This is a genomic window from Vibrio sp. THAF190c, from assembly GCF_009363355.1.
Classification (GTDB): domain Bacteria; phylum Pseudomonadota; class Gammaproteobacteria; order Enterobacterales; family Vibrionaceae; genus Vibrio; species Vibrio fortis_A.
This window is the reverse complement of record NZ_CP045340.1, coordinates 1-230,686: the sequence shown is the minus strand read 5'-3', so window position 1 is coordinate 230,686 and position 230,686 is coordinate 1. Positions and strand designations below refer to the sequence as shown.

The window sequence follows — 230,686 nt, the reverse complement described above, 5'->3', positions numbered from 1 at the left end:
CTACAAGATTAACGCCGCTTGAATAAAGAAATCCAATCTGTTGCAAAGAAAGTTATAAACAACAAAGGGCTAGAAGTTATTTTGCTAGCCCGTCTTATACAGTGGTCCTATCAGGATCCAACACTGTACCTACATTTCTTGTTACCCAAATACTACTTACACCCCAGTGTGTCGTACTGAATTACAACTGATTTGTACTAATTGGTGCTTTGATCTTCAGAGTGGGCTAGCGTTGTGTATCTTTGTTCCACGCGACTTTTTGCCAGGCTCCCCCCTCGCACCAGACAATACCTTCGGATCGACGCCAACAAGATTCATCATTATCTCCATTAGGCCACACGTTTCGTTCTGCAATCATGACCCAGATAGGCTCGATATCAAACTTGGCAACATAGTAACTAAGAGTTTCTTCATCAATAACTACTGCAGTTTGATGCTCAAAAGGCTCTTGGGCTTGCAATACAACGTCACCATGTTTATTTAGCCATTTATTTGGCTCCCCTTCAGACATCGACAGTTCAAGTTCATCGGCAAACCATTTTTGTGGCATATAATTGGAAAAGCCATCGGGGAGTGATTTATCCAAATGGCTTTCCCAGTGGTAGTTGACCGTAGGTATAGCAAATATGCAGTCGTCAGGGCCATTCCAAAGATATTCTGAGAACTTTTCAGATTCCCATGTATTGCGCCAATATGCTTCACGAAGGTACGGACCATCAGTAAACTCCCTCGGTTTAAAAGAATCAACATCAAGACTTTGCTTCTCTCTAAGGAATTCGGCTAGTTTTCTCGCCCTTCCTTTTTTTAAGAATACGCAATAAAGGAATCTAAATTCTTCATACCGCATTCCATGCATGCCTATTCTAGGCCCTTCATATTTTTCGCTAGCACAATTGAACTCATACAATACCTTCCAGCTTTTTTGGTCTTCGTCAACCCTAGAGAGCTTCTCAATTATTGTCTGCGTCGGATCTTCCTCAAATGGCCACTGCTTTAAATTTTCTTCAGCAACTTCGGGGAGCTGGACAATCGGCTCGACGACCCAACTTGCTGAGCGGCTGCCTTGCTTTTCAAACGGCAGTATAGTTGGTTCTAGGTTTCGTCTAAAATCATGGTGGCTATATCGATAAACACTCGGCTCTTCAGGCCATCCTTGGAGCACCCATAAGTTATCTGCCAGTCTAGCTTGCAATTCATCTAGTGCTATACGTTGGTATTTTTTTCCAATCCTTTCAAAGTCATTATCATGTCTAGAATTGTTAGTACCATACCCATCCCGAGGAAATAGTTTAGCGTTCCAACCGAGCTCGTAAGCTCTTTTAGTGACCCATAATCTGCATTGTTCCACATCAATTTCATCAAATTCCTTGTAGCCACCTTCATCGTGCAGGTAGTCCAACGAAAACCTTTCACACTCACTTTCACTTAATAGGCTTTCTAAACGGTAGCGAGCATTAACTATTGATTCCTGTTGCGTTTCAGTTTCCTTGTAGCCAACCTCACTCTCTGGTTGGCCAAAAAATATAGTGTGAAAATTGGAACTGGATGCTTTCTCAAATGCCTCTAGAGCCTCAACTCGCTCAGGGTGAGGATGTATTACTTCCTCTAAGAAAACTCGCTTTAGTTCTTTCTTCGAAACTGGCTTTGGATCACAAAGAGGAGCCGTTAAGAATTTACGCACACGGCCTGGAATACTGTATTTTCCATAATCACCCCATTCACTTGAAGCCGAATTAAAAATTTCTTTTCCACCTCTTTCTTCAGCTATATGTTCCACTTCATCTTTAGTCAGACCAAATATTGGCGGTTCAGAACCTAGCGGGTGATAGCAATCCTCAAGGCTAATACCTCCACTCAATGTGCTCTTATTATTGGCAAGTTCAACAATCCCCAATGCGTAGTCCCTAGTAAGCAGAGCTACCGGCGGCTGTTTGTTTGCAAAAATTTTGGCGAAGACTTCATGTGAGTAAACATGTAGACGTTCAGGGCTTTGATCGATACAACAAGATCCAAAGGCTGCTGCATAGAGTCGCTCTACAACATACGGATCATCGCAATCATGCGACTTCTCAAGTAGGAAGGTAAATATGTTTGAGTTTACTAAAAATAGCGTTGTTAGTGCTTTGGTCGCTCGGTCTCGCAATGTCTGATGAGACGAAGATAAAGACCATAACAAAACTAATGAAGCTAACTCCAAATGTTCTAGATCTGCGGTTCGACTATGCTTTGATAACGCCCAAGAGACAATTCTTTCAACTTGATTGAGTTCTTCTCGCGACGTCCAATTGATCCAACGTGTCCAATGACTATCTCTTTCTGGCATTTGCCATTGCTTTAGATGCTCATGAAGACGTAGAGCATTAAAGGGGTGACCAATAGTCATCGAAACCTCTAAGAGAAGTCGGAGGGGCTCGACGTTGTAGCCATCTAATCGATTAAGTAACTCTCGCGTATGATCTGAAAATGCATCCGTACTTCTCCATTTAAAACTCTCAGAAAAACTTTCTTGGAGTGATTGCTCTCTTTTCCAATGCTGCTCCCAGTCTGGTAGTGTATGAGCAAATTCGACGCCGAACTTCTCCGGATATATTGTTGATAGCGCGCTAATTAACCCCGCATACTGATAGCGAATACCTCCCTCTGGTTGCCCATCATAAAACAGGAAATTTAATGGCGCATCGGCATCGAAAGCGGCACCTATCGGTTCTACTGACACTTTTGAAACCAAATAAGTTGCCATGAGATGGTCTTGGAATCTCTGAAACGAAAAGCGTACTAGTTCCGGTGGGGGGGTAAAGGGATCTATGTCTTCCGAATAAGGCGGCGGATCCCGTCGAAACAAACTTGTTTCTATTAAAACTTGTATCCAAGTCTTTCCCTCTGGCGGTGTTCTGCCCTTAAAGCTCTCTTCTGCAAATGTAATTGCTTCTCCAATTTCGACGAAGTCACAACCATCTGTAGCCATCTTATTTGCCACTAGACCGACACATTTTTTTATTGAGGATGAAAGTGCACCTGAACTTGTTGTTTCTATACCAGTGCGCCAACTCAAAGCATCGAGATACAACGCCATAATTTTCGATATGCCATTTAGCCCGCGAGGAAACTCAGTAAGCCCTTTGGCATGCAAAGCCTCGCTGGTGCTTTTTAGGAATAGTGGGTTACTGAATTCTGGCGATAACCATGGTGTATTAGGCCGAGCAATACCTTTTGCATCAAGATATTGAATTGCTGCTTGTTCTAGCTCTTCAGGCGTAGTAAATCCACCAATATAGAATTTAGGTAATTTTTCTGAAAGAGAATCTGGAAATGCATATTGAAGATACTCTTCACGACAAGAAAATACTGCCGATAAATGAGAATATTCCTCGATCGCATGTACAATTTCCGACAAATTCTGTTTCCAATAATGTGCGCCAACACCTTCGTTGATTGCGTCAAAGAGCAGAATTGTTCGCTGTCCTTTTCGAACTCCGGCTGCATTAAGCGTTCCCAAAACATCATCTACGGTTCTACCTTCCAGGCCCAAAATACCAGCGACTTGTTCCCAAAATGCTGACTTCGAGAAGCTCTGACCTAACATCAGGACTGTCGGTAAACCAACTCGAGTTCGCTGTTTTGCCATTTGGCCTAAGATATGGGACTTTCCTGCTCCTGCTGGCCCATAGACTACGGCACACCGTAGTCTCTCAGCTCGTAGATTAGGTGCTCCTAAAAGTTCACTTAATGAATAGCAAGAGGTGGAAAGTTCTCGAAGACTTTGAGACATGTCTTCAAAGTTGCTTTTATCGTCCTTCTCAAGCGATTTCTTATCAATAGAATGATATTGCCTCTCAAGTGCCCTAACAGCATTTTGAAGACGACCTAGTACGATGCTTGCCGAACTAAAGTCCCATTTTTTGGTAAAGTCGTTTGTGAACGAACCTCTCAGTTCCACTAGTTCCCGCCATGCATCATTGGCTCGCAAAAGTGTATCGGCATCTGGTTCAAGTTCTGGCGAATTAAACCGTATAGTAGGAACTAATGATTTCTCAAGAGCCGTGAATGCACCAACCAACTGTGTAGTAATATCTGGTCCTCGAGCCATGGTGTCAAACAAGGATTCAATGGACACTTCGACATGATCATGAGGATTGAAGCGATCATCCAACGCCAGCATCGCTACATCTATTTGATCTTTGAACCAAGTATCGTTCAATACAACTCCGCCAAACCAAAGTTTAATCAGCGCGGCATTCTCTTCACGAAGGAGCATTTCTTTTAGGGTAGTTTCGGACCAAAGCTCGAACGCAATGTCAATTGACTTTTCTTCCGCCCAACCTTTCCACCTATTTACTCGCTCATCCCACTTTTCTCGCTGAGATTTGCCTTTTGTCCCTCTAGGTGGAGTTAAGTCTTTTGGTATTGCGAAAATATAAGTTTGAAGCTCAGGATGTACCTTTAACGCTTGTTCTACCGACTCATCCATTTGACTCCATTGTGGATCACCAATTGAAGTGAAATACTTCGCTTGATAACCGATTTTTCTTCCATCGTTTAAAATCCAAAGTGCCTCTACACCTCCATCACCTCCACAACCATCATTCGGTTGGAATTCAAGGCCATTTCTAGGATTCTCTCTACGAGCAAGCACACAAATAAGATCTTCAAAGGACTCTCTAGGCCCTTTGTTGAAGGCATTTATAGAAGAAAAATCAATCAAGTTTGTATGTCCTTTTTCCTGTCTGGGAGGATGCAAAATTGCAGTTTAAAGATAACAATTAGGAGAGAACAATATATCAAACAACTAGATAACTTTGTTGACGTAATTCAAACATCTAATCAATGACTTACACCTCATTAATGAGAGTAAACCTCAGGTCCAACCGCCTTGTCATGTTTGTGCCCCCAGATTGGCTTAGAGCAAGTACTCTTACTATTTCAACAGGACCTTTTTTGACTCAACTCCTCTAATGCATTTAATATCAAGCAAAGCGCATATCTATAAGGGCGATTCAGGAGGATGATTTGAAGCAATTCTTAGTTCATAGGCAATGCTACTTGGATGCATATACCGATTTAGAGAAGATTGAATACCTTCAAAGCATGCTTATCTCAAGAGCTACGGGGGGAGATGGCAATTGCCAAAATGATTATAAGGTTTTACGTGACTACGTAATCGTCCACCCAACCCTAAAAGGCCTATGTCCATCGTTTATAAAAACAAATAGAAGCCTGGATCAGTTTTGGGGATTCATACAACCGAAGTTCGAAACCTACAAAGAGCGAAGGCAGTACATATATGAGCAGTTTGTTGCGAGTCTAGACTTTCTAGAGGGTAAACAGGCTCACCCCGCAAATCAGTCAATTGATGAAGTACTGAGCCAGTTCAGTGAAGACAGCATTCACAGAGCGTGGAAAAAAGCACTTGAGCGTAAATCTCACGATCCAGATGGTGCGATAACTATGGCGCGAAGTATTATAGAATCAGTGTGCAAGCATATTCTTCATGATAGAGGAGTGTTATTGGATGAAAACCGTATCGAGCTATCTGATTTATACAAGGCCACAGCTAAAGAATTGAATATGTCCCCTGAACAGCATTCAGAGCAAGTGTTTAAGCAAATTCTCGGTGGTTGTTCTGGTGTTGTGAATGGTTTGGGCTCACTAAGAAACAAACATGGCGATGCACACGGTGCTAAGCCTAAGTCAGCGAAGCCTAAAAAACGGCACGCTGAGTTAGCTGTGAACCTCGCAGGCGCGATGGCTTTGTTCTTGGTTGAGACGCATTTAGAATCACACAGGCCCGAACCAGTCGTAGATTTTTGAGCCCTGTATTACAACTACGGACTGGAGCTTTCCCTACAAAACCTAATATCAAGTTCATGGCTGGCTTGCCGTCTTTACTTTCTTTTCTTGTATATCTATACAGCTTATTAAGTTTGAAGGTTGTTTGCATATAGAAAGTGGCATGTTTTATTGAGTTTTTGGTCTCGTTTTGTAGATGGCTAGTTTTCTAAGTTGGTTTTTTTAATGATTCTATGATTTTCATACCTTGGATAACACGCATTGTTAAAAAGTGGTAACAGGCCAGCACTTTTCTATGTGTGGGTAGAGTGCCCATTTTGATATGTTTTCTTTAATTTTAACAACTTATGTTAAGCTATTCGAAAGTCGGGTAGGTGAAAAACGAGACTAACTGTTATTAAGAATCTTAGCCCTCCCCCAAAAAATAAACAAAAAAGGAAATATAGGAATGCCTATAGAGCAAGATCTTTTGGATTATCACCGTTCTATTGGTGACGAATTGAAAATTTCAGAAAGACGAGTTAGAAACCTTATTGGTTCAAACCATTGGGCTACTGACGGTGAACATAAAGAGAGTATTTTACGTAAAGTCATTAGTGAGTTTAGTCCGGAAATATACAGGATAGGAACTGGATTTGTTTGTTATCCAGCGGCAGAAGAAGAAAGTGATAAAAGCTCAACCCAACTAGACATCTTAATTACCTCTAAATCTAATCTTACTCTTTATAAAAGTGGTGAACTTCACTTCGTAACTCCTGAGTGTGCCAACGCGATAGTAGAAGTAAAATCTAGTTTGAACAGCTCAACTGATTTTCGAAATGCGCTTAGTAAGTTGGCGGATGAAGTAAGCAAAGTAAGGGGTTATAACCGTGACTGCTGGGCTGGTTTGTTTGTTTACAACACGACGATGGGGAATCCAGGACAAACTATCTTGGATATTTTACAAGACGTTTCAAATGGCGAAATTTTGCGAGCTATTAACTGTGTTTGTGTCGGTAAAAGCATGTTTGTACGTTTTTGGGACAATGGCCAAGTAGATTCGGAATTAACTCAGCAGCCAATTTGGCATTCATACCAATTGACCGATTTAGCTCAAGCATATTTTATCAACAATATAGTTTCACACCTGTCTGCTACGTGTAGTGAGCATACATCAAGCGCATTATTTCCAATCGAAGGAACTAAGGAAATTCACAGAGTTAGTTATGTTTATTTATCTGAGGGCAATGTCGAGAACTTTGAGTCAGAGGGCGAACAATATGTTTAAAAATGATTCGCAATGCTTGGCATTCTTGCTATGCGTTGCATTTAGTGTTTAAGATGGTATGTAGGGGCTTCGGTATTGCGTTGCTCACATATATGGTCTCCCCCAGTTTTGCAAGTCAGCAGTATGATCAAAAGCGCAGGTTAACTACCATATATACGGCCTGTTTTAGCGGCTATTGCCTTGGCCAAGATGAGGCAGTCGAACACGAAGTCCTAATCACCTTATCGACTTAAAAAGCCAGTGTGAGGAGAAGGTTTTCAACGTGTAGGGTTTATCCTGTTATTCATCTCACTACGTACTTTGCAAAGGGTTGGTGATGTTTGTTTTATACGGGTTGATACTCTTCATTTTTGGTGGTGACAGCCCATGCTATTCGCATGAGCTTGTTAGCGAGAGCGACTGCAGCGCGATTTGGCCCTCGTCGCTCTTGAAGCTCTAGCATCCATTTACTGAGGTTATCGGATTTAAATTTAGCGCGCCTTAATGCTGCTCTCGCCCCGTGTACGAGTAACGAGCGGATATAAGTGTTGCCTTGTTTCGTTATCCCAAGAAGAATAATTTTGTCACCGCTTGTCTCTTGTTTGGGCACTAGCCCCATTGCAGCGGAAGCATCTCTACCAGTTCGGAACTGTTGTCCAGAGCCAAGCCATACTGCAACGGCTTGACTGGTAAGGGGGCCAAAGCCGGGAATAGACATGAGTCGCTTGGCATTATCGAACTGTTTAATGGTGTGATTGAGCTTGTTGTCGAACCACTTAATTTGTTCATCGATATATAGGTAGCGTTGATACTGATTATTCAGTAGCTCTCTTAAAATCGGAGAGAGTTGGTTGTCATTGTCTTCGAGTATCTCAGGTATAGCCCTTGTGAAAGCGGCTTTCCCTTTGGGCATGATAACGCCGTACTCTGAGATGAGCCCACGAATTTGATTAACGAAACGAGTTCTTTCAGTGACGAGCAGTCGTCTCATGCGGATGAGGGATTGAATGTCTTGCTGTTCCACTGACTTATGAGGGACGGGGTGAGGTCTTTGGAACAAAGCGACTTCGGCGATAGCTTCCGCATCGTTATAGTCGTTCTTTTGTTTCCGCCTTTGGCTTTTCACATGCTGTGGTGCGTAAAGTAGGACTTGGTGTCCGAGTTTAGAGAATTCACGAGCCCAATAATGGGCACCAGAGCATGCTTCCATAGCAATGGTACAAGGCTCTTTATTGGCGATGTAGCTAAGTAGCTTACTTCGTTGAAGTTTTTTACGAGAAAGGTTCTTTCCTTTATGATTGATTTCAAAAAGAAAGAAGATATTTTTTGCTAAATCGATGCCGATGATTTTATGCTGAGTCATGGTCTTCTCCTTTTACTTCGGACCTGAACACTCCAAGCATGGCTTACGGCCATGTGAAGTGGTAGGGGGAGACCATCTCATCACCTTAACAGGGCGTTATGTTTTAGGAATTTAATTTTATTATGGATGTACTTTTCTGGTCTGCAACTCTATTTTTCTTCGCTTTTGAGTACGGGTTGTCTTATGCGTTTGCAGAAAAATCTTGGATGCCTGATAAAGGCCTTGCAACTGATATTTCAGCAGCAGGAACAATGTGGGCTTTCAGTTATTTAGTATATTTTGCAGCTGATACAGTTAAAGCTGATTGTAAACTTTATGGTCAGTTATCAGATTACGACGAGAATGGCTGCCAAGATTATGCCGGTGAAATTGAGACTGTGGGCGATGTACTTAATACCACCTTCACTGTTAATCCAATGATTGCAGCTACCATTGCGTTTGTGGTAGTCAGTTTTGCTACTTGGCTTGTTAAAAACCGTAGAATTAAAAAATAACAAACCATTGAAAAATAACGAAAAAGTTGACCATGTTCCGCTTAAGTGGACATTAACTGTTTCTAGAATTTGGAGCTAAAATGACACGAAGCGAATTGGTACAAGAAGTCCTGTATATGGCTGAAAATATAACTCAGAGCTTCAAACCTGTAGATGGTAGCTGTTTGTATATGAGCGCAATGTTGGCTGCGATGATGAATGATCACTTGCCTGTCGATACTCGCTTTGTGACAGGAAGTTTATCAGTTGCTGAATCCAAGATATTTGATCATCAACCGATTAAACAAATATTAAGTCAAAAGGAAGGGGTAATTAGCGAATGGGACGGTCACGCTTGGGTTGAGGTTGATGACTTAATCATTGATCTATCGCTATTTCGAACGGTATTTTCAAAAGCAGCTTCACCTCGTATTCAGAGCCTTTTTGAGGCGAGGTTTGAGCGTAGTAGTGCCTACCTAGTTGGGCAAAAACACAAATTGATCGAAATGGGCGTTGTGTACACGCCACTTGAACTATTATCGGACGATGACGCGACAATCTTTATACAAAATGCGGGTAGAATGGGGCTTATAAACAGTTAAAAAACTGTTTAATAGTGATTCGCAACGCGTGGCATTTTTACTATGCGTGAGGTTTAGTGGTTAAGGTAGTATGAGGTGGCTTCGGTATTGCGTTGCTCACACGTTAACAGGGCGTTAGCTGTAAAAGACGTACAATTGAATGAAGATTGGAACTAAAGAAGAATACATAGAATTAGAAGAACTAGAGAGAAACCCAGAGGGTAGCCCTTGTGCTGGTGATGTTAACGTTAGTGTTGCTTTAGCCCTGCAGGCATTTTCTGGTTCCCACGATGGGATTTGGTTTGAATTACCAGAAATAGAAAGATTCATCGCAGAGTTAGAAACACTCGATGAAAAGAGAAATGGTAACGCTAAAATATCAAGCATGAGCCCGGAAGAATTTGTTTTAGAAATTCGTTCTTCTGATGCATTAAGACATATGGAAATAGAGGTTCAATTGCACCGGTATCAGTATAGTGGTCCCAAATATTGGCCCATTCATCTAAATGGTGGCTTTGAAACACAGCCCGAAACAATCAGGCAGCTAATATCATGCTTCAAGTCACTCACCAACTAATCACAACTAACAAGGCCTACCAGTGGGACTAAAAACCGCCGCTTCGCTCTGGCTTTTCGCCCCCTGCTGGAGGCGTTATGTGGCTGGAGAAAAATAAAGTTTAAAGCACCAATTTTCTTCTTAATTGCACCTCCAGTCCTTTTCGGACTGATTTGGGCATGTGAAGATTTTGAAACTGGTCAAACGATCAACCAAACTTTCATGTTGCGTACCGATAATAACAGCCTGCTGGTATGGATAGGGAAAATGTCCATAGTAGGTTTTCTTAATAGCTTTACTTTAGAGAATTTTTACCCTAACTATCAAAATAAAAGTGTGTCGGTTCAGAGGCTTATTAACATTATAGGTTTTGCACTTTTCTAGCCGTAGTTAGCGCAATAATTTGGATACTATTTCCAGGCGTGCAGCTATAAAGCCACATAACAAGGCGTGATATGCCCCCCACTGTCAATAAGAGCATAGCAGTTTTTGCTCCTGCATTATTAGAGCCTTTCTTGTTGTTTAGCGGATAATGTTACCACACAGATGCAGCAAGTAATGTCGTCGGTTGTCATGTTGATATACGTGGATTGCTCACCGTTTGATGAGTAGAGAGCCTACCTTACTTATTCCATGCTTTTTACGCGATTGCAGCTCGTAGTGAAGTAAAAGGTATTCGAGCATGGTTTGGCTAAAGGCATACAAAGCGTTCAAGGCTGATTCCCAACGCTCGGCATTTTTGGTTTGCTTCGACTTTAGTGTTTACGGCACAATACTTTAATCGCAGTGGTCTGCGTTGCTCACCACTTAATGCTGCGTTAGGTCATAGGAGGAAGCATGGCATTTATTCCAAAAGATGAAGAATTTTTAGCAGGAGACAATGGGCTGAAAAACCTTATCAGGATTTTAGAGAACTATATTGAGATTGATTTTGAGATGCTTGAAGTGAGCCAGGCTATTGAAGCTTTGAGCTCTAGCTTTGCTATGAAGAAAACACCAAAAATTCAAATTGAAGATAGTCCTTTTGAAGACCTAGAGTTCTTGAAAGAAATACAACCACTCTTAGATAGCTACGAGAAAAATAAAAACCCATTTCAAGCTATGAGAGATGACATTTGGAAGTATAAAGATGAGTTTGGCACCAACACAGTATTAATGCTCTTAAATCCTCGTTTATTATCAAGTTTAGAGCAACTGCTGGCCGGAGCTATTGTAAAATATACCAAAGCATTCAATGAATCGCAGAGAAGAACGAGCCTGAATCCAAAAAAAATCTTTAAAGATCAAAAGGAACTTCTGGATTTTCATAACGAAATAGTTAATCTGCGCAACAAGCATTTTGCTCATACCGAGTTAGCTTTAGGAAAGCATGTTTTAAAGTACTTTATTTCTGAGAGTGAGGGGGAGATCGAATTAATAACGGATAGTCACACAACTCAAGAACTTAGCCCTACATTTAACTATTCCAAATTTTATAAATTAGTGAGTTTTGTGAGAAGTTTTTTATCTACAGATATTAAAAGTAAATCCTTGACTATAAAAAGAAAGCTTACTCAGGAACAAAAAGAGGCCTTGAGAAAAAATATGTCCTCACAAAGCGTTTAAGGCAGGTTTGCAACGCTGGCATTTTCGTTTTGCTTCACATTTAGTGTTTACGGCAAAATAGTTTAAGTTCGGTGGTAGCGTTGTTCACGGCGTAATATTTCTTGGTGGAATTTAAGCATGTTTGATGAAGAAGTAGTAATAGAAATATATGAGTGGTATGAGAATATTGAGTCCAGATTATCCGAGATAATAGGAGTAGTACCTTTCGCGTCAGTAAAAGAGTTGGAGAAAATCCAATCCCCTCGTCTTGTGTCGATCATAATTGAAACTTGTTCGATTATTGACACTTTGTTAAGGGCTCAAATGCCAGAACGGTTTAAGAGACCCGGGCCCAGAGGGAGAGAAATGACCCAAAAGGGGGCAAATATCTATGACTATCATAGAGAGCTCGAGTCTGTTTTAAAATTGACTCAAACACAATCAGTATTACTTAAAGGGAAGCCTATACTATTACGCCCATTTGAAAAGTGGGGTAGTAATTCGAATAGCTCTCCAATGCCATGGTGGAAAGTATACAATCGATTGAAGCACAATCGTATAGAAGCTAGTAAAGAGGCAAATCTACTTCACTGTATTCATGCTCTATGTGCCTTAAAGCAAGTAATGACAAAAATGCCAGACGTACTTAGGCTGTCTTTACGTTTTAATTGGGTACAAAATGCTGGAATGAATCCGCATTATTTATTGCCAATGCTTCAAAAAGTTAACGATAATAATTACATCGCCTACACCGATTTTTTTGCTACTTTTTTACAACCGGTAGCTTTGAACCAAGTCGATGATATTGAGCCTGTGCGATTTGGCAACTACGCAAAATTGTCTGGTCATCTAGGGTGGTGGTAAGAAACATAACAAACGACTATGCCAACTTTACGAGGTAGTCGTGACTAACCAGCGGGTGTATAAGATCGAGCATAAGTTACTACACATCGAGGTAAATGGCTCTGGTATCAAGTTTTAGCTTTGCTCTATGATTTGGATTAATGGTTGCACAACTGGGTTCACCACAGTCGTATATTGACCTATTCAATACATTATAGAAATAACTCCTTGATTCAACTGTAAGAGTGATGATGCGATAATGCCTACTCATTATGATTTTCCTCTGCGAAAAACGTTAAGTCTCTCAATTTGCTCTCAGACTTAAATATACCTGCTAGATATAGCAAGTCTTCCTCAAGATCTTGACAGCTTATCGCATGAGCAGGCGTACACTTCAAATCCACATCGTGAGTTGTTAGCCATTTATATACAGCCCAGTCGTTTAACCCATCAAGAATGCGACATAGTTTTTCGACTGGCTTGTGCACACCCAAACGTACCACATCAAACTGAAACACTGGAATTTGAATGTTCCGAGAATCACCAAAATAAAAGCCTATTATCTTACACTCTTTTTTGAGTTTCGTTACCAATCTTAGCGGGTTGGTTGCATTCACATCTCCGAACAGAGCGACCGCTTCCTTTGCTGGTATGAGTGGGTACTCGCATGTTCTCGCTTCAATCTCGTTTAGGTCTTTTGCTATAAGATATCGGGTCTCATCAGCACTCGAATATGGGTTAACGGCTACCTTGAAGTCATCGAAGTTTTTCTCTGCGTCTTTTAAAAGTAACTGCGTCATACGATCAAGAGAGCCATTTCTGATATGATGCTGCATCAAACGCATAATATCGTTAACCTTCTCAACATCACCGCTATTCAGTCGCACATTTTGATTTATCATTTCTGGTTTTCCACTATGCGTTTGCGCTTTCATCCTACTCATAACCAATCCATCAAAAATTACAGTTTGCCCTTGAGCGAGAAACTGTTGTGCTTCTGTCTTACTTTTAACGAGCACTGGTTTTAGAGAGTCTTCAGTTTCGTGGTTATCTTCATCTAATGCTATTAGTTGACACTGGAAAATGTACAAGTCTGCCTTTTTTGAAACTTGCATAGATACTTACCTCGTGATGAATTATTGTAAAAAATTAAAGCACAAAGTGCAGCTAGACGTATGCTTATACAATGAGCGCCCCGTATTGAACTTGGCTCTTAGTACCTCGATTAAGCTTAGCAGCATGAATGGAGACTAGTTTATAAGGTGCCCCCCTACCCTCTCCATTCGATAGTTTAACCTAGTACGAATATTTCTACTCCAGTTGTATTAATAGCTAAATGGAAATATAAATGAAGAATTCTGACACTCAAGCTAGCCTTTTCTCAATTGAGCTGTGTTCTTCTATTGGGTAACAAGAAGCTATTTGAATAACAGACAAGGTTAATTGAGCATGAGATAACTCTGTTCTCATATGTTTGATCATACCAAACTTGGAGATCTCACATAAATTCAGAGAGCACCATAAAAATATAAATCATTGAAAGTTATATTTTTTTAGTTCAACACTAGTGATTATTCGTTTGTTTGGAGAACAATTCCATCAATGCAAGCTCCGAGTTTTATTGCTTCGTATCTACACATGAAACGCGTAAATGCGTCTCCCTTTCTTATTTTGAGGTGAAAAAGTTGATCGATTTGTGTTTTCCTCTGTTCCATCACTGTTAAATCCGGCGATTAGATACATAAATTTAAACGTTTAGATTCATCAGTAAAACCTTACGCTATTGAAAGTTAAGCTGCTGTTTTAATTAAACTATTACTCAAATCGATACAATTAATACTCGACTAAACATTAAATGGCTTATCAAGCGTGCTTCCATCAATGTTCTTAACGGCGCTTGAAGCTTAAAATTTAAACGTATCATTACCAAATATGTTTTTTATTCGAAATATTATGTAGTTAGTCCATGACTGTATCTAATGACTATTAGACCAAAGATCTTAAACGGTTCACTGACCCCGTGTTTCCCACACCTCTCAATGTGAACACATAATGCTTACAATAACTCGTGATCATTGTGCAGTGCGCCTTCATAAAGAGTAACTTAAGTAAATAAGCAAAAACTACATTACGTAAAGATGAGAGACGACAATCTGTCGTTAAATTTTCGTTAGCTCACGATGGATCTTAAGTCGTTTGAAGAAGTGTTCAACTGCTTTAAAGGTTATGAGTATTTTGGAAAGCTCTTTGAATCTGATAACTCAGGTGCTGGCAGGTTTGCGACTAAAACTAAACATTCCTTTCAAAATGGGAACAAGCTCGAGCACACCATTTCCAATAGTGAGGCTCAGCCAAGGTGTCTGATGCAAAGATGTACGGCTACGGATATGACGACAGTGTAGCAGATGCTTGAAAATGAACGTGAGTTGCTCGAAATCACCATATGTGAACAAGAGGACGAGTTAAAACAACAAAGCAATTAGCATGCTTCTGGCCAAAAGGACACGTACTCAAGAGAAAGTGTCCTTTTCTTTATCATAGGCATCAACGTCCATGATAAATAGTCTTCAACTAAGCACAAACTTACCTTATCCGACTACCGTTTGTCACACACGAGTTTTCTGTGGTTCCTGCAATGTTGGAACCACGACTCACACTACAGTAGGATAGTAGTTGAGTTTCATAATCAGTAGCTTCAATATAGACAATGATGGAAAATTTCATCTAGAAAGCGTTACGCAGCAATCAAAAACTCGAAAAGCAGCATGAGAGTTGATCCAACAAATTTCCTAGCACTCGGACCTTTTGCCATCAGTTGTGTCTAGGACCGATAAATTGAGTGGTACCAACAACACTCACACTTTATCCGTTGTTACAAAGTAGAACAGGGAATATTAAGACAGTGCGTTATATCGAATATTTAAAAGCCTCCGAGAAAAGATCAAACGAACTAGGTATTGGGTCTCGCCTAGCTTTAAATTATCCAGTAGCAGCAAGAGACATAGATCAGTACATAGATATATCAAATAGGGAATTATTAGGTTTGTTGATTCAACGGTTTGGTCAAGGCTATTGGAGTAACAGTTGTATTCAACTAGGCGCACAATCGTTTCTGTTTTTTCAACACATTGGGATACCATGTGAATTAGTTTTTGGGGAAGTTGTTATAAACGGTTGCAACGAGTATGACACTACAATTGAAGGCTTGCTATCTGAATGGAATAGAGGATATTCAAATGATACGATGCAAATTCACGTATGGTTAAACATAGGTAAAGATTTAATTGTCGATCCTGCAATAGCATCACGACTGAATGAACATTACGATTGTTCTTTCCCTGCTCACCAAGTTGTTGTAGGTAAGCCAGAATACCTTATGAATAAAATGCGATTAAATTATATCCCGATGTTAACAGGAGCAAAATTTCTCGAGAAAACCTGTAATATGCCTTTGCCTTATAAAGGTCTTGCAACTTCTGTATAACAGAGCTATCAAAGTTACTTTCATACTCGGTAGTTTCTGTTGAGCTAAGTTCATTGTTTATGGTGTCTCATTGATTTCCTCGATAATTAGCTGGAACTCAGCAAAGCTTTACACACAAGATAAGCGAGGAGTGTGTGATTCATAGTCATCCTTTCAACTATACTGGGTGTCAATGGATAGAGAAATTCAACAAAGACTGAAGTGGATAAAAATATATAATGAATGGGATGATGCAGATCTCGTATGTCGACCTGTGGTAATTTCCAGACCAACATTACGCAAGTGGGCTAAGCGATATAAGCAGTGTGGAATCGCTGATCTGAAAAGCCAAAGCAGACGCCCTCATCCATCTCTAGGTACCGAAGCACTGATGAGCTAAGAGTATTGATCTTTAAGATGCTTGAGAAACGCAATTTAGGGGCGCGGCGTTTACAAACGGAATTGATCTGACTTCACCAAATACATCTAAGCACAGCGGCACTCCATAAAGTTTTATCCGAAGCATCAGTCAACCCCATCGTAACTTACCGACGCAAAAAAGATTTCCAAAGATATGAGCGTCCAATTCCTGCTGATAGAGTCCAGGCGGACACCTCTAACATAACGCCTGGAATTTATCAGTATACAGCTATTGATGACTGTTCTAGCTATCGGGTTCTAAGGTGTTACTCACAGCGCACAGCAACAAATACAGTCGGCTTTATTGAGTGTGTAGCTGAAGAGATGCCATTTCCTATCCAACGTATTCAGACGCACAGAGGGCGTGAGTTCTATCCGACTATAGATCTCTTTGGTGCTGGAAGAACTGGATCGGCTACTAGCTGAAGGCAACACAACTACAACTGGGAACCGCCCCACATCTATTTGATTAGGCTAACCCCGATAGGCAAGATTATTGAGATATCTGATCAACCCCATTTGTCTGAAGAGGTATCTCAGCACTACCAGATCAGGAAAGAGAGGTTTCAAGAGCAGAATTACAAGCTCGATCTTCAACTAAGAAAATTGCAACCATCTCTATAAGTCACACACTTAAAGCCCCGATATAAGACTCTACTCACATGAGAACATATCCATTTAAATACGCTAGCGCGAATTCAAGAATTAACATTGGGTTTAAATTTAAAAACCGAATTCAATTTATACAACAGTCCGTATTGCAAAGCGACGTCATCTCTTCAATGATTTTTAAGGAAATAAACAATTTAAAACGAATGATAGTCAAAGTCACTAAAAGGGAACTCATTTTCAGTTAGAATATATGCTTTATAAGACAACATCAGCATAGAGGCATAGGGTACTGTTCATCATGAAGATTTACATTTCAAAAAATTTATCCATCACAGGCTATGAAGGTTTTCACTTGGTTCAGGATCACATTGGAACCAACTTCCGAAACCCTTGGGATGATTTTGGCTACGAAGTAACGTTCAAGCTCTATCACGTCTCACAAGGTGAATCCAATAAAGTAGGTAATTTAAAACTGCTTATCAATGGTCAAAAATACACTGCTTCGTATCTCTATGATAATGGTGATCCCATAACAGAGAAAATCTTTGACGTAACTGAACTGATTGGAGAGCTAGAAGCGGTTTCTCTAGGAGAGAGTATCGATTATTACCAAAAGCTAAGTTTCGTACTTAGTGAAGACCAAAACAAAGTTGATAACTTACTATCACATCTCCATGATGCTAGCTACCTAATTGAGAGTATTGATAAATTCACTCGATTTGACGGATATACAGAAACTATAGCTCGTGATGGCGAAACAGCCAAATCATTAATTAGAAAAGGATATCATGTTGCTTTAGGAACTTATGAAACTGAAACAATGTTTAATCTACAACTTGACGAACCCTCGGAAACGATGGACCCAATAGAGTTCAGGTTCGACACATCAAAAGAAATTGCCAAAACTAACATAAACCTCCTAATTGGTGAAAATGGAGCAGGCAAAAGTCATGTTCTAAAAAGAATAACTGAAGTCATTTCTGGTGTTCATGAAAATAGTCACAGTTGGCCATTTTTTCACAAACTTATCGTAACTGCTTATTCTCCATTTGAGAGTTTTTATACGAAAACTCAATTGCTTGACTTATTAGATAAAAAACATGACCAACCTAAAAGAAAAAGAAAGTCAAAAGATAGAAGAAATATTCACATCAACAAATATGCCTATATCGGATTTAAAGACAATAAAAACAACTTTAATTTGGATTGGCCCAAAGAATCAAGCGTACAATCTATAAAATCTATCATGAAATATGACCAAGAGGAAAACTGGTGGAATGAAGATACTCGTTTAAAAACCCTAAAGGAAACCCTAGCCTTATGTATGGACTTTGACGATGTTGCAGTAAAACTAACTTCTACAGGTGAATTTTTTAAAATAAACAGTCATCAGGATAAAATATTCAATGAAAATAAAGAGGATTTTGATGAAAAAGAAGGTTTGTTCTTCTTAAAAAATGAAGAACCAGTTAGTTTAAGCTCAGGCCAAGAGATTTTCTCATATATGCTCCCTTCTTTAGTCGCGGAAATAGAAGATGAAAGCCTACTAATTATAGATGAACCTGAACTATATCTTCATCCTACACTTGAAGTCGCTTTAATCAACATGCTAAAAAAACTATTAAGTGAGACTAAGTCATCAGCAATTATTGCAACTCACTCCCCGTTAATAGCACGAGAAGTAGCTAGAGATGGTATTGTAATATTAAAAAACAGAGGAGGGTATACAAATACCATAAAACCTGAAGCGAATCACTTGAGATTATTATTGGAGAGGCATTTGAAGACTTCAATACCAATAAGCCTTTCCAAAGCGAAATAGACCAGTTAAGGGAAAATGCAGGCTCAGATAGTATTGAATCAATGTTAACTAAGTATTCTACAAAAATTGGAGATGAAGCTTTAGCATACTTGTCTGCGTCAAATTCCGATGATGAAATAGATATCGAGGTAAAATAATGAAATATCTAGGACATTTTAGAATTGAACCAGAGTTGCACAAAGAGTGGCTGTCCGCATCTACATCCTCTAAAAAAGATAATGTAGATAGGTTAACGGCGATAGAAGATAAGCTAATTGATGTATACAAAGACTATGATGACATCTTAGAAAATTACGATCAGATGGTACGAGAGTCTCAGTTCAAAGATAGCTCTGGCGTGCTTAAGGATTTCTACAACAATCCCCCTGCCAGCTTGAAAAAAGAACTATTAGAAAGAAGGAATGAACATGGACTGAGTGAGTGTCCATTTTGTGGTAATCCCGTTTCACCAAACACTCTAGATCATTTTATACCCAAAAGTGACTGGCCAGAGTTTTCTATTTTCCCAAACAACTTAGTACCTCAATGTCGAGATTGTGCACCTATCAAAGGAGATGACTACTTTGATAATACGGATAAGCTCGCGATTTTTCATAGCCCTATGTATCATAAGGCACTGTCAGAGGTAAAATTTTCAATAGTGATTGATTTTGACCAAACCACGAAGTCCATCTGCGTAACACCTAAAATTTTGTTAACGCAGGACATAATATCTTGTGCTGTATCTGTAAATAGATTAAAGCTTCACTTTAAAGGTTTACAAGTCAAGAATAGAATAATCACATACAGCAAACGGATGCTCAGACATTGGAAAAGTTTATTGAAGGAAAATAACTTTGATATCTCGAATGCTCTTCAAACTCGTATTAATGAAAGATCACTTCATGAGCAAGACAAAAACTGGGAAACAGCCCTGTATAAAGGAATTCTCGAAAATCAGGAACTTGTCAGGTATTTGGAAAGCTTGACTCCTAAAGAGGAAGTACAAGTACAAAACACTAGGGTTCCGACATATGAACTAGAAGTTTAATTTAGTGATTATTAAAGGGAGAATGTAATTAAGATTCTCCTTTTTTATTCCCTTAGCTTAAACTCACTTAAACCCACAGCCATTTATAGGTAGTACTAACAACAGAGAATATCCCACTGGGTGCTAATAGATTTATCTTTTTGCTCTAGTACTCTTTAACTTAAAACTCTCCGATGAGGAATTCAAAGAATAAATTTAATGAAATTTTGCTTACTTTGAGAGACTCTCACCTAAAACGTCCCACGAAAAGTTCAATTACGCAAATTTCCTTATTGACCTTTTGTGAACGTCAAAACATTATTTTTCTTTAACTCTTCTTGCAATTCATAGATTCTAAACATTAATGAGCTATTTTTTTGTTCCAAAATTTTATTAATTTTTCTTGTTTCATCACGCTCATTTCGATACTTTTCCTTTAAAGAGACCTCTTTTTTTAGTTTTACTTTCAAGCTATCGACCTCACTCATTTTTTTTAAAGAGTTTAACTTTAACTTTTCAGATAGAGGGTCATAGTTCTTATTAAATTCCTCGATAGCTGGTATAGCCTCATTTTTCACAAAGTCCTCAAATTTGTGAATATAGCTATGACCTAAACCAGCCTCGTTATTTATTCTGTTCAGCGATAGTTTTCCAAATCTTTTTACTCGCTCTGGTTTGCCATCTAACAAGCGATGTAAAGCTGATCTGAGTCTGCCCTCAGTTACTTTTCTTGTTCCCACTTATAACCTCCATCATTCAATAATACCTTTAATTCTTTCGTCAAACGGTTCGAAGTTTAGATCAAAATCCTTTATAAGGGTTTCGTTACGTTTTATCTTTTGCTTTTGCCCAATCAATATGCTATTCATCATAGGTTCCCCCGTATTTAACTCTCTAAATACTTTTATAAGACGTTTATTTTGTCTTAAAATCTCCTTAGCTTGATCGTCGGTAATCACTTGGTACTCACAAGGTTTTTTCTCGGCTGCAAACACACCAATACCACACACTCGGGTACAGGATGAGTTAACGCAATACCCTCCCGTTGGCAACTTAACAACTGACATAGTGCCATTTCTAACCAGACGCTCAATGTCATCTCTTGTCATGTAAACATGCTGACCATGACCTAGTTTATCAAACCTATCTTTATAAATACGCTTTCCAGCCGAACCACTAAGGCACTTTGACTTATTATAAATTTCATCGAAGATATCCACACCTGTGCTAATCCCTTCTTCATTCATCAGTCCTAGTAATTCATAATCAAGCAATACATCTTCCATTGCCTGCAAGCGTGCATTGTTGCTGTAGTACTCCGACATATAAATACTTCGATGTTTGTATTGGAACTTTATAGTTGAGGTGGACCCGAAGCCATATCGCTTAAAGAACACTGCAAAACTCCGGCGCAAATCATGTGGCGTTAATTTAGGGAGCGTTTCACCTACTTTAAGTTCTCCAGCACGAGTTGGATTAATACGGTTGAACTCTTCAACATCTTCTTGAGTCGCCAAGATTTCGAACTGAGATAATGTGTTTTTAAAAAATCTACCTATATCATTGTTATACCTGGTACTTCTCATTTTTACCTTGGTAATTAGAAAAACACTGTTTATTTGATTTAAGTTGTTTTCAAACTGTAACTTAGAAATTTTTCCACAGTCTAAATCCTTTTTATTTTTCTCATTATAGATGTCCCTTAAGTACTGTGTCGCGTCATAAGCTAGTTCAAGTGCGTCTTTAACTATAGCATGAGTCTGCCATGTCTCTCGAACAGCAAATCCATTTCGTTTTGTTTCTTCCCCCTGCAATATAGGTATCTTATTCGTTCCTTTAAATAAAAAACTCCTCTTCGACAATCTATACATTTCACTTTTTCGCATTCCACTAAAAGCTAGTATTATTATACCACACGCACTCAAGATGTAATTTAACTGATAACCATTTCTAAGAACTTTAAAGTTTGGGATAGAGTGAGATAATTTATCAATTTTATGCGTCACATTTAATCTAGCTAGACCTAATACTACATCGAGTCGCTTAGCTTCTTCCTCATATATTTCCTCTGCCAAAGATTGAATATCACTTATAGCTTTTCGGTGTGGATGATACGTAGCCACAATATTAATAGCTTCCGAAATCAATTTCTGATACATTTTTATCGGTATAGCAACGTGTTGCTGAGCCAGTTTTATATCTACTTGTCTAAAGTCATCACGGCTTACAGGCCTTGCGCAAAACTCCAACTCGTTAAGCTTATTTATAGTTCTAATAATTACATCAACAGTAGATACTTTAAGATTTTCATCATTTATATACTTTACCATGTTATTTTTAAATGCTCTGTATGTAACATCATCAGAAAGTTCAGCCCAGTTACAGCCATTGAGGCCCTTAGATACAAGCACTAACCCTTGTCTAAAAGACCTAACTACAGATAACTTAGCGTAGGTCTTATTTTTATTTTTTCGCTCCTTCATAAAAAATAATAACGTGGCTTGGATGCTCTTACGATACTTAGCATCAATAGTAGCAAAACCAAACCTAGCTCTTTCCGTTACCCTCTCTTGCCCAGAAAAATCCCAGACATTGTCATAGACATGGCTCAGAGGAGTTCCATCCATGTGAAAAGTTGCTATTTCATCATTATCAAATAAAGGAACTTTTTTCAAAAACGTATTTTTATTTATATTCATGTGAACACTTCTAACAGATCATTCAAGCTATACGCTGTCGAATATAACGGATGAGGAGCATGTTTAATTTTCTCCATCGCTATATTGTAGTTTGTTTTATTTTTAATTTTATAGCCATTTAAGACACTATCAACTTGATTAAACAAATTGATATATTTATCCTCAGGCATAGAGTTAATGGCGGGAGTTTGCTGTAATTGCTGTAAGGTTTCTTTAAAGCTTAGCATCAGCCAAATATCTTCAACATCTGTAACAAATGCATGTTGTTCACACTTAAAACATTCCAAGAAATCCGTGCAGACTTGTTCTCCTTTTCTAGTGTCAATTCCAACCTTATTCAATGATTGCTGTATTAAAGAAGTAGCCCCTTTGCGGTTGTCGGTGCATCGGATGCCAGTAGCTGTCCTCGCTTCATGTGCGCGATCTTTACCCCTTCTAAGTCGTTGGTACTCGTAATCATCTAGAATCTCACCATGGTTGAATTTAGCTTCTTTGACTGCATCGATAACATCAATTCCTTTTGTCATAGAAAATTGCGCGCTCATGGCAGCACTGAGATTATTTTCATGCTCCTTCTCAGTCCCGTTTATATACGTACGCGCAGTTACCGCCATGGTGTTGTTGTTGCTCATAGCTACAAGATAAACCGACTCAGTGACCCGGTATAGCGCGTCTGATTTAGTTTTCCTAAGTACCGAAGGAGTTATTGTCACTAACCCGAGTCTCTGAAGCATCCTATTTATACTCTTATGAGGTTGATGGCTTTTGTAGGAGTATGACGACATCTCTCCCAAATCATCTATGTGCGGAAACAGATATCCATCACCCATCCCCTCGGAAAATTTCTTTGCAACTAAAACCCAACTCTCAATAAACTCCTTGGCATACTTACTGAATCCCAAAGAGTTATCTTGTTTTTGATAGTTTGCTCTCCCTTTGACAGAGTTAAGAATGTACTTCCCTCCTTGAACTTCTCGAAAAGATAAATCCGATATTTTTAAATCATATAATGGCTTACTATTCATTCCAGTGAACATGAAGGTAATCATTATTGCTAGCCTTATAAGACATTGTTCCAAGCCATAATCACCACGCAATGCTTGTTGAAATGCTTTATGCGCTACTATGGTTGAACGTTTACTCAAACCTCTTGCTTTAGCCTCTATATCAACTAATTTCTCGTCATATAACGGGTGTACTTTCGGAGTCGTACCTTGATTGAAATGAAGCAAAAGAACCTTATAACCTTTAAAAAGCGCGCGTGCTACGGGTTTCAATTCATTTTCTAAATCAAGTGCTTTAGCTCCTTTAATATAATCCCTATTTCTTCTTATAGCAGGTAGCCTATTTAGTTCATGTTTACGATTCCGTTTAACTAATAGCCAAGTCAACGTACCTTTCGCTACACGAATTCTGTTGTTAGAAATCTTACCGAGCTCCACTTGGGTAATTCCCCATTCTATGAAGCTTTCAATTAGATCAAACTCTAGATAATCATCTTTTAGTGATTCGAAATTTTGATCTAGATAACGTAGATAGGTTACTAAGCCAAAGTACATTTGATGAATATTTATTGACTCGGAAGAACCTAGATATTCATAGAACTCACGTATAAAATCATCACGCTGCATGTCAATCAATTTGGTTCCCGTTGGAAACTCGGCCGTTGAAAACTTTAGTTTAGGACACCCCTTATATTTCAATCGTTTGAAATATATAAAACGGTTACTATTGTATTTTAGCACCATGTCATCAACATGTAATTTCTTAACCTGAGCAGAGTGATTCAGAATTTTCTTTGAAGGTGTTAACGCCTTTCGTTTATTCTGTGGATTAACGTGCACTTAAAGTTCCTTCATTTGATAATAAGAACTCGTTATCCATATTCTCGAAGACACCAAGGAAATCTAGAATATCTTCATATATTTCATCACCCGTAGGTTCATCTTGAGAAATTCTAAGATAAATAAGCGTGGTCTCCTCTTCATCATGTCCTAAACATTCTGAAACTAGTGCTAATGCAATATCTTGTGTAGTTTTTTTCAATAAAATTCGAAAGAGCCATACTGCAAATGTCGACCTTAGATTATGAATAACCTTATCAATTTTTATATCATCATTTATCTCTACAGTATTCCTAATTTCACTCCAACGGGTATTTGCCTCACTTAACTTTGTAAAAAAAGGCTTTCCAGTAGTACTTATGAATAAGTATTGTTTCGTATCATCAATGGCGTCCTCTCCTTCAAAATTAGAAACGTCACCCTTTTCCCTCTCCTTTTTACACTTTTTTTTGAACGTATTTAGTCGTTTTTTGTATCGATCGCTCAATGTGTATTCATATAGAAGTTGCATTATCCTATTCGGAATTATTGTTCTGCGAGATTTATTACCTCCTCCCTTCGTTTTGGTTAAAGAACCGTACATCCCTCCAACTCCAAAGCGCATTCCAAATTTACTTGTATCCGGTTTAACAACTTGACCTACATGTAAACTAGCTACTTCTTCTTTCCTAAGCCCCGTATATCGAGCAATGAGAAAGAATAAACAGTACTCTATTGGAAGCCGAGTTGACCTTAACTCACCGCCTATATTTTTTATAACCCTTTGGGTATTAATGAGAATGTCTTCAACAGCTTTCCATTCAGTGTTCGTTAAAGGCTTTAGGTCTCTTCTAGCGGTTGGTATCGCTCCACCTTCATTGCGAACCGATCTTCCAAAGTTAAGCCTCAAATCGGTGCTATAAACATCTTTGGAAATCATTGATTTCATGCTTGTGCCACCAGCAGTGTAGCTCAATTGCAGCACTTCGTGCTCAAAGGGAGGATTATTGAACTCGTGATTATTACGAATATGATATGTATAAAACTTAACAACTGCATTCATATATGCGGAAGCAGTTGTTCGTGCGATTCTAAGGCTTGGATTAGCTTCGTTCAATACAGCATGTCTCAACGCAGCCCGATACTGATAAGTTATCCTTTGACTTTTCCTTGGCGGAAACCAATCCCAAACTGGTCTAGGTAGGTCAACTAAATCATCGTAGAGGTGTTCATCAAATTGTTCATCCCAAAGCTTTTGTAATTCAATTAAAAACGAAAAAAAGTGTACTAACCCTTTACTGTATTGATCCGACTCTTGTTTATTTTCGTCAATATGATGTGACATAAGAAATCGGTTAACATGATCCATCGGTTCATAAGAGACAATATTTCCTGAAATATCACGTCCCACCATATTCAATAACGTAAGCTTCTTTATATAGGTTGGGAATTGTTTGGAGTATTCAATTATTAGCTGACCATCATCAACAGCAATCAAAGGTGTTCTGTATCTATATGGTTTTATCTCTGTTGTTTTGATTTCGTAAGTAACAGTCATAAATCACTTTCTTAGATAATGAATATGACACTAGTTTAGTAGCAATTCTCAACTTATCAATTGTGTGTAGTTATTGATTGGTATAAAAAATGGTAGGGTGCACATCAAATCCAGCATCAATCAGAAGCTCAACGATTCGAGTGTTATCTTGGAACATTGCTGCGTGCAGTGCTGTGCCGCCGTAAGAATCTCGCGAATCGGGATCAAGATTGGTTTTCAACAGCTCAATCACTTTAGCTTCATTACCATGGTAAGCAGCAAGATGAATCGTATCAGCGCAGAACACCTGAAATGCCGCCCCCATTGCAACGGCAAATACAGAAAAAAGAACCGCTAACTTTTTCATAATAGCCTCCTTACTCGACGACTGTCGCTTCTAGCTTAGCCAGTTTTAAAGCGTCGCCAACACGAATAACTTCAAGCTCTTGATGAACCATCATGTCGAACTTCTCTTTAGTTTTTGACGTTGCTTGCCAACGAACGTCATAAGAAACCGTCCAACCAGACGCCTGATCACCTTGCACATCCATACTAACGATGTCGTGGCTGTTCCAAATGATGTTATCTGTCACACCTTGATACCAAGCTAAGAATGCTTCTACAGAATTAATAGGCGTTCCCGGGTATTGCATGTTTACTGGTTGTGCAATGCGATTGACGAAGTAACCTGACTCTCGCTGATGGTCAAATGCAGCAAACCACTGATAAACAAAACTTTTAACATCATTCTCGCTCATCTCATAACGTGCTTTTGCATCATACGTTGTACTGAGTGTGTTGAGATCATTACTGGCGTGAGCGGCTGATACTACGATCAGGAAACTAAAAATCAATGTGGTAAGTTGTTTTAACATAGTGATGACGTACCCTATCAATAACTGGTGAATTAAAGAGTCGCACTTTAAGGTAGGTTAAATGGACTCTGTTGCATGATTGAGCCCATTATTGACGAGTTTTATCATAACCTGTAGCCTGACATTAATTACTTTATAAATAACCAAAAGTTAATGAAATCGATTCCTACACAGCTGCCGGTCTTCATACAAGTCGCTAAGCTCGGAAGCTTTGCAAAGGCTGCGAGAGAGCTTGGCATATCTGCGCCTGCAGTGAGTAAAGCCATTGGCAAGTTAGAGCAAGAGTGGCAAACCAAACTGTTTCTGCGCTCTTCTCACTCTTTGAGCCTAACCCCAGCGGGCGAGCAGCTTTATACCAGCCTGTCTCCCTCTGTAAGTTCGATTCAAAATGTCATAAGCCAACTCACAGATGACCCTTCCCACATATCAGGAAAGATCAAAGTTAACCTACCTGCGAGTTCGATCGGTCAAGACATCATCCTGCCTATCATCATAGACTTTATGAACCTGTACCCAGATGTGGTTTGCGATTTAAGCTTTGATGATAAGAACGTAAGCTTAGTTGAAGAAGGTTTTGACCTTGGCGTCGGCGTATCGATCAACGAAGACTCACGCTTAATAGGAAGGCCCATTCTACAAACTGAGATCGGGCTTTATGCTTCCAATGATTACATCCAACAATTTGGAGCCCCTCGTTCTCTAGGCGATTTAAAGAATCATAAATGCATACCGGTTCGTTCCATCACGACGGGAAAAATGCACAAGTGGCGCTTAAAGATCGATGATCATGCCATGCTTCATGAACCTCAAGGCAATCTCGTCGTTAACAACTTCTCGGCTGCAAAAGAAGCCGTGATTATGGGTGCTGGTATCGCTTGTTTAGGGAACTGGATGTTTGAAGAAGCCATCAAACAAGGAAAAGTAGCTCCCTTACTTGAAGAGTGCTGGGGAGAACCAATCCCCGTGTGGCTCTACTACTCATCTCGAGAGTATTTGCCATCACAAGTACGACTGCTCATCGATTTCATTGTAGATAGAACAAATCGTAATTAAGTAGCCCCTATAGCCAAAGCTTCCACAGACTACCTTAATCACTAAGGCTAACGCATAGTAAAAATGCCATACGTTTCGAATCACTCTTAAACAGTGTGTTATGTTCTGAGTTTAACTGCTGTGCCAAACACTAATATTTCTGATGCCCCATCAGTAACTGAGCTAGTTGTGAATCGTATTCCCACGATTGCATCAGCATTTAACTTTTGTGCATCTTCTATCAATCGCTCTACCGCTATATTTCGAGCTTCCATCAACATCTCGGTATAGCCTTTGAGTTCGCCGCCTACAATACCTTTTAAACCAGCCATGATATCTCGACCAACATGTTTAGACTGAACCACGTTCCCATTGACGATACCTAATACAGCTTCGATTTCCTTGCCAGGAACAGTTTCCGTTGTCGTATAAATCATAATTTCTCCTTAGAAAATAACGCCGCGTTTAAATGTAAGCAGCGCAACCACCAAACTTAACCATACCACCATAAGCACAAACCTAATGATGGATTGATAAATGCCAAGCGTTGCGAATAACTCTTAAGCAACTTGTTATACCGCTTGCTTGAGGCTAAAATGACCAAAATAAAGACCACTTAGGAGACCGATTATATGACCACTAGAATTTTAGCCGATGTTGCTGCAAGCATTACTGAGTTGAAAGCTAACCCTATGAAAGTTGCAACTAGTGCTTACGGCGAACCTGTTGCTGTATTAAACCGAAATGAACCAGCATTTTATTGCGTGCCTGCCGAAGCGTACGAAATGATGATGGACAGACTCGAAGATCTTGAACTACTAGCTATCGCTAAAGAGCGTGAATCTGAAGAGAGCATTTCGGTAAATATTGATGACCTATAAACTCGACTTTAAAAAGAGTGCACTCAAAGAGTGGAAAAAGCTTGGCTCTACTATGCAACAACAATTTAAGAAAAAGCTAATCGAGCGCTTAGATAACCCACATGTTCCGGCTTCAAAGCTCTCTGGAGCTGACAACATGTATAAAATTAAGTTACGTCAATCGGGCTACCGTCTCGTCTACAAAGTTGAAGACGATGTCATCATTGTAACCGTCTTAGCAGTTGGAAAACGCGAACGTAGCGATGTTTACCGTAAAGCCATGAAAAGGTTAGACGATTGATTGCGGCATAACGCCCTGTTAAGTAGTGAGCAACGCTAACCACCTTACCTAAACTATTGTGCCATATACACAAAATCCTATTGAACCCAAACTCGAAGAACGTTGCGAATCTGTCTTAAACGCTTTGTTATATGCTAGTTGCTTCCAAGAAGTATGAGTATTTTTCAAAGTCCCACTGTATTTTTTCATCTAAATAGCTATTTAAAAAACTGATATGTATTTCACCTACCGGATAACAAGCATACATAAGATCATTGGAATCAGTTTCTTCAAACTTCTCTTGAAACAGAGGTAAATCAAAACTGTTTAGTAAATATTCTCCAAGATATTCCTCCGTCAGATTCGAAAACTGTGTAATTGAACGACATACTTTCATATCAACTCCTAAGCCCTTTAATGACTCTGCCTCTTGATGGCCTTGTTAGGCATAATTCTCCTGGATCATGATTGCCAGCGATTTGCTACCAGGCTCTTCGCCCCACTCTTTAAGTAGAAAATCGTTACATAAATCCCAGTCGCTTTGAACAGTGGAAACTGAAAACTCTTGATTTTGGTAAGTAGCATTGCCATTAAACTTAGCAATAACTTTACTGATGAGATTTAGAGCTTTCTGTTGTTCTGAACTGGGACGGACTGCGAACGGGTAGACAAGAGAAATAAGGTTAAAGTTTTCCTGAGCGTCTACTTCTTTGTCATTGAATTTGAGCTTAACGTGAAGCAAAGATTCCGACTGCCAATTTTCGGAACTAGCAGCGGCAAAATCATATACATCGTAGTGAAGCTTCGCTCCTAGCTCACGAAACAAACGATTGCCTTTGCCTGCTCCCATTGGTTCAGGCAACGCAATATTTATTTCTTTTTCTTCGTGAAGTTCTCCCCACATAGAGCACTCTCTCCGATGCCTAACGAATGACATGGATTCCCCCGACCGAGTATCTGCCACACTTATGTGGTACTTAAATGCATCGGAGGCACCATGTCTGATTATTCTTATTTTTGCGGTATCGACCTAGCTAAAAACCACTTTAGCCTTCATGCCGTAGACCAAAATGGTAAAGTCATACTTCATAAGTCAGTAACACGCTCTAAACTATTGACTACAATAGCAAATATGCCACTCATGCGTATAGGCGTTGAAGCGTGTGGTAGTGCACATTATTGGGCCAGAACACTCAATAAACTGGGTCATGACGCCCGCATTATGGCTGTTAAATACGTAATTCCTTATCGAACTAAGGGAAAGAACGACCTTAATGATGCTGTTGCTATTTGTGAAGCTGTTCAGCGACCCTCAACTCGCTTTGTGCCCATAAAATCCCCCGAACAACAAGCCATCCTATCTGTACATAGAATCAGAGAGCATTGGGTTCGTGAACGAACCGCGCTTATGAATCACATGCGTGCCCTGCTTTCGGAATTCGGATTAATCATTCCTGTTGGTCGTTCTTCATTGATGAAACAGGTTCCCTTAATGCTCGAAGATGCAGAAAATGAACTGCCACTCCTAGCAAGAACATTGATAGCTGATGCTTATCACCACCTTGACGAACTCAACCAACGTATCGCCGATACTGAACAAGTCTTCGATTCTTTTACCAAGGTCAGCACTAATGTCCAGCGAGTGATGAAGGTTCGAGGTATTGGGCCACAAACCGCAACAGCGATACTCGCTTCGATAGGTGATGGCTCTCAATTTGATAAAAGTCGCGACTTCTCTGCTTGGCTAGGCTTAGTACCAAAGCAATAATCCACAGAAGGAAAGCCTCGGTTAGGTCGAATAACCAAACACGGTGATAAATACTTATGAACACTATTAGTTCACGGCGCAAGGACCGTGATTGCCAACCTTGGCGACAAGCAAGATAAGCTAAGTCAATGGTGCCGAGGCGTTCTAGAGCGCAGAGGAATGAATCGAGCGATAGTGGCACTTGCCGCGAAGAACGCACGAATTATATGGTCGCTTTTACACAATCAAACTGAATATGAAAACTATGCTGCTTAAGTAGAACCTTAAGCAGCATAAAGAGTTAAACCCACCGGGTCATTGCAGACGCTAATGATGGAGATAGGTTAAGACCACTTGCGGAGAGCCTGTTAATGCGGCGGACACACGAGATGTCATCTAACGAATAAGGCACCGCAGTCGCGCAAAGTCATCAGGGCCACGACGTATGCGAATCGTCAATAAGTAGGCCGAATGTAGAGCGGCAGTCCAAAACCCATCAACATAAGTTTAGCGGATGTTTGACAACCAGGGGAATCCATATAGCTACATTAAGGGGTGAACAATGCTTCCACCCAACCTAAACCGACGCACTGTAAACATTAAATTTGAAGTAGAATCTAAAATGCCAAGCGTTGCGAATCGATCTTAAACAATTTGTTAGCAGGACATTACATGAATAGTAGATGTTTCATTGATATAACTATAGCCTTCGATAGTGAGTTCCCATCTGTGCTTAGCCATGTTACTCCTGTACTGCTAACGCTTCACTAAACCGATAAAACCTAGCAAACTCCACGCTAAAAATGCATAGTAAAACGTATCAACTTGATGATCTTGTTAGCCAACGAACTCAAACTCTTCGACATTCTCAAAAGAAAATTGCTTCAAATGTGATAAAGCTACATTTGAAACCACAAGCAAAGAGCCTTCTGTGATACCAAAATCATCTTGACCTGCTTTTCCATTTACTTTCAACCACAGAAACTCGGGAAGTGTTTTATTCGGGTAAAGCTCATTAAATAATTCAGATGTGGTAATTTTGGCTGCGTCCAAATCAAAGCCTGTTAAAGATGTCTTTTTAAGAGATTGCGACAAGTTGTAAGATACCAAAAAACACGGAAAAGATTCCAAGATATCATCACCAAGCCACCCTTGAAACTCGTAGTGCAAGTTAGTTACCAATGGAGGATAAACAGAAAAGTCGCCTTCAGTTTTTTCACCAAGACCGCCTGCGACTTCAGGCTCTATAACAAAATACTTCATATATGCTTTCTATATAAATAGGAATGAGCTTACGGGCGATATTGCTATACCACCCAACTTAACACCTGTGCCCTAAACACTGACTCAGATTCGGATAAAAATGACCAAGCGTTAGTCCCTACTTGTTAAGCGATTTGTTATGGTGATTTACTTCGTACTTGCTTGGATAATGAGTAATTCGATTTCTGAGTCAGACGTATTCATTAAGCCATGTGTACCGTGGGGTTTATTCACAATCATATCTCCAGAAGTTACCTTTCTAGACTCTCCCTCAATAGTCATGGTCCCTTCACCTTTTAAAATAATATACATTTCTTCATCATCACCATGAGTATGCTCTCCCATGGAGCTTCCCGGTGGCATTACAACTCTAATGGCAAAATCCCAAGCTCCTGAAAAATCTTTGCGTCTAAATGCTCGGTAGATATCAATTGAGCCTTCACCGCCATGGCTGTTTTTATCGACTTCTTTATCACAACTGTAAAAATTACGTATCATTTATTCTTAGTTTCCATTCATGAGAACTGTTGAGCACTATAACGCCGTATTATGGTGTGAGCGACGCTTGGCTATACTTGAGCGAAGCGCAACCGCCCAGCGTTACGAATCACTCTTAAATAGTTGTTATGTTCGAATCTATTCTCTGTAAGGCGTAAAGTTGATGCCATAGCCAAAAGGATTTTCCTTTGGTGGTTCTTCAGGCTCTGTCTTATATATCTCAACTTTTCCTTTAACATGAAATCCTACTTGTTCACCAAGAACGTTTAACATGTCACACGCTTGATCGGAATCCAGTGCCCAAACTTTAATTGCCATAAAAGCAGGACCAATAGGACAGTCGAAGCCGTGTGAATTGTCGACGACTGTACCATCCGCTAACACAGTGAAATGAGTGTAGGGAGTCTGATCCTTTCCATATCTAAGTCCCAGTTTCCAATCCGAATTATTTTCCATTCTTACTCCATAGAACATAACGCTGTCTTGCAAAATCCGCGTGAAAGCTGATTAGCTCAATACCATCAATTGCTTTTATTGATGCATTGCTGCCTTCAACAGTACAAAAAGGCGGATAAGCGAATAGCAGCTGACCAACCTTTAGCTCCAAATCGCTTGGAATGCCCAATCTTTCAATTGGTTCCTCGTCAACCCAAGCCAAAAACTGTTCCCAGGTACAACCAAATTCATCAATATCACCCGTTTCAGCATTCAATTTAACTACCAAGTTATCTCGAATAAGAAATTGATCACCAAAGCAATCCTGAGCAATTGGAAAATCACTTGCTTTAACTTCTCGATATAAATTGTGGAAAGCCAACTCACCCTCTAAGAAGGTATTAACATTTAACAAGCGTTCAAGTACATCATAAGAGCGGATCTGTAAACCGACCGAATATAATATTTTCATCGTTTCTCGGTCTGTACGTCTAACGCCTGCGATAAGGTGCCCCACACTGAACCAACAAAGCACACCGTACCCCACACCAAAAATGCCGAGTATAACGGAGAACCTTGGTTGCTTTGTTATGCCTTAACTCCCAATGCTTCTCTGAATTTCACTGCGTTATCACATTCAGGGTTTATAACCCCCTTTCCTCCTTCAATGAACGGTAACCACTGCCAATCTTCTCCGCCCACACAACCCAATCGGCTTGATATAAAAAGAAATTCCTTGAAGTCTTTGGCTAGTTCTATTCCATGCCCTTCACCATCATCATGACTAAGGTAAACAACGGGCTCACGACCTGGTTGCGACAAATCAATAGCTAAGTAATCGCCATTACCAACCTCATGAAAAGCTAGCTTGTTGTGCCACACCAAATCATACGGATCATCTTTGTTTGGAAATACTTCATCTTTCCAGCCATTCTTATCGTCGTTAAACTGAACTATCCAATCCAATGACCAATGTCTATCACCTGAAAATATTTGTGAAAGACTACCATCAAGCTTATATCCAGTAGGCAGGAACCAGCGAAACTCTACTTTTTTAGAAAAAGTAAGTAGTACTTTCTTTAGAGATAGAGGCAATTTTAAACCAAGGTTACTTTCAAGGAGCGTTATTTCTTTCTCGGTTGCTGGCGAATCTATAAATAGTGATTGAACTTCACCACCAAGATTCTCAATTGCAACAGAAAAACGTTTCCAGTTTTCAACCATGTCGTTATATTTCATAACTCTCCATCAAGGCAGAACGCCAGCTTTAACCACAGACAACGTACAAAACAAGTCGTTGCATTCCACCTTAATCACTAAACCTACCGCATAGAAAAAATGCCTAGCGTTACGAATCACTCTTAAGCAAATTGTTATGTGTATGCCCAAAACAATAAAGGTGACAACGCAAAAAATACGCACCCGAACAGAAAAAAGTAAAAGCACAGCAAGAAAATTATTTCTGAAAGCGTTTTTGCAACTTTTGCAGCCGATTCTCCTGCAGCTGATGCAGCAATTCTTACGGCGACAGGGCCGGTTAGGATGATTTTCTTTCTTGAAAAGAACTTAGCCGAAACGATTCCCAGAACAAATACTAGGTAGATACTAAATGCTGGAGCAACCAATAGCGCGTTCAAAGAAGCTATGGCAGATGCAATAAATATAAATAAGATCACTGAAGCGAATGATATCGCCCAGATACCGAATATTGAGAATTTACCAAAGTAGGCAAATTTCTCAGCCAACAACTTGGGAAGATAGTACATAATAATCCTCTTTTACACAAAACACCCTGTTAAGGGGTGAGCAACGCAATACCAAAGCTGCCTGCCGCATACTACCACCCTAAACACTAAATCCAACGCATAGTGAAAATGCCACGCGTTGCGAAACAGTCTGTTATATTCATTTGAACAAACTATCCATATATTGCTTATCGTAATCGAGTAACAACTGGTTTTGATTTTGATAGAGGTCTTCTAGAGCCCATTGACTGCTGGCGGCAACATCTAGACCTCGATCATCATAGAGGTGATACACCAGTTCTTTATCACAATTAATTATAAACAGTTGCACTGCTAGGGTTGGACCGCGATCACCAAAGTCCCCGTCAATACAAGCCTGAATGATCGGTTTTATATTTAACTCTGACACGTCTACACCTGAAATGGTGACTCTTTTCCAGCAGTGTCTTTTGAACTCTAGATCTTCGATATAAATATCTCGATGCTCTGAAAACTCTATAGCTTTACCACACAGAGGCTTGAATAGTTTAAAGAAGTAGTCACTTTTTCTAATTTTCTTCCGTCCATCAGAAACAATTTGATAACAGACTTTGATCTTATCTGAAGGTTTGAATGCTTCTTCATAGATGCTAAGCGCTCTACTCATCGCAATTTCAAAATACTGTTCATTATAATTTGTTCGGTCGTCATCCAACCATATGTCGACGTCATCAGGGCCTAACTCAAACCTCAAAGCAAACTCATTACGATAGAAGACTGGTTTTTCTAGTTGTATGTTCATCATTATTTACCTCCAGTTTTCCCGATGAATATAACGCCCTGTTAAGCAATTTGTTATGTGTCATCACTCAAATCCCAGCTCTTTATATGACTTTTTATCATGTTCAGGATGATTTGTTTCATAAACTCCATACCCGCGAAACCTATAGTATTTTGTCATCGCTTCAAAGTGGCTGTCAGCAACGCATGTCCAAATCAACTTTGAGTTTGGCTCTAACAACGCTCGAGCTTCATCACCGTGCTTACCACTTAAACAAAAAGTATCTAGACCATCCGGATCGATCCAAAGTTCATGCCTCATAGCTGGTTTCTCCAATACACATAACGCCGCGCACGCACTACACAAGTGACCGCATAACACCTTAACTACTAAACCCAACGCAAATTGAAAATGCCACGCGTACCAAGTCCCTCTTGAACGCTTTGTTAGGGCTCTGTCCACAGACACGTGTCAAAAGTAACCGTTTGTAATAGTTTTGACATTAGTCGACAAGCTCAAAACAGATCGCAGATAAACATATATCAAAAGTCGCATCTGCCGGTGTTTGAAACGACACATACCAACTACTATTACTTTCTCTGAAAGAGTGCTTAGTAAACTCTCTTACATGCCCTTGTAGTATGGTCTGACTTTGGCTTCCGACTAAAACACTATAGCCATCAGGGCAATGAGCTACGATTTCTTTGACTGTTCGGCTACTCTGATTTCTCATACATTGTTCAGGTGTAACTGCAATCTTGACTCGTTTATCGATTGCATCGTCAAGATTCAGACCCTGTAAAACACTTAGTTCAATCGCTTCGTCAATCAGTTCTGGGTGTACGTAGTAATCTTTGTTACTTTCATACTCACTTATCGCCTTTGATATTGATTTATTCAATATTTCTTGATTCGAGGCACACCCGAACATAAATAATAATGCCCCTATGACCATCGACACTCTAAATTTCATTTCTGTCATATCTTCCCTGAACATCACAGTGAGTAAAAATCCGCCTTCTTAGAAGGCGGCTTTAGTTTTCAGCCCCCTAAAAGGGGGCGTTCCCACGCTGTTAGTTCATCTTCAATTCTAACTGCGCTTCATACTCTTGGTCTTTCTTGTCTTGATGTCTAACGTAGTGCCGAATTATGGCCTCGTTCACACCTATCGTATCGACAAAGTACCCTCTCGCCCAAAAATGATTACCCCAAAGCTTCTTTCGAATGTGGGCAAACTTATTAAACAATCGAATGGCAGACCGACCCTTTAAAATACCCATCAATGTTGAGATCGAAACTTTTGGTGGAACGATAACAACTAGATGAACGTGATCTGGCTGAATATTTAACTCCAGTACTTCACAATCCTTCATATTGCAAAGTATGTAGATTGACTTATACAGTTCCTTGGCAACATTACCCTTGAGAATTTTAAACCGATACTTTGGGGTCCAAACGATATGGTATTTGCATCGCCAATAGACGTGTGATGAACTTCTATAATCGCCCATGTTATTTGTTTCCTCTTACTTGTGGTGAATAAGAGCATTACTTCTAACATGGGCGTGTTTTCGGGCAACAGCCCCTAGGAACAATCACCACCGCCAAAGGCGGTGGTTTAGGGATGACAATAAAAGCCCTAACGCCTTGTTAAGGTATGAGACACGCAATACCGAAGCCTCCGCATAATACCTTAACCACTAAAATCAACGCATAATAAAAATGCCACGCGTGCCGAATCACTCTTGAACAATTTGTTAGCTGGTTGTTTCCACAACATCGAAAGCTACCAAGTTGAAACTTGTCGCTTGAATAAACCACTCATGCCAAGGCATCGTTTCCTTAAAGCCATTAAAATAGAATGTACTCCCATCAAACTTCGCATTCATAATTTCGTCAATCGGGTACTCTGGAGTTTTGTGACTGACGGGTGCCACATCATTCAACCAAGTGAGGCTTTTTTCATTGGACACGTTGTATAGAGTCATCACCCCATTTTGAACAACTAGATCTTTTCCATTGGAACCTGGGTGCTCTTTGCTGATGAAAATACCACTGAGAACGATGATGATCTTGGAGTCACTTCTGGAAACATCATTGATAGATACATCATGAAAGCTCATCTTCTCAAAGTCGGTATTAATTTCCATATAACCACCTGCCAACTAACACATTTATAACCGGTAGCCTTCTGCGAAGCAGCGTTTAGGCTGTCCAGCCACGCAGTGGCGGTGGTTGATAAACTTGTTAGGCGCGAGCACTATACCCCCCAATTGGCTGCAATTTTATGCAAAGGTTCATATGAAAAATAGATAGCGACACACAGAAATAACAAGGCTACTGCTGACTTTTTGCTTTGTAAATTTCCACGAACGAGCAGAATTAGCGATGAAATTGAAGACACCAGCATTAATACCAGTACAACTATTGTTAGTAGAAACTCAACTATATCCGATAGGCCATAAGGATCTTCAGGTGCAATGTGCATCCCTGGATAAATCGCTGCACGAAATACCAACATAAAGGCATAAACTGAAAAACAGCATAAGCCTAGCCACAACGATATTTTACTTCCCTTGCTCATTCTCTTAATGACCCCTAACGCCTGCAATAAGGTGCCCCACGACTAACTCACCAAGCACAGCGAACTCCATACCAAAAATGCCGAGTGTAATGGGTCACCCTTGATAAGGCTTTTGGAACTAAACATTAGTTAGCCTCAAAAACTGTTGGCCACGGTTCTAAATAGAAGCAAACAAGGGACATTACGACTAAAATTATCCCTAGCACCCTAACCACTAATAATCTATCGATTTTATCAATTATTAAATCATCTGGAATGTCAGTACGCCTCTGTGACGAAAAGTATGAGGTCAACATGAATGTGGCGGCATACATCATGAACATTATTGACGCCATAAAAACACCAACTGAAACTTGAAAGTTCATTTTTTCCAAACCCATTGGAATTATTAAGCCTAAGCAAACTCCAGAAAGAACTATTGAAAAAGAATAACCACATTTACATATGGAAGTCGTTAACATTTTAAACAATGTCTGGAGAAAAGGTTGTGATATGCAAAAAAGAGATATACCACATAGTAACAATCCAGTATATAAGGCAAGTTTTAAACCTGATAGCTGCATAAACCCTTTAATTACACTTATTAGTACCAAGTCTACATTTTCAGGTGTTACCAGTGTCAATCCCCCCAAAACAAGCGTAGTAAGAAATGGAGCTAGTATAAGATCCCTTGCCTCTTTAAGTAATTCTTCAAGTTGAAACATTGATTCTCCATAAAATTCTTATATTCAGAGAGCCTTAACGCCTGCGATAAGGTGTGCCCCACAGAACCAACAAAGCGCACCAAACTCCATACCAAAACCGCCGAGTGTAAAGCGTCACCTTGATGCCTTTGTTATAAGTAAATTCCATTGGTTCTTTTTATTTTGTCACATAAGGAATCTAAATCTTGATAAATGAACTCTTCATCGATACCCAATGATGCCAATGTATTAACCATTTTAAGCCTATTTTCCTTTGATTTGACATGAATCTTAATCATTTGAAAATGATCTGAGTTTTCAAAATATTTATCGATTCCTAAAGGAGAATATCCGTGCACAGTAAAACAACCTTTTTGGCTTGAGACTCTTTTTATATGCTGAGTTGAATTAATAGCCATTGGTCTTTCTGGTAACCTTCTTTCAATACCTGTTGGTTTTAAATTAGGTCCTAAATATAGATCAAGATTAAAATCATCATCTTTAACCTTTATAGTATTATCAGCAATTGCAGCAGGACAAAACAGATTATTTACTCCAACGCATACTCTATTTAATTCAAAAGGGTTCATGACCCAAACGACTCTATCTCCATCGTTATTAGGTTCTGAAGTCAATGCAAAATAAAGCGCAACAAGAGCAGATTCAGACCAATCAAGTAGCCTTGTAGGTAATCCATGATGTTACATAAGAGCAAAAATTTCCCAAGCATTCAATTCTTCATTTCCTATATAAGATTTAAATGAAACGAGAAAACTATGCTCTAGAGCTCCTTCTTTTCCTTGAATATCACGCCACACAATTCCTGGTACAGGCTTATGGTCTTCAGAAGCAACACCCCTAAACCATAGATCATTCTTTTTATCTAGACCTTCTATATAATCTACAAAATCAGAAACTGACTCTATGTTTACGATCTTCATTACCACCCTTACTTACAGCATTATTAATAACAAGCCAGCTCGTTTTTCTGCTTGCCTAACTTGCCTAACTTGCCTTAAAACTATCATAAATCATTGAGATATAATGCATATACTTCACGTTTCTCATTTTGTCTTTACATAAAAACGAGCATGCGCGTTATCCTAGGAAGAAATAGCGCGAATCATATGGATAACAATAGCTTATCGAATCCTCTATCAACTAAACGAGAATAGACTCTCGGCAAAACAAGCTATTTTTCATACTCAAACCGAATCCAACTCCAATATACTGTATAAATAAACAGAGAGAGGAGGTGACGATGGCCCGCAAATTTTTGGAAGAAATTCGCCGACACATGCGAATGCGAGGATAGAGTATCAAAACAGAAAAGGCCTACTTATGAGTGAGGCTGTAGAGCTAAGTGAATAGTCTAGTTAACTTTGGGCAAAGACTTACTCATGCCCCACTTTTATGATGTTGTGTCGGTTCCTATACAAACGAAACGGCGTAGTGCTGAGCGAGCTCAAATATCCATTAAACGAAGTTAGGTTAGAGGTTGCTATATATCAGCTATACGACTTCGGCAGATCAGTAAAGAAGATATACAGCTATTTACTCGAGACTAAAGTAACCAACTTCATTCCAATCAGCATACTCGCAATAAATGAGATGATGGTAATACTGCCCTCACCCAAACTGGCAACTGCTGGTCCCGGGCAAATACCGCCTATTCCCCAACCTAGGCCAAAAATAGATGCGCCCAAAATCAGTTTGCGATCAATCTTTGTATTCGTAGGCAGGCTGATAGCATTGCCATCAATGGTTTTACTGCGAGGTTTAATAATGAAATGGTAGAAAGGCGTGAATACGAGCAAAGCTCCTCCCATCACGAACGCAAGACTCGGATCCCAAGCCCCCGTGATGTCAAGAAACGCAAAGATGTTAGCAGGGTCGACCATACCAGAGATGTTCATTCCAGCACCGAATAGTACACCAGACAAAAGAGCGACAAACAAAGAGACAGGATTCATTTAGAGCACTCCTAAATTACGACGAACAAATACAACGACAATCGCGACAATCATAAACGTACAGGTTGCGACGATTGAGCGTTTAGAGAAACGCCCCATACCAACAATGCCATGTCCGCTAGTACAACCATTGCCTAGGCGCGTGCCGATACCTACCAATCCACCAGCAACCACAACTAAGCCAAGATTCATTGTGCTTAAATCCGGCAATTCAAAACCAATTGGGCGTGTAAATACAATGCTGGTCACCATGCCAAACAGAAACAGCGCTCGCCATAATCGGTCTCCCGCTTTCGGAGTAAGTAATCCACCCAAAATCCCGCTGATACCAGCGACTTTACCGCTAAATAACATGAGTAGGCCTGCGGACAAGCCGAGCAAAGCACCACCAGCCAACGCATGCCAAGGCATTGAAAAGTCCATCTACTTCTCCTCTTGTTGATGTTTACAAAATACGCTGTGAAGTGACCCCATCAACATCATGACTCGGTCATCGGCTAACGAATAAAACACTTGCTGCGCTTCTTTTCTTACTTTCACCAAGCCCTTCTTTTTGAGCACGGTGAGCTGTTGTGAGAATGCAGATTGACTTAAATGGGAAGACTCCAGCAATTCCGTGAAACCTACTTCACCACCACTCAACTGACACAAAACCATCAGCCTGTCGGGGTGAGCCATCGATTTTAAAAACTCGGCAGTTTCATTTGCGTTGTCACGCATCTCTTCAATGTTCATCGATTCAATCTCATCACTTAACTCTGGCTACTATGATGGTTCACCCCTTAAAATTAGTCAATTCTAATTTAGTTAAATTTAAATTAGACTTTTCTAATTATGGGTTTTATAGTGGTCGCCAATCAGAAGATTAAAAGGTGACCTTATGACTAAAATTGTTATTGTTGGTGGCGTTGCAGGTGGCGCATCAGCCGCCGCACGTGCTCGTCGCTTGAGTGAAGATGCAGAAATCATCATGTTCGAAAGAGGAAGTTTCGTCTCGTTTGCGAATTGCGGCTTGCCATACCACATAGGGGGCGACATCGAAGATAGAAGTAAACTCCTGCTGCAAACGCCAGAGAGCTTCTTAGCTCGATTCAACGTTGATGTCCGCGTTATGAGCGAAGTCGTATCCATCGACCGACACAACAAACAGGTCACCATTAAGAATCTTCTTGATGGTAGTGAGTATATTGAAAACTATGACTTCCTCTTACTCAGCCCCGGCGCTGGTCCGGTGGTTCCACCAATTCCTGATATTGATAACCCGTTGACTCACTCGCTGCGCAACATCCCAGATATGGATCGCATCATTAAAACCATTCAAATGAATAAGCCTGAACACGCGACGGTAGTTGGCGGCGGATTCATTGGTTTAGAGATGATGGAAGCCTTCCACCAGTTGGGGATCAAAACCACACTAATTGAAATGGCGGATCAGGTGATGACGCCTGTAGATCGTGAAATGGCGGGCTTTGCTCATGCTGAAATTCGCGAGAAAGGTGTTGACCTTAAATTAGGCGTTGCACTTGAAGCGGTCGAATACATTCCGAACCAACATATGGCCAGTATCGACTCTGGTGAAAACGAAGATCACCAACATATTGAAGGTGAGCTCAACCTTGTTCTTAGCAACGGTGAGTCACTCACAACGGACATTTTGATCATGGCCATTGGCGTACGTCCTGAGACTAAGTTGGCAAAAGAAGCTGGGCTTCAAATCGGTGCATTAGGTGGCATTTACACTACCGATTCAATGCAAACGAGTGATCCAAATATCTACGCTGTCGGTGATGCGATCGAAGAGAAAGATTTTGTTACTGGCGCACAAACGTTAGTTCCGCTTGCAGGGCCTGCAAACCGCCAAGGTCGAATGGCTGCCGACAACATGCTCGGACGCAATGAAACCTATCAAGGGACACAAGGCACTGCCATCTGTAAGATCTTTGACCTTGCCGTTGCCTCAACAGGTAAAAACGAGAAGCAATTGAAGCGTGAAGGTGTCGAGTATGAAAAAGTCTACGTGCACACCGCCAGCCACGCCAGTTACTACCCAGGTGCAGAAATTGTCTCATTAAAAATGCTGTTTGAACCATCCACTGGAAAAATCCTGGGTGCTCAAGCGGTTGGTAAAGATGGTGTCGATAAACGTATTGATGTGATGGCCGTTGCTCAACGAGCAGGCATGACTGTCGAGCAGCTTCAGCACTTAGAGCTCACTTACGCGCCGCCATATGGCAGTGCCAAAGATGTGATTAACCAGGCTGCTTTTGTGGCAAGCAACATCATCAAAGGTGACGCAACACCGATCCACTTTGATGAAGTCACAAATCTAAATGACAATCAGGTTCTGTTGGACGTACGAAACCCAGCGGAGCTGGAAAACGTCGGATTTATTTCAGGTGCTATCAACATACCCGTCGATCAACTTCGTCAGCGTATGAATGAGCTACCAAAAGATAAAGAGATCATTATCTACTGCCAAGTAGGATTACGAGGTAATGTGGCCTATCGCCAACTGGTAAACAACGGGTTTAAAGCGAGGAACTTAATCGGTGGCTATCGAACCTTTAAGTTTGCGAATGCTTAAAGGTTCTAACAACAGAGGTGAGTGAGTAAACCACACATTCACCTCTGACACCCAAATCCAATTTATCGAAAGTGCAAAGCTAGACTTGGATTGAGGCCAACTCTAAAACGGAGTTGGCCCTTAAGCATTACTTCATTGCGACCACAACGTCGCCTGATGTGCTTTCGTTCATTAGGTTGATGTAATGCTGCGCCACATCGGCCGCTGGCATACCCGGTTCAGGGTCCATACCCATAGCAACCATAGTTTCCGCAACCCAACCCGGTGATACCGCGTTGAAACGGATGCGCTCTACTTCAACGGCTGCTGATTTCACTGCCGCTTCAACCGCTGCATTAACTGTTGTAACAATGCTGCTGCCTTTGAATGGGTACTGAGCAAGAACGCCAGTTGATAGAACAATAGCACCGCCATCATTCACATATTTCTCACCAAAGCGCATCGTATTGATTTGGCCCATCATCTTATTATGGATACCAAATTCCCACTCAGAGTCATCAGCCGTTGCCCAGTCAGACATATTAACGACACCTGCTGTACAAAGAATTGCGTCTACTTTGCCCACTTTTTCGAATAAGGCTTTCAATGACTCAGGGTTTGAAATATCGAATGGGTTTTCAGCATGGTTGAATGATGCTTCAACCACTTCAGCAGAACCCTTTAGCTTCTCTACTAATGCGCTACCAACAAGACCTGTAGAACCTAATACTAATACTTTTTTCATCACTGACTCCGTTATTGTGTTTCGATGTGGAGCCATTATGTCGAAAGCTATTTAATCCCAGTAGAGGGTTAATGGTTGTTTGACCTTTAACTTAAAGTTGAAAGTAACCACGCCCTATGAATCAGCAACTACGCAGGTTGATAGTCAAATACGACGATGTCATCTAATATCGGTCTAAAGACGTTCTTCAACGCATCATGTTCTGAGTGAGGTAAGTAGTTCTCACGTCCTGCCTCATCTGCAAACGTCATAAAAACAGAGTGTGTGTAACCCTTGTTCTTTCCTTCTGGGCTGTTGTTTTCTCCCCATTCAACGTCAGTCACACCATCAACCTTGTCGGTCATTGAAACGAACATCGCCATCAGTTCTTCAATCTGCTCTTGAGTGCTTTCTGGTTTGAATTTAATTAGCAAGATATGTCTTATCACGAGTTCATCCTTTTCTGTTCAACGCAGTGCTTACGGGTATTTATATCAACAATGAGGAGAGTGATTGTGTCTCAAACAACAAGACCAATGCTTCTACTCAGATCTCAATTCCCACAAGACGATGTTCGCTTCTCAAGTTGTATTTCATCAAGATAGGCTTATAAACTATATAAACCCAGCAACCCTATTGGTTATTACCAAAAGTTAAAGATGATTCCTTCTCAGTTACCGACATTCATCGATGTTGTAAAGCAAGGCAGCTTTTCTGCAGCATCACGAAAGCTTGGCGTATCTCCAGCCGCGATCAGCAAATCGATCTCACAGCTGGAAAAAGTGCTCAATCAGCGATTGTTTCATCGCTCCACTCATGCATTAACGCTCACTATCGAAGGTAAACAGTTATTTGACCGCACCGTTGATCTTGTAGAAGCGTTAGATGAAAACGTCAGCCTTAGCATGGACGCCAGTACAGAGATGCGAGGTGAAATCAAAATCAACTTACCCGTGCATTTTGGACAGACCATTGTCTACCCTAAGCTGCTCGAGTTCATGCAACTGCATCCGGAAGTGGTACTTGATGTTCACTTCGACGACAAAGCCCATGATCTGATTGAGAACGGCTTTGACTTAGGTGTGGGAAATCGTATTAACGAAGACAGCCGCCTAATTGCCCGCCCTTATTACGATCTGCAATTGCTTTATGTCTGCTCAAAGTCTTATGTTGATAAACATGGTGAACCATTGACACCTAATGACCTTCAGGATCATCAGTGCATTAACTACCGCTCACCAACAACAGGGCGCATTAACCCGTGGACGTTTGTGGAAGGTGAAAAAGTCTCTCAGTTCACCCTCGAATCCAAGCTGGTCGTCAACAACCCTAACTCAGCCTATCTCGCGGCAGCCGCTGGTTTTGGCATTACTTTAGTGGCGCAGAGCTACCTTGAAGAAGATGACTGTAATTTGATCTCTGTTCTCGATGATTTCAAACCACCTTCTGCACCAGTCTGGCTCTATTATCCTTCTCGTAGTTATATGCCCATACGAGTAAAAGCGTTAATCGATTACCTTCTAGAGTGCAGTTAACTTTAACTTTTGGTTAAAACCAATTCAACCAGTAGCGCCCTACAACAAGCACAACGAAAAAGTAAGATGGTCACACAGTCGAAACAAGACATAGGTACTCAAAATGAACCAGACCATCGAACAACTACTTAATCGTCGCTCAATTCGCAACTTCACGGGCGAGTCAGTGAAAGATGAAGACTTAACTCTAATTCTGCGTGCGGCCCAACAGGCACCAACATCCATCAATGGCCAACAAGTGTCACTGGTTGTTACTCGTGATAAAGAGAAGATTAAACAGATTGCAGAAATCGCGGGTGGACAACCACAAGTTGCTACTGCTGACGTGTTTGTCACGGTAGTGATTGATTACAACCGTTCAGATGCTGCGATGAAACATGCAGGGCAAGAGATGGTCATTTCGAAATCTGCAGAAGGTATTGTCGTTGGATCGGTTGATGCTGGGATTGCTGTTAATGCACTACAAACCGCTGCTGAATCCCTTGGCTATGGCACAACCGTTATAGGCGGTATTCGTGCAAACCCTCAAGCTATGATTGACTTACTTGAGCTGCCTAAGAACACCTACCCTGCTCTTGGCTCAACGATTGGCGTTATTGATACCGAAGTAGCATCAGCAGTCAAACCTCGAGTTGCGTTAGAAAGCTTCGCAATGAATGAGAAATACGACACCGAAAAAGTCGCGACGGGCGCAATTCAATACGACATCGACCTGCGTCAGTGGTGGGACAGCATCGGCCTCACCGAGATGCCAAGCTACACAGCGCAAACAGCGCAGTTCTACAGCAACATTTACTTCCCAGAGGTTGCAAAAACTCTGAACAGCCAAGGCTTTGAGTTCACCGATACGCTTTAACACTAGCCTAAAAAGCAACAGCCTCGAACTCAGTGTTTGAGGCTGTTTTCGTATTCTCGCACCCTTTATTTGGTGCCTTTCACACGCTTATACTTCCTTCATTTGGCTATACCATAGAACAAAAACATGGCCCAAACAACATTTCGAAATATTGCGATATCCTATTTTTAGGCGTATGCTCTGCATCATCAACCAACGTAGTATCAAGATAAGAAACCATTCGACATGTTAGATATCAACGAAGTTCTAAAATCGATTAACAACCCGGTAAGACGTAACTTCTTGCATTGGCTTAAGTCGCCACATGAACACTTCAATCTCGAGAAACAGCTCGTTGATGCTGAAGTTGAAGGCGTTTGTGTCAGTATTATTCAAGAGAAAAGTGGCTTATCACAATCGACTGTCTCTTCTTACTTGTCGAACTTGCAGCGAGCGAACCTCGTCAGCTCAAAGCGCATTGGTTCTTGGACTTACTACAAGCGAAACGACGAGATCATTGAGCTGTTCCTTGCTCAGCTGAACGACTCACTTTAATTCCATAAACAGGGAGCATGTTTTACACCTCCCTATTTATTTAAAACCACATATCGAGATTTTTAGATATCTAGTTATCGAAAAATTACAAAAAAAGTTGAAGATAAGCCCGGAGAGGAAGCCTTCAGCGTAATAAATACAAATACTTGGAGACAATGAGTATGACCAGCCTTATTCAATCTTTTGACCCTAGCAATGGAGAGTTGTTGGGCGAAGTTGAAAACTCAACAACACAGCAAGTTAATGCCGCGGTTGCCAGAGCGAAAGCCGCTCAAAAATTTTGGCGCAAAACACCGCTGCCTGAGCGAGCACGAATCATCAATAACGCATACCAAGCGATCGACCACCTAACAGATTCATTCTCTGAACTGCTTGCCCGTGAAATGGGTAAAGACATTCGCAGAGCAACGGGCGAGGCAGGCGGTGCGGTGTACATGGGGCAACATTACGCACAAGATGCAGCGCGCGCACTCAGTACCCGTCAACTTTCTGGTGGCACGGAACTCCAGTACCGACCTCTGGGTGTTGTTGGTGTAATTTCGCCTTGGAATTATCCCGTCATGATGGCCAATAACCTGATTGTTCCTGCACTGGTGGCGGGTAACACCGTGATTTTGAAGCCATCAGAAGAGACACCTTTAGTGGCGGAAGCCTTCTTCGGCGAACTCAATAAACATCTTCCTGACGACGTGTTGACCATTGTTCATGGCGACCGAGAGACAGGAAAAGCCTTAGTCGAAAGCGATATCCAGATGATCGCATTCACAGGCTCTAAAGTCGCAGGTCAAGACATCATGGCGCGCGCGGCTTCTAAGGTGAAACGCCTTGTTATGGAGTTGGGTGGTAAAGACCCAATGATCGTCATGCGCGATGCTAACCTGGAACAAGCGGCACGCTTTGCCGTGGCAGGTAGCTTTGAGAACTCGGGCCAAATGTGTACCTCTATAGAGCGTATCTACGTTGATGAACGTATCGCCGATAAATTTGAACAACGCGTTACCGAAATCGCCAACATGTACCAAATTGGCCCTTGGGATATGCCAAGCGTCAACATTGGTCCCATCATCAACGCAACACAACACGCCAAGATCGTTGAACAAATCAAAGATGCAGAAGAGAAAGGCGCCACGATTTTACTAGGCGGTTCACAGCAACCTGAGCGTTATATCCGCCCAACGGTGATCACTGGGATGACGCCAGAAATGAAGATAGAAACAGAAGAGACCTTTGGCCCTGTTGTTGCGATCAGCCGTTACTCAGACGTTGAAGCAGCAATCGAAAGAGCAAACGACAGTGAATATGGATTGGGTGCAGTCGTCTTCGGTAACCAAGGTGCTCAAGACGTTGCGGAAGAGCTTGAGGCTGGCATGGTAGGAATTAACCAAGGCCAAGGCGGCAGTGGCGACGCACCTTGGGTTGGCGCAAAGCAAAGTGGTTTAGGTTTCCACGGTTCGGTCGATGGCCACCGCCAGTTTGCACAAGTTCGAGTCGTTTCAAAATAAGGAAAGACCAATGACGAATAACGAATCATTTTATGTTGTCAGAAGAGAGTCTGGCACTCAACGGAACGACTTACCTGTATGGGCACCTAAGAATCAAAACCCGTTTTTGCTCGACAGTGAATACCAAGGCGTAACGCGAAAAGAGGTCGACAACGTACCAGGGGCATTTCAATTGCTGAATGTGTTAAAACCTGAAGAAGTAAAGCGCATATTGGCAGCGACCAACGAGCTTGGTTTTACCGAAGATGCTGCGGTGTCATTACCAAGAGAGATTCGCCACAACAGCAACCTCAACTTCATTGCCGACACTGAGACCTTGGAGCAAATTTGGCAACGCTGCCGCGATCACTTCAGTGACCAATACGGACACTTTGGCAACAAGCAACCACTTGGGATCAATGGTCGTTTTCGATTTTATCGTTACGAACAAGGCGACTATTTCAAAATGCACATTGACGGTTCATGGCCGGGAAGCCAAGTTGTCGATAATCAGTTAGTCGATGATGCCTTTGGTGATCGTTGGAGTATGTACACCTTTCTGATTCTATTAACGGATGATTTTGTTGGTGGCGAAACCCAGTTTATGGTCAACCGTGATGACCCGACTAGACCCGCTCGCCAACATGAAGGGGCCAATATTGAATCGATAAGAACGCCAAGCGGAAGCGTGTTGTGTTTCCCACACGGGACTCACCCATTCCATTGTCTACACGGCTCAGCACCAATTCTTTCAGGCGTTAAGCACATCATTCGTACCGATGTGTTATTCGAGCTTTGATTCGAGCTTCAAAAAGTAATCCGAGCTAATTAATAGCAAGGCACATTCATCAATGTGCCTTTTTGCTTTTCTCAAACCTTCAAATGAGGAATCTTTGTAAAAAGCTCTAGCTGCTTTGAAGCTCAAGCCATCCAAGCGCATCCTGCCAAAGGCTTTGCTGATGTTTAGACCTAAAGAAACCAAAGTGACCAATTCGGCTTCCGTGTTCCTTTGAAGAGACTTTCGCGACTTCTACATCCGCTTGTTGATAAAAACTCGCCAGTGCTTGTACTGATTTTGGTGGAGCAAACTCGTAGTCATCATCAATTTGCAGAAACTTCATTTTGCAAGATAGCTGTTCAAAGCCAGAACGTATTGGCGTACCTTGCTTATCCACAATATAGTGGGGATGCCTGCCCCAATATGCCCACTGCTTGGCGATAGACTCTGGTAATGACTCTCCACCCAAAAACACGCCCGGCACTTTACCGAAAACAGTGGATAGTAATGGCACAATAGCAAACCACATAGCAAAGATGCGCGCCTTGTTCATGCCCTCCCAATGTCCCCAGTAACCGCTTTGAGAAGAGACACAATAAACGCTCTTGAAGAAGTTATTACTTTCTGCAAAACCGAGTATCTGTCCACCAACACTATGCCCTACGCAGTGCCAATCGAGCTCACCGTGGTTCTCCTTAGCCCAACTGATCACAGCTTCGAGATCATACTTGCCCCACGCCTTCATTTTCAGCTGTCGATTACGACTATTCGCAACAGACGAACGGCCAATGCCTCGGTAATCGTAGGTGATAACAATGTATCCCTGCCCAGTAAGAAACTTGGCAAACTTCTCATAGTAACTTTGACGAACAGCCGTCGCGGAGTTGATCACCACCCCGCCTTTTACATTCCCATTAGGGACAAAAACCGAACAAGAAATGGTGAACCCATCCTCTGTTGTTAGTACTAACTCTTCCTTAATCACTCATCCGACCTCTTTATCTGTAATTCAAAGAGTGTTAATTAATTGTTACTAAAAGTCCAATTTTCCAGAAGGTTAATTTTATAAATTGAGAGTGCGTGTGTTGCAAATTTGAACCGACCAAATACAACAAAGCACCCGATTCAGGTGCTTTGGTTGGCAATCATTTCTTACTATATCTACTTCACAACAGCGTGAGCAAACTCGCCGGCAAAATCAGAGAAGGTTCTGGCTGGCTTACCTGTCACTCGTTCCACAGTGTCGGTGACTTCTGTATAAGCACCAGTGGCAAACCACGCCATGATCTCGGCCAGTGCGTTAGCAAACCACTCGTCCATTCCCGCCTCTTTAATGGCACTAGCAAAAGCTTCCTCAGAGATGGCAACGTATTCGATGTTTTTTCCCGTAGCCTGCGACAACACTGCTGCTTGCTCAGCAAAAGTCAGAGCCTCTGGGCCGGATAACAGATATGTTTGACCATGATGACCATCACTGGTCAACGACTCAACGACAACCGCTGCCACATCTCGAATATCAACCACACTCTGTTTTGCGTCCGCCAATGGCAAGAAGAATTGGCCCATGCTATTGATGGTTTCTAGACTTCCGTACAAGTTCTGAAAGAACGAATTCGGTTGAATAATAGTCCACTGTAGATTGGATGCTTTAAGCAAGTTGTCAGTAATAACATGAGTTCGGATGATCTCGGAACCTGCATCGATTTTTGCACCCATGCCCGAAAGTTTAACAACATGTTCTACGTTCGCAGCTTGTGCCGCTTCAATCACATTCGCCACCCATAGTTCGTTATCTTGGTGAATGGGCATAGAAACGTAGATACGCTTAACGCCTTTCATTGCATCTTTCATCGATTCAATATCAGAGAAGTCACCTTCACGAACCTGCTCAGCTTTCAAACCCATCGTTTCTGCGGATTTCGCCTTACGAACCATCACACCAAAGTTTGCGCCTTTGAGTTTAAGCTGACGAACTACTTCAGAGCCTGTGTTACCTGTTGCGCCTAATACTAAAATATCCATGATGTTCTCCTATCGAGCTGAGCGTTAATTTGTTCCGACAGTGAATGCTGCGGTATGGATATACTTTAGTTAATCCCGTTTATATTGACTAGATACAACAAGTGGGCTTCACTATCCCATATACGGGACAAGAGAAGCACAATGAAAGAGATATCTGCACTACCTTTGTTTGCAAAAGTCATCGAACTGAATAGCTTTGCCGAAGCAGCGAGGCAATTGAACTTACCAACAACGACCGTCAGCCGAAAAATTCAGCAGTTGGAAGAGCAATTAGGCGGTAAACTGATTAATCGTTCTACTCGATCGCTGTCACTTACTGAACTAGGACAGCAAGTTCTGCCAAAAGCACAATTGATCGCCGACACAGTTAGTGAGCTTTATCACCAAGCAGAAGATGCTGCAAATAAACCAGTAGGAACCCTGAACATCACGGCGCCACGAGCATTAAGTCAAAATTTACTCGCAACACTGTTCGCAGAGTTTCAGGCGCGTTATCCGTCGATACGAATCAACCTCGCGTCATCAAACCGCTATCAAGATATGACAAAGCAGAGCTTAGACTTTGCGTTTAGACTCGGCCCCTTAAATGACTCATCATTGGTCGCAATGACCTTGTCTCCAGTGAAGTATGTACTCGCTATATCGAGTGAACTTGCAGCCCAACTTCCAGAAATTAGCCATCCAAATCAGCTAACATCGTTGCCGTGCATTCGAAACCATGTGGAAGGATATTTCTTACCCTGGCGTTTCAGTGATGACCACGAAACGATTGAAATATCTCAAGCGGGGAGCATGACCTGCGATGACTTTTTTGTCAGCAAACAGCTTTGCATAGAAGGCGTTGGCATTTGTTATCTTCCTATATCCATGCTGTACAAAGAGCTTAAGGAAAACAAACTCAAACTCCTTCTCGAACCTTGGGTTCCGCAAGACAAAACCATGCTATTGGTCTACCAAGATAGAACTCACCTTCCTCAAAAGTCTCAGTTGTTTATCGAGTTTATGAGAGAGAAAAGAGAACAGATTCACTCTTTCCTATCCTCTCAAGGGTATGAGTGATTCAAAATAAGCCATCATTTATCTAATGTACTTTGAAGCCATTCAATGAACACTCTAACGCGTGGTGAGTCATTTCGCGTGCGCGGGTAAAGAATCGAGACTGGAGAAGACGCTGGAGGAAACTCTGAGAGCAGTCCCACTAGACTGCCATTTCTCAGGTCATTTTCGACATGATATTTGGGCACTTGGATGATGCCTAATCCAGTTTTTGCTGCATCAACCAATGATTCCGCCGAGTTTACTAACAATGACGTTGGCAGACTCTTAAACAGTAGCTTTTCTTTAACAGAGAACTCTAGTGGCATCGGCGCCGATTGTCCGGTTACACAGAACCCCACCATTTTATGGTTAGACAGTTCCTCCAAGGAGTTTGGTATCCCGTTCCTTTGCAGATAATCCGGAGAAGCGACGGTCACTTCTTCTAACATGGTGAGCTTCCTCGCAACCAGCTCGTCAGTATGCAGCTCGCCGACGCGAACCACGCAATCTATACCCTCGCGAAGTAGATCAACCAGCCGATCTCCCTCACTCATAAATAGCTCTATCTCTGGGTACTTGCTAAGAAACTCCGATAATCTAGGAAGAATAAAATGCCTAGCGAGGGTCCCGTGAACATCGACACGAAGCCTGCCCTTAGGCTGCTGCGTGGTAAACAAACTTTCTACATCTTCAATATCCTTGATGATGGAGATACAGCGTTTGTAAAAATTCTCCCCGTCTAACGTCGGACTGACATGTCTCGTCGTCCGCTCAAAAAGACGAACGCCTAATCTTAGTTCGAGCTTTTTGACTGCATCGGTCACTGTCGAACGAGGCATCTGTAAGTCTTCAGCCGCAAGAGTAAAACTGCGACGCTCTAACACCCGAGTAAACACTCGCATGGCATCAATTCTATCCATGATTGTTCGTAAATATTGAATTCAGTTACCAATTTATAGCCGATTATCCGAATTTAGTTAAGTGCTAAGGTTTTTCGAGTTAACAAACAACGAAAACGGAAAGCCCATTATGACTAATCTATTTGGAATGAACTCAATAAAAAGCAAAGGTAAAGTTGCACTAGTTACCGGTTCTTCAAAAGGCATTGGTGCAGAGATAGCAAAGAAACTGGCAAAGGATGGATTTACTCTCGTTGTAAACCACTCCCGCCAAAGTGACTTGGCAGATGAGATAATAAAGGAGATCGAGTTTGAGGGTGGTAAGGCAATCTCTTATCGTGCTGATGTTTCCAACCCTTCAGCCGTTCAACAAATGTTTCATGACATACAGCATGAGCTGGGCTCAATAGATGTACTTGTTAACAATGCAGGCGTCATGGAGCTGGCACCAATCGCTGACATATCGAATGAATCAGTCGCTCGACAAATTGATATCAACCTTAAAGGGGTAATCTATACATTGAGAGAAGCTGCAGCGCATTTGGCTCATGGCGGCAGGATAGTCAACCTATCCTCGTCTGTAACCGAACTTAACATGGAAACTTACGGCATTTACGCCGCAACTAAAGCATCTGTAGAGACACTGACTCGGGTATTGTCTAAGGAGTTAAGAGGGAAGGAGATCACCGTTAACGCTATTTCCCCAGGCCCGACAGCGACCGATCTGTTCTTAAAAGACAAGTCAAAAGATGTAGTTGATAGACTGGCCAACATGTCCCCTCTCGGCAGACTTGGTACACCGCAAGACATAGCATCAGTCGTCTCATTCATTGTTGGTAACGATGGAGCATGGATAAATGGCCAAGTTATTCGTGCTAACGGTGGGCTCGTTTAATCGAATATCCTGCTCAATTCTTAGCTTTAGAGGTCTGATGTTGCACGAGCAAGTCAACCTAGTCATTTGCAGTTTAGCGAGACCAACAAGAATAGAGTTTGAAATGAAAAAAAAACGCCCCTCGAGTAAGGGGCGTTTGCATATTTGAACAGATTATTGAAGCGCTTTACTGAGACAACAGCCTTCGCACAGGTTCGAGCTCGGTGTATTCCACTGATTCGTAGTTAGCAAGCTTATCCAATTCAGATTGCTCGCCAGTCACGACCAGCACACTCTGTTCCACCAGCACATCGACTACTTGAATGTCGTGCTGTTGAAGAAGCGCTCTCACCTCGCTTTCCTTCCCTTCTATATACTTAACGAAGTAACGCGTAGGTTGTTGCTCAGCTTGCTCAGGGCGTTTATCTACCAAAGGAAAACCTTGGTTGTTAGCCAAGCTATTTGAGCTCAGCCCGAGTGCTAAAAACGCACTCACACCCATTGCGGACAATGAAACTAAGTTCAACGCCTTCATAGTCACTCCTTATTGAAAGGTTAGTGTCCAACTGTTGATGGTTCCTGTGTCTCTTCTGGCATTGTCTACCGCTTTTAGTTCCCAAACACCCTGAGACTCGAAACCAGAGAAGTCGACTTGGTAAGAGGTATTTATATCGTTGGCACTACCGCCTTGATTGTCATGCAGCACCACTTGTCCGCCCGTTGGAGAGGTCAGCGTGATACGCAAGTCTCCAATGTAAGTATGAGCAACATTTAAATCAATCGTTACCAAACCCGCATCACCAGTACGAACCACATCAAGCTCACTAATAACGCCTGCAGTACTGTTATCAGGGATCGCAACTGCATCAGAATTGGTGTAGCTGTTTAGATCGGTTCCATTACCGGAACCGTCAGGACCATTACAACCCGCATCTAGGTATTGCTTCGCAGCATCTGCGTTTACAAGACCATGACCAGTACGATTATCACGCCCTACTACATCGATATCTGTTGCTGTCTTGATCAGCGCATTACGCACCTGTGCAGCGGTACAGGTTGGGTGATAGCTCCACACTAAGCCCGCAACACCTGTTACGTGTGGTGTTGCCATGGAAGTGCCGTTGTAGTACTCGTAGTCTTCACCTTTGGTTGTTGAAACCGTGATCTCTTGACCGACATAGCCCACCAGTTCTTGACCAAACGCGCGATCAACCGTCACCGATACCATGCGTGCTGCGTTGTTTTGGTCAACAAGGAAAGGGTTCTGCAAACCCGGTAGTTCGGAGTTACTGTAAACAATCGCAGCGCTTGCTCCAGCGTTGTAACACGCTTGAACTGCATCAATCTCAGGGTAGCTACCCGATGATTGATTGCCGACACGCTCCGTCAAACAAATTTTGCCCGACATATCGCCACAATTGAAACGGCTATCAGAGACCTCACAGCTTGCCAGTTCTGCCGTGATTGAACCTGCGACTGGATCAGGACCGTAGCTACCGCCACTCTGAACCAAGCGGTTGTGCGGCACAATACCACGCTCAAACTGGCTGACACCGTTTAGCTTGATGTCGGATAGTTTGCCTTCGCCTAACGTCACCGTAGATAGAATGGCTACACCCGGGCCTGCAATCTCAACTTGATTTGTTGCTTGAGAAAACGCGGCGTGATCGCTCTTATCATCAACCGCAGCAACCGACATAACGGAGTCGTAAGATGCTGGGTAGCTGTGCGCTGTATTGCCATCATTACCAGCAGCGGCTATCAACAGAACCCCTTTATCGTAAAAGGCTTTTAGCGCATTTCTTTCGGTCACACTTGATTGGCTACCACCCAAACTCATGTTAACCACGTTCGCGCCATTATCCGCACACGTTTGTACCGCTTTCACCAAACTAGACGAATAGCCCCAACCCGCTTCATTGAATACCTTGACGATATGCAGATTCACGTTTTGGTTTGGCATCACACCTTTAATGCCTTCAGTATTCGCAATCGCAGCGATGGTGCCTGCTACGTGTGTGCCATGCGCGTTATTGTTTCCAGGTACGCTCCAAGAACCGGTGCCGCTGTCGTTAGTACCAGACACAAGGTTACCACTCAGATCGTTATGAGCGAGATCGTAGCCTGAATCGATAATACACACGGTACGGTTGCCAGCGTTTGAGTCATCCAAAAGCTGAGCATTCACTGCTTCGTATCCCCAAGGGGTGGTTTCGCTTAACAGGTATCGTGGTGGATCAATTTCCACATATTCAACATCACTACGATTACGCAGTTTCCCCAACTCTGAGTCTTCCATCTCCACACTGTAGATAGCGCTGTTTCCTAGCTTTTCTACTTTACGTGCTTTGAGCTGATCTAATACCGACTCCTGCACAATGCGTGGTCCCCAAAATGAGTTTCCACCCATCAGTGAAGGGCTCGACGTATCTTCTTTAAACTTGACGATGTATTTGGTCGGCAAGTTAGATTCATCGAATCCAGAGAATGGTGCCGCTTGCGCTGACATAGAGAATGTCATTGCCACTGCTATGGCAGACAGTGGCATTAAGCCTTTCATTTTTAACGTTGTATAGTGCATCTGCTTTTTCCTTTAGCATATTTTTATTCACACATAGCCCATCAAGAATCATTTATAAAATTCCCGAATGGGCTATTCAGCTATAAATTAATTGCTCTAAAGTCCAAATCATTCACCACACAAATGTTTAATTTTTGAGCGATAGTCACTCGATAAACCAAAAGAGTGAACACTCAACATCCACTTTACCGCTTGTAAAACAGACAATTATCAACCAAAAACATGAATTTTGAGTTACTTTACTTGAGTATTTATTCCAAATTTATAAAACCTTTGACTTTGATTCCCCCCTCAGTCACTCAATGGTCACAATGAAAACTGATAGATTGCATAATTAGTCATCACCAAATGCAAGACATACTCAATAACATGCTGTTTCGTGATCTCTTTTCACTAGCTTTTCGCGCTCAAAATGCCGTAAGGTACCATCTACAAGTACGTTCAACCTCGCTCCAAAAATTCAACATAAATAACGAAAAGAATGACTATGAAATTTGATATAAATGCACTGAAACACCACCAGCTAGTTGAAGATGGCCAACTAGAAGGGTGTTATATTCATCAGCCAGTACCAGGCAGTCAGCAAGATGACAAAGCCGTTGTGGAAGAGCGCAAAGCGCTGGAGAAAATGGGGTTTAAGGTGGTTCAGGTTAAAGCAAAAGGTGGGACAACAACCTTTGCAGAAGCGATGCAACAGTTAGCGAAGAAGACGGGGCATCTATCCAACAAATAAGCAGATGACTTGTTCCTTTTGTCACTACAAGCATGTCCCCAAACGATACCAACCCATCACTTATAGCGTCTCGAATTGAGTTCAAACACAACCAAGGCAATCTCAAATTGAAATCTAGAGGTTAGATAAATGGCTTTTTATTTTTAGCGACTTCACGGATTTCGTTCAGTAGCGTTTGAACTTCACTATGTTCCGCTTTGTCTGGGGCACACATTAATCTGAGCTCACAGCGTAAAGTTGGGGAAACACACTGGCGTGAGACCTGCTTTTTCCAATCATCAGGGAACGCTAGACCGGGAATTAGTGACGTACCGTAGCCAGATCCAACGATAGAAAACAGGGCAGCGGTATCTGAAACCGTTGTCTTTATCTTTAGCTTTTTCTTATACCTATCAAACAACTCTTGTACGAAGATCTCGCACCCAGAAGATGACACGATAATAGGCCTATCATTCAAATTTTCTAAGTCGATAGTCGATGTTTTCTGCTGCCCATAGGGAGCAATGAAATAAAATTCATCGTCAAAGAGTAACTCACTGCAAGATGGGTCCATGTTATATGCGACACCAATATCTGCAATTCCCGTTTTTACCCATTGCTCTACTTCTTGATCGGTGCCAGTAAACAAATTGATCTCTAAATTAGGATGCGTTCTACGGATGCTCACCAGTATTTCAGAGAGGATGACCCTAGACACACAGTTGATCGCCGCCACACTCACCGTTCCTGAGATAGAAGATCCTGCTAGTTTCAAGATGTCATTAATTGCACCAAGGGCGACAGTAGCAGATTCACTTGCTGCCAACCCAGCCTCTGTAAGCGTAACGCCTCTTGATCCTCTAACGGCTATTGGTGTCTCTAAAACTGTTTCAATGGCTTTGACTGCATGGCTAACCGCCGCTTGTGTTACATGCAGCTGCTCCGCTGTTCGGCTGATGCTTCCTGTTTCTCGCAATGAGTCTAGTGCTTTCAACATCATTACACTGATATTAGCGTTCTTCATATCGGTATTAAATTATATCAATTTACTAATATCACTATGGTAATTAGTCTAACCCCAAATTGAAAGCACAACCCCAAACAAAAGTATGCGAATTTAGAGCACTTCTTGCATTTGGGCATTGTGTCATTTAGCGGAGATGAGAGATGTCAAAAACGATTTTAATTACAGGTGCAAATGGCAGGGTTGGCAGTGCATTGGTCAAGTATTTGGATGCTCATTGCCCAGACTTCCATCTGATCCTTGCTGACCTCAAGATTACTGAAAAACGCAGCGTACGATTAGATGTTAGTGATATCGCAGAGGCTCATGATGTGTTCGAGAAACATGATATCGACGTCGTTATACATTTAGCTGGCTTAGCGTCTCCGGATACACCATTCGAGCACTTGCTACCGGCAAACATCATAGGCACATACAATATATTTCAAAGCGCTTCTGACGCAGGTGTGAAACGCATAATCTATGCAAGTAGCGCTCAAACAATTGAGAGTTACCCGCTTGACGTACAAGTGAAAGAAGACATGCCCGTTCGCCCCAAAAACCTATACGGCGTCAGTAAAGCGTTTGGTGAGGCACTTGGAGCATACTATGCCTATCAAACAAACCTGGAAGTCATTGCCATTCGAATTGGCGCGTTTGAGTTCGCTGACGAATGGAGTCAGCTTAGTTCAAGAGATTTAAGCGCGTGGAGTGAGCCCAACGATTTATCTTCTTTAATACTTCAGAGCATCGAGTCTGACTTAACCAATCAGCCCTTTATGATTGCTCATGGCATTTCTGATAATAGATTTAAGAGACTGGACATCTCCGAAACAAAAGCTCGTTTAGGATACGATCCACAAGCGGATGCTTTTAAGATGTGGAATGTCATGCTGCCAAATGACAGCATAGCCGCAACACGGAACCAAGAAGAGCCTGAGAAAAAGTTTTGGAAGAACTTAACAACCTATGCCGACATCAATAAATAAGATCATTGGCTGGTAATGACTGGTTAATCGTATACAGCAGGATTATTAAAGGTTAAACAACTCGACGGCTTAGCCAAATATCTTGAAACCACACAGCCTGCATGAGATTCGTCTCGTTAGCAGGCTTTTGGAAAAACTATAAGAATAAAGATGCCAACGTCTCCGACACCATGACTTCACATCCTTTAATTTCCGACCGCATTAATCATGTAACTTTGCGCCTTTGACTATTTTATCGACAAGTTTCCCGGGAGCGCACATTGCAACACCAACGACAGGCAAATCTTTTGTCTCATATTGGGAAACCGTTTCTCGATTAGCGTCATCATGTCCAGTCGCAAACATGTCTTCAATATATACTGAGCTTTTGACACCTTCTCGTTGTGCTCTTTGAATAATAGTAGACAACTTGCTTCTAGTACTTTTCAGAACAATGATTGGTTGAACACATAGCGGTAAGTATTCATTACTATTAGCATCTTGGTATACATCCCCTGTCGTCACTTCTGAAGTCGCTGTCACTCCCCCCGATAAAAATGCAACAACATTGAGCTTTTTCCAAACCGGCAAGTCATCAACAACCACAATGGCAAATTTTGTATCAAATTGCATGGTAATCCTTAGTAAATGTTATTCAAGATAGTTGTTCAAGCAGAGGGGTAATCCCCATATTTAAACCAACGAAAAATAGAAAGACGGCCATTAGTTTATTTACAACGTTTAAATAGCTAGTTTGACGAATATTGTTACCTAGCAATCGTCCAAAAATGTAATAAACCAGAGGTGCACCAAAAGCGAGCACAGCCAAAGCAAAACACCACACAAAAATATGACCACCAGTGATACCAGCCGCAGGGAATTGCACTGTTGCAACTGGCAGAGCAACGGTTATTCCTTTCGGGTTCAATAGCTGAAGTAACAATCCATCGCGAAAAGTGATCGGTTTACTCTCTACCATCTCCGGAGTCTCTATTGGAGTAGCAAAAATCCTATATGAGAGCCAAAGAATGTATGCTGAACCTAAGACTGACGTCCATTTTAATAAGGCCTCATTCATAATTCCCTCTCCAACTAAAGATACTGAAGAGAATAAAATAAATAGAGCGAAAGAGACGCCAAAACAAAAATAGACAATCCTAGCTTGCTTTTGAATACCACTATTTAGACAAATAGCGTTCACTGGCCCTGGCGTATACATCACACCAAAGGCATAAAGAAATATATCAATCATATATGTTGTATCTTGATTTTACTGTTGTAGGTAATTAGGTAAACAATTGGCGCTGATATTGATTCGGAGTGATTCCAAAAATACTTTTAAATTTACGATTAAGATGACTGACATCAGAAAAGCCTAGCTCCATCGCCATATCAACCGCTTTTTCACCAGATTCTAACGCCATCTTGCATTTGTTAATTCTTGAGATGAGAACGTATTGGTGAGGTGTCATACCCACTTGTTCACTAAACATACGAATAAAGTGAAACTTAGAGACACATGCAGCATTGGCGATTTCATCCACGGTAATCTTGCGCCCTAGATTGTAATGAATGAACTCCTTAGCCCTCTTGATCAATGCATCATTTCTAGTTTGTGGTGATCTCTGTTCTACCCTACCTCCACCAACGCGCAAGATAGATTGGGCCACACCCAGAAGCATTTGCTCTTCCTCAATGGCTGAATACTCGTCAGGGTTTTGCATCAGATGCATTAGAGTAAATACCTGCTGACGTAAACCAGTGTCATGAAATAGCGAGCTACTAAGCCGAGCATGATTTGAATTGAAATCACCGACTGATTGCATCAAGTTAACCATCAAAGGCTTCGGTATATACAGCATCTGATATTCCAAGGGTAACCCAGCTCCAGCACAGCCATCATGAACCTGTTCAGGATTAAAAAAGACAATATTACCTGCATTACTCTTATGGTAAGCCCCGTCACTAAAGAAGTCTTGACGACCAGTGCAAGTGATTCCAATGCTGTACTCTTCGTGAGCGTGCTTAGCATAGCTAAACTCTGTCATCTTTGCGGAGAAAGCACTCAAACCATCAGTGTGCGGGCTAAGTAGGTATTTAAATTGCTCTTCCATTCACTCAACTCATATGCTCATTACGTTATCCAAGTATAGGACCTCACCACAAGCCCGACTAGAACGAAATTGCTCTATTTATTGGTTGTCTCTACCTTCCAGTTTTCTAACCTTATTTAAACACCAATAATCTACTATGACGTTCTTATCACAGAAATCAACATATCCAACAATACACTTTTTGGAAAAAATCAATAGAGCAGTAATAACTGAAATAGTTTTTCTCATGTCCATACATTCACCTATAAATTATAATAATCAACAAACCGATACGGCTATGACTTATATAAAATAAGATATTGGCGCAAGAGAGAATAGAATATAATTGCCAATTAACTTAAATTGAACAATCTCTATTAACGGAGTTATTTTATGACAAAATGATATCAAATTAATTGATTAGAAAGTTATCCATAAACCTGTTCTTCAACATATGACGTCGATAGCTGCTTGGTGTCTGATTAAAGGTTTTCTTAAAAGCATACGTGTATGCGGAGTCAGATGAGTAGCCTAAACTGGTGGCTATAGTCTGTATGCTCATATCTGTATCCAACATCTGCAAAGATAAAACCAACCTTATATTTTGCCGCCATCGTGCAAATGATTGAGAGAACTCCTTTGAACACAGTCGAGATAGCGTTCTCTCAGATGCACCAACTTTTGGGGCCCACTCCTTCAACGTGTACGGCAGGTCAGGTTGTTGCTTAAGCTGCGAAAATATCGATAGAAGGCGTTTATCTCTAGGCATCAGCAAAGGTATTTCATAACTATGTGCCATCTCAATCTGATCTCGTAATACCGCAAGCAGATTTGAAACATTAGATTCAGATTGCGAGAGCGTTGGAGCATCAAACAAAGTTAAGAGCAACTCCTTCATAAAGGAGCTTACCTTACAGGATTTGGGGCGGTCACTATATTGAATGAACTTGTCTGGATTCAAATAAACCGCCAAAAACACCGTATCGGAAACCGCCACGGATTTATGAACAGTATTGGAGGGAATATAGAGCATCCCATTATGCGGGACGATTGCACACGTATCACCAATATTCGACTGCAATAACCCTTTAACTGGAAACACTATTTGATGCCATGGATGAGAGTGGAAGTCATCGATATAGCCAGCAGCCATTCTGGTCGATTTAGTGATTAACTGCTGATTGGGAAACTGTTCTATCAGGTCATTAGCGTTCATGATTGGCGACTTATCTATATAACATGCCTGTTATTATAAATTACGCCATCGAGGTTTAATATAACATCTCAACTCTAACATTTAGTAAGAGGAAGAAAGATGCATATTCACTTCATTGTTCATGAATACTTTGAGGCTCCTGGCGCCTACGAATCTTGGGCGGAAAAACACCGGCATACCATCAGCTACTCTCGAGTTTACCAAGGAGACTCGCTCCTCCAAGACATCGACGATATTGACTTTCTTATTGTGATGGGAGGCCCACAAGATCCCGCGACAACGACTGAGCAATGTACTTACTTTGATAGCAAAGGAGAGCAAGAGCTGATAGAAAAAGCCATCAATGCTGGAAAAGTGGTACTAGGCATCTGTTTGGGATCTCAGTTAATAGGTGAAGCGATAGGGGCCCACTTTAAGCACAGCCCTGAGCGTGAAATCGGCAAGTACCCAATTACATTGACTCAATCAGGCTTACAACATCCACTATTCAGTCACTTTGGTAAAACACTCAATGTAGGTCATTGGCATAACGATATGCCGGGACTAACAGACGACGCGCAAATCATAGCTCATAGCGAAGGATGTCCAAGGCAAATTGTGGCATATGGTGAGCTAGTTTTCGGCTTTCAGTGTCATATGGAACTGACCAAACACGTCGTATCGTTACTCATTGAAAATGATGAGTTACCCGATCCAAGCAAGTTCAGATTTGTCGAAGACTCTACTGCCTTACTACAACATGATTATGGTGAGATGAACCAGATACTACATGTCTTCTTAGACAAGTTAGAAAAGAGATACCAATTAGGTATTGGTTGATTTTGTTGGAGTCAGTAGATGAACTGCTGACTCAACTTTATTCAATTTCTCATCCCACTGACGACCATGGATGAGGCGATTTACAGCGCTAACTTAAACCCTTCATGTGTCGCTTTAAAACCAAGTTTTTCGTAAAACCTTATCGCGTCTGGGCGTTTCTTGTCACTTGTAAGTTGCACCAAGTTACAACCTTTTTCCTTGGCTAACTTGATAGCATGTTGGAACATTTGTTCACCAAAGCCATGCCCGCGAAACTCTTCATGAATTCTGACGCCTTCGATAAGGCAACGCCAACTACCAATATGTGTAAGATAAGGAATAAACGTAATTTGGAGCATGCCGACTAACGCGTCATTAAGCTCTACGACAAGCAACTCATTATTTGGATCGTTAGTGATGGCTTGAAATGCTGAAACATACGCGCTATTCAAAGGGATCGTAGTATCTTCCCGTTTACTACCCAAAGGATCATTGGCGAGGAGCGATACAAGATTTTCTAGGTCTTCGAATTGAGCGGAGCGATATTTTAATTCCACGATTTTTCCCTTTGAGCTCTGAGCAACTAAAAGATGAATAACATCCAATGCATATATAAATCAATAATATGAATTAGATACCAAGGCTATTCTCATAGCATACTATAAATCACTGAAATGGGTACTCAAAGATTCGAAACGCCGGACAAAGCCAACTAGAACTTGATAAATATTACGTTAATGAGTTCAATGGTCGCTCAAGATATCAAGGATTGGATACTGAGTTTTTGGCTGATGTTGTTAAATAATGCTCAATTTTACGCCGTCGGAAATCGTGGTGGTGTTGAGGTTCTAATTGCAGATTTTGCAAGTCATAAGTTTGATGCTCATTGGCATGAAACATGGTCTATTGGGGCTGTGATTACAGGTGCTCATGACAATAGTCCTAAAGGGAATGGTGATGGGGTAGTAACGTCTGGGCAAGTATCCCTGCTCGCTCCCGGAGAGGTCCATGCAGGAAAAGTCCTTGGCTCCGATAACTGTAAATATGTGATGTTCTATGTCCAAGAGACAGAGCTAAGTAAGGCGTTTGAACAATTCGGACAACGTGTCCCGTTGATTTCACACATGACAGTGAACTCACCAGAATTGCACCAAGAATTAGTACAATGTGCCATGCAATTAGCAGAACCGTCATCAACCATGTTTGATATTGACGTCTGTTGGACTCGATGTATGGGACTTCTTGTCGAACGACTATCGCAAATTGTCATCGTCGATGACCTTTCTCCTAAGGTAGAAGACTTCAGGAATTTGTAAAAGCACGCGACTATCTAGAAACTCATTACGACGAATTGATCACTCTCGATCACTTAGCTCATGAGGTCAACCTTTCTAAGTTCCACCTATGCCGTCAGTTTTCTCGAGTATTCAATATTTCTCCGAACAAGTACTTGCGTCAATTGAGGTTACTAAAAGCAAAACAGCTCCTTGGCAACGGTTACCCTATCGCGCGTGCCGCTGTAGCCTGTGGCTTTTCTGACCAGTCTCATTTGGGTCGTCAATTTAAAGCCACATTTGGGATCTCTCCTAAAAAGTATGCCGCCGAATTCAAGTGAGCAATTCTGTTATATAACTGCCTTCTAACCTTTGTCACCCTGCGATTACAGAACTCACTTCAGGTAATCGAAAAATGATCGACAGTAATTTAATAGCTCTTTTCACCGTTGCAACATTCGTATTGATGATCACCCCAGGTACAGACATGGTGTACGTGATGTCAAACGCGCTATCTAGCGGGAAAAAAGCAGGGGTAGTTTCTATCTTAGGAGTCGCCAGCGGGGCATACATTCATGTCATTTTGGCAACGCTAGGCGTCGCCGCCGTCGTTTCAGCATCTCCGGCATTGTATAAGATCCTTGTACTTACAGGAGCTTTGTATATGGGATGGATTGGTTGGGGGATCTTTACTCATCATGCAATGATATCATCGTTAGATAAGCGCCCTGCTCGTACTCTTAAAAAAATCTATATGCAGGGAGTAATGACTAATTTACTTAATCCCAAAGCTATTATTTTTACCCTCTCTTTTTTCCCTCAATTTATTTCTCACGAAATGGGTCGGATCAGTGAACAGATGCTTCTTTTAGGGGTATTACTCGTGATAATCATGGTTCTTGTGGAACTACCACTGGTGTTTTTTGCTAGTGCTATTGGAGAGCGTTTGAGTAAAAGCGAGCGATTATCCAAACGAGTCCACCAGTTTTCAGGAGCAACCCTTATTTCTCTAGCGCTATACATCACAGCAACCAGACTGGTGATGCACTGAACTATCGTAAAAAGCTTCGGCACAATAAAACAGGCCACTGCCATAAAGCAGCGGCCTTAGTTAGGTTAGTATTTAATTGCCTCCAACCCAAGCCTGCACAGTGATTAGACGAGTTAACTATGGTTAAGTTTAAACAACTCACTCATACCGTAGCTTGAGTAGATAGATTGCATAGCTTGTTCTGTCTCTTCATTAATTTTTCCAATGACAGGGTTAAGACCTGACGGGTCAACAACGGTACGAAATGGGCGATCTTCTGCGTTTGTATCGAGTAGCTCAAGTACACTATCTGCGACCATTTGAGGACTTGGTGCATCATCAGCATCATGACCTTGCTCAGTGCCCGCCCACATTTGTTCTGGTGCCAAAGCGTGGTCGCCATAACTTGTTACCGCTTCTTTATCACTAGGTCGCATCAAGTTAGCCCCAAAATCTGTACCGAAGCCTCCCGGTTGCACAATCAAAGATTGAATTCCAAACTGCGATAGTTCAACACGGTAATTTTCCGCCAACCCTTCGACCGCATGCTTGGTTGCGTTATATGGCCCAAGAAATGGCAATACAAATTTACCCAAAATGCTCGATAGCTGAATCAGCGTCCCTTGCCCATTTGCTTTCATGTGAGGTACGAGAGCTCGAGTCAGACGTTGAACACCAAATACATTGATATCAAAAACTCGCTTGAAATCGTCGATATCAAAGCTTTCCTGCCACCCTAGGGTGCCGACACCAGCATTGTTAATTAAGACATCAATTGTACCGACTGAATTGATTGCCTCTTGTACCCCTTTTTCAACACTAACGTCGCTAGTCACATCAATCTCAATCACTGATACTCCTTGAGTTTTGAGTTCGTGAGCGATAGAGGCATTACGCCCATGAACATCACGCATCGAGCCAATAACTTTGTAACCGTTGGAGTTCAGTGTCTTAGCCATTAGATAGCCAAAACCGCTGTTGGCACCTGTAATCATCACTGTTTTTTTCATTATAAATTCCTTAGTTTCTTTGAGATAAGGGTCATTGCAAAAGACAACTTCTCTAAATTGAAAGAAGAACTAGTCCAACGCCTTCAATAGAGCTTGGGCAACGCCCACGGATGATTTGTTGTTTTGACCAGTGATTAGCTCACGGTCTACAACGATATGCGGGTGCCAATCTTGCTCACCTTTTGAGTACTTCGCTCCCGCATGAATGAGAGCGTCTTGAGGCCAGAAATACAGCTCATCACCGCCTAGGTAGTACTGCGTAGCGACTGTTTCTTCCGTATTGCTAAAGGTCGTCATTTGATAACCAGCGTATGGCCAGCCTTCGCTTGGTTGTGGCTGCTCCCCTGCTTTTAGCTTTCTTTCAAATTCTTTACTGTTAGGCATTGAAGAGAGCAACGCGATAGGACCATGGCACACGAGCGCGGTTGGCTTGCCTTCAGCATTAAAGTGACGCAGGAACTCACCCAGTTGATCATTAGCCACTAAGTCACCCAATGGTGCGTGCCCGCCAGGAACGAAGACGGCATCGAAGCTCTCAATACCCATCTGTTCGATACGGGAGAAACTCACAACTGGGCTCGCCGCTTTATCTGTCAACTGCAGCTGTTCAAACAGTGCCTTGTGTGATTGATAGTTAGTGTCACTTTCATCTAAAAAGTGGCTTGGTGTATCTGACACTGGGTCTAAAGTTGGCGCTTGGCCCGTAGGCGTTGCGAAAGTTAATGTGTGGCCCGCATCCAAAAGCAGTTTTACAGGTTCCATCAGCTCGTTGAGGTACACACCAGTTTGATAGTTGTAGCCTCCTTTCAACTGCATCTCTGATACATCGGACATGACGACCAAAACCTCATCTGCTTGGGCTACTGAACTCACAGCTAATGCTGTCATGGCTAAAATTTTGTTAAGTTTCATCATAGATTCCTCTTATTTGTTTCGATTCCTTGTGACTCGATAAACAAGATAAGGAGCAAGACGTTATTATTGAAATTAATTGGTCTAATATAGACATGATGAAAATTAATAGTGGTATCAGCGAATGGCGAATATCTCAGGCATAGAGCTTAAACAGCTTCGACTTTTACAAATCATTTTTGAAACCAAAAATCTTACTCAAGCGGGCGAGAGAGCTGGACTAACCCAGTCAGCTGTCAGCCATATACTGAAAAAGCTACGAGATAGCTTCAATGATTCGTTAGTTATTCGACAAGGCAATAAATTGGAGCTCACACCAAGAGCGGAATTGATGCAGCCAGTGCTTAGTCGATGGCTCAACGATTTCGAGCAGAACATCTTGTTTCAAGAGGTATTTGACCCAGCACTATCTGATCGCACGTTTTATATCGCGACCAGTGACTTAGTGGAACATGCTTTAATGCCTCACTTGATTAAGCACCTCAGCAAGATTGCTCCAAATATTCGGCTTGTGTTCAAAAAATTAGATAAGCGTAGCCTAGCAAGCCAAATTGAGAGTGGTGAGGTTGATTTTTCGATTAGCGTGATTGAATCAAGTCACCCGAGCTTAATGGTGAGAACACTCTACCGAGACGACTTTGTTTCCGTGGTAAGAACAAGCCACCCATTACTAAAAACGAATATGGAGGCTAAACACTTTTGTCAGTATCCTCATGTACTCGCTGGGACTGGAAGTAGTAACCGAGGCATGGTTGATGACGCTTTAGACACGATCGGTCTATCTAGAAATGTGCAATATAAAGTCGCGAACTTTGCCAGTGCTCTATTCATCGTAGAATCAAGCGATGGCATCTTAACGGCACCTCGTAAGTTTGTGGAAATGATGGCGGATAGATTTGCGGTTGAGACCTTTGAGACACCTGTCGACTTGGAAGGATATGCGATGAAACTCTATTGGCATATAAAAAATAAAGATGACCAAGCCAACATTTGGTTACGAGAACAAATGGTCCACGTTATGGAAGGCACAGTTCAATAGTGCCTACCTGCGATGTGCGTTGTTTAGCACTAACCATTGATATCACGCGCCACCTGCTGCTCTGCACGTGGTGTTCTATCCTGACTCAAAAGCACCCCGAAAAAGATAATTCCAATCGCTATCCATTGAGTGAGAACCAAACGCTCGCCTAGCAGCAGCATAGAGAAAAACAAAGTAAATGCAGGGATTAGATTAATATAGCCTGCTGACGTAGAAGCTTTAATCCGAGTCAATGAGTAGTTATATAGCCCATACCCTCCAAGCGATACCACCAACCCTAGGTAGACAATACTACTAACAGCATTAAATGAAATATCGGTTGGCCAATCAGAGCTTAATGCCAGTGGTAAAAAGAATATGGTACCGACGAAGGTTTGAATCGCAGTTAAAACGAAAGCTGAGTAGCGTTGCACTAATTGCTTAATCAGTAACGTATACCCGACAGCAGTCACCATCGCGCCAAATTCCAATAGATTACCTAATACTGGATTGGGGGCTTGCTCGCTTTCGGTTCCGCTCAGCGTCATCCATACCACACCGAGAACAGCAATAATTAGCCCAACCCATTGACGCGGGGTATTACGTTCCTTTAAATGAAAGTAAGCGGCAACAGCCACCATTAAAGGCAACATGGAAGTGACCATACCGGCCTGACCTGCACTGGTAAAACGCATGGCTTGAGCTTCAAAAATAAAATAGAGACAAGGTTCAAGTAATGCCATACATGATAATAACTTCCAGTCTCCTGCTTGATAGTTTATTCCGTTACGAATCCACGGCCAAACCACCAAAAAAGCGAGTGAGCCAATCACCATACGAAAAAAGACCACGACCATAGGTGCAACTTCACCAATCGCGACTTTCAATGCAATAAAAGATGTAGCCCAAATAACGACAGCCGTCATTACCGCCAAATGAGCCTTTAACAACGATCGATCCATAGAGATCCCCAAAATATTTTTAACGTGGTAGAAATATACTTATTATCGACTCTGCATGATGAGCCTGATCACTATAACTTGTTCGCTGGTCTCATCATGATGGAGTATTCCGCTTGAGTAACGGGCTCTACGAAAACACTTATTTCTGAGTAACCTAACTGGCGGTAGAATTTTTTCGTTCTAGGGGTAAATGTCTCTAAGTAAGTGGGAACATCAAGCTGATCTGTTTGTGAAAGTACCGGCGCAATTAGGTTCGCTCCATACCCTCTTCCTTGATACGCAGGGAGAACACCGACAATAGATAAATACCAAGCTTTGGAACAAATCAGCGGCTCTGCTTGTTCCGACATAAAATCAACAATCTTGTTATATGTAGTTAGAGCGTTTTCTCCGAGCTCCGTTAATAAGAACGCCTTTTTTGATTTCGACCTTTGTAATTCAATGTCATCAGCAATAGGTCGACTCCATACAGACACTCCATAAGCATCACCTTCTGGAATCAGTAGCTCCCCATACTTTTGGCTTTCATCAATTGAATAGTCAAAATACTTCAGCATCTTCTGTCTAGCATTCTCGCGATCATCAATCGCACTTTCTATTGCAATATAAAATGGGTCGTCTTTCAGGGCTTCATACAGAGCGTGTGACATTTCCTGATATTTAAGTTGGTAATTCACTTTTAACCTTCCATTGTTCTTTGGTGTGTCGAGCCGAGTACTTCCCTTGGTTCAGCAATAGATGCCTTTAGGGGTCGCTTTGTCGGTCCTTGACAGCTAGTTAAAGGAGTGTAATCTCGATCTCAACATGAAGGTAGTGCATTTTCTTCAACCACCAACTGAAAAATATACATGACTTTTAATCAAAATATCGATTTGAACCTAATCAAGCTATTTGCCAGCCTTTATGAAACAAGTTCTGTTAAGGCAACGGCAGAGAGCTTAAATATTAGCCAGTCAGCATGTAGCCATGCGCTGCAACGACTCAGAGAGCGCTTGGGAGATGAGTTGTTTGTCCGTGTTGGCAACAGAATGCTACCGACACAGTATTCCGACCAGATAGCCAACGACTTGATAGCGGGATTAGAGTTGATCGGTAATGGGCTTGCCTCTTCACAAGTTTTTAATCCAAACGATAGCCATACTTTCCGCATTGCAACCACAGACTACACCGGGTGGTGCATGCGACCACTTGTTGTGAGTTTGGCGAACAAATACCCGAATATTAATATTGAGTTTGTGCGGTGGGATGAAAGGTCGCCTGAAGAAATGTTGAGCAGGAACAAGCTCGACCTAGTCTGCGGCTTTGTCCATCAAAAAGAGACCTCTGAAAGCCTCGATCATCATGTGTGGTTCAAGGACACTTACGTTTCTGTTCGCTGTAAAACCCACCCTTTAAAAGGCACTCTCGATCTTACTCATTTTCTTCAGTATAAACATGTCCTTATCAACCCTTGGGGTGAGACAAGAGGCATCATTGACCTAGCGCTATCGAGGTTGAGGAAGAAGAGACAAGTTGCCGTCAAAACCGCAAGTGTCATCACAGCACCTAGCTTTGTCCAAGGCACACCATATCTGTTAACTCTGCCAAGAAAATATGCTCTTGAAGTAAAGAAACAAATCCCACTGATTATCTCCCCACTACCATTGGAGGTTCCGGATTATTGCGTGCAGTTTTACTGGCACAAAACAAGGGGCAACGATCCTAAAATCAAATGGATTCGCCAACAACTTAATGAACTGAATGAAGACACGTCTATTGAAGTCTCAAACTCTGCTCTTGAAGATTAGAGGAATTAAAAACGGTAAAAGCCATTACCGAGATTAACTAAACTTCTTTGAGTTTCAATGTCTCATCAAGGCAACTTGATCTTGCCTAATAACATTAAAAAGCATCACTAAAACAATTCATTTATGAACCTTTTAGTTCATAATCAAACTAAAAAACACCGATGGCAAGTAAGAAAATGGCGATTGAATTGAATAAACAACTGATGGCGTTTGTCGATGTTGTGAAGTATGAAAGTTTTGTTGAAGCAGCTAAACACCGAGATATGTTGCCATCCTTACTGTCTAGAAACATTAAGGCATTGGAGGATAAACTGGGTGTCGTGTTACTAAAACGCACAACCCGGGCTCTTTCTCTTACTGAAGCCGGAGAAGAGATCTACCAACAAGCCCTTGTTCTTAAGGGGCTTGAAGAGAAAATGAATAGTTACGCGCAAAACTACAGCACAACAACAAAGGGCTTAGTCAGGCTAACTTGCGCTTCTCATTTGAGCCTAGATTATGTACTACCCAGCATTCGAGAAATACAATCTGAATATCCAGACATTAAGTTTGAAGTAGATTATGACGATAGACGTGTTGATATCATTAAAGAAGAGTTCGACATGGCCATTCGAGTTTGGGAACCTCAAGATAGCTCATTAATCGGTCAAAAACTTCGTTCATCGAATCTAGTGTTAGTCGCAAGCCCAGCGTTTATTGAAAAATATGGGATACCAGAAACCATTGAACAGCTTGGTGAATTACCTTCTGCTTGTTATGCACGACATGGTGTTGTGAGAGACAAAATACGCTTCTACGATGAAGATAAGATTCAAGAGGTTGATATGCAGCCAGCCTATAAAAGCAGCTCTCCTGAGTCTTTAATTCAAAGCGCCAAAGCCGGAATGTACTACACCATGGTTACCGATCATAATGCGACGCGAGAGTTACTCAGTGGAGAATTGATCCAATTGTTTCCTGAAACACACTTCCCGGACGAAGCTGCGATTTATGCCGTTTACCCAAATCGAGCACTGAGTTTTGGTGCACGTCTGTTTATCGAGAAAATCAAACGACAATTTGAATCACATTAATGGCTATCTGATACTCCTACTATTGCTTAAATAGTACATAGTGTAATCACTTTATGGCTATTTAAGTCTTCAATATGACGCCTTAACCTAGATCTCGTAATCTCATTTCGATATCGGAGGGCGCTATGCTTTTCTCTACATTTAAACTAGGTAACATCCAACTTTCAAACCGCATGGCTATGGCACCAATGACACGCTCTCGTGCAGGCCTTGACGGTTCTCTTAACGATCACATCGTTAAATACTACGAACAGCGTGCAACCGCTGGGCTTATCATCACCGAAGGTGCCCCGATTTCCGAAGTTGGTCGAGGCTACGCTTTCACACCTGGGATCTATAACCAACAGCAGATTGATGGCTGGAAGAAAGTGACTGACGCTGTTCATGCGAGAGGTGGCAAAATCTTCATTCAACTCTGGCACGTTGGCCGTGTGACTCACCCTAGTATTACCGGTGGCGAACAACCTGTCGCACCATCTGCAATTAAGGGTGTTAACAAAGGGTTTGGCCCCCTGCCTGAAGGCGGTTATGGGTTCGTTGAACAAGAAGTGCCTCGTGCCATGACAAAAGAGGATATTGTTCAAACACAAAACGACTTCGTTCAAGCTGCGAAAAACGCTGTTGAAGCCGGGTTTGATGGTGTAGAAATCCATTCGGCAAACACTTATCTTTTTGAGCAATTTATGCTTCAAAGTGCGAACAAACGCACTGATGAGTATGGTGGAAGCCAAGAAAACCGCGTGCGATTCTTGGTTGAAACAGTATCAGCGGTTGCCAAAGAAATAGGTGCGGACAAAGTAGGTTTCCGTCTTTCTCCTTATTTGGTCATTGATGATCCAGACGTGGATCCAGAAATGCCTTCACTTGCTCTAAAAGCTATCGAAGCGTTAGCACATCTAAACCTCGCTTACGTCCATTTCTCTGAAAATGTTGCCACTTGGCGGCCTGTGCCTTCCTCATTCCGTCGCCAAGTTCGCGAGATTTGGAATAATCCAATTATTGTCGCAGGGCGTCATACCAAAGAATCAGCACAAGACATGCTGGATCTTGGTTATGCCGATATCGTCGCTTTCGGTGAGTACTACATCTCCAACCCAGATCTCGTCTACCGCTTTAAAGAAAACCTACCGCTGAATGAAAATGATCGTTCGACATATTATGGCGGTGCAGGGAAAGGCATAACCGATTACCCAATCATCGATCCAGCAGTGAAAGACCTGTTTGTTGCCACTGAATAATTTCGTTAGCCGTTTAAGGTGGGCTGAGTCTCACCTTCATCCATCATAAGAATATAGTCTCGGAGAAAAACAATGGAGCATCAACAAACTGTACTCATCATTGGGGCAACTGGCGCGATGGGACGCCATGTTATTGCGAACATTCACGGTTGGAATATCAGAGCCTTAACCCGGAACACTAATAGTGCGATTGCGCAAGCTCTACGTGAGTCAGGTTCCCATATTGAGCTTTTTGAAGGTAATACAAGCAATGGAGCGGACATGCGTGCTGCCATGCAAGGTGTTGATGCTGTGTTCATTAATACCGATTTCTGGACTAATACTGATAACCCAGAAAATGAGCGTGCTCAGATGTTGCTTTTACTTAAGGTGGCTAAAGAGCTTAAGGTAGAACAAGTAATATTTAGCTCACTTGAAAATTGTATGTCTGATTCCACAGGGAATATCCCGGTGACACATTTCGACTCGAAAGCGATTGTAGAACAGGAAATTAATTGGCAACGCTCACTTGAGCACTTCAAGAACGAGCCCGATTTCTATTCAAACAATGTGATGGTGTTGCGTACGCTGCCGTATTTTGAAAATTTGATGTCATTCTTCCCGCCACAAAAAGACGACCAAACCGATGAACTTGTCTTCACGCTTCCAATTGGTGACAAACCATTTTCCATGGTAGCCCTGGATGACATCGGTTGGTTTACCAATCACATACTGAACAACTGGTCACAATACGCGGGTAAGACATTATCGATTGGTAGTGAGGCTGTCACTGGTATGCAGATAGCGCAGCAGTTTTCGGACGTAACAGGAATCAAAGCCCGTTATCAGCCGATTGATGACGAGGTGTTTCTGTCCGCAGGTGGCTTTGCTCATGATGCATTAAACCACTTTGTTTTCCATCGCGAAGTCGGTATGCCGCGTCAGTACGACGAATTGCGTGCAATACACCCTGGGTTGAGAACGTTTAGCTACTGGTTGAAAGAAACGGGCTGGTTAGGCGAAACACGTTTGGTGCAAAAGAAACTCGCTGAATAAACTATCAGGACCGCTCTCTGTATATAAAGCAGAGAGCAGTTCACTCTCAATTCAGAACTTGATTATCAAGGAGCGAAAAACATGAATACTGACGATGTAATAGCCAAAGAGCTTGAAGCCTTTGTCAAAGAATACTATCGAAAATTTGATAGTCGCGAACCACTTGAAGCATTTGAGTACGACTTTCATTGGAGCGACTTTCTAATCACGTCTTCGAGCGTTCGAATTACAACCAAAGAAGAGTACGCTTCGTTTTACGAAGAGGTTATCGCGTCATTCGTAGATAGCAGCCACCTAGTTTCAAATTTCAATATCACGCGTGAGAGTGATGAGCTGATAAACGCTACATGTAACGTTATCTTCACCGCTAAGCAAAGTTCTACACTTAGCCCTGTTGAGATATCGGGGCGCCTACAATTTAGCTTTGTGCCATCACCTAATAATGCTTTCTGGACAATAAGCCGTTACCTAATAGGTGCGTAGCGGCTCAATTCACAATAATTCCAACTCCCAATTTCAATTCCTTCTTTCGTCTTTCTGGAGTCAGAAGTTAAGTACTTTATTACCCTTTTTTATGAACAAAAAAGTACATAGTAAAAGAACATTTAGGGTATTTAAGTGCTTAAAGGTAAACCCTAGAATCTCAATTATTGATTTAGACCATTTTATTCTGTCGATGACGTTTGATACCGGCAGTGGTTGCAAGACAACAAGAATAGGATTCACTTATATGAAAAAGCACTTAAGTACATTAGCCAAACCATTCTTATTAAGCGTTTTAACAGCCGGGATCTCAATATCCAACTATACCAATGCGTCTGTGTTTCCGGAGAACGCTGAACTTAAACAATTGTATACCGGTGGTCAGTTCACAGAAGGTGTCACAGTCTCGCCTACGGGTGATGTTTACTTTGTCGATGTAAGGCCAACAAAACAGCCAGGTGACAAACTTGGTCGAACTCTTGTTTATCATCCAAAGACAAATAGCACATCCGTATTACTTGGCGTGAATGGTCAAGTCAATGGCATGAAGTTCAATCAAGATGGCAAACTTTTGATGGCATCTAGAGCCAACTACGGAACACGCAGTCTAGTCGAATTGGATTTAGAAAATAATGAATCGCGTTTACTTGCCGCTCGATATCAAAACAAACCCTTTAATGGTTTGAATGATTTAGCAATCGCGCCAAATGGCACCATCTTTGTAACCGACCCTAGGTATCTTGGATATGAAGACCGTGGGCAAGACTTTTTTGGTGTGTACGCCATTGACAAGTCCCTTGATATCTCTCTCGTCACCAAAGACGTACTAAAACCTAACGGTGTTGCAGTCTCTCCTGATGGTAAAACGCTTTATGTGGCAGAGCATTACATCAATAGCGATAACTTACTTGAACCAACTGAAGGCGTATCATTTGGGCCAATGCGTGTCTTAGCATTTGAACTGATTGGAAACTCTCTTTCAGGGAAACCCAAAGTTGTATTCGATTACGGCCAAGAAGATGGCCCAGATGGGATGGTGACGGACTCAGTAGGTAATCTGTATGTCGCTGCAAGAGCTGATTCAAATTTTGGTATTCATGTGTTCAATCCTGAAGGTGAAAAAGTCGATGAACTAACGACACCATATAAGCCAACCAATGTTGCATTCGGTAAGGGTGAAGATAGCCACAAGTTATATATCACAGCCGGAGGCGCGCTGTATGAGATCGACACTCTCAGCCAAGGCTGGAATTAAATTATTACACGTAAACAGGAGAAGACAAATGAGCTCAACAACACTCGGCCAAGAGTTTTTAACCAAATATGCAGAAGGTTTAAAGAGAGCCGATTCACAAGCGATGGCAGAACTTTTCCATTACGGGCTTGCTTACATTGTAAACGACGAAGCGCGAGAGGGTTCGGAAGGGCTTTGCAAACCGGAAACATGGGACTTTATCTTTAGTAAGATTGAATTTATCGACGCTGCTGCCAGTCATGTAATTGAGGTGCATCAAGGGCATATTTTCTATCATGAGTATTTGAAAGTACGCAGCAAAACCAGTGGTGAAGTGAAAGAAGGTCACTTTGGTGATGAAGCTGTGATTAACCATGAAGGCAAAATGTTGATGGTTAATCGTGTGGCCGACACTGCCTATTTTGAGTGGTTTGGTAAAGCTCTGGCTTAACTTCCTCACTGAAGCAGGGAGCCGTTCGTTCCCTGCATTTTTATAGTGGATAGTCGTCGTTTATTTTATTGATAATAACTAACGAGAACCTTACCAACGAGCTTCAGAAAAGTAATCTGATAAATGATCAATCAGTGCACGAACAGTTGGTGACATATACTTTCTGGAAGAATAGAGAACATAAATGGTTAATTCGTCAGGTTTCCAATCCGGCAAAACCTGCTGAAGCTGTCCATCTTTAATGTACTGATTCACGAGATAAAATGGTTGGATAGCTATGCCTGCACCATGCAATGCGGCTTGCAATAAGGCGGTTGCTTCATTTGCTGTCAAGTTACACTTAACTTCTACCGATTGTTGTGTGTTGTCTTTTGTTAAATGCCAAATATGTTGTTGAAAATTTTTATACCCAAGACAAGTATGACCGGTTAAATCGCTTGGTTTAGAAATAGCACTATTTCTATTCAAATATTCTGGCGAAGCGACCACTACTGACTCACATATCGATATCGGTTTACCTATCAAAGACGGATCCGGTGTCGAGGCGATCCGGACAGCAAGATCTATCTGACTTTCAGTTAGGTCGGTTACTGAATCATGTAAGTCGATATCGATGTTTACGTTGGGGTTCTCTACCATAAACTCTTGAATAGCAGGCACCAATTGAGAGTAACCAAATGACATGCTGGTTGCCAACCGAACTGTACCCGACAACTCACCACTGTTATCTGCAAACTCGCTTAGGCTTTCGGCTTGATCAAGCCACTGTTTAACCTCTTCCAAGCATGTTTGGCCCGCTGTTGTTAAAGATACTTTTCGAGTAGTTCGATGTAAAAGGCGCGTATTCAGCCAAGCTTCCATCGTCTCAATGTATCTCGTCACCATAGGGCGAGACATATCCAGCCTGTCTGCTGTAGCAGTAAAACTACCCGTCGCTGCAACATCAACAAACACCTTTGCAGCTGTTAGCCTATCCATATATTCGCTCGAATTAAGAAACAATAATGCTCAGTTTGGTGTGTTTTTCTGAGCACGTCAATTCCTTACTATCCTCTCCGTACCCAAACACATAGAAGGAGAACGGTATGAAAAATTTAACTCTAATGGCCGCATCTATCTTACTCGCCACTAATGCAACCGCAGCAGAAAACACGCCACTAACTCTTGATGTTTATAACGCTGACAAGAACAGCTTCCACGTAATCTCAACATTAGTAATCGGTGAAAGTGAAGTCATGGTTGTCGATACCGGCTTTACCAAAGCTGACGCTCTGCGTATTGCCGCAAAAGTTCTTGATAGTGGAAAAGAGCTGAAAACCATTTTTATCAGTCAGGCTGACCCAGACTACTATTTTGGTGCTGAGGTGCTACATGCGCTGTTTCCGAAAGCGCAAGTACTGAGTACGCCGAAAGTGATTGAGGTTATAGAGAAGAAATTGGCTGGCAAACTGGCGTTTTGGGGACCAAAAATGGGGAGCAATGCTCCAGTTGAACCGTACCTACCACAAGCTATCGAAGGTAATGTGTTGACCATTGACGGACACGAAATTGAGGTTCGTGGCACACAAGGTGAGTTGGCTCATCGTCCTTACTTGTGGATCCCTTCTAACAAAGCGGTTCTGGGCAACGTCGCCGTGTATGGCAATTTGCACCTTTGGATGGCTGACGCGCAATCGGATAGTAGCCAGAAAGCATGGGTTAAACAGTTGAAAGAACTGCAAGAGCTAAAACCAGATATTGTCATTCCAGGACACATGAAAGCTGGAACCAAGCTTGACGCAAGCACTATAAGCTATTCCCAGCAGTACCTTTCAGACTTCCAGAAAGCAAAAGGTAGCAGCAAGAATAGCACGGAAGTGATCGACCAAATGTCGGCAAGCTACCCCGATGCACAACTACCAATGGCGCTAAGTATTGGTGCTAAGGTCCATATGGGTGAAATGAAGTGGTAAACGCACACTAATTTTCGACCCAATGTGTGGTTGGCGTTACAGTTCTACTTCAGTGTTAACTGCCATTGCAGCTAACACTGAGATAAAACTTCCTTTCACCTCGGTTGTATTGGAGCAAAAAGGTTGTAACGTCCCCGTATAAAAAAGCGCAGTGTTGTAGGGAGTTCGGGAATGATTAACTTTATGGATTCCTAACCTCACTCACTACTCTGTTTTTTCCGCTCGCTTTTGCTTGATATAGACACTTGTCTGCCAACCTTAGGCTTTCTTCGACCGATAACCCTCGTCCATCCGTCAATACACCAAAGCTCGCGGTGATGTTAATTAGGTCATCTCCAACAAAGATAGGTGTTGACGCAATCGCCAGCCTCATTCGCTCGGAAACTGTAAGAGCGACACTCGTATTGGCAGCTTTCATTAACACTAGAAACTCTTCACCACCGAGACGAAAGACCTTATCTTCTTTACGACTATTCTCAATTAAAGCTTCAGCAACTTTCTCTAATGCGAGATCACCAACCGAATGGCCAAATTTGTCATTGAGATTCTTAAAGTCATCGATATCTATCAGGATATATGACAGTGGTTGGTTTCCATCATTTAATGCGATTTGCGCCTCGGCAATGTAGCCATTTAGAGGGCGTCGGTTTAAAAGACCAGTCAATGGATCAATATTCGCTTGTTCGCTCAACTTTTGATTGATGATCTTTAACTCTATCGTTCGCGCTTCAACTTGCGCCTCTAAATCGTGGTTAAGGTTTTGTAGCTCTAACTTAGCGTTAACTTCATTCGTCACATCATTTTGGACGGCGAAATAGTAGTCAACTTTGGAACCTTTGGTGATGGGAGTAATGGATAACTCGTTCCAGTAGGAGCGACCACTCTTATGGTAATTCTTAATTCGAGTTTTAATCGCCATGCCTTTTTGTAGAAACTCGCTGATCTCCTCCACTACTTCGGGATCTGTACCCTCTCCTTGAAGTATATTGCCGAGCTTATTGCCAGCCACTTCAATCAGACTGTAGCCTGTGATTCGTTCAAATGATTTGTTTACCCAAATAACATTCTTGTCATGATCAGCGACAACCATACCAACGGAGGTTTCTTTTAAAGCCGTCACTAAAAAGTTGTGTTCACTACTAACTCTTTGCTGCTCTGTGACATCTTCAAATACACCACAGATAAAACTATCTTTATTATCAGCCAGTTGGTAGAAACAACCACTCGATAATACCCAACGGACACCACCGTCTGGAGTAACAATTCGTAACGTGACAGCATGCCAAGATTTTTTCTTAGCAATGGCATCATTAACCAAACTTTTAATTATCGGTAGGTCGTCTTCATGATAAAAAGATAGAGCGCTGTCTAATGTTGGAGTGAAATTATCGGGTGATAATCCATGTATTTGATATATACCTTCCGACCACAACAGGCTGTTATTATTGATCGCGTATCGCCAGTAACCTAGCTTTAAATGCTTATCTACATCTAAAATAACGCTCTCATTAATCTCAGGTAACTTCTTAGTAACGCTATCAATCGTAAGTATCTCTGAGCTAAAAATGTAGAAGGTATTATTTGATAACTCTTTAGTGGTACTTCGAATCCTGAGTTTTATGTCCAAAAGAGGGAGTTTAACATCATGAGCTTCACCATCATTTAGCGTCGCAGACTCCTTCAATACTAGCCAATCCTGCGAGTCAACAAAATCATTCAAGCTTCGATTACTCGAATCTGCAACATTGATAGCCAAAAGATCAGCCATCTTTTCGCAAGAATAGACAGAGCGCCATTGTTGGTCATAAACCGCCACCAAGTAACCAAGTTGTTCTAAGAGAGAGCAGTCCAATCTATTGACTAATTTCGAGTTAAACATAGCCTGATTTTGTTAACGAAAAGTATCAATATAATTATAACTAATAGGCCGTGTCAAAATAAACTCGCCTTTCACCATCGCCTAATCTAATAAATAGATGGGATTATATAGAATTCATTTTATATAACATATCGTAAATACAGATAGTTAGAGTCAAACTTGACTAAATAACATACAACACAAAATAAATTACAGAATAGTGCTTTTATACTCTCAAATGAAACAGCTTGAATAATAATTAAGGTAGTATACTAGTGTTTGGTAAAGTCATGATGTAGCACGCCAAAAGTAATTAAGTAAGTAATTTGGGTATCAAAATATAACTATCTGCCGAATAAATCTTTTTCAAAGATATTCAGGAGACGGAATCATCCTATTGCTTATTGTGGTTGTTCAAACATTAAAAATAACCGAGTTACGCTAAGGTTGCTCTCTTTATTATCATACAGTTACAAAAAAGGGGCTCAGCGCCCCTTTAAACTAAACATTAGCTACTTGTGACCAATAACCACGGCCATTTCATCACCATCAACGAGTGGCGAGCCTTTTAGGTCACTGTATGCTCTTTTGATCTCTAAGCCGTGAGCATCGAGTTCTTTGTTTAGGTCTTCAAGTGTAAAGTGTTGAAGCCAATTGAGAACTGTCCACTCTTTGTCTTCTTGAGATATCACATATTTATCTAGCGTTACTTTTTCATTTTCGTATTTGAATGAAGACTGAATACACCAGTAATCGCGCTCACTCCAAAAACCGTGCATGGCGTTCTTTTCAAGACTCAAAGATTCGCCTTGTTCAGCAAACCTTGTGGCAGTGTAAACATCAAGTGCAATCGAGCCACTTTGAGCAAGCAGTGATTTAAATTTTGTGTATAGCTGTGAACGTTGTTGTGGGTTCAAAGCACACAAATCGCACATCACTAAAGTTATTAAATCGAACTTTCTTGAATCACTATATTCAAGGTAATTGCCATAATGGTACTCGATAGCTAGGTTGGCTTGCTCTGACTGCTCGATTGCATGGTTTAAGGAGTTCTTTGAGAAATCCAAGCCAACAACCGTACCAATACCTTTTGCTTTCAATCGATGCGTGTAAAGCCCTGGCCCACAACCGAAATCAATGACTTTTGAGGTTTCGTTTAGATCAAACTCTGAAGTCAACCATGTAACTGAATCATCAATAAAAGCGGCTGTTCTAGAAGCGAGGCTTAAGTCTGGGTTTAGATGAAAAGCCAGCATCTGCTTTGCTATGTGTTCATCAGTCCACAGAACGTCTGCGGTATATTCAGACCAAACAGCGGGTTTAGTGGTTGCGCTATCAATTTTTTTAAACATTTTTGTAATTCCGACAATGAATTAATTATCGTCCTCACAACAAACCGCATTATCTAAGAATGCGGAGAGGACGCGTTAAGAAAATAGTTGTTTCATTAAAAATCATTACAAGTGCCTCCTTAAAGAAAGGGAAAATCGGGCGAAGATTATGCCAAGTTCTAAACCCTGTCAATTCACTTAACCACCAGCTCAATAAAGTCGAGAACCACTAACTCGAACACCCTTTCATACCTATTTTGCACTCCAAACTATAAGAAATATTGACGCAATTTGTTACATATCGTCATCAGAGAACATTAATTTCGACTCACTTTTATTGATATTTACTATGTAAATAACTGAGTGAGAACAAATATCATTCACCTAATGACTGGTTACAATTACGTGCTAGTACGGACTACCTCTAAATGGTTAGAATTTAATCAATCAAGGAGGTGTGTATGAGACGATTCGAGAACATACTTTTTGCCACGCAAGGACTACCAGGGCATAGCGATGCACTGGGCCAAGCGATAAAAATCGCGGCTAACAATCGCGTTCCGGTTTCAGGTCTAATAGCCTGCCCGGACTTTCCTACCGATCTGATTCAATACCAACAAAGCTACGAACAGTCTTTGCATGATTCGCTGCAGCAGAGTGTCAAAGCATTACGTGAACAATTCGAAATCTCTGAAGAACAGGTGCCCTTTCCACTGCGAGTACACAGCAGTGAACAACCGGCAGTTTGTATCATTCAAGAAGCGTTAACCCATCACAATGACCTGATCATCAAAGAAGCGGAACCACTCAGTGAAGGGGCTGAAGGTTTTAAAGCGATAGACATGACGCTATTGCGTAAGTGCCCTTGCCCAGTATGGCTTCACCGCCCTATTTCTAAACCTAGAGATAAACGACGCATTGCCGTGGCTGTAGACCCAATGACCACGAGCCCCGAACAACAAGCGCTTTCACGTCGTTTATTGGAGCTGTCACGCTCGATTGCAGACACCTGCGACAGCCGATTACACATTATCTCTTGCTGGGAACACTACTTAGAGAACTATCTCGACGGCAATGTCTGGATTCAAGTTGAAGAAACACAACTAGCAAGTGAAGTATCCCTTGCAAAGACCAAACACATACAGGCATTGCAACGCTTAATCGAAGAGTCAGGAATTTCTGGTGAAACTGTAATTCATCACCTGCACGGTAAACCAGACGACAAGATTCCAGAGTGTGTTGATGAGATCGAAATTGATGTTCTGGTCATGGGTACCTTAGCTAGAACCGGTATTTCTGGTTTTGTAATCGGTAACACTGCCGAGAACGTTCTCCAATCCATCAATTGCTCTTTAGTGGCGTTAAAGCCAGAGGGTTTTGTATCCCCAATCAAGTAAATATCCGTCCACAAACATTATGAGGAGAAGCACCAAGACAAACAGCGCTACCTAAAACTGACAACTTCCAATGGAGGATGGTATGAAAAAACTGTGTCCGAATTGCCGAACTGAAATGATTGAACGCTCAAACATTCATGTATGCCCAAGAAATGAAATCGGAGATTGCTCATATGACACTCTGAGTCTTACTCATGAAATGCCTGCGTACCAACTAAACGACGTGAATGCCTGTAGCGACGTGCACTCTTACGTCTCGCAAGATAGTAAGTAATTTGAACCATTAACCTTATCAGTTTGTATCGAAATGGATGGCGATATTGAATAGTGTATTAGGAAATAATCAAACACAGGGCTCAAAAGATCGTTCGATGATTCTAGCGATCTTCCCTGTGCTGCCGATGGTCATTCTCTTCTCACTCATTAGTTGGTATGACCCGGGAGGCGTAAGTTGGCAAGCGGCTTGGGTTCCGGGTTTAGATGTTAACCTGAGCTTCAAGTTGGATGGTTTGTCTTTCCTATTTGCATGTTTGATCAGCGGCATCGGTGCGCTTATCCAGATTTACGCACTGGCTTACCTCAAGGGGCATTCGTCTCGATTCTCTTTCCACCTGTATTTAACACTGTTCATGTTAGCCATGCTCGGAGTTGTCACGAGCGACAATATCCTGCTCCTTTTTGTGTTTTGGGAACTCACCACCATCACATCGTATCTTTTGATTGGCTTTAATCATGAGAAAGACAAATCCCGCAAGAACGCATTGCAATCTCTCATTGTCACTGGCGCTGGTGGCTTAGCGTTATTAGCAGGTCTGATACTGCTGGGTGAAATGGCTGGCAGCTATGAGATAAGTACCATCGTCGCGCAAAGTGAGCTGATTGCACAACATGAATGGTTTTTGCCTTCGTTGATTCTGATCTTACTCGGTGCGTTTACTAAATCGGCGCAGTTTCCATTCCACTTCTGGTTACCCAATGCCATGGCAGCGCCAACGCCAGTGAGTGCCTATCTTCATTCTGCCACCATGGTGAAGGCCGGGGTGTACTTGCTTGCCCGTGTATCACCTATCTATTCACACAGCGAGATTTGGTTTTACACGCTCGGTATTTTTGGCGGTTTTACCGCGATATGGTGCGCGCTGCTGGCCCTAAAGCAAACCGATCTGAAGCTAATGCTGGCATACAGCACCAACGTCGCCTTGGGTAAATTGGTGCTATTGATAGGCATGGGGACTGAGCTAGCGATGATGGCCGCGCTGTTGTTTATCTTGGCGCACTCGTTCTACAAAGCAGCGCTGTTTATGGTGGTGGGTAATATCGATAAAGCGACAGGAACGCGTGATATTCGCATGCTTCATGGTTTGAAAGCAGTACTAATACTCAGTGTCACAGCCGCAATCCTTGCTGCCTTGTCTAAATCAGGTGTACCACCGCTACTCGGCTTCTTAAGTAAAGAGTACATGTACAAATCCGGTCTGGAAGTGAGTATCACCCTAACTACGATATTCCTTTTGGTTAACGTCACTATGGTTGCTTTGGCGCTGGCACTGATCGTTAAACCTTTCTTCGCGACGTATGAAGGTAACCCAACACCAGCCGAGAAAGTGGAAGCCAATAAAGGGTTATGGATGCCACCAATGCTGCTTGCCATAGCCAGTGTGCTTGCGCCGTTATTTGGCTTAGGGTGGATCAACAACAATGTGGTTGTTCCGGGTGTTTTGTCGAGCTTACCCGACTCCGCACCAGAGGCAGCCAAGCTGTGGCAGGGCGTGAATCTGCCGTTGGCGCTTAGCGCATTAACCTTGTTACTCGGCTTTGTTTTGTATCGAGTCTACCCACGGTTGTTGGTGGGATGGCAACGAAAGATGCCCGTGTTGCCAACAGCAGAATCCGTTTTCGACAAAATCATGGCAGGCATGATGCGTTTGGCGAAATGGCAAACGCAGTTATTGCAGCAAAAGCGCTTAAGCCATTATGTGTTGTTGTTCTTTATCGTGTTGGCTGGATTGCTGTTGATTAGCCCGTTAGTGATCCCACAAGCTCGCTTTGCTGCATTAGCAGACATTAGTTTCTACGAAATCAGCGTTGCACTGCTGCTCATTGGGGCTGCCTTAGTCTGCATCTTTACCACGTCTCGTTTGCTGGCGGTCTCTGCCCTTGGTGTGGTGGGTTTTATGACCACCTTAGTCTTTATGCTTTACAGCGCACCAGATGTCGCGAAAACCTTATTGTTGGTGGAAACCTTGATGGTTGTATTTGTGGTGCTCTTGATACGCCACATCCCAGGTTTATTGACGGTGCCGCAACATTCTGTTCGTCGAAGATTACTGCATGGGGCGATAGCGGGTGTGATTGGTATGTCGGTGACTGCGTTGTTGATAAACATCACCGCACAACCTTTAGATTCTACTTTGGCTGATTTCTTCGCAGAGAATAGCGTTCCCGGTGGGCATGGACGCAACATCGTCAACGTGATTTTGGTCGATTTCCGAGCCTTCGATACGTTAGGCGAGGTGATTGTGGTCGTGATGGCGGGTATCGCCGCGGTTAGCTTGTTGAAAACGCACTATCACAAACGCAACCGCATCCGTTCCCTTATCTTTGCGACTACCGCACACATCGTTGCAGCACTGATGTTGGTGTTCTCACTTTATCTTTTATTACGAGGTCACAACGAGCCGGGTGGCGGTTTTATTGGCGCGCTGATCGCTGTGATTGGTTTTGCGCTACTGATGTTTGCGGAATCGCCAAAGTATGTGCGTGACCGCTTATATTACGCACCATTTAGCATTGCTCTGTTTGGCATCTTCTTAAGCTTTGTGGCTGGCCTAATGAGCTTTGCCTTCAATTTGCCGTTCTTAACGGGTTTGTGGTGGAAAGACATTCTGCCACTTGGCACACCGCTAATATTCGATGTCGGCATCTACCTCGCCATTATTGGTGGTGTCATGGGGATGTTGCTGCGTGTGAATGAGGAGTTGGACTGATGGAAATACTATGGAGTCTCGTGGTCGGTGTGTTTGTCACTGCTGGTGTCTATCTCATGCTTGAACGACACATCTTGCGCTTGCTATTCGGTTTGATCTTGTTGAGCAGTGCGGTGAACATCGCGATTTTCACTGCCGGACGTTTAACTCCTGGACTACCGCCATTGATTGAGGCGAATTCAGTGTTGCCACCAGAAGGTGCGGCAAACCCGCTTCCTCAAGCCTTAATTCTGACTGCCATTGTGATTGGCTTTGGCTTGTTGGTGTTCGCATTAATGCTGTTTTACCGCGCATATTCCGAAGCGGGCTCGGCAGATGTGGATGAGATGCGACGTTCTGAGGAGGATGAATGACAACGATTTGGTTGACGTTACCCGTAGTTGTTTCACTTCTTACCGCAGTCGCCATCTTCTGCGCGAAGCGTAACAAAGCGCTGGTGGATGCGATAAGTGGCACAAGTGCATTGGCAACCTTGGTGATTGCAGCATTGTTGACGCACGATGTCATCAACGGCGGTCCACAAGCAGTGGCATTCGGTCAATGGGCGGCGCCATTTGGCATTGTTTTTGTGGCGGATTATCTTGCCGTTGCTATGGTGATGGTGACGGCCATTATTGGTGTAGTGAGCGTGTTCTACGCCATGGGCGATCTGCAAGAAAAGGCGCCTTACGGCACGTTTCATGCGCTAATGCATGTCTTGTTGGCCGGCGTGTATGGCGCGTTTCTTACTGGCGACATTTTCAACCTCTACGTGTGGTTCGAGGTGATGTTGATAGCATCGTTTGGCTTGATGATCTTAGATGGATCAAAGCAACAAGTGGATGGAGCAGTGAAGTACGTGATGCTCAATCTGATTTCGACCTTGGTCTTCTTGCTCGCGATTGGCTTACTCTACGGTGCAACAGGGACTTTGAACCTCGCGGATTTACACGCCAAAGCCGCACTGATTCCGTCAGACACCAAAACCTTGCTCGCGGTACTGTTCCTATTCGCGTTTGCAATTAAAGCGGCATTGTTTCCCGTTTTTGCTTGGCTACCTGCTTCTTACCATACGTTGCCGAGCGCGGTTGTCGCACTGTTTGCAGCGTTGCTGACCAAGGTTGGGGTGTACGCATTAATCCGTGTGTTCACCTTGATTTTCCCGCTATCAGAAAGCGGTTGGCAGCCGACTTTGATGTGGGTGGCAGGGCTTACGATGTTAACTGGCGTATTGGGGGCAGCGAGCCAGTACGACATTAAAAAGATTCTCTCTTTCCATATCATCAGCCAGATTGGTTACATGATCATGGGATTGGCGGTCTACACGCCGCTTGCCATTGCGGGCGCGATTTTCTATATCGTGCACCACATCATAGTGAAAGCAAATTTATTCCTGATTGGCGGCTTTATCGAGCGTAAATATGGCTCGGGTAATCTGGGGCAATTAGGCGGCGTCTACAAAGCCATGCCTTGGCTCGCATTCTTGTTTCTCATTCCTGCCTTCTCTTTAGCGGGGTTTCCACCTTTGTCGGGCTTCTGGGGCAAGTTCCTTGTCATCAAATCTAGCTTGCAAACCGAGTTGTATTGGCTTGCTGGAGCCGCGCTGTTAGTGGGTCTGTTAACGGTGTTCTCGATGACCAAGATCTGGAACGAGGTGTTTTGGAAAAAGCCTCAGCAAACGCTAAAAGCTCAGCCAATAAACAAGTACACAAAAGGATTGTATTGCGCGCCAATAGCCACGTTGACCACGTTAAGTCTGATTATTGGTTTGGCCGCTGAGCCTTTTTACCAATTTGCAGAACTCGCCGCAGAGCAGTTGATTGAACCTCAAGCTTACGTAAAAGCAGTTCTTGGAGAGAGTGCAATAACTGACAGCGAAATAGCTGAACGCGTGGCATTGAATGCATCGGGAGGGAGCCAATGATTTATCTGTTTTTGAATTTGTTTCTCGCTCTGGCTTGGATGTTGCTGAACGGCAACTATACAGGCACGAACTTCATTCTTGGTTTTGTTGTTGGCTTTTTGGCATTGCGACTCAGTCAACCGTTTGGGTTGAAAACCAGTTACTTCCGACGTTTCCGCGCTTTGGTCGGCCTGTTTCTTTTCTTCTGTTACGAGATGGTGATATCGGTTGCCAGAGTCGTCTGGGATGTGGTCACGCCAACCCATTTGAGTGACCCTGATATTGTTTATGTGCCGCTAGATGTCGAGTCAGATTTAGAAATCTCCTTGCTCGCCAACATGGTTTCACTTACTCCGGGGAGCTTGAGCTTAGATGTCACGCCAGATAAGAAGCACATGGTTGTGCACGCAATGTTTGCACCCGAGCACGAAAAGGTTATTCGAGAGATCAAAGACGGTTTAGAAAAACGGATTTTGGAGGTGACGCGTGGCTGATGGATTACAGGTAGGTAGTTGGTTACAGATGAGCATCACGTTCGCTTATATTGGTTTGTTGCTCAGTGTTGTGATGGCATTCATTCGTTTGGTTCTTGGTCCAACCTTGGCCGATAGAGTGATAGCGCTTGATCTGATTTCATTTGTAACAGTGGGCTTTATTGCCGTTTATACCTTAGATAGTGGGCAACAATCCTTATTGGATATTGCTATCACGCTCGGTCTAGTGGCTTTCCTAGGGACGATTGCGTTTGCAAGGCTGATCTTCAAAAGAAAAGGAGAGGTGTAATGGACATTATCGTAGGGATTTTACTCTGTCTCGGAACCTTGTTTACGCTCATCGCGAGCCTTGGAATCTTACGAATGCCTGATCTTTACACGCGAATGCACGCCGCAACCAAAGCCGGCACAGTGGGCTTAGCTTCGCTGTTATTGGCAGTGGCGATAGCGATACCGGATATCACGGTGATTTCTAGAGTGATTGGCACAATGTTGTTTATCTTTATCACCGCCCCGGTAGCGGCACACTTGCTGGGTAAGGCGACGCAGGAAAGTGGTTATAAAATCTGGCGAAACAACAAGAAATAGGGCTTATGTGACTTGTAGGTAGAAACAAAAACGCCGCTAAATCAGCGGCGTTTCTATGTAGGTAATTGTCTTATCTACTTGTAGCTAAGTTCGGTCGCTTTGCCTTTGAAGATTCGATACACCATAAAGGTGTAAAGCAAAATCATAGGCATAACAATCATCACACCGTAGCCCACAATCATTAAGGTCGCAGGTGAGGAGGCGGCTTCTTGTGCGGTCATTAATCTCGGCACAACTTCTGGGAAGAAGCTGTACGCAAGACCAAGAAAGCTCAAGGCGAAAATGACGGTGACACCAAAGAAAGGCCAGCGCACACCCAGATCATTCACCATTGGAACCTGACGCAAATAGCGATCAACGAGGAAGATGGTCGCCAACACAATTAACGGAACTGGGGCAAGCAACAAGACTTCTGGGAAACTGAACCAACGCATGGCAACTTGTTGATTTACAATTGGGTTTACAACACTCACTACTAAGATACCCAGAGCCGCTAACCAACCAGCACGGCGAGACCAACGCGCCGAGCGTATTTGCAAATCACCTTCCGTTTTCAGTACCAACCATGCGCCACCGATGTAAACATACGCCGCCGTTACACAAAGTGCGCTTAACCATGCAAAGCCAAATGCTTCGGTTGATTGCTCAAATCCCATGATGTAACGGCCCACCATGTAACCTTGGGTTAGCGCGGTGACTAACGAGCCAATTCTGAAGCACCAATCCCAATGAGGTTTATGATCCGAGTTCGCTTTGGCGCGAAAGTCGAACGCTACGCCTCGCATGATCAGTGCGATAAGCATGATGGCGGTCGGCATATAAAGCTCCGTCAAAATCAAGCTATGAGCGGTAGGAAAGGCAATCAGCAGAATACCGACGGCTAACACCAACCACGTTTCATTCGCGTCCCAGAAAGGGCCGATAGACGCTATCATTCGGTCACGTTGCGCTTCATTATCACTTGGCAATAGGATACCGACACCAAGGTCGTAGCCGTCGAGCACGGCATACATAAAGACCGAGAAGCCAAGCAGCAGAAGATAAATTTCTGGTAGATAGTCGAGCATGATTAGGCCTCTTGTTGTGTCAGTGGGACTTCATGGGCAGCAACGTCTTTGCGCGCCAAATAGAACAGGGTATGGATGTACGCAACCAGTAATGCAGCGTAAATGGCTAAGTACATAATGAGCGAAGTCATCACACTACTGCTCGCAACCGTGGTGACGGCTTCTGATGTACGCAATACACCGCTGACCAACCAAGGTTGTCGACCAATCTCAGTAACATACCAACCCGCCAGTGTGGCTATCCAACCAGAGAACGTCATGGCTAATACTGTGTATAGGTAAGGTTTAGGGAGCGCTTTTTTACGTGCTAGCTTCACCGCGCCATACCAGCTAACCAGCAGCATAAGGACACCCACACCAACCATCACACGGAAACCAAAGAACAAGGGCTTCACTGGCGGGTGGTCAGGCGCAAACTCATTGAGTCCTTGAATCTCGCCATCTAGCTCATGAGTAAGAATCAAACTCGCCAACTTAGGGATGCCCACTTCAAAATCATTGCTGCGAGTTTCTTCATTTGGCATCGCAAACAGAAGAAGAGGCGCGCCTTGCTCGGTCTCCCACACGCCTTCCATTGCTGCAATTTTTGCAGGTTGATGTTCAAGCGTGTTTAACCCGTGAAGGTCACCGACAAAGATTTGTACTGGGATGAATCCAGCCGCCGCGAACAGCGCGACTTTTAGGCCAAGTTTGGCTGAGCGGTGATCTGGCTTTTTCATTATTTGATAAGCCGAGATACCCGCAATCAAGAAGCTGGCAGTCAGCGCCGATGCTAATAGCGTGTGCAGAAGACGGTAAGGTAAAGAAGGATTGAAAATAACTTCCTTCCAACTGGTTACATGCACAATTCCGTCAATCACTTCATAGCCGCTTGGTGTATGCATCCAACTGTTAAGCACCAGAATCCAAAATGCGGACATACTTGTCCCAACAGCAACCAGAACGGTGGCGAGAGTATGAACCCATTCCGGTACTCGTCCTCGTCCAAAAAGCATCACACCAAGGAAGGTGGCTTCCATAAAGAAGGCGGTCATCACTTCGTATCCGAGCAATGGTCCTGCTACGTTCCCGACTCGCTCCATAAAGCCTGGCCAGTTAGTACCAAACTGGAAACTCATCGTAATGCCGGATACCACACCTAAGGCGAAAGTGAGAGCGAATATCTTGACCCAGAAGTAATAAACATCGAGCCATACGGGGGCTTGTGTGCGGTTATATCTCCACTTGAAAAACACCAACATCCACGCCAACGCGATGGTGATGGTCGGGAAGAGAATATGAAAGCTGATATTGGCCGCGAACTGGATCCGCGACAGCATGAGGGTATCTAACATCTTGGTTCCTCAAAAACGTGCCGTGATAAAAATCGTGTTTATTTGTAATTTAATTACGAAAAATCAGGCAGTTTGGATCATGTATCGAGAAATACAGGTGGATCTGATTTCTTCCAGCCATGATTTATATCAACTAAAGAAAAGGAAGGAGTGTAGAAAATTGTCTCAAAATATCGCGAATAGTCTCAATAAGTGAGCAAAAGAAAGTAAATGTAACTAAGTCAGAGAGAGTAAAGATTAGTTCGAATTATCCTTATAATCGATTCGATAATTATGAAATAAAATTACAGAATCAATACTTCTAATAAGGGTATTCGCTTTGAGATTCCACCCATCATTCACACAGTCTAGAAACAGTTAAGGTTTGCTTCCAAACAATCGTGGTCTAAGTGAACAACCTAAATCTGCTGAAAGATAAATTATTTTTCGACCAACGGACAGTTGAGATTTTAAAATAGGCAGAGTGCGAGCAAACAAGCCAGATGCCATAGCGGTATGCGTACATATCACATCTGGCTTGATTAGAATTCAGTTACACCTAAGGCATGTAAACCAGTTCTTTCGATACCAAAATAGTTGAGCGAGACCAATCTACAAAATTCAGTTCATCGGCATAAAACTTTTTAATGTAATCCTGAACCTTTTGAGATGGCCACTCTTTCTCAAGGTACTCTTGTTCAATCCAAAGTTCCGCAACGCCGTCAAACTCAGGCAGCAGACCCGTGCGTACACTTACTACCGCTTCACGCTCAGGGATATCTAGAGTATGAGTTTGAATGTAGCGTTTTACACCAAGCGCTTCAAAAGATCCTTCACCACCCGCTGCTGGATGTTGATTTGACCAGTAATCCAAAAACTGTTGGCGAGTCATGCCAGACTTTCGGCTCATTAGGTAACTGATTTTAACCATTGGCTTTGCAGCTCCCTCTTCAACCGAAGGCTTTTGCGGCGTCCCTGATTGAGAAGCTACACCACCAGCCATGCTGATTGATGGTAAGAGCAGAGCCACAAATATTAGGCTGAAAAGGGTTAGGCTCTTGTTGAAGTTGGGTAATGCTTTAATCATCGTTTATGTTCTCCATTTTCGATGCAGTCGAATAAATTCCATAACCCATACCACTTGCTATGCACTGTTGGCGGGCCCGTGAGTATGGGTTTATGTGGACATGATCTTTAATCACGCCTTAAAACAAAATGACACTAAGGGTTACTTTTATCCTTTGGTATCTTTTATATACCATAGAGTTTTGATATATTGAGTTCAAGTACGCACCGTTTGTAAACTTGATATACAGCAGGTAACTAATGACTAAAAACAAAGACTTAAACGAAAATAAAGTTTGCACTGAAAACGAAGATTGCCCAGTAACTAACGCCATGGACGTAATTGGTGGGAAATGGAAGGTGATCATCTTGTATCACCTAAGAGACAATACGCTGCGATTTGGTGAGCTAAGAAAGCGTATTCCTAAGATTACTCAGAAGATGTTGACCCAGCAGCTGCGTGAACTGGAATCCAATCACTTAGTTGAGCGTAAAATTTATGCTGAGGTTCCACCAAGGGTTGAATATACAAGTACCTATATCGCCGAGGAGCTGAGACCGATCATGGATATGCTTTGTGATTGGAGCAAGAAGCATGAAGAACAATTGCACTCTGATATATAAAAAACCAGCCTACATCACTATAGGCTGGTTTCTATGGTTTGAGGTTTATGCCCTCTACTTAAACTTAATAGATTAGAGAGACTATGCTTCTGCTGTCACTCGTTCGCCCTGCTCTACTGGCTCTGCTTCATCTTTGTTGAAGCCTTCATGTAGACGGTAGTAACGTTGGTAAATAAGGCCACTGATGGTCATCATGATTGCCGGTAGGCCGATCATCATGAATTCTAGTCCCATAATGGTGCTTGCTGATTGTTCTACGTTTGGCACATAACCCACAACAGATAAGCCAACACCAACAATGAAGCCACCCGCTGCACCAGCGAATTTCACAAGCATTGTTTGTACAGAGAAGATAACGCTCTCGCTGCGGCGGCCAGTTTTGTGTTCACCATAATCCACTACGTCTGCAAGCATTACTGTTTGCAGTGCGTTCGCAATACCCACACCGAACTTGATTGCAGCGCCTGCCATACCAATCATTAGCGCGTTAGCTGGAGCGATGAAGCCCATCAATAGTAGAAGTACACAAGATATAATTGGGAAACCACAAGCGATAGGCCATAGAAGCTTACGCGGTAGGAATGCCGCAATACGTGGGAACAAGAACACACCCGCTACCTCTGCTGCGCCCGCAACCGCCATGTAAACTGGGAATAGTTCTGCGTTGCCAAGTGCATAAGAGAAGTAATAAATCGCGAAGCCACCAACAAGTAAGTTAGCAATTTGGAATGACAGAACAGTACCAATCAATGCTTTAAGCTGATCGTTCTTACCGATGATAGTAAGCACATCTTTAAAGCTGAATTTTTCTGCAGGTTTTGCGTTTGCTGGTGCTGCTTTTTCTTTCACGTTACGAGCAATCAAGAATGCGCTCATCACGAACAGAACCGCGATCAACATAGCAACATTGAAGAAGCCGTCACCTTGGTTACCGTTACCAAGTTCACCCACGATATGCAGGCCATAAGTACCCGTGATAAACCATGCAAGGCTTGCAAAAAGACGTGGCCACACAACCAACTTTTCACGCTCTTGACGCTCACTAGACAGTGCCGGAATCATTGACCAGTAAGGGATGTCCATAATGGTGTAGGTAAGACCCCATAGGATGTACGCCGCTGCTGCGTAGATGTATAGAGTCGTGCCTTCAAACATGTGCGTACTGAAAAGACCGACCAACACAATCGCGTTCAGCATTGTACCAATCACAATCCAAGGGCGGAATTTACCGAATTTTGAGCGAGTGTTATCAACGATGACGCCCATCATTGGATCGGTCACCGCATCAATGATACGCGCAGCTAAAAAGATGGTACCTACGAAGGCTGCAGAGAGACCTGCGACATCCGTAAAGTAAAACATTAAGAAGATATAGATAGGTGCACAGGCGAAATCTTTACCGAGTGCTCCGAGGCCGTAGGACAGCTTGGTTTGTAGCGTAATTTTATCAGACATTTTAGTTCCTTAGTGTCGTACTGCTTTTCATTCTCCTAACTAGAATGGAGAGCGTCGACGTCTTTTATTTATATTTCGAGGGTAATGCTACTCACTCACCAGCCACCTTACTGTGATCAAAAACTGCCTTATGGAAACGTTTCCAGCAAAGTTATCAAAATGAGACATTGAGCACGAAAGGTTACACATCACTACGAAATAAAAATAATTTTCTCCTTTTAAATTAACAACTTAAATTAATTGATAATAATAACAATTATCAATAAGATATTACAATGAAACGCAAAAAGCCACACAAATTTCAAACTTGTGCGGCATTTTATTCCCTTGTTTAGGGACCTATTTTCGTTAAGATTAAAAGCTGTGGTTCTATGCTATGTCGATACGCTGAAGTTTGATTAACATAGCACTCTCGGCATCCAAAATTGGCATCGTGAGACCAACCTCAGCGCACCAATCACCTGATAATTCGCAGCCCGATTGAGTCCAGGGTGGCTGATAGTTCACGATATCGTCATAATTAGATGGTTTATCCAATACCGTGACTCGGTATGTCGCTTGTGGATCCAACCCAGGTACACGCAAATGACCACTCAATGAATTGGTTGGCATCGCAAGCTGTGCAATCATCACGACAGCTTCCGACTGATCGTTAGAGACAACCGCATGAATTTGGTGCGCTTTATCGTCAGTTGGGATACGCCAAGTGCTGCCGCTGTGCAGTAATGGACGCAACATTTTGTGTAGCTTGATGTAGCGCTCAAAGCCCTCTTTCTCCGCTTGCTCTTCTTTCACAGGGTCAAGTTCAATACCCATATGACCGAACAGTGCGGTAAGCCCACGAAACTCGATACTATGGCGACGGCGAGTACTGTGGCAATGGCTCGCACCAATATGACTGCCCATCACTTCGGGTGGGAAGAAATAGCTCATACCACGTTGAATAGCTTGACGTTCAAGCGCGTCATTATTATCTGACGCCCAGAATCGATGAGTACGTTTCAGCACCTCAAAATCGATTCGGCCACCGCCTGCCGCACAAGACTCAATCTCTACTTTCGGGTGCTTTTCGCGTACTTTGTCGACCAACTGGTAGTAGCGCTGGGTTTGATTATGCGCTGCAGCCTGACCTAAGTGTGCTGGCTGAACGACTTCGCGGTTCATGTCCCATTTGATGTAAGCGATATTGTAGGTCGAAAGGAAATGGTCCAGTCGCTCAAGCAGGAAGTTAAACGCATCATCATTTTGTAGGTTGATGACGTATTGGTTGCGACCCGTTGGTTGCTCGTAGCCATCGACAGCAAGCAGCCAATCGGGATGAGTGCGATACAGATCTGAATCTTTATTGATCATCTCTGGCTCGAACCACAAGCCAAATTCCATTCCCAGATTGTTTACGTGTTCAACAATCGGATGTAAACCATTTGGGTATTTGCTTTCACATAGGAACCAATCCCCTAGCCCAGCTTTGTCTCCATTGCGCCCTTTGAACCAGCCGTCATCAATGATAAAGCGTTCAACCCCCATCTCTGCCGACTGAGTAGCCATCGACATGATGTATTCTGGATCGTGGTCGAAGTAGATACCTTCCCACGTATTAAGGTGAATAGGGCGAGGCTTGTCGTTGAAATCCCTCGGTAAAATAGTCTCGCGTACATGAGAGTGAAAATGATGACTCATGGTATTCAAACCTGAGTTGCTATGGCTCGCGTACAACCAAGGTGTGGTCAAGCTTTCACCCTTTTCCAACGCGACTTCACCCGGCAGATAGATCACCTCTGCCTGCATGTATCTACGACCATCAGCCTTAACATCAACACGCAGCCTGTGGTTACCGCTCCACGCAAAGTGAAAGCCCCATACTTCACCATTCATCTCATCGAAGTGCGAGGTACCGGCAACCAAAGCGGGATAATGCTCATGCGAAGTGCGACCACGGCGGTTCTCTTGTTGATATCCACCTTGCAGCAATGGTTGACGAACCGTTTGGAATTCATGGACCCAACGACCGTAGTAAGTCATTAGCTCATTCGCTCGTGCAGGCAAAGGTAATGTATTGGCAAGGCGGTTGATCTGATACACGCCCTCTTTAGTATTCGTTAGCGTATGACGCGTTTTGACCACGTCATTGGCGTCTAACAACAGTTCCGTTTTTAACTGCAAACCAGCAATGGCATCTTCACTCTCAACCACGATGCCATTCTGGCCTTCTTCAACATGACGGATAACAAATACCGGAGCCCAATCTTGACCATTGCGATGTCCTTCAACGCCAGGGCTGCTAAATAGACCACGACCAAGCTCTGGGTTCAAAGTCATCGATACATCATTGTCTAAACGCCCGTACGGCACTGGGCGATACAAAGCCCTGCGATACTCTTTGTAATCACCGCTTACCTTCTTACCCCAATGCAGGATCTCGGCATAATCGCCAAGCTCTACGATCAGCTGCGTTTGCTTACCTGTTAGCTCAACCAGTGTTTTATCCGTCATCTTGTCTTACCTTGAAACTGGAAATTACGTCGCATCATAAAGAAATCTTAGAAAGAATCTGTGACGAACCCCTAATGATGGAAACGTTTCCATTAAATAAAATTCAACTCATAAGCGAGTCGCATAGAAAAAGCCCCTTCTTATATTACGCGGCTATTCATTGGAATAATCACCCGCTTTTTTCCTCAAAGATGCCGGTATATTCGATATAAAAGACAATTCGAGCCACAAGTTAAAACACTAATTATCAAACACTTAAAAACACAACATCATCATTTAGGCGACTAAACACCCATTTAACACGCGCTACTCTTGCAGTCATCGAGTAGCCCTCGTATTCTGAAGTCTTCGAGAACGCGATGAAGTGTCTCTATTGGGTCCTAACTTAATACCCCAAATTGACGGTGTACTCAGATTAAGGCGTTCAGCCTTGGTTCACATGACTACATTTGACTTCTTTGTCTCACATGCCCAATTGACTTCAGTTGGGCTACCTTCCCCACCATAAAAGTCATATATTTCAACCTCTTACCTCTCTATCACTTCATTACTTTCAAAAGAGTCCCCCACCACTCAAAGAAAACGATTTCACAAAAACACCACAGAAAATTCCTAAAAAACACCAGAAACCAAGATAAAACGGGATAAAAATCACATTAAACATCCAAAAAGTCAGTAATAGACAAAAAATGCCAACCTCATCATGAAAACGTTTCCAGAGTTTATTTACACTGCGCAGCGAGTTAGGACTCAATAAAAAAATAATCCATATATAAAAATACAATGGAGACACTTCATGAAACAAAAGACGCTTGTAAGAGCGCTAGGACTCACCCTCGCCCTTGCACCGCTTGCTGGTATGGCCGCAGTGGAGAACATCAATTACTTCGGTTACGCCAAGTGGGGCAACATTTACACCGATAACGACGAACATAACTCAGGCAAAGGCGAGCGCAACGATGTGATTCGAGCGAACCAAGGTTACGGTAACTACCGTTTAGGTAACGAGCTGAACTGGTGGGAAGCGGGCCTAAAAGCTGACGTTTGGCAACAAGGCGATGCGTACTTTGATACCACACTTTACCTAGGCAGTGGCGAAAGTTGGGGCGACGTTAGCTTGATCCAGATGTGGTCTGCAGGTCACGGTCTCATTGACGGACAAGCCGACGCAAAAGTATGGGCAGGTGAACGCTTCTACCGTCGTCACGAAGTCCACATGATCGATATTAAATACTGGGATACCTCTAGCACAGGTATTGGTCTAGAGGATTGGGACTTCGGTTTTGCCAAAGGCCACATCGCTTGGATGGCACCAAACTCAAGTAGAGACGGTCGCAGCCTACACAACCTTGATGCGCGTCTTAGCGACATCACGCTCAGTGACAGCGCTGATCTGACCGTTGGTCTGAACTATGTCTTCACCCAAAACTCTAGCTACGACGAGAGTGACATCACCACTTCTGGCGCCATGTTATCGACACTCTACCGCCAAGCTTGGGAGTACGGCTCAAACACATTCGCTTTCCAATACGGTACCGATGCGTTGGCGGGCGGTTTGATGAGTGCAGAAGGCGGCTCAAACCGTAAGTACAGCACGGGCGTCGAACATGATGGTTACAGCTGGCGTATTTTCAACTCAGGTGATCTAAACGTGAGTGAAGACTTCCAAGTGATGTACTCCATCGCCTACCAAGATAAAAACCTCGACAACGATGAAGGTGAGAAGTGGTTCAGTGTTGGTGCTCGCCCTCAGTACAGCTGGACGGATTACATGGCAACCGCGCTAGAGGTGGGCTATGAGTCCGTAGAAGCTCAGAACGGAGCAGGCACCAACGATATGTACAAAGTGACAGTGTCACAAATGTTCCAGGCGGGTAAAGGCGTTTGGGCTCGCCCATCACTTCGTTTATTCGCGACTTACTCAGAGAAAACCGATGAGTGGGGACGCGGGGGTGATGTCTACGGCCAAGCACAAAGCATCGCCAAGCAAAATATCGACGAGATCACTTTCGGCTTTAACGTCGAAACGTGGTGGTAATCCTACCCGGTTACTATTTTTAGACCCACGGGGTGAGCAAAGCGTTCACCCCTCATAGGACATAAGCAGATGAAACTAAAACCGCTAGCCACTCTTTTTATGGCATTGTCTTTGAGCGCATGCAGTGGATTGCCTGAGCAGGCTTTTAATACAGATTTGGATAAACAAACGTGCTGTTCAACCTTAGAAGCGCTGCCACTCACAACGCTGTCTACACCATTCCACCAGCAAGTTGTTGTGGACGCTGAACTGCCTATCTTGAATGACGCGGTACTACTTTCATCAAGCTCAGCTTCACACCAAGCGCTTCCCGTTGTCGGCTATGAAATAGCGTCAGATGCCCCATTTGCACTGCTTGTACGCTCTTATATCGATAACCAAGCCTTATTTGCTGCAAGCGTCTTAGTTTATGACGAAAACTGGCAGCTTGTTGCTCGTTACTCGGCACAGGATTTCGAGTACCACCCAACCGGTATGCGCGGTTTAGAACGCATCGAGAAAATCATCACGATCAACCCACAGCTCAACGGTGCTCAATACATAGTTCTCGCTTCAGACTCCTCAATTCTTGGACAAAAACTCGCACGACAACACCCTGAACAGGTGTATGCAGAGTCTCAGAACGTGATGGGCAGTAAACAGCTTCCTCTCGTCGCGGATTACCAAGCATTTGGTGTCGTAGAGGTGACCACCAGCGAATCAAGCAACAGTGCCGTTCTCACACTACTGACAGAACTAGGCACACAAACTAAGCAGCAACAGAATTCTCAACTGACACCATCCGCCTCTCCAGAAGCGCGGGATGAATGGGAAGTGTTTCAGTCTCAAATCGATAAAGCACTCGAAAACAATGACGTACAGCAAGCCGCTGCGCTAGCTAACCAAGCATCACAGCAAGGCTATACCCAAGCCAAAGATTATCTCGTAGAGCAGCTAGCGAAATAACGATTCATCGCTCTCCGACTCGTTCGCAACGCCATTCACTTTATTGCGCTGCGAAATGATTGCAAAACAGATTAGTAACAAAGAAATTTAAGTAGGAACATCATGACAGCATTCTCAGATATTATTCAAAGACGTGATTGGGAAAACCCACAATCGGTCAATATCAATAACCTTAAGGCGCACAGCCCACTTGCAAGCTTTCGTGATGAAGAAGATGCTCGTGAAAATGTTAATGCCCAGCGTCAATCACTGAACGGACAATGGAAATTCAAACTGTTTGATGGGCCAGAGCAAGTTAACGGCGAGTTCATCGAGTCACAATTCAATGACAGAGACTGGGATGAGATTACTGTCCCTTCAAACTGGCAAATGCAAGGTTACGACAAGCCTATCTACGCCAACGTGAAATACCCATTTGAGGTAAACCCGCCGTTTGTACCGAGTGATAACCCAACCGGTTGCTACCGCACTACCGTGTCACTTTCTGAGGCAGACTTAATCAATACACAACGCATTATCTTTGATGGCGTGAACTCGGCTTTCCACCTTTGGTGTAACGGCACTTGGGTTGGCTACAGTCAAGACAGCCGCCTGCCTTCTGAATTCGACCTAACACCTTACCTTTTTGCGGGAGACAACAGCCTTGCCGTCATGGTGATTCGTTGGAGTGATGGCAGCTACCTAGAAGACCAAGATATGTGGTGGTTAAGTGGTATCTTCCGCGACGTGACTTTACTGTCTAAACCACAACACTGTATTGAAGATGTGTTCATCACACCGGATTTGGACGCGTGTTACCGCGATGGTTCACTGTCGATTGTGACGTCGATTTCTGCGCCGGACACCTACCAAGTTCAAGTGCAGCTGTTTGATGGCGAACAGGCCGTGACAGAGCCTAGCATCGACCGTCCGCACAACCGTCGCATCGATGAACGTGGCACATGGGATGACGTGGTATTCCAAACGTTGCATGTACGTGAGCCAAAGAAATGGACGGCGGAAACACCAAACCTTTACCGCTTAGTCGTTTCACTATTGGATGACAACGGCACGCACTTAGAAAGCGAAGCCTACCCTGTGGGCTTCCGTAAAGTCGAAATCACCGATGGCCAATTGAAACTAAACGGTATGCCTTTGTTGATCCGCGGCGTAAACCGTCACGAACATCACCCAGAGCTTGGTCATGTGATGACGGAAGAAGACATGATCCGTGACATCTGCTTGATGAAACAGTACAACTTTAACGCGGTACGTACGGCGCACTACCCCAACCACCCTCGTTGGTACGAACTGTGTGACCAATACGGCTTATACGTGTGCGATGAGGCGAACATCGAAACGCATGGCATGCAACCAATGAACCGCCTATCGAGCGATCCACAATGGGCGCACGCTTATATGAGCCGCTACACCCATATGGTGATGCGCGATAAGAACCACCCTTCGATCATCATCTGGTCTTTAGGTAACGAATCCGGTCACGGCAGCAACCACAATGCGATGTACGCTTGGTCTAAAAACTACGACCATTCGCGCCCAGTGCAGTACGAAGGCGGCGGTTCAAACACCACGGCAACCGACATCATTGCGCCAATGTACGCGCGTGTGAATACGGTCATTGAAGACGAAGCCGTGCCTAAATGGGCAATCAAGAAATGGGTATCACTTCCAAACGAAACACGTCCTCTGATTTTGTGTGAATACGCACACGCGATGGGCAACAGTCTGGGTAGCTTTAATGACTACTGGGATGCGTTCCGCGATTACCCTCGCCTACAAGGTGGCTTTATTTGGGATTGGGTCGATCAAGGCTTGAGCCAATGGGATGAGAACGGCCAACACTTCTGGGCTTACGGCGGCGACTTTGGTGATGAAATCAATGACCGTCAGTTCTGCATCAACGGTTTAATCTTCCCAGATCGCACGATTCATCCAACGTTGGAAGAAGCAAAATACTGCCAACGCATGATCACTGTGTCACTGCAAGAACAAACCAAAGACGCTTGTACACTATTGGTGACCAATGAGAACTTGTTCCGCGCGACCGATAATGAGCAATTGAACTGGTCTCTGTTGGAAGATGGCGAAGTTATCCAAACGGGTTCGCTCACACTTAATGTAGAAGCCGCCAGCCAAGCAAGTATTGAGATTGCCCTTAATTTCACGCCAAAAGCGGAAGCACAATACCACTTAAATACCGACATTAGACTGATTGCTGCAACGCCTTGGGCTGAAGCAGAGCACATAGTCGCTTCTGAGCAAATGTCACTACGCAATACAGCAGGCCTTGTTCTACCTACATGGGAAACGCAACCGGCGCCAATGCTAGCGCAGCAAGACAATGCCATTTTGGTGTCTAGCGTAGATGAAAAACATCAATGGCGTTGGGATAGCCAAACTGGCTTGATGACCGACTGGCGTGTCGATGGCAAAGCACAAATGCTTGCGGCACCACAAGACAACTTCTTCCGAGCGCCACTGGATAACGACATCGGTGTGAGCGAAATCGACAACGTCGATCCAAATGCTTGGATGTGTCGTTGGGACATGGCGGGTATCGGCCAGTGGGAACGCCAATGCGTCGCTTGCCACAGTGAAACTCTGACGCATGCAGTGAAAGTGACCTCGACGTTCGCTTACCACTTTAATGGTGAAGTACAAGCGATCACGACTTGGACGCACACATTGAGCAATAACGGTGAGATGGCATTAGCTGTCGACGTGAAATTGGCTGATGATTTACCACCAATGCCACGCATCGGTTTGGAACTTGAACTGCCATTGAACGAGCAAAACGCGCCGATCACATGGCAAGGCTTAGGTCCGTTTGAAAACTACCCAGACCGTTTGGCAGCGGCGCGCTTCGGCCAGCACACACAAACGCTTGAGCAAATGCACACGCCATACATTTTCCCAACCGATAGCGGTCTGCGTTGTGGTACGCAATGGTTGAAGGTGAACGAGTTAGAAATCTCGGGTGACTTCCAGTTCAGTGTGAGTCAGTACGCTCAGCAACACTTAGCAACAGCGAAACACACCAACGATTTGATCGCGGAAGAGAAGATTTACGTGCGCTTAGACCATAAACACATGGGCGTCGGCGGTGATGACTCTTGGAGCCCAAGTGTGCACAAGGAATTCCAGTTAACGGACAATCAATACGCTTACAAAGTGACGTTGAAACCCGCTCAGTAATCGATAGATAACATAAACACACGCCAATGTAGCTCAATCCCCAAGTTCCGGCTTGGGGATTTTTTATCGTCTTGTAAAAGAGAAAACAGAAAAAGCGCCGGCGCCGCATAGGCACTATTTGATGAGGGAAAGGATCTCTTTGAACTCTGGAGCGCGGCAATCTTCAACCATTTCATACAAGCACATTTCAACGCCCGTCAGCCCCACCCCATTCGCAGTGAGTTTAGCAAGCGCCAGTGCTTTGTTTGCCGCCGCTCTTGAAGCGGTACAGTCTGTAACAAGCTCTACCCGATACCCCATTTTACGCAGAGATAACGCGGTTTGATAAACGCAGATATGAGCCTCAATCCCACAGATTAGCCATGTATCGACTTTGGTGTTTTCTACCGCCAGTTTAAACGTCGCTTCTTTACAACCATCAAAGGTGTATTTAGCGATGGCTAAATGATCTTTTGCTAGCACTTCACGAATCGGTTCAACGGTTGGACCTAAACGATCTGGGTTTTGCTCCAGCCATACAATGGGTAAATTTAGTGCTTTAGCGCCTTTAACTAACTTCGTCGTATTCTCAATGTTAGCGTCGCTTTCATGCATCAAGCTCGCAAGCTTTCCTTGCACATCAACAACAATCAACCCTGTGGTGTTTTTCGATAGCATTTTCACTTCCTGCGAGCCTTTGCCCACCTAACTTAATCAAAAAAGTAATGACAATGTATCAAAAAGCTGACTTGATAGTTGAGCAGCTCCTCAAGGTTTTGGTTGCTCACTTAATCATGTTATGGCCAAAGAGATATTTTTAACCTGATGACTTCAACAAGCTTTTGATATCTATACCCATTCTAAGACAAATTTTTTTAACAATCCAAGGGAAAAGACATAGAATAATAATTGCATAATCAAATATATTTAAACTTCGGTATCCATCATAGATGGTCTCCCCATTATATTCAATTTCATTGACTATATAGATATCACTTCCTCTATTAAATGGGGCATACTTAACAAGCATTTTCTTATCGTAAAATACTCCTCCAGGTAAAAACTTATCGTATTGATGATGAAAATCTTTTACATGCAACTGGATCTTATCATTATTTTTCAATACAAAAATTGTTGTAATACCAGCGCTCCCTCTTGAATTACCAGGATCCTTTTTTACTGGAACTAGAATATCTACAACATAATTTCCACCAGCATAGGTTTCAAATGGAATGAATAACACCAATAAAAAGATCCATGTTGAAGCGATAGCATGAAATTTTTTAATCATAGTTTCTAATCAAATTACTCTTTAATAATTGCAACGTGTGTCGAAGTTTGATAGTTCTATATCTTAATTTGAAACTTACTCAAATAAACTCGATCTCGACGAGCTCCAATAAGGCACTTCAGCATTTTCAAACGCACCCCAGAGAGCATCTTCTCCATACTCTTTTTTATAACTTAATTCTTCTTCAAATAAGGGCACCAGTTGAATAAACCAAATCTGTCTACCATGCTCATCCTTTGTTGACGGAACTATCTCATCCCCATCTGTAAACATAAAAGATCTTGCCTTGGTACCATGCCAGAGGTCATAAGATAACGTAACCGTATCTCCACTATTTGGTACATGGGTAGTACCATTCCCATATAACGCAACTTCAGCTAACGCATCGGCTATATCATCCGCATCCGGCGTTAACCCGATAAAGAACTCGCAACTCTCTTCTTTATCTCCAAGAGTAATGCTTGCTCCCATCGTAGCATACATCACTACCCCTTCATCGGTCTGATCTTCGTCCCACTTAAAAATCTGAATCACTTTTCCATCTGGAGATTTATATTTAGCTTTACGAGTGGGCTCGCCATACAATTCAAGGTAGTTCTTGAAAATACTATTCATCACTCACAAAGCCTCTTTGTTAATTGTTACTCAAGGGAATCATCTTTCGTTTGCCATACAAGCAACTCACGGTGAGAAAAGTCGACATATAGTGGTTATATACTTAAAATATAAATAGGCTCATGTTTTTATTTTTAGGTCAGATGAACCAATGTTAAACAAACTATTATTACTAATATGGCTCGACCTAATATCCATTATAAAAATATTTTTAGGGTTTGCTTGCTAACTGTATAATGCTTCATCATTGTTTACTATTGTTATGTGGATAGATTTATTAAATAGGTAGTGGCCTCTTTCTGCTATCACCAATAGTTTAGATATTCATCAATTACTGACTCAAACTCGGGTCTAACTTCCTTCGCTTTAATTAATTTTTGTTGAGCATAATCACTTCTGATCGAATATAACGATGACAATGCTATACGAACATATGACTGCCACTCTGTAGTAACAATCAACTCAAACAAAGCATCGACAGCACGATCATCTTGAAAAATTTTGACTGCACTTATTGCGCCCGCTTGTTCATAATTATCGCCTTGTTTTAATACAGTTTCTGCGAAGCTTCTTTCTATTTCTAAAGACGCTGGCGCAACATCAGAAAAACTAGTTACCTGGCCTAGGAGAGTAGTAAGTATTACATTCCGATTACGTTGAATGAAATGACTATCAGAGTTTCCGACGCAATCTTTAATACTCAGGTATCCATCAAAGCTTGTATGACCTTGATAGATTTCATTAGTAAGCTCTGTAATTAGTTTCATTTCTTGTTCTTTGCGCACCACTCCAAAAATGAACTCTGAAACTGTACTCTGCCTAGTATCTACATTTATATCTTCGTATTCAGAAACAAATTCGCAATTCAGCTGTGTTGAATATGCCGAGTTTGACAGTACGATGCATAAAAAAAAGAGTGTTAGCTTACCTAATAGGCTGTGATTAATTTTTTCCTGTTCTCTGTCACTCATAGTCTAGTAGTCACCAACTCATAATCCTTTCTCTAAAAAGGCAATCTTCATAAAAATTATCCCATCATAATCAGCAAGTTAAAAAACCACAACAACCTCTTGCAATGTTGTGATTTAGCAGCACTCCTTACCATCGGAATTTTGTAGATAGGTTGTATATCTTATGTGTGTCTATGTTTTATTCTCCCTAACGAACACTTTTCATCGCAAGACGGTATTGAGTAGGTGTGGTTCTTTTATAGGCTTTGAACTGTCGGTTGAAATTAGCTTGGTTATCGTAGCCAACTTTTTCGATAATGATGCCAATCGGTAGGTCGGTATTCATCAACATATCGCAAGCTACGTTTAATCGAATCTTTTTAAGCCGCTGACTAAAACTTTCGTTGAAGTGTTTTGCAAAGATCCGACGCACGCTGCTTTCACTCAAGAACAAATAGTCAGCGAGATCACTTGGCGCGATATTCTGATTGAAGTGTGACAGTAGATATTCGTCAATTTTTTCTAGGTTCTTATGAGTCTTGCTAGCATTAGTGTCCACCTTCAAAGTACTCGCATTTATCAGTCGAACTGCACCATCATCTCCCAGTAATAATCCGAAGATTGCCAGCAAGTCGGAAAGCTGTTGTGTCGGTGAAGAATCGAGAATATTGCCTAGCAGAGCGACAACTCGCTCAGTGGTTTTCTCGGAAAATTGAACACCTCGGTGTGCATCTTTGAGGAGGTCTGTTAATGGTGTGAGTTCAGGGCAAAGATGAATTAAAGATTCAATCCACTCTTTACGGAACCAGATTACGTGAGTCTCACACGGCTTCGAATCCTCGACAGAGTCTGAATAGATCGCATGCGGAAGGCCGGAACCCAACAAAACCATGTGGTTGTGTGACACTTCACTTATGTGATTACCAACGAAACAACTACCTGAAAAGTTACGATGGATAGCAATCTCGTACTCTTCATGGCGATGCCAGCCATAACTCTTTGACGATTCTTCAATCTTACGATATCGCCACGAGACGCCAATTCTTTGTGGTACTCGTTCTAAACTGCCTTTCATACCCGAACACTTCGTACTTATAGATCTAAAAACGTATAAATTTTAGCAAGAAATAATCGAAATGTACTTAAAGACAAACATATACGATTACCGGCCTTTTGGTTGTGAACTTAGACTGAAACGCAAAGAGACCACACATGGGAAGCACCATGAAGCAGCTAAGATTGCAACTAAACCAACTATTAAGCGACACAAGAAGAGAGTGGATGAGAGAGGTTCTATATAACTATCGTCTCACCAACAAAAAGCTTTGGTATTACTACGGCTACCATTCATCAAACGAGATGAAAGAAGATCTACTTAAGAAAGGAAGTAAGCAATCACTTACTGTTCAGTAGTTCACTCTTCGATTCACTAGATGCTCGTTAAGAACCTAAATTGATCATCAAGCATGCTCAAATGGGCATGCTTTTCACTCAAATTCTTGATGCATAGCGACAATTATTACTTAACTATTTGAGTTCAACTGCGACACATTGTTAAATAGCTCAAAATTTCTAGTTCTGAGTCCCCTATGGCCACCATAAAAGATGTCGCAAGAGAAGCAGGCGTATCGATCGCTACCACTTCTCGAGTGCTCAACAATGCCCCCCACACCAGTGAAGCAGCGATTATTGCTGTGAAAAATGCGATGGAAAAGCTGGGCTATCGCCCAAATGCCAATGCGCGAGCACTCGTAAGTAAGTCTTCTAACGCTATAGGTGTGTTAGTCAATGACATGTCTGCACCGTTTTTTGGCTCTATGATCAAGGCCATTGATACGATTGCGAGTGAGCAAGAAAAGCAGCTGCTGGTGGGCAGTGGTTACCATGATGCCACTAAAGAGCGCAATGCCATCAACCTACTGATCAACAGCCGCTGTGAATCGTTAGTGGTGCACAGCAAAGGTATGTCGGATGTAGAGCTCACTAAGCTTGCAGAAGAAATCCCCGGCATGGTCATCATTAACCGAGTAGTGGAAGATATTGCGCCACGATGTATCGCCTTAGATAACCGTCAGGGCTCTTACATCGCCACCGAGCACCTTATCCGCAATGGTCACAAGCACATTGGCTACCTGTGTTCTAGTCACGACATTGATGACGCACGCGACCGTCGTGAAGGCTATCTCGACGCTCTACGTGATAATGGTATTGAACCCCGTGACGAGTACATCCAATACGGTGAACCTGATGAAACCGGTGGTGAACAAGCCATGGTCGATTTGATGACGAGAAACACCCCTATAACTGCAGTCGCAACTTATAACGACTCGATGGCAGCGGGATGCATGACGCTACTTCAAGAAAACGGGGTTCGTATCCCTGAAGATATGTCAGTGATAGGTTTCGATGATGGCCATATTGCGCGCTATATCTACCCGCGTTTAACTACCATTCGTTACCCAATTCAAGTGATGGCAGACGAAGCAGTGAAATTGTCATTGCAGCTCGCAAATAAAGAACAAACGCAACTGAGAGAACACAAGCTGTTTATGCCAATACTGGTAAAACGCTCTTCTGTTAGTACAGCCCAAATAAAGGATTAAGGAGGCAGTCTCCCCTCTCTTAAAACGGTAATATGCTTAATTACATATCAAGTAAAGCCCCATGGTTACTCATTACATTCTGTTTTCTAGGATTTCTTGTTCCTGGCATCTCAATGCATGTGTTTAAGATATTGCCGTTTGTCTTGTTCTTTTTAATGTTCTTCACCTTGGTCGGACTCGACCAAAAAGCGCTACTCAAATCTTTAGTTCGCCCAAAAGGCTGGCTCTATGCGGTAATACATACCTTCGGCATGATCGCCCTCTGCGGCGCTGTGATAATGATGTTCGGCTTAAATCAGGACCACGCCTTAGCCATGTTAGGGGTTGCGGCTACTGGCTCCCTGTTTGCCACTCCCGCGATTGTACGCTCAATTGGCTTAGATTACTTTTCAGCCATGACATACACCATCACGTCAACGCTATTGAAGCCTGTGGCACTCTACGCAACGCTGTGGTGGGCTTACAACGATCACTTTGAGTTGGACATGCAAGCCTACCTAATCAAGTTGATCGTTTATATCGTCGGCCCTATTGCACTCTCCTTCGTGATCCATGCCTTCGTCGATCTCTCCAAGATCAAAAAAGTGCATGCTGAGCTGGCTAAGTACAACATAATGCTGGTGTTTCTTTTCCCGCTCGGATTAATGGGCGACTTTCGTCAATTGTGGGATACAAACCCAGAGCACGCGTTACACCTTTTCATACTGGCTTTTGTTTTGTGCCTGAGCTTTTTCGTGGCTGCTTACCTCATATTCAAATTTACCGATCGCGATGGCGCGATGATTGCCGCTATCACGTCGGGGAACCGCAATGTGCTCCTTACCTACACCATAGCAGGGGCTTATCTTGGACCGCTGTTCTTGCCTCTTGTTGGCGCTCTGCAGCTACCAATCTACTTGCAGCCTTTGTTGATAAAACGTTTATTGAAGTAAACGACTATTCGAAGTCTTATTTTAAGGCTCGCGTGACCAGGTTCTGATAGCCTCGATTTCACTTTCATCAATATTGAGTGATTGAAGAAACTTCAAATGACCAAGCGGCTCCATCTGTTCAAATCGCTTGTGCCAGTTGTGCATGTCTTGGTCATCCATTCCGGACTGCTTGAGGATTTCCACCCAGCGCTCCTTGGTCATTAACCCTTGTTCAAGTTCCTCAGGCTCTTGGAGCAGAGCGAGAATAGAGTGCTGTTGCTGACGCAGCTTCTGTATTTCTCTATCGAGTGCTGCGAACTGCTGCCTTAACGCCACATCTCGTTCTTTCCCCTCAGCATCTATCATTAGAGTCTGAATTTTCGATACAGGGATACCATAAGAACGATACGCTAAGATGGCAGAGAAGCGCTCAACGTCCTTTTGATTATATTGGCGATAGCCACTTGACGATCTCGATGATGGCTTCAATAGCCCCTGCCTTTCATAGTAAAGAACCGTTGAGCGAGATACCTTCATTCTCTCGCAAAATTGCTTAATGCTCAGCATCAACGTATGACTCCTTTTTTGACTCGAAATATGACCAAACCATTGGGATGATTGCGCTCGCTAGAATGGTTAACACGCCCACGAAAGCCCACATATTAGGAAGCTCCGAAAAAAGCATCCACCCTATCAGTACAGAGTAAATGATCTTCACATATTCCACATTAGCAATAATGTTTGCCTCCGCCCATTTGTAAGCCGAGATCCCAACGTATTGAGCAATCGAAGAAATCACACCGATTGAGAGAAGCCATAGGAGATCCTCAATAGTCGGCGTTTGCCATTGATAAATTGCCGGAATCAGTGCAATCAAGCCAACACAGACCGCTTGATAGGCTAATAACGTTATCTTCGGTTCAGTCTGTGCAACGGCACGAACACAGGTGACAGCAATAGCCGCTCCTATCGCTGCCGCCACACCTGCCATAACATAAACGAACTCATTTCCAGAAAACGACGGTTGTACCACCAACATCACACCAGTAAAACCTAAGGTGATGGTAAGACAGCGACGCGTCGTCACTTGTTCTTTCAAGGTTATACGAGCAATGAGCGCGACAAAAATGACTTGTAAAAACCCGAGAGCCGTCGCGTCTGCGAAGGCGATATTACTGACAGTGACAAAACCCAAATAAAGCGCTGTAAACGCTCCAAGTATGCGAAGAATATGAAGCCTAACCTTATTCGGCTTTAACAACACTTTCATGTTGTTGCGCATTGCAGGGGCAAGTAGAAGCACAAAAACGAGCTGTCGAAAGAATAGGATTTGAAAAGCATCATAGTCAGCGCTTAATTGACGAACCAACGCCGCAACTAATGTGAAAAGCACCGTTGAAAAAAGAGCGAGAAAAATACCTTTTGCGGTCATTGGCAGCGATTGAAACCACTGACTCAATACAGCTTGTTTGCTCGATAATCTTTGATACACCTTAATAGACCCCACTTCGACTTATTGAATTAAGGCGCGGAGTCTAAACCTGAAACCTGTAGACAGGTCAAACGTGCCCATACAAAAAAGCAGCTCTAATTTGAGCTGCTCATAGAAAGGTCTTAACACTAGAGAATGACTAGAGAACATCACGCAAGTTCTTGCGCTCTTCGATCTCTTCCTGCTCGGGGATAGTCCCGGACAGTGTAATAGATTTTGGCGCGGCTTTAATTCGAGTCGTCGTTCTAACACCTTTGCTGCTAGCTCGTGCTTTCGGATTATACAACTCAGGGTTTATAGTTAGGCTTTGGCGAACCTCAACCGCAAACTCTTGATTCTCGTTTTCTGGTAGATAATTACTTTTCAGGTACTTAATCGACATTAAGTCTTTGCTGCGTTTCAAAGTAAATAAACACTTGGTCAAACGCATTACCGATGTAAGCCCTGCTCCAGACGCCATGGTTATCTCTTGATTGCCACGAATTTCATCTTTGTTCACGTGGTGAACTAGTAATAGGCTTGCACCTGAGTCATTGGCTAGCGCCTGAAACACATTCTTAATCAATCTGTCGTGCTTCACTTCCTCACATCGCCCGATTGCTTCAGTTACGGTATCGATGATCACTAGGTCAAATTGAGCGAATGTTTCTTTAAGTTGAGCCAAGTATTGTTGATGCTCTAATTGTTCTTGGTGTGAGCAATCAGGTGGTATGACGATAGGCTCAATATCGGTCATGAAGTGCAAGTTGTTCTTCAGTTCAGAGCGAATTGTAGGAGTACAACTGGCCAGCTTATCTTTCATTCTGGTTTGAATAACACCCGCCCCATCCTCCGAGCTCAAGACCAGTGTTTTGGCGGGCCTATCGGCTGCGCTCATACCCAATAGCGTCATCGAAGAAGCATGTTCCATAGCGATACACAGTGCTAAGTGAGATTTACCGACATTAGGAGCTGCTATCAACATCCCAACATGACCTTTAAGTAAACCTTTTAAGCTAAAGCTCATTTCTTGACTTGCACGTGACGACATCAGCGTATCAAGAGACTGAGTTATCATGATTCACTTTCTCCGATATAGAAAATTTGAATACCATTTCCGACATCTCGGAATTGTAGACTGAAGTCTTTTTCAATTTGTACTGCATTTGCTAAAAGATCTTTTCTAAGATCACTACGGAAGCTGTGGCTGACTTTCGAAGCGATAGACTGAATATAGCTATCAAGCGCCCATTCAAACTTCTTGTTATGCAGAAACTCAGCTTTATGTGTAGTTATGTATTTCAAAAATGAGCGTACTGACGGCTTGCTGTAGTTCGTCATTTTGTGTTGTTCAAGTCGATAATAGTAACCGTGGTCACGAATGGCCTGCAGCAGACGCATATCAGGAACCAAAAACACATGGTTAGTTAAGTTCTTGGTTGTCTTACGACCCGTTTTGAATTTGCTGCGATCACAATAGAATCGGTAATCTTGTACAAACTCTAATGGTTTTTTACCGACGACATTTTGATCATCATCGAGTTCGTTGATCACTAGATGTGCAGTTGCCAATTGAGTGATTCTGCGCTCAATTTGATCATAGTTAGCTCGTGTCGTTGCCATGCCCATTCGCGTAGCCAATTCATACATACTCATCGATAGAACGGTTGCATCTCGATCAATAAATGAATCGAAGCCATCCTCTTGTGTATCCGAAACATCGCCATCGGTAATTGTTTGATATACCTGTGACCAAGTCAGCCGTGCACCAGCTTCATAAGAAGAGTCATCCAATTGGATCGTTTGTGCGTAAGCCAACATTGTTTCTAAGATATCGCGGTGAGGTTGCAGTAAATAGTCAACATGAAGATCAACTCTAAAATTTTTACCGTAGCTATTGATGTTCACACTTTCTAATGGATAGTTAAGATCCGTACCACCATTTTGCGCAATCTCAACCAACTTGGACTGCATAGTTGACGTTAACCGAGATGCGGGATGAAAAATCGTTGCTCTAGAAAACAAAATGGATGAGATGAATCGATTCTTTCGATCTTCTTCATTAATAACGGTTAAGCTGGATGATGAAGTCATGATCATTACCTATGGATACGATTTTATCAGTCTAACAGAGATCTTCGATTAACTCATTAACTTCGGTAAATATCTATACTAGATCGGTAAATGTTGATAGTGGATCACAATAAACCCCTATAAACATCGGTAGATGTTTAGTTGATTCGGTAAATGTTTAGTTCTTATGGGTTGATCTTTATTTACCGATCTCTTCCCTTATGAGACGTATTGTGGTTACTTTGTGTGCTTGGATCGCCTAAAGATCATTGAGCTTCAACAAATTAAGATCTTACTTCATAGGTGATCGGTTAATGTTTATATTAAAACAATCATGTTCGGCAAATGTTTATATGTGAGATCGTCTAATGTCATTAGATAATCGGTAAATATTTATATCTAATCGGCTAATATCTACGTTTAATCGGTAAATGTCGTTACTTAAAGCGTCATACTAAGAAACTAGAACCTTTAGGATCTAGTTTTAAAAAATTACCAACTTCACTTAGGTTCTGTCGGTGACTCAAAATCTCATCACAAAACTCAAGAGAGTTTTGTAATGAGCTGTTGAGTTTGTCGACAAACTTCAGTTGTTTAACGCTCTTTTTGTTCGTTATTTAAGCTTAAAGTGATAGGCTAAATTTTTGTTTCAATAAACTAAATGGAATTCAAAATTTAAGATCGTTAAATGTCATTATCCTCTACTTCTAAGATATAAACATTTAACGAAGTTGATATGATTAGAAGAAGGTATTGTAGAACCTTCATGATGTTTCGATCGTAAAGTTAAGATCATAATCATGTTCGTTACACTGTTACCAATTGATCATAAGTAACTTAAGTAGTAAGTACTTTGGTATGTTAATTTTTTGTCAATGTTCAGGCTGAACATTGACCGATTATTGATGATATTGTGTTCAGTATAAAGATCATAATATAGATGTTTCTAAAGAGTTTTAGTTGATTGCTTTCATTAATAATCTACCTAAGGAACGATTAGTTTTGTTCTTTCCTATTAGTGATCATATAAATTGAGATCGTTTTTTCAGTCAGTAGTTTATTTTTATCATCAAACCTCATTAGTACGTTACGACGTAACATTTTAACTATCTCGTATTATTCGTAGTATCACTCATTGTTATTAAATTCAGTGTTCAAAGTGAACATTGACACTGTTTCGAGTAATGTAACCACATTTGATTGAATGACTAATGATCAGAAAAATAATTTTTTCCTGATTTATCAATGCTTTGTTAGATATTTAACTAGGTTACTAAAAGTATACTAATTGAAAGTTGTTTTCAGGTTACCATAATAAACCACTATCGGATGGGAACTCCCCTCCCCTATTTAATTTACGATAGTTAAAGGTAATGAAAATGACTAATGTACTGATTATTAACGCGCACGAAGTTTCTCCTTATTCTCCAGGTCGTTTGAATGCGAGTCTAGTTGATAAAGCTCAAACACTTTTACAGAGTAAAGGCTATGAGGTTCGCACGGTTTCTATGCAAGATGAGATTGATGTTGAGGAACAGCTCGGACATTTTGCATGGGCTGATAGAGTGATCATCCAATCTCCTGTCAACTGGATGTCTGTACCATGGTCATTTAAAAAGTATATGGATGACGTATTTACTGCGGGTATGGGAGGCGCTCTTTGTGCATTTGATGGTCGTAGTGAAAGCGAACCTAAGAAAAACTATGGTACGGGTGGCACTCAAACTGGAACAAAGTACATGCTATCACTGACATTCAATGCTCCTGAAGAGTCGTTTGACGATGACGATGAATATCTATTCCAAGGTAAAGGTGTTGATGATCTTATGTTCCACATGCATGCAAACTTTCGTTTCTTTGGTATGACTTCTCTTCCAACTTTTTCTTGTTTCGATGTAATGAAAAATGCGGATATTGAACGTGACTTCGAACGCTTTGAAACTCATATTATGGCGCATTTTTAAGTCTGTATAGGTTACGCGTGGGTTTAAGATTTTTACTATTAGCGTGAAAAGGCCTTCGATTGGTTGCTTTCATAACTAATAGGTAATACTGAAAAAGCGTGCAGTATGGACTTGCTGTATACTAAGCATAGTTTGTAATTAATTTAGAAGTTTATCGGGGTACTCATTATGCAAAGCTCCATCACTATAGATACTAAAGGTCGTAAAACGGTTGTTAATGTCTGCACGGAACCGTGTGCTATAGAAAAAGGCATGCGTTTAATTGGTGGTAAGTGGAAAGGCTCCATTATCTATCACTTAAAAGATGGTCCTGTCCGTTTCAATGATTTAGCGAGAATGCTGGGTGGCGCGAGCAAGAAGATGATTGACCAACGATTGAAAGAGCTCGAATCTGAGGGCATGATTATTCGTAAAGTCATCAGTGACCGCCCTATTGCAGTGAGCTATGAACTGACCGAGTTTGGTTCAACAGCATTGGGTATCCTTGAAGAGTTACGTGCCTGGTCGGAAGACCACAACATACAACTTAAATAATTTTAACTTTACTCTAGATAAACAAAAGCCAGCTTAAGTTACTCACTTAGCTGGCTTTTTTACGTCAATTCTAGGCTAATAATCTAGTGTGCCGCGAATAGGGTAATGGTTATTGGGATCTCGTATCCAAGCTAATCCGCGCGTTAACGCCCCCAGTTCTGGACGTACAAAAGGGTTATTTGAAATATCAACGACATGTAACTCCCCTTTTTCATTAACGACGAACAATCCTGGTTCTGCAAAGTTATGATCGGTTTCTTGCTCTGAACGTGGAAGCGAAATGTAGACGCCGAGTGTTTTCATTTGTTCTTCGGTGAGTCCGTACGCAATTGGGAAAGAGATGTCGAGTTTCTCTAATTGTTCTTCTGCTTGATGTTTTGCGTCTGCTGAGACTGCAAGAATATCGACACCAGCATCATTGAAGGCTTGTTTATAGCTTTCAATCTCATTTAGGTATTTTGTACATAGTGGACAGTGCTTGCCCCTATAAACGAATACAGCTTGCCATGTCATTCCTGACTTTGGCTCACCTAAGGTGACATTTGTTCCGTCGAGTAAGGTTGCATTAATTGTAGGAAATGAATCCCCGGCTTTGAGTTTGCTTGAGTGTCCCATCTGGTTCCCTTTTTATCGAAATTGGATTCTTAAACCATTTCAAATATAGAAGTGATCTCCTTTAGTGACAAGCAGTTACCATTTAGTAACCTACCCCATCTATCTCCCCTATGAGGAGTTTTTTTGTCAATGTTCAGCCTGAACATAAGGTAATGTTACTTGTCCTTAAACCTTGTTAGCCTTCCCTACTCTATTGCTTACTGCCTTTGAAGATTTAACGAATAGGAACTCGTTGTCATCATTTAACCCTATATCAATACAAAGAGTAAGCGGAGGTTGTTTAGTATACCTACCACTACCTATCGCGCCTGGATGAAAGATTCTCGGCTTGAGATGTTGTCAATGTTCAGCCTGAACACTGACACGTTTTATTGTTGTTTCTTTGTATAAATAGTTTTTGTACCAGATGTTGCTCGCCGGGACACATAAAACCAATAAACAATGTTATATGCTTTTCAATAAGTAGAACCAAACATTAGTCTTTGAGGCCTCTCATGTTTACAAGCTTGGCAATACCAGAATTACCGCAAGAGCTGTACTTATCAGATACGGTAAGACAGGGAGAAAAACGAGTCGCTAAACTTCTCGGTATTCCCATGTACGAATTGATGGAGCGGGCTGGAGAGTCAGTATTCTCTGTCATTCAGCAAAGGTATGAGCATTGTCGCCGTATTTTAGTCGTTACTGGAACTGGTAACAATGGCGGTGATGGCTATGTTGTTGCAAGACTAGCATTGATGTCGGGATACAAGGTGACTTTATGGCAAGTGGGTTCATCTCAAAAGATAAGTGGAGATGCGAAGTCTGCACAGCAACTCTTTCTATCTGCTGGCGGCAAAGTGCAGGAACCAAACTTTGAAGTAGACGATAGTATCGACCTCATTGTTGATGGGATTTTGGGCACGGGGCTTACAGGCAAACTGAGGGCGTATGCCGAGTCTGTCATCACCACATTGAACAAGTCTAGCTGCCCTGTTATCTCAATCGATGTTCCATCGGGGCTAGATAGTGATACCGGCAGACAGCTTGGCACGACGGTCAAGGCAAATGCGACTGTCGCCTTTATTGCCCTCAAAAGAGGCTTAGTTACTGCTCAAGCTCGAAGTCATGTTGGGGAGTTGTTGTTTGCAGGGTTAAGCATAGATAGAGCCTTTGCTGATCATAATGCACCAAATGCTTTGCTCACGAGTTCGAGATGGCTAGATAGGTTGAAAGTTAGAGCACAAGACTCACATAAAGGTAGCCACGGGCGTTTGTTGGTTGTTGGCGGCGGTGACGGCATGAGCGGTGCTGCGTACCTTGCCGCTGCAGCTTCGTTGCGTTCCGGGACGGGGTTGCTGGCCTCTATTGTCCATCAATCTAGCTGCTTTCCTATACGTTCTTTGTTACCTGAAGCTATGGTGTCAGATGTCGAGCAACTATCAGAACGACTTGAATGGTGCACTAGTATCTGTGTGGGTGTCGGTTTAAGTAGACTCGATTGGGGTAAAAATGCTTATGAAGCGGTTATGAGTCGAGCTTATGATATGCCTAAAGTGATAGATGCGGATGGCCTATATTGGTTAGCGCAAGATGACTTAGATGCCCGTCCGATAGAGAATACAGTTATTACGCCTCATCCTGGTGAAGCGGCAATGTTGCTCAATTGCAGTGTCAAAGACGTTGAAGCCGATCGCTATCTCTCTATTAAAAAGCTATGTCAAAAATATCGATGTATCACTGTACTTAAAGGGGCGGGAACCTTAATTAGTGATGGCCACAAAACGGTAGTATGTCACGCAGGTAATGCTGGGATGGCGACTGGTGGGATGGGGGATGTACTTGCTGGCGTCATCTCTTCACTATTAGCACAAGGGTATCAACCTATTGAGGCAGCAATACTAGGTAGCGTCATTCACAGTATGGCTGCTGATCACAATGCCAATACATATGGACAAGTCGGGATGATGGCATCCGACGTATTGGGCTCTATTCGTCATATCATTAATCGTCTAGATGACTAATCTTAGACTGCGATTGTGTCTCTTTTTTGTCAATGTTCAGCCTGAACATTGACAACATAGAACCGCAATTCACTGTAGAACGTCGCGCCCAAGTTAGTGTTACGTACTGCTGATGCCTCTAAACTTACATCGAATCAAGAGTTTGATTTCTGTATGTCTGGTGTGAGGCTAGGGGAGTTAAGATCCCAAGTAAAAGATGTCGCTTTTTCTGAAAGCGTCCAGAGTCTTTCCGCCGCCTCTTCATCTAGGGCGATTTTGTCAAGATTATTGATGTCTACAGGCCCTACGGTATCAGCGCGTTTAGTTGGCCCATACAAGGTTTCAGACGTCAGTCCATCTTGTGTTGCACATAGCAATTGGGGCCACGCGCCTTTCTCAGCAGATTGAGCTATGAATCTAGACATCACAGCCCATAAGACTTTGTTGAATGTGCTTGCCGTGTCTTTTAGCAAGTTTGTTCTTGAAGCTCCTGGATGACACACGTGAACTTGTACCGATTTGTCAAGTGATTGGATGCGGCGTTGTAATTCATAAGCAAACATCACTTGAGCAAGCTTGCTTTGCGCGTAGGAGTCCCAAGCTGTATATCTGCTATCAAAGTTGACGTCTTCAAATTGAATGCGTTTCTTCCCCATTTTATATGCGGTACTGCCCACAACGACGATTCGCCCGTTACTTGCTTCTATGCGCGGATACAACAAACCGCATAGCAAGAAATGACCGTAATGATTAACGCCCAATTGGCTCTCAAAGCCATCAACAGTGAGTTGCTGTTTAGCCACTTGAGCGATGGCACCATTACATATCAGCGCATCAACTTTTTCTACCTCATCTAGAAGTTGTGATGCGGCTTTCTTCACAGAGGTTAAACTACCGAGGTCCATGGTGATAAAGCTAATATCTATATCCGTCCCTAGTGTTTCTTTAAGCTCTGTAATGGCCATTAGAGACTTATCTGGATTACGGTTCATCATCACAACTTTGGCACCTTTTGATAAGAGTATGCGTGTTGCTTGATAGCCAGTCCCACTGTTAGCACCTGTAATGACATAGGTTTTTCCAGCAAGAGAACCAATGTTATCGGGCGTCCAGCCTTTAATACCAAATTGTTTAGTAGCCATTGTATTAACCTCGTTTTGATTTACGACTCTATAGAGACAACAACACCTTGATTGCATTTTTGAGCGTGCTGCCTAATGTAGAAATTCCGCACAAAATGAACTATAACTCTCAATAGGAATGGCTAATACGCGGATTAGTCGCTATTTCTTGCCTATTAATGTCATTGCTGGCTTAAGGTAATTCGATGAAGCAGAAATTAAAAGATTTAGTTGCCGAGAGGCTAACGACAGATGGCATGTTTGAAAGCCGAATTAAAGGCGTACAACTATTCAAGGTGACGAATGCAGTCCCTTGTGCGCCTGCAATCTACGACCCAGCTTTGATTGTGATTTTGAATGGGAAAAAAGAAGCGATATTGGAGGGCGACCGTTTTGTTTACGATAGCCAGCAATATATGTGTTGTGTTGCCTCGCTTCCGGTTGAGGCTGGGACACCAGAAGCGTCTGTACAAGATCCATTGATTGGTGTGTATGTATCTCTCGATACAAACGTGATGAAAGAGCTCACGATTGAAATGGAGGACATGCTAGATGTTGCGCCAGCGTCAAAAAGCAACGTGCAACCGCAAAGTTTATTGCTTTCGAATTGGGACGAGGAGTTTACAGAAGCTTTATACCGACTTATTCAAATAAGTGACAATGTCACTAGCTCTAAGGTCTTAGGGGAAGGTCGCTTAAGAGAACTCTACTATACATTGCTGAAAGGTGAGTGTGGTTCGTTAATCAGAAAGGCTTTTGGTGTAGGAAATGGGATTACGCGTGCTATTGAGCATTTGTCTACAAACCTCGATAAGAACGTAACTATTGATGAACTCGCATCGTTAGTGGGCATGAGTAGGGCGATGCTGCATCGTAAGTTTAAGCAAGCAACCAGAATGTCTCCAATACAATTTATGAAGTCGATGCGTCTCAATAGTGCTGCGATGAAAATTGCGGCTGGCGCAAATGTTAGTGAAGCGGCGATGGAAGTCGGGTATGTCAGTTCGTCTCAGTTTAGTCGAGAGTTCAAACGCTTATATGGTCAATCCCCAAAACAGTGGGTTCAGTCTAAAGGCTTGGTAGAAGGCGTCGCATAGCAGGCACTCATTTGTCTACGTGAGATTAATGGGCAAGTTTTCGAGAGTATGTCGTCTAGTTTGAACAAACGCTTAGCGCTAAGCTTTGTTCATGCACTCAAACTCGGCGCACTATTTGTGAAAAAACTCATTCTATCTTTGGGAGTCTGTATGAGCCTAGCTACAACAACTTCAGCGAACGAAATCAATAAAGTACCACATGAATTATCAGACACGGTTCAAGACTCGGAAGGTAATGTCTACCGAACCGTCACCATCGGTAATCAAGTGTGGCTTGCAGAAAACTTAAGAAGCACTAAGTATCAAGACGGATCTGATGTGAGCTCTGCTGTCATCCCTGAAGACAAGCCGGAGAATCTACTCAAGTATGGTCGCTTATATGATTGGCATGACGTTGCTGACGCTAGAGGGTTATGTCCTTTAGGGTGGAGAGTTGCAACAGATGAAGATTGGATGGTGTTAGAAAAAACGCTCGGTATGGCGGAGCAAGAGCTTATTACCGAAGGCTGGCGTGGAGGAGAGCAAAACATTGGGCTTCAATTAAAAGAACACCAAGCTGATGGTTTGTTTAGTAAAGTCGACGAGTTGCAACTTAATAGGCAGCGCTTTTTCGCTCGCCCTGCCGGTGTGAAATGGAATGGTTGGTACATCACACAAGGTGCTTACACCGAGTTTTGGACTGGCACCAGCGCGACAGACAAAAAGGCGTATATCCGTACTTTGGCGTATTCATGGTGGAATGCACACAAAAATGAAATAAGACGAGCGACGAGCACTAAGGATTATATGTTTTCTGTAAGGTGCGTGAAGATTTAGGCTTAGGTCAGTCAATGCTTAAGCCACTCAGTGTTTTTATGGTGATAAGTGGACGTCTCGCTGATAGTTAAGCAATTTAGAATAAGTAATTCTAAGGCTCGTATTCTAAGATGTTGTTATTCGAATGATTGAGGAAAGCAACAATGAAAATAACTGTGACTAGCGTACCTGTTGAAGATCAAGATAAGGCTCTCGCGTTCTATACTGATGTACTTGGCTTTATTAAGAAGACAGAAGTACCACTCGGCGAATACAAGTGGTTAACCGTGGTATCCCCACAAGAGCAAGCAGGTGTTGAGCTGTTGTTAGAACCAATGGCATTTGAACCTGCTCGTCACTACCAACAAGCACTAAAAGAGGCGGGTATTCCATGGACGTCATTTTCTGTGGACGATGTACAACAAGAGTATGAAAGGCTGATTGCTCTCGAAGTTGAGTTTTCAATCGAACCGAGAGAAGCGGGCAATGTCATGATTGCGGTTCTTGATGACACGTGCGGGAACTACATTCAGCTGATGCAGATGCTTTAGTCTATCGCTAACTTATGTCTAGAAGGCGCGTCATAGAGTTTGGCGCTCCTTGCGTTTCTATTTTCATCTCATGCAAAACTTCCTGTTATCCCTAATCGACGGTTTTAGTCACGATGGCATCAACCCCTAAGACATTCTATGAACAAGAGATAGATCGCTTATACGGTGACATAGCAACGCCTCAACGACACTATGCCCTGATCAGGCAATCTAAAGCGTTCATGGAAAAGCACTATGCTCAAAAACTCGAGCTGGATGATTTAGCTCAGGCTGCTTTTATGTCTAGATTCCATTATGTTCGTATTTTTAAGCAGCTCTATGGCCTGACGCCAAGAAACTACCTGCGGGATATGCGAATCGCAAAAGCCAAAGAACTTCTAAAGCAAGGACACTCGATTACTGATACCTGCGCTGATGTCGGCTATGAGAGTCTGTCTACCTTTTCGAACACCTTCAAAAAAAGTACCGGATATTCACCAAGAGAGTTTCGTGAGTTCCACTTAAATCTGTAGCGCGACCACGTACAGTGGCGCTGCATTTCTGCTGTTAAAGACACTATTAGATAGGGATGTTCAGGCTGAACATTGACAAGTTTTTCGCTCATTCCAAAGCTGTATTCCTTATTTAACTTTTGGGTGAGTAATGTCTATTCGATTATTTGATGCTAAAGGGACAGTGTCACGTCTAACCTATAGGCGACATACTTTCAGCCTAGCGCCTAAGCAATCATGATGAGTTTGTGTAGAGAGACGTTGTCGTGTGCGCTGTCTATAAGCAGACTGTTCCTTCAATTTCTTAAGAAAGTGCACATGCTTTTGATCTGGCTTCTTGCATAGCCAATGTTATAGGAGCTGCAACAGAGTTTTGTTGTAAATGAGAATAGCTTTCAATACTATGTGGAAATCTCACCTATGACAGTAGTATTCGAAATGCATTCACAATCAGTCACCAAGGTAAAGAAGGCGTTTCTTTCCGGTATATGGGCAACATTAATCAGCATTGCGATAGGTTTTACCTTTAAGATCTGGCTTGCGGGCTGGGTAGCAAAAGCCGATTTGGCGCTCTTTCATACTGTCGTTGATATCATTTCTCTGTCCATGATACTGATGACGGGCTTCCGCTCATCCATGGTCGTGACGTATTCTCAAACTAAGAATGATATCGATATTATCAATATCTTCCGCTTTACCCTTATTGTCGTCGTCCTAATGACGTGGGGTGGGGTGATTCCTTACATCAAGCACAGCCTCGATATCGGAGTCGAATACTTACAGTTGGTGGGCATCATTTTTGGTTTGGGGCTGAAGCTCTACTTTACCAATTTAGTTGCCATGTATCGTTTGTACGATATTACTAACCGTACCACTTGGCTTGACCCTGCGTTGAACGTGGCTCTGTTTCTATTCGCTTACTATATTGCTGGATTCAGTGCGTTAACGGCATTGTTCTATGGTTTGACCATATCTTCGTTGATAACAGCGCTCTATATGTATATCAGCCGAAGAAAAGAGATATCGACTCTGCCAATTAAGCCTGTACAGCTTAATTCAGACATGTACGGCTATGTGAAAAAGAGCTTTACTGCGACACTCGAAGCAGGAGCAAGCATTCTTATGATTTACATTGCTGTGTTGCTGACTATTCGCTACTTCAGCGTTGATGAATTGGGTGATTTTCAGGTTGTGGTACGCCCAGTCTTTACGTACATGACAATGTTATTCGTATTCCCAATCTACCGTTTCGTACTGCCTGAACTGTCTGTGAAGGTTCGAAATGGTGAGTTCTCTGAGATTCAGCTTATCCGTCGATGGGTGTTTAAGTTGTCATTTATTGTCAGCGGTGCGTTTTTCTTGACGATGCTGCTGTTTGGCTCGAACCTTGTAGAAGCGCTTTTCCCTGCTGAGTATGTGGGCGCAACACCTGTGTTGTTCCACTTCTCTATCTTCTTTATTTTTATGATGCTAAACGCCTACCAACTGGCTTACATCAAAGCAAACGGACACTTTAAAACAAGCCTATTTATTCGCTTGACAGGTATAGCGACGCTGGTTGTTATGTTCTACGTGATATCGGCGTTTACTGACAATGTCGTGGCGATCATTATCGCATTGTGCTCTGGCTACCTGATGATGTTTATATTATCGAGTTTCAAAGAGAAGCAGATTCGAGAGTCTGCACTCCTTGCCCAATCTCAAACCGTATAAGTAGGTAAGTGTAAGTCCTAACTTCTGTGTTTTGCGCAAAATGTTGGCTTGCCTTCGCATAGGCCAATAAATACGTCTACTCTAAATAGTATGAGTCATTTAGATTAATGCTATCAAAGAGTTATAAATGGACCCATTGACGCAAGGGATGCTGGGCGCAGCGTTGACACTGGCAGTAAGTAAGAGGAAGCATATGAGAGCTGCTGCGGTTTTGGGCGGGCTTTCTGGGATGGCACCCGATTTGGATGTACTCATCCGTTCGAGCCAAGATCCATTATTGTTTCTTGAGTATCACCGACAGTTTACCCACTCCTTGTTGTTCATCCCCTTTGGTAGTTTGCTTTGTGCGTTAGTCTTCTATTTCATTTTTGCAAAGCGGTGCGATCTCTCTTTCCAGCGGACATGGTTCTATTGTGCGCTGGGTTACGGTACCCACGGCATGTTAGACGCTTGCACCAGTTACGGAACGCAGCTGCTTTGGCCTATCTCCGATGAACGTTTCGCTTGGAACATCATCTCCGTCATTGATCCATTATTCACTCTTCCCTTGTTGGCTCTCGTTGCTTTGGCGATCTGGACACATAAGTTGAAGTTTGCGCACTGTGCAATGAGTTGGTTGGCGATTTATCTTGTTTTCGGTTTGGTGCAGAAAGAGAGGGCTGAAGCGGTTGGTTGGCAGTTGGCCGAAGAACGCAAACACGTGCCAAAGGTCCTTGATGTGAAGCCGACCTTGGCGAATCTTTTGGTTTGGAAAGTGGTTTATGAGGCAGATGACAAATACCATGTTGATGCCGTTAGAGTCGGTATTGGAGTGGACATATTTCACGGTGAATCGACAGCCAAGTTAGATTTAGCCAGAGACTTTCCTTGGCTTACGCATGACTCTCAGCAATTTAAAGATGTGACGCGATTTTCTCGTTTCTCTAATGGATTTTTAGCGCAAGACCCAAGCAACGCAGAGCGTATTATTGATGTCCGATATTCCATGATACCGAATGAATTTAGCGCACTTTGGAGTATCGAGTTGTCGTCGTTGGCGAGTAGTGATGCCCATGTCGCATACGTTGTGGATAGAGACAACTCGCCAATGGCTAGGCAAAAGTTTGTCGACATGCTTATGGCGAGATAATGTTAAAAAGCGCTTTGCTTGGAAACAAAGCGCTTTTTACTAAAGAGCTATTTTGAGCGATCAGCAATGATTAAGACATCACCAATTAGCTAGAAGCTGTAATCAATACTGGCTTCTATTGTTCGCTCTTCTCCATACCAACAACTGATTTGGTCGTAACAACTAAAGTACTCTTTGTCGAATAGGTTGGTTGCACTCACTGTTAGTGTAGTGTCGTCAAGTGACGAGAAGACATAGCTAGCAGCGGCATCAACCAGTGTGTAGTCTGGAACCGTATCGCTGTTTTGAGGGTCTAGCTGTGCTTCACCTACATATCTCACACCGGTACTTAGTCTTAGTCCGTTCAACATTTCAGTAAAGTAGTAGTTACCCCATAGTGAGGCGGTTTGCTCGGGAACCCATACCGGAGTACGACCTTCTTGGTTGTAGAAGTCATCTTTTGTGATTTCCATATCTACATAGGTATAGTTGGCCGTGAGATCCAATTGCTCAGATGCTTGCCATTTTGCCTCGAGCTCTGCACCTTGAGAGACAATTTCACCAGCTTGATAACGAGGTGCGGACAAGTTATCAGGATCGTTCAGCATCGCTTTTTCTTTGGTAATGTGGAACAACGCCACCGAAGCTTGAAGATCGCTGGTTAATGGCGCGTACTTCACCCCCACTTCCCATTGCTCACCCGTTGACGGCTCAAATGCACGTCCTGCAGCATCGACACCTGAAATAGGCTCAAAGCTTTCTGAATAGGAAGCATATGGGTGAATACCGTTATCGAATTGGTAAAGTGCACCAACTCGCATTGAAATGTTGGTATCGTCGATTTTTTCCGTACTGTTAGTTGTGGTTGCGAATACATAGTTATTTTCAACAGCTTCGGTATCCGACTCAACACTGTCCCAACGTAAACCCGCAACCATCACTAAGTTGTTCCAAGTAAATTGGTCTTGAAGGTAAACCCCCAGTTGTGTCATATCAACTTCAGTCTTACGATCACCAGCAAAGAATAAAGTATCGCGATCGATGCTATTGGTATTTGGGTTGAAGATGTCTTGCAACAGTGGCGTAACTAGCGGAGAGGTCTGTTTGCCAAATACATCGGTATCAGCGCTTTGGTAGTCGATACCGATGAGCAAGTTATGACCAATCGAACCTGTCTCGAAGTAACCCGACAGCTGGTTATCAATAACAAACGACTTCACTTCTTCATCGGTGGCAAACGCTGTTCGCGCCATGGTTCGATTGTCTGCCATTAAGAAGCTATTAAAGACCTCTTCTTGTTTCATGGATGCGTCCATAAAACGTGCATTTTGAAGAAATTGCCACTGATTATTGAAGTTATGAAGGATCTTATAGCCAACCAATAGCACCTGACGGTCAAACATACTCCAGTTTTCGTCACCTAAGAATGTGTCTGGGGAAAGCTTGCCTACAGGGTTACTAAGAACTGAGCCAGATGCAGGAACAGACGTAAACACGTTGCCCTCTGGATCATCTTGGTAATAAGCATTGAGGTTAATCAAGGTGTTGTCCGTAACCTGCCAATCAAGTGAAGGTGCAATTACGTAACGCTCTTCTTTTGACGTATCGACTTGGCCGTCTTTTTTACGAGCTAGGCCTACTATGCGATAAGTAAAGTCGCTATCACCAATTTGTCCCGTGCTATCAAACTTGGCTTGTTGAAGGTTATTTGTACCAGCTGATACGCCAACACTATGAGCGCTTTGCTTTTGTGGTGACTTTGCAATGATATTGACCATACCACCTGGTGGCATGTTCCCGTAAAGTACAGATGTTGGCCCTTTGAATACCTCAATTTGCTCTACAGCGACAGTATCAATCTGTGGTTGCAAGAAAAAGTTATTGTATGGAAGCGGGAGTCCATCATAGAAGTTGGTGTAGTTAGTAAAACCACGAATATTAAACAGATCAAATCGAGTGACCATCCCACCACGCAGATCGGTATGAATACCTGACGTGTATCGAACAGCTTCGGATATCGAACTTGCACCACGAGTGTTCAACTCATCTTGAGTTACGATGGAAAGAGCTTGTGGTGTCTCCTCTGGATCTAGAGAGGTCTTAGTCGCTGTGTTTCGATAAGTTTCCCCTAGAACGGTTATGGTTTCATGGGCATGATCGTCGTCGGCGAAAGCTAGATTTGAAAATATGGCGGAGAGCGCCAAGGAAATGGCTGATATCTTATATTTTTGCGCCTGCATAGTTCCCTCAATACGGCTGAATTATTATTTTGATAATGAAAATCATTATCACTTTACCGTTATTGAAGAATGAAAAGTTAACAATTTGGTGCATTTTATAAATTTCAGTTATTTCAAGGTGGTGATTTATATCGCCTTCTTTGGTTTTCGCTCTATTATTCTAAGTCTCGGTTATTTTTCTGAGCTTTGAGTTACTTATATGATAGAGGTATCTATTTGATGCCCTAACTGCGCTATCAAGTGTCTATTTTCATGGGGTTAACTGCCCCCCAAGATGACGGCTCACCATCTGTGGTTAGTGGAAATACATTTTTGTCTGGCTTAGCGTAGCTTAAGCGGTTGATACGTTGAGTTCTGTGGTAACTATCTAGCCCCGAAATCGTGACTGTGCCTAACGCGTCGAGGTCTAGAAAACCATCATGCATGATCGCCATTCTTGGAACGTGAATGGTGTTGACCTCTCCAACAAGCATTACCGTGTCATTGCTCTTAATGTCAATATGTTCCTTCAGAGTTAACGCGATTTTTAAACGGCTTTCTAAAACGAACGGGGCTGGGCAGTTGCCGTCGTAATAAGGAGTGAGTCCCACCTTACTAAACTCGGAAGTTGATTTTGAGTATCGAGCCGATGTTTGGTGTGCCTGTTGGAAAATCTTGTCGTTGACGCTGTTTACTGTGAACGACTTGGTTTCAATGATGTTTTGAAGCGTGTGTCTTGGCGTTTTACACGGGCGAACAATAAAGCCCAACAGGGGAGGGTGTGAGCCCAAGTGGACGACAGAACTAACGATTGCAAGGTTCTCTTGTCCTTGTTCATCTCTTGTCCCTATCAGATTAGCGCTTTTAAATCCCGATATCGAGTTGACCAATCGAGTACGGAAACGCTTTTCCATGGTTTGAATATCATCGTGCGAAAAAGTTAACTCTCTCATGTGTCTACCCATAGTCTCAATGTGATTGGCGAAGGCTTTGTTTAGGAAGATATTTACGTCAAAGGTTTGTTTTGCGATCAACTGGTTGCGCGTTTATTGGTTTGACGTACATGCCTAGCTAAAATTCGCGCTCCTTCATTTTTAACATCAATACGTTTTTTCCAAGACCACAGTCGTTCTCTCGCTTCGCGTGCTCTCTCGTTCAGATCGAAAATTGGGTCTAGGTATGGTGAATCTTGTTCCAACTGATACATCGCAGCTTCCATTTGTGTCATCTTCCACGGTTCAAATATCAATGGCGTAGGAACTTGTTCTAACTCAGGCACCCACTTTTTGACAAACTCCCCATCTGAATCATGTTCTTGTGCCTGCTTGATAGGGTTGTATATGCGGATGGTATTAATGCCGGTCACGCCAGCTTGCATCTGGAACTGGGAATAATGAATACCAGGCTCAAAGTCGAGAAAGAGCTGGGCTAGGTGAGTCACGCCTTCGCGCCAATCCATGTTCATGTGATGGGTAAGGAAGCTGACTAACATAGCCCTCATTCGGAAATTGATGTATCCGGTGTGATGTAAGCAGCGCATACAAGCATCGACCAAAGGAAAGCCAGTATTACCGGACTTCCAAGCCAAAAGGTGATTTGGTTCTGTATTACAAGATTGTGAGAGTAACGCTTCATAGGCCGTATTGGTGCAACGAAACTCCATCTCACACTCTGATTCGAATTTTTGGATGAAATGACAATGCCAGTGGAGCCGAGATGATAGAGCGATTAAGCTACGACGAAAGCCCGGTACGTTCCAATGTTGCAATAGCTCTTGGTAGACCTCACGAAGCGAGATGTTGCCCCACGCAAGATAGGGAGACAAGCGAGTGCAAGCATTTCTAGATGTGATAGGGCTAGAAAGGCTGCGATAGTAGTCTTTACCTCTGCGGTTAAAGAAGTCGTGAAGTGTTAGCCATGCAAGCTTACTTCCGCCTGTTTGCATACCACTACTTAAACTCGTCCATGATTTGGGAGGGGTGAATGCATGGTCAACTTGTTTAGAGTCTAAAGTATGTAAGTGTTCACTACACAGTTCAGGCTTTAATATTTCAGAACGCATGACTAAAGACCAGTTCTTATCCCAGTCCTCTCTGTTTGCCAATCCGCGCAAGACGGCCCCCTGCTGAGACTCTTGCCAAGCGATACCTTGGGCATCGAACCATCCCCTGAGCAAGCGGTCGCGCTCGAAAGTACAATTCAAGCCGATCTCTTGATGGGAATAGACGGTATCTATTCGATACTTAGATTGTATCTCTTGGAAGCACTCTAACGCCTCTCCTTGCATTACAGAAACTTGATGTCCGTGATGAGCTAACGTTTCGTTCATGCACTCAAGAGACTGCCACACAAATCGCCAATGCCGCTCTGAGTAGTGAAGGTTGTTGAGCAATGATGGCTCGAAGATATAGAGCAAAATTGTCGGTCGCTCGGACGATAGTGCATTGAATAAAGGGACATGGTCGGTGAGCCGAAGGTCTCGTTTGAACCATACTATGTTGACTGTTTGCATGTGGTTTCTCGTTTTTTGAACCACTACGTAGCAATAAACAAAATGTCTCAATTTTCTTCAAAACTAACGATTAAAGTAGGCGTTATAGGTTAAGTGTGGATGATGAGATTGTCTTAATGACGCTGGTGATCTTGAAGAAAAATATGACTGACAGGGTAGGGGAACTCCCAATATTGGCATTAACTGAGTGCGGTTGAATTAATTTGAAGTGTGCGTCGAGTTAAATCATAAGGTCATCTCACGCTCGGTATTCATATAAGTTGTTCTCTAAACCATACAATTCGATGGTGCCCTTCAGTTCAAAACCTACTTTTGTTAGTACTCGGTTTGAACCTTTATTACTGGGGAAGGTAACAGCTAGCACAGTATCCAAAGATAGAGCTTTAACAACATGTTGAAGTACCCCAATAGAAGCCTCCGTCGCATACCCTTGATTACAATATTCCGGTAGAAATGCATAACCAAGATCTGGACTGTCCAACTCGGGGCGTTTTAATACGCCACAGATTCCTATCGGTGTACCCGTTTTGCGTAGCGAGACTAGGTTCAGGCCAAAACCGTATGTTTCGTAACTAGCCAATGGACCGTTGGTAAGGTAAATTTCCGCATCTTCTGAGGTACGGATGTTTTTATCGGCAATATTGCGGATAAAAGACTCATCATTGTATAAACGGATGACAAAATCCGCGTCTTTGAGCGTAAGCTGGCGAACAACCAATCTTTCTGTTTTACATACTAATTTCAATGAAGAGATCTCTGATTGTGGTAAAAGTTAGATGACGGGTCTGGTGAGCAGGTTTCAAGTGGGAGTGCCAAATATCATGAATCACTATGATATGCCTGTTATATAAACATCGTTTCGATTTGTTTAATGGCTTTACAAAACACCTTGTGACAATCAAATTCCAGACAGCCTCCGAGTTTGTACCAGAAAAAATTGAACTCGTGGCCGCCATCATCTTGTGTGTAGAAGGTCCAGTTGTTTGACAAACTTTCCGATACTTCGCACAGGACAAAATGCCAAAGTTGATTTTGGAAACCACTTTCCCAACTTCTGAGGTATTTAGTACTGGAAACTTTGGATATACCTGACTCCTCTGCAAGCTCTCTAAGCGCCGCGCTCTCCATTGAACTGTCTGTCAGCTCTAATGTACCTTTTATTAATTGCACACCGGCCAAAGGATGTTCGAATACTAGCAATTCCAAATTCGAGCCTGATTTGCGCAGCACTACTGGACACACTTTAACTTCTCTATTTTGAATCCTTTTAGTCACTGGCTTTTCCTTTGTGTATGACACTGCGTTGATGTAGTGAGCAACGCAATACAGAAGCTGCTGCATACCTACTTAACCACTAAAACTAACGCATGGTGAAAATGCCACGCACTGTGAATCCGTCTTAAATAGTTAGTCGATTAGTACGATGCACCATTGATCTTCCTAACTGGGATGCTGGAAAGTACTTCGTTTTCAGCCATTCTCATATTTATCGCTAAGATATCTTCAGAACATTTCTGTGTCGTTACGTAGTGCGTTAAACAACCACACAAGTTACAGCGATGAAATTCTACTTCTTTGTCTCCCCAACAATAGAAAGCCGTCTTCTCATTCATGCTGATTTGAACTTGCTCTGGAGAAAAGTATGCCCAAGCCGCTGCATAGCGACGGCAAATAGAGCAGTTACACTCTCCAACTTCTTTAGGAAGCGAACTCAAAATCAAGCTAACGTTTCCGCAGTGACACTTTAATTCCATTCGATGGTTCCCTGTATTCAACTCACGCTGTCGCTACCATAACACTCTAATTGGACGCTGAAATCACTAAACTAGACCAAACCCAAAATGCCAAGCGTGCTGAATAACTTTTAAATGGTTAGTTGCACAATGCGCACTGAATTTTTTTTTATTTTCAATGATATATTCTATGTCATTTAGGTAAGACTGAAGATGGCCTTGCTCTATGTTTGCAGCAAAGGATTTATTGCCATTTTCAGCCTCACTTCGCATGAGTGAGACTAAAGCTTCTAATCGCTGAACCATTGCGTCGGCTAATTGATTTCTTTCGGATTCACTTGCACCGTAACTATCACAGAACAACTTGGCTCTAACCAGTTGTTCTGTGATTGAGCCTAGCTTGTCATTACTGTCCGTTTTGAAAGGAGACCAACAATAAACTGAATAAGCTAGATCCCATATTCTTGGGGCTGGGTGTGCAGTATCAAAGTCAAATACACCAACAACTGTACTCTCTGATAGAGCGACATTGTATGGAGTAAAGTCACCATGACAGATAACCTCAAAAGGTTCTCGTGGCTTCAGCATCCACTCATTGGAATTAACATCAATTTGCTCCAAAAGTGGCACTGTTGAGTCATGTATTTTACGTAATAATTTACCCGCAGAAATGAGAGCATCAACTGTAGCGATTGCACCAACCAACGGATAATTGTAAGTGTTACCAACGATAAAACTTAAGATTTCCTGATCTTGATTTACCCCAAGGAATCTTGGACATTCAGTCACATTCTCTTGTTCAAAGTGCTTCAAAATAAGGTGAGTTGTAGGACTCCACGGTTGAAGAGGTCGATAGACAACTTCACCATCTCGATATATTGCGGATTCTCTTCCGCCTGATAGTTCTTCCACGAAATCTCCATGTGCAACGAACGCGCGCTAAGTAGTGAGTAACGCCTGTCACCCGACCTAACCTAAGCTGAAAAAGCCAAGCGTTGGGAATCGGTCTCAAACGCTTTGTATATGAAAATTCACCTTGAACCACTATAGTCGCAGTGTTCATCAACTAAGTTTTTTGGATGATTCCCTTTGCGAAATTTATTACATAGGCGAGTGATTAATTGCACTACTGAATTATTGGTTTCTTCTACACTGTGAAAAAGACTCAAATGTTCTTTCTGTTCAACCCCTGCATAACCAACATATTGTTTGTCATCAACAACGGCATCTATCCCTAATATGATTGAATCAAGAGAGTAGTCGCTGGGGTTCTTATCGTTTTCGTACGTTGGCGGAACATCATAGAACTTGGCAGCCAACGGATTAAACACCGGTAAAAAGGTTTTTAAAATACCTTCAAGTACTTGTTCAGCTGGGGAACCTTTGAGTTGTTCTTCCGTAAGATTCATAGAGCTAGTTAAAAGATACAAATTATAGTCAGGATAATAGGCTAGCTCACTAAAACAATATTTATCTGATTTACTGCATTTTTCGATTTCAAATATTTCAAATTGGTTTAACAGGACTTTATTTGGAATGTCTAAGACGGATAGCTTCGTTTCAATGAACTTCGTATAGTTATTTCCTGATAACGAGGCGGTTTTATTGTACTCCCAAAATGAACGCTTGTTTTCGGATGCAGTTAGGGAGATTGAGTAAGAAATAGCTATTTTTCTATCAACAGGATTATGAGAAATGAGTTTAGCGTTAAAGAAACTTGTAGCTTTTTCAGAAGTTGAGTAAAGCTGTCCGCCTCTAAGAGCTTGCGCGCTGATGTTTTTGTTGTCGTCCATATCTGATTTAACTTCACGTCCGGCTAATAAGTTGTCTATTGCACGAGAATTGAACGACAAGCTAGTACAATTAGATGAGTCTAGACATGACTTAATGGTTGACGCTGGATGGTAGTTCATAGAAACAGTGGAATTAGTATCATCAACTTGAAATTCAGCAGCATTTGACTGGACAGACGTAAAACCTAATAGCATTGAGATCAACACCGTCATCCATGGTAAATCTTTCATTAATGTATCCTAACTTTCATAACAGTTCTTAGGCAGAAAGTTTTTGTACTTAAACCCAGAATAATTCTACCTAGTTTTTTTAGCTACTATCCTAATGTAAATTATATCTAATAAACAGTAGCTTACGTTCAATGGTGCTGTGGCTGAGTCTCAAACATAGAATTATTCTGTATAGTATGACGAGTAGATAGAACACGCTTCTCTTTGAGTGGGAACTTGGTTCTGAAGGTGAACCTAACGCGAACTATCAACGTAAGACTCTTCTTTTTATGCGGTATTGATTAATGATATTGAGCGAAGAGAGTGAGTCTCGGATCATAGAGATGGCTTGGGAAGATCGGACTCCGTTTGAAGCCATAGAGTTGCAGTTTGGGCTGAGCGAACCAGAAGTAATCCGATTTATGAGAAAACAACTGAAACCTGGAAGTTTTAAGCTTTGGCGAGCGAGGGTTTCAGGGCGTAAAACTAAGCATACCAAGTTTCGCAGCTCTGAAGTAACACGAGGTTATTGCCCGACGCAATATAAGCACCGCTAGGCGAAAGGCTAAAATGAAAAAGGCTGAAACTTATATTGAAAGTATAAGTTTCAGCCTTTTTTTGAACTAGATAAAGTGGCTTACATTAAGTACTGTGTTAGCTAGTCTTACGTTGCTTTATCCAGTACAGCTTGAATCGCTTCATCAAGTTCTGACTGCAGCTCTTTCGATAAGCGGCCAAACTCATAAGAGAAGTTACGACCTTTGACTTTCTTACGTGCAAACATACCTTTACTAGCAAATTCAGCGAGTTGAGTGACTTCAGCTTTGTCGGTTACCTTTTTAGATTCCGCAATTTTTAGCTCTGATTTGATCAAAGAGAGTAGGGCTTCTTTGTTCTCGTCACTACAATGTTCAACCTGAACATTGACAGCTTTTTTACCCAATTTTTGGATAAACGCGGTTAAGCCTTTACTGTCTTCTTGGTATGTCTTCATCACTTTTCCAAGTAGAGCATAATCTGTGTGTGATAATGCATTTACTACTGGGAATAGGGCGATAATACGCTGATCTATGCTTGCTGCTTTCAGTGCTTTGCTCACCGCTGGGCGGCTGATACCAATCATCGCAGCAACGTCTTCTTGAGTGTAATTACCGCTGTTCATGATCGTTTGGCATTGAAGACCAATTTCGCGTTGGTTGTGTTCTTTTGCCGTTTGTAACTGTTTCGCTAGCGCTTTAGCATCAGAAGTTGAAATCTCGTCTTGGGTAACAAGAATTCTGAACTCTTTTACGCGTCCTTCTTGAAGCAAGAACCAAGCACGACGACGAGATCCATCAAGTACATCAATCTGACCATCGACTTGACGGCCAACCGCTGGGTAGAACTGCTGGAACTCAAGAGAGTTAAGGTCTTCTAATGATTCTTTAGTAAGCAGGCTTTGGTCGCGACCATTTACATCAAAAGTGACGTAAGTGTCTGCTTTTACTTGATCGAATGACAGTGTCACTTCATTAAATGTTGCAGTATTGCCTGAAGCCAGTTTCCAAACCATTTGTTGGCCAACAGAGCCAATACCGAACTTTTCTTGAAGAAAGTCAGCCGCTTTTTGGCCCGACTTTTCTAGCTCTTTAGTCAATTGGCTAGTCAGCGTTTCCACTGTTGCTTTCGCTGCTGACTGCTGCGCTGCAATGGAGCCAGGTGTATTTCCTAGAGGGCTACCGCCACGTTTCTTAGCCATTAACTATTCTCCTGTTCACGCCACACGTTCAGAATATCGCGAAGGATCTGGCTGGTGACTTCGTAGCTGTTTTGTTGGGCGCTTTGGAAGGTCGCTTTACTTTTTGGGTACTCACTTTTCGACATATCAAAAACTGTCGAAAGCAGAGAAGATGCCTGACGAACCGCTTCACTGTGTTTGAACTCTTTCGAGTACAGATACGGTGAGAATTGGTCGTATAGGTTGTTCATCAAGTCTGTAGTTGTTGAACTATCACGATGATTTGTAAGCAAAATCTTCATGAAGTCATAACCTTGGTGGTTGGCATTTTCTAGCAGTGCCCACACTTGTGGGATGTAGCTAAAGTATGAACAAGTCGCATCGATATCGTTTTCAGTAATCGATAGTGGGAATACCACACTGGTCGCTGCGTAATATGCGTTAAACGTCGCATAGCCAAGTGATGGTGGCGTATCGATGATGATGATATCGAACTCATCTTGAACACTTTCAATAATGTCATGCAGCAGCGAGTATGGTGATGCCAGAGTTTGGCTAAATACTCGTTCGTGGAACCAACCTTCCATAGCACGATCGCTTTGCGCTGCAGGCAGAATACGCAAGTTAGGGATGGTGGTTTCTAAGAATGCTTCTGAAACGGCTTGTTCAAATGTTTCGCCTTCATCTAAATCAAAAGTGCGCATCATAAGATCGCCAACAGAAAGGTAACCTTCTTGTTCCGCTTCTGGAGCGTAGTACATAGAGAGGGTTGCTTGGCCGTCCATATCGATTAAGCCAACGCGATATTCTTGGTGGAATTCAGTCGCTAAACCAGAAGCAATGGTTGCTGCTGATACGGTTTTACCTACACCACCTTTTTGGTTTTGGATAACCATAACTTGCGCTTTTTGCTTATCACTGCGGATAAACTTCGCATCTTTGCGTAGATTTTCCGGCAGTAGGTCGCGCACTTTGTACATTTCTGAGATGTCGATAGACCACTGTGAGTCTTCATGACGGCGTGGATCGATGTCAGCAGAAGTCACGTAACGATCCAGTGTTTTCGCATCAATACCTAAGTAGGTTGATGCTTCTGCTCGCGTAAAGTTACGCAGTTCTTTACGGTGGTTGGCTAGCAAGCGTTGATTACGACGCTGAATGTATGCGTCTGCACCGGTTTTTAGCTGTTGAAACGTAGTCGTGGTGTTTTGGGTATCCATTTCTGCCTCCATCTAGGGATAAGAAAGAGTATATACCTCAATTTTAAAGGTGGGTAGTAAAAAATGATGGAATTGTTTTTTATGGATGGTCGATTGCGCGAGATGTGACCAATCTCGCGCAAATAATGAACAAATCAACCTGTTTGAAGAGGTGATTTGTTCTCTTACCGATATTACATTGAGTAATTCAAGCCTACCCAGAAAGAACGTCCAATCTGGTAGTTTGATTCGCTGCCGTTCACTTCATCGAATAGGTTCTTGATTCGTAGGTCAATTGAAGCGTTATGTTGCTTATACTTTAGGAAGTGATAAGTGGCATTTAAATCGACAGTCGTTTTCGCTTTCTGTTCTTCAACATCATAAATGTCGTATTTGCTACCGTCTGTGTCGGTGTAGTTCTTTTTCGTATCTGTGAGGTATTCATACTTACCGCGGTAGTAAAGTGTTGCGTTAGTCATTAGCACATCATCAAACCAGAGTGCTGACCATGAAGCTGATGCTCGGAATGGCGCTGCATAGTTCTGACGAGCGTCATCTTCATACATATCTGCCATCGTCATAATCTGACCTTTGTAGTAAACAAGCTCAGTTTCATCTTCTGGGTCGGCTGTGTAGTCGACTAATCCATTATTTTTGGTTTCAGACCAAGTTACGTTGGCATTGAAGAAGTGTTTTTTGTAATTACCCGACCATTCGATTGAGTAACCGTAGTAATCGCTCTCTCCATTATTTGTCATTTCGTAGTAGTCATCACCATTCGCATCCGTTAGCTCTTCACTTTTCGCAAACTGTGAGCGGTTTTGACGATAAACGGTTTTGAAGCGTGCGTTACCATCTAAGAATGTAGGGATAGTAATCGCTAGGGTCAGTTCGTCACTGTATGGTGTGTCTAAATCAGAGTCACTGTACTTATCAACACTTGGTTGACTTGAACACTCGTACCAATCACCAGGTACTCCGCCCCAACTGCCGTCGCTGGTATCTTTCATGTCACGCTGATAGCAGGTGTGGGCAGGTGTTTGTTCTTTGATCGCATAGCCAATCATCTTGTTGGCATAGTAACGGTTTGCGCCCACAGTTAGGTATGTCTCTTCGATAAACTCCCAGCTTGCAGTTAAACGCGGTGCAAGGTTATGGTTTTCCATAAAGTCATCGTATGAGTAGCGCGTACCAGCTCTCATTTCTACGGGGCCAAATTGAGTAAGGTATTCTGCCCAAAGTGCGTGGCTGTACACACCGACATCAGCGTCAAAAGCGTCGTATTTAGTATGTTTCCAGTTGGCCATATCTGGCGTACAAGATTTGTCGTTAGGATCGCAGATAAAATCATCGGCAGCCGACTTTTTAATGCTGTAATAGTAGTACACATCTTCTGGTCGAGACTTGCCAGCATCTGTGTATTTTATCTCGCTACCGTAGTTCAACGTACCTTGGTCAAGCATGGTCGAGAACGAAGTTGTCCAGGCGTAATCGGTCTGTAATTGCTCTAAGTCGCCGATACCGCCATCGTTACAATTTGATGTTGTATTACACCAGTCTAAGAACTCGCCATCCATTTGGTATCGTTCGTTGTTTGACGTACGTGATGCATCGTTATGTAAGACAGAAAGTTTGGTGTTCCAATCTGTCGATCCGGAAAAGCCAGTCGCACTTAAATAACCTTGGGTACCTGACGAATTGCTGATGGTTAGGTCATTGCGTGCATTCGGTAAATCGCGTTCACTCTCGTAAGGACTATGGATGATCTGACCTTCGAAGGTGAGGTCGTCTCGATACTCGTAAACCCCTTTCAATAAGAAGTTTTCAGAAGTGTCACCATTGTTGCCTGTTGTACCACCGTATGCTTCATCTTGTGTATATTCGACTTCAGACGTACTTTTGCTGTAGGACGCGAGAACACTAAGCTTCTCTGTCAGTGGCAGATCAAAGCTGACGGTAGTTTGTTGTTTAGTGAATTCCGGTGGAGCAATAGGATCGTCATCAGGATCGATTTCTGTCGGCTCATGGTATTCCACCATGCTGTCGTTTTGGAAGCTGGTACTTAGGCTGAAGCCAAACTCTTTTTTAGGCTTGCGAAGCTCATAGTTCACAACACCGCCGACAAAGTCGCCATGCTCCGCCGAGATGTTGGAGTCCATGATCTCAACAGAGCCAATCAAATCGGGTGTTACATAAAGGCTTTGGCTTGTCTGACCGACGACATTATTCCAATCCAAATTATTCGTCGAACCATCATTGTTCGTTGGCTTAACGACATCATGAATGGACGTTGCCGATACGCCGTCGATCTGGATGTTATTGTCGTAGTAGTTACCACCTGAAATCGAGAAGTTTTGCGGGCGAATAGACTGGATGTTTTCTTGAGTAGCATCATCCAAACTATTGTCCATCTGAACGTAAGGTGACGATTTCAGTAGATCGGTTGTATCAATACCACCCGATTTATTGTTCTGGATACTGGTTTCACTCATTACCGATGTACCTGAGTCAATCGGGTCATAGCTTTCATAAATAGCATCAGAATTTACAGCGTTGTCGTTACTGCTGTTTCCATCCGATATTTCAATATCCCCAAGGTCAACTGGCTCATTGGCGTAGCTGATTGGGCTCCCTAAAGCTGACAAAATTGCCAGCGCAATAACATTTTTATTCATTTTTTCGATTCTTTTATTTTTATTTAAAGATTCAAATGATGACTTTTGTAGGTCATTCCACTGCACATTTACTGATACCGTTACCAGAATTTTTCTAGATGATATTGATAATCGTTTATAAACTTAATCCCAATAATCCATGTCTAAAATGCGCTTCAATCCGAGTTTATGTATAGAAATAGTCCGTTTTAGGTTCTTAATGGCGATTTTCGCTTACTGGGGAAGCATTCTTTGAATAGATTCCCGTAGTAAATTTATGGACACTTTCCATAAAAATCTTGGATGTGCGTCGCATAATATAGTAGTCTTGGAATCGTTTTCAATGCTAATGAGAAAATTATTGATAATCATTATCAGATCAGTTTCTTATTCTGCATGACTTTTTATTCATTATGTTATCGTGTTGTTGTTATTATGTTTATTAGTAGGTGTTTTTCTATTTGTGTCATTGCATCCAGTTTGGTATTGACCAACGTAGGAGCTTTCGCAAAAGAAATTCAATGGAGTGCAAACCTCAATCATGGCTATTTGGACAATGGCTTTCAGTATGTTTTTCACAACAGCCAAGACTCAAAAGACCCTTTCAACCTTCGCTTAATTGTTAACGCAGGCTCTGTTGATGATGAGCATCGTGGTATGGCTCATATTGTTGAACACATGGTGTTTCGCTCGAATCGTGCACACAGTATCGATATGCACCGTTTGTTTGACCAAATAGGCTGGAAAACGGGTACTCAAATCAACGCAATGACGCGTCAAACTGAAACTCAGTACATGGTGAGAACACGCCCTGATGACGCATTGGACGCTGCGGAATCTGTTAAGTTACTGAGTGATTTAGCCTTTGGCGCAAAAATGAACGATCAAGATTGGCAGCTTGAGCGTGGAGTCATACTTGAAGAGATGCGAAGAGGGGCTGGTGTCGCCGAGCGAGTAAATACAGCTAAGAAGCAGGTCGTTCGAAATGGCTCTCGCTATGTCGATCGTCCAACTATTGGAACTAAGGAAGACATTTTAGATGTAGAGATTGAAGATATTCGCGCTTTCTATGACAGATACTACGTGCCCGGTAATATGACTTTGGTGGCGAGTGGCTATTTTGATGATCGCCAACTTATCGAGGCAATCGAAAACACTTTTGGGTATGAAGACGCTGCTCCTGTACCAAATAGAGACTATGTGAAGCTTCCTCTCAAAGAAGGCTTAGTGATCGGTAAGGTTCAAGATCCAAAAGGCACAACCTCAGCTGTTGTTTATGGCTTCAGAAATGCAATGGATCCAAGTATCACCGAGACGGGTGCCTATCAGAGACTGCAAAATTACTTCATTAGAAAGCTAGTAAAGCCCTCTGTTCGTGCATCAAAATCTGAGTACGATGCGTCGATTTCATCTGTTCATATCTCTTTTAGCGAACCGACCAATGATCGATTGATTGCAGCGATGGCCGCCAAGACAAGCGATCATGCTTTAGGTCAGCAAGTTGTACTGACTGAAATCGAACGGCTAAAGCAGAACGGAATCAATGAGTCTGCTCTGCAGGCCTTGAAAGAGAAGGCGAGAGCCTCTGTCCAAAGAAATCGACAAATCATTCCAAAGCGTGATTTTGCTAAATGGGAAGACAAACTCACGTCTGCAGTGATGCAAGAGAGCGTAGAAGAAGATTATGAAATTAAATCTGCACGTACACTTAAGTGGATCGATGCTCTAACGGTTGAAGAGCTTAACGAACGTCTTAAGCAAATCCTTAGCGCACCAGACCAGTTCATGTTCTACCAGATCCCTGGTGGACAGCAGCGTACGTTACCTACGATTGAGGAAATTGGACAGCTTTCAAAGCAAATTTCAGCGCAACGATATGCGGCTACGAAAGTGGTACCCGCATCAAAAGTTAAATCGCCTCAATTCACTGAAAGCCAGAGAAAAGGGAAAGCAGCACAGACAGTTGAGCTTGCTAAGCCTGTACTTCCTTCACCACATGTAACAAGCAAGCATAAACACTTCTCACCAGCCGTTGTTCAATGGACTTTGGCAAACGGTGATCAAGTGATTTGGTTAGATCGCAAAACGTCTGATGGTGAACTCTATATTAAGGCTTTATCTAAATCTGGTTACTACAGTGCTGCATACCAACCGTGGTTGCTACAAGCCGCTCAACAGGTTTGGCAACAAACGGATTTCAATATGATCTCTAACCAATCGTTGCAGCAATGGCAAAAGGACCACAATGCTACTTGGAGCTGGGCACAATCAGGCAGTCAACTAGACTTGTCTGCAAAAGTGGCAGCTTCAAACCTAGAGCCTTTAATGCGTGCTTATTGGATCACCCAAACAGATTGGATGTTGAACGCTGAACAGTTTGAAGAAGCTAAAGAAGCCATTAGCGATTCCGTTAATATTGTGTCTAAACATGAAACCGAACGAGCGGCGCTGTGGGGAACACCAAAAGACGCTTCACCAACAAACAGTGATATTGAAGCGCTAAACATGAGCCGCTTTACGTCAGCTGTTGAGACCCTAAACCAACAACCGGTGTCTCTATTCATTGTTGGGCAAACCACTGAAAAAGAAATCGAAATCTCGGTACTGCCATATTTGGCAGCGGTGCCACGTCAATCTGATTTTGAAGCCCTTCAACCTGTATTGCCAAATGGTTATCACACGCTGCAGCAAGCGATCCATGACGAAGATAAATCAACGGTCACAATCAAAAGTGAAGCTGACATGATTTGGACGCCTGAAGCGAGCTTTTTGGTATCTACGCTGAATCCAATTGTGCAAAAAGCGTTGAAGAACAAGCTACGTCATGAATTAGGAGGCGTGTACTCGATTCGATTCGAGATGACACTCAACAAAGATAACAAAGTGCGTTTGTCGACCGAATTTACGACAGCACCAGAGAAAGTCGACACGTTGGTTGCCGCTCACAACATCGTATTGGAAAACCTCTCTGAGCAGTTGCCTTTGGAAAACTACCCGCGTATTCAACGCGATATTCAGTTCGCAGAGTCACTGAGACTTTCTGACGCAAATACTTGGCTTCGCCGCTTGGCACTCAGTTACCAAAAGTATCAAGGCCCAGATTACTTGCAATCGATGCAAACACTAGAGCAGCAAGTCACTGAGCAGCACTTATCTGAGATCGTTGACCAGATTACCCCTCTATCTAAACAAGCAATTTTGATTGGCACGCCTGTGTCAGAAAAAGGTAAATAATTATGTTCCGCAGTTTCTTTTTGGACAAACGTTGGTTTGTTTGGTCTTGGCTTGGCAGCGCAATCATTTTGTTTGCAACTTGGTACAAGGTTCAGTTAGACGTACAAGTCAATGAATGGTTTGGTGACTTCTATAATGCCATTCAGCAAGCGTTGACCAAACCTGGCACGGTTGAAGCCAGTGATATCTATGGATACATTGCGACTTTCTTGCAAATCTCGGCAATTTTTATAGTAGTCGCGATTTTGCTTGAGTTCTTTATGCGCCACTTTATGTTTCGTTGGCGCACTGCTATGCATAGTTACTACATGGCTCATTGGGACAAGGTTCGCCACATCGAAGGTGCCTCTCAACGTGTCCAAGAAGATACTATGCGTTTCGCCAATATCGTGGAGCGTCTTGGGGTATCTTTTATACGATCTTTGCTGACGCTATTGGCATTTCAACCATTGCTTTGGGAGCTGAGTAAGCAAGTTAAGTCAGTGCCATTTTTTGGCGAAGTAGAACATGTATTGATCTACGTAGCGATTCTGTCTGCTTTGTTTGGCACAGTCCTGCTTGCGGTTGTTGGTGTGAAGTTACCGGGCTTGGAGTTCAATAACCAAAAGGCCGAAGCTGCTTTGCGTAAAGAGTTAGTGCTGGGTGAAGACAATGCCGATCACGCGCAGCCACAAACGATGAAAGAGCTGTTTCAACACGTGCGTACCAATTACGTCACTATGTATCGTCATTACCTCTATTTTGATTTGTTCAAAGTGAGCTACCTACAGCTATCTTCAATACTGCCATACATCATGTTAACGCCGACGATTATTGCTGGCCTTATTACCTTCGGTACGATGAAGCAAATAATACGCGCATTTAGTAAGGTGGAAGGTTCTCTGCATTACTTAGTGTTCAGTTGGTCCACCATTGTTGAGCTGATCTCTGTTTACAAGCGACTTAAAGCCTTTGAGCAACATATCCAAGCCGCAGAAGATCAGGAGGTGAATTATGTTAATTGATTCTTGGACCATCGCGACAGGCGCCCCTTTGGTATTGTGCTCGGCATTTGCCCTAGCATTGGTATTAGAACGTTTGTTTGTTGTGCTGCGAAAGCGAGGCCTTACAAGAGGTGATAACCAAGCGATTTTTCAGGCGTTGCATAAGCACGAAATGCAGAGTGCTTTGAACATTTTAAAGCATTCAGGAACAGGATATCAGTTTGTCATCGATGAGCTGGTTCATCATAAATCGAGCACTAAAGATGTTCGTGATGAGGCGATTAAAATTATGCTGGTTCGTTACTCGAATCGGCTAAAACGTCGACTGTCAGGTTTGACGACGATTGCATCACTCGCTCCCATGTTGGGTCTACTTGGTACAATCATTGGTTTAATGCGTTCATTTCGCGACATTGGTTTGAGTGACGGCCCTGTAAATCCGTCAATTGTTGCAGATGGTTTGTGGCAGGCTCTTTCAACGACAGCTGCAGGTATGGTGATTGCTGTGGTTTGTGTGCTTTGTCATGCTTTGATTAAGTCGAGAATTCGAATTCATTTGGCTGAAGCTGCAGATGTGCTCAATCACTTCTCTCACTGTATTCAGTTGGAAGAGACCGAACATGATTGATTTGGAAGATGAAGAAGTATCTAGCTCGCTGCAAGATGCCATGACGCCGATGATAGACGTCATTTTTGTCATCATTGCGTTCATGATGTTGATGATCAACGTGCCGTTGTTGACGATGGAGGTCGAACTTCCGAAGGCCGTTGAAAAGCCAACGGTTGCGAACGTGCAAAAAAATGTGGTTTCAATTGGCGTCGTTGATGGAGATGAGGCTTGGTTGGTTAACGAGACACGAGTGCTTTCGATGGAAGCGCTTAAAGATGAGCTCACTGAGCAGAAACTGTTGTATCCAAACCAACTGAGTGTCGTCATCCATAGTGATAAAAAAGTGCCAATGGAAAGAGTTGTCGCACTGTTTGGTGCATTGCAGGAGCTAGAGCTAAATGTATCGCATCTAGCTTTACAGCAGTAAGGGTAGAGCATGAATGTAAGATGCTCGGCCTTTACGGGTTTTGTGGTGCTTTCACTCGTGGTTCACGTTGTTGTGGGCGTTTGGCTTTATTTCTCCCCTAAGGAAGATACTGTCATCGCAAAAAGCACAGATATGCTGAGAATTAGTGTTGGCTTGCAGGCTGCAATGATGGGGGCGACTGTCGTTACACCGAAGAGCGTTGCGACGCCCATATTAGACACTGTCGAAGATATTGTAGAGCCTCCTCCAGAGCCTCCTCCAGAGCCAGAGCCAGAGCCAGAGCCAGAGCCAGAGCCAATAAAACAAGTGGTTCCTAAAAAAGCACCTTTAAAGAAAACTGAGCTGCAGAAGAAAGAGCCAGTGAAAAAGAAAGTATTGCTGAAAGAGAAGCCACCAACGAAAGAGCGCAAAGTTGAACCTAAACCCAAAGAGAGGAAAGTCGAACCAAAGCCTCAAGAGATGAAGGTACAACCTTCCCCTGAATTGCTTGCGCAAAAGAAAGTTGGAGAGCAAGGTGTAGACGGCTCGAAGCAGCAAAACGTTCAGCAAAAAGAAACCGGTGCAGGGAACCAAGCTGGTGGTATCGCTGATGAGGCGCAGTTTGACTATTTCATTCGACAACATTTGCTGTCCAAAAAGGTCACGCCCAAAATACTGAAATCGCGCCGCAAACAGGGTGTCGTCGTGGTGGTATTTACCCTCGATAGGTTGGGGATGATCAAAGATTACAAAATCGCAAAACCGTCTCGAATTCGTGAGTTTGACCGAGCCGCAATTAAGCTGGTTCGAAAAGCGGAACCGTTTCCTGCTGCGCCTGACTTCGTTAAATGGAAGCAGCGCGAGTACAGTATCGATATCTCATACAGTGTGAAATAGATAATTCACAGTTTGTAAGTGAACAACAAAGTTAAGTTTTAGAATGAAAATCAAATCAATCCAGGCCGCTTCCTTAAAAGCGGTTCCATCGGGCTTTACCACAACGGACTTTAACCACTTGCAGTCGTTATGGGGGGAAAGAAAACAGTGCTCGCTGGAGCTGGCGTTAAACGAATTAACACAGGTTGATCAACGCCATGAACTCAAAGTGCTTAGCGATGAAAACATCGACCTTAATACTTGGATGAATGAATCCTTTTCAGAGCTGATGTCTTTGCATGCTGAACACACCCAACTGGGAACTGCGGTATGTGCATCTTTATGGCACAAGCAGCTAGTTGAGCTTGTTTTCCCGACCTTAGTGGCATTGCGATGGAAGTACGGCATTGTTCCAAACAGTGATGCAAAAACGATTTATCTTAACATTGAGCCAAACGGTCGAATTAATACGATTGCGCTAGAAAACCAAGTTAGCCAAGCTTTGAGTAACCAAGAGTTGGATAAAAAACTTGCTGAAGTTGTCGTCAATATTGGGGCTCAGCTCGAGCCTATTTTTGCAGAGCAGCGCGTAAACAGAAAACGTTTTTGGGGCAACTTGAGCAATGCCTTGGCTCAAGGCTTCACTCGCTTGTCCGATAACCAGTTACATACGTCAACTGCTGATTTAAATCAGAGTGTAGAACGTTGGCTGACGACGATTTTGGGTGAAAAGAATAGTTTAGTAGAAGTGAAAACCGTATCAAGTAGTCAAGGCCATGCTTTGTTCGCTCGAAGAAAGACATGTTGTTTGAAGTACAAGCTCAACAAAGAGCGCATGTGTAAGACTTGCAACTTGATGGACTCAGAAGAACAACATCAGTTTTATCAAGCAAAGTACGCCAGCTAGTTATTCGATTGCTGCCCTAGTTAAAGGGCAGCTTATAAGCATGTGTTAAGGTGAGAGACGTTACAGGTACAATTTTCCTGAGTGGTACTTAAGTCCGTCTTCTACATCATCGCCAAGTAACACTGGGCCATCCAAATCAACCACCTCTGCGTTGGTTGCAATTGGCAAAGCCGCTTTCATAGCGGTCGAAGTGCCTAGCATGCAGCCTGCCATAATGGCGAAGCCTTCGTTTCTGGCTTGCTTTTCCAAGAGTAATGCTTCTGTTAACCCGCCAGTCTTATCGAGTTTGATATTGACCATCTCATAAAGCCCCTTCAGGTCAGCGAGTTGTGCTCTTGTGTGGCAGCTTTCGTCTGCGCAAAGTGGAATAGGGTGCGTAATACTGGCTAGGAGCTGGTCTTCGCCTGATGGTAAAGGCTGCTCAATCATGGTGATATCAAAACGGGCAAGTTGTTCGAATAACTGTTCTAGATCGAGAGTACCCCAAGCTTCATTTGCATCGAGTATGATCTTGCTATGCGGAGCAGCGGCTCTCACAGCGGCAACTCGTTCAACCACCGATTCACCATCCAATTTCACTTTTAACAGTGTCGCGCCTTGGTCTACGTATTGCTTGGCTTGCGTTGCCATGGCTTCTGCCTCACCAATGGAGACGGTCATGGCAGTCTCTATTGCTGGGCTAATAGTAAAAGTGGGCGATGGGAAGGATGTCCCTTCTAGCTTGCTAATCAAATCCCAAAGCGCGCAATCTACGGCATTACGTGCTGCGCCCGCTGGCATTGATTGTAAGTGCTGTTTTGCTTCTTGTGGTGATAGGCTGACTAAGTCTGAAGTCCAGCTTTCTATTTGTGCTATTACTGATTCAACACTCTCACCGTATCTCGGGTAAGGTGTACACTCTCCAATCCCTTGCTGGTGGTCATGAGAGACGGTCACTCTTACCGTGTGGCAATGAGTTCGTGCTCCTCTTGATATGACAAAAGGGGTCGCCAATTCGATGCTGTACGGAGTCGCTTCTAATAACATGGTCTGTTCTCGCAAGTTAAAAGTTGGCATTGAGATAGCTGGCAATGGACTGGATTCCGAAACGTACAGGGTCGGTAACAGGTACGTTGTAAGTCTCTTGCCAATCTGCACAAAGCGCTTTGGCTTCTTCTTCATTCAAAGTAGAAGTATTCAGGCTAATACCCGCTAATGCAGCATTTGGGTTTGTTAGTATAGCTGCAGCCAAGTTCGCTTCTATCGTTGCAGAGATGGAAGGGAGTTTGCAATGAGGAAGGTGGCGAATGTGAGGTCTACCAACTTCATGGCAAAGTACAAGTGCATCCGCTTGGGCACCATGAAGCAAGCCCAAGCTCACTCCTGCAAAGGAAGGGTTAAATAGAGAGCCCTGACCTTCGATAATATCCCATTGGTGGTCGTCAAAGCTTGGACTGATCGCCTCTACGGCGCCAGAAATGAAATCGGCAACTACAGCGTCGATAGATATCCCATCGCCTGCAACGAGAATCCCGGTTTGGCCAGTCGCTTTAAATTGCGCATCGACTTCTAGATCCTTTAACGCTTTTTCTAAAGCCAGAGCGGTAAACATTTTTCCGACTGAACAATCCGTCCCGACGGTGAGAAGTCGTTTGCCTTGGCGAGCTTTGCCCGTACCGACTGCAAGAGGCGCATCATAGTGACGTACATCGTGAAGTTGCGTCTTTCCTTTGGCTTGAAGCTCTACAAGCTCTGGGATCTCTGCGAGTCGGGAATGCATGCCTGATGCAATGCTAAACCCAAGTTGTGCTGCTTTGATTAGCGTCGGTTTCCAAGTTTCAGGAATAACGCCACCAGCATTGGCAGTACCGATAACCAGTGTTTTGGCGCCTTTTTCTAGAGCTTGCTCTAACGTCAGATCCTCTAGTCCCAGAGACACAGTATCTTTGGTCAATCTCAGTTCCCCAATACACAGTTCAGGTCGCCATAGCGCAATACCGCGCGCTGTTTTGGCTGAGATCGGGTCAGTAACGTCGCCTAAGAAGAGTAAGTAGGGTTGAGCGATAGACATAAAGCATCCTTGGTATCCTGTTGAATTAAAAACAGAGTAGAGGTTCACCGAGAAGGGTTCGAATGCTTATTTGTTGGTTGCCTATAACAACAGGTTATAGGCTGGCTTCCAATTGTTGGACGAAATTTCTTGCAGAAATGCTTAATGGATTATGTTCGGCATAAAGTAGCGACACCGTAATATCAATGGTTGGCGTTAATCTTGCTCTGTGTACTCGATCTTTGTATTGGTGAGCTGTCCAAGGGTCGACAATGGCACACCCCACTTCGTGGACGACTAATTCAGCTGCGGAGCTGTAGTTTCGTACGGATACTGAAGGGTGGTATTCGGGTTCGAGTGCATGGATGGCTTGATGAAGCTGTGTACCCAATGGATCGCGACTATCGAGACCAATCAATGTTTTGTCAGAATTGAGTAACTGTTTGAGACAGATAACCTCATCATCTGAATTTTGAGGAGGCGTGATAACACACATCTCAGACGTTAATAGCGTTTTTTGAACGAGAGAGGGCGGAGCATCTTGACCAAAACAGATCGCAAGGTCGATCTGGTTCTTTAATAGGGCATCGCATAGTTCATCTTGATTCCCTGTCGAGATTTCTATGTTGTAATCCCCACTTTTACACAATTGAGCGATGAGCGGCGACAACATGGCGGCAGAGAGTATCGGAGGCGCGCCAATGGTGAGGTGTTTTTCCCCAGCTTTGATTCTATTCGTCAGATTGCGAAATTGACCCAACTGTTGATAGATTTTTTCTGCTTCGGGAAGGAGGAGATGTGCTTCTTTGGTTGGGACTAGCCTGCCTTTGATGCGCTCAAACAGTGCGAACCCCAATTGCTGTTCAGTATGAGAAAGAACACGAGTGACGTTTGGTTGCGACACATGAAGTTGTTTAGCTGCGCCAGAAACGGTGCCAGATTTCATCACAGCATAAAAGATTTCAAGTTGTCTTAGATTCACGTCGTCAACCGTTGTCAATTTCAAGTGTCATCACAGTAAATGAAAAGCCAAGCTAATTAAAGGGCAAAGTTATAGTGTGAAATTGTAACTAAATATTATTTGGATGATTGGTTTTGGTGTAAATTGCGTGCTACAAGGTGGTTGTTCTTTATTTCAACTCGTTGAGTTGGTTTATTAAATATGAATAATTATGCTGATGCACTACTCTTTTTGAGATTTAGATTACAGTGGGTTGGGGTAATTAAGTCGTCGTTTTACTATATATGACAAATAAGAATAACTCTTAATTTTAATATAACCCTAACCCTTTAGTTGTATTGCCACGCAGTACAGCTGCTTTGAAAATATCAAGTAAAGTCAATCACTAAGTTTGGTTCACTTTTGAGACGATGGTGCAAATTCCATGATTTAATAGTGGTTTTTATTTGACATTTAAGCTGTCATTTTGGTTGTGAGTTCAACATGTATTGTTATTTTTATACCCAACAAGATTGAAATCTCATTCTGAATACTTTTGTTTTTACTTAATTCATCACTGTTGGTAATATTATTTTATAAATTTAAATTCTACTAATGCTCTCCTATTTGGTGATGAATATCATCCAAGGAATAGGGGGGTATTTTTTTTCAATGGAAGTCAGGCATGACGTCAGTGATTGGTCATCGAATTAACTTACGACTACTTGTCTTATCTTTGTGTATCTTGAGTGTCGCTATTACGTTGATGAACGTATTTCATTCAAGCTACCGCGCTCAACATGAATTAATAATCAATAAAAGCCTAGAGGCTAATCGAGTCTATGCTGACAAAATGGCAGCAATGACCGATGTATACGTTGAGCAAGTTATGACTCAACTAAAGTACAGCGCGCGACTACTCTCTTCTCGTGTCAATGACGCGAACTTTGTTGCTCAAGAGACGACGAGGCTAAAACAACAGACAGACTCATTTAACTCTGTGTATGTGGTAGATCATGACGGTGTGATTGCTTCAATTATGCCTACGAGTGTCAACATTCAAGGGGTGAAACTGACATCGGAGCGTTCTAGACAGTCCATACGAGCAAAGGCTCCGTTAATCTCCGATCCATTTGTTTCGCCTGCTGGGAATTACCTTATAAGCATGACGTACCCGATATTCTCGCCTCAAGGCAGGTATCTTGGATATGTGGGTGGCAGTATTTATTTAGAAGACTCCAGTCTTTTGAGTAACTTATTGAGTCGTCACAACTATAAGGATGGTTCGTATCTGTATGTGGTGGATCGAAACCGCTCTCTGATTTATCACCCAGAGAAGAATCGTATTGGCGAAGTGGTACTGGGTAATGATGCGGTAGAAGCCGTACTAAATGTTGGCGATGGTTCCAAGGGGATTGTAAATACCCAAGGTGTAGCCATGTTGTCGGGCTTTGCCATGGTGAAAAGCACTGGCTGGGGGATCATTGCTCAAACTCCAAAAGACCGAGCCATTATGGAGCTAGAGACTCAGATGCAGTATGTGATGTTTGAGTCGATCCCAGTCGGAATTGGCACTTTGATCTTCATTTGGATTTCTGCGATTTGCATCTCAAGGCCGTTGTGGCAGCTTGCTAATACCGTAAATAAATTTGATACCACACATTCGTTATCGACTGAGCTCAGTAATGTTAACCCTTGGTATTTTGAAGCGTCGCAACTGAAAGTGAGCTGTGAGAATACCTTCAATTTGGTATCGAATCAGATTGAGAAATTGCATTCCGAAAACCTGACTGATCCAATGACGGGTTTGTTGAATCGCCGAGGGTTGAAGCGAGCAATAGAGAATTTCCAACAGAGTGAAAAACCAGTATCGGTGTTGGCGTTAGATATTGATCACTTCAAAGCTGTAAACGATAAATATGGTCACCAGTTTGGCGATCAGTTGCTTAAGCAGACTGCAAAGTTGATGAAGGCTCAAGTAAGAGATGTCGATGTTGTCTGTCGTTCTGGGGGCGAGGAGTTCATTATCTTCCTCGATGGGTCGAACATGGATGTGGCTTACGAGATCGCTGAGCGCATCCGACTGTCAATTGAGTCAGATATTACATCGCTCGAAGAGGGGACGACGATCTCGATTGGTGTGGCGCAATGGTATGGTGATTCGACGCCAATATCCCTTACGTTAGAGTTGGCAGACAACGCTTTGTATGCTGCGAAAAGAAATGGTCGAAATCGTACGGAGTTGTTCTCTTAAACCATTATTTTGTTTAAGAATAGAATCGTTAAACGATAAGGGGCGCGGTGATAACCGCGTCCCTTTTTTTTGATTTTAACTTCAACATCAAACAAGAATTTTGCCCGTTTGTGAGTCATCGGCTGTTGCCTCTTACTATTATCTACGAGCTATTGGTTACGAGCGGTCACAAAGGTGTAGATGAAAATGGTGATTAGGATAACCAGTCCACCGACAATGCTCGCAAGCTCTGGTGTTTCAGCAAAAAACAGAAAACCCCACAATGAAGCTAATACTGTTTCTAGCATCAAAGTCATAGAAACTTCAGCTGCAGTGATGTGACGCGTTGCTACCATAGACATTACGCGTCCTAGTGGCGCTGTAAACAACCCCATTGCAGCCATAATCAACCATGTATTGAGCTGATATTCACTTGGTGTCGCGAAGAATGACATCACCGTTGCTAAAAACAATCCCCCAAGCGCAACACTCGCGAGTCGGCTGACATCTGGGTATTTTCGAAGCAAGGTAAACATCAAAGAAAGGCAAACTACAGCAAACATCGCTAGCGCATCGCCCAACCAGTTGCCTGACCCCATTGAGCCAGATACTACAATCCCGATACCTACCATCACAGCGACGATCGCCACTAATGTAGAGCGATTCACTTTCTCTTTCAGAAAGATCCAACTGAAAACAGCGGCAACAGCAGGAGAAGCGCTGAGAATTAAGAAAGTATTCGCAATGGATGTGTTCTTGATGCTAAACACCAATCCCGTTGAGCTGCACAACATTAATAACCCAGCAAACAAGAGTGGCCAGCCGCTTTGTTGCACGGCTTTTTTAATGCCTCGTTTGTCGTTGAGTTTTAGCAGTATCGGCATTGAGATAGCGCTGAACAGGCCAAACAGAAACGCGGTATCAAAACCGCTCACTCCAGCAAATCGGATAAATATCGGGTCAAGGCTCATCAACAATGCACCTAGAAAGGCGATAGAAAAGCCCAGTGCACGGGCGTTTTTGGGTGTAATTGATGGGAGTGTGATTATGGACATAGTTTAACCTCATTTAAAAATCATACTGGCGAGTATGATTTTTAAATGATAACGTGTCAATATAAATCATACCCATGAGTATGATGTTTAATTTGAGAGAAGCGAATGAGCAAGATTGAACAGAATCGAGAAAAGAAGAAGCAGGCGATTTTAGTTGCGGCTAAAGAGGTCTTTTTATCGGAAGGTTACACATCGGCGAGTATGGATGTTATAGCGGCAAAGGCGAGTATAACCAAGCAGACCCTTTATCGTTACTTTCCATCGAAGATTGAGTTGTTCCAAAAAACGCTGCAGCGAATCGGTGAAAGCTATGATGAAAGCTTCTCTCGTCATCTGAAAATGGAAGATACGCGCGAAGCGATGATCGCCTTTGCTATTGAATTTGTAGAGTTCCACACGTCGAGCGAAAACATATCTACTCAGCGGCTGCTAATTACGGAGGCATCTCAAGCACCTGAATTAGTAGAAAGTTTCATGGAAGTGGGGCCAAATGATATACACAACCTGTTGAAGGCATTTTTTGCTGAGAGGTTTGATACTGAAAATCCCGATACCATGATTGAATTGTGGTTAGGGATGTTACATGCACCGAGTTTCGATGCGTTATTGGGGATGCCGAAGCAGTCAAGCGAGCAGTTGGAAAACCACGCAAAATCGGCGACCGATTTGATCTTGGCAAGCGTTCAAATCAAGGACTGAGAGCAGTAATCTGTCGGTTGACACTGGTGGCCAACCGACAGAATAAGTAAGTGTTAGTTGCTTGATTGTTCCAGATAGAATTGCATTTCTGATTGTGGAACCATGCCACCTCCTGTGGCCCAAACAAGGTGAGTTGCGTTAGCCATTTTGGTATCGTCGAAGCCCATTCGAGCTCGGTATTCATTACTCTTGGTTAGGATCATCGGACCAAGCATGCCAGCTAACGCTGAAGGCTCAAGTTGAATGCTTTCCGATTCACTGAGTTGACGGAGTAGGCGATACATACGCTCATCAGAGATGGTGATATATCCGTCTAACAGTCTTTCCATTGCTCTGCCAACAAACCCAGAAGCGCGACCTACAGCAAGGCCGTCTGCGGCGGTGATATTATCGATACCAATGTCTTGAACGCTGATTTCATCGTGAAGCCCTGTGTGTACGCCAAGCAACATACATGGTGAATGGGTCGGTTCAGCAAAAATGCAGTGGACGTGATCACCAAACGCGGCTTTTAGCCCAAATGCGACCCCACCCGGGCCTCCGCCAACACCACAAGGAAGGTAAACAAACAGTGGGTGCTCAGCATCGACCACAATATTCTTCTCAGAAAACTGCTGCTTTAATCGTTCTCCAGCTACGGAATATCCAAGAAATAGCGACTGCGAATTCTCATCGTCGATGAAGAAACAGTTCGGATCTTTCTCTGCTTCTTTTCGCCCTTGAGCTACCGCCACACCATAGTCTTGTTCATATTCGACAACCGTTACTCCATGAGAGCGCAGTTTGTCTTTTTTCCACTTCTTGGCATCTGCTGACATATGGACTGAGACAGAGAAACCCAATTTCGCGCTCATTATCCCGATAGACAAACCAAGATTCCCTGTTGAGCCAACGGCGATGCTGAATTGGCTAAAAAATGCTTTGAACGGTTCGGTTGATAATAGGGTGTAGTCATCACTTTCATTGAGCATTCCAGCGTCGATTGCCAATTTCTCTGCGAGTACCAGTACCTCATAGATACCACCTCTGGCTTTAATTGAGCCTGAAATAGGTAGGTGACAGTCTTTTTTTAGCATCAGCCGCCCAGTGATATGGGTGGCGTACTCACTATCTAAAATTGCTTTCATCGACGGGATGGTGACCACGTCCGATTCAATGATCCCGTTACTTTCTTTGGTCTCGGGGAAAACATGGGCGAGGTAGGGCGCAAATCGACTCAACCTGTCACTGGCGTCTTTAATGTCGCCCTGATCAAGTCCAACATGAGGTAACCCTTCCTCAAAGCTGGTGATAGCAGGGTTGAACCAAGATGTTTCTTTGAGCGAGATTAGCTCTTCAATGAGTGGATATTGTTGTGTGAGTTGGTCAATTGCAATCGTCATCTTGATACCTTTCATTGTGACATGTGGAGGTGAATGTCTCTCGTCAAGCTAGCACTCACCATAGCCTTTAACTCCATTAGATAGATTTTCAAGGTTGCTGACAAATGACGATAACTCACATTTGGATGAAATAGATTCACTTAAAAACTAAAATTGGAAGCGTTCAGAGTGAATAAACGTAATTAAGGATAAAATTTCTCACACCTATGATGTAGGATGATTTTTCCATTGGTGTGGGGAATTGGGGAAATTATGTATACCAGTGACAATATGTTCACCAAGCAGAATCGATTAAATAGCTTTCAAATATCGAAGCTGCACACCTTTGAGGTGGCGGCTCGTCACTGCTCCTTTTCATTGGCTGCGGAAGAGCTAGCCTTGACCCCCAGTGCGATCTCACATCGAATCACTAAGTTGGAAGAAGAGCTGGGTATTTCACTGTTTATTCGAAGCCATCGAAAAATCACCCTCTCCGAAGAAGGACAACGTATCTACGAGTCGGTGAGCCGAGCGTTAGATGCCTTGAACCAAGATGTATTTGATGTTCAAAATGGTGACGTTTCAGGGCTGCTGACGGTGTATTGTCGCCCTTCATTCGCACAGTGCTGGTTAGTACCTAACATCCGTAATTTCCAAGAGCTGTACCCCTCGATTGAGCTCAAATTGCTCACAGGTAATGAGAATATAAAGCTTCAAGGAGATGGCATTGATGCCGCGATCTATTTTGATGCCGACCAGCCTAAACATCTCAAGTGCGAATCGCTTTTTTCAGAGACCATTATTCCTGTATGCACGCCAGAGTATGCCGATAAACTGAACTTGAGAGAGTCGGTAGAGCAACTGCGCCACGCTACATTGCTGCATGACAACCAAGCATGGGATTACGATTCAAATGAAGACGAGTGGAAGGTGTGGGCGCATGCGATTGACCTCGAAGGTGTTGAGCAATATTCTAGAATGAGCTTCGACCGTTCTGACTTAGCCGTGCTCGCCGCGCAGCATGGGGTAGGGATCGCCATGGGAAGAACCAGCTTAATCGAACCTCTGCTTTTGTCTGGCGATCTGATTGCCCCGTTTCCGAACACCCAAGTGACCTGCAAACAACACTACTACGTTGCCGTTTCACCAGAGAGGAAATCGGACAAAGTAAATCTGTTTGTGGATTGGTTGAAGGGGATGGTGGGGAAGGAGTAAGGCATGTATGTTTTGGGCTGCTATTTAGTCTTCGAATAGCTTTCGGTATCCCAAAATACTTTAAAGCACCGCTGAACATGTGCCTATCGGCAAATAGGCGTATTTCAACAGTGCAATATAACTATTACTTAAGAATACCAGCAGTTTTCCGAGCAGTGAGCGAATAAATAAGCGGGACCTGTTGATTCTTGTGTAACATCTGATAACCGACACCTGGGATATAATCTAGTCCTGTAAAACAATTGTATGGACTATAGGGCGACTCAGAGAAGGCTTCAATAGTTAACCCTGCTGCTAACAAGGCACTGATTACTTCACTAATTGAATGAGACCATGTAGCCATGACTGAAGTGGTACCATCGCAATTTTCAGTATAAGTACCTTCTTCATCAACATCGGGCTCGCTTTTTGAAAAATAGGAATAACCGCTTAATAGGTCATTGATCGGGTGGAATTCCACAAGATGAAATTTCCCCCCCTTTTTTAGTGAGCTTGCTATTGTGTTCGCCCATTCAGACAGGTCTGGTAACCAAGACAGGACGCCATATGAAGTGAAAACGATATCGAATTGGTTATCGTTAATCTGGGTAAACTGACAAACATCGCTTTCTATAAATTTCGCATTTAATCCCATCGATTCTTTGAGTAAGTTAGCCTGCTCAATCGCTTTGCTAGATAGGTCTACCCCTGTTACATCGGCACCCATACGTGCTAGTGATAGAGTGTCTTGTCCAAAATGACACTGAAGATGCAATATAGACTTGCCTTTAACATTTCCAAGTAACTTAAGCTCTGGCGAGTTTAATGAGCTTTTACCGTTTAGAAAGGATTCGACATCATAAAACTTTGACTTAATATGGACATCGGTTCGGGAGTCCCACGCCTCTTTGTTCATTTTTAAGTAATTCACTTTAATACCTAAATTAGTTTATAGAATGGATGAAATCACTTATCGCAGACAAAGATGTCGAAGGTACCCATCCCTCTTCTATGTCTTACCATGAGTGCTGCACTTACTTTCTGAAATTGAGAGTAGGTTCCTATAAAGCAACTAATACTCATCGCTTTTGGGCTAGTTTCTGGGTCTGGATGAACCAATCATCTACCTGCTCTTTTTTTGCACTAATTACTGGGCCAAAGTAGGTTGTAGAAACATTTTTGATTCCTGAAAAAGCTAAGATTGTCTTTTTTAGCTGATGATAGATAACGTTTCCTTGTACCCAGCGGTACCACAAAGGGGGAGTGTCTAGTGTAAAAATCATTTCTGAAGTTCGTCCCTTGAGCAGCTTTTTGGGAATCGTTTTTCCTTTTTCATATTTAAAAGCAAAGCCGGATAAAAATGTACGATCAATCAGCCCCTTAAATTTTGCTGGCATACTTCCCCACCATACAGGTGAGATAATGACAATATGCTGTGACCAAGCTAAATGCTGCTGAAAATGTTCTAAATCCTCTTCTAATGGGATATTTTGATCATACCCTTCTTCAAGATTAATTTTAAATTCCAAGTCGTGAAGGTGAATCACTCGAACTTGGTTTTGGCCTTCGACTGCTTTTGCATAGGTCTCACTGAGTGATTTGCAAAGGCTTTTTGATTTTGGATTCGCGTTGATGATCAGAATATTTTTGCTCATGACTTATCTCCTTTGGTAATGCGATTAAAATGCGATTCGAGAGTATGGCGCCCAAAGCTAGGTGCAACCATGTCATTGCCCAGAACAGTCAAAAAAAACTCGACAGGGCCGAACTTAGACTCAGATAGAAAGCGCTTCCCTATCCAGAGTCCAAGTTTCCTGAACGTATCGGGGAGGTGCGTTGTCTTGTTGTTTTGTTGCAGAGATGAAAAAGCGAGTTCTGCTACATCAAGGTGAGAAAAAACCTGTGGGCCTCCAACATTCAAATTACTCTCGTCGCTCTTCAAAGCATCAACAATAAAGTTGGCTAGATCTTCGCCATGAATCGGGTTGAGTTTTTGCGAACCTTTACCAAAGAGGTAGACTCGGCCCATCCGAGCCATGTCTAAGAAGTCCTCCATATCAGAAAAAAAACCTGTTGGTCGAATGACACAGTGTGGCATCTGAGATTTCTTTAGATAGTCAACAAAACGCTCTTTTGCATCACACAAAGCGACATCTCTGAACTCATTTCCTCGGAATACTGACACGTAGATAAACTTTTTGACGCCAGCCTTTTGAGCCTCATCTAGCACATTTATGTTTGCTTGGTAGTCGACATCCATATAACTCAGCCCATCTTTTTGTCTGGTTATACCTAAACAAGAGATAACGCAATCGACGTCCTCAAGCTGGCCCTTAAGTGAATCGGGTGAAGTAACGTTAACTTGTCGTATCGATTTGTCAGAAACACCAGCCTCTATCAATTTCGTTTTAGAGCGAACTAGGTATCGGGTTTGAAAGCCTCGTTCTTCCAATACTTTACAAACGAAGGTGCCTAAATAGCCAGTAGCACCAATAACCGCGATAGTATTCATCGTATCTTCCTCTAGGTTTGTGATTTTTTACTTAAAATCCGTGCGCGAGAACTAAAGAAATTTATAAAAAACTCCAGTCGGTTACAAAATGTATCAATCCGGATTGTTGAGTTGTAACCAGTTCGCATGATCTACAGCACCAAACTCCATCAACTCAGAGGCCAATTGAATGCCACATTTTTCAGCTTCAATGGTTCGAGATGACCAGAGCAGGTGAATGCTTAGATCGCTCATGGGCGGTTCTTTTCTGTAAATGGATACTTTAGGAGCATTTGTGGTGCTTTTCAGCGCACCAAGCAAGCTTAAAAGCTTCTTTTCAAGCACCTTTCTTTGAGATGTGCGTATAGTGATGGTTTCTAACCACATTTTTATCTTTTCATTCTGTTTACTTGACTTCTGTAATTGCAGAAGATGTGCCAAAAAATAAAAGTTATTAAAAACAATGATATAGATGCTGGCTGATTAAGAAGTGTTATATTTCGCAAAAATGTGTTGTCATATATCACAATTACTGTGTGGAGTGTGAAATATGACAACTAATATGGATGATGCTTTTTTCCGTAAGGCGACAGCGACTATCTGCGGGCATTTGAAACCTGAAGACGGATTGCGTGGTTGTGCAGAACTACTGTCCAAAGTAATGCCTGTAGGAAATATGTACTTAGAAGTCTATGAACATGAATTGGGCGCAATTCGTTCTATTGCACGAGCAACACCAGAGATTGGTGAGTCAATGGATATGCTTGTGAATATGACTGCCGCACAGCGCAAAGTCATTACGAGCTTCAGAAACCAATCTCCAAGAGACAATGTATTCATTGTTAATGAACCCAAAGCCGATCCAGTTTCTAAAGCGATGCTTGATGCTCTAGGGCTACCACTTGAAACGTCAGTGCTCGGCGCTTATCCATCAATAGATAACGAGGCTGTAGGTAGCGTCGTTGTTACAGCTCCGGGAGAGTTTCAATTTACGGAAGAGCATGCAGCGCTATTCGGTTTGCTAAAGGTACCGTTTGCAGTAGCTATACAAAATGCGGCAAGCTATCGAGAAATCCTCCGATTAAAGGATCTTCTCGACGACGACAACCACTTTTTACAGCAGGAGCTCATTCGAAATTCGGGTATACAGATTGTAGGAGCAGACTTTGGGTTACGCGATGTCATTGTCGCTTCTCAACAAGTCGCGTTGCATGACAGTCCTGTGTTGCTCACGGGTGAAACTGGTGTAGGTAAAGATGTTATTGCCAACCATATTCACCAAATTTCCCACCGTTATTCAGGTCCAATGATAAAGGTCAATTGTGGTGCTATTCCTGATTCCTTAATGGATAGCGAGCTATTTGGTCACGAAAAAGGAGCGTTTACCGGAGCTCTTCAGAAAAAGCGAGGCCGCTTTGAGCGTGCTCACGGTGGAACTATCTTTCTAGATGAAATAGGTGAGCTTACTTTACCTGCTCAAACCAGACTACTTCGTATTTTACAAAATAAGGAGATAGAGAGAGTTGGTGGAGAAAAAACTATTGAACTGGATATTCGTGTTATCGCTGCAACCCATCGAGATTTAAGAGAAATGGTTAGACAAGGAGAATTTCGTGAGGATCTATGGTATCGACTTAACGTGTTTCCAATCAATATACCGCCTCTTCGAACTCGAAAAGAGGACATACCAGCATTAACGGAGTTTCTTGTTCAACAAAAATGTAAACGTCTCAACTTGATAGAGACACCACGAATGTCTCCTGCCGTAATCGACCAACTAATGTCGTATGATTGGCCAGGTAATGTGCGAGAGCTCGAAAATGTGATTGAACGGTCTCTAATTTTATCGGAAGGAAGAGAATTGAAAGTAGAGGATCTTTTATTAAATACGCCAAGAAGAGAGCAGCCACAAGCTCCAACTTTAGGCGGCTCTCGCCCTATGACTCTTGACGAGGTAACCCGAAAGCACATTATAGAAGTGCTCAACTCTGTAGATGGTAAAGTACATGGTAGCAATGGTGCTGCTGCAATTCTGAATGTTAACCCGAGCACTCTTCGTTCTCGCATGAACAAATTAGGGATTGTATATGGTCGAAGTTCTTAAGCTAAAACTATAATTTTCTTACGCTGTGAGATTTAATGGAGATAGTTACGCTTCACAACCATTTTTTAGCTTTTGCTCGACAAGGTTACAAATATCAAACTGGTGTTACATGTGCCATTTATTCGGCGATAAATTCAAACCGATGCCAATGCCGCTATGACGAAGCGCTTTAGTAGACGCTTGAGTATGAAAAACGATACTGGAAACCTCGACGTGCTTATGTCGAGGTTTTTCAGATTTATAACCCTGTTGTTCGGAAATTAAAGCCCAGATAAGTCAGCATAGATTCTATACTCACGAATTAAACCATCCTGCAACCTTAAAACTGTCGCAAAGTTCGCTTTATGGGGAGTCCCGTCAAGGCGAATATAACTTACTTGACCATCACACATTAAGTCATCACCATCTTCGTATATCCCATAAAACGAGTGGCTCATCGAATGAATTGTCGTGAAAAACTGGGCGTTAATGGCCAGAACACTATCGATCCCCTTTACTGGGTCAGAATTCGAGAATACGAATGATACATCTGGATGAAGAAGCTCTGCCAAAGCTTGAGTATCTTTCGCATCAACCGCGTTATAAAGAGTTCGAACAAAATTGCGATAAGTCGTCATATTATTTCTCCAGTTTAATTGAATTAGGATTTGTTGAATAGATACAAGCTGCAACCCAATAGTAAAATGGCCAGTACAAGCTCGAATGTCATCGCCTCTCTATAGACAGTGACACCAATTAATACACCAGTGACCGTCACTACATTTCCGACTTGACTGAACCCAACACCATCAGTCACTTGCTGGAAACGAAATGTCAGTAAGTAGCTCAGCGCAGCATTGATGGTCATCACTCCCAGCACCCACTCATAGCCTGTGGCAACCCAACCAGCAGAGATGTTTGACACGGGGAGCCAAAGAAGGCTCTGGATTGTCAACATTCCAGCCGCTAAAGCGATAGGGTTGGCTTTCGAGGGAAATGCCTTGCTGCGATAAACATTTCCGGCGCCCAACAGTAGAGGGACGGCGAGAGCAATGAGTAAGCTTTTGATAGTGACTTCTGTTTCCAGCGAAGGATTAACTGTAACCAACAACGCAGATAGCAATCCGACAAAAATACCTATGGTTTTAGATTTCGTGAGGCTTTTGCGTTCAAAAGGAAAGGCGAACAATAAGGTGAAGATCGGCGAGAGTGTTACGAGAACACTAAAGGTGCTGGCGTTGAGCTCTTGCAAAGCAAGGCTTGAGGCCAAATTAGGCAAGCTTACCCCCAGTAACCCTGCAACTACATAATACTGAAAATGGTTAAACTCTGATATTTTGAGTTTTTTCTGAATAAGCAGCAGCAAGATAAGTACAAATGCGGCCCCGGCCATAGGCATAACGGTCACATCGATTGGGGCGAGCCCATTCGTCACTGCATATTTAGACAAGGCAAAATTGCATGCCACCAATACACCGATGGATACCACATAGAATAGCTTTTGTAACCAAGCACGGTTTTTGCTCTCGACGTGTTTTGCGCTTGTTATAGGTAGTACTTTCATCATTGCTCTCCATTGGTCGGGGAATAACAACATCATACGGCGGCTTTGACGTATCCAGAAGAGGGCATATACTATACACACCGTATCCAAAATGGAGACAGTTATGGATAACCTTGACGCTATCCCTTTCTTCTTGGAAGTAGTGAAACAAGGAAGCTTTGCCAAAGCTGCACGCGTAATTGGTATTTCTCGCTCCGCAGTCAATAAACGGGTAGTTCAGCTAGAAGAGAGTTTGGGTGTTCGACTGCTCCACAGGACCACGCGCCAAGTCTCTTTGACAGAGTCGGGTGCCAACTTCCATAGATATATAAGAAAAGCAGACTATTGGATTAAAAAAGCGGAAGATGCTGCAACTAGCCAGCAAAATCAGCCATTAGGAACACTTAAAATTAGTGCCCCTATGTCCTTTGGGCGCTTGACGATCGCACCTTTAATTCCTTCATTCCTTGAGCAATACCCAGGCATCAATATCGATATGACCATGAGTGATGACTACATTGATGTTGTTGCAGGAGGTTATGATGTGGCGATTCGCGGCGGTGACCTTACAGATTCTAGTTTGATTGCGCGCAAACTCATGACGAGTCGAAGTATCGTATGTGCAGCGCCGAGTTACTTTGCCAAATCCGGACTCAGTCACCCCACAATGCCTTCGGAGTTAAGTCAGTATAATGCGCTTGTGTATCGGCACTCAGCTGAAACGATGGAGTGGACATTTGCCCAAGAAAGTAAAATTGAGAGTGTAACTGTTCATGGCAACTACCGAGTGAATAATAGCGAGGCATTGCTAACCGCTGTGCTTCAGGGCATAGGACTGGCTAGGCTTCCAGACTTTATTGCAATGCGATACGTTCAATCGGGAGAGCTGACTCAACTGCTGACGGACTATGTCATGCAAGAAAAGAGTATTTATGCGATTTTTCCAGAGCGAGACCACATGCCAATAAAACTGCGTGTGTTTTTAGATTACTTGACGAAGGAGCTGACACCAGTCCTCAGTTAATGGCTGAGAAAATGGATTAATGCACTGACCGTCGCTGAATGTTCTTTGTGTTGAGGGTAAACAGCGTATAAATCATGATTCGCGACGCTCCACTCTTGCAGAACATGCTGCAATCTCCCATCCATCAATTCTTCGCGTACCATCATTTCTGGCGCAAGCATTATACCTAGACCTTGAAGACAAGCTTGCTTGAGAGCAAGTGTATTGTTGGTTTGCATACGAACATTTGTAGCTTCCACTTGGCATTCCTCTTTTTCAGAAAAAAAGGTCCAGCGTGTGGGAGATGACGATAAGCTATACACCAAGCAAGAGTGCTGATATATATCTGTGGGGTGATTTAACTCTCTGTTGGATGAACTGAGATAGCTAGGCGATACACAAAGCACACGTGGAAGAGTATCGAGCTTTTTGGCGCGTAAAGTAGAGTCTTGCAAATGCCCACTGCCACGAACCGCGACATCAATGCCATTTGAGACTAGGTCAACCTGTTCATCAGACAAAATGACATTTAGCTTTACGTCTGGATATTGAGTCGCAAATAAACACAATTTCGGCTGAATAGATACAAGCCCTAGTGACATAGGGATAGTAATAGTAACAACACCACTTACTGTGTTTGATGCCGCCTTTGCATTTTGGTCTGCAACATCCCATAGATTTAGAAGTTCGCGAACGCGATAATAGTACTCTTGCCCGTTGGGTGTGACATGCATGGTACGAGTCGTGCGTTTTATCAAAGCTGTGCCCAAATGCTGCTCTAACTCCGCAATATTTTTGCTCACAGCTGCGCGAGACAATCCTAAGTCTTCAGCAGCACCATAAAAACTCCTAAGTTCCACCACTCTCTTGAATACCTTGATCGCAACGAGTTTATCCATATTTTGTTTACTCACAGTAAATTGTATTGCCACTACAATGACCTTAATTTTTTATGAGTAAACATTATAGTAACGACTAACGCAACAGATAAACTTGAGGTTCGTTATGAAAAAGATTCTTGCCATCTCCGGCAGCAACCACGCACAGTCGATTAACACTAAATTACTCAAACATGCTATATCGCATATTGAAACTCACACAGTGACCTATTTAGACATGACCGAGTATCCTTTGCCTATATACAGTCAGGATATTGAGGCAGCCGGAATTCCGGATAATGCAAAAGTACTATGGGATATATTCGCCAGCCATGATGCTTTGATTTTTTCGGTGCCAGAACACAACGGATTAATGCCTGTATTTCTAAAAAACGTGATTGATTGGTTATCTAGAATGGCAACCAAAGATACAGGTTTCTTTGGCACGCCCAACATCCCGGTCCTATTACTTAGTACCTCTCCAGGAGCAAATGGAGGAGCGACTAGCCTACAAACGATGAAGGGCTTGATGCCTTGGTGGGGCGCCGAGGTGACTGCAACGTATAGTCTTGGTAACTTCAACACCCACTTCCTTAACGAAAAGTTTACTAATGAGACAGCTCTGGCCATCAAACAACTGGTATCTGACTTTGAAAAAAACGTGTGAGGTATATTCAAATGGCTATTCGAATCGAATTTTTCCACGATGTAGTATGTGGTTGGTGTTATATTCAATCACCCATCCTTCGCAAAATCCAAGAAAAATACAATGTTGAAGTTATACACCGTTGCTTCGTTTTGCAAAGAACACCACAAGAAATGGCAGTTAGATTTGGCTCACTAAATAACGCCAAAAAAGAAATTCTCAGACATTGGGAGTCCTGCCAAAAGTTTGAGGGGTCGGTAGGGCGATTTAACATTGAAGGCATGAATAAAGCTTCATTTAGCTACCCGAGTGGGATGCTAGCAGCTCAAGCGTGCAAGGCTTCGGACAGATTAGCGGGACCAAGTGCTCATTGGGACATGTTTGACGCTTTACAACGCGCTCATTTACAACGAGCTGAAAATATTGGCGACCTTGATGTTGTTTTAAAAACGGCTGTTCAATTAGGATTTGATTCCAACGAGTTCCTCAAGGCTATGTATGATCTATCGACATTTGAAAGCATTGAAGAGGATAATCGATGGGCTAGAGAGCTGGATATTCAGACCATACCCGCATTTTCGGTTAATGGGGATGAGGTGTTCAGAAGTACGACACGATACGAAGCGCTGGATGCTTACTTCAGTATATTAACGGTAACGTGATTTCGTGTTGCATAGTATCCGTTACCATGACTTTTATTAAGTGTTATTTACTCGTTTTGATAACAGTCTTACCCATCCGTCATTGATTGGGTTTATGACATGCTGTTTAATCTACTTTGCTTACACAGACGTAATCTACGCCACTAAAGCGATGAAGCTACCGACTCTTTTGGGTAGCTTCATTTGTTATCTCTCAATCATTCAAGAAATAAGTGAGTTGTCCTATAAACTAGTGAGTCCTATCAGGAGTAAAAAGCAGAACGAAGTTGAAAAACAAGAAAGTGAGTGATAATAAAAACAGAACCAAATTATCAGTGTACACGTCCAATCCATGCACTGAGAAACCACCCGCTATAATAGACGAAAACTGAAATGTGTCTCTCCCTTTCCACTTTATAAGGAAATGGACGAGGGTGGTAATTAAAGTAAGAATAAAAATAGTCATTTATGTCGGGTAAAAAATGCAATAAACGCTGGAAAAGCTGCCACAATTAATGTGCCTGTGGATCCCAAAGTTTGAATCGTTTCCACAGACCCTAAGGTTATCTTAAAGCTTGAATTATCAATAACAATACCTATATAAATGGTGATAAATTCAAATTAAATCAGTCCAATAACATTAAAAACTTTCACAAAGCTCTCTAGTATTGAAGGTTGTAACTAACGTCTCACTCAGCGGCTTTGTGGCGTAAAAATGGCAAAGCCGTGGTTAAACGTCAGCTGGAGTAATTTATGATACAGTTTTAACAACAATCCCAGTAAAAGTAGGACTTCTCAAATTCTCTGTTTTTGAGATGTTCTGGTGAAATAAAAATATGACCTATACCGCTATCACCAAACATAATTTCGTCATCAACATCGATTTGTAGAATTTGCACATCATGTTGTTGGTCGCATTCGTAATCTCGTGGGTCGCCTTGTGTAAAGTCAGCATACCCACCTATCTTATGTCCCTCGTTAGTAAAATAGCTCTCAAATGCTTCTTTATGTTTTCCCGATAATGACTCTTCAAAGTCCCAATAATCTTTACCATCGAAATCAAATGAGAACTGACAGTCTTCACTATTTCCGGTATCTATAGCTTTCACAAATTCTAATTTATGTATTTTCCAAACGGGAAGCTCTTTGTACATATCGTTATCTATCGGAGGGAGATCGTTTCGTTGAGGTTTGTTCGCCTCAGTGCCCGTGATAAAGATGAACTTTTCCTCTCCTGACATATCCCACCAATCTTTCGTTTTGAAATAAAGCTGAAGGATCCCCTCATCCGGGACCCCCTCTAACAATGGCACTTCGGAAAAATTAATTTGAGCAATTAAGACTAGCGGGTCACCACATTCATCTGTCGGGTACTCCATCCCTTCCGGAACAAATGGAACTCCTAAAAACTTGCTACGCTTTATGTCTAAAGGATCCTTATCTAGCTCATAATCCAAAGCAGTTGCTTTGATAGAGACATATGATCTTTGCTTAGCGATTAAGTCTTCTGAAAACTTCTTTAGTACTTCTGGTATTGCTACTTCTGCCATCGTTTAATTCTCGGCTTATTGACTTATGGATAACGTCGTAATCATGGGCGCCTACAAAGACACCAACAACTTGTTACTTTCTCTGGTTGACCTTGTTACACATTAGTCTTCCATTAAGATCTTCATCATTTGCTGATGGTGATTTAGAAAGTCTTTAGTGATTGCGTAATGCTCAGTGTCTTCATACGCGACTTCATAGATTCCCGTATTGGAGAACTGATATATCTTGGCTCTTGGGTAAGCTAATAAAATAGGGGAGTGTGTAGCGATTATAAATTGAGAATTCTCTTCCACCAATTGATGTATCGCTGATACAGCAGCCATTTGACGGGCTGGCGATAGCGCAGCCTCGGGTTCATCCATGATGTATAACCCGTTCCCACGAAGCTTATTGGTTAATGTTGCCTGAAAGACTCACCGTGAGATTGCTGGTGAAGAGATCTGCCACCATAGCCTTGCAAATATCCGGTTTCGTCCATTAAGGTCGCGACATTGTAGAAGTTCTCTGCTCTAAGAAAATAACCGTCTCTAGGGTGCTTAAAGCTCTTTATCGGCTTGATGAATTCGTGCAGCTCTGAATGCGTACGGCTGGTCGAGAAAGTTGAATTCTTCGTCCCTCCTTCTGGGTTGAATCCTTGCGAAACGGCAATCGCCTCGATAAGAGTGGATTTCCCTGTCCCATTCTCTCCGACGAAGAAGGTGACATCAGGATGAAATTCGAGATGGTCTAATTCTTTGACCGCAGGAATAGAGAAGGGGTAGCTTTCGAAGTCACTAATGTTGTCGCGCTTTAACTGTATTTCTCTAAGATATGGTCTGTCTTCGAAGCTCATGCTTTCCTTGTATGCAATGTTATTTATTGGAGTACTCGTTATCCAACGATATAACTTTGTGAGAAATATCACCAATATCAATATTATTCAATCAATTTTATAAAATCATATGCATTGTTGCTTGATAATTGTACGGGTGTTTGGGTTGCGTCGTTTCGAGTAAGGGAGTTTCAACAATGCTGAATGTCTCCAATAATCATGGAGAACAACGTATACGTTTATTATCCACATCTGACAATGGTTTATTATCGCACTTTCAACCCGGTAAAAACCGCATCTATACCCAGTTAATGCCGGGTGAATTTCATGCTCAATATACAGAAGTCAATCTTGATCACGTTCAGCTGTTCACCGAGAGCTTTAACTTAGGGGCGAGAATTCAAGCTAACCCAGATAAACGCTTTTTACCTTTTGCTGCCATTATTTCTAACGGAACTCTCGGCAGTTTCTATGGTTGCGACTTGCCTGATAAACCCTTCATTCAAGCAACCGGTGGAGAGTGGGATATACAGGTATTGAATCAACTTCAGTACGTATGTGCCGCCTTCGAAAGGGAACATTTTTATATTCAGTACCAACGTCTTACTGAGCAAGCTTTTCCTAAACAGTGGTTATCCAGTCGAGTCGCCAGTACGTCTGATAGTGCTTTAATTGCCTATCGTCTTGGCTTACAACGAATGATCTTACTGTTGCAGCAAAACCCGATGCTTCTTAACTATCCATCTATTTGTAAGTTGTTGGGCGATACGGCAATGAAACTGGTACTCGATGTGTTAACGCCCACTTTAGAAAGGCGTGAAGAATTAAAGCCGTTTTCAAAAAGGAACCTTGGTGTACGTCGAGTCATTGAGTTTCTTGATAGCAATGCACATCTACTACCAACAATTGCGGAGCTATGTCAGGTCGCGAATCTTAGCGAACGTAGTCTTCAATATGGCTTTCGCGAAATGCTTGGTGTCACCCCCATTCAATACTTGCGAGTAGTGAGGCTCAATGGCGCCCATCGAGATCTCATCCGAGCGGATCATCAAGGTAATGTCAAAGTGGTCAACATTGCTCTCAAATGGGGCTTTCTTGAACTAGGCCGATTTGCTAAAGATTATTACCGTTTTTACAACCAACTCCCGTCACAAACTTTGAAGCAAGCACGTTAATTGTGTGTCTCAAATATGCAACTCCTTTATATTTGCGGATATTGCATATTAAGTGGGCGACATATTGATAGCATTTATGAGTTAAGGGCAGAACACCTACCCGTACTTAACTCATAAGGGATTGATATATGAACAAGAATGTAGTTGCTTTAGTGATATTGACGTTGTCGACTGGCGCAATCGCTAATGACTCTAAACCCGCCTCAAAGGCAACCATCGCGGCCAACCAAAAAGTATTACAAACCTTACCCTTTAACAACAAAGAAGACTTTGAGAATGCCCAGCGAGGTTTAATCGCTGTTCAGGACACTGTCACTGTTAAAAATGAAAATGGTGACGTTGTATGGGATTTAGAGTCCTATAAAAAGTACATCTCTTTGGACAAAGCCGCGCCAGATAGCGTGAACCCAAGTTTGTGGCGAAATGCGCAGCTGAATATGATCAATGGTTTGTTCAAGGTAACGGATGGCATTTACCAAGTTCGCGGTTATGACTTATCAAACATCACCTTTGTTGAAGGGAAAAAAGGTTGGATTGTATTTGATCCACTCATTTCTCAGGAAGTCGCAAAGGCGGCATTGGAGTTCGTCAACCAGGAGTTGGGTGAGCGACCAGTTACCGCAATCATCTATAGTCATAGCCATTTAGACCATTTTGGCGGTGTGCGTGGGATCGTCGATGAGAAAGATGTGAAAGCGGGTAAGGTTGAGATTATCGCGTCGCATGGATTCACCGAGCACGCGGTATCGGAAAATGTTATTGCCGGTAATGCGATGGGACGCCGCGCGATCTACATGTATGGCGCCTTATTACCTCGAAATGAGTTTGGTGGGGTGAATGGGGGTTTGGGCCAAACCACTTCTACAGGGTTAGCCACATTAATTGAGCCAACGGACTTCATCGAAAAAACAGGTGAAGAGAGAGTGGTGGATGGCGTTAAGTTGGTATTTCAGTACACACCGGGCACCGAAGCGCCGACTGAAATGAATACGTGGATTCCTGAGAAAAAAGCGCTGTGGATGGCAGAAAATACCACGAACACCATGCATAACATCCTGACTTTGCGTGGTGCTCAAGTGCGTGATGCGTTGAAGTGGTCGAGTTACTTGAATGAAACGATTGAGATGTGGGGGGATGAGGTTGAAGTTAAGTTCCAAAGCCACCACTGGCCAGTATGGGGACAACAAGACATCGTAGATTATTTTAAGAAACAAAGAGATATCTACAAGTTTACCCACGATCAATCTGTCCGTTTGATGAACCAAGGCTATACGGGCGAAGAGATTTCTGAATTAATCACGTTACCAAAATCGTTGGAAGAGAACTGGGCAACTCGTGGTTATTACGGCACGTTACGTCACAACAGCCGAGCGGTTTACCAACGCTATATGGGCTGGTACACAGGTAACCCTTCTGATCTGAACAATCTACCGCCAACAAATGCAGCCGTAAACTATGTTGATTATATGGGCGGTGAGCAAGCCGTGTTGGAAAAAGCCCAAGCCGATTTTGCCCAAGGAAATTATCGCTGGGTTGCTGAGGTACTAAAGCATGTTGTGTTCGCGAACCCTCAGTCTAAAAAGGGTAAAGCGTTACTAGCCGATACGTATGAGCAACTAGGATATCAAGCGGAGTCTGGGCCTTGGCGTTCGGTTTATTTGCAGGGAGCTTATGAACTTCGTAACGGTACTCCTGAATCTGGCGGGCTAACGACTGCGTCTCCAGACATTATTAAAAACATGCCTCCAGAAATGTTGTTTGACTACCTATCGGTACGAATCCTGCCAGAAAAAGCGGAAGGCAAGGACTTTTCTATCAACATAACGTTTACCGACTTGGAAGAAGCTTACACTTTGTCGATGGAAAACTCGGTGCTTAATTATTCTCGTGAGATAGAGACAAAACCGGATGTGAGCTTAATCTTGTCTAAGAAAACGTTGGATGATGTTCAATTGGGACAAGTGACGTTGGAGAGTGCGGTTGCGAACGGTGACTTGGTGATTGAGGGCGACTCTGAAGTGTTCAAGGAATTTATGGGCATGCTGGATAGCTTTAAGTTCTGGTTTAACATAGTGACGCCTTAAGCGATGAGAACGATAGCAATAGTCTTCACTATGTGCCTGTCGTTAAGTGCAGGCCCATTAAGGGCTTGCACATTTGACGGCGTGTTCACAAATCCTTTCACGGAAAGTTACCCTGGTGCGTTTGATGTTGCACTTGCCACACACAAAGAACTGAGTGAAGGGACTATCACGAAGCCGACCTTACGTGAGGGAATTCCCGGTTTGCAACAAACCAGCTGGTGGCTAAAGCTACTAGCAAAAAGCCTGAACACTAAGTCGATGGATGATACTTACCTATACGTTATCGATAGTCACTTGTGGGCCAAGAAAAGAGCGGACAAGTTAGAAGTTCATGTAACCAAACCCAATCAAAAGGAGAGGGTCCTTATTTTATCTGCAGCTGCATTATCTAGTATTGTAACGGGGGAGATATCCTATCAAGATGCGTTGGAACTGGGCGTGGCCAAATTTAAATAATGTTTATTCTTCTGCGCTTATATGGACGTAATTTACGCCGCTAAAATGATGAAGCTACCAACTCTTTTGGGTAGCTTCATTTGTTATCTGCTTATCATCTAAGAAGTAAGCTCTTATAAACTAATCAGTTCTATCTTGATAACTTTAACGTAAAGCCTCAAAGTTTGTGACGTAGCCTTTCTCCCTCAATATATCATCAAAACAGTCGAGCCAGGTTTTGATGAGCAGTTCGTTGCAGCGTGTTGTTTTCATCACGACGCAGTAATCAATGTGATTGTTAAAGTCCTGTGGTCTTAACGCTTTCATTCGACCGCTGTCTAGCCATTGTTTGGCGTAGAAGCTTGGCAAGTAGCCAGTAAATTCATCAGTCAAAATCAAGAAAGCCGTTGCTTCTTTATCATCGGTCGTCGCCTTGGTGTTATAACGCGACCACTCAACACCATTAGAATAGTTCGATTGTATTGTCGGGAGCTGCAAGATATCCGTTTTGCTGATGTCGAGATAGCTGCGTCTGAAGATGGTGTGGTTGCTTGACGCGTACAAATACTCTTTTTCTTTGTAAAGGTCGAGATAGGTCAACCCGGCGTCAGGCGTTGTCCTCTGCATGACGGCAATGTCGACTTCATCATGACTGAGCTTCTCTTTCGCAGCTTGGCTGCTTCCCATCGTGAGGTACAGGTTAATGTTGGGAAACTTTTGGCTGACCTTCTGTAAGGTATGGGTGACCAGCATCTCTTGGTGATTAATAAAGTTGTCGTCGATGTAAATACGTAACTCGCCACGGGTAGTTTCATCGATGGAATTGATCACATTAGTGAAGTTATCAATCCCTTCATGCAGGGCCAAGTAGGCACGATAAATCACTTCCCCTTCAGGTGTTAGCTTGAAGCCGCCTCTCCCCCTTTGGCACAGGGAAAATCCAAATCGAGTTTCTAAATCTGACAGCGCGATGCTGATGGTTGCTTTGTTTTTGCCTAGTACGTCTTGGGCCGGTGTAACGCCATTATTCTCAACCACCACTTTAAAGATGTTCAGTAGGCGTAAATCAGAGTGGGAAAATTGATTAATCGTTTTCTTAGCCATTGCTATCTCTAGTTAGTTTGAAATAAGCAAACTTACGTTTTGGTAAATGCAATTTAATGCGAGCAAGGCGGTATGTAAAGTAGATGTTACTACTTTGTTTAATTGCTGTTTTGGCTACATGTCGTAACGGCAGATAAAAAGGAACGTTAACATGAATGGAGCACTCACCCCGAATCAGTTGGATTCTCTCTGGATGCCGTTTACGGCGAATCGTGAGTTCAAAAGTAATCCGCGATTAATGACTTCTGCATCAGGTTGTTACTTTACCGATCAAAACAATCGCAAGATCTACGATTCGCTGTCTGGTTTATGGACTTGTGGCTTAGGCCATAACAATCAATATATTAATGAAGCCATAACCAAGCAATTGGCCACATTAGATTACGCCCCTTCGTTTCAATTTGGTCACCCCACTGCATTTGAGTTAGCTGAACGGATTGCAGACTTGATGCCTAAAGGTTTGGATAAAGTGTTCTTTACCAATGATGGTTCAGAGTCTGTCGATACGGCTCTGAAAATGGCGCGCGCATACTGGCGTAAGAAAGGTATGGCGAGCAAAACCAAGTACATCGGCCGAGTAAAAGGCTATCACGGTGTGAATTTTGGTGGAGTGAGTGTTGGTGGCATCGTTGGCAACAAGGCACTTTATGGGCAAGGCTTGGATACCGATCACTTATCACACACCATCATTCCCGGTAACGAGTTTCAAAAAGGGTTACCAGCTCAAGGGGCTTACTTAGCTGAGCAGCTTAATGAAATGATCGCTTTGCATGATGCCAGCAATATTGCTGCTGTGATCATCGAACCTGTTGCGGGTTCAGCGGGCGTGTTGCCACCTCCTGTGGGCTACCTGCAAAAGGTTCGAGAGATCTGTGATAAGAACAATATCTTATTGATCTTTGATGAAGTTATCTGCGCATTCGGACGAATGGGTGCTTACAGTGGCGCAGAGAAATTTGGTGTCACGCCAGACATTATGACCACAGCGAAACAGTTAACCAACGGGATTATTCCGATGGGTGCTGTGATCTGCCAAAGTGAAATCTACGACGCTTTCATGGCAAACAGTGGCGATATCAGCGCGATTGAATTCCCTCATGGTTACACCTATTCCGCATCGCCGGTTGCGTGTGCTGCTGCGATGGCCACGCTCGACGAACTCGAAAATCAAAACATCATGGAACGAGTGAATAGCCTCTCTCCTCTGTTTGAAGAGTCGGTCCACTCTCTGCGTGATCTTCCCTACATCAGCGATATCCGCAACTACGGATTAGCTGCCGGAATTACCCTGACACATAAAGACGGTTCACCAGTAAAACGACCTTACGAAGCGGCGATGCGCATGTGGGATAAAGGGTTCTACCTACGATATGGCGGCGATACGGTTCAACTGGGCGTCCCATTTATCACCACCCCTGATGAGATTGATCGACTGGTTAATGCACTAGGCGAAAGCATTGAGAACAAATAGACAAGGAGAAGGTAATGAACATTATTGGTCACTATATTAATGGACGCGTGGTAGAAACCAGTGAGAATTTCTTAGATGTCGACTGCCCATCAACAGGAGCAGTGGAGTCTAAGTTGGCAATGGCTGATAGAGCCTTGGTCGATGAAGTCATCACCATTGCTCAGCGAGCACAACAAGACTGGCGTAAAACCCCACCAGCAAAACGCGCACAGATCTTCGCTAAATTTAAAGTGTTGGTTGAAGACAACGCAGAGAAACTATGCGAGTTGATAGGTAAAGAGCACGGCAAGATAAGCCATGACGCGATGGGGGAGCTGATCCGCGGGATTGAAAATATTGAGTATGCTGCCGGGGTTCCTGAACTGCTTAAAGGTGAATTCAGTAAAGATGTTGCAGGCCAAATTGATTCTTGGAGTCAATTTGAACCGCTTGGGGTCGTGGTAGGCATCACGCCATTTAACTTCCCGGCGATGGTGCCGCTTTGGATGTATCCGATGGCGATTGCTTGCGGCAACAGTTTTATTCTCAAACCTTCTGAACGCGTGCCTTCAGCGCAGCTATTCCTAGCTCAGCTTCTTCAACAAGCGGGCCTGCCAGATGGTGTGTTCAATGTGATAAATGGCGACAAGCTGGTGGTAGACGCACTGCTAGAAGATCCACGAGTGGAAGCTGTCAGCTTTGTAGGTTCCACACCGATTGCTCATTACGTTTATCAAGAAGCCGCGCGTTATGGCAAGCGATGTCAGGCATTGGGTGGTGCAAAAAACCACGCGATTGTGATGCCAGATGCCGATTTGGATAATGCCGTGGACCAATTGATTGGAGCTGCTTTTGGTTCCTCTGGTGAGCGTTGTATGGCGCTATCCGTTGCTGTGGCGGTTGGAGATGAAGTTGCAGACGCACTGATTGCCAAACTGACAGAGCAGATGCGCTCGATCAAAGTTGGCCACTATGCCGAGAAAGAGAACAGCTTTGGTGCGGTTATCAGTCAAGAGCACAAACAACGTATCGAAGAGCATATTACGTCATCGGTTGAGCAGGGGGCGCGCCTTGTTGTCGACGGACGCAACATCCAAGTGGCTGGATGTCAGGAAGGGTACTACGTCGGCGCGACTTTGATTGACCATGTCACCACAGAAATGACTAGCTACCAAGCGGAAATCTTTGGCCCAGTGCTGCAAGTGATTCGTGTTGAGTCAATGGATCAAGCCGTGCAAATTATCAATGACAACCTATACGGCAACGGCACGTGTCTATTTACCCGAGATGGTGAAGCGGCGCGCTACTTCAGTGACGAAATTAAAGTGGGCATGGTCGGCATTAATATCCCTCTACCTGTCCCTGTGGCGTACCACAGCTTTGGTGGTTGGAAGCAATCGCGATTTGGCGACCTGTGTATCTATGGGCCAGATGCTATTCGCTTCTACACCGATCGTAAAACCATCACTCAACGCTGGCCATCTTCCGGTGTGCGTGAAGGTATCAAGTACTCATTCCCAAGCTAAATTTCCCTAATGAGTTGTTCTAACTCATCTTTCTACCGGCTTAATGCCTTATTAAGCCGTCTTTTTGACAAGGAAGGAACTATGAAAACTAACAAGTTATTAAAGTCAGTAGCACTCGCAGCGATCGGTTCATGTGTGGCATTTAACGCAGCCGCTGAGCGTTTCATTTTGGCTCAAGCTTATCCAAACGACCACATTTTTAACTTTGCTGCTGAGACGTTCATGCAAGAGCTTAAGGAAACAGGCTCTGATTACACACCGCAATATCACTCTGGGGGCGATCTCGGTGATTGGCAGTCTCAGTTCGAGCAAGCGGTTGATGGGGTGATCCCGATGACCATTTCATTTGGTGCGTCTGAGTTCGATAAACGCCTAGATCTGACCTGGCTCGGTTACGTTGCCGACGATTGGAACAGCGCTAAACAGATCTATGGTCTGAAAGGTGGGATGCTCGATATCTACAATGACATCTTTGCTGATATTGGCCTTCATGCACTTGGCATCGTACCGACGGGTTTTGGTTCTATGGCTATCCGAAAAGGGGTAGGGAAAGTGCCTGTCGAGTTCCCAGAAGATACCAAAGGGCTGAAAATTCGTACGGTCGATGTGCCTGTCGCGGTTGACCGTTTTGCAGACTGGGGATTCTCAGCGGTACCTATGCCTTATGGTGAGTTGTACACCTCTCTTCAACTTGGCGTGATTGATGGCCGTGGATTTGGTCCTTCGATCGAAATCTGGCAAATGCGTGATGTACTAGAGACTTACATTCTTACCAAAGATTACTTTGAGCAAGGATTCTTTCTGGTGAACAAAGATTGGTGGGACGGATTGCCAGACGAAGAACGCAACAAGATGCAACAAGCGGCTGATAAAACCATGCAAGTTGTTTGGCAAAAAGCAGAACAAATTGATGCTGATTACCTGGAGAAAGTAAAAGGAGCGGGCATCAAAGTAGTCTCACTTACTGACGCGCAAATGGATAAAGCGAAGGCCAGTATTTACAGCAACGAATGGCCAAGTATGGAGAAAACGGTAGGTAAAGACATCATGGATCAAGTCTATTCCGTCTCCGGTGTTCAGAAGTAGTGATGTGAGGCAATTATGAACGACTCTCTTGCACAGCGTGATGTGCCTGCTTTTTACAGCGTGTGTGATTTCTTAGAAATGTTGTTGCGATTCATCATGATTAGCTCGGTTATTAGCTTGTCACTATTGATGTTCTTTCAAGTAATCCTGCGCTACGTGTTTGATTCTCCATTCACTGGTATCGAAGAAGTCGCATTGTTACTTGGGGTATGGGTTTATTTTTCAGGTATGGCCTACGCAACTAAGACGAAAGAGCATATCACAGGGGGAGTCATTCATCTTATCGTCGACAATCCAAGGACCATCGAACTGATTAAGCTGTTTGGATATCTTGTCTCTCTCAGCGCACTGATGTTCTTCTCTTATCTTGCTATGGAATATGTGATGAAAATTTATGACAGGGGGCGGTTAAGCACCAACCTAGCGTGGCCTCGCTGGGTGTGGTCTTCTTCGATGGTGTTTGGCTTCGTCCTTTCTTCGCTCTATTTGTTACTCGATATTGGTCGTGACGTTCGCGAACTGTTTAAACCGGAGGACAGATCATGACCTTATTTATTCTCGCAATGGCAGTCACAGTCGTGCTGCTGCTTATCGGTGTCCCTGTCGCATTTGCTTTTGGGGTAGGCGCACTACTCTTTTCTTATATCACCGGTAGTAACATCTCGTTCTTGCTGCCGCATGGTTACAACACCGTAGCTAGCTTTTCACTGTTAGCGTTGCCATTGTTTATCTTTTCCGGTTTTGTTATGGCCGAAAGTGGCATCTCTGAACGTATTCTCAACTTCATTAATGCGTTTGTTGGGCGTATCAAAGGCGGCTTGGGGGCTGTGACCGTGATCAGTTGTACTCTGTTTGGCGCTATTTCAGGAAGTTCGACGGCCGCCATCGCAGCCATTGGCAAAATCATGATTCCACGAATGGTCAAAGAGGGCTACCCAGAAGGGCACGCCACTGGTTTGGTTGCCTGTTCGTCGGTGTTGGCGTTACTGATCCCACCATCTATACCTATGATCATTTTCTCGATTACTAGCGGTATTTCTGTGGGAGCGGCATTCCTCTCTACCATAGTTCCAGGGCTGTTACTCGCTCTCTGGTACTGCGTACTCAACCACTTCATCTTGAGAAATGAGCAGGGTATCCAAGTACATAAACCCAAGTCTTACAAAGCTCAGTTTCAAAATATCCAACAAACGGGAAGAAAAGCAACGTTCGCTCTTCTTATGCCAATCATTATTTTAGGCACCATATACAGTGGCTTGGCGACACCGACGGAAGCAGCCTCTATTGCTGTGGTTTACTCGGTTGTCATTGGCCTCATGGTGTACAAAGGTATCAGCTTCAAACAGCTAATGGATATTACTGTCAGTTCAGTAGCGATGACAGGATCCATTATCGCAGTGTTGTTCTTTCTATTTGTTATGAGTCGCGCAATGGTATTTCAGCAAATACCGAATCAGATCGCGGATGCGTTGCTGCAGATTAGCGATAACAAATTGGTATTACTCTTATTGATCAATGTGTTGTTGATGCTGATAGGCATGATAGTAGACGATATTTCCGGCAGTATTCTTGCTGCGGTTATTTTCCTGCCAATCATTAAGGCACTAGGCATCGATCCGATTCATTTTGCTGCTATCGTTGGCGTTAACTTAGGATTGGGGAACATCTCACCACCGTGCGCGCCTATGCTGTTCATGGCTGGGGGAGTGGCTAAGCTCTCGCTCGACAAATACATTAAACCAACCATGAAGCTGATTCTGCTTGGGCATCTGCCTATGGTGCTCATCGTAACCTTCATCCCGAGTCTTTCCTTGTACCTGCCAAGCGTACTGCTTTAATAAGCTGAAATACGAAAGCGATTCTTGGGCGCATGTGTTGAGCAAGTTTTTAGCGAAAGGGTATCTAACGCATTACTACTCAGACGACTCGAGATTTAGATACAAAAATGCCTCCGTTTTTGGAGGCGTTTTCAAATTAAGATCTGATGGTCTCTTTATGCTTTTATTACATGGCATGGAAGACTAAGAACTTCAATATCAGTTGTCCATTTTGCTCTTAATGCCGCTGCACCTACAAGAGATAATACTGATGACTCACTTATCGCATTGCTAGCTTCAAAGTCAACTAATGATTTAATGAATGCATTAACGCCAATAACTGCATCATCGGCATGGCTCAAGCCCTTTGCACTAGCTGTAACGAAAGCTTCCCATAAGAAAATACCGTTATTGGCCTGAAAACGCTCCCACGAGAACTCAGCTTTCGGAGCGTAACCTAAAGTCTCACTTATCGTATTCATAACCCATAAAACTTCAACCAGACCTGTTGCCAGCGCTCCAGTTCCAGCTCCAGCACTCCAACTACGATTACCTTCTCCATTTCTTGCTGAGTTTACTCTTTTAGGCTCTTTACGCATTGGAACAAAAAGCGGACATTCAAAGCCGATGGCGACTTTTTCATTTCTATGTATAGCTTCAGATATCTGCCTTGCAAAGTCTTCAATTTCTGTGCCTGTAATGAGTTCACGTTGGGCAGAGATTTTGGCTGCCCAGCCAAACTTTTTCGCACTTATCGAGCCAACATCAGCGCAAAATATTGATAAATTATTCATTATTGTCTTCAGTGGTGTGTTGTTCTGTTTATAATTGAATAATGTCCTATTAACTATTGAACGCAACGCATAGTAAAAGTTCCAAGTGTTGTGAGTTACGTTTAGCTCGTGAAGAGCTTCCTTACGAATCTTTTATTGAGCAAAATTAAAGAAGTATTCTTTGAAGCCTCAACTAGCTACCCTTTGACCAAGAAAGAGCAATTGGCTCTCTAGGTCAGAGATATATCTTTTGGATACATTCCTATTTAAGGTTGAAACTTTTTTGCAAGTCTGATGATTCACTTAAATTGCCCTTTAGGGTATTAACACTTGCTTAAGTGGTTGCCAAAACACTACAACATCTGCGTCTCATATACGATTAGTACTGCAAACCAAAACTATCACGCGTCGGCGGTAGGCTTGAAGCGCTTGTTATGCATCGACTCTATGAAACCCGAATTTATACTCACTTGAATGTAGAGCAACAATATAAATTTTGATGTTTGCTTTCTTTAGGACAACATTTGACATCAGATTGCTTTTCAGCCAACTTGGTGCTTTTTCTGCTATATAAATTGCGTTAATGCAAGATGGATCATAGAGCAGCTTATTACCGCCTTGTTCTGAGATAAATCGTACTTCATTTTCATAAGACCAGCTTTGCTCTTTGCGGGTGAATGCTTCTAATATTTCATACGAACATTCTCGTGAACCATCAATAATTGACTGCATGAATGTTTTAAGTTTTACAATCGGTAGCTTCCCATCTTCGGCGTACTTTATAAGTGAATTTGCCAATTTGATACCATTTTTCTGTTCAATTGAAGCTTTGAGTTTTTCAAAGTTATACTCAACACAAAAACCTTTAAATCCATTTGCATAATGTGACCACATCAGCATGTTGTTTAAAGGTGCAGGATGTTGATGATTATCTTTGGCTAGGGAAAGTGAAAGTATTTTGAAGTCATTCTTATGCTCATCATAATAGTTTTCTACTCTCTGAGAAGCCTTTGAATCAACATATTCTGAGAACTTTACACCAGTGTCCTTCTCATATTCTTCTCGATAAGCCTTAGCCTCTTGCTCAGGAGAAATAGAGTCATTTGGTTCTTTTGAGAAAACTGATGCTAAAAACTTCTCACGAAAATCATCATCAATACCTTCTACTGAAAATGATGCGTATCCTTCATAAGGATCATTTAAGGCAGATAAACTTGAGAACCACAAATAATCTTCGAAAAATGAATCAAGATCATTCTCATTTCCAGCTCTAAATTTAAAAACTCTTATATTCTTGGGCATTATTATGAATCTCAATTAGATGTATAACATAGAGATAATGGGCGACCAACACATAGAAACCGGAGTATTGGAAACCCAGGCCGAGACTTTCAATTGTTCTATTCTATGCTATTAAATTTTCTAATAAAGTTAGAAACCTCAGGTGACATCAAAAGCCTAGTTTCAGGTAGAGTATCTTCGTATTTTTTTAGGTAAAATTCTAAAGGCTGATCAGTGCCCGTAACTCTAATTTCACCATCTATTCGGTCAAATATGATTGGCGCATTGCCGCCCATATAAGTTGAAATGTCATTAGGGTCGAAACCTTTGTATTGATAAAAAAATATCCAACCATAAGGCTTATCTATGACTTCTGATACTTCAGCAATTCCATCTGTGTAAACGTCGATCCATGTAGAGACAATTTTAAAAGCTTGATTAAAGTTCATAGATCGATGTTCTCAATTTGCGTATAACATTCTTAATAACAGGCATCCTCGTTTTTAGTTTGCCTGACTTTCGTGCAATTTATCATAGATAACTAAAAGTTAAAGAGAATGTATCGATATGTGTATTCTTACATCACACAAATACATGCCTGCTAGCTATCGCTTTTTATCAATGTGCGCTATCCAAGAAGTGAAAAACGCAAACTGGCTAATAAGCAGTAACTTATAAAAACATTTACTGATAAAGCTAGACTAGAACTCATCTAGACACGCCATTTTTAATTTAGAAAGTGGCCCAAATAAAGCATCAAACTCATGATAATTAAATTAGGAGCATAGAATCAGAAAGGCGTGAGAGTCTTGGTAGAGGAAAACTCTTAAACACTGTGGCATGAGTTCAAATGTTAAATAGGAACAGGGCGCTGTCGATATTTGGAAATGAGTTTGTATGACTTGGCATAAGCCATCCAGCAGCACCCATTGATCGTTTTTTCAACCAACCAGATGCGCTGAATGTAGAGCTTAACTTTGCGTTTGAGTGGCTAAACTGAATACATCACCGTTGCTTCGCCGTCGACTGCGACTTCACCGTTCGCGTTCAATACCTGAGTCGATATCACTGCGATGGGTTTGTCGTCGCGTACGCTAGTCACTTCCACTTTGGCTGTGACGGTTTCGCCTACAAAGATAGGGCGAACAAACTTCAAGGATTGCCCTAAATAGATGCTGCCAGCTCCGGGTACTTTTGAGGCCAATAGGCCAGAGATAAGGCTAGATGCCAGCATGCCATGTACGATTGGGCGCTCAAATTGCGTGGTTTTAGCGAAATCTTCATCTAAATGGATTGGGTTGTAGTCCTCTGAGACACTCGCAAACGTTTCGACGGTTTGTTTATCCAGGGTCTTTTCTATGGTGGCAGCTTGGCCGATTTCTGGCTTCATTATGCGGACTCCTTTTCCAATTCTACTTCTTGTGCGATGACATCTTGAATGCGTTGTTTCACGTATTCACCTGGCGCGTCGAGTTCACCATCAAGTTCACGAGCTTCAATCATTTCAGAGAAGTTACGCTCATCAACCCAAGTTTGCCAATGCGCCCACCATGAGCCTTGATGTTTGTCGGCACTAGCAAGCCATTGAGAAGGCGCTTGGTCGTTATTGTCGTTGGTCCAGAAGCCGTATTTATTTGAGTCGGCGTGATTCATTGGTCCAGCAATGTGCCCGCTCTCGGTGAGGACAAACTTGTTGTCTCCACCTAATAGTTTAGTGCCTTCAAAATTGCCATCCCACAGGGCGATATGATCATCAATGGCAGATAGGAAGTAGGCTGGTGACTTAACCTTACCCAAATCGATAGTCACGCCATCAATCACCAGTTCGCCTTTGGCGAGTCGATTTTCAAGATAGCACTGACGTAGTAGTTGGTTATGAGTCGCGGCAGTCACGTTGGTGTTGTCACAGTTCCAGTAAAGCAGGTCAAACGCCATTGGGCTTTCGCCTTTCAAGTAATTGGAGATGTAGTAGTTCCAATACAGGCTGTTTTCACGGAGCAGACTGAATGACACCGCCATTTGGCGACCGTCCATATAACCGCGTTGGTTGTTTTGCGCTTCAATGCTGCTGATGATTGGGTCATTGATGAACACGCCTAGTTCACCGGGTTTAGTGAAGTCGAGAATGGTGGTGAGCAGAGTGACCGATTTAATACGTTGCTTGCGGCGTTTACCTGAAAGATAAGCCATGGCTGCGACTAAGGTTGTGCCACCAATGCAGTAGCCAATGCCATTGACTTCACGCTCACCAGTGACATTTTCAATTGCATCAAGCGCGGGTAATACGCCTTGAGTAACGTAGTTGCCGAAGTCGACATCTCGCATTTGTGCGTTCGGGTTTACCCAAGAGATCATAAACACCGTGTGACCTTGGCTGACTAACCATTTCACGTAAGAGGTCTCAGGGTTAACGTCCATGATGTAATACTTGTTGACGAAGGGTGGCACGATCAGTGTCGGGCGTTTATAGACTTGCTTTGTGGTTGGCTTGTATTGAATCAGCTCAAACATCTCATTTTGGAACACGATCTTCCCTGGTGTCGAAGCAATGTTTTCACCCAAGGTGAACTGGTTCTTATCCGTCATGCGAATGTTGAGGATGTCAGCACTTTGCTCCAAGTCTTGACGAAATTGCTTCATTCCTTGGATAAGGTTTTCGCCGTTACTGTCCATGGTCAGCTTGAGTATCTCGGGGTTGGTCGCAACAAAGTTACTTGGCGACATGGCATTGAGGTACTGGCGAGTGAAAAATGAGAGGCGCGTTTTGGTCTCGTCATCCAAACCCTCACTGTTTTCTACTGATTGCTGAATGTTGTCACAGGCGAGTTTGTAGCTCTCTTTGATGTAGCGATAAAGCGGTGTGTCGTTCCAAGAAGGGTCACGGAAGCGGCGATCGGTCTCTTTGGTTTGTGCTTGATTACCAAGAATACAATCGTTGAGCAAATTGACCTGTTGTGTCCACCAATTCATCTGCTGCTCAACCATATTGGTTGGGTTCTGCACCATTGAGTTTGCCCACTTTGTAAAGTCTTCTGATTGGGTTTTCATCAATGTGGATTGTGTTGGCTGACCTAGGTTGTCCATCCATGCTTGCCCATATTGGGACATAAGATCCATCATACCTTCAAAGGGCGATTTATTTTCCATTCTGACATCCTTGTAAGAAGTGATGCTTACCGTTGAGCTTCGCCATTAACCGACAAACAATAAATTAAGCACTTTTCGCAGTTTTAACCGCAGAAGCCGTTAGCTCATCAGCGGCAGATTTAAAATCTTGACCAAGTTGGGTCAGCTTTTGGCTATCTTCCATTAGTTGCTGTGAGATTTTGCTCGCGACTTCCATCTGTTTTGAGCCGTAAGCAGGGATGTCTTGTGGCTGCTTTAATGAAGCGAGGCTTTGCAAAGATTCATTACCAAGCGCGCTGTATGCTTGTAGGCTATCAAGTTGAATCTTGGTCAGTGTCTCGATGTTTTTAGTCACTAGCTGATTGAAGTTGTAGAACGGGTTAGTTACAGACTCTAGCTGTGAAGTGAAGGCTTTAAAGGTTTCCTGAGTAGACATAGTTTCATTCCTTGTACTAAGCAAATGGGGGAAGTGAGTATTCACTTCTAATGCAAGTTATCGTTCGAAATGTTGCGCAACAGTTAACATATTGATCAAGATCAAAGCGAAAGTCATCCTGTTAAATGAGTGGAAAATCGCTCCAAAAATCGATGAATTTAAACATTTGTTTGAATTTTTTGTTTGAACGCTCAAACTCCAAAGAGGTAGGTGGATTCAAGCGAAGTTTAATATGAGTCGCGTTTAATACAGCGCGCGCAATTCAGGAGATGAATTAGCATAAATGTGAAGTTTGTCACGTTATAGGTTTGGTTTAACCAGAGTGGTGAGCGCGAGTTGAACAAGTAGAGTGCGATAGATGGGCTCTACCACTAGAGATTTTGAAGCTCTAGCGGGGGAGTGAATCTAGAAGAAGGCCAACCTTTTACTTCAGGTGTCTGCCACCATCAAGGTGCAAGGTTCTTCCTGTCATGTAGTGACTGGCCAATACATACTTGATGCCATCTACTATTTCTTCAAAGCCGGCCTCTGCAGGAATCAAAGCTTTTTGTAGAGCCTTAGCTTTGTAAGCATCGTCATCATGATCATTGAACTTGATCATCGCCGGAGAGACGGTGTTTACTTTAACCTTGGGAGCCAACATGGCAGAAAACGAAAGTGTTAGGTTGTTGAGAGCGGCTTTACTTGCGGCGTACGCGATATGCTTTTTACTGCCTTTCTCCGCGACGTAATCACTGATATGGATGATGTCTGAGGTTTCGTTACCAGCCATCAATTGGTTTTTGAGTGTTAAGTTGACAAGATAGGGCACGCTCGCATGTACCGTCATCATCTGGTTCATGATTTGAGAGGCGTTCTCACTCGGTTTTTGTTTGTTTTCTGGCTTCCAATCAGAAGCATTATGTATGACCGCTCGAAGTGTTCTGTACTCTTGAGCAACGTAATGAAGAAAACCCTCTACGCTGCCTTGCTGATAAAAGTCTACCTGTTGTAAGTCAGCTCCACAGTCGCGCAACTGTTTCAGTTGAGGATAGTCGCTTCGGTAAGTGCCGATCACTTTGTATCCATCCGACAAAAGTTGCTGAGCCAGCGCGAACCCTAGTCGCTTGCCCACGCCGGTTATTAGAATTGTCTCACTCATCGTAAAAACTCAGCTCTGGTTTGAGGGTTAGTTTTGAAGATACCACCCAACGCAGTTGTCGTGGTTTCAGAGTTGGCATCCATAACGCCTCTCGATTTCACACAGTAGTGAGTGGCTTTGATGGTTACTGCAACGTTCTCTGTTTCAACCAATGCTTGTATTGCGACTAAGATTTGTTGCGTGAGACGCTCTTGAACCTGCGGGCGCTGAGCAAAGAAGCGAACAATACGATTGATTTTCGACAGCCCCAGTATTTTAGACTCAGGGATATAGGCCACTTGTGCTAGGCCGTCGATGGTGATGAAGTGATGCTCGCACGTCGAGGTTAAGTCGATGTCGGACACTTTAACCATCTCATCGACGGACATTTTGTTGTCTATGACGCTGATTTTTGGGAAGTTATTGTAGTCTAGCCCTGAAAATATTTCGTGTATGTACATCTTTGCAATACGATGTGGCGTCTCAGCGAGACTGTCATCGGTTAAATCCAATCCTAGTGTGCTCACTACTTCCGTTAGCAGCCCTTTGATGCGATTGTACTTTTGATCACTGTTCATTTCGCTCGGTGTCATTGGCGTTTCAAGCCCTTTGGCGAGCAAAGCTTGTCTTACTTTTTCTGCTTCTGTGGTTAACATTGCCTCGCTCCTTATGAATTGTTGTCTTGGTCTGCTTCATAGCTCAAGGTGAGCGAAACGGAATCCGCAAAACGAAGTGCGTGAGGTTTGTCAATTCTTACTTGAGCGTACTGCACCCAAGGGTGGTCGATACAGATACCGAGTACGTCACTGGTTAGCTTTTCTAATAGCAAAAATCTTCCAGATTCGACATGATGAATGATCTTTTTGCAGATGTTTTTATAATTAAGCGCATTGTCCACATCATCAGCGAGACATAAGTTGTTTGCTGGATAGTGGATTTCTGCGTTGATAACGATGTCTTGTTGCTTGGTTTTCTCTTCTTCGTTGAAGCCGATAAAGGTTCTTAGTCGGAGATTTGTAATGGTGATAATGGCGTTGTGATTCATAACAGTGTCCAATCCTTAGAAAGTGAAGTCAGTTACGTGCTTGTTTTGAGAAAAGATCAATAAAACTCAGGCGACTCAGTGCTCTGATTAAAATGTTTAAAGGCGCTATGTGAAATCGAGCTCAAAAGGGATAGGGACGGTTTTCTGGCTCAATTGGTCGAAGTTATCCCAGAGCTGCTGATAAGAAACGTCGAGAGTAGGGTGGCGTTTTTGAGCAGCGATATCGACAAGTGGTCGTAGCACAAAGGCATATTCGGTGATTTCACCTCTAGGCAGTTCTACTCCGTCAATGATGCCTACCAAATCGTCGTAAAGAAGGATGTCGATATCCATTGTTCGTGGTGCATACGCTTTGGTCTCACGCTGGCGACCATTCTCCAATTCGATTTGACGTAGAATGCTTGATAGTTCAGCAACTGGAAGAGCGCATTCAAAGCCGACGACAAGGTTAAGGAAATTGTCCCCTTCAAATCCAACAGGTACACAATCGTAAAACCTAGAAACCCGTAGAGGAGCGAACCGATCCTCTAGTGCTTTAAGAGACGCTGTAACGTGATGTTCTCGGTCAATGTTACTGCCGATGCTTACATAAACGGTGGCCATAGAATTTTCTTCCCTTTTTGGGCAACCAGTTACGTTTCATTTTGCAGTTAAGATCAGGTGTAGCTCTTTTTAGTGTCAGAAAGTTAATGGAGGTATGATTCTAGGTTGGAGAGAGGCGCGCCTGTATTAGAACGTACCAAGGGAGATTATTCAGTTCGGCATGACAATCGAGTTTAAATAAACAGATACATGGTATGGAACAGGTTGCCTTTTTATCGAGATATTACGTGTTCAACATATCGCTGATATCGGTTTATTAGATTCACGGTAGCCCAGTGTTTGTTTTAATGCTCAGTCCGTTGATTAGATGCGTTGCTGCGACATATATTCAAGAAAACAAGCTACTCTACGCGTCTGTCGGTTTTCCGGGTCATAGTACATATACACGTTGGGCGCTTCGCACCAATGTTGTTTTAGGATGGGGACGAGTTGCCCACTTAACAGTTCGTCTTTGATGGTTGCATCCATCAGGTAACCAATGCCAATTCCTTTTAGTGCACAGTCAACCATGACTTTTGAGTTGTTTACCACCATGGCTGTATTTGATGGCAGTAATGAAACAAGTTCACTGCTCTTGTCTTTCATTTTGTGTAAACGTATGGGTAGAAGCTTTTGACTTGATGGGGCTCGAAACTGGATGATTGAATGTTGCTGAAGCTCATCGACAGCAGTTGGTTTACCAAAACGGGTAACATAATCAGGAGAGGCGAACAGCGCTAATTCTGTTCGTTTTTCTCCTCTATTGAGGCGCTTAGCAATCATGCTGTCATTGACCGTTTCTCCGAAACGAAAACCAACATCAAAGTGCTGTTCAACCTGACTGTCGAAAGAGTCAGATAGGGTAATTTCGAGCTGAATTGCCGGATATTGCAACTGAAAATCCATAAGCACGTCTTTGAGAAAAACGTCATAAATGTCTCTTGCCATATTTAGCGACAAGCTGCCACTGGGTGCTTTGTTATGGTCGCAAATAAGCTCTATCGCGTTTGTTAAGTCGTCAACACTAGGGTGAATCAACTCATACAATCGTTTTCCTACTTCAGTTGGTGAGATAGCTCGGGTAGTACGATTAAATAACGGCTCGCCGACATTCTTCTCTAATACTTTTAATGAATTACTCACAGATGCGGAGCTGATACCAAGCCGTCTTGCAGCCTTACTGATATTTCCTTCTTCATAAATCGTCTTAAAAGAAATCAATTGGTTGTAAGTAATATCATTTTTAAATTCTTGCACTACGACTCCAATTGTTAGCTTTAAGTTGATATTGATTCAGCTTAACACCTTCTAGTTATCATCTGAAGTTACATATAGCCTAATAAACACACTTATTAAGAACGATAGCTGATTATCGAATACATCAGATGTGCAGGAGTTATAGACATGACAAATCCATTAAGTGAAGAGCAAAAAGCTACGTTAGCGGTGGTGGCAAAAGGCTACGTGAGCCTGCCTACTGACAGAGCGCCAATTTTAGAAACCCCAGAAAAGTACGGCCTTGAATACGAAGATGTTAGATATATGACCGAAGACGGTGTTGAGCTGGCGGCATGGTTTATACCGAAATCAGGTTCAGACAAGCTGATTATTTGTAACCATCCTGCGACTCTTAATCGTTATGGTTTCCCTGGTCATAAAGCTCCTTGGAGCCAGTTTCAAGACATCGAAGTAAAATTCGGTAATGTTCATAAGGCCCTTCATGATGCTGGATACAATGTACTTGCATACGACTTGCGTGGTCACGGTGAAAGTGGCGATGCTAAGAACAACTCGTGGGGACAAGGCTTTGGTGACGAGCATAAAGATGTCATCGCTACGTTTGACTACGTGAAGTCGCGCGAGGATTTACGACATATGATCATCGGGCTTTTCAATCCTTGTGCTGGTGGTAATGCTGCAATCAACGCGCTGAATAAATACCCTGAATATGCTGAAAACGTAAAAGCATTTGTCTGCGCCCAGCCAGCTTCTATCAACATCATGTCTAAAGTTGCAGTAGATGGTATGGGGCTAGGTGCATTTTTTGATGTGTTTGCTGAAGAAGTTGAGAAAAACATAGGCATCAAACTTGATGACATGACACCACATAAATATGTGCAAAACTTCCACATCCCGACATTTATTGTGCAAAACAAAGATGATATTTGGACAGTGCCTGATGATGTACAAACTACCTTTGACTTGATTCCAACAGAGGAAAAGAAACTGCACTGGATTGAAGACGGTGATACCAGACGCTTTGTCGGCTACAACTACTGTGGTGACCATCCAGAGCAGATGATTGAATGGTTTGATCGCTATATGAACATTTAAGCAATAAGAGACGTGGGATGTTGATTTTAAGGATATGAAGATTGCTAACCTCGAAATCTCACCGCGACAAAATATTTCCTCCTACTGGCGGTCCATAAACGCCCAACAGCTGACACTACTGCACGTTGGGCGAAATGTGACGGCAGCTTTGTGAATCTTTCTCTAAGGTTTAGAAAGAGCCCTCAGTAAAACTTGTACCGTTTTGGTGTTTTTAGGGCGTTATTTTCTTGCCGTAATACTTCTATACGCCATGTCTGTTAGGTAATCGTTCAAGCGGTGTGATGCAGCGACGGCCTCTTCTGCATCAGTATGGCTTACCGCTCTCAATACAGCAGCATGGTGAGACGAGGCATCTACAAGATCAGAATTTTGATTTTTGTAGGCAAACCAAAAGCGGCGTGATAAGCCTTGAAGAGGAGCCATTGCTAACTGCAGATACTCATTTGCTGCGGCTTTGACCAATAAAATGTGGATTTCTTTCAGTAGCGTCGCATATTTTAGGTCGTCTTGGTTTTTTGCACACTCCTCAAGCTTGTCTGCAAGTATCAACATTTGCTGTTTCTCTTCGACACTCGCTCTGGCAGACGCATATTTCACACACAAGGCTTCGATATCACGGCGAACCTCAAGAATCTTAAGCTGACTTTCGACCGAAATAGGTGGGATTTGGATCCCTCTGCGAGCATGGATCTCTACCATGCGTTCGTATGATAGACGTTGAAGAGCTTCTCTTACTGGCGTCCGACCAAGATCCATTCCTTCGGCAAGCTGCTTTTCACTCACCATACTTCCAGGTTCCAGCTCTCGGAAAATAATCATTCTTTCCAATTGGTTATAAGCCACATCAGTCTTATTTGCGTTGTTTATGGACATTCTACGCGCTATTCCTTTGATCAATTTTTTAGTGAGCGATCTCACGATAACCAGTTTCGCTATTGTACCACAAAAAAAAAGGGAATATATTTCAAACACACAACTGATATATCAGATGAACATCAGTTATCTATTAGCGAGGTGAGTATGAAAGATTGGAAAATTGTTCGTCGTTTTGAACAAGTACCGGATCTGCCAATTTTGGCTGAAGTTGATGTACTAGTGATCGGTGGTGGTGCTGCTGGTGTAGCTGCTGCTGAAACAGCTGGCTCTATGGGGAAAGACACTTGGTTAGTTGAAAAATATGGCTTTTGTGGTGGAGCAGCAGTAGCCGGTTTGTCGGGTACTATTTGCGGTATGTTCATGGCTTCAGACGAAGAGAATGCTCAACCTGAACAAGTAGTATTCGGATTCACTGAGCGGTTCCGTCAAGAGCTGAAGAAACGCAATGGAGTCACTGAACCTCAAAAATATGGAAAGACATTTACTGTTACCCATGACCCTTTGATATGGCGTGAAGTCGCCGACGATCTACTTGAAGATGCTGGTGTTACGACTCTTTTCCATACATCAGTCACGGGTGTGATCATGGAAAAAGATACGTTCAAAGGTGTAGTCATCGAATCCAATGCTGGTCAAAGTATCATCCTTAGCAACATGATCGTTGATGCATCCGGTGATGCTGCGGTAATTGCTCGCGCAGGTATGGACTACTACTTCGGTGATCAAGGTCGTATCCAAAACCCGACGATGTTCTTTCGTATTGCTGATGTCGATATGGAGAAATATTTGGACTACTACGGCGATGATACGATATGCCCGCCAAAAGTGACCGAAAACATTCTCGCTGCTAATAAGAGCGGTGAATACACCTTACCACGTCATAAAATTTGGATTTTTCCAACCACTCGACCAGGCGAACTTATGGTCAACGCAACGCGCCTCGCCGGACAAGACGGCCGCATGTTGAATGTGATTGACCCTAAAGACTTTACAGAAGCTGAAGTTTTTGGTCGTCGTCAAGTTCGTGATTATGCCCGCTTCCTAAACCACTTTGTTCCCGGCTGTGAAAATGCCTACGTTGTCGATACTGGTGTTGAGGTCGGCATCCGACAAACACGCTCTATCGTTGGTGTCGAGACGCTAACTAATGATGATGTTATCAATTGCAACAAGCGAAAAGATGGTATCTGTCGCACACCTTGGCCAATTGAACTGCACTCAGGCGACAAACCAAAACTGCATTGGTTGATCAATGACTACTACGACGTACCTTACAACACGTTGGTCCCGATCGTTGGTGAAAACATTATCGCCGCGGGACGCTGCTTGAGTGCTGAACATGAGGCTCTCGCATCGGCACGAGTAACGGCGCAATGTTTTGAGTATGGGCACGCAGCAGGAATCGCAGCTGTAAAAGCAATTAACGAGAATAGACGAATCCGCGACCTTACGGGCGAGGAAATCCGCGCAGTCATGATTGAAAATGGCAGCGCTTTATAAGGAGAAAACCCAATGAAAGATACTGTGATCAAACGAGTTGAGCTCTATGCTGTAGCCGATCGCGATGCTCCACCGATCCCTTGGGCCGACAACCAAGAGCCGCTACTCTACACCAACAACATCGTGCGTATTATTTGTAACGATGGAACCGAAGGTGTTGGTGCGACTATCAGCTATACAGAGAACGATTTTGACCGTTGCATCATTGAAGCTATGCGTACCATTGTGCCTGGGCTAATTGGAAAGAATCCATTAATGACGGATGAACTTAACACATGGTTAGGCGCGCGTTGTTCTTGGGGTGGTCTGCCAGCCAAGTCACCCATTGATATTGCTGCATGGGACATCAAAGGTAAGAAAGCGGGCATGCCACTATATATGCTGCTAGGTGGCGCACGCCATAAAATGAAGTCTTATGCATCTACTCCTATGTTCGACACGGTTGAAGAGTACTTCCCATATGTTGATGACTGTATTGAGCATGGATTTACCGCAATAAAACTTCATTGCTACTGCGTATATGAAAAAGATGTAAAACTGGTAAACGCGATTCAAGAGCGATACGGCAAGACTGGTATTCGATTCATGCTCGATACGGCTACTTTCTATACACCAGCAGAAGCAATGAAGATGGCTAAGCTGATGGAAAGTTACGATTGGGAGTGGTTAGAAGCGCCGGTTTCTGACTATGACTACAAAACCTATCAACGTTTAGTCGATAAAACGGACCTAGAAATATCAAGCCATGGCAATTGCCTACTGACACTTCAAGAAGTGACTTATGCGTTAGGCAATGGTTTTTGGTCAGATGTTCGTCAAGACGCAACAGTTTGTGGCGGCATTACTCAGCTTAATAAGTGTTTTGCGATCGCTGAAGGTCATTCTAAAAACTTAGAAATACAGAGTATGGGTTACACCATTACGCAAGCGGCCAACCTACATGTCGCCCTTGCACACAATAACTGTAAGTTCTTCGAACAGTTTTATCCATACGAAAGCTTCGAGCTTGCTTCTAAAACACAAATCCGTACAGGTCGAGACGGTTTCGTTCACGCACCAGAGGGTAATGGTTTAGGCGTTGAGATGGATTGGGACGCTGTAAAAGAAGCATCGATCGCTACCTATGTATTCGAATAATTAAAACAAAATTGACGTGAAACAGTTGTTCTCCTCTCAGAGGTGTGGGGAGAATAACAAGGAGTCCTCTATGGAAACTTACAACTCTAGCAACTTCGACCGAACTACGGTCTTAATCTCTTTGATCATTATAAGTGGGCTATCAGTCTTCTTCCTAACAGATACTGAGCGCGCTATTAGCATCGCTGGTGATATATTTACCATGATTGCTTATAACCTCGGCACCCCTATCTTATGGTTCGGTTTTGCCATGGTCGTTGTCTCGGTTTACCTAATGGTGAGCAAATACGGCAACATTCGAATGGGTAATGAAAAACCGGAATACTCCAATTTTGCTTACATTACTATGATGGCTTTGGCCGGTGTAGGCTCAGGTACTGTTTATTGGGCGTTCTTGGAGTGGTCGTACTACATTAAAACACCACCATTTGCCATTGAAGCGGGATCGGTGACAGCGCATGAATGGGCAGTCACTTACTCTTTACACCACTGGGGTATTACGGCTTGGGCGCTTTATGCTATCAGCGCTGTGCCTATCATGTACTCTTACTATGTTCGCAAAAATCCATCGCTAAAAATCAGCGATATCATAAAAGGCATGATTCAAAACCAAGCGGTAGGTAAAGTTGTTGGTCGTATCATCGATATTACTTACCCTATTGCTTTAGTCTTTGGCCTGATTATCGTACTTGCTTTGGGCGTGCCAATCGTGTCTGCGGCAGTGGCGCAATTAACTGGGTTGCAAGACACCCTGATGCTTAAACTTGGAATGCTCGGCATTGTTGCTGCTTTGCTTATTGTCAGCTCTTTTGTCGGTATCGAGAAAGGGATGAAAAACATCTCAAGCTCTGGAACTTATTTCCTAATTGCTCTGGTTATTTACATCCTTATTTTTGGTCCGACTCTGTTCATCTTGGAGAATACCAGCACTTCGATCAGTCTGTGGGCGTCTAATTTCATCCATATGAGCCTTTATACGGATGCAATTACTCAAGACAAGTTCCCTCAAAACTGGACTGCTTACTTCTGGGCTTACTGGATGATCTTCATTCCTTTGATGTGTATTTTCATCACAAAAGTATCGAAGGGACGCACGCTGCGTGAAGTCATCGCTTGTATGGTGGGAGGCGGTACTGTCGGTACTACAATCCTATTTTCTATCGTGGGTTCATTCATGATGAAAACTCAGCTAGACAAACAGGTGAACATTAGCCAAATGGTATCAGATGGCCAAGCCAGCCAATCGATTGTAGAAGCGCTAAACACATTGCCTTTCTCATCACTGATTTTGGTTGTATTTATTGTTTCCACCTTCCTATTGTTGGTTACCACGTTGGATGGTTCTGTGTTTACCGTTGCTTGTCAAACTCAACACGTGCTCGATAAAGATAAGAACCCAGCAAGAATGCTGAAGATCTTCTGGTGTCTGGTTATTATCGCAATTCCAGCTGTATTCATCATAGTGAAAGCACCAGTAGGCTCTATGCAATCGGCGATATTGATATTTGCAGCACCCTTACTTGTTCTGGTGAGCTTTATGTTGATGAAGACGTTTAAATATATGAATGAAGATTATGGGCAATTCACAGCTCAAGAGATTCAACGTATGCATCAGTTAAAAGTGTCACCAAAAAAAGCTGGTAACGAAAAAGAGGCTGTTGATGCAGAACCTGTATTAAGCTAGACCTCACGTAACAACAAGTCATTTACGCCTGCGTGTAAATGACTTGTCATTTGTCGTTATGACAACCCTCGCTTTGCTTGGTTAACTCTAAACCGTCTAAGCTTGCATGAACCCCGCAATAGAAAACGTACTCTGAACAGTGATTGTTTGAATCATTTGCGAGTAGTTTGTTACCCTGAATCACCACCTCTAACTCACAATCAATACCATATTCAGGCTCACTGTAACGATATAAAAGTTTATCGCCTGACAGTTTCATACTAAGAGGCCCATCACTATCTTCACTAGGTGAGCCAACAGAACAAATGTGAAAGTTGGTTCCCCAAATTAGACCTTCAACAAGGACGTTGTTAGATGATTTAGAGAGGTTTAAATATGACTGTTTAATCTCTGATTCTTCGGAAGCAAGGCTCGTGATTTCTTCACTCTTAGAGTAACAGCCTTCGATTGATGGCTGTGTTGTTGAATGGAATATAGAAATAACGACAACGACTACGAGCAACACGGGTAAAACGACTTTCATTTTCTTTTCTTGTTGGTTCAATTGCATCTATCTGATTGTAAAACGACTCCCGTTAGACAGTCATTCAACATCCAGAGGTAATAGTCCTTATTACTGGTCGCAAAGAAGTTTCCAAATAACTATCATAAGAAACGTAACATGCCGTAGCGATGATTTGTTCACTTGTGGCGCCTTGCTGAATAACTTGACGTAAAGTTATGTACAACTCTCTTGTTCTGTCGCTATCCTCGCGACCATCGATTGTTTCAGCAAAAGACCATTCGTCTAAATCGAGACTCATGGCTTCGAGAATTTCTGGAGTGCCATCACCACTATTGAAGCTACCAAAGGGAACATCAAAGTCTAAAGCTACAGGATAACCTTGGTCGAATAAGATTCCATTATGAATATACCCATTCTCTAGACCACCATCACCTTCATTAATTACCGCAATGCTGTGCTGAAGATCGACAGTACTTTTCATAGCGCCAGCAAAACCCTCTAAGGTGCTTGCTCGAGAGTCGGAGCTGATCGATAGAAATCTTGGTAAAGCAATAACCGAAATTATGCCAATAATCACGATGATAACTATCAACTCAAGGAGCGTGAAACCTTTGCGTGTGCGGTGAGTATTAGGTTTTAACTTGAGCAATGCGGTAAGCTTCCTTTCAAATCGGGTTAATCTAAACTTTAAACGCAGTATGAATGATATTAGTACTGTATGTCATGGTGTCTTAATATTCGAGCAAGATATTACTCATATTTTAAAAAAATTAGAACTTCTGATAACTCTATACATCGTATTTTAGGTGTTATGAAACAACTCGTAATGTATCTCGCTTTAGTCCGGTCTGTACTCACGAATATGGGCTATTGGTAATAACGTATTCTTAAATATCCTGAATCAGGTCTGGAACAATCGTGTTCCACAAGGGTAAACTTCAGCCAAAGCCTATTGTTTGGCACCTATGACAAGCGTTGCTCGCCAACACAGCGGTGAAGCGATGTTCTTATCACTTAACTAAGTAACAGTATGACGAAAAAGTACACAACCTCCAGTCACTGGGGGGCAGGGATTGCAGAGGTCAAGGACGGCAAATTAGTTCGCGTCAGTGCACATCCACTTGATACGGATCCTTCTCCTATCAATGACAACATGCACAGCTCTCTTTATAGCTCAGCCAGAATAAAAAAACCGGCTGTTCGTAAAAGCTATCTTGAGAATGGCCCACAACATAAAAACAACACACGAGGTCAAGAACCTTTTGTTGAAGTGTCTTGGGAAACAGCCTTCGACCTGATCAGCAAAGCGGTTAAATCCACTCGTAATGAGCACGGCAACGAAGCGATATTTGGCGGTTCTTATGGTTGGGGTAGTGCGGGGCGTTTTCACCATGCTCAAAGCCAGCTTAAGCGATTTTTAACCTGCGCTGGTGGCTTTGTAAGTAGTCAAGGTAACTACAGCTACAACACGGCACTTATCCTGTTGCCACATATAGTCGGTGACTTTGACAAGCTGACATCTACTGCAACTCGCTGGTCGACGATCGCCAAAGAGGGTGAGTTGGTCGTTATGTTTGGTGGTGTACCACTAAAGAGCGCTCAAGTTTCACCTGGTGGTTGTACACGTCACCGATTGAAAGACGAACTGCTGGCATGTCGCAAAGCAGGTGTGGAGTTTATCGACATCAATCCGTGTCGTTCAGATTCTCCGGCGGAAATTGAAGCGGAATGGTTGGCTGCAGTACCGGGCTCTGATTCTGCGATCATGCTTGGACTTGCGCATACCTTGCTTGTTGAAGACCTTTATGACAGCGCATTCCTCGACAAATACACGGTTGGGTTTGATGAAGTTAAGGCGTACCTGCTTGGTGAGAAAGACGGCGTTGCTAAAACAGCAGAATGGGCGAGTGCTCTCTCGGAAATTCCAGCTGAACGCATTAAACAACTCGCTCGCCAGATGGCAAAGTCACGCACCTTTATCTGCACAGCAGCAGGGGTTCAGAGAACGGAACATGGTGAACAGACGCTGTGGGGGACGATCACTCTAGCTTCTATGCTTGGTCAAATTGGTTTACCCGGCGGTGGCTACGCGATTGCGTATGGATCTGATGGTGGGATTGGACTGATGCATCGTCCTATTCGTTGGCCAGCATTCCCGCAGCGCAAAAACGACGTTGATGCTTTTATTCCGGTGGCGTGTGTTTCCGATATGTTGCTTAATCCGGGGGATGAGTACCAATACAACGGTATGAACCTGACTTATCCGGATATTCGTATGGTTTGGTGGGCCGGTGGTAACCCATTCCATCACCATCAAGACATTAACCGCCTAATTGAGGCATTCCAGCAACCTGAAACCATCATCGTCAATGAGATCAACTGGACATCAACGGCAAGGTTTGCCGATATTGTGTTACCAGTAACGACAACGTTAGAGCGAGAGGACATCGGTGCTGGCTCTCGTGACAACAGCTTGATCCCTATGCCTAGAGTTGTTGAGCCTGTTGGTGAAGCTCGTGATGAGTTTGATATTTTCACAGAGATCGCAAAGCGTTTGGAAATTGAAGAGGATTTCACTCAGAACAAGACCTCACGACAATGGCTCGAGAGCATGTGGCAAAAGCTGATTCCTGAGTCGAAGAATTTAGGTGTTGAGCTTCCAGACTTTGATACGTTTTTAAATGGGGACGTTATCGAGTTTGCGGATCCGAACCCAGACACTGTATTGCTTGCAGAATTTAGACAAGATCCAGATTTGCATCCATTGACGACACCAAGTGGTAAGATCGAGCTTTATAGCGAACGTATTGCCTCGTTTGGATACGATGATTGCCCGGGGCAGTTTACTTGGCTACCTCCAACAGAATGGTTGAAGTCAAAACAAGCGGAAACCTTCCCGCTGCATATGATTTCAGGGCAGCCGAAAACAAAGCTGCATAGCCAACTCGACTCCGGTAGTTACAGCCGAAACGCTAAGATTAAAGGGCGTGAGCCAGTGATGATCAATCCGGTAGATGCGAAGACTCGAGGAATTGAAGACGGTGATATCGTTAAGGTCTTTAATGATCGAGGCGCGTGTCTAGCTGGTGCTGTTGTTACTGAAGATATGCGAGAAAGGACCATCTATCTGTGTACTGGTTCTTGGTATGACCCGATGAATCCAAGTGAGAAAGGCAGCCTTGATAAACACGGTAACCCGAATGTTCTCACTCACGATAAACGTACATCGAAGCTGTCACAAAGTACTGCTGCTCACAGCGCGTTGGTCAATATAGAGAAATTTGAAGGCGATTTGCCGGAGATAACTGTATTTGACTCGCCAGAGATGTCAGCCGAGTAGTGAACTTCTTCGTTGACTTGTGTGATACGAGGGTTCTGATGAAATAAAAGAAAAGGGTAGCGAAATGCTACCCTTTGTTTTTCTGAGCCTAAACCTTAGTTCAGGTCAAAACGGTCTGCGTTCATGACTTTCGTCCATGCCGCGATAAAGTCTTTTGCAAACTTCTCTTTCGCATCGTCACACGCGTAAAGTTCAGCGAGTGCTCTCAGTTGAGAGTTAGAACCGAAGACTAGGTCAACGCGAGTTGCTGTCCATTTCTTCTCACCCGTTGCTCTGTCTGTACCTAAGTAAGCGCTGTTGTTTGGACAAACAGGTTTCCACTCAGTCGCCATATCAACAAGATTTACGAAGAAATCATTGCTTAAAACGCCAACCTTATCGGTCAACACACCATGAGGCGTATTGTTGTGGTTCGCGCCTAGTACACGTAGACCACCGATAAGTACTGTCATTTCTGGTGCTGATAGACCAAGTAGTTGTGCCTTATCAAGAAGCATCTCTTCTGCTGGTACAGTGAATAGCTTCTTCGCAAAGTTACGGAAACCATCCGCTTCTGGCTCTAAAACTGCAAAAGATTCAGCGTCTGTTTGCTCATCTGTGGCATCAACGCGGCCGGCAGAGAAAGGTACTTCTACGTCAAAGCCACCATCTTGTGCTGCTTTCTCAATTGCAGCGTTACCCGCTAGAATGATCAGGTCAGCAATAGAGATACCACGGTCATTGGTGTTGAAAGCAGAACGAACGGACTCGAGTTTGCTCAGTACTTTGTCTAGCTGTTCTGGTTGGTTTGCTTCCCAATCTTTTTGAGGAGCCAAACGGATACGAGCACCATTTGCACCACCGCGGTAGTCTGAACCTCGGTATGTCGATGCACTAGACCACGCTGTGTAAACCAGTTCAGATACCGTTAGGTCAGTTGCTAGAATTGTTTGTTTCAATTCTGCGATATCACTGTCTGACAGTGCACCAAAGTTTGCTGCTGGTAATGGGTCTTGCCAGATCAAATCTTCTGCTGGAGACTCTTCACCTAAGTAGCGGCTCTTCGGACCCATATCACGGTGCGTTAATTTGAACCAAGCGCGGGCAAATGCGTCAGCAAACTCTTCAGGATTCTGATGGAATCGTTTCGAAATCGGACCGTAGATAGGGTCCATGCGCATCGCCATATCTGCCGTGGTCATGATGGTTTTCACTTTCACAGAAGCGTCGTGGGCTTTCGGTGCCATGTGATCTTCAGTCACACCAATCGGCTCCCATTGCCACGCACCTGTTGGGCTTTTCACTAGATCCCAGTCGTAACCAAATAGCATGTCGAAGTAGCCGTTATCCCACTGAATTGGGTTTGGTGTCCAAGCGCCCTCAATGCCGCTGGTGGTTGTGTCGTCGCCTTTGCCGCTGCCGAAGCTGTTTTTCCAACCAAAGCCCATCTCTTCAAGTGGTGCTGCTTCTGGCTCTGGACCCATAGCTGATTCAGGGCCAGCACCGTGCGTTTTACCAAAAGTATGGCCACCTGCGACTAGAGCAACGGTCTCTTCATCATTCATACCCATACGAGCGAAAGTATCGCGAATGTCTTTGCCTGATGCCAGGATAGTAGGCTCGCCGTTCGGACCTTCTGGGTTTACGTAGATTAGACCCATCTGCACGGCTGCCAGTGGTTTTTCAAGCTCACGGTCACCGGAATAACGTTCGTCACCCAGCCATTCACTCTCAGCACCCCAGTAGATGTCTTCTTCTGGTTCCCAAATGTCCTGACGACCGCCAGAGAAACCGAAGGTAGGTAGACCCATTGATTCGATTGCCACGTTACCCGCTAGGATAAACAAGTCTGCCCATGAAAGGCTGTTGCCGTATTTTTTCTTGATAGGCCAAAGAAGACGACGTGCTTTGTCTAGGTTGCCGTTATCTGGCCAACTGTTGAGTGGTGCAAAGCGTTGGTTACCTGTATTACCGCCCCCACGTCCATCTGAAGTACGATATGTGCCCGCTGCGTGCCATGCCATACGGATCATGAATGGGCCGTAGTGACCATAGTCTGCAGGCCACCAATCTTGAGAGTCTGTCATCAGAGCTTCAAGGTCGGCTTTAACAGCTTTGAGATTCAGCGCTTTGAACGCTTCAGCGTAATTGAAGTCTTCATCAAGCGGGTTCGACTTAGTATCGTTTTGGTGGAGGATTTTTAGGTTCAATTGGTTAGGCCACCAATCGACGTTTTTCGTTGCTTTACCACCAAGGGTTGTATTCCCGCCGTGCATTACAGGGCACTTGCCCCCATTACCATTTTGCTCACCGTGCATATCTATCTCCTGATTGTGACACAGTTAAACGCTCTCCAATTCCACTTAGCGATGAGCTAAATCTGTTGGTGCGCTGAGATAACCATTTATAAACTATGGTCTATATCGTTGTGTTTTAAGAATGGCATCAAAGCAGGAAAAAAGCAGATCACTTATTTCTATTTCTTTGATAGAAAAATCCTATTGATCTCTTTTAGGAAGGATGGTCGGCAGGTGAGTTGGGGTGCTTGATTTGGAAAAAAACGCCTCAAACGAGTTGTTCCGTTTGAGGCGTTTTATTGTTTAGCCGAAACCGTTACTTAGTGTGAAAGATCTGCTCGGTTTCCAAGTGAGTCATTGCGCGCACTTGACGCCAGATGTAGTAAAAAATACCAAACATCATCAGCATGCTTGGGATTGCAATCGCTGGGTAGCTGTAAAGAGTGAGTTTGCCTAGCTCTTCGTTAAACGCTGCTGTGCCAGCAGGGCTAGTCACAATCCACGTCGCTAAGAAGTAGTTCATTGCTGAAGAGAAAGCGAACGTACTTGCGAATAGGTAGTTTGAAGACATCAAGCAGCGATCAAAGGCTTCTTTTTTACCGTTGGCTTCAAGACGTTCATTGATGAGCGGCAAGTTAAGCACGCTGTCGTTAAGCAGCATCTTTTGCATCAATGGGTAGCGAGTAAAGGTTGAGCCCAATACCGCTAAGCCGATAAGCCCCGGGATCAAGGCTTCTTTAAGTGCTAACCAACGAGTGTCTAGCTCAAGTAGACCAATGCCACCCGTTAATAAAACGCTGATGAAACCAAGAGCTGCGATGAAATTGAACTTCTTGTTACGGATAAGATCCATGCCACCGTAAATGACAGGAAACAGCAAGGCAACAACCAGTGCCATGGCGGTGCCTAGGTGTTCTTCACCGCTAAACTTCATCAAGATAAAAGATGGGATAAATACGTTAAAAAGGATCTCGAATAGGGGATTCGACTTTTTTTCGGTCGTGTTGTTCATAATGCTTTATTGACTCTGTTATATCGCTGCTAGTTACTTCGTTAGAAGTGTCGATTGCATGGCAGCAGATGTAAAGTGTTCATGCGTCGTGTTGTGTAACGAGTTATGAAATATTTGTCGCCATTGAGCCATAAACTGGAGAGTCAGGCAAGGATACAGGGTCAAAAGTTGTTATGAGAAGCGAATACAGTGGCTTTCATTCTCTATATTTCCTTTCGGTCAGCTGGACACGGTTTTTTACTATATAGGCCGTCCAACCTCTAAAAAGTGAAACCACTGCAATTCGCTAACTCTCTGATGTTCGGTTAAAAAGGAGCAAATGCGTCTAGTTTGTCAGTAGGAGTGGTCCAACGCTGGGCGGCATCGATAGATGTATAGCTCGCATCCTGCATCGATATTTGCCCACGATTTCCATATAACCACAACACTATGTTTGAACGTTCACCTTGAGTGATTGGGTGAGTTGCATGGGGTACATGACCTCTATGGATCAACGCTACGCCCGGTTCAAAGGTTTGGTCAACTAACCCTCCGGTTGTTGGGTCATAAAAGCTGACTTCAGAACCTGAGAAGGTTTCTTCAGGAAGGTTCATGTTGATGTTCATCGTTACCGAAGACGCATCAGTATGCATTCTCAAAGAAGTATCCGTGTTTGGTTCATATCGAATTGAAAAACCGAATGTTTGTGCGTCGTACCCGACTATTTCAGGGAACAGAAGCCGGGCGATCGGTCTCATGTACTTATCTAGTATTTCACGATAGAACGTTTGAAAGTTTGGTGCGGCTAAGAACCCCTCTGAACGTGCGTCCAACATTGCGCCACCTCGATTTAATGCAATGCCGTAAGGCGGTCTTAGCGGGATGTTTGCGCTCGCCGCTGATGAAAAGTAGTTGCGAAGTTCTTTGATGCTATCAATATCAAAGAATTGAAACTTGAAAACGCCAGGTGCTACTTCGCTTATCAACTCTTTAACTAAGTTTTCTTTTGCTGGGTCAGCCCAAGAATTATTGATCGCATCACGCAATTTGTGGTCGATAAGTAACTCCGTTAATGGCGCTAAGTCCTGACTCTTTTCCCATTCGCTCCATGCGTTTTCAAAGAGTGCTCTATTGCTGTTCCAAAATGCGTGGACTTCAGGTGATCTCTTTAACATTGAATCTCGGGTTGGGCGTTGTACGTCGCGAGCTTGTTGTAATTGGTTCAGTGTCATCGTTCCATTTCCTATTCCGTCTTCTTATGGAACGAACTTATTACTTCTCATTTCGTAGATAAATAAGCCCAATAAAGAAACACTATCAACAAATTGTTGAAAAATGGCTTCAATAATCAATTGAGGGTTGATTAAGCCATAAATTAACCTACTTGCTTTTGGTCGAAGTGTATTTGCCAACTTCCTGTTTTTAGCTCATTTTCTTATCGTTTTGGGTTTTAAATTTAATGATAAACGATAAATTTTTATTGTTTCTTTGCTATCGCTGACTATAATCAAGCCGACACATCAATATGTTGGAGAGTTCATATGAAAGAAATTCAGAGATACAGCCGAAACATCAGAGTGGTTTTGCAAGCCCTAATGCTGTTGCTTCCACTGTCAGTGGTCTACTTTTGGGCATTTGTCCAAACACCTTGGGACTTCTTAACGACGACAGGCATTATTCAGTTCAGTCACGATATATCGAGCTACACATCTCAACCGCTTTCCATCGAGACTCGATTTTGGGCGTTAGTTGTGAGTCTTCTTCCGTGTGGTGTTATCTTCTACGCGCTTCTGATCTTAACCAAGCTATTTAAGAGTTATGAAGCGAGTGAAGTGTTTACTGTTGAGACGGTGAAGTATTACCGCAAGTTAGGGCTGAGTTTCTTTTACTGGGCATTTGGGGGGCTTGTTTATGGTGGTCTCATTTCTGTGGTTCTGAGTTTCAACAATCCTCCAGGGCAACGCATTTTATCTATTAGCTTTACAGGCTTAGATGTTGTTACACTGTTTTGTGGAATGATTGTATTGGTTATTTCATACGTTATGAATGAAGCTCAAAAAATTGCTGATGAGCAAAGACACACCATCTAAGGCGCGAAGCATGAACATAGTTATTAACCTTGATGTAATGATGGCAAAACGCAAAATGCGTTTGAAGGAGCTGTCTGAACAGGTTGGCGTCAGTGAACAGAATCTATCGATTCTAAAAAATGGTAAGGCGAAAGCGATACGATTTAGTACGTTAGAGAAGATATGTGAAGTCTTAGAGTGCCAACCCGGGGACATCATCGTCTACCAAACGACTTAAAGAGGGTTTCTTGGGCTACAATCCGATGTTGCAGCCCAGCCTTAATGAGCGATACTATATGCCTCTTTTGTTCGCCAAGGTTTCATGATGTCAGACGAAGAATTAGCGCTAGAGTGGATGCGCCAACAAGCTCATAAAATCGACCCATATGTTGAGAACCCGAGTTTCGACGAATGCGCTGAGCTGCTTGAACCTGCTTTTAAGAAAGGTAAAACGATTGGTCAGCTAAAGTTTCTGTTAGGCGAAGCAGACCGAAGAGCAGGTGCGGCGGAACGTAAACACGCAGCGCTGAAATATGCGAAAGAAAAAAGTCCAAACGCAGGACAAATTTTACGATTGCAAAGTAAGCTTCAACAAGTTCAATTGGCGCTTAAGTTAGCAACGGGAGATAACAATATGACCATCTCTCAATTCTGTGCCGAATATGAAGTGAGCAAGCGAGATGGAAGTACTGCTTGGCATGAGAAATTAGTACAGCAGGGTAAGAAACGATAGCTTCAATGTAATTGATGCTGGTTTCAAAGCGAGCTCCACACTTTAATGATTCGAAAAGCCACTGATTTATCTAACGTTAAGATAAATCAGTGGCTTTTTTAGTTTTGGTCTTTCGAATAAAGTCAACTTTGTCATATAGCGTTACGTTTCGCGTGAGAATGAATGGTGTGAACATGGCTTTGGTTGTTATATTATAACAATATGTAAAGCCGTAAATGTTAACCATGAAATCTTACCTGTTATTTATCTATTCCTTTCTGCACATAGCGCCTCGCTTCATCAATCGTTTGTTGAATGCTCGCCTTAAAAGAGTAGCTTTCTCTTGTCTTGCATTGCTCTTTTTGGCTCCCAGCTTACAAGCTCACCCCCACTCCTGGATTGAAATGAAAACCCATATAAAAGGGGAGAGTGGGATGATCACCGGCCTGTCGATGGAGTGGTCGTTTGACGCCATGACCTCTATGTACATGCTGGATGGTGAAGACATAGCCGCAGAGAGTGAAGAAGAGACCTTTAAGAAACTTGCGTCATCAGTGATAGACAACATGATGTATGAGCATTACTTCACTTACTTTTATGATGGTGAAACGCCAATAAAATACGCCATAGCTGAGAACGCTAAGTTTAAGCGAGATAAAGCGAAACTTGTGATGACTTTCGATCTACCACTGTCTAAGCCTAAGGCGGTGACGAGAGATACGTTGCGCCTATTGATTTTTGACCCGAGCTACTTTGTTGATATGTCGTGGGACTCTCGGAGCGATGTCAGCTTGTCTCCTGACTTGGAAAGGCAGTGCTCACTGAATCTAGTTGAACCTAACCCAACCCCAGAACAGATGAGCTACGCAATGTCGCTATCGGTTGATGCCGATCCTGATAACACGTTAGGCCAGCTTTTTACTCAAACCATTAAACTTAATTGTGCCACAGTCACCGATTCTCAGTGATGTTGTTGGTTATAAATGAACAATCATAGGTTCTAATCCAATGCAGAAAAGTCAATTCAAAACGAACCACTGCCTGATCGGTGCCGGCGCAGCACTGCTTGTTATTGTTGGTCTCTACCAACTTTGGACAATGTGGCCGTCTTTGGTGTTATCAAGTATTCAGTGGCAAAGAGAAGTAAACGCCCAACTTGCTGATTTGCTCTATGAAGCAAAGTCTTCACCATGGGCTGCAGGGAGTTACTTAATTGGTTTTAGCTTTGTTTACGGTATGCTTCATTCACTGGGACCTGGACACGGCAAAGTGATTGTTTCGACCTATTTAGCAACACACCCCACAAAGGCTAAAGCGAGTTTGGTGCTTACTGTCGTTTCCGCATTACTGCAGGCATTGGTTGCGATTCTGCTGGTTAGTGTATTGATTTGGGGCTTCAACGCTTCAATGCGCGTCGTAAATGATAAAGCAAATATGTTTGTTTTATTGAGCTTTGCTTTGGTTGCTGCTGTTGGGGCTTTGATCTGTTGGAAAGCGCTGCGCAACATCTATCAAACTATGCGTAAACCTAAACTCAAAGTGAAAGCCATTACTGGCCTGGCGACGAGTGGACAGTCACCGTTAACAATGCAAGCACCAACCTTAAACTCTATCAGTATTCAAAAGCCGGTAACTCATACTCATCACGCAGACTGTGGATGTGGTCATCAGCATGTAGCAGATGCAGAAGCAATTAATAAAGCTTCAACCTTGCGAGAATATGCCGGAATTATCGTTACTATCGGCGTAAGACCGTGTACTGGTGCGGTTATGGTACTGCTATTTGCCAATGTTGTTGGTATGTATTGGATGGGCGTATTGAGTGCGTTGGCGATGGCTGTCGGTACCGCGTTGACCACTTCGCTGATCGCCATAATGACGCTTACTGGAAAACACTTAGTAAAACGTTATCTATCGGCAGGTAATAAAAACGCTAACGAAACATGGAAAGTTGCCGGCCATTACTTGCAGCTGTTTGGTGGAATGCTACTAATCGTTATCGGAACTCTACTTCTAAATGGACAAGAGAGCGGAATGTCGCCTGTCTTTACGATGTAACTTTTGGTTTATATCGTCAGGCTAATGGTGCTGTGAGGCAGGTTTAGCCATTTAGCATATTGGTACTTTAGACAAAAGAGTGTTGTCATTTTGTGCCTTGTTCCAATTTCATGCTTGTTCAATAGTGTCGATCTGCGTTAACCAACGCTTATCTTTACAAGGAATGATCATGATTTTGAGTATCAATAAATACGTTATCGCCGCAGCTATCTCGTCGTTTACGATGTTTGCCCATGCCAATACAGCGCCTAGTTGTAATAATAAGCAAGTCTGCAAACTTGGAATGGCGGCTGAGGAAGCATTTTTTGAAGGCTGGGCGACAGGCGACTGGGATATGTTTAGAGACATGCTGAAAAAAGATGACCTGACTTTTCAGTTTCCAGATGGCCCTTTCAAAGGTAGAGCCTTGGGCAAAGAAGGTTATAACAACATCAACCTATGGATTGACCACCATATTGAAATGAAGAATCGCATTCATGAAAGTGTGCGTAATCAGAGGTTTGGTATTGATGACTGGTACTATTTTGCTGATGAAGCCAAAGGTCACTTCTACGGCAAAGATTATGTTGGCAGTCATATGATCGGCTTTCGATTTGAAAACGACAAGATCGTTGAATACAGAGAGTATGTCGGCGACCTCACTGATTGGAAGTAGCTGATTTCAGCGATTGAATAAAAAAGGATTGGTATGACTACCAATCCTTTTTTTTTGCCATGATCAATAAGAACGATTGAAATATTGCTTCTCGGACATTTGGGTGGCCAACCTTAGAACAAGTAACTTGCCTTCGTCACAGGAGGGGCAATTTGCCTAGATAAATTCTTGAGTTTTCTCCGTTTTGTTATACCCCCGTCTTTTGAAACCGCTCAATACGTCTAACACTAAAGTTGTTGGAACCTCCATATAAGTAATCCATAAACTTACTTGTGTTGGCGGAACGCCCAGTCTCGTTTTTACCAATAAATGCAAGCATATTGCTTTTAGGATCAAAACGAATCTTTTGGAAAACAAAATGCACCATATGGATGTTCGAAGGTTAGCATCGTCTATGCGTAATTGTAATGTATAGGATGTAAATAATTCATTTTACTCATATATTTAATTCCATAATATTCACGGGGTTATATGCTGTTTGGTATTTGACTTGTTGTCGATGCATCTAGTTTCTACAACTATCAAATTCGTAATTGACACAGTTTTTATATCAAACCCTATCGTGCAACGTGCGCACTGAGGATGCTTTGATATGAGAATTAATCTGTTTAAAGGAAACAATCTATGACTGATTTAAATGAAGGCATCGTCTTGCAATCAGGAGCCGCGCTGCACAACCGCATCGTAATGGCTCCAATGACGATCCAATCGGCCTACTTTGATGGTGGCGTTACTCAAGAGATGATCGACTACTACGCAGCGCGATCTGGCGATGCGGGTGCGGTGATTGTTGAAAGTGCATTTGTAGAAAACTATGGCCGAGCATTCCCTGGCGCTTTGGGCATCGATACTGACAGCAAAGTTGCGGGTTTAACTAAGCTTGCCAATGCGATTAAAGCCCAAGGTTCTAAAGCAATTTTGCAAATTTACCATGCTGGTCGCATGGCAAATCCTGAATTTAATGGCGGTCATCAGCCTATTTCGGCAAGTCCGATTGCAGCATTGCGTGATAACGCAGAAACGCCGCTAGAGATGACCCATGAACAGATCGAGGCGATGATCGAGCGTTTTGGCGACGCCGTTAATCGAGCCATTTTGGCAGGCTTTGATGGGGTTGAAATTCACGGTGCTAACACTTACCTAATTCAGCAGTTTTTCTCCCCTCACTCAAACCGCAGAAGCGATAAATGGGGTGGTGATATTGAAAAGCGTACGACGTTTCCACTTGCTGTTCTAGAGAAAACCAAACAAGTGGTTAAATCGCATGACCGAGCAGATTTCATTATTGGTTATCGTTTCTCACCTGAAGAGATCGAACAGCCAGGTATCCGCTTTGATGACACCATGTACTTGCTCGATAAACTAGCAACTCGCGGCTTGGATTATCTCCATTTTTCAATGGGTAGCTGGCTGCGCAACTCTATTGTTACGCCAGAAGATCTGGAACCATTGATCGATAAGTATCGTAAACTTCAATCTGAAAACTTGGCGAAAGTCCCTGTGATTGGTGTTGGCGGTATTGCACAACGTAGCGATGCGGATAAAGCACTGGCACAAGGCTATGACCTTACTGCGGTAGGTAAAGGTTTCTTGGTTGAACCGACTTGGGCAAGCAAAGCACTCAAAGATGAAGCATGTGCAGAATTTGCTGACATTGCTCAGCAACAATCATTGACGATCCCAACACCGCTATGGGAAATCATGGATTACATGATCATCGATAGTGCGGCTGAAGCTCTTAAGCACCAACGCATTAAAGAGCTGCAAAATGTGCCTATCAGATTTAATCCAGGCGAATACACCGCTTATGGCCGTGGCCACAATGATGATTTACCGGTAAAAGTCACCTTCTCTGAAGATAAAATCCTAGAAATTGTGGTTGATTCATCTAAAGAGTCTGACGGTATTGCTAACCCAGCATTTGAGCGCATCCCTCAACAGATTCTAGGTGGCCAGACATTGAATATTGATGTCATCTCAGGGGCGACCGTAAGTAGTCAGGCGGTACTTGATGGCGTATCGAATGCGGTTGACCTCGCGGGTGGTAGTTCTGAAGCATTACGTTGCAAAGCTCGAGAAGCAGTCAAATGGTCTTCTAAAACCATCGAAGAAACCGTGGACATCGTCGTTGTCGGTGGTGGTGGTGCTGGCCTAAGTGCGACACTGACTGCGCTCGATAAAGGCAAGTCCGTCATTTTGCTAGAAAAATTCCCTGCAATTGGTGGCAACACCGTGCGTACTGGTGGTTGGGTTAATGCCGCGGAGCCAGAATGGCAAGGTGATTTCGCGGCACTACCGGGCGAAAAAGAGACATTAATGCAGTTGGCAAACACGCCAGAATCTGAATTTGTTGATGAATACCTCGCTGACTTTAGAACGCTTAAATCTCAGCTCGATAATTACTTCACTGATTTAGAAGCGGGTAATAAGTACCTATTTGACTCTGTTGAGCTACACCGCATTCAAACATACTTAGGTGGTAAACGTACTGACCTAAATGGTGATGCGATCCACGGCCAATACGATCTGGTTGAGACGTTGACTTCTCGTGCAATGGAGTCAATTGATTGGTTGAGTGAAAAAGGGATCGATTTTGACCGCAGCGTGGTTGAAATACCTGTGGGGGCTTTATGGCGTCGTGCTCACAAACCCAAACGACCAAAAGGCGTTGAGTTTGTTGATAAGCTGTCAAAACGTATTGAAGAGAAAAGTGGTCGCATCATTACAGATACTCGAGCAACTGATCTGATTGTTGAAGAAGATAAAGTTGTGGGTATCAAAGCAGTTCAAGCTGATGGTACCGAGCTGATTCTACATGTGAACAACGGTGTTGTGCTTGCGTCTGGGGGCTTTGGTGCCAACACGCAAATGATTAAGAAGTACAACACATACTGGAAAGAGATCGCAGACGATATTAAGACCACAAATTCTCCAGCTCTGGTTGGTGATGGTCTTGAAATCGGCGAAAAAGCTGGTGCTGAACTGGTTGGTATGGGGTTCATACAATTGATGCCAGTCGGTGACCCGAAATCGGGTGCATTGTTGACGGGGCTAATTGTACCGCCAGAGAACTTTGTATTCGTTAACCAACAAGGTAACCGTTTTATTGATGAGTGTGGCAGCCGTGACGTATTGTCTGAAGCATTCTTTGATAATGGTGGTCTGGTTTATATGATTGCAGATGAGAGTATTCGTCAAACCGCTGCTAATACCTCGGATGAAACCATTGAACGTGAAATCAAAGAGGGCATCATCATCCAAGCAGATACCCTTGAAGAACTTGCGGAGAAAATTGATGTGCCTGCCGATACTCTGACCACGACTATCGCTCAGTATAACAATTACGTAGAGCAAGGCAGCGATCCGGAGTTCAATAAGAGTGCATTTGGTTTGAAAGTGGAAAACGCGCCTTTTTACGCTACACCACGTAAGCCTTCCGTTCACCATACAATGGGTGGCTTAAAAATAGATACTCAAGCTCGCGTAATTGGGAAAGATGGTCAAATCATCAAAGGTTTGTATGCCGCAGGTGAGGTCGCTGGTGGTATCCATGCAGGAAACCGTCTTGGTGGCAACGCACTTATTGACATCTTTACCTACGGTCGTATTGCTGGCAAAAGTGCATCTGAGCTTTTGTAACTAGTATTAGCTCAGAGGTTGAGAGGGGAGTGTTTACTTCCCTCTTTTTGCGCTTTAAGCGAGAGTATAATGATGAAAAACTACCGTGCAAAATTCGAAATGATGGGTACTATTATTGACTTAGTCGTCAACCATCCCAATGGTGATCAACTGATCCGAGAAGCTTACCTCCAGCTCATGGATTACACCGAGAGATTTTCTGCAAACAGCACAGACTCAGAGTTAACGCGTGTCAATAATAATGCTGGTATTGCTCCTGTAGCTGTAAACTCTGATCTATTTGAGCTGATTAAGTTAGCGAAACTTCATAGTGAAACTCTGAATAATCCATTTAACGTTGCTATTGGCCCTCTAGTTAAAGCGTGGCGAATTGGTTTTAAAGGCGCCAAACTCCCTTCTCAGCATGAAATCAAGACCAAACTCGCACTGGTTGATCCCACGAATATTATCCTTGATGAGCAACAACATTCGGTGTTTCTAAACCAATCAGGAATGGAGATCGATTTAGGTGCAATCGCCAAAGGTTATTTTGCTGACAGAGTGAAACAGAAATTGATTGATGCCAATGTAGAAAGTGGCTTTATTAGTTTGGGGGGCAACGTACTGACTATTGGTCAGTCACCAAAAAACAGTAATGGGTCTTGGAATGTCGGTATTCAAAATCCGTTTTCTAACCGAGGTGAAGTTATTCGAGTTGTACCATTACAGGGGATGTCGATGGTGACATCAGGAATCAACGAGCGTTTTTTTGAACTTGATGGCAAGCGTTATCACCACCTACTGGATGAAAAAACTGGCTACCCTATTGCTACTGATATTGCCAGCCTAACGATTATCTGTTCAGAATCCGTTGATGGTGAAATTTGGAGCACGGCAGGTTTTCTCTCATCAGCCTTAGAATCAATTGATTACCTCAATACAATTAAAGGTATTGAAGCTGTAATTATATCTGATAAAAGAGAAGTGATAATGACTAATGGATTAATCGATTTACCTAAAAATTCGACAATATTGCTTATCAATTAGAGTTAAATCAATAAATTTCATATCAATATAATATTAAAAAGTGGTGTTTATGAGAGAGTTTAAAATAAGGATTTTGGGAACAATAGGTGCGATCATTTCAATTATTGTTGTTACGCTTATAGCGATCAGTTTTTTTTCATTTAAAACCGAGAGTATCGAGCTGAATAAGAAAATTCTTCAAGAGAAAAATGCTACGATTGAGGAAAACTTATCCCAAAAGGTTGAAGGTTACAGAAGTGTTTTATCTGGAGTTAAAGCAAGTAAGTTTGATATATCGAAAAACAAACTAACCGACGAGGTGATAGTGCAACTAGAGATGCTTTATCGAACTCAGGCTCGCTTTATTGAAGGGTCATATATTATAAATGTCCAAGGAGAGATTTACGATAGAAATGGTGATAAATTAAATATCAACGTAAAAGACCTGGGACGTTCTTATTATCACGCTATTTTTAATGAAGGTGAAAATTTTTACTTTTCCTCTCCGTTTATATCAGCTGTAACAAATAAAGAAGTTGTTACAATGGCATATAAAATCGACGATGATGTTGCTGTTATTACGACTGTTTATTTGGATTCGTTTCTTGAGTCTTTTGCAACGCGTGATGATATATTTTTGTATTCAGAAGATGGAACGATATTAATCGCCCCTTTTCTAGAGTTGCGTGGAAAGAACATATATGAGGAGCGCCCGATTTATAAAGACTTCAGAGCAAGCAACCCTGAGTTGCATTACAATGCCGATATAAATGGTAACGAAATCGCGTTTACTGCTTTTTGGACAAAACTTGATGTCACTGGTTGGCAGTTTGTTAGTTTTATTCAAGACTCTCAGATTGAAAAGGGTGCAGACGATCAGTTTATAGTTTCAACTTTTGTAGGGCTTGTGAGTTTATTGGGTGCAATAGCTATTTTGCTCATAACAATTAAAAAATTGGTGCTCAAACCTGTTGGCGGGGCTCCAAGCGATATTGCAAATCTGATGCAACAAATGGCTAAGGGTGACTTTAGCCAGAAGATTAATCAAACAGGAAGTGAAACCGGTATTTATTTGTCATTGATCCAACTTTCTAACCAACTTTCAGAGTTAATCAAAAACACACATGCTGTTTCCGAAAATGTTTCATCTGCTTCGGAAGAGCTGAACGTCATTATGAAAGAAACAAAATTTAATGCGCAGGAAGAGTTGTCTCAAGTTGAACAAATTTCCACCGCAATCAATGAGTTATCTTCAACTTCTCTGGAGGTAAGCCAACAAGCCATTGCAGCAGAAGAGGAAGCAAAGAAGGCTAAAGATAATGTTGAATCTGGTAAAGAAACACTAGAAAAAAATATTGCCTTGACAAGTTCTATTGATACTTCCATAAATGAAAGTGCGAATATTGTTAATGAACTTCGACAGTTCGCTATGGATATTGGTTCGGTTATAGATGTTATTAACTCTATATCCGAGCAAACAAACTTACTTGCATTGAACGCCGCAATTGAAGCTGCAAGAGCGGGTGAATACGGTCGTGGTTTTGCAGTAGTTGCCGACGAAGTCAGAAGTTTGGCTTCTAAGACACAGGATTCAACAATTAGTATTCAAGAAATTATTGAAAAACTGCAAAAACAATCAGAGATAGCACAGAATAATATGGTTCATAATGTTGAACTTATTGAACAATCAGTTCAGCTTGCGGACAACGTGAAGGCCTCGTTTGAACGAATCGAATCGTCAGCTGAATCTATTTCTGACATCAACGCGATGGTTGCGACAGCATCTCAAGAACAATTTAGCGTTACTGAAGACATATCAAAGAATACAACTGCAGCATTTGATTTAGTACAACAAAATGTTTCTGGTGTTAATGAAACACTTCAAGCATCTGCTGAATTGGCTAAGCTGGCTGAAACACAAAAGAGTGAGTTGGGATTTTTTAAGGTTTAATGTTATCGAGTCGTTTGGAAACATACGTACGAAAACAGATATTTTAGCGTTTATACTTTCAAACATCGTTAAAAAAGGATGCTTGGATGCATCCTTTCTATCATGTGCGTAATATTGCTTATTCCATTAACATCACACTTTGAAATAAGCGACTTCTTGCTTGAGCTGAGAAGCCAATTCATTCAATGCATTGGTCGCATTATCATTACTCTGCATATGTTCAATTGACTCGCTAGACATTTGTGAAATATCGCCCATCGCGTTTGAGATATCGCCTACAACCGTTACCTGACTTGACGTTGCCAATGCGACTTCTTTAACTTTCTTGAGAGAGTCATTGGCTTGCTGCTCGATATTTTGAAGTAATTCTGAAGCACTTTGAGTCTGCGCTTTACCGTTTTCAACTTGAGGCTGCGTCGTATTCATGGCGGCGACTGACGCTGCTGTTTCGGTTTGAACTTCGTTAATCATAGTCGCGATCTGAGAGGTAGCATCACCGGTTCTTTGAGCCAAACTACGCACTTCATCGGCTACAACAGCAAAGCCTCTGCCTGATTCACCAGCACGGGCAGCTTCGATAGCGGCATTCAGCGCCAGCAAGTTGGTTTGATCAGAGATTTCACTGATTACGTTGACAATACTGCCAATTTGCTTCGTTCTGTCTTCTAGACGCTCTATTTGTTCCACTGTTGTGTTAACCGTTGCGGAGATCTTCTCCATCTCGAGTGCAGCCTCGTTCACTACTTGACGACCTTGAAGTGCAAACTCTACTGTCATCTCTGAGTTATCTTCTGTATGAGTCGCGATAGAGGATACCTGATCGATACTGTGGCGCAGTTCGTCCAACTTTTGAGCCGTTTCTCGCGTTAATCTCGCTTGGTGAGTCGCAGATTCTAGTACTTGAGAAGAGCCTTGTGAGACATCCTCGATTTTACCTGCAAGACTATTTGAAGCCCCGATAATGTTCTTGACGATGCTGGTTATCTTTTGGTTCATATCAGAGAGTGAATCAAGAATACTGCCGTGATAATCGTTGGATGCGACATTCGTGAGATCCCCTTGTGCCATTTGCTTAATTGCCGATTGCGCAACAAATGGTTCTCCCCCCAATGATTTTCTGAAGCTGCGCTCAATGAGAACTCCAATAACGACAGAAACAATGAGAGAGATAAGGGTAAGAATTAGCATGAGGTTTTGGAAACCGCCAGCGACCATTCTTGCTTCAGGTGTGAGTTTTTGGTTCTCCGCTTCTTGGTAATCAATAAACTCATTGATGGTATCTAGCCATGTAATAAATGCCGGCCTGACTTGATCAAGGACGACATCCGTTACTGGCTGCATGTCCTTTTTGGCGGTCAAGATTTCTTCAACTAAAGGAAGAGTGTGTTTTTGGATTTCATCTATTCGAGCAAGAATATCACGCTCTTTGCTAGAGAATGGAGCTCCACTGGCTAACATTCTCTCCATATTTTGCTCGGATTCGGTATAGAAACTCTCAAGCTCACGAATCGTTTTTTCGAACGACATGACTTCTTGTACGTTTCTTGCGATTGCAACATCACGAATGGCAATGGCTCTGTCATGAACACTGCCGCGGTAGTTAATGGCATACCTCTGTTTAACTGAATTTATGTCAGTAATTTCAGCAAGCGTTTTGTCGATGGAGTTAACCTTTTGGATCCCCAAAATTGTCAGCAGAGTCATTAGAGCTAATATGGCCCCAAAGCCAAAAGCTAGGCGATTCCGCACAGTCATCTTTGATAAGTAGTTCACGCTACACCTCATTTATAACCCTCAGAGAAGTAGAGGGTGGCTTGTAGTTTTTTTTTTTGGTGATGCATGTTAACACTATTACAACATTCGCTGCATCTAACTTAAACGGGCTACCATATTTGAGAGATTTGTTTATTTGTAATTTTTAGCAAAGATTTTTTATCCCATTTTTGCTTTGTTCGAGAAGTTAACAATAATAGATTATCCAAACTTTGCCTTAATAAAGCTAATGTGAAAAGCTACTCTCTTGTAAGCAAAATAACGTGGAGTTGTACGACTTTAGTTCGAAAGAAAAAAGAAAAGTTTATTCGAATATGAGATCTAAAATCTCGGCAAAGTGGTGAGTTACTTTGTAAACCGAAAATACAACAGAGGGTGGTTTATAACGGTCAATGATGAGTAATGCGGTTGTTTTTTGAACGAATGTTCACTGTTGCTGTAAAGGTAACAAGAAATGCTACATTTACATCTATGTATCAACATGCGTCATGTCTATTTTTTTGATTGTAAGTATTTATATTATCAATGTTATTTTGTAAAGTGCATACTCAGCTTGGGGGTGATTTATCATCCTCGAAAAAAGTGAAGGAGCATGCTCCTTCGCTTTTTTTAACTAAACTCAATAATGGAGTTATCAATGAGTTATAGATGGGCACTTTTTCGTCATAATTATTCACTTATAGGCGCTGCTTTCGAACTGTTTATTGTAGCACTATGCATTTTTTCATTGGCGTTACCTCTAGTATCTGAAAGCTTACTTACCTTACAAATCTCATCAGCTTTACTGCTCTTCTGTTTTGTCTTGATGTTTACTTTCGCTCGAAGTGACAAGTTACGCAGTTCGATGCATTGATCCAATGAAACTGCACTTAGTTCGTACCGAAATCACACCTTTATACCGGCGCGGTTTTGCTTGCCGCGCGCCATATAATCACCATCTTTCCCATACCTGTAATTATTCATGATTTGCTAATCTAGCAAGTTTCTGACGCCCAATAGTCATTAGTCACGTTGTTTTTCCTCTTCAGGGCTAACGACTATTCCCATCAGAAAATTTTGTTTATCAGCAAATTAGCTTCGGTCTGCTCAATGCCCTCGATAGAGCGTATTCGGCCTAGCACGCCACCCAACATTGAAAGGTTTGGGCTGCGCAGATTGGCTATCAGGTCCCACTTTCCATTCGTGTGATACACGCTTAATACCTCAGGAAAACTCTGCAGGTTCTTAAGTACATTGTTCTCATCTTTTGCTGCTACACAAATACTGATAATCGCTTCTACCTGACTCTGCTCAGTATCTTCACTAAGTTTGACGGTATAGCCGAGGATCACGCCTAACTTCTCCAGCTTGTTGATCCGGTTTTGTACTGTAGCGCGTGATACCTTGAGCTGCTTGGCGAGATTAACTACTGGCATACGTGCGTCTTTTCTTAGCAGAGCGATCAACTCGCGGTCCTTGTCGTCTAGGTTGCTCACACTTTCTCCTGAATAGTTTTTAATGACATATTGATAAATGAAGATAACAAAATGCCAGTTTTAGATAAATATTTGTACACTTTTCTGTCTTTTTGTTGGCTCAAGTCGCGTCTAGACTATTTCCATTCGCAGTATGCATTTGAATAATATGAGATTGAGGAGCTGTTGGATGACACTATTTTTGGATGTACAGGCGCTAGGTCGCCTAGTGAATGCGCAAGGTGCCGATACTTTCATGGCTGATTTACTTGGATATATGGAACAAGATTTCTGTCGTTGGCCAGAGTTTGATAAGTCGGCTCGAACCGCAGCGCACAGCGAGGTTGGGGTTATCGAATTAATGCCAGTCGCAGACCATAATCTATATGGCTTTAAATATGTGAATGGTCATCCATCCAACCCAAATCAAGGCCTCTCGACGGTAATGGCGTTTGGTGCATTGTCGGAGGTGGCGACTGGCTATCCGCGCCTGTTAACCGAACTGACTATCTCGACGGCTCTACGTACAGCGGTCACTTCTGTAATGGCGGCTAAGGCATTGGCAAGAAAAGATAGCCAGTCGATGGGGATGATTGGCTGCGGCGCGCAAAGCGAGTTTCAGGCCATCGCATTTCATGCCATTCTAGGCATTAAAGAGCTACGAATCTTCGACATCGATTCCGATGCGATGGATAAGCTAGCTGCGCATCTTGAGGCTTACCCTGATCTAAAGGTGATCAAAGCGGACAGCGCAAAGTCGTGCGTGCGCGGTGCTGATATTGTCACAACGGTGACCGCGGATAAGGCGTATGCAACTATCTTGACGCCTGATATGGTTGAGCCGGGCATGCATATCAATGGCGTGGGCGGGGATTGTCCGGGTAAAACCGAGTTGCATCTTGATGTGTTACTTGGTGGCAAAATCTTTATAGAGCATGAGCCGCAAACTCGTGTTGAAGGGGATATCCAACAGTTGCCAGATCAGCACCCTGTTTACCCACTATGGGAAGTGATTGCGGGTAAGAGCATTGGACGAGAAAGTGAACAGCAAGTCACCATCTTTGATTCGGTTGGCTTTGCCCTCGAAGACCTTTCAGTGCTGCGTTATATTTACGACCTTGCTACTCAGCTCGGCTTTGGTGAGACAATAGAATTAGTGCCACGTATGAGTAATCCTAAAGATCTGTTTGGTCTGATGAAAGCGACGCAATAACTCGTAACCTGGCGTATTTAGATTGGCGCTGTTGTTGGCGGGTTAAAGTGCCATAGAAAGAAAATGCCCATTAGCACTAACGGCTAATGGGCGTTGAAAACTTGCTTATTTCCGAGTGAAAGAATTACTCGTAGTCAGAAGCGTATGTGTCTTCGTAAGAGTGCGAGTAGAATTCAAATAAGTTACCAAACGGGTCTTCTAGGTAAACCATTTGTGCTTGCTTAGAATCGTCTTCTGGGTGGTAGCGCATGATGTCCATACGTACTTTACCGCCAAACTCTTCAACTCGCTTGATTGCCGATTCAAACTGCTCTTTTGGTAGCTGCAAACAGAAGTGGAAGATACCTAGACGAGAGAAGTCAACGTTATGACGCTCTTCACGGTCAACCATCTCGAATAGCTCAATGCCAATACCATCTGATGTTACTAGGTGAGCAATGTTGAAACCTTTGAAACCTTCACCAAACACAGCAATACACATACGACCAATTGCTGACTCACGCTCTTCCATCACTTTAGTGTTGTTCATTACAACGCGAAGACCTAGCGCTTTCGTGTAGAACTCTACCGCTTTGTCCATATCGCCAACCATGATTCCAACGTGATTCATTTTCATATTCTGCTCCAAAATCTGTCTAGATAAATTGTCTTGTTTTCAGCGTTTCGCTTCGATGGAGAGAATAATAGGATGTTAGGTTGATTAAATGAAATTATCATAATTTATATTAATAATAATTTTTTGTTATTATCGTGATTGGAGAAATAGTTCAATAAATCTTGTTCGAAAAATTCGAATTAATGCATCAAAACTGTCGGATTCTTTCTGTTGGCAGTGCCACCTAGACTGTTTACCAACAGCTGAGGGTAAACAGTTAATCGACCTCATATTAAACGAACAACTTTAAGGACAAGACGATGAAAGCATTAATTCAAAAACTCGCACAATCAAACGCTGGCTTTGGTGCATTGGCACTTCGAGTACCAGTTGGCATTATCTTTATGGCACACGGCGCTCAGAAACTGTTTGGCTGGTTTGGTGGTTATGGCCTTGAGGGCACTGGACAATGGATGGCATCAATTGGTCTTGGCCCTGGAGTGTTGATGGCCTTGTTAGCGGGAAGCGCAGAGTTTTTCGGTGGTCTGTTTATTCTTCTTGGGTTACTTACACGCCCAGCCGCGGCTTCGCTAGCGGTAACGATGTTAGTTGCTATTTTTGCGGTTCATTTTGAAAACGGCCTTTTCATGTCAAACAATGGCTACGAGTTTGGTTTAGCGCTACTAGCCGCGAGTGTGTCTTTGGCGTTCTCAGGAGCAGGAAAAGCAGCGATTGACGAAACTATAGCTAAAAAGCTGGCTTAAACCGCTAGCTGAAGGGGGGAATCATTATGATCACACTACGTCATGCAAACGATCGAGGAACAGCAAATTTCGGTTGGTTAGATAGCAAACATACATTCTCATTTGGTCACTACTACGATCCGAAACACATGGGGTTTTCGGCATTGCGTGTGATCAATGATGACCTAGTCAAGCCGGGCGCGGGCTTCGATACTCATGGACACCGTGACATGGAGATCATTAGTTACGTCCTAGAGGGTGTGATTGAGCACAAAGATAGCGAAGGTAATGTACAAACGCTACCTGCTGGAGAGTTCCAACTCATGTCTGCCGGGAGTGGTATTTATCACAGTGAGTACAACGGTTCTCAGAGTGAGGACTTAAAATTCCTACAAATTTGGATACAACCAAATACTGTTGGCAGTAAGCCGGGTTACCAACAGAAAGATTTCGGTACCAACACTGGCCTTACGGCGATAGCGACACCCGATGGTCGTAATGGCACCCTGCACATAAAACAAGATGCTACATTGCACCAGCTTATCCTAGAACCTGGGCAGAGTATTGAGTTACCGATTATTAATGACCGGAATGTGTATGTTCATCAGGTCACTGGGCAGCTATTGGTTGATGACGTACTTCTCGATGCAGGAGACGGCGCTAAAGTTGAAGCTCAGAACCAGTTAAATTTTGCTAACCAATCAAGCGAGTCAGTAACGGCACTGGTGTTTGATCTGCCATAACGAAGAAGAAATGAAGCGGCCTATTTAAATTAGGTCGCTTTTTGCTTTTCTAGGCGACATAAGTCCTTAACTTCCTGTTTGCTCGATCGCTTTCTTGAGTTTATCTAGCATCAGTAGTTGCTGAGTTTCTTCATCATGCAAATTACAGGTCGCGCATTTATTCTTACCATCCAATTTATACTTCAAGCAGCAGGTTTCTCTGCGGGTATAGATCTTTTGGAAGCCATTGAACGTCACTTTCTTGATTTCGTTTAGCTCACCACCTTTCGGTAACACTTTGTTGTATAGATTGTGCTGCCACTGAGAAACAACAGTTTCATCTATCAGATGTGTCTTCTCATCAAGAGGCTGGTTTGCAAGCTTTGAGAAGCTGATGTTACAGGCATAAAGGATGTTGCCCCAAAACACTCGCGGGTTTACTTTGTGCTTCTTAAACTTATCCGACAATGAAGCAGAAAGCGCGAGAATGGTTTCCACCAACTTATCGTCAAGCGCTTCCTGTGAAGCCATTTTTTCCCCACAATCATCCAAGCTGAAGCAAGGTGTCGAATCTAAGATTTCGACCTTGTCGATGCGGTGGTCATCAGCAACTGAAATATAGATATTGTCCAAAGAGAGTCTTGGTACACGGTTGAACACCACACGCATAGCGACCAGTGAAGAGAACAGAATCGCATTAAACGTTTTGTGCCATACCGGTGTGCTGAATGGCAATTTTGCCTCTAGTGACTCCGCGTAAGCATGCAGTGTTTCAGAAAACTCGGTCTCAAACCAATCACGACCTTTGATTCCTACTGGGTGAGAAGTCACGGTTAAACGCAAGAATGGTTCGTGCTTATGCAAGATAGCTTGTTGCTGCTTAAGTGTTAGCGTATTGGCATCTTGTGGCAATTCAATCAGTGGTAGAAATTGTTGTTGTATTCTTTCCATTAGATCGCTTCCTCACGAACATACGATTTTGGGAGACAGTAGGTGAAGCCATTAATCACTTCCATTGTTCCATCGACTTTAAAGACCGATTTCAGGGTCTCATCGGTTAATACGTCAAGTGGCGCGCCTTGGTTGAGAATCTGGCCTTTTTTCATCAGTACTAATTCATCACAGAACTGCGCGGCTTGGCTCAATTCATGAAGTACATAAACGATGGTAAGCCCTCGTTCTTTATTCAACTTATCCAGAACCTCTAGAAGCTCTAGCTGGTGGCCGAGATCAAGATAGCTTGTAGGTTCATCAAGCAATAACCATTGCGCTTCTTGAGCCAAACACATTGCGAGCCAAACACGTTGTCGTTCGCCACCAGAGAGCGAGTTGACGTCACGCTTCTCGTAACCATGAAGACCAACTGAGGCAAGGGACTCCAAAATCACTTGCTGATCTCTTTCACTGTTACCTTGATACCATTTCTTATGAGCAACACGACCAAGCGCCACCAACTGTTCAACCAGCACGCCTTCAGGGGCTGTCGGGTGCTGGGGCAAGATCGCAATGTGCTTTGCTAGCTCTTTGAGTTTCCATTGATTCAGAGGCTTCCCTTTGAAATTCACATTGCCGGTTTTCGCTTTGATTGCACCGGTCAGTGTTTTCATTAAGGTACTCTTGCCACAGCCGTTAGGGCCAATGAATGCAGTGACCTTACCTTCTTTTAGGCGAATATTTACATCATTAAGGATCATCGTGTCGTTATAACCAGACGTTAACGACTGACCTTCTAACCCAGATAAGGTTTTTGGTTGGTTTGACAGAGTCATTATGAGTGCTTCCTTAACAAGAATAAGAAAAAGGGTACGCCGCACAGTGCCGTGATAACACCTGCTGGAATTTCGGTTGGATACAGCAAGTGACGTGCTAAGAAGTCAGATAGCGCCAAGAACGTAGAGCCTAAAATGAGTGTGGTAATGATGCTAGAAAGCGGATGGTTTCCACAAAGAAGACGAGCAACATGGGGTACAACTAAGCCAATAAAGCCTATTGGGCCAACGGCAGATACGGCTGGTACTGTAATCAACACCGTCCCAATTAGTAGACCCACTCGTAGCAGTGCGCCATTGATGCCAATGCCTCGTAGTACCGAGTCATCATAACGAACCCATTTCAGCGGGATATAAACCAGAGCGACAAACACGATGCAGCCCAAGAACCAAGGTAATAGGTAAGAGACTTGCTCCCAACCTCGACCGTACATGCCACCCGCCATCCATTGCAATGCGATGTCTGTTTTGCCCTGACCGATCGTAAAAATAAGCGCTGAACTTGCTGCGCTAAGAATCGCCGTAATAGCAACACCGGTTAACAAGGTTAGGCTTGCATTGCCCAGCCGACTCGCAATCAATACTGGAATGGCACTTAGCAATCCGCCAGCCATAGCAAACAGAAGCAGTGCTTTCTCGACCGATATCTCCCATCCAAACCATGAGGGCAGAAGAATGGCACAAACCGCACCAAGTGATGCACCGGCATTCACGCCTAGAATGCCGCTGTCAGCAAGTGGGTTCTTGAGCGTGGTTTGAAGAAGGTAACCAGAAATTGCCAGCATCATGCCCGCCATTAACGCGAGTAAAAAGCGTGGCAATGTGAGTGACCAAAATGGATGGTAGGTTCCTTGGGCGATGAATAGAGCACCTGACTGGCGTAGCTCTTCGCTTTGTAAGATAAAAGCTATTGGCGCAAGAATTAGGGCGACCATTACTGGGATTAAACTACGACGTATCATGAGTGTCCCTTTAGCTTTTTGATGATCAGAGTCAGAAACCATGGTGCGCCAATGAGTGCGGTAATCACGCCAATAGGAATTTCTAATGGCATGAGTAGAGTACGCGCTAATAAATCTGCCGCTGTAACAAGTGCTGAGCCAATCAAGCATGCACCACCAAGCCCTAAACCCATCATTCGTGCAACATGCGGGGCAACCAATCCAACAAAACCGACAGGGCCAAAGGCACCAACTGAAACCGCAGTCAGGACCACTGAGATGATTCCAAACACAAGGCGATATTGGTTAATCGCAATGCCAAGCCCGCGAGCGACGGTGTCATCAAGCAGCAAGTAAGCGCGCTGACGATGGGTGATAGCCAGAAGGACAAATAATGGGATGACAGTGTAAACAAGCGGAGTGAATACCTCCCAGTTTGCACCGGCATTACTGCCAGTTAGCCAAAAGAACAGGGCTTCACTGTCTACTCGGTCTGAAAGAAGGATATAAGTCACCGCGGCTTGGCAAAAAGCACTCACCGAAATGCCAGCCAATGCAAGGCGAGCAGGGGTAACGCCGTTTTTCCAACTGATTGATAACGTAATCGCACCGCCAAGTAGGCCGCCGAGAACGCCCCAAAATAGCGGCGGTAACGGCAATAAAAACATAGTCGCGCATAATACGCTTAATGCGGCTCCCGACATAACACCAGTAAGGTTTGGTGAAGCCAGCGGATTGCGCACAATGTCTTGCATTAGGTACCCAGAAACTGCCAGAGCTGCGCCGCCAAATAAGGCGATAAGCGTTCTTGGTAATCGCAGTTCCCAAAAGACGAGCGCTTCTTTGCTTGAGCTAGTATCGGTAATAAAAGCGATAAGGTCGTTAAAGCTGAACTGGTAAATACCTGTGCTTAAAGAGAGTAAAACGATTACAACAAACGCAAACACAGTCGCAATGCACTTAATCGTGCCAAAAATTGAAGTTGTTGGATTAAGAGCAAGATTCATTCAACACCTCATATACACGCTCGGTTGTAGGTGCATCGAACAGCTCTGGATAGGCCTTATGTGCAATATCCATAGTCACCCAAATGCGAGAAATGGGTCCCTCGGGCTCTCGCCAGCTCATTGATACTTTGTAGACTCGGTTATTTTTAACCGCCTTGAGACTGTGCCAGATTTTTGAGTCTGTAAATTGAGGCTTGGCGGTTTCATAGATGAAGATGATGTCAGGGTCTAATTGTGCAAGCCATTCCAAACCTATTTGCCCGGAAAATGGCGTTTTGCTGGAGTAGGGAGAGGCTCCGCTAGCACTTTTTATATTTAGTTCTTCCATGAGAGACACTGCACCAAAGTGCGAGTAATAAGCTCGTGGAGTTACACCGGCGCTAGTCAGAAACAACCCTGATAGTTTTTTGTTTCCGATTTGATTTTGCAAATCAGAGATAAAATGATCAAAACATTGATTGAGTTTTTTCCCTTGTTCGGCTCTCCCGAGTGCATAGCTCGCTTTTTCTACCGCCGAGTAACCATCTTCTAATGTAATTAAGTCGAATCCATATGATGGGGCAATTTCTGTATATCTCTGATGGTAAGGCGCCAGCATTCGACTTAACCCAATGACGAGATCAGGTTGAGCGTTATATAGAGCCTCAAAACTGGTTCTTGAGCGATTCCCTAGTGTTGGGATGTCATCCAGAGTATCTAAATATTCAGGTTGTCCTTGAGGGAAGTCAGACAAAGCGACTGGCTTTTCACCGAGAGCAAGTAGCAGTTCAGCGCCAAAATTTGAAACACTTGCGACTCGTGGGAAGTGATTGTATTCAGCCTGTTTAATATGTTGACCTAAGTCATCGTTAGGGTTTGATAGAGCTGGCCAGGATTTGCAAATAAGTACCCCAAATAATATTGATTTTATGAATTTATCTGTGGATTTATTAATGTTCATGAGATGGTAAATGATAATTGTTGATATTTACATTATTTACATGCGTGCTAGACTACCACGCATTGGCAAAGCCCTCAATAACGTCGGTTTAATAAGCTTTGTGTAAAAATATCTTCGATTTATATAGGTAGTGGTATTCGATGAAATTTAAACAAAACAAGCTGCATTTTGCAGTGGCTAGTGTTCTTTCAGTGTCAACTTTCTCAGTTATTGCTCAAGAAAGCTCTGAAGTTAAAGAAATGGAAACTATTGTTGTTACGGCGAGCCGTAGTCAACAGACTTTAAATGACGTACCACGCTCGGTCACGGTGATCGACAAAGAGCAATTGTCGACTCAATTGAAACAAAGCCGCAGTATTAACGACGTGCTATCAACTCTTGTTCCAGGCATGGGAACATCTATTCACGGTAACTTAAGTAGTAAGGGTCAAAATCAGATTCGTGGTCGTCGTGTTCTGCTACTTATTGATGGTGTGGCTCAAAACAATGGTTTCCTGGACTTTGGTCAAGAGCTCTCGTCAATTGACCCAGAAAACGTGGAGCGAATCGAAGTTATTCGTGGTGGTTCTGCAGTGTACGGCCTTGGCGCGCAGGGCGGCATTATCAATGTTATTACCAAAATGCCTGAAGAAGGTGAGGTTGAATACCGCACAAAAGTTGGTACGAGCTTCCAAGAGTTTGGCAGTGACGCATTTACCTGGAATGTTTATCAAGAAGCTCAAGGTGGTGATGCGCAGGATCAGTGGCGCATGGGCTTAGGGTATGAGCAACGTGGCGGTAGTTACGGTGCAAACGGCGATCGCCTACCATCTATTAATAATGAAGACGATATGGATAACATTAATTTTAATGGTGTCTGGAATCGTAACATTGATGAAGATCGTTCGTTGACTCTTACTTTTGGTATTCGCAATATTACCGATAATGATGGTTGGTGTCCGACTGGCGCAGACCCTGATAATGGTGTTCCTGCTCAAGCTGTTCATTGTGGTGCCGGCTATGGTTATGACCACGAAGCCGCGAAAGCCGCAGGCGCTTCACCAAATGAGGTGACTCGTACCTTTGCGAACTACCAAGCTCGCTATCAAGACTTAGGTTTCTCTTTGGGCATGCTCGATGTAACGGGCTACTGGATGACGCAAGATACTGAAACTTATACGTTCGGTATGAAGGATTACACAGATCCTGCAGTACCAGTCGCTTACGGCCATAATGAAACTGACTTTGATCGCTATGGCATGAAAGTGAATGTAAGCAGTGATGTTGACTGGGCTTGGGTGACATGGGGTTTAGATTTAGAACAACAAAGCTTCAAACAGCCAAACAGTGTTGGTTATGTTAACAACACTCCAGATGTTGAACAATTTGCGATTGCACCATTTGCTCAATTTGTTAGTGACATTACCGCTGATACATCACTCTCTTACGGTTTACGTTACGAGTACGTTCGTTTGAGTGTCGATGATTTTATTGTTGGCAATACATACAATGGCACTGCTGGTAATGAGGTCGAAGGTGGCAACCCTTCTTTTGATGAATTCTTATTTAACATCGGAATTACCCACTACTTGACAGATAATCACCAACTATTTGCTTCTTATGCTCAAGGTATGTCGACCAATGAGGCTCTTCGTGATATTCGTGATGGCGGCAGCGCGACAAATCCGATTACTAGCGTAGACGGAGCGATTAAACCCATTGTTACAGATAACTACGAAGTGGGTGTTCGCGGTCTAGTTTCGGAAGCTGACTACTCATTAGCGGCGTTCTATAGTGAATCTGACCTTGGTGCAACGTTAAGCCAAACTGATGATGGTTCACTAGAAAGTACTCGTGCACCAGAAAAGGTGTGGGGTGCGGAAGCGACATTGGGCTATAACTTCACTCGAGGTCTTCGCAATGAGAGCACGGTATCTTGGCAAGAAGGTGAGCGTAAGCTGAATGAAAATAGTGGTTGGGAGCCGCTAGATGGCACTCGTATTTCACCTTTGAAAGTGACCTCTATGTTTATGTACGATGCTCATGAGTTGGGTCGCTATAACATGACCATCGTGTACTCTGGTTCTCGTGATGAATCAGACAAAATTACTTCGGGTGCCGATGCGCCAGTAGATAGTTTTGTTGTGGTTAACACCGGTATGGATTACGACTTACCATTTGGTACTGTTAGCTTTGCTATTGAGAATTTGCTTAACGAAGAGTACGTAACGCCATACGCACAAGCAGACGCTCACGCAAACCGTTACTACAATGCTCCTGGGCGTCGTTTCCACTTAAACTACGAAGTAAAGTACTAACGCTCTCGCGTTTAATCGACACAACAAACAGCCCCTTAACTGAATAGCTTGGGGCTGTTTTCGTTTAAAAAGGTTAGAGGATTACCATTCAACCTCTGAGCCATCGAATACTTTGAAACTACCAGACTCTTCGAACGGTAGGGACTCCGCAAGAGCGATAATCCCTGAGACACTCTCTTGAGGAGTGAACGTAGCATCTGTTCCACCCATGTCCGTTTGAACCCAACCAGGATGTACCGCGAGTGTTTTTACTCCGTACTCTGCAAGGTTTCTCGCTGCGGAGACTAGGATCTGATTGAGCGCAGCTTTAGACGTTCTGTAGCTATACATGTTGCCAGAACCGTTGTCGCCAATACTGGCCACTCGGCTGGAAATTCCTACGATGGTTTTTAGCTCGCTTGAAGCGACATTGTTTCTCAATGCTTGAATGATCAGTGCAGGGGCGACGGTGTTAACATTCAACACTTCTAGCCATTTGGATTGTGTCATTTCGCCAAGTGTTGAGCAGTTCTCTCCCAATACGCCAGCATTGAGAATTAAGTGGTCAATGGCTCTACCTTCGAGAGATTTACCCAACTGAATGATATCTTCTTCTGTTGTCACATCGAGTTTCATCAGTTCAACGTTGGCCGTGTGTGACAGCTCAACTAAAGTCTTAGCACTCTCTGGTGAACGACAGGTGGCAATAACATCCCATCCTTTGTTTAGATACTGTTGTACAAATTCCAGTCCTAGACCACGATTCGCGCCAGTAATTAAAACAGTCGACATTTCTTATCCTCGGTTGATTACTTTGATGTCGATTATTTTATTGGACCTCGATATCAACAGGCATAAAAGCAATAACTAAAGGCAGTATATTCGACAATGTCGAATGGATGAGGTAAACGAGTTAGACCGTCTTTACCTTGATCATTTACTTAGAAACAGCTTGGCGAAGTGCTCCAAACGAGAAAGGTTGAGTTCCTTAGCGTTACCACTGACTCCCGCTACAGCAACTAATTCGCCTTCTTGATATAAAGGAATTGCCAGACAGTGCAGATTTGGTTCAGCTTGCTCTAAGTCGAGTGCGAAGCCCCGCTTTTTGACCTCTTTTAACTCTGCCTCTAGTTGTGACGATATCTGCCCTTTGAGTCTTAGCTGACGAAGTAGAGACTCGTCGAACGTTAGGAATACCTTTCCTATTGCTGATGATATGAGCCCTTCTCGTTTACCACGGGGACTGCGAATGGTTAAAGGGTTGCTCTTTTCAACGGAATCGATGTACAGATACTCTTGCGCGCCACTTTGCACAGCGAGATAAGCAGTGTTATCTGTCATTTGTGCCATACGCTCAATTAAAGGATAGAAGTGTGAACGGATCGCTTCGTCTTTCTGTTCCAATGGCTTTGAAAGCTCTCTAAAGCGTAAACCTAAACTGTAACCCGCTTTGCTTTTGGTGACATAACCGAGCGAGTGTAGTGTCGCGAGTAAGCCATGCGCTGTGGTTTTGTTAAGTCCCACACGTACACTGATCTCTTGAAGGGATAACTCTGTTGAGCTGAGCGATAAAGCCTCAAGTATCAAGAAAGTTCGCTCTACTGACTGAATGTTGCGTGTATTACTCACGATATGATTTGTCCTTTCAGGTAGTTCTTCGCGATTTGCGCTATCGTAGCGATGATATCTGACTCTAATTCAGAGGCCTCAGAAGAGAGGTTATAAAACAAAACGCAATCTTGCCTAATCAACTCAGGTGCCTCAATGATACTCAGCTGTCTGATCTCCCCCTTATCAATGTAGGGTTGCATGTCAGCTTTTGTGGATACTGTCCAGCCTGATTGTTTTAGTTTCTCTATGAGCAGTGTTTTGCTAGAGACTATCTCGCTATGACAACTAACGTTAGTGTGCCGTAGCCCATTTGAACGATCATTTTCAGTGATAAGTTGAAGCTCAACACTTAGTTCTGCTATCGATAGAGGGCCATCGGGTAGAAAGGAGCTTTGTGATGTAAACAGACCCAGTTCACAAGTCCCCAAGTTGATGTTACCCACCCCTGAAGTAGGGTGGAGATTACCAAGCCCGGGCATGATCGCGATAAATGCGTCTCCGTGTTCGACACGTTTTAAGCTCTCATTTCGATCCTTCTGCAACCAATCAATCGCTATCTCGTTGTGCTTTTGTTTAACGCTACTATCAATGAGTGAGAGTAGTTGAACTGGCGTTGAAGAGTCATGGTAGATGCTGATTCGACTTAATTCGCCTTTGTAAGCTGAGAAGGCAATATTTTCAAATTCTAACGATTGACGAGCCAGCAAGCGAGCGCGAGGGTAAAGCCGATGAGCAATACTTGTAGGCTGTGCTTTCTTACCTTCAATAGTGAAAAGCTCAACCCCCATTAAATCTTCCAATGTATTAATACGCTCACGCACTGTAGAGCGAGCTTTGTTGAGTTGAACGCTCGCCGCGCTATAGCTCTGAAGTTCGTAAACAGTAGTGAAACAGGTAACTTGCTCAATCGAGATCATGAACTCACCTTTGTACGCTTAGGGCGTACATTATGGATTTATATGTTCGAAATTATCACGATATTCTTGCTGCGTACACAAAGACTATTCTTGGAGAGTTTGAATATGAAACCATCATTACTTACTGCCGTTATTGCGAGCACTTTCTCTATCGGAGCGGTTGCAGAAATCAAACCCATGTCGACAGTACCTGCAAAGCCTGCCGAGCAAGTGACATTGAGCAATTACACAGAGCATCCATATAATCATTGGTCGTTTCAAAATATGGGTATTCACCCGGTGGTGATGGTTCCGCGAGACGGTGCGATTAGTGAACTCCCACAGAATTTAAGGCCTGAAATTGTTGAGCATAAGTTTAAGTACGGCGAAACCGAATACACTTTTCGAGACGCGATGATCAATGACTTCACTGATGGGTATATCGTTATTAAAGATGGCAAAGTCCTACATGAGGAGTACTTTGGTGATTTTGGCCATAGAGACAAACACCTTTGGGCGTCGAGTACTAAATCTCTTGTTGGCCAAGCGCTGGGCTTATTAGTAGAGCAAGGTAAAGTCGATGTGAATGAGAAGGTGAGCAAATATGTAACCGAGCTTGCCGGCACTCACTTTGGTGAACAGTCACTGCGCACCGTTCTGAATATGACATCTGCGCTCAACTACCGTGAAGACTACGTCAACATCGCACCAGGCGAGGTGCATTATGAATATTTCCGCCGCTTAGGGTTTGTGCCCGGGTATGACTTGATGGCTATCGACCCAACCAAAGATGACACGCCGCGAGATTTACTCAGCTTCGCAGGTATGTTTGAACAGTCTGAAGATTTACCAATCAACAACACCTTTGAATATCACAGCCCAAATGTGGATGTTATCGGGTGGGTGATTGCGCGAGTATCGGGTCAGCCACTGAACAAATTCATCGCTGACAACATTTGGAACAAGCTGGGCACTGAGCATGATGCCTTCTTTATGGCTGACATCGGCTATAACCCAATCGCAACCGGTGGATTCAACACAACATTGCGCGACTTTGCCCGTGTGGGTTTGGCCATGGTCAACAATGGGCAATACAACGGCGAGCAAGTATTTTCCGAGAAGTGGGTGAAAGATTCGTTTAATGTTGATGAGCAAGATAGAAAAGCCACAAACAACAGTATCTACAAAAAGAAAGAGGGCGCAGTGTATGACTCTCATCTAGAGGGATACAAGAACTTCTTGTGGGTGCACGACTCTGAGAAAAATATCGCGACCTACCGAGGTGTATTTGGTCAGTTCCTTTACATCAACCAAGATAAAAATGTTGTTATAGCGACGTTCTCTTCTGCCAACAGTGCTTCCAATGCAGCAAGGGAGACTTCCAAGATTCGGCTGGATGCATTTGAGTCTTTGGCAAACTCTCTTTAATTAACCAACTGCATAAGGCGTTCAGAGGAGCGCCTTATTTCTATCAGATGAA

The 230,686-nt window shown here is 43.1% G+C and carries 218 protein-coding genes and 5 pseudogenes (1 of these 223 cut by a window edge); 104 read left to right on the top strand and 119 right to left on the bottom strand.

Going from position 1 to position 230,686, the window contains the following annotated elements; translation table 11 throughout:
* Window positions 1-22, top strand: the 3' portion of a protein-coding gene (locus FIV04_RS23805) for a UvrD-helicase domain-containing protein (protein WP_152470889.1). Its footprint begins 2,855 nt before the window's first position; the window shows 22 of its 2,877 coding nt (coding positions 2,856-2,877); the start codon falls outside the window, past its left edge; the stop codon is at window positions 20-22.
* Between the two features lie 204 nt (window positions 23-226).
* Here the strand turns inward: FIV04_RS23805 and FIV04_RS23800 are convergent, their stop codons facing one another.
* Entirely contained in the window at window positions 227-4,702 is a 4,476-nt protein-coding gene (locus FIV04_RS23800; RefSeq protein WP_152470888.1) for an ATP-binding protein, read from the bottom strand.
* A 305-nt stretch (window positions 4,703-5,007) separates the two neighbouring features.
* On the opposite strand from FIV04_RS23800, the gene FIV04_RS23795 reads away from it, so the two are divergent.
* Together FIV04_RS23795 and FIV04_RS23790 are read left to right on the top strand one after the other, a co-directional pair.
* Entirely contained in the window at window positions 5,008-5,808 is an 801-nt protein-coding gene (locus tag FIV04_RS23795) for an abortive infection family protein (protein ID WP_253895641.1), read from the top strand.
* Window positions 5,809-6,235: 427 nt separating this feature from the next.
* A complete protein-coding gene (locus FIV04_RS23790; RefSeq protein ID WP_152470887.1) occupies window positions 6,236-7,054 on the top strand; it encodes a DUF6602 domain-containing protein in 819 nt (272 codons plus the stop codon).
* Window positions 7,055-7,379: 325 nt separating this feature from the next.
* On the opposite strand, the gene FIV04_RS23780 is transcribed toward FIV04_RS23790, so the two are convergent.
* Window positions 7,380-8,396: an IS110 family transposase gene (locus FIV04_RS23780; RefSeq protein ID WP_152470885.1), complete on the bottom strand. Its 1,017-nt coding sequence runs from the start codon at window positions 8,394-8,396 to the stop codon at window positions 7,380-7,382.
* A 122-nt stretch (window positions 8,397-8,518) separates the two neighbouring features.
* Between FIV04_RS23780 and FIV04_RS23770 the strand changes: the two genes are divergently transcribed.
* The 5 genes from FIV04_RS23770 to FIV04_RS23745 all read left to right on the top strand — a co-directional run bounded on the left by FIV04_RS23770 (window position 8,519) and on the right by FIV04_RS23745 (window position 12,454).
* Entirely contained in the window at window positions 8,519-8,890 is a 372-nt protein-coding gene (locus FIV04_RS23770) for a hypothetical protein (RefSeq protein ID WP_152470884.1), read from the top strand.
* An 80-nt stretch (window positions 8,891-8,970) separates the two neighbouring features.
* Window positions 8,971-9,471: a hypothetical protein gene (locus FIV04_RS23765; protein ID WP_152470883.1), complete on the top strand. Its 501-nt coding sequence runs from the start codon at window positions 8,971-8,973 to the stop codon at window positions 9,469-9,471.
* 139 nt (window positions 9,472-9,610) lie between these two features.
* A complete protein-coding gene (locus tag FIV04_RS23755) occupies window positions 9,611-10,027 on the top strand; it encodes a hypothetical protein (RefSeq protein WP_152470882.1) in 417 nt (138 codons plus the stop codon).
* Window positions 10,028-10,843: 816 nt separating this feature from the next.
* Complete coding sequence (locus tag FIV04_RS23750) at window positions 10,844-11,611, top strand: hypothetical protein (RefSeq protein WP_152470881.1); 768 nt, start codon at window positions 10,844-10,846, stop codon at window positions 11,609-11,611.
* A 117-nt stretch (window positions 11,612-11,728) separates the two neighbouring features.
* Window positions 11,729-12,454, top strand: coding sequence for a hypothetical protein (locus tag FIV04_RS23745; protein ID WP_152470880.1), 726 nt, complete (start codon window positions 11,729-11,731; stop codon window positions 12,452-12,454).
* Window positions 12,455-12,696: 242 nt separating this feature from the next.
* On the opposite strand, the gene FIV04_RS23740 is transcribed toward FIV04_RS23745, so the two are convergent.
* Window positions 12,697-13,548: a hypothetical protein gene (locus tag FIV04_RS23740; RefSeq protein ID WP_152470879.1), complete on the bottom strand. Its 852-nt coding sequence runs from the start codon at window positions 13,546-13,548 to the stop codon at window positions 12,697-12,699.
* Window positions 13,549-15,335: 1,787 nt separating this feature from the next.
* On the opposite strand from FIV04_RS23740, the gene FIV04_RS23735 reads away from it, so the two are divergent.
* From FIV04_RS23735 to FIV04_RS23720, 4 genes and pseudogenes are all read left to right on the top strand, one after another.
* Complete coding sequence (locus FIV04_RS23735) at window positions 15,336-15,917, top strand: hypothetical protein (protein WP_152470878.1); 582 nt, start codon at window positions 15,336-15,338, stop codon at window positions 15,915-15,917.
* A gap of 172 nt (window positions 15,918-16,089) precedes the next feature.
* Window positions 16,090-16,940, top strand: a pseudogene (locus FIV04_RS23730) (helix-turn-helix domain-containing protein).
* Window positions 16,941-17,226: 286 nt separating this feature from the next.
* The gene (locus FIV04_RS23725; RefSeq protein WP_152470877.1) at window positions 17,227-18,750 is read left to right on the top strand and encodes an AAA family ATPase; all 1,524 of its coding nucleotides are present in this window, start codon (window positions 17,227-17,229) and stop codon (window positions 18,748-18,750) included.
* Between the two features lie 136 nt (window positions 18,751-18,886).
* A complete protein-coding gene (locus FIV04_RS23720) occupies window positions 18,887-19,780 on the top strand; it encodes an HNH endonuclease (RefSeq protein ID WP_152470876.1) in 894 nt (297 codons plus the stop codon).
* Window positions 19,781-20,049: 269 nt separating this feature from the next.
* Here FIV04_RS23720 and FIV04_RS23715 read toward each other — a convergent pair whose 3' ends face one another.
* From FIV04_RS23715 to FIV04_RS23690, 6 genes are all read right to left on the bottom strand, one after another.
* Window positions 20,050-20,499, bottom strand: a complete 450-nt coding sequence (locus tag FIV04_RS23715; protein WP_152470875.1) for a hypothetical protein — start codon at window positions 20,497-20,499, stop codon at window positions 20,050-20,052.
* Window positions 20,500-20,511: 12 nt separating this feature from the next.
* Window positions 20,512-22,458 (bottom strand): hypothetical protein, encoded by a 1,947-nt coding sequence (locus tag FIV04_RS23710; RefSeq protein WP_253895638.1) that lies wholly within the window; start codon window positions 22,456-22,458, stop codon window positions 20,512-20,514.
* Window positions 22,455-24,302 carry a hypothetical protein gene (locus FIV04_RS23705; RefSeq protein WP_152470874.1) on the bottom strand — a complete coding sequence of 616 codons (1,848 nt, stop codon included), beginning with the start codon at window positions 24,300-24,302 and terminating at the stop codon, window positions 22,455-22,457. The genes FIV04_RS23710 and FIV04_RS23705 overlap by 4 nt, the downstream gene beginning before the upstream one ends.
* The gene (locus FIV04_RS23700; RefSeq protein ID WP_152470873.1) at window positions 24,292-25,839 is read right to left on the bottom strand and encodes a site-specific integrase; all 1,548 of its coding nucleotides are present in this window, start codon (window positions 25,837-25,839) and stop codon (window positions 24,292-24,294) included. Before FIV04_RS23700 ends, FIV04_RS23705 begins: the two co-directional genes overlap by 11 nt.
* Before the next feature lie 70 nt (window positions 25,840-25,909).
* Window positions 25,910-26,185, bottom strand: coding sequence for an ankyrin repeat domain-containing protein (locus tag FIV04_RS23695; RefSeq protein WP_152470872.1), 276 nt, complete (start codon window positions 26,183-26,185; stop codon window positions 25,910-25,912).
* Window positions 26,186-26,195: 10 nt separating this feature from the next.
* Complete coding sequence (locus FIV04_RS23690) at window positions 26,196-26,693, bottom strand: nuclear transport factor 2 family protein (RefSeq protein ID WP_152470871.1); 498 nt, start codon at window positions 26,691-26,693, stop codon at window positions 26,196-26,198.
* Window positions 26,694-26,846: 153 nt separating this feature from the next.
* Here FIV04_RS23690 and FIV04_RS23685 point away from each other — a divergent pair, with 153 nt between their 5' ends.
* Window positions 26,847-27,746 (top strand): LysR family transcriptional regulator, encoded by a 900-nt coding sequence (locus tag FIV04_RS23685; protein ID WP_152470870.1) that lies wholly within the window; start codon window positions 26,847-26,849, stop codon window positions 27,744-27,746.
* A 98-nt stretch (window positions 27,747-27,844) separates the two neighbouring features.
* Here the strand turns inward: FIV04_RS23685 and FIV04_RS23675 are convergent, their stop codons facing one another.
* The gene (locus tag FIV04_RS23675) at window positions 27,845-28,162 is read right to left on the bottom strand and encodes a heavy metal-binding domain-containing protein (protein WP_134837121.1); all 318 of its coding nucleotides are present in this window, start codon (window positions 28,160-28,162) and stop codon (window positions 27,845-27,847) included.
* A gap of 195 nt (window positions 28,163-28,357) precedes the next feature.
* Between FIV04_RS23675 and FIV04_RS23665 the strand changes: the two genes are divergently transcribed.
* Window positions 28,358-28,606 (top strand): type II toxin-antitoxin system Phd/YefM family antitoxin, encoded by a 249-nt coding sequence (locus FIV04_RS23665; RefSeq protein ID WP_005377003.1) that lies wholly within the window; start codon window positions 28,358-28,360, stop codon window positions 28,604-28,606.
* The gene (locus FIV04_RS23660; RefSeq protein ID WP_152470869.1) at window positions 28,596-28,886 is read left to right on the top strand and encodes a type II toxin-antitoxin system RelE/ParE family toxin; all 291 of its coding nucleotides are present in this window, start codon (window positions 28,596-28,598) and stop codon (window positions 28,884-28,886) included. The genes FIV04_RS23665 and FIV04_RS23660 overlap by 11 nt, the downstream gene beginning before the upstream one ends.
* A gap of 127 nt (window positions 28,887-29,013) precedes the next feature.
* On the opposite strand, the gene FIV04_RS23655 is transcribed toward FIV04_RS23660, so the two are convergent.
* Entirely contained in the window at window positions 29,014-29,262 is a 249-nt protein-coding gene (locus tag FIV04_RS23655) for a hypothetical protein (protein ID WP_152470868.1), read from the bottom strand.
* Window positions 29,263-29,307: 45 nt separating this feature from the next.
* Complete coding sequence (locus FIV04_RS23650) at window positions 29,308-29,769, bottom strand: hypothetical protein (RefSeq protein ID WP_152470867.1); 462 nt, start codon at window positions 29,767-29,769, stop codon at window positions 29,308-29,310.
* A gap of 93 nt (window positions 29,770-29,862) precedes the next feature.
* On the opposite strand from FIV04_RS23650, the pseudogene FIV04_RS23645 reads away from it, so the two are divergent.
* Window positions 29,863-30,888 (top strand): annotated as a pseudogene (locus FIV04_RS23645) (IS110 family transposase).
* Between the two features lie 561 nt (window positions 30,889-31,449).
* Here FIV04_RS23645 and FIV04_RS23640 read toward each other — a convergent pair.
* The 17 genes and pseudogenes from FIV04_RS23640 to FIV04_RS23540 all read right to left on the bottom strand — a co-directional run bounded on the left by FIV04_RS23640 (window position 31,450) and on the right by FIV04_RS23540 (window position 41,288).
* Window positions 31,450-31,875, bottom strand: a complete 426-nt coding sequence (locus FIV04_RS23640) for a hypothetical protein (protein WP_152470866.1) — start codon at window positions 31,873-31,875, stop codon at window positions 31,450-31,452.
* Between the two features lie 147 nt (window positions 31,876-32,022).
* Window positions 32,023-32,373 (bottom strand): cupin domain-containing protein, encoded by a 351-nt coding sequence (locus tag FIV04_RS23635; RefSeq protein ID WP_152470865.1) that lies wholly within the window; start codon window positions 32,371-32,373, stop codon window positions 32,023-32,025.
* A gap of 138 nt (window positions 32,374-32,511) precedes the next feature.
* Window positions 32,512-32,829 carry a hypothetical protein gene (locus FIV04_RS27035; RefSeq protein WP_253895635.1) on the bottom strand — a complete coding sequence of 106 codons (318 nt, stop codon included), beginning with the start codon at window positions 32,827-32,829 and terminating at the stop codon, window positions 32,512-32,514.
* Complete coding sequence (locus FIV04_RS23625; RefSeq protein WP_152470864.1) at window positions 32,819-33,280, bottom strand: hypothetical protein; 462 nt, start codon at window positions 33,278-33,280, stop codon at window positions 32,819-32,821. The genes FIV04_RS27035 and FIV04_RS23625 overlap by 11 nt, the downstream gene beginning before the upstream one ends.
* A 116-nt stretch (window positions 33,281-33,396) precedes the next feature.
* Window positions 33,397-34,047, bottom strand: coding sequence for an SMI1/KNR4 family protein (locus FIV04_RS23615; protein ID WP_152470863.1), 651 nt, complete (start codon window positions 34,045-34,047; stop codon window positions 33,397-33,399).
* 134 nt (window positions 34,048-34,181) lie between these two features.
* Window positions 34,182-34,574, bottom strand: coding sequence for a hypothetical protein (locus FIV04_RS23605; protein ID WP_152470861.1), 393 nt, complete (start codon window positions 34,572-34,574; stop codon window positions 34,182-34,184).
* A gap of 139 nt (window positions 34,575-34,713) precedes the next feature.
* Complete coding sequence (locus tag FIV04_RS23595) at window positions 34,714-35,337, bottom strand: DUF3885 domain-containing protein (protein ID WP_152470860.1); 624 nt, start codon at window positions 35,335-35,337, stop codon at window positions 34,714-34,716.
* Window positions 35,338-35,815: 478 nt separating this feature from the next.
* Window positions 35,816-36,295: a hypothetical protein gene (locus tag FIV04_RS23580; RefSeq protein ID WP_152470859.1), complete on the bottom strand. Its 480-nt coding sequence runs from the start codon at window positions 36,293-36,295 to the stop codon at window positions 35,816-35,818.
* A 91-nt stretch (window positions 36,296-36,386) separates the two neighbouring features.
* Complete coding sequence (gene tnpA, locus FIV04_RS23575) at window positions 36,387-36,824, bottom strand: IS200/IS605 family transposase (RefSeq protein WP_152470858.1); 438 nt, start codon at window positions 36,822-36,824, stop codon at window positions 36,387-36,389.
* A 246-nt stretch (window positions 36,825-37,070) separates the two neighbouring features.
* Window positions 37,071-37,463: a hypothetical protein gene (locus FIV04_RS23565; RefSeq protein ID WP_152470856.1), complete on the bottom strand. Its 393-nt coding sequence runs from the start codon at window positions 37,461-37,463 to the stop codon at window positions 37,071-37,073.
* A 559-nt stretch (window positions 37,464-38,022) separates the two neighbouring features.
* Window positions 38,023-38,601 (bottom strand): hypothetical protein, encoded by a 579-nt coding sequence (locus FIV04_RS23560; protein WP_152470855.1) that lies wholly within the window; start codon window positions 38,599-38,601, stop codon window positions 38,023-38,025.
* 131 nt (window positions 38,602-38,732) lie between these two features.
* On the bottom strand, window positions 38,733-39,170 hold the full coding sequence (locus FIV04_RS27225; protein ID WP_253895632.1) for a hypothetical protein: 438 nt from the start codon (window positions 39,168-39,170) through the stop codon (window positions 38,733-38,735).
* 39 nt (window positions 39,171-39,209) lie between these two features.
* Window positions 39,210-39,269, bottom strand: a pseudogene (locus tag FIV04_RS27345) (FRG domain-containing protein); the annotation flags it as partial.
* Between the two features lie 12 nt (window positions 39,270-39,281).
* Window positions 39,282-39,521, bottom strand: coding sequence for a hypothetical protein (locus FIV04_RS27220; RefSeq protein ID WP_253895630.1), 240 nt, complete (start codon window positions 39,519-39,521; stop codon window positions 39,282-39,284).
* 609 nt (window positions 39,522-40,130) lie between these two features.
* A complete protein-coding gene (locus FIV04_RS23550; protein WP_152470854.1) occupies window positions 40,131-40,553 on the bottom strand; it encodes a YeeE/YedE family protein in 423 nt (140 codons plus the stop codon).
* Complete coding sequence (locus FIV04_RS23545) at window positions 40,554-40,976, bottom strand: YeeE/YedE family protein (RefSeq protein ID WP_152470853.1); 423 nt, start codon at window positions 40,974-40,976, stop codon at window positions 40,554-40,556.
* The gene (locus tag FIV04_RS23540; protein WP_152470852.1) at window positions 40,977-41,288 is read right to left on the bottom strand and encodes a metalloregulator ArsR/SmtB family transcription factor; all 312 of its coding nucleotides are present in this window, start codon (window positions 41,286-41,288) and stop codon (window positions 40,977-40,979) included. It lies immediately after the preceding gene.
* A 145-nt stretch (window positions 41,289-41,433) separates the two neighbouring features.
* Here FIV04_RS23540 and FIV04_RS23535 point away from each other — a divergent pair, with 145 nt between their 5' ends.
* Window positions 41,434-43,137: an FAD-dependent oxidoreductase gene (locus FIV04_RS23535; RefSeq protein WP_152470851.1), complete on the top strand. Its 1,704-nt coding sequence runs from the start codon at window positions 41,434-41,436 to the stop codon at window positions 43,135-43,137.
* Between the two features lie 127 nt (window positions 43,138-43,264).
* Here the strand turns inward: FIV04_RS23535 and FIV04_RS23530 are convergent, their stop codons facing one another.
* Window positions 43,265-43,861, bottom strand: a complete 597-nt coding sequence (locus FIV04_RS23530) for a short chain dehydrogenase (RefSeq protein ID WP_152470850.1) — start codon at window positions 43,859-43,861, stop codon at window positions 43,265-43,267.
* Window positions 43,862-43,989: 128 nt separating this feature from the next.
* The gene (locus FIV04_RS23525; protein ID WP_152470849.1) at window positions 43,990-44,289 is read right to left on the bottom strand and encodes a Dabb family protein; all 300 of its coding nucleotides are present in this window, start codon (window positions 44,287-44,289) and stop codon (window positions 43,990-43,992) included.
* Window positions 44,290-44,499: 210 nt separating this feature from the next.
* On the opposite strand from FIV04_RS23525, the gene FIV04_RS23520 reads away from it, so the two are divergent.
* The 5 genes from FIV04_RS23520 to FIV04_RS23500 all read left to right on the top strand — a co-directional run bounded on the left by FIV04_RS23520 (window position 44,500) and on the right by FIV04_RS23500 (window position 49,045).
* Window positions 44,500-45,375, top strand: a complete 876-nt coding sequence (locus tag FIV04_RS23520) for a LysR family transcriptional regulator (protein WP_152470848.1) — start codon at window positions 44,500-44,502, stop codon at window positions 45,373-45,375.
* A gap of 103 nt (window positions 45,376-45,478) precedes the next feature.
* Window positions 45,479-46,231 (top strand): nitroreductase family protein, encoded by a 753-nt coding sequence (locus FIV04_RS23515; protein WP_152470847.1) that lies wholly within the window; start codon window positions 45,479-45,481, stop codon window positions 46,229-46,231.
* Window positions 46,232-46,456: 225 nt separating this feature from the next.
* Entirely contained in the window at window positions 46,457-46,765 is a 309-nt protein-coding gene (locus FIV04_RS23510) for a helix-turn-helix transcriptional regulator (protein WP_152470846.1), read from the top strand.
* Between the two features lie 161 nt (window positions 46,766-46,926).
* The gene (locus tag FIV04_RS23505) at window positions 46,927-48,267 is read left to right on the top strand and encodes an aldehyde dehydrogenase (RefSeq protein ID WP_152470845.1); all 1,341 of its coding nucleotides are present in this window, start codon (window positions 46,927-46,929) and stop codon (window positions 48,265-48,267) included.
* 10 nt (window positions 48,268-48,277) lie between these two features.
* On the top strand, window positions 48,278-49,045 hold the full coding sequence (locus FIV04_RS23500; RefSeq protein WP_152470844.1) for an oxidoreductase: 768 nt from the start codon (window positions 48,278-48,280) through the stop codon (window positions 49,043-49,045).
* A 106-nt stretch (window positions 49,046-49,151) separates the two neighbouring features.
* Here the strand turns inward: FIV04_RS23500 and FIV04_RS23495 are convergent, their stop codons facing one another.
* Window positions 49,152-50,009, bottom strand: a complete 858-nt coding sequence (locus FIV04_RS23495) for an alpha/beta fold hydrolase (RefSeq protein WP_253895627.1) — start codon at window positions 50,007-50,009, stop codon at window positions 49,152-49,154.
* Window positions 50,010-50,185: 176 nt separating this feature from the next.
* Window positions 50,186-51,046, bottom strand: coding sequence for an SDR family oxidoreductase (locus tag FIV04_RS23490; protein WP_152470843.1), 861 nt, complete (start codon window positions 51,044-51,046; stop codon window positions 50,186-50,188).
* Between the two features lie 141 nt (window positions 51,047-51,187).
* Here FIV04_RS23490 and FIV04_RS23485 point away from each other — a divergent pair, with 141 nt between their 5' ends.
* Window positions 51,188-52,105, top strand: a complete 918-nt coding sequence (locus FIV04_RS23485; protein WP_152470842.1) for a LysR family transcriptional regulator — start codon at window positions 51,188-51,190, stop codon at window positions 52,103-52,105.
* Between the two features lie 14 nt (window positions 52,106-52,119).
* Here FIV04_RS23485 and FIV04_RS23480 read toward each other — a convergent pair whose 3' ends face one another.
* The gene (locus tag FIV04_RS23480; RefSeq protein ID WP_152470841.1) at window positions 52,120-53,004 is read right to left on the bottom strand and encodes a LysR family transcriptional regulator; all 885 of its coding nucleotides are present in this window, start codon (window positions 53,002-53,004) and stop codon (window positions 52,120-52,122) included.
* A 109-nt stretch (window positions 53,005-53,113) separates the two neighbouring features.
* Between FIV04_RS23480 and FIV04_RS23475 the strand changes: the two genes are divergently transcribed.
* Complete coding sequence (locus FIV04_RS23475; RefSeq protein WP_253895625.1) at window positions 53,114-53,878, top strand: SDR family oxidoreductase; 765 nt, start codon at window positions 53,114-53,116, stop codon at window positions 53,876-53,878.
* Window positions 53,879-54,044: 166 nt separating this feature from the next.
* Here the strand turns inward: FIV04_RS23475 and FIV04_RS23470 are convergent, their stop codons facing one another.
* Together FIV04_RS23470 and FIV04_RS23465 are read right to left on the bottom strand one after the other, a co-directional pair.
* Entirely contained in the window at window positions 54,045-54,392 is a 348-nt protein-coding gene (locus tag FIV04_RS23470; protein WP_152470840.1) for an ATPase, read from the bottom strand.
* Between the two features lie 9 nt (window positions 54,393-54,401).
* Window positions 54,402-56,438 (bottom strand): S8 family serine peptidase, encoded by a 2,037-nt coding sequence (locus tag FIV04_RS23465; protein ID WP_152470839.1) that lies wholly within the window; start codon window positions 56,436-56,438, stop codon window positions 54,402-54,404.
* 487 nt (window positions 56,439-56,925) lie between these two features.
* On the opposite strand from FIV04_RS23465, the gene FIV04_RS23460 reads away from it, so the two are divergent.
* Window positions 56,926-57,171: a hypothetical protein gene (locus tag FIV04_RS23460; RefSeq protein WP_150873016.1), complete on the top strand. Its 246-nt coding sequence runs from the start codon at window positions 56,926-56,928 to the stop codon at window positions 57,169-57,171.
* Window positions 57,172-57,292: 121 nt separating this feature from the next.
* Here FIV04_RS23460 and FIV04_RS23455 read toward each other — a convergent pair whose 3' ends face one another.
* On the bottom strand, window positions 57,293-58,174 hold the full coding sequence (locus FIV04_RS23455; RefSeq protein WP_253895623.1) for a LysR family transcriptional regulator: 882 nt from the start codon (window positions 58,172-58,174) through the stop codon (window positions 57,293-57,295).
* 143 nt (window positions 58,175-58,317) lie between these two features.
* Between FIV04_RS23455 and FIV04_RS23450 the strand changes: the two genes are divergently transcribed.
* Window positions 58,318-59,142: an NAD(P)-dependent oxidoreductase gene (locus tag FIV04_RS23450; RefSeq protein ID WP_152470838.1), complete on the top strand. Its 825-nt coding sequence runs from the start codon at window positions 58,318-58,320 to the stop codon at window positions 59,140-59,142.
* A gap of 201 nt (window positions 59,143-59,343) precedes the next feature.
* Here FIV04_RS23450 and FIV04_RS23445 read toward each other — a convergent pair whose 3' ends face one another.
* The 4 genes from FIV04_RS23445 to FIV04_RS23430 form a co-directional block, all read right to left on the bottom strand.
* Window positions 59,344-59,754 carry a DUF2000 family protein gene (locus FIV04_RS23445; RefSeq protein WP_152470837.1) on the bottom strand — a complete coding sequence of 137 codons (411 nt, stop codon included), beginning with the start codon at window positions 59,752-59,754 and terminating at the stop codon, window positions 59,344-59,346.
* Between the two features lie 22 nt (window positions 59,755-59,776).
* Complete coding sequence (locus FIV04_RS23440) at window positions 59,777-60,373, bottom strand: LysE family translocator (RefSeq protein ID WP_152470836.1); 597 nt, start codon at window positions 60,371-60,373, stop codon at window positions 59,777-59,779.
* A gap of 34 nt (window positions 60,374-60,407) precedes the next feature.
* Window positions 60,408-61,235 (bottom strand): AraC family transcriptional regulator, encoded by an 828-nt coding sequence (locus tag FIV04_RS23435; protein ID WP_152470835.1) that lies wholly within the window; start codon window positions 61,233-61,235, stop codon window positions 60,408-60,410.
* Window positions 61,236-61,626: 391 nt separating this feature from the next.
* Window positions 61,627-62,430 carry an AraC family transcriptional regulator gene (locus tag FIV04_RS23430; RefSeq protein WP_152470834.1) on the bottom strand — a complete coding sequence of 268 codons (804 nt, stop codon included), beginning with the start codon at window positions 62,428-62,430 and terminating at the stop codon, window positions 61,627-61,629.
* 99 nt (window positions 62,431-62,529) lie between these two features.
* Here FIV04_RS23430 and FIV04_RS23425 point away from each other — a divergent pair, with 99 nt between their 5' ends.
* Complete coding sequence (locus tag FIV04_RS23425) at window positions 62,530-63,249, top strand: gamma-glutamyl-gamma-aminobutyrate hydrolase family protein (protein WP_152470833.1); 720 nt, start codon at window positions 62,530-62,532, stop codon at window positions 63,247-63,249.
* Between the two features lie 80 nt (window positions 63,250-63,329).
* Here the strand turns inward: FIV04_RS23425 and FIV04_RS23420 are convergent, their stop codons facing one another.
* Window positions 63,330-63,785 (bottom strand): GNAT family N-acetyltransferase, encoded by a 456-nt coding sequence (locus tag FIV04_RS23420; protein ID WP_152470832.1) that lies wholly within the window; start codon window positions 63,783-63,785, stop codon window positions 63,330-63,332.
* 180 nt (window positions 63,786-63,965) lie between these two features.
* On the opposite strand from FIV04_RS23420, the gene FIV04_RS23415 reads away from it, so the two are divergent.
* From FIV04_RS23415 to FIV04_RS23405, 3 genes and pseudogenes are all read left to right on the top strand, one after another.
* Window positions 63,966-64,544: an AraC family ligand binding domain-containing protein gene (locus tag FIV04_RS23415; RefSeq protein ID WP_152470831.1), complete on the top strand. Its 579-nt coding sequence runs from the start codon at window positions 63,966-63,968 to the stop codon at window positions 64,542-64,544.
* A 26-nt stretch (window positions 64,545-64,570) separates the two neighbouring features.
* Window positions 64,571-64,843 (top strand): annotated as a pseudogene (locus FIV04_RS27405) (helix-turn-helix transcriptional regulator); the annotation flags it as partial.
* A gap of 74 nt (window positions 64,844-64,917) precedes the next feature.
* The gene (locus tag FIV04_RS23405; RefSeq protein ID WP_152470829.1) at window positions 64,918-65,553 is read left to right on the top strand and encodes a LysE family translocator; all 636 of its coding nucleotides are present in this window, start codon (window positions 64,918-64,920) and stop codon (window positions 65,551-65,553) included.
* A gap of 113 nt (window positions 65,554-65,666) precedes the next feature.
* Here FIV04_RS23405 and FIV04_RS23400 read toward each other — a convergent pair whose 3' ends face one another.
* Window positions 65,667-66,542 (bottom strand): SDR family oxidoreductase, encoded by an 876-nt coding sequence (locus tag FIV04_RS23400; protein ID WP_152470828.1) that lies wholly within the window; start codon window positions 66,540-66,542, stop codon window positions 65,667-65,669.
* Window positions 66,543-66,611: 69 nt separating this feature from the next.
* On the bottom strand, window positions 66,612-67,454 hold the full coding sequence (locus tag FIV04_RS23395) for a type 1 glutamine amidotransferase domain-containing protein (RefSeq protein WP_152471133.1): 843 nt from the start codon (window positions 67,452-67,454) through the stop codon (window positions 66,612-66,614).
* Window positions 67,455-67,578: 124 nt separating this feature from the next.
* Here FIV04_RS23395 and FIV04_RS23390 point away from each other — a divergent pair, with 124 nt between their 5' ends.
* Complete coding sequence (locus FIV04_RS23390; protein ID WP_152470827.1) at window positions 67,579-68,493, top strand: LysR family transcriptional regulator; 915 nt, start codon at window positions 67,579-67,581, stop codon at window positions 68,491-68,493.
* Window positions 68,494-68,522: 29 nt separating this feature from the next.
* On the opposite strand, the gene FIV04_RS23385 is transcribed toward FIV04_RS23390, so the two are convergent.
* Window positions 68,523-69,434: a DMT family transporter gene (locus FIV04_RS23385; RefSeq protein ID WP_152470826.1), complete on the bottom strand. Its 912-nt coding sequence runs from the start codon at window positions 69,432-69,434 to the stop codon at window positions 68,523-68,525.
* A gap of 71 nt (window positions 69,435-69,505) precedes the next feature.
* On the bottom strand, window positions 69,506-70,111 hold the full coding sequence (locus FIV04_RS23380; protein ID WP_152470825.1) for an N-acetyltransferase: 606 nt from the start codon (window positions 70,109-70,111) through the stop codon (window positions 69,506-69,508).
* A gap of 171 nt (window positions 70,112-70,282) precedes the next feature.
* On the opposite strand from FIV04_RS23380, the gene FIV04_RS23375 reads away from it, so the two are divergent.
* The 7 genes from FIV04_RS23375 to FIV04_RS23345 all read left to right on the top strand — a co-directional run bounded on the left by FIV04_RS23375 (window position 70,283) and on the right by FIV04_RS23345 (window position 76,735).
* Window positions 70,283-71,221 (top strand): LysR family transcriptional regulator, encoded by a 939-nt coding sequence (locus FIV04_RS23375; RefSeq protein ID WP_152470824.1) that lies wholly within the window; start codon window positions 70,283-70,285, stop codon window positions 71,219-71,221.
* 161 nt (window positions 71,222-71,382) lie between these two features.
* Window positions 71,383-72,294, top strand: a complete 912-nt coding sequence (locus FIV04_RS23370) for a LysR family transcriptional regulator (protein WP_152470823.1) — start codon at window positions 71,383-71,385, stop codon at window positions 72,292-72,294.
* Between the two features lie 125 nt (window positions 72,295-72,419).
* Window positions 72,420-73,532 carry an alkene reductase gene (locus FIV04_RS23365; RefSeq protein ID WP_152470822.1) on the top strand — a complete coding sequence of 371 codons (1,113 nt, stop codon included), beginning with the start codon at window positions 72,420-72,422 and terminating at the stop codon, window positions 73,530-73,532.
* A 72-nt stretch (window positions 73,533-73,604) separates the two neighbouring features.
* The gene (locus FIV04_RS23360) at window positions 73,605-74,567 is read left to right on the top strand and encodes an NmrA/HSCARG family protein (protein ID WP_152470821.1); all 963 of its coding nucleotides are present in this window, start codon (window positions 73,605-73,607) and stop codon (window positions 74,565-74,567) included.
* A gap of 81 nt (window positions 74,568-74,648) precedes the next feature.
* Window positions 74,649-75,050 (top strand): nuclear transport factor 2 family protein, encoded by a 402-nt coding sequence (locus tag FIV04_RS23355; RefSeq protein WP_152470820.1) that lies wholly within the window; start codon window positions 74,649-74,651, stop codon window positions 75,048-75,050.
* Between the two features lie 247 nt (window positions 75,051-75,297).
* Window positions 75,298-76,305, top strand: coding sequence for an SMP-30/gluconolactonase/LRE family protein (locus FIV04_RS23350; protein WP_172974317.1), 1,008 nt, complete (start codon window positions 75,298-75,300; stop codon window positions 76,303-76,305).
* 28 nt (window positions 76,306-76,333) lie between these two features.
* Window positions 76,334-76,735, top strand: a complete 402-nt coding sequence (locus FIV04_RS23345) for a hypothetical protein (RefSeq protein ID WP_152470818.1) — start codon at window positions 76,334-76,336, stop codon at window positions 76,733-76,735.
* Window positions 76,736-76,825: 90 nt separating this feature from the next.
* Here FIV04_RS23345 and FIV04_RS23340 read toward each other — a convergent pair whose 3' ends face one another.
* Window positions 76,826-77,713 (bottom strand): LysR family transcriptional regulator, encoded by an 888-nt coding sequence (locus FIV04_RS23340; RefSeq protein WP_152470817.1) that lies wholly within the window; start codon window positions 77,711-77,713, stop codon window positions 76,826-76,828.
* 107 nt (window positions 77,714-77,820) lie between these two features.
* On the opposite strand from FIV04_RS23340, the gene FIV04_RS23335 reads away from it, so the two are divergent.
* Window positions 77,821-78,687, top strand: a complete 867-nt coding sequence (locus tag FIV04_RS23335; protein ID WP_152470816.1) for an MBL fold metallo-hydrolase — start codon at window positions 77,821-77,823, stop codon at window positions 78,685-78,687.
* 181 nt (window positions 78,688-78,868) lie between these two features.
* On the opposite strand, the gene FIV04_RS23325 is transcribed toward FIV04_RS23335, so the two are convergent.
* Together FIV04_RS23325 and FIV04_RS23320 are read right to left on the bottom strand one after the other, a co-directional pair.
* Complete coding sequence (locus FIV04_RS23325; RefSeq protein ID WP_152470815.1) at window positions 78,869-80,566, bottom strand: sensor domain-containing diguanylate cyclase; 1,698 nt, start codon at window positions 80,564-80,566, stop codon at window positions 78,869-78,871.
* 491 nt (window positions 80,567-81,057) lie between these two features.
* Window positions 81,058-81,897, bottom strand: a complete 840-nt coding sequence (locus FIV04_RS23320; RefSeq protein WP_152470814.1) for a class I SAM-dependent methyltransferase — start codon at window positions 81,895-81,897, stop codon at window positions 81,058-81,060.
* A 440-nt stretch (window positions 81,898-82,337) separates the two neighbouring features.
* Between FIV04_RS23320 and FIV04_RS23315 the strand changes: the two genes are divergently transcribed.
* The 8 genes from FIV04_RS23315 (at window position 82,338) to mnhG (ending at window position 89,224) form a co-directional block, all read left to right on the top strand.
* On the top strand, window positions 82,338-83,273 hold the full coding sequence (locus FIV04_RS23315; RefSeq protein WP_152470813.1) for a universal stress protein: 936 nt from the start codon (window positions 82,338-82,340) through the stop codon (window positions 83,271-83,273).
* 82 nt (window positions 83,274-83,355) lie between these two features.
* On the top strand, window positions 83,356-83,547 hold the full coding sequence (locus FIV04_RS23310) for a hypothetical protein (RefSeq protein WP_152470812.1): 192 nt from the start codon (window positions 83,356-83,358) through the stop codon (window positions 83,545-83,547).
* Between the two features lie 97 nt (window positions 83,548-83,644).
* Entirely contained in the window at window positions 83,645-86,260 is a 2,616-nt protein-coding gene (gene mbhE / locus FIV04_RS23305; RefSeq protein ID WP_152471132.1) for a hydrogen gas-evolving membrane-bound hydrogenase subunit E, read from the top strand.
* Window positions 86,260-86,613 (top strand): Na+/H+ antiporter subunit C, encoded by a 354-nt coding sequence (locus tag FIV04_RS23300; protein WP_152470811.1) that lies wholly within the window; start codon window positions 86,260-86,262, stop codon window positions 86,611-86,613. Before mbhE ends, FIV04_RS23300 begins: the two co-directional genes overlap by 1 nt.
* Window positions 86,610-88,163 (top strand): proton-conducting transporter membrane subunit, encoded by a 1,554-nt coding sequence (locus tag FIV04_RS23295; protein WP_152470810.1) that lies wholly within the window; start codon window positions 86,610-86,612, stop codon window positions 88,161-88,163. The genes FIV04_RS23300 and FIV04_RS23295 overlap by 4 nt, the downstream gene beginning before the upstream one ends.
* A complete protein-coding gene (locus FIV04_RS23290; protein WP_038896553.1) occupies window positions 88,160-88,636 on the top strand; it encodes a Na+/H+ antiporter subunit E in 477 nt (158 codons plus the stop codon). Before FIV04_RS23295 ends, FIV04_RS23290 begins: the two co-directional genes overlap by 4 nt.
* A gap of 28 nt (window positions 88,637-88,664) precedes the next feature.
* On the top strand, window positions 88,665-88,925 hold the full coding sequence (locus FIV04_RS23285) for a cation:proton antiporter (protein WP_009699163.1): 261 nt from the start codon (window positions 88,665-88,667) through the stop codon (window positions 88,923-88,925).
* Window positions 88,925-89,224, top strand: coding sequence for a monovalent cation/H(+) antiporter subunit G (gene mnhG / locus FIV04_RS23280; protein WP_041053216.1), 300 nt, complete (start codon window positions 88,925-88,927; stop codon window positions 89,222-89,224). Before FIV04_RS23285 ends, mnhG begins: the two co-directional genes overlap by 1 nt.
* A 74-nt stretch (window positions 89,225-89,298) precedes the next feature.
* On the opposite strand, the gene FIV04_RS23275 is transcribed toward mnhG, so the two are convergent.
* The 3 genes from FIV04_RS23275 to FIV04_RS23265 form a co-directional block, all read right to left on the bottom strand.
* Complete coding sequence (locus tag FIV04_RS23275) at window positions 89,299-90,291, bottom strand: cytochrome d ubiquinol oxidase subunit II (RefSeq protein ID WP_152470809.1); 993 nt, start codon at window positions 90,289-90,291, stop codon at window positions 89,299-89,301.
* A gap of 2 nt (window positions 90,292-90,293) precedes the next feature.
* Window positions 90,294-91,625 (bottom strand): cytochrome ubiquinol oxidase subunit I, encoded by a 1,332-nt coding sequence (locus tag FIV04_RS23270; RefSeq protein WP_152470808.1) that lies wholly within the window; start codon window positions 91,623-91,625, stop codon window positions 90,294-90,296.
* A gap of 538 nt (window positions 91,626-92,163) precedes the next feature.
* Window positions 92,164-92,691, bottom strand: a complete 528-nt coding sequence (locus FIV04_RS23265) for an EthD domain-containing protein (RefSeq protein WP_152470807.1) — start codon at window positions 92,689-92,691, stop codon at window positions 92,164-92,166.
* Between the two features lie 239 nt (window positions 92,692-92,930).
* On the opposite strand from FIV04_RS23265, the gene FIV04_RS23260 reads away from it, so the two are divergent.
* Window positions 92,931-93,293 carry a helix-turn-helix domain-containing protein gene (locus FIV04_RS23260; RefSeq protein ID WP_152470806.1) on the top strand — a complete coding sequence of 121 codons (363 nt, stop codon included), beginning with the start codon at window positions 92,931-92,933 and terminating at the stop codon, window positions 93,291-93,293.
* An 81-nt stretch (window positions 93,294-93,374) separates the two neighbouring features.
* On the opposite strand, the gene melB is transcribed toward FIV04_RS23260, so the two are convergent.
* Window positions 93,375-94,748: a melibiose:sodium transporter MelB gene (gene melB, locus FIV04_RS23255; protein WP_152470805.1), complete on the bottom strand. Its 1,374-nt coding sequence runs from the start codon at window positions 94,746-94,748 to the stop codon at window positions 93,375-93,377.
* A 369-nt stretch (window positions 94,749-95,117) separates the two neighbouring features.
* On the bottom strand, window positions 95,118-97,241 hold the full coding sequence (locus FIV04_RS23250; protein ID WP_152470804.1) for an alpha-galactosidase: 2,124 nt from the start codon (window positions 97,239-97,241) through the stop codon (window positions 95,118-95,120).
* Window positions 97,242-98,037: 796 nt separating this feature from the next.
* Here FIV04_RS23250 and FIV04_RS23240 point away from each other — a divergent pair.
* The 3 genes from FIV04_RS23240 to FIV04_RS23230 all read left to right on the top strand — a co-directional run bounded on the left by FIV04_RS23240 (window position 98,038) and on the right by FIV04_RS23230 (window position 103,419).
* A complete protein-coding gene (locus tag FIV04_RS23240) occupies window positions 98,038-99,279 on the top strand; it encodes a carbohydrate porin (protein WP_152470802.1) in 1,242 nt (413 codons plus the stop codon).
* A 69-nt stretch (window positions 99,280-99,348) separates the two neighbouring features.
* The gene (locus FIV04_RS23235) at window positions 99,349-100,224 is read left to right on the top strand and encodes a MalM family protein (RefSeq protein WP_152470801.1); all 876 of its coding nucleotides are present in this window, start codon (window positions 99,349-99,351) and stop codon (window positions 100,222-100,224) included.
* A 102-nt stretch (window positions 100,225-100,326) separates the two neighbouring features.
* A complete protein-coding gene (locus tag FIV04_RS23230; RefSeq protein ID WP_152470800.1) occupies window positions 100,327-103,419 on the top strand; it encodes a beta-galactosidase in 3,093 nt (1,030 codons plus the stop codon).
* Between the two features lie 114 nt (window positions 103,420-103,533).
* Here FIV04_RS23230 and FIV04_RS23225 read toward each other — a convergent pair whose 3' ends face one another.
* From FIV04_RS23225 to FIV04_RS23205, 5 genes are all read right to left on the bottom strand, one after another.
* Window positions 103,534-104,076: an isochorismatase family protein gene (locus FIV04_RS23225; RefSeq protein ID WP_172974316.1), complete on the bottom strand. Its 543-nt coding sequence runs from the start codon at window positions 104,074-104,076 to the stop codon at window positions 103,534-103,536.
* A 139-nt stretch (window positions 104,077-104,215) separates the two neighbouring features.
* Window positions 104,216-104,689 carry a hypothetical protein gene (locus tag FIV04_RS23220; protein ID WP_152470798.1) on the bottom strand — a complete coding sequence of 158 codons (474 nt, stop codon included), beginning with the start codon at window positions 104,687-104,689 and terminating at the stop codon, window positions 104,216-104,218.
* A gap of 75 nt (window positions 104,690-104,764) precedes the next feature.
* Window positions 104,765-105,304 carry a suppressor of fused domain protein gene (locus FIV04_RS23215; protein ID WP_253895658.1) on the bottom strand — a complete coding sequence of 180 codons (540 nt, stop codon included), beginning with the start codon at window positions 105,302-105,304 and terminating at the stop codon, window positions 104,765-104,767.
* Between the two features lie 305 nt (window positions 105,305-105,609).
* Window positions 105,610-106,275: a hypothetical protein gene (locus tag FIV04_RS23210; protein WP_152470796.1), complete on the bottom strand. Its 666-nt coding sequence runs from the start codon at window positions 106,273-106,275 to the stop codon at window positions 105,610-105,612.
* A 187-nt stretch (window positions 106,276-106,462) separates the two neighbouring features.
* Window positions 106,463-107,329 carry an AraC family transcriptional regulator gene (locus FIV04_RS23205; RefSeq protein ID WP_152470795.1) on the bottom strand — a complete coding sequence of 289 codons (867 nt, stop codon included), beginning with the start codon at window positions 107,327-107,329 and terminating at the stop codon, window positions 106,463-106,465.
* A gap of 149 nt (window positions 107,330-107,478) precedes the next feature.
* On the opposite strand from FIV04_RS23205, the gene FIV04_RS23200 reads away from it, so the two are divergent.
* The 3 genes from FIV04_RS23200 (at window position 107,479) to FIV04_RS23190 (ending at window position 109,789) form a co-directional block, all read left to right on the top strand.
* Window positions 107,479-107,667: a hypothetical protein gene (locus FIV04_RS23200; protein WP_152470794.1), complete on the top strand. Its 189-nt coding sequence runs from the start codon at window positions 107,479-107,481 to the stop codon at window positions 107,665-107,667.
* A 176-nt stretch (window positions 107,668-107,843) separates the two neighbouring features.
* A complete protein-coding gene (locus FIV04_RS23195) occupies window positions 107,844-108,857 on the top strand; it encodes a substrate-binding domain-containing protein (protein WP_152470793.1) in 1,014 nt (337 codons plus the stop codon).
* 113 nt (window positions 108,858-108,970) lie between these two features.
* On the top strand, window positions 108,971-109,789 hold the full coding sequence (locus tag FIV04_RS23190) for a hypothetical protein (protein WP_152470792.1): 819 nt from the start codon (window positions 108,971-108,973) through the stop codon (window positions 109,787-109,789).
* Between the two features lie 21 nt (window positions 109,790-109,810).
* Here the strand turns inward: FIV04_RS23190 and FIV04_RS23185 are convergent, their stop codons facing one another.
* The 4 genes from FIV04_RS23185 to FIV04_RS23170 form a co-directional block, all read right to left on the bottom strand.
* Complete coding sequence (locus tag FIV04_RS23185) at window positions 109,811-110,335, bottom strand: MerR family transcriptional regulator (RefSeq protein ID WP_152470791.1); 525 nt, start codon at window positions 110,333-110,335, stop codon at window positions 109,811-109,813.
* The gene (locus FIV04_RS23180) at window positions 110,322-111,200 is read right to left on the bottom strand and encodes a DMT family transporter (protein WP_152471131.1); all 879 of its coding nucleotides are present in this window, start codon (window positions 111,198-111,200) and stop codon (window positions 110,322-110,324) included. The genes FIV04_RS23185 and FIV04_RS23180 overlap by 14 nt, the downstream gene beginning before the upstream one ends.
* 199 nt (window positions 111,201-111,399) lie before the next feature.
* The gene (locus FIV04_RS23175; protein WP_032550803.1) at window positions 111,400-112,317 is read right to left on the bottom strand and encodes an AAA family ATPase; all 918 of its coding nucleotides are present in this window, start codon (window positions 112,315-112,317) and stop codon (window positions 111,400-111,402) included.
* Window positions 112,314-113,339: a hypothetical protein gene (locus tag FIV04_RS23170; protein WP_032550802.1), complete on the bottom strand. Its 1,026-nt coding sequence runs from the start codon at window positions 113,337-113,339 to the stop codon at window positions 112,314-112,316. Before FIV04_RS23170 ends, FIV04_RS23175 begins: the two co-directional genes overlap by 4 nt.
* Before the next feature lie 1,352 nt (window positions 113,340-114,691).
* Between FIV04_RS23170 and FIV04_RS23165 the strand changes: the two genes are divergently transcribed.
* Both FIV04_RS23165 and FIV04_RS23160 read left to right on the top strand, forming a co-directional pair.
* On the top strand, window positions 114,692-115,276 hold the full coding sequence (locus FIV04_RS23165) for an NAD(P)H-dependent oxidoreductase (RefSeq protein WP_152470790.1): 585 nt from the start codon (window positions 114,692-114,694) through the stop codon (window positions 115,274-115,276).
* 168 nt (window positions 115,277-115,444) lie between these two features.
* On the top strand, window positions 115,445-115,810 hold the full coding sequence (locus FIV04_RS23160; RefSeq protein WP_152470789.1) for a helix-turn-helix domain-containing protein: 366 nt from the start codon (window positions 115,445-115,447) through the stop codon (window positions 115,808-115,810).
* A gap of 75 nt (window positions 115,811-115,885) precedes the next feature.
* On the opposite strand, the gene FIV04_RS23155 is transcribed toward FIV04_RS23160, so the two are convergent.
* Window positions 115,886-116,425, bottom strand: coding sequence for a redoxin family protein (locus tag FIV04_RS23155; RefSeq protein WP_150873066.1), 540 nt, complete (start codon window positions 116,423-116,425; stop codon window positions 115,886-115,888).
* A gap of 494 nt (window positions 116,426-116,919) precedes the next feature.
* Between FIV04_RS23155 and FIV04_RS23150 the strand changes: the two genes are divergently transcribed.
* Window positions 116,920-118,428: an NAD(P)H-hydrate dehydratase gene (locus tag FIV04_RS23150; RefSeq protein WP_152470788.1), complete on the top strand. Its 1,509-nt coding sequence runs from the start codon at window positions 116,920-116,922 to the stop codon at window positions 118,426-118,428.
* Between the two features lie 134 nt (window positions 118,429-118,562).
* Here FIV04_RS23150 and FIV04_RS23145 read toward each other — a convergent pair whose 3' ends face one another.
* Window positions 118,563-119,549, bottom strand: coding sequence for an SDR family oxidoreductase (locus FIV04_RS23145; RefSeq protein WP_152470787.1), 987 nt, complete (start codon window positions 119,547-119,549; stop codon window positions 118,563-118,565).
* Window positions 119,550-119,734: 185 nt separating this feature from the next.
* Between FIV04_RS23145 and FIV04_RS23140 the strand changes: the two genes are divergently transcribed.
* The 6 genes from FIV04_RS23140 to FIV04_RS23115 all read left to right on the top strand — a co-directional run bounded on the left by FIV04_RS23140 (window position 119,735) and on the right by FIV04_RS23115 (window position 125,304).
* Window positions 119,735-120,625 (top strand): AraC family transcriptional regulator, encoded by an 891-nt coding sequence (locus FIV04_RS23140; protein WP_152470786.1) that lies wholly within the window; start codon window positions 119,735-119,737, stop codon window positions 120,623-120,625.
* A gap of 150 nt (window positions 120,626-120,775) precedes the next feature.
* Window positions 120,776-121,441 carry a fibrobacter succinogenes major paralogous domain-containing protein gene (locus FIV04_RS23135; RefSeq protein ID WP_152470785.1) on the top strand — a complete coding sequence of 222 codons (666 nt, stop codon included), beginning with the start codon at window positions 120,776-120,778 and terminating at the stop codon, window positions 121,439-121,441.
* 143 nt (window positions 121,442-121,584) lie between these two features.
* On the top strand, window positions 121,585-121,971 hold the full coding sequence (locus FIV04_RS23130) for a VOC family protein (protein WP_152470784.1): 387 nt from the start codon (window positions 121,585-121,587) through the stop codon (window positions 121,969-121,971).
* Between the two features lie 113 nt (window positions 121,972-122,084).
* Window positions 122,085-122,483: a helix-turn-helix transcriptional regulator gene (locus FIV04_RS23125; RefSeq protein WP_152470783.1), complete on the top strand. Its 399-nt coding sequence runs from the start codon at window positions 122,085-122,087 to the stop codon at window positions 122,481-122,483.
* Between the two features lie 417 nt (window positions 122,484-122,900).
* Entirely contained in the window at window positions 122,901-124,175 is a 1,275-nt protein-coding gene (locus tag FIV04_RS23120) for a hypothetical protein (RefSeq protein ID WP_152471130.1), read from the top strand.
* Between the two features lie 127 nt (window positions 124,176-124,302).
* Window positions 124,303-125,304: a metal-dependent hydrolase gene (locus tag FIV04_RS23115; RefSeq protein WP_152470782.1), complete on the top strand. Its 1,002-nt coding sequence runs from the start codon at window positions 124,303-124,305 to the stop codon at window positions 125,302-125,304.
* 89 nt (window positions 125,305-125,393) lie between these two features.
* Here the strand turns inward: FIV04_RS23115 and FIV04_RS23110 are convergent, their stop codons facing one another.
* The 8 genes from FIV04_RS23110 to FIV04_RS23075 form a co-directional block, all read right to left on the bottom strand.
* Window positions 125,394-127,523 (bottom strand): TonB-dependent siderophore receptor, encoded by a 2,130-nt coding sequence (locus FIV04_RS23110; protein ID WP_152470781.1) that lies wholly within the window; start codon window positions 127,521-127,523, stop codon window positions 125,394-125,396.
* A gap of 236 nt (window positions 127,524-127,759) precedes the next feature.
* Window positions 127,760-128,455 (bottom strand): flavin reductase family protein, encoded by a 696-nt coding sequence (locus FIV04_RS23105; RefSeq protein WP_152470780.1) that lies wholly within the window; start codon window positions 128,453-128,455, stop codon window positions 127,760-127,762.
* 77 nt (window positions 128,456-128,532) lie between these two features.
* Window positions 128,533-130,014: a cryptochrome/deoxyribodipyrimidine photo-lyase family protein gene (locus tag FIV04_RS23100; RefSeq protein WP_152470779.1), complete on the bottom strand. Its 1,482-nt coding sequence runs from the start codon at window positions 130,012-130,014 to the stop codon at window positions 128,533-128,535.
* 238 nt (window positions 130,015-130,252) lie between these two features.
* Window positions 130,253-130,759, bottom strand: coding sequence for a GNAT family N-acetyltransferase (locus FIV04_RS23095; protein ID WP_152470778.1), 507 nt, complete (start codon window positions 130,757-130,759; stop codon window positions 130,253-130,255).
* A 98-nt stretch (window positions 130,760-130,857) separates the two neighbouring features.
* Window positions 130,858-131,289, bottom strand: coding sequence for an NUDIX domain-containing protein (locus FIV04_RS23090; RefSeq protein ID WP_253895620.1), 432 nt, complete (start codon window positions 131,287-131,289; stop codon window positions 130,858-130,860).
* A gap of 140 nt (window positions 131,290-131,429) precedes the next feature.
* A complete protein-coding gene (locus FIV04_RS23085; RefSeq protein WP_152470776.1) occupies window positions 131,430-131,768 on the bottom strand; it encodes a GFA family protein in 339 nt (112 codons plus the stop codon).
* A gap of 66 nt (window positions 131,769-131,834) precedes the next feature.
* Window positions 131,835-132,659, bottom strand: a complete 825-nt coding sequence (locus FIV04_RS23080) for an aminoglycoside phosphotransferase family protein (protein WP_152470775.1) — start codon at window positions 132,657-132,659, stop codon at window positions 131,835-131,837.
* A 119-nt stretch (window positions 132,660-132,778) separates the two neighbouring features.
* The gene (locus tag FIV04_RS23075; RefSeq protein WP_152470774.1) at window positions 132,779-133,771 is read right to left on the bottom strand and encodes a hypothetical protein; all 993 of its coding nucleotides are present in this window, start codon (window positions 133,769-133,771) and stop codon (window positions 132,779-132,781) included.
* A 284-nt stretch (window positions 133,772-134,055) separates the two neighbouring features.
* Between FIV04_RS23075 and FIV04_RS23070 the strand changes: the two genes are divergently transcribed.
* Window positions 134,056-134,307, top strand: a complete 252-nt coding sequence (locus tag FIV04_RS23070) for a TIGR03643 family protein (protein ID WP_152470773.1) — start codon at window positions 134,056-134,058, stop codon at window positions 134,305-134,307.
* Between the two features lie 107 nt (window positions 134,308-134,414).
* Here FIV04_RS23070 and FIV04_RS23065 read toward each other — a convergent pair whose 3' ends face one another.
* From FIV04_RS23065 to FIV04_RS23055, 3 genes are all read right to left on the bottom strand, one after another.
* Window positions 134,415-135,488 (bottom strand): ParB family protein, encoded by a 1,074-nt coding sequence (locus FIV04_RS23065; RefSeq protein WP_152470772.1) that lies wholly within the window; start codon window positions 135,486-135,488, stop codon window positions 134,415-134,417.
* Window positions 135,488-136,687 carry a ParA family protein gene (locus FIV04_RS23060; protein WP_032550784.1) on the bottom strand — a complete coding sequence of 400 codons (1,200 nt, stop codon included), beginning with the start codon at window positions 136,685-136,687 and terminating at the stop codon, window positions 135,488-135,490. The genes FIV04_RS23065 and FIV04_RS23060 overlap by 1 nt, the downstream gene beginning before the upstream one ends.
* Window positions 136,688-136,860: 173 nt before the next feature.
* A complete protein-coding gene (locus tag FIV04_RS23055) occupies window positions 136,861-139,341 on the bottom strand; it encodes a TonB-dependent siderophore receptor (RefSeq protein WP_152470771.1) in 2,481 nt (826 codons plus the stop codon).
* A 414-nt stretch (window positions 139,342-139,755) separates the two neighbouring features.
* Between FIV04_RS23055 and FIV04_RS23050 the strand changes: the two genes are divergently transcribed.
* From FIV04_RS23050 to fhuF, 6 genes are read left to right on the top strand one after another with little or no spacing between them, the layout of a single operon-like run.
* A complete protein-coding gene (locus FIV04_RS23050; RefSeq protein WP_172974315.1) occupies window positions 139,756-142,554 on the top strand; it encodes a M16 family metallopeptidase in 2,799 nt (932 codons plus the stop codon).
* Window positions 142,555-142,556: 2 nt separating this feature from the next.
* Window positions 142,557-143,558 (top strand): putative transporter, encoded by a 1,002-nt coding sequence (locus FIV04_RS23045; RefSeq protein ID WP_152470769.1) that lies wholly within the window; start codon window positions 142,557-142,559, stop codon window positions 143,556-143,558.
* Entirely contained in the window at window positions 143,548-144,165 is a 618-nt protein-coding gene (locus FIV04_RS23040; protein WP_150873085.1) for a MotA/TolQ/ExbB proton channel family protein, read from the top strand. The genes FIV04_RS23045 and FIV04_RS23040 overlap by 11 nt, the downstream gene beginning before the upstream one ends.
* Window positions 144,158-144,574: a biopolymer transporter ExbD gene (locus tag FIV04_RS23035; RefSeq protein WP_172974314.1), complete on the top strand. Its 417-nt coding sequence runs from the start codon at window positions 144,158-144,160 to the stop codon at window positions 144,572-144,574. The genes FIV04_RS23040 and FIV04_RS23035 overlap by 8 nt, the downstream gene beginning before the upstream one ends.
* 9 nt (window positions 144,575-144,583) lie before the next feature.
* Window positions 144,584-145,450 (top strand): energy transducer TonB, encoded by an 867-nt coding sequence (locus tag FIV04_RS27030; RefSeq protein WP_172974313.1) that lies wholly within the window; start codon window positions 144,584-144,586, stop codon window positions 145,448-145,450.
* Between the two features lie 43 nt (window positions 145,451-145,493).
* Entirely contained in the window at window positions 145,494-146,336 is an 843-nt protein-coding gene (gene fhuF / locus FIV04_RS23020) for a siderophore-iron reductase FhuF (protein WP_152470767.1), read from the top strand.
* A gap of 60 nt (window positions 146,337-146,396) precedes the next feature.
* On the opposite strand, the gene dgcA is transcribed toward fhuF, so the two are convergent.
* From dgcA to FIV04_RS23005, 3 genes are all read right to left on the bottom strand, one after another.
* Window positions 146,397-147,362 (bottom strand): N-acetyl-D-Glu racemase DgcA, encoded by a 966-nt coding sequence (gene dgcA, locus FIV04_RS23015; protein WP_152470766.1) that lies wholly within the window; start codon window positions 147,360-147,362, stop codon window positions 146,397-146,399.
* A gap of 16 nt (window positions 147,363-147,378) precedes the next feature.
* Window positions 147,379-148,386, bottom strand: coding sequence for an N-acetyltransferase DgcN (dgcN, locus tag FIV04_RS23010; RefSeq protein WP_152470765.1), 1,008 nt, complete (start codon window positions 148,384-148,386; stop codon window positions 147,379-147,381).
* Window positions 148,387-148,480: 94 nt separating this feature from the next.
* Window positions 148,481-149,347, bottom strand: coding sequence for a LysR family transcriptional regulator (locus FIV04_RS23005; RefSeq protein ID WP_152471129.1), 867 nt, complete (start codon window positions 149,345-149,347; stop codon window positions 148,481-148,483).
* Window positions 149,348-149,990: 643 nt separating this feature from the next.
* Between FIV04_RS23005 and FIV04_RS23000 the strand changes: the two genes are divergently transcribed.
* The gene (locus FIV04_RS23000; RefSeq protein WP_225311017.1) at window positions 149,991-151,559 is read left to right on the top strand and encodes a sensor domain-containing diguanylate cyclase; all 1,569 of its coding nucleotides are present in this window, start codon (window positions 149,991-149,993) and stop codon (window positions 151,557-151,559) included.
* A 149-nt stretch (window positions 151,560-151,708) separates the two neighbouring features.
* Here FIV04_RS23000 and FIV04_RS22995 read toward each other — a convergent pair whose 3' ends face one another.
* Complete coding sequence (locus FIV04_RS22995; protein ID WP_152470764.1) at window positions 151,709-152,593, bottom strand: DMT family transporter; 885 nt, start codon at window positions 152,591-152,593, stop codon at window positions 151,709-151,711.
* 105 nt (window positions 152,594-152,698) lie between these two features.
* Between FIV04_RS22995 and FIV04_RS22990 the strand changes: the two genes are divergently transcribed.
* The gene (locus tag FIV04_RS22990) at window positions 152,699-153,292 is read left to right on the top strand and encodes a TetR/AcrR family transcriptional regulator (protein WP_152470763.1); all 594 of its coding nucleotides are present in this window, start codon (window positions 152,699-152,701) and stop codon (window positions 153,290-153,292) included.
* Window positions 153,293-153,345: 53 nt separating this feature from the next.
* On the opposite strand, the gene FIV04_RS22985 is transcribed toward FIV04_RS22990, so the two are convergent.
* Window positions 153,346-154,674 (bottom strand): D-serine ammonia-lyase, encoded by a 1,329-nt coding sequence (locus FIV04_RS22985; RefSeq protein ID WP_152470762.1) that lies wholly within the window; start codon window positions 154,672-154,674, stop codon window positions 153,346-153,348.
* Between the two features lie 252 nt (window positions 154,675-154,926).
* Between FIV04_RS22985 and dsdC the strand changes: the two genes are divergently transcribed.
* Window positions 154,927-155,868 (top strand): DNA-binding transcriptional regulator DsdC, encoded by a 942-nt coding sequence (gene dsdC / locus FIV04_RS22980; protein WP_152470761.1) that lies wholly within the window; start codon window positions 154,927-154,929, stop codon window positions 155,866-155,868.
* 124 nt (window positions 155,869-155,992) lie between these two features.
* On the opposite strand, the gene FIV04_RS22975 is transcribed toward dsdC, so the two are convergent.
* The 4 genes from FIV04_RS22975 to FIV04_RS22960 form a co-directional block, all read right to left on the bottom strand.
* Window positions 155,993-156,778, bottom strand: a complete 786-nt coding sequence (locus FIV04_RS22975; protein WP_152470760.1) for a bifunctional 2-polyprenyl-6-hydroxyphenol methylase/3-demethylubiquinol 3-O-methyltransferase UbiG — start codon at window positions 156,776-156,778, stop codon at window positions 155,993-155,995.
* Window positions 156,779-156,926: 148 nt separating this feature from the next.
* On the bottom strand, window positions 156,927-157,502 hold the full coding sequence (locus FIV04_RS22970; RefSeq protein WP_152470759.1) for an NAD(P)H-dependent oxidoreductase: 576 nt from the start codon (window positions 157,500-157,502) through the stop codon (window positions 156,927-156,929).
* Window positions 157,499-158,359 carry an SDR family oxidoreductase gene (locus tag FIV04_RS22965; protein ID WP_152470758.1) on the bottom strand — a complete coding sequence of 287 codons (861 nt, stop codon included), beginning with the start codon at window positions 158,357-158,359 and terminating at the stop codon, window positions 157,499-157,501. The genes FIV04_RS22970 and FIV04_RS22965 overlap by 4 nt, the downstream gene beginning before the upstream one ends.
* 93 nt (window positions 158,360-158,452) lie before the next feature.
* Window positions 158,453-158,725 (bottom strand): hypothetical protein, encoded by a 273-nt coding sequence (locus FIV04_RS22960; protein WP_152470757.1) that lies wholly within the window; start codon window positions 158,723-158,725, stop codon window positions 158,453-158,455.
* Window positions 158,726-158,888: 163 nt separating this feature from the next.
* Here FIV04_RS22960 and FIV04_RS22955 point away from each other — a divergent pair, with 163 nt between their 5' ends.
* Complete coding sequence (locus FIV04_RS22955) at window positions 158,889-160,442, top strand: sigma-54-dependent Fis family transcriptional regulator (RefSeq protein ID WP_253895616.1); 1,554 nt, start codon at window positions 158,889-158,891, stop codon at window positions 160,440-160,442.
* 260 nt (window positions 160,443-160,702) lie between these two features.
* Here the strand turns inward: FIV04_RS22955 and FIV04_RS22950 are convergent, their stop codons facing one another.
* Both FIV04_RS22950 and FIV04_RS22945 read right to left on the bottom strand, forming a co-directional pair.
* Window positions 160,703-161,059, bottom strand: a complete 357-nt coding sequence (locus tag FIV04_RS22950; protein WP_152470756.1) for a nuclear transport factor 2 family protein — start codon at window positions 161,057-161,059, stop codon at window positions 160,703-160,705.
* A gap of 23 nt (window positions 161,060-161,082) precedes the next feature.
* The gene (locus tag FIV04_RS22945) at window positions 161,083-161,988 is read right to left on the bottom strand and encodes a DMT family transporter (protein WP_253895612.1); all 906 of its coding nucleotides are present in this window, start codon (window positions 161,986-161,988) and stop codon (window positions 161,083-161,085) included.
* A gap of 100 nt (window positions 161,989-162,088) precedes the next feature.
* Here FIV04_RS22945 and FIV04_RS22940 point away from each other — a divergent pair, with 100 nt between their 5' ends.
* On the top strand, window positions 162,089-162,988 hold the full coding sequence (locus FIV04_RS22940) for a LysR family transcriptional regulator (RefSeq protein ID WP_152470755.1): 900 nt from the start codon (window positions 162,089-162,091) through the stop codon (window positions 162,986-162,988).
* Here the strand turns inward: FIV04_RS22940 and FIV04_RS22935 are convergent.
* On the bottom strand, window positions 162,985-163,899 hold the full coding sequence (locus tag FIV04_RS22935) for a LysR family transcriptional regulator (protein WP_152470754.1): 915 nt from the start codon (window positions 163,897-163,899) through the stop codon (window positions 162,985-162,987). The genes FIV04_RS22940 and FIV04_RS22935 overlap by 4 nt on opposite strands.
* Before the next feature lie 73 nt (window positions 163,900-163,972).
* On the opposite strand from FIV04_RS22935, the gene FIV04_RS22930 reads away from it, so the two are divergent.
* Both FIV04_RS22930 and FIV04_RS22925 read left to right on the top strand, forming a co-directional pair.
* Complete coding sequence (locus FIV04_RS22930; protein ID WP_152470753.1) at window positions 163,973-164,512, top strand: NADPH-dependent FMN reductase; 540 nt, start codon at window positions 163,973-163,975, stop codon at window positions 164,510-164,512.
* Between the two features lie 11 nt (window positions 164,513-164,523).
* Window positions 164,524-165,153, top strand: a complete 630-nt coding sequence (locus FIV04_RS22925; protein ID WP_152470752.1) for a DsbA family protein — start codon at window positions 164,524-164,526, stop codon at window positions 165,151-165,153.
* Window positions 165,154-165,896: 743 nt separating this feature from the next.
* On the opposite strand, the gene FIV04_RS22920 is transcribed toward FIV04_RS22925, so the two are convergent.
* Window positions 165,897-166,682 (bottom strand): YwqG family protein, encoded by a 786-nt coding sequence (locus FIV04_RS22920; RefSeq protein WP_152470751.1) that lies wholly within the window; start codon window positions 166,680-166,682, stop codon window positions 165,897-165,899.
* 102 nt (window positions 166,683-166,784) lie between these two features.
* Window positions 166,785-167,515, bottom strand: a pseudogene (locus FIV04_RS22915) (AAA family ATPase).
* Window positions 167,516-167,691: 176 nt separating this feature from the next.
* On the opposite strand from FIV04_RS22915, the gene FIV04_RS22910 reads away from it, so the two are divergent.
* From FIV04_RS22910 to FIV04_RS22900, 3 genes are all read left to right on the top strand, one after another.
* Complete coding sequence (locus FIV04_RS22910) at window positions 167,692-168,669, top strand: helix-turn-helix domain-containing protein (protein WP_152470750.1); 978 nt, start codon at window positions 167,692-167,694, stop codon at window positions 168,667-168,669.
* Between the two features lie 128 nt (window positions 168,670-168,797).
* The gene (locus FIV04_RS22905) at window positions 168,798-170,753 is read left to right on the top strand and encodes an alkyl/aryl-sulfatase (RefSeq protein WP_152470749.1); all 1,956 of its coding nucleotides are present in this window, start codon (window positions 168,798-168,800) and stop codon (window positions 170,751-170,753) included.
* Between the two features lie 30 nt (window positions 170,754-170,783).
* The gene (locus FIV04_RS22900) at window positions 170,784-171,209 is read left to right on the top strand and encodes a hypothetical protein (RefSeq protein ID WP_172974312.1); all 426 of its coding nucleotides are present in this window, start codon (window positions 170,784-170,786) and stop codon (window positions 171,207-171,209) included.
* A gap of 144 nt (window positions 171,210-171,353) precedes the next feature.
* On the opposite strand, the gene FIV04_RS22895 is transcribed toward FIV04_RS22900, so the two are convergent.
* Window positions 171,354-172,292 carry a LysR family transcriptional regulator gene (locus FIV04_RS22895; protein WP_152470747.1) on the bottom strand — a complete coding sequence of 313 codons (939 nt, stop codon included), beginning with the start codon at window positions 172,290-172,292 and terminating at the stop codon, window positions 171,354-171,356.
* 151 nt (window positions 172,293-172,443) lie between these two features.
* Here FIV04_RS22895 and FIV04_RS22890 point away from each other — a divergent pair, with 151 nt between their 5' ends.
* From FIV04_RS22890 to FIV04_RS22870, 5 genes are all read left to right on the top strand, one after another.
* Complete coding sequence (locus FIV04_RS22890; protein WP_152470746.1) at window positions 172,444-173,763, top strand: aspartate aminotransferase family protein; 1,320 nt, start codon at window positions 172,444-172,446, stop codon at window positions 173,761-173,763.
* A 14-nt stretch (window positions 173,764-173,777) separates the two neighbouring features.
* The gene (locus FIV04_RS22885) at window positions 173,778-175,268 is read left to right on the top strand and encodes a CoA-acylating methylmalonate-semialdehyde dehydrogenase (protein ID WP_152470745.1); all 1,491 of its coding nucleotides are present in this window, start codon (window positions 173,778-173,780) and stop codon (window positions 175,266-175,268) included.
* An 81-nt stretch (window positions 175,269-175,349) separates the two neighbouring features.
* Window positions 175,350-176,354, top strand: a complete 1,005-nt coding sequence (gene dctP, locus FIV04_RS22880; protein ID WP_152470744.1) for a TRAP transporter substrate-binding protein DctP — start codon at window positions 175,350-175,352, stop codon at window positions 176,352-176,354.
* A gap of 15 nt (window positions 176,355-176,369) precedes the next feature.
* Window positions 176,370-176,900, top strand: a complete 531-nt coding sequence (locus FIV04_RS22875; RefSeq protein ID WP_152470743.1) for a TRAP transporter small permease — start codon at window positions 176,370-176,372, stop codon at window positions 176,898-176,900.
* On the top strand, window positions 176,897-178,192 hold the full coding sequence (locus FIV04_RS22870; protein WP_032550772.1) for a TRAP transporter large permease: 1,296 nt from the start codon (window positions 176,897-176,899) through the stop codon (window positions 178,190-178,192). The genes FIV04_RS22875 and FIV04_RS22870 overlap by 4 nt, the downstream gene beginning before the upstream one ends.
* Window positions 178,193-178,347: 155 nt before the next feature.
* Here the strand turns inward: FIV04_RS22870 and FIV04_RS22865 are convergent, their stop codons facing one another.
* The 11 genes from FIV04_RS22865 to FIV04_RS22815 form a co-directional block, all read right to left on the bottom strand.
* The gene (locus tag FIV04_RS22865; RefSeq protein WP_152470742.1) at window positions 178,348-178,965 is read right to left on the bottom strand and encodes a hypothetical protein; all 618 of its coding nucleotides are present in this window, start codon (window positions 178,963-178,965) and stop codon (window positions 178,348-178,350) included.
* 411 nt (window positions 178,966-179,376) lie between these two features.
* Window positions 179,377-180,246, bottom strand: a complete 870-nt coding sequence (locus FIV04_RS22860; RefSeq protein WP_152470741.1) for a DUF2971 domain-containing protein — start codon at window positions 180,244-180,246, stop codon at window positions 179,377-179,379.
* A 98-nt stretch (window positions 180,247-180,344) separates the two neighbouring features.
* Window positions 180,345-180,674 carry a hypothetical protein gene (locus tag FIV04_RS22855; protein ID WP_152470740.1) on the bottom strand — a complete coding sequence of 110 codons (330 nt, stop codon included), beginning with the start codon at window positions 180,672-180,674 and terminating at the stop codon, window positions 180,345-180,347.
* A 542-nt stretch (window positions 180,675-181,216) separates the two neighbouring features.
* Window positions 181,217-181,615, bottom strand: a complete 399-nt coding sequence (locus FIV04_RS22850; RefSeq protein ID WP_152470739.1) for a MaoC family dehydratase — start codon at window positions 181,613-181,615, stop codon at window positions 181,217-181,219.
* The gene (gene phaC, locus FIV04_RS22845; protein ID WP_152470738.1) at window positions 181,615-183,372 is read right to left on the bottom strand and encodes a class I poly(R)-hydroxyalkanoic acid synthase; all 1,758 of its coding nucleotides are present in this window, start codon (window positions 183,370-183,372) and stop codon (window positions 181,615-181,617) included. Before phaC ends, FIV04_RS22850 begins: the two co-directional genes overlap by 1 nt.
* Before the next feature lie 64 nt (window positions 183,373-183,436).
* The gene (locus FIV04_RS22840) at window positions 183,437-183,787 is read right to left on the bottom strand and encodes a phasin family protein (RefSeq protein ID WP_004738385.1); all 351 of its coding nucleotides are present in this window, start codon (window positions 183,785-183,787) and stop codon (window positions 183,437-183,439) included.
* Between the two features lie 424 nt (window positions 183,788-184,211).
* A complete protein-coding gene (gene folM, locus FIV04_RS22835) occupies window positions 184,212-184,928 on the bottom strand; it encodes a dihydromonapterin reductase (RefSeq protein WP_152470737.1) in 717 nt (238 codons plus the stop codon).
* Window positions 184,925-185,563, bottom strand: coding sequence for a GTP cyclohydrolase I FolE (folE, locus tag FIV04_RS22830; protein WP_152470736.1), 639 nt, complete (start codon window positions 185,561-185,563; stop codon window positions 184,925-184,927). Before folE ends, folM begins: the two co-directional genes overlap by 4 nt.
* Window positions 185,564-185,574: 11 nt before the next feature.
* A complete protein-coding gene (gene folX, locus FIV04_RS22825) occupies window positions 185,575-185,952 on the bottom strand; it encodes a dihydroneopterin triphosphate 2'-epimerase (protein ID WP_152470735.1) in 378 nt (125 codons plus the stop codon).
* A gap of 105 nt (window positions 185,953-186,057) precedes the next feature.
* Entirely contained in the window at window positions 186,058-186,555 is a 498-nt protein-coding gene (gene folK / locus FIV04_RS22820) for a 2-amino-4-hydroxy-6-hydroxymethyldihydropteridine diphosphokinase (protein WP_152470734.1), read from the bottom strand.
* Between the two features lie 303 nt (window positions 186,556-186,858).
* Window positions 186,859-187,791, bottom strand: coding sequence for a LysR family transcriptional regulator (locus FIV04_RS22815; protein ID WP_152470733.1), 933 nt, complete (start codon window positions 187,789-187,791; stop codon window positions 186,859-186,861).
* Between the two features lie 147 nt (window positions 187,792-187,938).
* Here FIV04_RS22815 and FIV04_RS22810 point away from each other — a divergent pair, with 147 nt between their 5' ends.
* Window positions 187,939-188,868, top strand: a complete 930-nt coding sequence (locus FIV04_RS22810; RefSeq protein WP_152470732.1) for a S9 family peptidase — start codon at window positions 187,939-187,941, stop codon at window positions 188,866-188,868.
* Between the two features lie 219 nt (window positions 188,869-189,087).
* Here FIV04_RS22810 and FIV04_RS22805 read toward each other — a convergent pair whose 3' ends face one another.
* Complete coding sequence (locus tag FIV04_RS22805; protein WP_150873111.1) at window positions 189,088-189,741, bottom strand: GntR family transcriptional regulator; 654 nt, start codon at window positions 189,739-189,741, stop codon at window positions 189,088-189,090.
* 147 nt (window positions 189,742-189,888) lie between these two features.
* Between FIV04_RS22805 and FIV04_RS22800 the strand changes: the two genes are divergently transcribed.
* From FIV04_RS22800 to FIV04_RS22790, 3 genes are all read left to right on the top strand, one after another.
* Window positions 189,889-191,244 carry an FAD-dependent oxidoreductase gene (locus FIV04_RS22800; RefSeq protein WP_152470731.1) on the top strand — a complete coding sequence of 452 codons (1,356 nt, stop codon included), beginning with the start codon at window positions 189,889-189,891 and terminating at the stop codon, window positions 191,242-191,244.
* Window positions 191,245-191,256: 12 nt separating this feature from the next.
* Window positions 191,257-192,381 carry a mandelate racemase/muconate lactonizing enzyme family protein gene (locus tag FIV04_RS22795; protein WP_152470730.1) on the top strand — a complete coding sequence of 375 codons (1,125 nt, stop codon included), beginning with the start codon at window positions 191,257-191,259 and terminating at the stop codon, window positions 192,379-192,381.
* A gap of 70 nt (window positions 192,382-192,451) precedes the next feature.
* On the top strand, window positions 192,452-194,065 hold the full coding sequence (locus tag FIV04_RS22790; protein WP_152470729.1) for a BCCT family transporter: 1,614 nt from the start codon (window positions 192,452-192,454) through the stop codon (window positions 194,063-194,065).
* 46 nt (window positions 194,066-194,111) lie between these two features.
* Here the strand turns inward: FIV04_RS22790 and FIV04_RS22785 are convergent, their stop codons facing one another.
* Complete coding sequence (locus tag FIV04_RS22785; RefSeq protein WP_152470728.1) at window positions 194,112-194,588, bottom strand: hypothetical protein; 477 nt, start codon at window positions 194,586-194,588, stop codon at window positions 194,112-194,114.
* 64 nt (window positions 194,589-194,652) lie between these two features.
* The gene (locus FIV04_RS22780) at window positions 194,653-195,219 is read right to left on the bottom strand and encodes a prepilin-type N-terminal cleavage/methylation domain-containing protein (protein ID WP_172974311.1); all 567 of its coding nucleotides are present in this window, start codon (window positions 195,217-195,219) and stop codon (window positions 194,653-194,655) included.
* 381 nt (window positions 195,220-195,600) lie between these two features.
* On the opposite strand from FIV04_RS22780, the gene FIV04_RS22775 reads away from it, so the two are divergent.
* Window positions 195,601-197,910 (top strand): molybdopterin-dependent oxidoreductase, encoded by a 2,310-nt coding sequence (locus tag FIV04_RS22775; RefSeq protein ID WP_152470726.1) that lies wholly within the window; start codon window positions 195,601-195,603, stop codon window positions 197,908-197,910.
* 95 nt (window positions 197,911-198,005) lie between these two features.
* On the opposite strand, the gene katG is transcribed toward FIV04_RS22775, so the two are convergent.
* The 3 genes from katG to FIV04_RS22760 all read right to left on the bottom strand — a co-directional run bounded on the left by katG (window position 198,006) and on the right by FIV04_RS22760 (window position 202,409).
* The gene (gene katG / locus FIV04_RS22770) at window positions 198,006-200,207 is read right to left on the bottom strand and encodes a catalase/peroxidase HPI (protein WP_152470725.1); all 2,202 of its coding nucleotides are present in this window, start codon (window positions 200,205-200,207) and stop codon (window positions 198,006-198,008) included.
* A gap of 295 nt (window positions 200,208-200,502) precedes the next feature.
* Entirely contained in the window at window positions 200,503-201,198 is a 696-nt protein-coding gene (locus FIV04_RS22765) for a VC0807 family protein (protein WP_032550739.1), read from the bottom strand.
* Between the two features lie 305 nt (window positions 201,199-201,503).
* Window positions 201,504-202,409: a 2OG-Fe(II) oxygenase gene (locus FIV04_RS22760; RefSeq protein ID WP_152470724.1), complete on the bottom strand. Its 906-nt coding sequence runs from the start codon at window positions 202,407-202,409 to the stop codon at window positions 201,504-201,506.
* Between the two features lie 309 nt (window positions 202,410-202,718).
* Between FIV04_RS22760 and FIV04_RS22755 the strand changes: the two genes are divergently transcribed.
* The 9 genes from FIV04_RS22755 (at window position 202,719) to FIV04_RS22715 (ending at window position 213,266) form a co-directional block, all read left to right on the top strand.
* Window positions 202,719-203,267, top strand: coding sequence for a DUF2975 domain-containing protein (locus FIV04_RS22755; protein WP_150873118.1), 549 nt, complete (start codon window positions 202,719-202,721; stop codon window positions 203,265-203,267).
* Between the two features lie 10 nt (window positions 203,268-203,277).
* The gene (locus tag FIV04_RS22750) at window positions 203,278-203,484 is read left to right on the top strand and encodes a helix-turn-helix transcriptional regulator (protein WP_150873119.1); all 207 of its coding nucleotides are present in this window, start codon (window positions 203,278-203,280) and stop codon (window positions 203,482-203,484) included.
* Window positions 203,485-203,571: 87 nt separating this feature from the next.
* A complete protein-coding gene (locus FIV04_RS22745) occupies window positions 203,572-203,979 on the top strand; it encodes a hypothetical protein (RefSeq protein ID WP_032550735.1) in 408 nt (135 codons plus the stop codon).
* 287 nt (window positions 203,980-204,266) lie between these two features.
* On the top strand, window positions 204,267-204,926 hold the full coding sequence (locus FIV04_RS22740) for a DUF1007 family protein (protein WP_253895656.1): 660 nt from the start codon (window positions 204,267-204,269) through the stop codon (window positions 204,924-204,926).
* Window positions 204,927-204,966: 40 nt separating this feature from the next.
* The gene (locus tag FIV04_RS22735; RefSeq protein ID WP_152470723.1) at window positions 204,967-206,016 is read left to right on the top strand and encodes a nickel/cobalt transporter; all 1,050 of its coding nucleotides are present in this window, start codon (window positions 204,967-204,969) and stop codon (window positions 206,014-206,016) included.
* Between the two features lie 169 nt (window positions 206,017-206,185).
* Window positions 206,186-206,671 (top strand): nuclear transport factor 2 family protein, encoded by a 486-nt coding sequence (locus FIV04_RS22730; RefSeq protein ID WP_172974310.1) that lies wholly within the window; start codon window positions 206,186-206,188, stop codon window positions 206,669-206,671.
* Between the two features lie 624 nt (window positions 206,672-207,295).
* A complete protein-coding gene (locus tag FIV04_RS22725) occupies window positions 207,296-210,310 on the top strand; it encodes an NADH-dependent flavin oxidoreductase (RefSeq protein WP_152470721.1) in 3,015 nt (1,004 codons plus the stop codon).
* 72 nt (window positions 210,311-210,382) lie between these two features.
* On the top strand, window positions 210,383-211,336 hold the full coding sequence (locus FIV04_RS22720; protein WP_152471125.1) for an FAD:protein FMN transferase: 954 nt from the start codon (window positions 210,383-210,385) through the stop codon (window positions 211,334-211,336).
* Window positions 211,337-211,385: 49 nt separating this feature from the next.
* Window positions 211,386-213,266, top strand: a complete 1,881-nt coding sequence (locus FIV04_RS22715) for a methyl-accepting chemotaxis protein (RefSeq protein WP_152470720.1) — start codon at window positions 211,386-211,388, stop codon at window positions 213,264-213,266.
* 132 nt (window positions 213,267-213,398) lie between these two features.
* On the opposite strand, the gene FIV04_RS22710 is transcribed toward FIV04_RS22715, so the two are convergent.
* Window positions 213,399-215,039 (bottom strand): methyl-accepting chemotaxis protein, encoded by a 1,641-nt coding sequence (locus FIV04_RS22710; protein WP_152470719.1) that lies wholly within the window; start codon window positions 215,037-215,039, stop codon window positions 213,399-213,401.
* Window positions 215,040-216,085: 1,046 nt separating this feature from the next.
* A complete protein-coding gene (locus FIV04_RS22700) occupies window positions 216,086-216,514 on the bottom strand; it encodes an Lrp/AsnC family transcriptional regulator (RefSeq protein ID WP_152470717.1) in 429 nt (142 codons plus the stop codon).
* A gap of 169 nt (window positions 216,515-216,683) precedes the next feature.
* Between FIV04_RS22700 and FIV04_RS22695 the strand changes: the two genes are divergently transcribed.
* Window positions 216,684-217,706, top strand: coding sequence for an ornithine cyclodeaminase (locus FIV04_RS22695; protein ID WP_152470716.1), 1,023 nt, complete (start codon window positions 216,684-216,686; stop codon window positions 217,704-217,706).
* A 124-nt stretch (window positions 217,707-217,830) separates the two neighbouring features.
* Here FIV04_RS22695 and FIV04_RS22690 read toward each other — a convergent pair whose 3' ends face one another.
* Window positions 217,831-218,322 carry a VOC family protein gene (locus FIV04_RS22690; protein WP_152470715.1) on the bottom strand — a complete coding sequence of 164 codons (492 nt, stop codon included), beginning with the start codon at window positions 218,320-218,322 and terminating at the stop codon, window positions 217,831-217,833.
* 299 nt (window positions 218,323-218,621) lie between these two features.
* Here FIV04_RS22690 and FIV04_RS22685 point away from each other — a divergent pair, with 299 nt between their 5' ends.
* Together FIV04_RS22685 and FIV04_RS22680 are read left to right on the top strand one after the other, a co-directional pair.
* Complete coding sequence (locus FIV04_RS22685; RefSeq protein ID WP_152470714.1) at window positions 218,622-219,065, top strand: DoxX family protein; 444 nt, start codon at window positions 218,622-218,624, stop codon at window positions 219,063-219,065.
* A 26-nt stretch (window positions 219,066-219,091) separates the two neighbouring features.
* Window positions 219,092-219,787: a pirin family protein gene (locus FIV04_RS22680; RefSeq protein ID WP_152470713.1), complete on the top strand. Its 696-nt coding sequence runs from the start codon at window positions 219,092-219,094 to the stop codon at window positions 219,785-219,787.
* Between the two features lie 66 nt (window positions 219,788-219,853).
* On the opposite strand, the gene FIV04_RS22675 is transcribed toward FIV04_RS22680, so the two are convergent.
* Genes FIV04_RS22675 through FIV04_RS22655 form a run of 5 tightly spaced genes read right to left on the bottom strand, consistent with a single transcriptional unit; the run spans window position 219,854 to window position 224,423 of the window.
* Complete coding sequence (locus FIV04_RS22675; RefSeq protein WP_152470712.1) at window positions 219,854-220,717, bottom strand: (2Fe-2S)-binding protein; 864 nt, start codon at window positions 220,715-220,717, stop codon at window positions 219,854-219,856.
* Window positions 220,717-221,535 (bottom strand): ABC transporter ATP-binding protein, encoded by an 819-nt coding sequence (locus FIV04_RS22670; RefSeq protein ID WP_152470711.1) that lies wholly within the window; start codon window positions 221,533-221,535, stop codon window positions 220,717-220,719. Before FIV04_RS22670 ends, FIV04_RS22675 begins: the two co-directional genes overlap by 1 nt.
* A complete protein-coding gene (locus FIV04_RS22665) occupies window positions 221,535-222,497 on the bottom strand; it encodes an iron ABC transporter permease (protein WP_152470710.1) in 963 nt (320 codons plus the stop codon). The genes FIV04_RS22670 and FIV04_RS22665 overlap by 1 nt, the downstream gene beginning before the upstream one ends.
* The gene (locus tag FIV04_RS22660) at window positions 222,494-223,483 is read right to left on the bottom strand and encodes an iron ABC transporter permease (RefSeq protein WP_152470709.1); all 990 of its coding nucleotides are present in this window, start codon (window positions 223,481-223,483) and stop codon (window positions 222,494-222,496) included. The genes FIV04_RS22665 and FIV04_RS22660 overlap by 4 nt, the downstream gene beginning before the upstream one ends.
* Window positions 223,467-224,423: an ABC transporter substrate-binding protein gene (locus tag FIV04_RS22655; RefSeq protein WP_152470708.1), complete on the bottom strand. Its 957-nt coding sequence runs from the start codon at window positions 224,421-224,423 to the stop codon at window positions 223,467-223,469. Before FIV04_RS22655 ends, FIV04_RS22660 begins: the two co-directional genes overlap by 17 nt.
* A 140-nt stretch (window positions 224,424-224,563) precedes the next feature.
* Here FIV04_RS22655 and FIV04_RS22650 point away from each other — a divergent pair, with 140 nt between their 5' ends.
* Entirely contained in the window at window positions 224,564-226,720 is a 2,157-nt protein-coding gene (locus FIV04_RS22650; protein ID WP_152470707.1) for a TonB-dependent receptor, read from the top strand.
* A gap of 81 nt (window positions 226,721-226,801) precedes the next feature.
* Here the strand turns inward: FIV04_RS22650 and FIV04_RS22645 are convergent, their stop codons facing one another.
* The 3 genes from FIV04_RS22645 to FIV04_RS22635 all read right to left on the bottom strand — a co-directional run bounded on the left by FIV04_RS22645 (window position 226,802) and on the right by FIV04_RS22635 (window position 229,227).
* Window positions 226,802-227,491, bottom strand: a complete 690-nt coding sequence (locus FIV04_RS22645; protein ID WP_152470706.1) for an SDR family oxidoreductase — start codon at window positions 227,489-227,491, stop codon at window positions 226,802-226,804.
* A gap of 141 nt (window positions 227,492-227,632) precedes the next feature.
* Window positions 227,633-228,331, bottom strand: coding sequence for an IclR family transcriptional regulator (locus tag FIV04_RS22640; RefSeq protein ID WP_152470705.1), 699 nt, complete (start codon window positions 228,329-228,331; stop codon window positions 227,633-227,635).
* On the bottom strand, window positions 228,325-229,227 hold the full coding sequence (locus tag FIV04_RS22635) for a LysR family transcriptional regulator (protein WP_152470704.1): 903 nt from the start codon (window positions 229,225-229,227) through the stop codon (window positions 228,325-228,327). The genes FIV04_RS22640 and FIV04_RS22635 overlap by 7 nt, the downstream gene beginning before the upstream one ends.
* 105 nt (window positions 229,228-229,332) lie before the next feature.
* Between FIV04_RS22635 and FIV04_RS22630 the strand changes: the two genes are divergently transcribed.
* A complete protein-coding gene (locus FIV04_RS22630; protein WP_152470703.1) occupies window positions 229,333-230,634 on the top strand; it encodes a serine hydrolase in 1,302 nt (433 codons plus the stop codon).
* Window positions 230,635-230,686: the final 52 nt, after the last annotated feature.

Excerpts from the sequence above, each read along its gene's own strand:
- FIV04_RS23220 (WP_152470798.1), bottom strand. The coding sequence starts at position 104,689 with ATGATTAAAAAATTTCATGCTATCGCTTCAACATGGATCTTTTTATTG.
- FIV04_RS23265 (WP_152470807.1), bottom strand. The coding sequence starts at position 92,691 with ATGATTAAAGCATTACCCAACTTCAACAAGAGCCTAACCCTTTTCAGC.
- FIV04_RS22675 (WP_152470712.1), bottom strand. The coding sequence starts at position 220,717 with ATGGAAAGAATACAACAACAATTTCTACCACTGATTGAATTGCCACAA.
- FIV04_RS23530 (WP_152470850.1), bottom strand. The coding sequence starts at position 43,861 with ATGAAAAAAGTATTAGTATTAGGTTCTACAGGTCTTGTTGGTAGCGCA.
- FIV04_RS23125 (WP_152470783.1), top strand. The coding sequence starts at position 122,085 with ATGGCATCAACCCCTAAGACATTCTATGAACAAGAGATAGATCGCTTA.
- FIV04_RS22720 (WP_152471125.1), top strand. The coding sequence starts at position 210,383 with ATGAAAAACTACCGTGCAAAATTCGAAATGATGGGTACTATTATTGAC.
- FIV04_RS23340 (WP_152470817.1), bottom strand. The coding sequence starts at position 77,713 with ATGGATAGGCTAACAGCTGCAAAGGTGTTTGTTGATGTTGCAGCGACG.
- FIV04_RS23000 (WP_225311017.1), top strand. The coding sequence starts at position 149,991 with ATGACGTCAGTGATTGGTCATCGAATTAACTTACGACTACTTGTCTTA.
- FIV04_RS22650 (WP_152470707.1), top strand. The coding sequence starts at position 224,564 with ATGAAATTTAAACAAAACAAGCTGCATTTTGCAGTGGCTAGTGTTCTT.
- FIV04_RS27225 (WP_253895632.1), bottom strand. The coding sequence starts at position 39,170 with ATGAACCCTTTTGAATTAAATAGAGTATGCGTTGGAGTAAATAATCTG.
- FIV04_RS23660 (WP_152470869.1), top strand. The coding sequence starts at position 28,596 with ATGACCTATAAACTCGACTTTAAAAAGAGTGCACTCAAAGAGTGGAAA.
- FIV04_RS22990 (WP_152470763.1), top strand. The coding sequence starts at position 152,699 with ATGAGCAAGATTGAACAGAATCGAGAAAAGAAGAAGCAGGCGATTTTA.
- FIV04_RS22765 (WP_032550739.1), bottom strand. The coding sequence starts at position 201,198 with ATGAACAACACGACCGAAAAAAAGTCGAATCCCCTATTCGAGATCCTT.
- FIV04_RS23460 (WP_150873016.1), top strand. The coding sequence starts at position 56,926 with ATGAAATTTGATATAAATGCACTGAAACACCACCAGCTAGTTGAAGAT.
- FIV04_RS23190 (WP_152470792.1), top strand. The coding sequence starts at position 108,971 with ATGCATGTGTTTAAGATATTGCCGTTTGTCTTGTTCTTTTTAATGTTC.
- FIV04_RS23355 (WP_152470820.1), top strand. The coding sequence starts at position 74,649 with ATGAATACTGACGATGTAATAGCCAAAGAGCTTGAAGCCTTTGTCAAA.
- FIV04_RS23500 (WP_152470844.1), top strand. The coding sequence starts at position 48,278 with ATGACGAATAACGAATCATTTTATGTTGTCAGAAGAGAGTCTGGCACT.
- FIV04_RS22810 (WP_152470732.1), top strand. The coding sequence starts at position 187,939 with ATGACAAATCCATTAAGTGAAGAGCAAAAAGCTACGTTAGCGGTGGTG.
- FIV04_RS23360 (WP_152470821.1), top strand. The coding sequence starts at position 73,605 with ATGGAGCATCAACAAACTGTACTCATCATTGGGGCAACTGGCGCGATG.
- FIV04_RS23065 (WP_152470772.1), bottom strand. The coding sequence starts at position 135,488 with ATGGCTAAGAAACGTGGCGGTAGCCCTCTAGGAAATACACCTGGCTCC.
- FIV04_RS23405 (WP_152470829.1), top strand. The coding sequence starts at position 64,918 with ATGATCGACAGTAATTTAATAGCTCTTTTCACCGTTGCAACATTCGTA.
- FIV04_RS23300 (WP_152470811.1), top strand. The coding sequence starts at position 86,260 with ATGGAAATACTATGGAGTCTCGTGGTCGGTGTGTTTGTCACTGCTGGT.
- FIV04_RS22985 (WP_152470762.1), bottom strand. The coding sequence starts at position 154,674 with ATGACGATTGCAATTGACCAACTCACACAACAATATCCACTCATTGAA.
- FIV04_RS22940 (WP_152470755.1), top strand. The coding sequence starts at position 162,089 with ATGGATAACCTTGACGCTATCCCTTTCTTCTTGGAAGTAGTGAAACAA.
- FIV04_RS23050 (WP_172974315.1), top strand. The coding sequence starts at position 139,756 with ATGTTTATTAGTAGGTGTTTTTCTATTTGTGTCATTGCATCCAGTTTG.
- FIV04_RS23365 (WP_152470822.1), top strand. The coding sequence starts at position 72,420 with ATGCTTTTCTCTACATTTAAACTAGGTAACATCCAACTTTCAAACCGC.
- FIV04_RS23175 (WP_032550803.1), bottom strand. The coding sequence starts at position 112,317 with ATGATAACTCAGTCTCTTGATACGCTGATGTCGTCACGTGCAAGTCAA.
- FIV04_RS23120 (WP_152471130.1), top strand. The coding sequence starts at position 122,901 with ATGCATTCACAATCAGTCACCAAGGTAAAGAAGGCGTTTCTTTCCGGT.
- melB (WP_152470805.1), bottom strand. The coding sequence starts at position 94,748 with ATGTCTGATAAAATTACGCTACAAACCAAGCTGTCCTACGGCCTCGGA.
- FIV04_RS23780 (WP_152470885.1), bottom strand. The coding sequence starts at position 8,396 with ATGACTCAGCATAAAATCATCGGCATCGATTTAGCAAAAAATATCTTC.
- FIV04_RS23055 (WP_152470771.1), bottom strand. The coding sequence starts at position 139,341 with ATGAATAAAAATGTTATTGCGCTGGCAATTTTGTCAGCTTTAGGGAGC.
- FIV04_RS23635 (WP_152470865.1), bottom strand. The coding sequence starts at position 32,373 with ATGATACGTAATTTTTACAGTTGTGATAAAGAAGTCGATAAAAACAGC.
- folE (WP_152470736.1), bottom strand. The coding sequence starts at position 185,563 with ATGTTAACCACAGAAGCAGAAAAAGTAAGACAAGCTTTGCTCGCCAAA.
- FIV04_RS23170 (WP_032550802.1), bottom strand. The coding sequence starts at position 113,339 with ATGATCATGACTTCATCATCCAGCTTAACCGTTATTAATGAAGAAGAT.
- FIV04_RS22715 (WP_152470720.1), top strand. The coding sequence starts at position 211,386 with ATGAGAGAGTTTAAAATAAGGATTTTGGGAACAATAGGTGCGATCATT.
- FIV04_RS23595 (WP_152470860.1), bottom strand. The coding sequence starts at position 35,337 with ATGATGAACATACAACTAGAAAAACCAGTCTTCTATCGTAATGAGTTT.
- FIV04_RS22945 (WP_253895612.1), bottom strand. The coding sequence starts at position 161,988 with ATGATGAAAGTACTACCTATAACAAGCGCAAAACACGTCGAGAGCAAA.
- FIV04_RS23450 (WP_152470838.1), top strand. The coding sequence starts at position 58,318 with ATGTCAAAAACGATTTTAATTACAGGTGCAAATGGCAGGGTTGGCAGT.
- FIV04_RS22790 (WP_152470729.1), top strand. The coding sequence starts at position 192,452 with ATGGAAACTTACAACTCTAGCAACTTCGACCGAACTACGGTCTTAATC.
- FIV04_RS23725 (WP_152470877.1), top strand. The coding sequence starts at position 17,227 with ATGAAGATTTACATTTCAAAAAATTTATCCATCACAGGCTATGAAGGT.
- FIV04_RS27220 (WP_253895630.1), bottom strand. The coding sequence starts at position 39,521 with ATGAAGATCGTAAACATAGAGTCAGTTTCTGATTTTGTAGATTATATA.
- FIV04_RS22685 (WP_152470714.1), top strand. The coding sequence starts at position 218,622 with ATGAAAGCATTAATTCAAAAACTCGCACAATCAAACGCTGGCTTTGGT.
- FIV04_RS23335 (WP_152470816.1), top strand. The coding sequence starts at position 77,821 with ATGAAAAATTTAACTCTAATGGCCGCATCTATCTTACTCGCCACTAAT.
- FIV04_RS23310 (WP_152470812.1), top strand. The coding sequence starts at position 83,356 with ATGAAAAAACTGTGTCCGAATTGCCGAACTGAAATGATTGAACGCTCA.
- FIV04_RS23445 (WP_152470837.1), bottom strand. The coding sequence starts at position 59,754 with ATGCAATTTGATACAAAATTTGCCATTGTGGTTGTTGATGACTTGCCG.
- FIV04_RS23605 (WP_152470861.1), bottom strand. The coding sequence starts at position 34,574 with ATGTACTATCTTCCCAAGTTGTTGGCTGAGAAATTTGCCTACTTTGGT.
- FIV04_RS23185 (WP_152470791.1), bottom strand. The coding sequence starts at position 110,335 with ATGCTGAGCATTAAGCAATTTTGCGAGAGAATGAAGGTATCTCGCTCA.
- FIV04_RS23540 (WP_152470852.1), bottom strand. The coding sequence starts at position 41,288 with ATGAACATTGAAGAGATGCGTGACAACGCAAATGAAACTGCCGAGTTT.
- FIV04_RS22655 (WP_152470708.1), bottom strand. The coding sequence starts at position 224,423 with ATGAACATTAATAAATCCACAGATAAATTCATAAAATCAATATTATTT.
- FIV04_RS22860 (WP_152470741.1), bottom strand. The coding sequence starts at position 180,246 with ATGCCCAAGAATATAAGAGTTTTTAAATTTAGAGCTGGAAATGAGAAT.
- FIV04_RS22865 (WP_152470742.1), bottom strand. The coding sequence starts at position 178,965 with ATGAATAATTTATCAATATTTTGCGCTGATGTTGGCTCGATAAGTGCG.
- FIV04_RS23045 (WP_152470769.1), top strand. The coding sequence starts at position 142,557 with ATGTTCCGCAGTTTCTTTTTGGACAAACGTTGGTTTGTTTGGTCTTGG.
- FIV04_RS23510 (WP_152470846.1), top strand. The coding sequence starts at position 46,457 with ATGTTAGATATCAACGAAGTTCTAAAATCGATTAACAACCCGGTAAGA.
- FIV04_RS23115 (WP_152470782.1), top strand. The coding sequence starts at position 124,303 with ATGGACCCATTGACGCAAGGGATGCTGGGCGCAGCGTTGACACTGGCA.
- FIV04_RS23740 (WP_152470879.1), bottom strand. The coding sequence starts at position 13,548 with ATGCAAGTTTCAAAAAAGGCAGACTTGTACATTTTCCAGTGTCAACTA.
- FIV04_RS23275 (WP_152470809.1), bottom strand. The coding sequence starts at position 90,291 with ATGCTCGACTATCTACCAGAAATTTATCTTCTGCTGCTTGGCTTCTCG.
- FIV04_RS23790 (WP_152470887.1), top strand. The coding sequence starts at position 6,236 with ATGCCTATAGAGCAAGATCTTTTGGATTATCACCGTTCTATTGGTGAC.
- FIV04_RS22775 (WP_152470726.1), top strand. The coding sequence starts at position 195,601 with ATGACGAAAAAGTACACAACCTCCAGTCACTGGGGGGCAGGGATTGCA.
- FIV04_RS23580 (WP_152470859.1), bottom strand. The coding sequence starts at position 36,295 with ATGACAGAAATGAAATTTAGAGTGTCGATGGTCATAGGGGCATTATTA.
- FIV04_RS22925 (WP_152470752.1), top strand. The coding sequence starts at position 164,524 with ATGGCTATTCGAATCGAATTTTTCCACGATGTAGTATGTGGTTGGTGT.
- FIV04_RS22895 (WP_152470747.1), bottom strand. The coding sequence starts at position 172,292 with ATGGCTAAGAAAACGATTAATCAATTTTCCCACTCTGATTTACGCCTA.
- FIV04_RS23290 (WP_038896553.1), top strand. The coding sequence starts at position 88,160 with ATGATTTATCTGTTTTTGAATTTGTTTCTCGCTCTGGCTTGGATGTTG.
- FIV04_RS23720 (WP_152470876.1), top strand. The coding sequence starts at position 18,887 with ATGAAATATCTAGGACATTTTAGAATTGAACCAGAGTTGCACAAAGAG.
- FIV04_RS22950 (WP_152470756.1), bottom strand. The coding sequence starts at position 161,059 with ATGACGACTTATCGCAATTTTGTTCGAACTCTTTATAACGCGGTTGAT.
- FIV04_RS23060 (WP_032550784.1), bottom strand. The coding sequence starts at position 136,687 with ATGGATACCCAAAACACCACGACTACGTTTCAACAGCTAAAAACCGGT.
- FIV04_RS22735 (WP_152470723.1), top strand. The coding sequence starts at position 204,967 with ATGCAGAAAAGTCAATTCAAAACGAACCACTGCCTGATCGGTGCCGGC.
- FIV04_RS23430 (WP_152470834.1), bottom strand. The coding sequence starts at position 62,430 with ATGAACGCTAATGACCTGATAGAACAGTTTCCCAATCAGCAGTTAATC.
- FIV04_RS23195 (WP_152470793.1), top strand. The coding sequence starts at position 107,844 with ATGGCCACCATAAAAGATGTCGCAAGAGAAGCAGGCGTATCGATCGCT.
- FIV04_RS23130 (WP_152470784.1), top strand. The coding sequence starts at position 121,585 with ATGAAAATAACTGTGACTAGCGTACCTGTTGAAGATCAAGATAAGGCT.
- FIV04_RS22905 (WP_152470749.1), top strand. The coding sequence starts at position 168,798 with ATGAACAAGAATGTAGTTGCTTTAGTGATATTGACGTTGTCGACTGGC.
- katG (WP_152470725.1), bottom strand. The coding sequence starts at position 200,207 with ATGCACGGTGAGCAAAATGGTAATGGGGGCAAGTGCCCTGTAATGCAC.
- mbhE (WP_152471132.1), top strand. The coding sequence starts at position 83,645 with ATGATTCTAGCGATCTTCCCTGTGCTGCCGATGGTCATTCTCTTCTCA.
- FIV04_RS23205 (WP_152470795.1), bottom strand. The coding sequence starts at position 107,329 with ATGAAAGGCAGTTTAGAACGAGTACCACAAAGAATTGGCGTCTCGTGG.
- FIV04_RS22690 (WP_152470715.1), bottom strand. The coding sequence starts at position 218,322 with ATGAAAATGAATCACGTTGGAATCATGGTTGGCGATATGGACAAAGCG.
- FIV04_RS22870 (WP_032550772.1), top strand. The coding sequence starts at position 176,897 with ATGACCTTATTTATTCTCGCAATGGCAGTCACAGTCGTGCTGCTGCTT.
- FIV04_RS23085 (WP_152470776.1), bottom strand. The coding sequence starts at position 131,768 with ATGGAATTAAAGTGTCACTGCGGAAACGTTAGCTTGATTTTGAGTTCG.
- FIV04_RS23035 (WP_172974314.1), top strand. The coding sequence starts at position 144,158 with ATGATTGATTTGGAAGATGAAGAAGTATCTAGCTCGCTGCAAGATGCC.
- folX (WP_152470735.1), bottom strand. The coding sequence starts at position 185,952 with ATGAATCACAACGCCATTATCACCATTACAAATCTCCGACTAAGAACC.
- FIV04_RS22930 (WP_152470753.1), top strand. The coding sequence starts at position 163,973 with ATGAAAAAGATTCTTGCCATCTCCGGCAGCAACCACGCACAGTCGATT.
- FIV04_RS23665 (WP_005377003.1), top strand. The coding sequence starts at position 28,358 with ATGACCACTAGAATTTTAGCCGATGTTGCTGCAAGCATTACTGAGTTG.
- dctP (WP_152470744.1), top strand. The coding sequence starts at position 175,350 with ATGAAAACTAACAAGTTATTAAAGTCAGTAGCACTCGCAGCGATCGGT.
- FIV04_RS23320 (WP_152470814.1), bottom strand. The coding sequence starts at position 81,897 with ATGTTTAAAAAAATTGATAGCGCAACCACTAAACCCGCTGTTTGGTCT.
- FIV04_RS22960 (WP_152470757.1), bottom strand. The coding sequence starts at position 158,725 with ATGTGGTTAGAAACCATCACTATACGCACATCTCAAAGAAAGGTGCTT.
- FIV04_RS23565 (WP_152470856.1), bottom strand. The coding sequence starts at position 37,463 with ATGGAAATTAATACCGACTTTGAGAAGATGAGCTTTCATGATGTATCT.
- FIV04_RS23040 (WP_150873085.1), top strand. The coding sequence starts at position 143,548 with ATGTTAATTGATTCTTGGACCATCGCGACAGGCGCCCCTTTGGTATTG.
- FIV04_RS22850 (WP_152470739.1), bottom strand. The coding sequence starts at position 181,615 with ATGAAGCCAGAAATCGGCCAAGCTGCCACCATAGAAAAGACCCTGGAT.
- FIV04_RS23315 (WP_152470813.1), top strand. The coding sequence starts at position 82,338 with ATGAGACGATTCGAGAACATACTTTTTGCCACGCAAGGACTACCAGGG.
- FIV04_RS23690 (WP_152470871.1), bottom strand. The coding sequence starts at position 26,693 with ATGTTAAAACAACTTACCACATTGATTTTTAGTTTCCTGATCGTAGTA.
- FIV04_RS23700 (WP_152470873.1), bottom strand. The coding sequence starts at position 25,839 with ATGACTGTTACTTACGAAATCAAAACAACAGAGATAAAACCATATAGA.
- FIV04_RS23770 (WP_152470884.1), top strand. The coding sequence starts at position 8,519 with ATGGATGTACTTTTCTGGTCTGCAACTCTATTTTTCTTCGCTTTTGAG.
- FIV04_RS23435 (WP_152470835.1), bottom strand. The coding sequence starts at position 61,235 with ATGGAAGAGCAATTTAAATACCTACTTAGCCCGCACACTGATGGTTTG.
- FIV04_RS23515 (WP_152470847.1), top strand. The coding sequence starts at position 45,479 with ATGAACCAGACCATCGAACAACTACTTAATCGTCGCTCAATTCGCAAC.
- FIV04_RS23160 (WP_152470789.1), top strand. The coding sequence starts at position 115,445 with ATGCAAAGCTCCATCACTATAGATACTAAAGGTCGTAAAACGGTTGTT.
- FIV04_RS23100 (WP_152470779.1), bottom strand. The coding sequence starts at position 130,014 with ATGCAAACAGTCAACATAGTATGGTTCAAACGAGACCTTCGGCTCACC.
- FIV04_RS23070 (WP_152470773.1), top strand. The coding sequence starts at position 134,056 with ATGATATTGAGCGAAGAGAGTGAGTCTCGGATCATAGAGATGGCTTGG.
- FIV04_RS22745 (WP_032550735.1), top strand. The coding sequence starts at position 203,572 with ATGTCAGACGAAGAATTAGCGCTAGAGTGGATGCGCCAACAAGCTCAT.
- FIV04_RS22800 (WP_152470731.1), top strand. The coding sequence starts at position 189,889 with ATGAAAGATTGGAAAATTGTTCGTCGTTTTGAACAAGTACCGGATCTG.
- FIV04_RS22755 (WP_150873118.1), top strand. The coding sequence starts at position 202,719 with ATGAAAGAAATTCAGAGATACAGCCGAAACATCAGAGTGGTTTTGCAA.
- FIV04_RS23490 (WP_152470843.1), bottom strand. The coding sequence starts at position 51,046 with ATGGATATTTTAGTATTAGGCGCAACAGGTAACACAGGCTCTGAAGTA.
- FIV04_RS22965 (WP_152470758.1), bottom strand. The coding sequence starts at position 158,359 with ATGAATACTATCGCGGTTATTGGTGCTACTGGCTATTTAGGCACCTTC.
- FIV04_RS22900 (WP_172974312.1), top strand. The coding sequence starts at position 170,784 with ATGTGCCTGTCGTTAAGTGCAGGCCCATTAAGGGCTTGCACATTTGAC.
- FIV04_RS23455 (WP_253895623.1), bottom strand. The coding sequence starts at position 58,174 with ATGAAGAACGCTAATATCAGTGTAATGATGTTGAAAGCACTAGACTCA.
- FIV04_RS22670 (WP_152470711.1), bottom strand. The coding sequence starts at position 221,535 with ATGACTCTGTCAAACCAACCAAAAACCTTATCTGGGTTAGAAGGTCAG.
- FIV04_RS22635 (WP_152470704.1), bottom strand. The coding sequence starts at position 229,227 with ATGATCTCGATTGAGCAAGTTACCTGTTTCACTACTGTTTACGAACTT.
- FIV04_RS23110 (WP_152470781.1), bottom strand. The coding sequence starts at position 127,523 with ATGCAGGCGCAAAAATATAAGATATCAGCCATTTCCTTGGCGCTCTCC.
- FIV04_RS23475 (WP_253895625.1), top strand. The coding sequence starts at position 53,114 with ATGACTAATCTATTTGGAATGAACTCAATAAAAAGCAAAGGTAAAGTT.
- mnhG (WP_041053216.1), top strand. The coding sequence starts at position 88,925 with ATGGACATTATCGTAGGGATTTTACTCTGTCTCGGAACCTTGTTTACG.
- FIV04_RS23465 (WP_152470839.1), bottom strand. The coding sequence starts at position 56,438 with ATGCACTATACAACGTTAAAAATGAAAGGCTTAATGCCACTGTCTGCC.
- FIV04_RS23140 (WP_152470786.1), top strand. The coding sequence starts at position 119,735 with ATGAAGCAGAAATTAAAAGATTTAGTTGCCGAGAGGCTAACGACAGAT.
- FIV04_RS22730 (WP_172974310.1), top strand. The coding sequence starts at position 206,186 with ATGATTTTGAGTATCAATAAATACGTTATCGCCGCAGCTATCTCGTCG.
- FIV04_RS22875 (WP_152470743.1), top strand. The coding sequence starts at position 176,370 with ATGAACGACTCTCTTGCACAGCGTGATGTGCCTGCTTTTTACAGCGTG.
- FIV04_RS23235 (WP_152470801.1), top strand. The coding sequence starts at position 99,349 with ATGAAACTAAAACCGCTAGCCACTCTTTTTATGGCATTGTCTTTGAGC.
- FIV04_RS23105 (WP_152470780.1), bottom strand. The coding sequence starts at position 128,455 with ATGAGAGAGTTAACTTTTTCGCACGATGATATTCAAACCATGGAAAAG.
- tnpA (WP_152470858.1), bottom strand. The coding sequence starts at position 36,824 with ATGGGCGATTATAGAAGTTCATCACACGTCTATTGGCGATGCAAATAC.
- FIV04_RS23675 (WP_134837121.1), bottom strand. The coding sequence starts at position 28,162 with ATGATTTATACGACAACGGAAACTGTTCCTGGCAAGGAAATCGAAGCT.
- FIV04_RS23425 (WP_152470833.1), top strand. The coding sequence starts at position 62,530 with ATGCATATTCACTTCATTGTTCATGAATACTTTGAGGCTCCTGGCGCC.
- FIV04_RS23325 (WP_152470815.1), bottom strand. The coding sequence starts at position 80,566 with ATGTTTAACTCGAAATTAGTCAATAGATTGGACTGCTCTCTCTTAGAA.
- FIV04_RS22840 (WP_004738385.1), bottom strand. The coding sequence starts at position 183,787 with ATGTCTACTCAGGAAACCTTTAAAGCCTTCACTTCACAGCTAGAGTCT.
- FIV04_RS22805 (WP_150873111.1), bottom strand. The coding sequence starts at position 189,741 with ATGTCCATAAACAACGCAAATAAGACTGATGTGGCTTATAACCAATTG.
- FIV04_RS23250 (WP_152470804.1), bottom strand. The coding sequence starts at position 97,241 with ATGACGGATAAAACACTGGTTGAGCTAACAGGTAAGCAAACGCAGCTG.
- FIV04_RS27035 (WP_253895635.1), bottom strand. The coding sequence starts at position 32,829 with ATGGAAAATAATTCGGATTGGAAACTGGGACTTAGATATGGAAAGGAT.
- FIV04_RS23650 (WP_152470867.1), bottom strand. The coding sequence starts at position 29,769 with ATGTGGGGAGAACTTCACGAAGAAAAAGAAATAAATATTGCGTTGCCT.
- FIV04_RS22855 (WP_152470740.1), bottom strand. The coding sequence starts at position 180,674 with ATGAACTTTAATCAAGCTTTTAAAATTGTCTCTACATGGATCGACGTT.
- FIV04_RS22645 (WP_152470706.1), bottom strand. The coding sequence starts at position 227,491 with ATGTCGACTGTTTTAATTACTGGCGCGAATCGTGGTCTAGGACTGGAA.
- FIV04_RS22665 (WP_152470710.1), bottom strand. The coding sequence starts at position 222,497 with ATGATACGTCGTAGTTTAATCCCAGTAATGGTCGCCCTAATTCTTGCG.
- FIV04_RS23370 (WP_152470823.1), top strand. The coding sequence starts at position 71,383 with ATGGCAAGTAAGAAAATGGCGATTGAATTGAATAAACAACTGATGGCG.
- FIV04_RS23750 (WP_152470881.1), top strand. The coding sequence starts at position 10,844 with ATGGCATTTATTCCAAAAGATGAAGAATTTTTAGCAGGAGACAATGGG.
- FIV04_RS22725 (WP_152470721.1), top strand. The coding sequence starts at position 207,296 with ATGACTGATTTAAATGAAGGCATCGTCTTGCAATCAGGAGCCGCGCTG.
- FIV04_RS23385 (WP_152470826.1), bottom strand. The coding sequence starts at position 69,434 with ATGGATCGATCGTTGTTAAAGGCTCATTTGGCGGTAATGACGGCTGTC.
- FIV04_RS23200 (WP_152470794.1), top strand. The coding sequence starts at position 107,479 with ATGAAGCAGCTAAGATTGCAACTAAACCAACTATTAAGCGACACAAGA.
- FIV04_RS23485 (WP_152470842.1), top strand. The coding sequence starts at position 51,188 with ATGAAAGAGATATCTGCACTACCTTTGTTTGCAAAAGTCATCGAACTG.
- FIV04_RS22760 (WP_152470724.1), bottom strand. The coding sequence starts at position 202,409 with ATGACACTGAACCAATTACAACAAGCTCGCGACGTACAACGCCCAACC.
- dgcN (WP_152470765.1), bottom strand. The coding sequence starts at position 148,386 with ATGTCTATCGCTCAACCCTACTTACTCTTCTTAGGCGACGTTACTGAC.
- FIV04_RS23260 (WP_152470806.1), top strand. The coding sequence starts at position 92,931 with ATGACTAAAAACAAAGACTTAAACGAAAATAAAGTTTGCACTGAAAAC.
- FIV04_RS23480 (WP_152470841.1), bottom strand. The coding sequence starts at position 53,004 with ATGGATAGAATTGATGCCATGCGAGTGTTTACTCGGGTGTTAGAGCGT.
- dsdC (WP_152470761.1), top strand. The coding sequence starts at position 154,927 with ATGTATACCAGTGACAATATGTTCACCAAGCAGAATCGATTAAATAGC.
- FIV04_RS23230 (WP_152470800.1), top strand. The coding sequence starts at position 100,327 with ATGACAGCATTCTCAGATATTATTCAAAGACGTGATTGGGAAAACCCA.
- folM (WP_152470737.1), bottom strand. The coding sequence starts at position 184,928 with ATGAGTGAGACAATTCTAATAACCGGCGTGGGCAAGCGACTAGGGTTC.
- FIV04_RS23240 (WP_152470802.1), top strand. The coding sequence starts at position 98,038 with ATGAAACAAAAGACGCTTGTAAGAGCGCTAGGACTCACCCTCGCCCTT.
- FIV04_RS22660 (WP_152470709.1), bottom strand. The coding sequence starts at position 223,483 with ATGAATCTTGCTCTTAATCCAACAACTTCAATTTTTGGCACGATTAAG.
- FIV04_RS22680 (WP_152470713.1), top strand. The coding sequence starts at position 219,092 with ATGATCACACTACGTCATGCAAACGATCGAGGAACAGCAAATTTCGGT.
- FIV04_RS23710 (WP_253895638.1), bottom strand. The coding sequence starts at position 22,458 with ATGAATATAAATAAAAATACGTTTTTGAAAAAAGTTCCTTTATTTGAT.
- FIV04_RS22750 (WP_150873119.1), top strand. The coding sequence starts at position 203,278 with ATGAACATAGTTATTAACCTTGATGTAATGATGGCAAAACGCAAAATG.
- FIV04_RS23550 (WP_152470854.1), bottom strand. The coding sequence starts at position 40,553 with ATGAATCCTGTCTCTTTGTTTGTCGCTCTTTTGTCTGGTGTACTATTC.
- FIV04_RS23145 (WP_152470787.1), bottom strand. The coding sequence starts at position 119,549 with ATGGCTACTAAACAATTTGGTATTAAAGGCTGGACGCCCGATAACATT.
- FIV04_RS23150 (WP_152470788.1), top strand. The coding sequence starts at position 116,920 with ATGTTTACAAGCTTGGCAATACCAGAATTACCGCAAGAGCTGTACTTA.
- FIV04_RS23755 (WP_152470882.1), top strand. The coding sequence starts at position 9,611 with ATGAAGATTGGAACTAAAGAAGAATACATAGAATTAGAAGAACTAGAG.
- FIV04_RS23135 (WP_152470785.1), top strand. The coding sequence starts at position 120,776 with ATGAGCCTAGCTACAACAACTTCAGCGAACGAAATCAATAAAGTACCA.
- FIV04_RS23375 (WP_152470824.1), top strand. The coding sequence starts at position 70,283 with ATGACTTTTAATCAAAATATCGATTTGAACCTAATCAAGCTATTTGCC.
- FIV04_RS23440 (WP_152470836.1), bottom strand. The coding sequence starts at position 60,373 with ATGATTGATATATTTCTTTATGCCTTTGGTGTGATGTATACGCCAGGG.
- FIV04_RS23545 (WP_152470853.1), bottom strand. The coding sequence starts at position 40,976 with ATGGACTTTTCAATGCCTTGGCATGCGTTGGCTGGTGGTGCTTTGCTC.
- FIV04_RS23270 (WP_152470808.1), bottom strand. The coding sequence starts at position 91,625 with ATGTTAGATACCCTCATGCTGTCGCGGATCCAGTTCGCGGCCAATATC.
- FIV04_RS22630 (WP_152470703.1), top strand. The coding sequence starts at position 229,333 with ATGAAACCATCATTACTTACTGCCGTTATTGCGAGCACTTTCTCTATC.
- FIV04_RS22920 (WP_152470751.1), bottom strand. The coding sequence starts at position 166,682 with ATGGCAGAAGTAGCAATACCAGAAGTACTAAAGAAGTTTTCAGAAGAC.
- fhuF (WP_152470767.1), top strand. The coding sequence starts at position 145,494 with ATGAAAATCAAATCAATCCAGGCCGCTTCCTTAAAAGCGGTTCCATCG.
- FIV04_RS23165 (WP_152470790.1), top strand. The coding sequence starts at position 114,692 with ATGACTAATGTACTGATTATTAACGCGCACGAAGTTTCTCCTTATTCT.
- FIV04_RS23415 (WP_152470831.1), top strand. The coding sequence starts at position 63,966 with ATGAGTTCAATGGTCGCTCAAGATATCAAGGATTGGATACTGAGTTTT.
- FIV04_RS23225 (WP_172974316.1), bottom strand. The coding sequence starts at position 104,076 with ATGCTATCGAAAAACACCACAGGGTTGATTGTTGTTGATGTGCAAGGA.
- FIV04_RS23350 (WP_172974317.1), top strand. The coding sequence starts at position 75,298 with ATGAAAAAGCACTTAAGTACATTAGCCAAACCATTCTTATTAAGCGTT.
- FIV04_RS23695 (WP_152470872.1), bottom strand. The coding sequence starts at position 26,185 with ATGAAAAAGTTAGCGGTTCTTTTTTCTGTATTTGCCGTTGCAATGGGG.
- FIV04_RS22910 (WP_152470750.1), top strand. The coding sequence starts at position 167,692 with ATGCTGAATGTCTCCAATAATCATGGAGAACAACGTATACGTTTATTA.
- FIV04_RS23395 (WP_152471133.1), bottom strand. The coding sequence starts at position 67,454 with ATGAAACTTAACAAAATTTTAGCCATGACAGCATTAGCTGTGAGTTCA.
- FIV04_RS22890 (WP_152470746.1), top strand. The coding sequence starts at position 172,444 with ATGAATGGAGCACTCACCCCGAATCAGTTGGATTCTCTCTGGATGCCG.
- FIV04_RS23745 (WP_152470880.1), top strand. The coding sequence starts at position 11,729 with ATGTTTGATGAAGAAGTAGTAATAGAAATATATGAGTGGTATGAGAAT.
- FIV04_RS23685 (WP_152470870.1), top strand. The coding sequence starts at position 26,847 with ATGAAATCGATTCCTACACAGCTGCCGGTCTTCATACAAGTCGCTAAG.
- FIV04_RS22695 (WP_152470716.1), top strand. The coding sequence starts at position 216,684 with ATGACACTATTTTTGGATGTACAGGCGCTAGGTCGCCTAGTGAATGCG.
- FIV04_RS23640 (WP_152470866.1), bottom strand. The coding sequence starts at position 31,875 with ATGAAGTATTTTGTTATAGAGCCTGAAGTCGCAGGCGGTCTTGGTGAA.
- FIV04_RS23180 (WP_152471131.1), bottom strand. The coding sequence starts at position 111,200 with ATGACCGCAAAAGGTATTTTTCTCGCTCTTTTTTCAACGGTGCTTTTC.
- FIV04_RS22995 (WP_152470764.1), bottom strand. The coding sequence starts at position 152,593 with ATGTCCATAATCACACTCCCATCAATTACACCCAAAAACGCCCGTGCA.
- FIV04_RS22795 (WP_152470730.1), top strand. The coding sequence starts at position 191,257 with ATGAAAGATACTGTGATCAAACGAGTTGAGCTCTATGCTGTAGCCGAT.
- FIV04_RS22970 (WP_152470759.1), bottom strand. The coding sequence starts at position 157,502 with ATGAGCAAAAATATTCTGATCATCAACGCGAATCCAAAATCAAAAAGC.
- FIV04_RS23560 (WP_152470855.1), bottom strand. The coding sequence starts at position 38,601 with ATGTTTCAACTTGAAGAATTACTTAAAGAGGCAAGGGATCTTATACTA.
- FIV04_RS23520 (WP_152470848.1), top strand. The coding sequence starts at position 44,500 with ATGATTCCTTCTCAGTTACCGACATTCATCGATGTTGTAAAGCAAGGC.
- FIV04_RS23625 (WP_152470864.1), bottom strand. The coding sequence starts at position 33,280 with ATGAAAATATTATATTCGGTCGGTTTACAGATCCGCTCTTATGATGTA.
- FIV04_RS23470 (WP_152470840.1), bottom strand. The coding sequence starts at position 54,392 with ATGAAGGCGTTGAACTTAGTTTCATTGTCCGCAATGGGTGTGAGTGCG.
- FIV04_RS23295 (WP_152470810.1), top strand. The coding sequence starts at position 86,610 with ATGACAACGATTTGGTTGACGTTACCCGTAGTTGTTTCACTTCTTACC.
- FIV04_RS22885 (WP_152470745.1), top strand. The coding sequence starts at position 173,778 with ATGAACATTATTGGTCACTATATTAATGGACGCGTGGTAGAAACCAGT.
- phaC (WP_152470738.1), bottom strand. The coding sequence starts at position 183,372 with ATGGAAAATAAATCGCCCTTTGAAGGTATGATGGATCTTATGTCCCAA.
- dgcA (WP_152470766.1), bottom strand. The coding sequence starts at position 147,362 with ATGTTATTAGAAGCGACTCCGTACAGCATCGAATTGGCGACCCCTTTT.
- FIV04_RS23155 (WP_150873066.1), bottom strand. The coding sequence starts at position 116,425 with ATGGGACACTCAAGCAAACTCAAAGCCGGGGATTCATTTCCTACAATT.
- FIV04_RS23075 (WP_152470774.1), bottom strand. The coding sequence starts at position 133,771 with ATGAAAGATTTACCATGGATGACGGTGTTGATCTCAATGCTATTAGGT.
- FIV04_RS23655 (WP_152470868.1), bottom strand. The coding sequence starts at position 29,262 with ATGAAAGTATGTCGTTCAATTACACAGTTTTCGAATCTGACGGAGGAA.
- FIV04_RS23505 (WP_152470845.1), top strand. The coding sequence starts at position 46,927 with ATGACCAGCCTTATTCAATCTTTTGACCCTAGCAATGGAGAGTTGTTG.
- FIV04_RS22955 (WP_253895616.1), top strand. The coding sequence starts at position 158,889 with ATGACAACTAATATGGATGATGCTTTTTTCCGTAAGGCGACAGCGACT.
- folK (WP_152470734.1), bottom strand. The coding sequence starts at position 186,555 with ATGGCCACCGTTTATGTAAGCATCGGCAGTAACATTGACCGAGAACAT.
- FIV04_RS23615 (WP_152470863.1), bottom strand. The coding sequence starts at position 34,047 with ATGAAATATAACGACATGGTTGAAAACTGGAAACGTTTTTCTGTTGCA.
- FIV04_RS23535 (WP_152470851.1), top strand. The coding sequence starts at position 41,434 with ATGACTAAAATTGTTATTGTTGGTGGCGTTGCAGGTGGCGCATCAGCC.
- FIV04_RS23285 (WP_009699163.1), top strand. The coding sequence starts at position 88,665 with ATGAGCATCACGTTCGCTTATATTGGTTTGTTGCTCAGTGTTGTGATG.
- FIV04_RS27030 (WP_172974313.1), top strand. The coding sequence starts at position 144,584 with ATGAATGTAAGATGCTCGGCCTTTACGGGTTTTGTGGTGCTTTCACTC.
- FIV04_RS23215 (WP_253895658.1), bottom strand. The coding sequence starts at position 105,304 with ATGAATAGTATTTTCAAGAACTACCTTGAATTGTATGGCGAGCCCACT.
- FIV04_RS23400 (WP_152470828.1), bottom strand. The coding sequence starts at position 66,542 with ATGAAAAAAACAGTGATGATTACAGGTGCCAACAGCGGTTTTGGCTAT.
- FIV04_RS23390 (WP_152470827.1), top strand. The coding sequence starts at position 67,579 with ATGGCGAATATCTCAGGCATAGAGCTTAAACAGCTTCGACTTTTACAA.
- FIV04_RS22785 (WP_152470728.1), bottom strand. The coding sequence starts at position 194,588 with ATGAAAGTCGTTTTACCCGTGTTGCTCGTAGTCGTTGTCGTTATTTCT.
- FIV04_RS23765 (WP_152470883.1), top strand. The coding sequence starts at position 8,971 with ATGACACGAAGCGAATTGGTACAAGAAGTCCTGTATATGGCTGAAAAT.
- FIV04_RS23210 (WP_152470796.1), bottom strand. The coding sequence starts at position 106,275 with ATGAGTGACAGAGAACAGGAAAAAATTAATCACAGCCTATTAGGTAAG.
- FIV04_RS23345 (WP_152470818.1), top strand. The coding sequence starts at position 76,334 with ATGAGCTCAACAACACTCGGCCAAGAGTTTTTAACCAAATATGCAGAA.